This window comes from Mesorhizobium sp. M0062 (assembly GCF_040323125.1).
Lineage (GTDB): Bacteria > Pseudomonadota > Alphaproteobacteria > Rhizobiales > Rhizobiaceae > Mesorhizobium.
This window is the reverse complement of record NZ_JAMYUO010000001.1, coordinates 112,682-343,367: the sequence shown is the minus strand read 5'-3', so window position 1 is coordinate 343,367 and position 230,686 is coordinate 112,682. Positions and strand designations below refer to the sequence as shown.

The window sequence follows — 230,686 nt, the reverse complement described above, 5'->3', positions numbered from 1 at the left end:
CCTTCGGCATCCTGTCTCCGGCCTATGAGCCCGGCCCCTATTCGGAGCTGCACGAGGGCGGCGTGATCCAGTTCGTCGAATGGTACGCGGCCTTCATCGGCCCGCGCCTTGCCGAAGGTGGCAGGCCGGCGCTGCGCAGCGTCGCGTGAGCTGGAGCAGGCGAAGAAGGACCGGAGGATGAATGCGATGACGGATCTTGGGCTCTATCGCCATCTCGACCAGATGGCGCCCTGGAACGATAGGCTGCAGGTGCTGGAAGTGATCGGCGTCAGCGACGAGGCGCCCGACGTCAAGACCTTCACCTTCCGCTCCGACAACCAGACCTGGTTCCGCTACAAGCCGGGCCAGTTCCTGACGCTGGAACTGCCGACACCGGACGGGCCGCTGATGCGCACCTATACGCTGTCGTCGTCGCCATCGCGGCCGTTTTCGATCGCGGTGACGGTCAAGGCGCAGGCCGGCAGCATCGGCACGCGCTGGATGTTCGACCATCTGGTGCCCGGTTCGCATGTCAAGGCCTACGGACCGGCCGGCGACTTCTCGTTGCACAGCCACCCGGCGGCCAAATACCTGTTCATTTCCGCCGGCTCCGGCGTGACGCCGATGATGTCGATGCTGCGCTGGCTGAACGACTGCGCGCCATGGACCGATGTCGGTTTCGTCAACTGCGCGCGGCGTGCCGAAGAGATCATCTTCCGCAAGGAACTCGAACTGCTCGGCGGCCATATGCCCGGCCTGTCGCTCGGCTTCATGATCGAGGAACGTTCCAGCCGCGAGGGCTGGTACGGTCATATGGGGCGCATCGATGCGATCCGGCTGCCCTTGCTGGCTCCGGACTTCCGCGAGCGCGAAATCTTCTGCTGCGGCCCCGATCCGTTCATGCGCGCCGTGCGCGGCATGCTGGAGGCCGCCGGCTTCGATATGACGAAATACCATCAGGAGAGCTTTGCCGCGCCCGTGGTGGAGGAAATCCCGGCGCCGTTTGCTTCACCCGCTGAAGACGGTGCTGTTGCACCTGTCGAGGCTGTGACGCCGATCCGCTTCTCGCTTTCGGAGGTCGACGCCGGCTGCGTTGCCGGCCAGACCGTGCTGCAGACGGCGCGCAGCTCGGGCGTGCGGATACCCGCCGCCTGCGAGTTCGGCCTGTGCGGCACCTGCAAGGTGAAGAAGGTCTCCGGCGCTGTCGAAATGAGCCACAATGGCGGCATCCTCGACCACGAGATCGATGACGGTTTTATCCTTGCCTGCTGCTCGAAACCGTTGTCGGCGCTCGAAATCGAGGCTTGAGCCGGTCGACTTCGCCGCAACGGTCGCCGACGCAAGCGTTGTGTTCGCGGGTCTTTGTCTTGCCAAGCATAGGCCGAGTGATTTAGACGCACTTAGGAAGGGCTGGGCAGACCGTGAAACCGGCGCATCCCTTCATGGGCGCATGGAACGGGGGACAGAGCGATGCAACAGCGGGTCTACGCGGTCGCAAGCAAGGACATCGTTTTCGAATCATTCGATGGCGAAGCCGTCGTTCTCGATCTTTCGAACGGCAAGTATTTCGGCTTTTCCGATTCCGGCAGCCGGGTCTGGCAAGCTTTGTCGTCCGGCGTCGCCACTGAAGCGCTGGTCGGAGCTGCCGCGGGCGCCGCAAAAATAAGCCTGGCCGACCTCGAAAGCTTCGTTGCCCGACTGCTCGATTTAGGGTTGCTTGCGCCAGCCGAAACACCGGCACAACCGCTTTCGGGCGAGCTGTCGTCTGCGCTTGCTGCCAGCAATGAGCCGCTCAAGGTCGATGTCCATGACGACCTTGCCGATCTCATCATTGTCGACCCGATCCATGAGGTCGAGGAACCTCTCGGCTGGCCGGCGGTGAAACAGGCATAATCGTTTCCCTAAAGCGCGTCGCGTTTGAACGGACTCAGGCGACGCGGTTTAGATCTTTGATTTTATGCATGTCGTCGTCTCAAAACCGGGGCCACCCCGAGCGACATGCATCAGGCGACCCGGCGCAATTCTGGACGCTGAACAACCAACACATGCCTTTGATCACGCTGCAAACCCTGCCGGATTATGCCCGCCATGTGCTGGCGGCCGCGGAAAGCGCCGCCGCCTTCTATCCCGTTACCGCCAGCGTGCGGTTGCCGGGACTGGACCTGAGTGTCCACCTCGACCATGGCACGCTGGCGGAAGCCATGAGCCATGCCTTCATACCGGCCCCGGAAAATCCGTCTGCATCTGACGGCTGCCGCATTTTCGTCGCCCACCCGGGCATCGATGGCGTCCCCGCCCCGGCCACCTGGGGCCGAGGCGATTACAACCATCATGCCTTTGCCAACCGGCTGGAAGAGGCCGGATTGCGCGGCAGCTACTATCATGACCTCGACTTCTGGCAGTTCCATGATCCGCAACGCCATGTCGGGGCGCAGCTGATGATGTCGGCCGACGCCTTTCCGCCATGGGAACAAGGGGCGCCGCTGCGCGCCTTCCTGCATTGGGAACATGCGGCGCGCGGCATGCGGCTCACCCATGCCGGCACGCTGGGCATCGATGGCAAGGGCGTCCTGCTGGCGGGCTCCGGCGGTGCCGGCAAATCGGGAACGGTCGTCGCCGGCTTGCTCAATGGGCTCGATAGTGTCGGCGACGACTATGTGCTGATCGACCGGACCGAGGGGGTGACGGCCTATCCGCTGTTTGCCACGCTCAAGCAGGATCCGGAGGGCTTCAAGCGGCTGAAGCTGGAGGGTCGGCTAAAGTCGTACCAACCGCTGAACTGGCAAGGCAAGCATGCCTTTCGCATCGACGAGATCGCGCCTCGACCACCTCCTGCAAGTCTGGACATTATTGCTTTGATAGTGCCCCATATCAGGGGAGGTGCGAGAAGCTCGGTCATGCCCATATCGCGCAAGGATGCCATGATCGCCTTGGCCCCGTCAGGAATCGTGCAGATGCCGGGCGAGCGGGAAGCGGGCTTTCGCTTTTTCAGCGAGCTTACCCGCGATCTGCCATGCTACCGGCTGTCGCTGGGGACCGAGCCGCGCGAGATCGCCGGCACGATTGCGGATTTCGTCCTTCGGGGCGCTGCATGAAGTTGAGCATCATTGTGCCGGTGTACAATCGGGAGATCTATGTCGTTTCGACGTTGCGGTCCCTGCTCAGGCAACGCGACGATGCCGATCTCGATATCATCGTTGTCGACGACGGCTCGACGGACAGCTCCGTTGAAGCAGTCCGCGCCATCATGCGGGAAGCGTCGTGCATCCGCCTGTTCCAGCAGGCAAACCAGGGCGTGGCCAACGCGCGCAACACAGGGCTGAGGCAGTTGCTGCCGCAAACCGAACTGGTGTCGTTCCTGGATTCGGACGACGTCTCGCCGGCTGGACGATTCAAGGCTGGCCTACCCCTGTTCGCGGCCGACCCTGCGCTCGAGCTGACCTACTCGCTGATGACGCGCGTCGATCTCATGGACGACGAAGCCCTGCAGCCGGCGCCGGGCGGCGCAGGTCCTACCGTGCGCGGCGTCAGCCTTAGCGCCGGGATATTCCGCAGGGCACTCATCGACCGTACCGGTGCTTTCGACGAGGAGTTCCGGCAGGGCGAAGACGCCGACTATCTGCTGCGCATTTTCGAAACCAGCCCGAAGCACATTTTTCCCGACACCGTCGCGGTATACTACCGGCGCCACCCCGGCAATTTGACCAAGCAAAGGGATGTGGCGGTGCGCGAATATCTGCGTGTGATTCAGAAATCCTTGCGGCGGCGCAAGGCCGATCCGTCGCGGCGCCCGGTCGAGGGGCTTTTCGAGATCAAGCGCCCGGCAGAGTGGTGAAAGAATGAACAGATCACAGCCTGGAATGCGTGCTTGAAGCTGAGCGTGATCATGCCGGTCTACAACCGCGAACGCCATGTCGGCTCGGCGCTGCGCTCGCTGCTGAGGCAGCGCGATGCCGCCGATCTCGACATCATCGTTATCGATGACGGTTCGACCGACAGTTCGGTGGCGGTCGTGCGCTCGCTGATCGCGGAGGCGCCGTGCATTCGCCTTTTCCAGCAGCAGAATGCCGGGGTGACGCGGGCGCGCAACGCGGGCTTGCGGCAATTGCTGCCGCAGACCGGGCTGGTATCGTTTCTCGATTCGGACGACATTTCCCCGCCGGGCCGCTTCAAGGCGGATCTGGCCTGTTTCGACGCAGACCCCACCCTCGAGCTCACCTATTCGCGCATGACGTTGGTCGACGACATAGATGACGATACGCTGGAGCCGACAGCCGACAGCCACTCGGTGACGGTTCGCGGCATTCACCTGTCTCCCGCTATCTTCGTCCGGCGGTTGGTCGAACGCATCGGCAGCTTCGACGAGGATTTCCACCAGGCCGAGGACACCGACTATCTGCTGCGCACTTTCGAAAGCGGGCCGAAATTCACGATGCCCGACACTGTTGCGCTCTATTACCGGCGCCATCCCGGCAACATGACCAGGCAGGCCGATGTTCCTTTTCGCGAATTCATGCGCGCCGTCTACAAGTCGATGAAACGGCGCGAGGCCGACCGCTCCTTGCACCCTGTCGACGGCATCTTCGATTTCAAGGAACTTGCGAATTGGCGTTTCCTGTGATGGCCAGCTACGGCGTCGTCATTCCGGCCTTCAACGCGACCGCCACCATCGCCGAGACGCTGCGATCGGTCGCGGCCCAGACGGTCCAGCCCGACGCCATAATCGTCGTCGATGACGGCTCGACCGACGATACGGTCGCGGTGGTCAATGCGCTGGGCATGCCGGTGCAGGTGTTGCGCCAGGACAATGCCGGACCAGGCAGCGCCACCACCAGGGGCATCGCCGCGCTGGCGACGCCCTTCGTCGCCACGCTCGATGCGGACGATCTGTGGTTGCCGACCAAGATCGAAAGGCAGCTGGAGCATTTCGAGCGGTTTCCCGCGACGGCAGGAGTCTTTGCCCACTGGCGGACGTTTCGCGATGACAAGCCCGATGTGCAACAGGACGTGGCCGTGGCGGGCTGGTCGCGCACGACGATGATGATCCGCCGGGAGGTAGCCGAGGCCGTCGGTCCGATCATCGACCCGCAAGGCGGTCGCGGCGACATGGTCGACTGGATCGCCCGTGCCCGCGAGGCGGGCTTTGCGCTTGCCATGCTCGACGATGTCCTGACCTTGCGCCGCATCCGGCCCGGCAGCATGTCCTATGGACGCGACCCCGTGCGCGATCGCGGTTATGTCGAAGTCGTAAGGCTGGCCATGCAAAGGCGAGCAGCGAAAAAGGCGAGCGCCGACTGATGGCCAATGCCATGCGCCGTATCGGCCGTCGGTTTCCGGACTATGGTTGGTCATGGCCAACTGGCGGACTCGACCAGCTGCTGAAGGCCGCATTGCTGCCCGATGAAGAAGCGGCAGGGCGTTACGCGGCGCGCTGGCTCGACGAGAACGACATCGACCATGTTGCCTTCCGTGAGCATCGGCTGCTGGCCGCGATCTCCGACAAGTTCGGCCGCAAGCTCGCTGGGCATCCGGCCTATCCACGTCTTGTCGGCCTGCAAAAGATGCTGTGGACCAAATCGCGGCTGGCTGCGCGCGAGGCCGAGCCGGCGCTACAGGCCATGATCGACGCCGGCTGCGCGGTGATGCTAATCAAAGGCGCCAGCCGCATCGCCGTCAACGCGTCGGCGCAGCGGGGCCGGGTGGCGCACGACATCGACATATTGGTGCGTCCGCAGGACATGATCGCCGCCTTCGACGTGTTGACCGAGGGTGGCTGGCAAATCGCCACCGGCGTCAGCCCGCAATATCTGCGCACAAGGCTGGCGTCCCTGCGGTCGATGAATTTCTTCAAGGGCAGTTTCGGCGACATCGACCTGCACCAGTTGGCCTATGACGGATCGCAGCAGAGCACCGAAGACGATCTGGCGGTCTGGCAGCGGGCCCTGTCGGCCGAATTCAATGGCGTCCGCGTGCTTGTGCCCTCGCCTGCCGACCGCATGACGCTTGCCATCGCGCATGGCGGCCTCGATGCCCACACCCACAGCGACTGGCTGGTCGACTGTGCGGTCGCCATCGAGAGTGGCGCAGTCGACTGGGGCGTGTTCGCCGACATCATCGCCAAGCGGGGCCTCGCCGTCGCCGCGGCGGTGGCGCTCTCCTATCTCTGCCTGGAGATCGGCATTGCGGTGCCGGAGGCCGAACTTGCAAAGACGATTGAGTTGGCCGACCGCGCCGGCCTGTCGCGCTGGTCCTCGGTGCTGCAGGCCAAGCCGCGCACCGATTTCGGCGGCCTCGTTTGGCTGTCGCGCGGCTTTGCCAAGCAGTTGCGCCTCAAACGCAAAAAGGGCCGCCTGCAGCAGCCGACGCCCGCCGTCTGGCGCGGCAGGCCCACATTGCGCAAGGCAAGAGCGACGTCGGCGCCGTTTGCACTTTCCCAGACCCTGCCGCGTCCGGACAGGACTGGAGCGATGGTGCTGGACGTCACCGTCAGGATCGTCGTTCCACCAATCCGGCGCCGCATTGAGATGGAAATCAATGCCGGCGGCGGCCATGTCGCCCGCCTGCGTTCCATAGTGATCAGCCGCGCCGGCGGCGGACGTGTGCTGCGCTTTCGCGGCAAGCTAACGGTGGACGACACCGGCCGGCCTCTGGTGATCGAGGCACGGCCATCGCGCCAGTTCCGCAACTGGGACAATGAGGCCGAAGTCGCCGCCTATGGCGCGCTGCCGTTCCAATTGCTGTCGGCAAGGTTTTCACCCACCTGAGAGCGGGTGGCTGTTTCCATGAAACGGTGAACCACTGTGGCCCTCTCAGACGCCATAGCGCTCGGTGCGGATGATTTCCGCTGATATGCCGGCGTCGATCAGCGCCTGGGCAGCCGCCGAGACGAAGGCGTTCGACCCGCAGACGAAGGCGAGCGCCGGCGGCCGCGGCAGCCGCGTGAGCGCCTGCATGACCATTGCCGTGTCGATGCGCCTCGAATAGTCGGACGGGCGCCGTGCCGCCTCGCGCGTCAGCGTCAGCACCAGCTCGAACCCGTCGCCGCGGTCGCCGAGGCCGATCAGCTCGTCGCGGAAGATCACCTCGTCCCAGACCCGCACCGAAAACATCAGCGCCACCGGCACCGCCGATTTGCGCAAGGCTCGATGCCGCACCATCGCCATCAGCGGCACCACGCCGGAGCCGCCGCCGACCAGAAGCAGCGGCCCGCCATCCCCATCGGACCAGACGAAATGGCCGCCGAGCGGCCCGCGCAGTTCGATCTCGTCGCCGACCGCGGCGACGTCGTGGAAGAAGGGCGAGACTTCACCGTCGTCGAGCTTCTCGATCGCCAGCTCGATCGTGGCGCCGCTCTCCGGCGCCGAGGCGATGGAATAGGAGCGGCGCGCCTGGTAGCCGTCAGGCGCAGTCAGCCTGACATCGACATGCTGTCCGGCGCGATAGGCGAATGGCCGTGACAGCGCGAAAAAGAAACTGGTGACGCGTGGCGTGCGCTTTTCGATCCGGGTGATTTTCGCCGTCTGCCAGGGAGATTGCGGCGCTTCGCTCATGGATCGCCGCTATAGCGCTGCTCGCGCCACGGGTCGCCATAGATGTGATAGCCGCGCAATTCCCAGAAGCCCGGCTCGTCGCGCTCGGTGAACTGCAGCCCGTTCAGCCATTTGGCCGATTTCCAGAAATAGAGATGCGGCACCAGGAGCCGCGCCGGGCCGCCATGGTCGGCCGTGATCGGCTTGCCCTCATAAAGCAGCGCCACCATCGCCTTCCCCGCGGTGAGATCCTTGGCCGGCACGTTGGTGGTGTAGCCGTCATAGCCATGCGCCAGCAGGAAGCCGGTCGGCGCTTCGATGCCGGCGTCGGCAAGAATGTCGTCGACCAGCACGCCTTGCCAGGCGGTATCGAACTTGGTCCAGGCGGTAACGCAATGGATGTCGCGCGTCATCTTGGTCAAGGGCAGCGCGTTGAACTCGGCCCAGTTCCATTTCTTGATCGGGCGTGGCCCGTGCTTGAGCGTGAACGACCAGTCCTCGGTGCGCACGCGCGGCGTCGGCCCCGCCGACAGCACCGGAAAGCCCTGTTCGAGATACTGACCGGGCGGAATGCGCGCATCGGTCTCCGTCGGAGGCTTTCGACCGGAGGAAAAACCGCGAGTGACCATCGGACCGTCCGTTTTAACAGGCCATTGCCGGCCTGCCGTAATGTTCTCGAAGATGTCGCAGCGGGCAACAGGAATTTTGGCGACGCCGTGCGGCAGGCCTGTCGGTGGTCCGGCGAGCCTGCCGCATCATGCCTCAGCCGGCGGCGAAGGGTACGGCGATGAAGATTGTTGTGTCGCCCCGGTCGACCAAAAGCAGCACCGACTTCCGGCCCGATCTGCCGGCCTCGGCGATCGCCTGGTTGGCTTGCCGCGCATTCCGCACCGGCGACTGGTCGACGGCGACGATGACGTCGCCCGGCTGCAGGTCCGCATTGGCGGCTGCCTTGTCCGGATTGACGCGCTCGACCACGGCGCCACGCTGGTTCCAATCACAATGTCGTCAGCGGCCTTCGTTGCGCCTGAGATAGGCTGTGGCGATCTCGCGCATCCGGTTGCCGTCGAAGCTCGGCCCATGGCCGCCATGGCCGAGGCGAACAGGCAGGTCAAGGAGCCGCTGCATGGTACGGCGATAATCAGGCCGGGAGGAATCCGGCAGGTCGTCGATCAGCGTGGAATCGTAGATGGCGTCGCCGGCAAAGAACAGGCCGTCCGCCTCGTCGAACAAAGCGATCGAATCCGGCGAATGTCCGGGCAGATGCAGGACGCGGAACTGCCGGTCGCCGAGGTCGACGATGTCGCCCTCGTCCAGCGTGCGCGTCAGCGGCGCCGGCGGGATCTTGTAGTCGGCCGCCGTCCAGCCCGGCGCCGGCAATTTCGAAACGGCGCCGTCGAGATTGCAAAACATGTAGGCGTAGGTCACTGCCTCATTCATGGTCTCGAAATGCTCGGCACTGTGCCGCGGCCCGGCGCGCAGCGGAAACTCGTGCAGCGAGCCGACATGGTCGAGATGGATGTGGGTGGCGACAACAATGAGCGGCTTGCCCTCGGGCGTGTCGATCTCAGGCGCCAGCGGGCAGATGCCCATGCCGGTGTCGACCAGCAGGTCGGCGTCGCGTCCCCTGAAATGCCAGATGTTGGCGCGCACGAAATCATGCACGAACGGCTCGGTCAGCATCGTCGTGCGGTCGTCGATGATCGTCTTGCCGAACCAGTCGCCGACAACGCGCTCGCCACCAAAACGGGTGCCGCCAAAACGGCCGCCCATCAGACGAAGGGCTTTCCCACCTTGTATTTTTCCGGCACCAGCCGCTTCAGGTAAGCCATGCCCGCTTCCGACAGCTGGTTGACATCGGGCTTCATGAAATCGTCGGGCATATGGCGCGTCTTGCCGGCGACGTTCTTCAGCGGCACCTTCTTCAGCACGGTTTTCGTGCCGTCATATTGCAGCGCCACCGAGCCACCGCCTTCGCCGGCAACGGCAACCGCGAAGGCGCCGGCGCCGAAAGCCTCCCGCGCGTCGACGGCGCTGATCGCGCCGACATAGCCGCGCGGCATGTAGCCAAGCGCATCGACGCGGGCGCGCTTGCCCGGCAGGCCTTCGGCGAGCGCACGTTCCAGAGCTGACGGCAGGTCGCTGCCCGACAGTTTGACGTTGCCATGCGCGTCGCGCTCGAGCTTGTCCGGCGGCACCAGGCTTTCGACCAGCGCCTTGCCGTCGGCGGTGCTGACTCCTTCGGAGACGGCGACGATGCAACGCTTGTGGCGGTCGAGCGTGGCGCGCACGTCGTCGATGAAACCGGCGGCGGAGAACGGCCGTTCCGGCACGTAGACCAGATGCGGGCCGCTGTCGGGATCGAGCTGCCAGGCTGCAGCCGCCGCGGTGAGGAAGCCGGCATGCCGACCCATTACGATGCCGACATAGATGCCGGGCAATGCGCGGAAATCGAGATCGACGGACAGGAAGGCGCCGGCGACGAATTCGGCCGCCGAGATGAAGCCCGGCGTGTGGTCGTTTTCCTCGAGGTCGTTGTCGATGGTTTTTGGCGCATGGACGAAAGCAATGCTGCCGCCGGCGGCGTCGGTCAGAATCTGCTGCGTGCCCGACGTGTCGTTGCCACCGATGTAGATGAAAGCGTCGGCGCCGGCCTTCTTCAACCCGTTGAGGATGACTTCGCAATAGGCAGCGTCGGGCTTGTCGCGTGTCGAGCCGAGCGCGGCACTCGGCGTGCCGGCGATCAGCCGCAGCCGGTCCTCTGGGATGGCGGAGAGGTCGACATAGTTGCCGTCACGAATGCCGCGCACGCCGTGGAGCGAGCCCAGCACCTTGGCGCCGGGATGGCGCTTGCGGACTTCCAGCGTGGCCCCGACAACCGTCTGGTTGATGACGGCGGTCGGGCCGCCGCCCTGTGCGATGACAAACGTTCCAGCCATGCTCGATCTCTCCCGGCGCTGTGGTTTTCAAGGCACCTTGGCCTAGCTTGCCGCATCGCGCAACGGGAGTTTCCAGCGGCGCCAAACCGCCGCACAGGATCAGACGACCACGACCGGGTTCTTCTTGGAAACGCGGCTGTAGAGGTCGATGATATCCTGGTTGATCAGGCGCACGCAGCCCGACGACATCGCCTGGCCAATGCTCGCCCATTCCGGCGAACCGTGTATGCGGTAGCCGGTGTCCTTGCCGTCCTGGTAGATGTAGAGGGCGCGTGCGCCGAGCGGGTTGGTGAGGCCACCGGGCTGGCCGTTTTGCCATTTCACCAGTTCCGGCTTGCGCTGGATCATCTCCGGCGGCGGCGTCCAGGTCGGCCATTCCTTGCCGTACTGGATGTTGGCGCGGCCGGACCAGCGGAAGCCGTCCTTGCCGATGCCGACGCCGTAGCGAATGGCGTCGCCGCCCTCCTGCACCAGATAGAGCTTTCGCTCCTGCAGATGGACGACAATGGTGCCGGGCGCCTCGCCGGTCTCGTTGACGACGATCTGGCGGCGGAACTCCGGCTTGACCTTCTGATAGGGCACAGCCGGCACTTCGAAGCCGCCATCGTTGAGTGAGGCGTACATGACATCGGGGCCGGTGATGTTCTTGTCGACGCTGATCGCCGGACGGATCGGCCGCACCGAGCCGGTGACCGTGTCATCCAGCTGGAATTGCGGCAGCTCGAGCGTCGAAGTGCTGCAGCCGGCCATGCCGAGCAGCGTCATGGCGCCGGCCCCTGACAGGACGAAGCGGCGGGAATAGAGATGTTCGGTCTCGTTTGCGTCGCCATTTGCTGGCGGCGTCACATTCTGCGGCAACTCACGCATACCCAAACCCTACGCTGTCGGCGGGAAACACGGTCCGGCCGGATAGCAGGCAGTTTCGCCAAACATGGTTGAAAAAGGGTGAAGGCCCAACGACCGGTCTTAAGCCTGTGCCACCAATAGCGGCAGCGGTCGGGCGAAATGGTCCGCCGTGCATTTTTGGGAGAGGGCTCTTTACATTCCACCGCACACGAGGATTTATCCTTTTCTTTGCGCTCAAGGAGACAAAGATGTCGTTCGAAAACTGGGCCGCCTTCGCCGCCGCCTCCGCCGTGCTGCTCATCATTCCGGGCCCGACCATTCTTCTGGTCGTGTCCTATGCGCTGGGCCAGGGCTGGCGCACCGCCTTGCCGATGGCTGTCGGCGTGGCGCTGGGCGACTTCACCGCCATGACCCTGTCGATGCTGGGCATCGGCGCGCTGCTGGCCGCGTCGGCGACCGTGTTCACCATTCTGAAGCTGATCGGCGCCTGCTATCTGATCTATCTCGGGGTAAAACTGTTTCGCGCCGGCGGCGCGCTCAAAGCCGAACCACGCACAGATGCCGTCTCGGCCGCCAAGATGATGGCGCACGCCTGGCTGGTCACCGCACTCAACCCGAAGAGCATCACCTTCTTCGTCGCTTTCCTGCCGCAGTTCCTCAACCGGGAAGCCGATTTCTGGACACAGATGCTGATCTTCGAAGCGACCTTCCTGGCGCTCGCCTTCGCCAATGCCTTCGGCTACGCGCTGATTGCGGCGCGCGCCCGCAACGTCGTACGCAACCGCAAGGCGATCCGCATCTTCAACCGCACCGGCGGCACGCTGCTGGTCGGCGCCGGGATCGCCACGGTGGCGATGCGCTCGGGCAATTAGGAACTGCGGAGCATCAGGGCCGATATGGCAGTAAGAGATCCATTCGGCCTAATGTTTTCGGGCGCGACCGAGGCCGGGTTTTCACCCTACAGCCAGGCCGTTCATGAATTGCAATGCTTCGTCGGCGACCCGGTCGGCTCCGTTGACCGCGCCATATCGGCGGATCCCGGTTTCGTCATGGCGCGTGTCTTCAAGGGGTATCTGTTCGGCCTCGCCACCGAACGCGAGGCAACGGCGGTCGCCCAGGCATGCCATGCCGCGGCACTGCCGCTTGCCGCGACGCCGCGCGAACAGGCGCATGTGGCGGCCCTTGGCCATCTTGCCGAGGGACGCTGGCATGACGCCGCACGTGTTCTCGAGGATATCGCCATCGACAACCCGCTCGATGCGGTGGCGCTGCAGGTCGGCCACCAGATCGACTTCTTCACCGGCAATGCCCGCATGCTGCGCGACCGTATCGGCCGCGCGCTGCCGTCCTGGCAGAGCAGCATGCCAGGTTATCACGCCATTCTCGGTATGCAGGCCTTCGGGCTGGAGGAGATGGGCGATTATGTCAGGGCCGAAAGCTTTGGCCGGCAGGCGATCGAGATCGAGCCGCGCGACGGCTGGGCGCAGCACGCGGTCGCCCATGTCATGGAGATGCAGAGCCGGCAACGGGACGGCATTGCCTGGATGCGCGCCAACCCCGAGGCGTGGACCAAAGAAAGCTTCCTGCAGGTGCATAATTGGTGGCATCTGGCGCTGTTCCACTACGATCTCGGCGAGACCGACGAGGTGCTCAAGCTCTATGACGGGCCGATCTATGGCGAGCGTTCGACGCTGGCGCTGAACATGGTCGACGCCTCTGCGATCCTATGGCGGCTTTATCTCGGCGGTGTCGATGTCGGCGACCGCTGGGCAGCGCTCGCTGCCAACTGGGCGCCGAAGGCTGGAGCCGGCAATTACGCCTTCAACGATGCGCATGCGATGATGGCATTCGTCGGCGCCGGTCTCGAAGCGCCGGTCAACATCTTGCTCGAAGCCCAGCACGAGGCGATGCGCGGCAGCGACGACAACGCCGCCTTCACCCGGGATGTCGGCCAGCCACTGACGGAAGGCATCAAGGCATTCGGCGAGGGCAATTACAGCGAAGCGGTGCGCCTGATCCGACCGATCCGCGCCATTGCCCATCGCTTTGGCGGCAGCCACGCCCAGCGCGATGTGATTGATCTCACGCTGATCGAGGCGGCGTTGCGCGCCGGCGACACGGCGCTTGCCTGGGCGTTGACGGCCCAGCGCGCACTGGTCCGGCCGGACAGTCCGCTGTCGGCGCTGTTTTCGCAACGCGCCGCCAATTTGTCAGAGAATTGACCCGCGGCGGATCTTGTTTTAAAAACTGGCGAGCCAGATTTTTTCGAGACCCGAAAAAATTAATGGCAATGGGAGGAATGCATGTATCTCGGCCTCGATCTCGGCACGTCGGGCGTCAAGGCGCTGTTGATCGATGCCGGGCAGAAGATCATCGGCTCCGGCCATGCTTCGCTTGACGTATCGCGGCCGCATCCCGGCTGGTCCGAACAAAACCCCGCCGACTGGATCCGCGCCTGCGAGACCGCCATTGCCAAGCTGAAAGCCTCGCACCCGAAAGAGCTTGCCGCGGTCAAGGGCATCGGCCTTTCCGGCCATATGCATGGCGCCACCTTGCTCGATGCCGGCGACCAGGTGCTGCGCCCCTGCATCCTGTGGAACGACACGCGCAGCCACGCGGAGGCCGCCGCGCTCGATGCCGACCCGCACTTTCGCCAACTCACCGGCAACATCGTCTTCCCCGGTTTCACGGCGCCGAAACTCGCCTGGGTGAAGAACAACGAGCCCGCGGTTTTCGCCAAGGTTGCAAAAGTGCTTTTGCCGAAGGATTACCTTCGGTTCTGGCTGACCGGCGAGCATATCTCAGAAATGTCGGACTCCGCCGGCACCTCCTGGCTAGATGTCGGCAAACGGCGCTGGTCCCCCGAATTGCTTGCGGCGACATCGCTCGACGAAAGGCAGATGCCGTCGCTGGTCGAAGGCACGGAGAAGGCCGGAGCCTTGCGCGCCGAACTGGCCGCCAACTGGGGCATAGCATCAGGCGTCCCGGTGGCCGGTGGCGCGGGCGACAATGCGGCTTCAGCCTGCGGCATGGGCACGGTCGGCGCCGGCCACGCTTTTGTGTCGCTGGGCACATCTGGCGTGCTGTTTGCTGCCAACGCTTCCTACCTGCCCAATCCGGCAAGCGCGGTGCACACCTTCTGCCATGCCCTGCCCAACACCTGGCACCAGATGGGGGTCATCCTGTCTGCGACCGATTCGCTGAACTGGCTGTCGGAGATTTCAGGCAAGAAGGCCGGCGAATTGACCGCCGAACTTGGCGATGTGCTGAAAGCGCCGAGCGGGGTGTCGTTCCTGCCCTATCTCTCGGGCGAGCGCACGCCGCACAATGATTCCGCCATTCGTGGGTCCTTCACCGGACTGGCGCATGAGTCGAGCCGCGCGGTGCTGACGCAGGCCGTGCTTGAAGGCGTCGCCTTCGCCTTCCGCGACAGTCTCGAAGCCTTGAAGACCGCCGGCACGGATTTGACGCGGGTGACGGCAATCGGCGGCGGCTCGCGCTCGCGCTACTGGCTGAAGGCGATCGCTACGGCGCTGCAGGTGCCCGTGGACATTCCGGCCGACGGCGATTTCGGTGCTGCCTTTGGCGCCGCCCGGCTCGGGCTGATTGCGGCGACAGGGGCTGATCCGCTGGCGGTGTGCACGGCGCCGAGGACGGATGCGACGATCGAACCGGATGTCCCGCTTGGCGGGGCGTATGCCGATGCCTATCAGCGCTACCGGGCGCTGTATCCGGCGATCAAGGGCGCCATGGCGTGAGTGAGCGCGGGGCACCCGGCAATCACATGAGGGAGCGCGAGGCACCCCCCTCTGCCCTGCCGGGCATCTCCCCCTCAAGGGGGGAGATTGGCAGCTTGCGCGCCGACTCTTTTCTTTCGGCGTTATTGGTTGGCGAAGGTCCGCGTGACTATCAATCTCCCCCCTTGCGGGGGAGATGCCCGGCAGGGCAGAGGGGGGTGTCTCGCGCCACCCTTAATCGATCACTGCGCCGGCACCTTGTCCAGAAACCCGGTGACGCTCTTCAGGCGCCCATTTTCGATAACACCGATATCGGTGCCTTCGATAACCGACGGCACGCCTTCCGGCCCAAGATTCCACGAGAAGCGGATGCGGTCGCCAAACCCGTCCGGCGTACCCTTCAGCGAGAACCGGAAGCCGGCGAAGCGCTGCTGTACGCCGTCGATCAGCCCAGCAACGCCGGCGTGGCCGTCGCCCTGCATGAGCGGATCGCGGTAGCTGACGTCTTCGGTGAAGGTGGCCTTGAGCAGTTCGGCGCGGCGATCCGCATCGGCCTCGTTCCAGGCGGTGATGTAGTTCTGGGCGATCGTGTTGAGGTCGGTCATGGTCTGTCTCCTTCGTTGAGTGGCTTTGACACGAGCCTTTTCACCCCGAGCGAGAGCGAAACCAATTACGCCTGAGGTAATCAGGCGCGATTATTCGGAGAGGACAAAAAAGATGAGCAGCGGATTTTTCGGCGACATCAAAGCGATCAAGTATGAGGGGCCGGATTCGACCAATCCGCTGGCCTACCGCTTCTACAATCCCGACGAGGTGGTGGCCGGCAAACGGCTGGAAGACCATCTGCGCTTCGCCGTCGCCTACTGGCATTCTTTCGCCTGGCCGGGCGGCGATCCCTTTGGCGGCCAGACCTTCGACCGGCCCTGGTTTCCCAAGGCTGGCGGCGTCGACACGATGGAACTGGCCAAGCTGAAAGCCGACGTCGCCTTCGAGATGTTCTCGCTGCTCGGCGCGCCCTATTTCTGCTTCCACGACGCCGACGTGCGGCCGGAAGGCAAGGATTTCTCCGAAAGTGCCGCGCGGCTCGACGAGATCGCCGACTATTTTGCCGCCAAGATGAAGAAGACCGGCGTCAAACTGCTCTGGGGCACGGCCAACCTGTTCTCCAACCGCCGCTTCATGTCGGGCGCCGCCACCAATCCCGATCCGGATGTCTTCGCCTATGCGGCGGCGACGGTGAAAAGCTGCATCGACGTCACGAAGCGGCTGAAGGGCGAGAATTATGTACTGTGGGGCGGGCGCGAGGGCTATGAAACGCTGCTCAACACTGATCTTGCCCGCGAGCAGGAGCAGGCCGGGCGCTTCCTCAGTCTCGTCGTCGACTACAAGCACAAGATCGGCTTCAAAGGCACGATCCTGATCGAGCCGAAGCCGCAGGAGCCGACCAAGCATCAGTACGACTACGACGTTGCCACGGTCTACGGCTTCCTCAAGCGCTTCGGGCTGGAGAAGGAAGTGAAGCTGAACATCGAGCAGGGCCACGCGATTCTTGCCGGCCATTCCTTCGAGCACGAGCTGGCGCTGGCCAAGGCGCTCGGCGTCTTCGGCTCGATCGACATGAACCGCAACGACTACCAGTCGGGCTGGGACACCGACCAGTTCCCCAACAATGTGCCGGAGATGGCGCTGGCCTATTACCAGGTGTTGCAGGCCGGCGGCTTCAAGACCGGCGGCACCAATTTCGACGCCAAGCTGCGCCGCCAGTCGCTCGACCCGCAGGACCTGCTGATCGGCCATATCGGCGGCATGGATTCCTGCGCACGAGGTCTCAAGGCAGCCGCCAAGATGGTCGAGGACAAGGCGCTGTCGGGTCCGCTGGCCGAGCGCTATGCCGGTTGGAACACGGCCGAGGGCAAGGCGATGCTGTCGGGCAAGCGCTCGCTGGAAGACATCGCCGAGCGCGTGGTGAAGAAGAAGATCGAGCCGCAGCCACGCTCCGGCCGCCAGGAGTTGCTGGAAAACATCGTCAACCGCTACGTCTGAGGGCGGAAAGCCGATTCGTTGTGCTCAAGGGTGGCTGGATAACATTCCGGCCGCCCGGAATGGGGTTTGCGCAAGACCCTATCCGACGACAAGGGTTTGCCCTTTGGCGCCCCTCAATGACCTCGCTCTTGCCTTCAAACTGCCGTCACGTATCTCGTATAAGGATGCGGTTGTGGCGGGTGAAAAGGAAGGAGGCGAACCGATATGCAGCATGAACGCGAAATCGACGCCCTGCTCTCATCCGGCGAGACCGGATCGATCATCGACCGGCTGATGGCGCTGCCGCGGCCGACCGACAGCGTGAAAAACGAATGGGATCGTGCTGTCAGCAGCCGATTTGAAGTCCGTCTGGCGAGGCAGATGCGCTCGCAGATGGACGCCGGCAGCGATCGACAGAACGCAGCCTGATCTCCCTTTGTCCGTGCATGTCGTAATCCCAAAACCGCGACACACTTTTGGGCGACATGCATCAACCTCGGCGCAGCCTGACCGGGGCTTCGCCGAACGCTCTTGAAAACGCTCTGGAAAATGCCGCGGCGGACGAGAACCCCGTCCGCCCGGCAATATCCGCCATGGCGATCCGCGTGTCGACCACCAGCCGCCGCGCCGCGCCCAGCCGCAGCCTGAGATAATATGCGCCCGGCGTCTCGCCGATCGACTTGCGAAAAATGCTCTCCAATGTCCGCGCCGTCACCCCGGCGCGTTTTGCCACCGCGTCGATGGTCAGCGGCTGGTCGACATGCGATTCCATCAGCCGGATAGCCTGCGCCAGACGCGGGTCGTAGCCGTCGAGCCGGCCGAGCGAGACCAGCGGCTGCGCGTCGGTCGCGGCGCGCGCCTGGTCGTAGATGAAGACGCTGGCGACATCGAGCGCGACGGCCATGCCGAGCCGGGTGCGGATCAGATGCAGCATCAGGTCGAAGGTCGGCGACGCCCCGCCCGAGGTGAACACCGGTCCGTCGATGACGTAGCGGTCCGGACGCACGTCGACGCCGGGAAAGGCGGAGGAAAAATCCTCCATGTCTTCCCAATGGGTGGTGGCGCTGCGGCCTTCGAGGAGGCCGGCGCGCGCCACCAGCCATGTGCCGGCCTCGACGCCGCCGCAGGCGCGAGCCGCGCGGGCCGCTCGCCGTAATCCGGAAAGCAGAGCCGATGTCGCGTAATTCTGGGTGCCGAAGCCGGCGACGACGACAAGCACATCGGTCGGCTCGGCCGCATCGAAGCGGCCCCTGACCGCCACCGGCAGGCCGCATGTGGTGACCGGCGCCTCGCCGGTGACCGAGACCAGTTTGAAATCGAACAGCGTCTCGCCTGAGATGCGGTTGGCGGCGCGCAGCGGGTCGACGGTCGACGCCACGCACATGATGGACGAGCCTGAAAACACCAGCAGCGTCACCTTGAGCGGCGATCGCTCAGCGCGAAAGATGGTCGGTTTTTCGCTTTTGATCACGAGAGCTTCGTAAATTGCAAAACAGTTTCCGGCAAGTCGGTCATTGTTAGGGTCTGTTTCTATGGGGAGGAGATGTCCATGCCGCTCGCGATGAACCGTGAGGTTTTCATTACCTGTGCCGTGACCGGGTCCGGCGGCTCGCAGGACCGCTCCCCGCATGTGCCACGCTCGCCCAAGCAGATCGCCGATTCGGCGATCGATGCGGCCAAGGCCGGTGCCGCCATCGTCCACTGCCATGTCCGCGACCCCGAGACCGGCAAGCCGCGCCGCGATGTCCATCTCTACCGCGAAGTGACGGACCGCATCCGCGCGGCAGAAGTCGACGTGATCCTGAACCTGACCGCCGGGATGGGCGGCGACATGGTGTTCGGCTCACCGGAAGCGCCGCTGCCGCTCAATGAAAAAGGCACCGACATGGGCGGCGCCACCAACCGCATGGAACATGTGCGCCAGTGCCTGCCGGAAATCTGCACGCTGGATTGCGGCACCATGAACTTCGCCGAGGCCGATTATGTCATGACCAACACGCCCGGCATGCTGCGCGCAATGGGCGGCATGATGACGGCGCTCGGCGTCAAGCCGGAGATCGAAGCCTTCGATACCGGCCACCTCTGGTTCGCCAAGCAGCTGGTCGAAGAAAAGGTCTTGAATCCCGACGCGCTGGTGCAGCTCTGCATGGGTGTGCCGTGGGGGGCGCCGGACGACCTCAACACCTTCATGGCCATGGTTAACAACGTGCCGTCGACCTGGAACTGGTCGGCCTTCGCCATCGGCCGCAACCAGATGGCCTATGCAGCCGCTGCAGTGCTCGCCGGCGGCAATGTCCGCGTCGGTCTCGAAGACAATCTCTGGCTCGACAAGGGCGTGCTTGCCACCAATGCGCAGCTGGTCGAGCGCGCGGCCAGCATCGTCACCAATCTCGGCGCCAGGATTTTGGGGCCGGAGGAAGTGCGCAGGAAGCTCAACCTGACCAAGCGGGCGCCGATCGCAGCGGCGGCTTAAGCGGAGGTTGACGATGGCTACCGTCAAATTCACCGCGATGAAGGATGGCGACAGGCAAGACTATGAGTTCCTGACCGCCCATGAGATCGACTATGCCGCCAGGACCGGCGAGCGGCTGCTCGACGCACTGGTGCAACTCGACGAAGGCCTGTCGGGCTACAAGATCACCAGGCTCGGCCATTCGCTGCAAGCGGCGACGCGGGCCTGGCGTGACGGCGCCGACACCGACTGGATCGCCTGCGCGCTGCTGCACGACATCGGCGACATCTACGCTCCCTACAATCACGACGAATACGCCGCTTCGATCCTGAAACCTTTCGTGCGCGAGCAATGCACCTGGGTGGTGGAAAAGCATGGCGACTTCCAGCGGCTCTATTACGCGCATCATCTCGGCGGCAACCGCCATGCTCGCGACCGCTTCGCCAGCCATGCCTATTTCGACGATTGCGACCAGTTTTGCGAACGCTGGGACCAGTCGAGCTTCGACCCGGACTTCGACACGCTGCCGATCGAATTCTTCCGGCCCTTCGTGCTCGAAGTCTTCGCCCGCAAGGCCTACGACCCCTCCGTGATCCGCTCCGGCGAGCGCGTGCCTCTCATCGACCCCGAAACCGCCAAGACAAGAACCGGAGCCTGACCATGAGCATCATCAACAAGGCAGCCGCCATTGGCGGCGGTGTCATTGGCGCCGGCTGGGTGGCGCGGCTGCTGCTCAACGGCATCGACGTGTCGATCTTCGATCCGGACCCGGAAGCGTCGCGCAAGGTCTCGGAAGTGATGAAGGGCGCGCGCCGCGCCTACAGGCAGATGGTTCCCGGCGGCCTGCCCAGGGAAGGCAGACTGACCTTTGCCAAGACCATCGCCGAGGCGGTGGCCGACGCCGATTTCATCCAGGAGAGCGTGCCGGAGCGGCTCGACCTCAAACACCGCGTACTGGCCGAGATCGATCTCTACGCGCCGGCCAACGCCATTGTCGGCTCGTCCACCTCGGGCATCAAGCCGACCGACATGCAGGTGGCGATGAAGAAGCATCCGGAGCGTCTGGTTGTCGGACATCCCTTCAACCCGGTCTATCTGCTGCCGCTGGTCGAGATCGTCGGTGGCGAACAGACCTTTCCAGAGGCGATCGAGGTCGCAAAGGAGATCTATGCATCGATCGGCATGAAGCCGGTGGTGATCCGCAAGGAGATCGAGGCCTTTGTCGGCGACCGCCTGCTCGAAGCGGCCTGGCGTGAGGCGCTGTGGCTGATCAAGGACGGCATCTGCACCGTCGAGGAACTCGACGACATCATGCGCTATGGCTTCGGCCTGCGCTGGGCGCAGATGGGCATGTTCCAGGTCTATCGCGTCGCCGGCGGCGAAGCCGGGATGCGCCACTTCATGGCGCAGTTCGGGCCGTGCCTGAAATGGCCGTGGACCAAGCTGATGGACGTGCCGGAGTTCAACGACGAGCTGGTCGATCTGATCGCCACCCAGTCGGACGACCAGGCGCACGGCCTGTCGATCCGTGAGCTGGAAAAGATCCGCGACGACAATCTGGTCGCGATCATGGATGCTCTGTCGAAACAGAACAAAGGCAAAGGCTGGGGCGCCGGCGCCTTGCACAAGGACTATACCAAGCAACTGGCCAAGCTGGCGGCGAAGAAGCCGGCCGCATCCAGGGCCGCCGAAAAGGCCAAGGCATCGAAGCCGGTGAAGAAGGCGGAAAAGCCGAAGAAAAAGAAGAAGGGCTGAGGACCATGGATTTCGGTCTTTCGGAGGAACAGAAGCTCATCGTCGAGACGACGCGCGCGTTCGTCGAGAATGAGCTTTACCCGCATGAACGCGAGGTCGAGCGCACCGGCGTGCTGCGCCGCGAGTTGATCGAGGAGATCAAGGTCAAGGCGATCGAAGCCGGGCTCTATGCGGCCAACATGCCGGCCGATGTCGGTGGCGCCGGCCTCGATACGGTGACTTGGCTGCTCTACGAGAAGGAACTCGGCCGCGCCAACTATGCGCTGCACTGGACCTGCGTCGCGCGCCCCTCCAACATCCTGCTCGCCGGCACGCCCGAGCAGCGCGAAAAGTACCTGTTCCCGTGCATCCGCGGCGAGAAGTGGGACTGCCTGGCGATGACCGAGCCCGGCGCCGGCTCCGACCTGCGAGGCATGAAGGCGACCGCGGTGCAGGACGGCCACGACTGGGTCCTTAACGGCACCAAGCATTTCATCTCCCATGCCGATCTTGCCGATTTCGCGATTTGTTTCATGGCTTCGGGCGAGGAAGAAACGCCGCGCGGCAAGCGCAAGAAGATCACCGCCTTCTTCGTCGACAAGGGCACCAAGGGGTTCACCGTGCGCGACGGCTACCGCAACGTCTCGCATCGCGGCTACACCAACGCCATCCTCGAATTCGACGATTGCCGCCTGCCGGCAAGCCAGGTGCTGGGTGAGGTCCACAAGGGCTTCGACGTCGCCAATTCCTGGCTCGGCGCCACGCGCCTGCAGGTCGGCGCCACCTGTCTCGGCCGCGCCGAGCGGGCACTCGGCCACGCCATCGAATACTCGGCGCAACGCCAGCAGTTCGGCCAGCAGATCGGCAAGTTCCAGGGCGTGTCGTTCAAGCTCGCCGACATGGCGACGGAATTGAAGGCGGCGGACCTGATGGTGTTCGAAGCCGGCTGGAAGTACGATCAGGGCACCGTCACCGACCAGGACATGGCCATGGCGAAGCTGAAGGCTACCGAAATGCTCGCCTTTGTTGCCGACGAAGCAATCCAGATCCATGGCGGCATGGGGCTGATGGATGACCTGCCGCTGGAGCGCATCTGGCGCGACGCCCGCGTCGAGCGCATCTGGGAAGGCACGTCGGAAATCCAGCGCCACATCATTTCGCGGGCGCTGCTGCGCCCGTTCGGGGCATAAACCATGCATAAGCTTGAACGTCTCCTGCGTCCAAAATCCATCGCCGTGTTCGGCGGGGCGCAGGCCGCTGCCGTCGTCGCGCAATCGATCAAGATGGGCTTTGCCGGCGAAATCTGGCCGGTGCATCCGAACAAGGACGAGGTCGCCGGCCGCAAGGCCTATCGCTCGGTCGCCGACCTTCCCGACGCGCCGGACGCTGCCTTTGTCGGCGTCAACCGGCATCTCACCATCGAGGTAATCAAGGCGCTGGCTGAGCGCGGCGCCGGCGGCGCCGTCTGTTTTGCCGCGGGCTTTCTTGAGACCGAGGCCTATGACGATGACGGCGAGCGGCTGCAGGCCGAACTGGTGGCTGCCGCGGGCCAGATGCCGATCATCGGGCCGAACTGCTACGGCCTGATCAACTATGCCGATGGCGCGCTGCTATGGCCCGACCAGCATGGCGGCATCAGGCTGCCCGAAGGCGCCAAGGGCGTCGCCATCATCACCCAGTCCTCCAACATCGCCATCAACATGACGATGCAGAAGCGCGGCCTGCCGATCGCCTTCCTGATGACCGCCGGCAACCAGGCGCAGACCGGCCTCTCCGAAATGGCGCTCGGCCTGATCGAGGATGAGCGCGTCACCTCGCTCGGCCTGCACATCGAAGCCTTCGATTCGGTAGCCGGCTTCGAGAAGCTGGCGGCGCGGGCGCGCGAACTGAAGAAGCCGATCATCGCCATGAAGGTCGGCCGGTCCGAACAGGCCAGGCAGGCGACCGTCTCGCACACAGCTTCGCTCGCCGGTTCGGATGCCGCTTCGGGCGCTTTCCTGCGGCGGCTCGGCATTGCGCGCGTCGATTCCATCCCCGCCTTTATCGAGGCGCTGAAGCTTCTGCACGTCACAGGACCACTGCCCGGCTATAGACTGTCATCGATGAGTTGCTCGGGCGGCGAAGCCTCTGTCATGGCCGACAGCGCCGAAGGCCGCTGGGTCAATTTCCCGGAGCTCACCAGCAAACACCGCGCCCATGTCAAATCGACGCTCGGGCCGCTGGTCGCGGTCGCCAACCCGTTGGACTATCACACCTTCATCTGGAACAATGAACCGGCGATGACCGCCACCTTCACCGCCATGGTGTCGGGCGGTTTCGACCTCAACATGCTGGTGCTCGATTTCCCGCGCCCCGACCGCTGCTCGGTCACCGACTGGTGGGCGACGCTGCGCGCCTTCGAATCGGCGCTGAAGACCAACAAGGCGCATGGCGCGATTGTCTCGTCGCTGCCGGAGAACCTGCCGGAGGAATACACCGCCGAGCTGATGGCGCGCGGCATGGTGCCGTTGTTCGGTATTTCCGAGGCCATGGATGCCGCAGGCGCGGCGGCCTTCATCGGCTGGGCCTGGGCCGAGCCGCAGGCGCAGCCGATCGACACATCGGCTGCCGGTGCTGCCGGCGGCGATCATGTCACCCCTGACGAGGCCGAAGCCAAGGCGCGGCTGATCAAGGCCGGCTTGCCGGTGCCGAAGGCAGAACGTGCCGCTAACGCTGTCGAGGCCGTCATCTCATCCATGGCGCTCGGCTTCCCGGTGGCGCTGAAGGCGCTCGGCGTCACCCATAAGTCGGAGGTCGGCGCGGTGCGGCTCAATCTGAAAGACGCCGAATCGGTCAGCACGGCCGCGCATGATCTGCTGCCGCTCGGCACCGGCCTCTATGTCGAACGCATGGTGCGCGACGGCGTTGCCGAGTTGATCGTCGGCTTCACCCGCGATCCGATGTTCGGCGCGGTCATGACACTGGGCACCGGCGGCGTGTTGGTCGAACTGTTGCGCGACAGCGTTACGCTCATGCTGCCGGCGACGCGCGACGACATCGAGGCCGCCCTGCGTGGCCTTAAACTGTTTCCGCTGCTGGACGGCTATCGTGGCCGGCCCAAGGCCGATGTCGGGGCTGCCATCGACGCCATCGCGGGCATTGCCGGCTTCGTGCAGACGAATGCCGGAGAGATCGAGGAACTCGACATCAACCCGCTGATCGTCTGCGCCGAGGGCAAGGGCGCCTGGATCGCCGACGCGCTGCTGGTGCTGGGAGAGAAGAAGAATGTCTGACGTCATTTCCACCCGCCGCGAGGGCACCATCCTCGAGGTCACGCTCGACCGGCCCAAGGCCAACGCCATCGACCTCAAGACCTCGCGGCTGATGGGCGAGACCTTCAAGGCGTTCCGCGACGATCCCGGATTGCGCGTCGCCATCGTCAAGACCGCCGGCGACAAGTTCTTCTGCGCCGGCTGGGATTTGAAGGCAGCCGCCGGTGGCGACGCGGTCGACGGCGACTATGGCGTCGGCGGTTTTGCCGGCCTGCAGGAGCTGCGCGACATGAACAAGCCGGTCATCGCCTGCGTCAACGGCATGGCGGTCGGCGGCGGCTTCGAGTTGGCGCTGTCCTGCGACCTCATTTTCGCCTCCGACCACTCCTCCTTCGCACTGCCCGAAATCCGCGCCGGCACGCTAGCGGACGCCGCGACGATCAAGCTGCCGAAGCGCATTCCCTATCATGTCGCCATGGACTTGCTGCTCACCGGCCGCTGGATGGATGTAGCGGAAGCGCATCGCTGGGGCCTGGTCAACGAAGTGTTGCCCAAGGAAAAGCTTGAAGACCGCGTCTGGGAGGTCGCAAGGCTACTGGCCAGCGGCCCGCCGCTGGTGTTTGCCGCGATCAAGGAGACGGCGCGGGTGGCCGAGGCGCTGACCTTCCAGGATGCCATGAACCGCGTCACGCGCCGGCAACTGGCGACGGTCGATGCGCTTTATGGCTCCGAGGACGGTATGGAAGGGTTCCGGGCGTTTGCGGAGAAGCGCGACCCGGTGTGGAAGGGGAAGTAGCCTCTTTACCCTCCCCTCGATGGGGAGGGTCGGACCGAAGGTCCGGGGTGGGGTGATGCGCCACCACCCCCACCCGCCGCTTCGCGGCGACCTCCCCCATCAAGGGGGAGGTAAAGGAGCTGCATGACCGACTACAAAACCCTCATCGATGCCGAGACCTGGGCCTTCATCGAGCGGACCAATTCCTATTACCCGCCCGATACGATCGACTACACCATCGCCCAGCAGCGTGCGATTTATGACCGGATGTGCCGCGAGTTCTTTGCCGGCTATCCCAATGGTGTGACGGCGGAAACGACTTTCATTGCCAACCGATCACACGACATCCCGATCCGCATCTATCGCAGCGCTACCCCGAACACGGCGGCGATGGTGCTCTACATCCATGGCGGGGGTTTCATCCTCGGCGGCCTAGACAGCCATGACGATGTCTGCGCCGAGCTCTGCGCCCGCACCGGTTACGAGGTGGGTTCCATCGATTACCGGCTGGCGCCGGAGCATTTGCACCCGGCCGCTTTCGACGATGCTTTACGTGCCTTCGAATGGGCAGCCAAAACCTACGACCGCCCTATTCTGCTGTGCGGCGACAGCGCCGGCGGCAATCTCTGCGCGGCTGTTGCTCACGCAACGCGTGGCCATGCCAAAAAGCCGATCGGCCAGGTGCTGATCTATCCGGGCCTCGGCGGCGACCGTTCGAAGGGCTCGTATGTCGCGCACGCCGAAGCACCGATGTTGACCATGCGCGATCTCGAATTCTACAAGCACATCCGCACCGGCGGCGCTGACGGTACTGGTGACATCACCTTGTCGCCGCTCGCCGACACCGATTTCACCAAACTGCCGCCAACCGTGCTGATCACCGCGCAATGCGACCCGCTGTCGTCCGACGGCGAGGCCTACCGCGACCGCATCCTTACCGCAGGCGGACACGCCAGCTGGTCCGAGGAGCCGGGGCTGGTGCATGGCTATCTCCGGGCCAGGCACACGGTCGGCCGGGCCCGCGCCAGCTTCAACCGTATCGTCGAAGCGGTGTCGGTGCTGGGCAAGGGCGACTGGATCTGGTGATCCGGCTCAACCGCGGACAAAGGCGATCAGTTCCTCAGCCATGCGATCGTTGAATTCCCGACGAAAGCGGTTTTTCTTCAGCCATTCAGGGTTTGAGCCGACGGTCTTGTTGGCATCCACGACAACGCCTTTGCCATCGACAATGAAATAGTCGATGGCGCCGAAGTCCAGGTTGAGCCGCTGCCGCACCGCCAGCACTTCCGGTGGCACGGCGCCGCCCACCTCATTGCTCAGGATTTTTGAGCCGGCGCACAACACATCGTCGTAGACCTGCCGCATGTTGACCTCGGCACCGAGCAGGAACATGTAGCGGTGCTTGACGATGGGCAGGTCGAGCGTATCGAAAGCGAACTTTTCCACCATCAGGCGATTGTTGCGCCATACATCCCGCGGAACCTCGCCGATCGTCTGGTAGACCTTATAGGGCGGGCACAGGCGGTCCTTGTAGCCGGGTTCGAAGAGCTTGCGGATGGCATGCGCGCTCCTGGTCAGGCCGTTGCGATGCTGCCACCAGCGCTGCTCTGGTCGGCCCCTGGAGTTGAGGACCGTCTTGACGACAACCGGCCCCTTGTGGCTGTCGCCGGCCTCCAGCTTCAGTGTCGAATAAAGGTGCCGGTGGATGGACAGCGCGCGGCCATTGATGGTGCGGTCGTAGAGGTGGCCGAGACCGCGGTACGTTGGCGGCACGATTGTCAGGTCGACATGCAGAAAGGCCACCGGCGCCCGATCTCGGCCGGCCGGCCGGTCGAGCAGGCGCGCTTTCAATCCAGCCTGTTCCAGGTAAGGCAGCAACTGCGCGATGCAATAGCTCCGCACCAGTCGGAAATTGCGCAGGCTCTCTACATAGACATCGAGATCTGCGGCAGACACCGAACGCTATTCCTTGATATCGACGCCCGAGAAATCGTGGTGATCAAAGGGGTCCATGACATAGCCCGTCACCTGTTCGCGCATCGGGATCGAGACCACGGAGTGGGCGATAGCGACCCACGGCATCTGCTCCCTGAAGATCGTTTGCGCCTGCGAATAGAGTTTTGCGCGGGCAGCGGGATCGACGATCCCGGCTGCCTGCTTGAGCAGATCGTCGAAGGCCGGAAAACACCAGTTGGCACGATTGGTGGTGCCGACGCCGGCACAGCCAAGCGGCACCGACAGGAAGTTATCGGGGTCGCCATTGTCGCCGGTGAAGCCGAACAGCATGGCGCCGTCGCGGTCGCGTGACTTCGAGCGGGCAAGGTATTCAGTCCACTCATACGTCACGACTTCCACGGTGACACCGATCTTTGCCAGGTCGGACTGGATCATTTCGGCCATACGCTGCGCATTCGGGTTATACGGACGCTGCACCGGCATCGCCCAGATCTTCATGTGCAGGTCTTTTACGCCGGCATCGGCGAGCCCCTGCCTGGCGGCAGCGGGGTCGAAGACATGATCGGGGCTCGTCTTGTCATAGGCCCAGGAGGTTGGCGGCAGCGGATTGCGTGCGACTTCGCCGGTGCCGCGGAATACGACGTCGACCAGCGCCTGCGTGTCGATGGCAATGGCGATCGCCTTCCTCACCCTTGGATCGTCGAAGGGCTTCTGCAAGGTGTTGAAGGCGAGGTATCCCGTATTGAGGCCCTCCTGCCGCATGACCTTGATTCCGGGCGTCGCCTTGATCGCCTCCAGGTCGGCCGGATTTGGATAGGGCATGAGATCGCATTCGCCGGCGCGCAGCTTTTCCATGCGAATGCTGGCATCGGTGGCAATGGCGAAGACGAGATCGTCGATCTTCGGCTTGCCGCGCCAGTAGTCCGGATTGGCCTTGTAGCGGATGACTGCATCCTGCTGGTAGTCGACAAGCTGGAACGGACCCGTCCCGACCGGCTTCAGCGCCAGGTCGAGAAGCCGCTTCTCTGCGAGGAGCTTGTCGGCATATTCCTTGGAAACGACCGAAGCGAAATCCATCGCCAGGTCGGCAAGCATCGGCGAATGCGGCGCCTTCAGCGTCATCACCACAGTATGGTCGTCAAGCTTGCGCCAACCGGCGACAAGATCCGGCATGCCGATGCCGTCGAAGTAAATGTACTGGCGTTTGGCGTAATTGTTGAACGGGTTCTGCGCGTTGGCCTGCCGGTCGAAGGTGAACAGCACGTCATCGGCATTGAAGTCGCGACTAGGCGTAAAGCCCTCGACGATGTGGAATTTCACGCCCTGCCGCAGGTGGAATGTGTAGGTGAGGCCATCGTCGGAAATCTCCCAGCTTTCGGCAAGGCCGGGGCGCACCTTGGTGGTGCCGGGCTCGAACTCGACCATGCGGTTGTAGAGAGCGGTGGCCGAGGCGTCGCGGGATCCGGAGGCGAGTGCGGGATCGAACGTATCGGGGCTAACCTCGGTGCAGTAGACCAAGGTCTTGGCTACGGATTGATGGACCGGCAACGCACATGGAAAAAGCGCCGCCAGCAAAAGAACGAAGTGCCTGCGTGTCATGATCCCCCCAGGGTTGGGAAGACGCTAGCAGAAGCCGGCACTGACGGTAAGTAAGCCGGCCGGTCTTTCGCGCGCCAAGACTGTTTTCCACCTTGAGTTGACACAAGGAATTGGCCGCGCCTATGTGAAATGGCGGACAGACCCGGCCGCCGTTTTGCATGAACCTTTCCGCTTCAGCCTGCGACTGACGACCAGGCGCCGCATGGTGCGGGCCGGAAAGGATGCCCCCATGACCAGGACCCCAGAGGCTCCACGGTCTCCGGGACCAACGCAAGCTCAGCGCGACCACCGCCTTCGGGATGGAGTCGATGCGCTGGGCTTTCGGCTGATTCCGTTGACCCTGCGCAGGAGCAGGCGTATCGTGAAGATGAGGAAAGCAGACAATTCGATCAGGGACGAACGTGCCGGAACGCCGCGCCTTGCCCTGTTTCGCGCGGCCGGACCGGATGTTCCTCCCGAAAACTTCGGGGGGAGTTTTATGTCCTGCGATCGCGGCGCGTCCATGTCGTCTCCAAGCGGCGGTTTGCGCCGTTCGCTCCATCTGGCCGGCTGTTTGCTTGCCCTGGCGCTGAGCGCCACGCTCTGGTTGGACACAGCCGCCCAAGCGCAGGAAACCCAGATCATCTATCCCGGCTCGATGGCGGTCACCGGATTTTCCGGCACCGTCATTCCCAATTTCGACTCTGCCGATTCCGAAAGGGGGGGGCTGCCGCCCGGCGTCGACCCGGTCGACGAAACCTTCATCGACACGACGCGCGCCACCTTGCGCGTCTTCGACGTTTCGGCGCTCGGCGGACCGGCTTCCGGCCAGCTCGTCTACACGCCGCCGCCTTTCGAGGTAACGGCCGAACAGATCGGCCAGGTGTTCGCCATTACCTATGATGACGGTGTGCGCGCCGGCGTTCCCACGGGCGTCCCCAACCTCTATGCCGGCGCGACCTCGCTGCACGGCATCCGTATCGTCACCCCGGACGAAGATGCCGACGGTCGGCCCGAGCGACAGCGCCGCGGAACCGCAGGCGCCGTCTTCATGGACGGCCAGTTCGGCACCGAAAGCGGTGGCGGTCCGGGCACGATCTGGAAGATCGACGGCATCACCGGCGCGGTCTCCAAATTCGCCGACATTGACACCAACAGCGGTTCCGGCATCGGCGACATCAGCTTCGACAGCAATCACCGCGAGTTCTTCGCGAGCGACCTCGACACGGGCTTCATCCACCGCCTCGACGCCAACGGCACGCTGATCGACACATTCGATCACGGCGTTGCCGGGCGGCCGGCGCATGGGCTGGCTCCCGTCGCCGATGACGGTGCGGTGATGGACATACAGGGTGCTGCCTTCGACTCGGAAGACCCCGACACATGGGGCTACACGCAGGACGAACGCCGCGTCTGGTCCGTCGCCTATCATGGCGGCCGGCTCTATTATTCGGTCGGCGAAAAGGCCGAGATCTGGTCGGTTGGCATTGCCCGCGATGGCAGCTTTGCCGGTGATCCGCGCTGGGAGCTGACGGTCAAGGCCGACAAGGACTACGCCGTCACCGACATCGCCTTCGACAACCAGGGCTTCATGTATCTGGCGCAGCGCGGCCCGGTCGAGAATCGCTACGATTACAGCCAGTTCGCCGATTCCGGCAAGGGCGAGGTCATCCGCTACTGGCGCGAAAACCCGGACGATCCGGCGACGGAATCGGTCTGGGTGGAAGAGCCGCAGGAATATGCAGTCGGCTTCCCGCAAGGCAACCGGCAGTCGGTCGGTGGGCTCGACCTGCAATATGGCTATGACGCCGACGGCAATCTCGACACCGGCGTGTGCACCGACACGCTGGTCAACACCGGCGACAAGCTGCGCGACAACCCGACACTTGCCGACCAGCTCGCCGCCGGCGGGCCGCTTGCCGTGCACGGCGTGCAGATCACGCCGACGCCGTTGGTCAAGCCGGCCAACGTGCCGCCTTTCGGCTCGTGGTTCGTCGACTTCGACGGCTATTTCGAAGACCCAGAAGTGGAAGGCCATGTCGGCGACGTCGAGGTCTGGCACCCCTGCGACGGCCGTGCCGGCTATTATGAAGAGATCCCAGGCGGTTATCTGCCGCCGTTCTATCCGCCGGGCTTCCCACCGCCCGGCGATCTGCCTCCGTGCATCGATGTCGAGGATGTTCAGTTCTACTGCACGCCTCGCGGCCTCCAGGCCGACCTCTATCTCCATGACCATGCCGGCTTTGGCGGCGATTCGATCAAGGTCCAGTCCATGACACCAGGCGTCGGGGTGACATCACCCCAGTCGCATGCTCCCGGTAAGCCTTACACGGTCGACATCACCGGCCATTCTCCGGGCGACAGAGTCGATGTTGGACTTTGCTTCTACAGGCAGTCCGACAAGGACAAGGGTGGCTACTACCCTTGCTGCAAGATGACTTTGCCGCTCAGAACCCCAGCCGTCAGCTGCGAACGTTGAGGAGGGGAAGATGAAAAATCTCGCACTTTCCCCGACCGCGAACAGCAGTCAATCCAACGTCATGGAGACCATCATGAAACCCCTGTCATATGCCAGGCGCGGCGCGCGCTGGCTGATGGCGGCCGGTATCGCGGTCGCCATGTTCACCCCTGTGGCAAGCCACGCCGAAGATGCAGTCCCGATCACTCCGGAACTGCGGCTCGACCTGGACAATTCAAAAATCGTCAATCCGAGGCCGGAACGGATCGTGCCGTTCTTCACCAAAACAGGCACACAGAGGAGCTGCGACTACGTCGTCTACTCTCTGAGCTTTGGCCTGCGCGGCGACCCGCAAGGCTTTGCCGACCCAAGCTTTTCGGCCAGGCTGAAGAAACTCCAACTCGACTTCAAGGATCAGCTTCCGCACGGTCTTGCGATCGTCAACGTCAACGTGTCCGGCGACGGCACGGATGCGTCCGGCGGACCGCTGCCGGGTGCGACAATCAGCACCTCGGCTAATCCGAACGATACGGCAACGGTTTCCGATTTCCGGATTTCCGCCACCGATCTCGACGGCGCTGGGGCTGGCAATGAACGCGTCATCAATTTCAAGATCACCGCCAAGATCGACCATGCGGCGTTTCCGTCGCCGACCATCGTCGACAACCAGGGCATGATCAAGGTGACGCCGGGCGTCGGCACGGGGGCCATCATCCCGTCGCAGGATCCGGGCAAGCCCGACGACGGCGACTACAAGACCGGGGCCAAGACCTCGATCAAGATCGACCTCACCAACTGTGACAAGCGGCCTCCGCCTCCCGACCGGGAATGTTTCAAGGTGGAGCGCGGCACGGTCGATTGCGTGCAAGGCGGCGGCGCGTTCATCTACCACATGCCTGTCGGCCCGGAGATGGGCGGCAAATGGGTGCAGGTATCGACGACGACCCCAGGCATCACCATCATCCCCGACACGCAATTGGTGCCGGCGGGCGGCGGTGTGCTGAACTGGAAGATCGTCGGTGCGTCGCCCGGCGACGTCATCCACCTCATCGTCACCGGCATCGAGACCTATGCCGGCCCGAAGGAGGGCTGGGGACTATGCTGCACGCAGACCATCGACATCGTCATCCCGCGTGACTTGAGATGTCCGCCCAAGGACAAGGAACCGGACCTCAAGGTCGCGAAACGCGCCGACGTGACGCGTTGCACGATGGGCGGCGGCTGCGACTTCACCATCAAGGTCACCAATGTCGGCGACGGGCCGTATCACGGCAAGATCGTGCTCGACGAGGTGACGCTGCCGGCCGGCTCGACTCTGGATTCAGGGCCCAATCCGCCCTGGGTATGCATGCCCGGCGTGACCCCGATGACGTGCACCTATCCGGTGACCACGCTCAATCCGGGGGCCTCCATCAACCTCAAGCTCGGCTTCAAGCCGGCGGGTGGTTGGCAAGGCAGCGCGCTGCGCAACTGCGCCACCTATAACTACGGTGCCAGCGGCAAGCCGCTGTTCGGCAGCCAGCAGAACGATCGCGGCTGTGCCTCGATCCCGATCTGCCGGCGTGGCGACCGCGACCGCGATTGCCGGCCCCCGGTCGACAAGAAGGTCGACCTGATCCTGAAGAAGCGTGCTCGCATCCCGGTCTGCACGCCCGACGGCATCTGCTACTTCGTGATCGACATCATCAACAATGGCAGCGTCCCCTATAATGGGCCGCTGACGGTTATCGACAATTACCCGGGCGGCGCGCCGGCCTCTTCGACCTTCGGCCCGTCTCCGCCCTGGACATGCGGACCGAACGGTCCCGGCCAGTTCCGCTGCGACAATGCAGGCATCGTGCTGATGCCGGGCGCCTCGACGCCGATCGTCGTCAAGGCGGTCATGCCGGCCGGCTACCAGTCGGATTCGGTCGAGAACTGCGCGGCGCTGAAGCCCGTCCCCGGTGAGGTCGACCTCACCAACAACAAGGCCTGCGCCAAGGAACGCTTCCGTCGTCCCAATGGCGGCAAGCCGACCCTGCGCATAACCAAGGTGTGCAACGGCTCGCTCGCCGGTGCAGCGGTGGTTTCCTGCCGCATCACCGTCATCAGCCTTGGCACCGCTGCCCCCACCGGTCCGGTGCGGGTCAACGATGCTGCCACGCTGATATCGGGTGGCGCGCCGGTCCAGATCCAGACCGTCACACCCGACGGCGCGGAATGGGCCTGCGGAGCGGTTCCGGCCAACGCGCTGTCGTGCCAGATACTCGGCGCCGCGATGACTCCCGGAACATCGAGGCACTTCGATGTGACGGTCTCGGCCAATGGCGCGTTCGAGAACTGCGCACGCGGCTCATACGGCCCGGCCCCTGGAGACGATATCGTCTACCCGATCGGCCAGGCCTGCGCCAAGGGCGGCGGCACGTCCACCGTCAGCGTCAAGAAGACCGGCGATGCCGAGTGCCAGCCCGGGCAACCCTGCTCGTTCGAGATCACCATCACCAATGATGGCCAGACCGCCTTCTCCGGTCCGGTCCGCATCGGCGATGCGATCGGGGTGGACGGCCTGGGGCGGCTGCAAGGCGTCGCGATCACCTCGATCGAACCGCCCTTTGGCTGCTCGCCCGAACCGACGACCTTGCCGTTGACCTGCATTGCCAACCTGACGCTCGGCGCCGGGGAAAGCCATGTGCACAAGGTCACCGTGGTCCTTCCCGACGCTCCCCTGGTCAATCTGCGGGGCAACGTCAGCGGCCAGAACTGCGTCGGCGTCTTGTCTCCCGACACCAGGGTGCAAGGCGGCGGCGACGTACTGCCCGGCGACCTGACCAACGTCCAGGGCGATCGCGGCAAGGCCTATGCCTGCCATCCGTTCACCATCAAGCGCGAGGTGAAGAAGGAATGCTCGCCAGGCTTCGTCATGAACGATGCCGGCCGGTGCGTGTGTCCGGAAGGCACGACGTTCCGCAACGGCCAGTGCTCGCCCGACGGCGGCGTCATCATCCAGCCGAAGGATCCGAGGCCCTGCGTGCTGCTCAAGGGCCAGATCCGCACCGAGGATGGACGCTGTGTCTGCCCGCGCGGAACCGAGCTTGAGAACGGCGCTTGCGTCAAGACCGACAAGCCTGGCTGCGCCATCCCCGGTTCGGTCCCGACGTCGGACGGCAATGGCTGCTACTGCCCGGAAGGTACGCATCTCGACCGACAGGCAAATGCCTGCGTGCGCGACAAGCAGAAGCCCGAGCAGTGCAGCATACGCGGCCAGGTTCATGACGCCGATGGCGATTGTGTCTGCCCGCGTGGGACAGAGGAGCGCAATGGAGCCTGCCGGCCGATCCGGCCAAAGCCTGAACAATGCTCGATCCGTGGTCAGATCCAAAACGCCAATGGCGATTGCGTCTGCCCGGACGGCACAGAAGTCAGGGGCAAGGTCTGCCGGCCGATCCGGCCGAAGCCCGAGCAGTGCTCGATCCGCGGCCAGGTCCACGACGCCAACGGCAATTGTGTCTGCCCGCGGGGTACCGAGGTGCAAGGCAATGCCTGCCGGCAGAAGAAGCCTGTGCTGGAACAGTGCGACATACGCGGCCAGGTGCACAACAAGCGCGGCGAGTGTGTTTGCCCGCGCGGCACCCAGGTGATCGACGGCGCATGCCGCAAGCCGAGGCCGCAGGTGGGAGACTGCGCCCCGGGCTCGCAGATGGTCGGCGGCCAGTGCGTGCCGATCATCAGGCGGCGCTGCCCCGAAGGCACCGTTGGTCGGTTCCCGAACTGCAGAGCCATCCGGCAGCAGCCGTCGCTCGACCCGACCCTGTTGCTCAATCCAGGTGTCCTTCAGCAGTTCATACCGAAGCGCACGCCGCAGACGCAGGTACAGCCGCAAAGGGATCCGGCGGCCAACTTCAAGCCATAGGATCTGGATACGAGTCAAAATTCAGAGCCCCGTCGGAGCGATCCGGCGGGGTTTTCCTTGGGCGCGCTGCGGCGATCGGGCGGCCAGGTATTCGCCGAACCCGCTGCCGGGCGCAGCAAATACCGACTTTCCCTTTTCGGGATCATGGTCTAGAGCAGTTCATCGTTTCGTGGAAACGCCGAACCGCTCTATCTCTTTGTTTTCACGCAATTCCGGACGGAAAGCCGTTCCCACTTTTCCTGGAATTGCTCTAGCAGTCGTCAAGGCCGCGCCCGCAAACAGGGCGCCCAAAGGGGCCGCATCATGAGCAGGAAGACCCTGATCGCGCCATCGGTGCTGGCGTCGGATTTCTCGAAGCTCGGCGACGAGGTCGAGGCGGTGGCGGCGGCCGGCGCCGACTGGATTCATCTCGACGTGATGGACGGGCATTTCGTGCCCAACATCACCTTCGGCCCGCCGGTGATCAAGGCCATCCGCAACCGCACCAAGGCCTTTTTCGACTGCCATTTGATGATTGCGCCGGCCGATCCTTATCTGGCCGCCTTTGCCGATGCCGGCTGCGACGGCATGACCGTGCATGCCGAGGCCGGACCGCATCTCGACCGCTCGCTTCAGACCATCAAGGATCTCGGCAAGAAGGCTGGCGTATCGCTCAATCCGGCGACGCCGGAAAGTGCGATCGAATATGTGCTCGACCGGCTTGACCTGATCCTGATCATGACCGTCAATCCGGGCTTTGGCGGCCAGGCCTTCATCCCGGCCATGGTCGACAAGGTCAAGCGGGTGAAAGCGCTGATCGGCAACCGGCCGATTCGCATTGAGATCGACGGCGGCGTGTCGCCGGAAACCGCCCCCCTGGTCACATCAGCCGGCGCCGATGTGCTGGTGGCAGGCGCCGCCATCTTCAAGGGCGGCAGCGTCGAAGCCTACCGGGCCAATATAGAAGCCATCCGAACCGCGGCCGACCGGGCTGCCGGCTGACATCAGTTCCAGGGCAAGTTCCCGGCTGGTCGGTTCTCCTCGGCCTGATCTCCCTGCCTGATCCTTCGATCTCCCAAAAAGCCGTCAACGGGTGGCAGCCGCAAGGGCATCGCGGCAAGCGACAGGATCGCGGCATCCGGCACTAGTTTTGGCCCATAAATCTAGTGGATAACTGCCGAAGGGATCTGCATGCGGGGAGAGGTCAATCCGGCGGCATGACGCGCGTTAAGAAAAAATTATCCGTATTCGGGATCTCGAAGCTGTTTCTCGAGGGCACCTGCCATGCTGGCAGACAAACTTTCTTCAGAAGAACAAGTTTTTCACGATTTTAGTTACTTCCGGCGGATAAGATGCGGTCAACCTTCCTCTTTAAGTCGAATATCGTGATCTTTCGCTTGAGGGGCGGATGCCTTAGGAGTTACAGTAAATTTACAGGGGAAATCGTTTGCTTCGCGAACGGGCTAGCGGAGCATGGGAGAGCTACAGGAGTCATATTGACCTACGGATCTGCCGATGTGAGCGAAGGCGCGGGACCCAAGAGCACACTCGCTAGTACGGTCTATCAACAGCTTCGCGACGATCTCCTGCGCGGCGTGTTTGAAAGTGAAAGCAAGCTTCGTGTCGAATGGGTGGTTTCCCGTTACGGCGCCGGCGCCTCACCGGTTCGCGAGGCCCTCAACCGACTTGCTTCGGAAGGCCTGCTCGGCCGCCACGACCAGCGCGGTTTCTTCATCATGCCGGTCAGTGCCCCGGAACTCGAGGAATTGACGCGCACCCGCTGCTGGCTGGAAGAGCGGGCGCTGCGTGAATCCATTGCCAACCGCACCGGCGAATGGGAAGAGCAGCTCGTGCTGGCCTTGCATCGCCTGGCGCGTGCCCCGCGCCGCTTGCCGGAGGATCCGTCCTCGAACAATCCGGAATGGGAAAAGCTGCACCGCGCCTTCCATCGGGCACTGATCGCAGGCTGCCGCTCGCATTGGCTGACCGGCTTTTGCGACCAGCTTTCGGATCAGGCCTCCCGTTACCGGCTGATCTCCCAGGACGGCAGCGAGCGCGACGAAATCAGTGAACATCGGCTGATTGCGGAGCGCACGGTGGATGGCGATGCCGACGGCGCCGTTGAAGCCCTCCTCAACCACTACCGTCTGACGGCAGCCATGTGCATGGAGCGCTTCAACGACAGCGGCGATCCACGCGTGAGCGCCACCAAGGCGCTGCGCAGCCGCAGATAGAAGCGCTTCCGGTCCGCTATCCAAAATCCGCCCGCTATCCAAAATCGCCCGTTATCCAAGTCCGCTTGCCTTCATCTGATCGGCGGCAAACCCGATTTCACGTTTTTGCCGGACGGAGGCGAAATCGTTTCCTTTGTTCCAAGGCCATCCGGCTCTAAATCAAAGGGTAGAGCATTATGTCCTCCGAAAACCGCTTCACACTTTTCGGCATCATGCTCTAGGGAAGGCGCATGACCAATCACCTGTTCGACGCGTTCCGCAGCCGGATTTCAGCCTCCGAGCGCATCCTGATGGCGACCGATGACGGACGCGCAATCGCCTATGGTGACATGCTGGCGCAATCGGCACAGCTGGCACATGCGCTGAGGCATTTCGGCGTCGAGCCGGGCGACCGCGTTGCCGTGCAGGTCGAAAAAAGCCCCGAATGCATTTTCCTTTACCTCGCCTGCCTGCGCGCCGGCGCGGTCTTCCTGCCGCTCAACACCGCCTACACGCTGGCCGAACTCGGCTATTTCTTCGGGGATGCCGAGCCGCGGCTGGTCGTCTGCGACCCGGCCCGCGCCGGCGCTATCGCGCCCCTGGCGCAGGCGTCGGGTGCTGCCACCGTCACGCTTGGCAGCAATGGTGAGGGCTCGCTGACCGCACTGGCGGCACAACAGCCCACGGATTTCGACGCCGTGGCGCGCGGGCCGGACGATCTGGCCGCAATCCTTTACACATCCGGCACCACCGGACGCTCCAAGGGCGCCATGCTCAGCCATGAAAACCTGGCCTCCAATGCGCGCGTGCTGGTCGAGCAATGGCGTTTCACCGGGGATGACGTGCTGATCCACGCGTTGCCGATCTTCCATACGCACGGCTTGTTCGTCGCCACCAACGTCACCCTGATGGCCGGCGCCTCGATGCTGTTCGAGCGGAAATTCGACGCCGGCCGCATCGTCTCGCTCTTGCCCCGCGCGACAGTGCTGATGGGGGTGCCGACCTTCTATACCAGGCTCCTGCAGCAGGACGGGCTGGATGCCCAGGCGGCGAAGAACATCCGCCTGTTCGTTTCCGGCTCGGCGCCGCTGCTCGCCGAAACGCACAAGGCCTGGCGCGAGCGCACCGGCCACGCCATTCTCGAGCGCTACGGCATGACCGAGACCAACATGAACACGTCGAACCCCTATGAGGGCGAGCGTCGGGCCGGCACGGTCGGCTTCCCGCTGCCCGGCGTTTCGCTGCGCATCGCCGACCCTGACAGCGGCGATGCGCTTGGCCAGGGTGAAGTCGGCATGATCGAGGTCAAAGGTCCGAATGTCTTTTCCGGCTATTGGCGCATGCCGGAAAAAACCAAGGCGGAGTTTCGCAAGGACGGCTTCTTCATCACCGGCGACCTCGGCATCATCGACGCGGACGGCTACGTCCACATCGTCGGCCGCGGCAAGGATCTCATTATCTCCGGCGGCTACAACATCTATCCCAAGGAGATCGAGAGCGAGATCGACGCGGTTGCCGGCGTCTTGGAAAGTGCCGTCATCGGAATTGCCCATCCCGATTTCGGCGAAGGCGTCACCGCTGTCGTGGTGCGGGCGCCGGCATCGCAGATCACCGGGGCCGAGATCGTTGGCGCCATTGCCGACCAGCTGGCCAAATACAAGCATCCGAAGCAGGTGATCTTCGTCGACGAGCTGCCGCGCAACACGATGGGCAAGGTGCAGAAGAACCTGCTGCGCGAGACCTACAAGGGTCTCTACGGCTAATCCATAGCCGGCTAATGTCTTTGCCCAAGCGCTTCGCCTGGACATCTCTGTTCGCGGTTCGGCAGTGGCGCCTTTTACCTGCGCGGCTTTTTCACCCGAGTGCTGGAACCCCAAAAAGCGCGGTTCAGCAGGCTGCGTTTGCGCTTGCGCGGGATGAGGTCGACGTCGCTGACGAGCTTGGCGCCGCCCTCCCGCCGCTCCAGGGTGATCTTGCGGCTGTGGAAGGCTTCGAGCTCCGCACGATGCGCCACGCTGATGATGGTGACGTCAGGCAGTTCGCGGATCACCGTCAACATCATCGTGTCCTGGCTCTTCTCGTCGAGCGCCGAAGTCGCTTCATCCAGCACCACGATATCGGGGCGATGCAGCAGCAGGCGCGCGAAGGCGAGGCGTTGCTTTTCGCCGCCCGACAGCGTCTGGTCCCATGGCGCCTCTTCCTTGATCCTGCCGGTGAGATAGCCAAGCCCCACCTTGTCGAGGGCAGCCTTGATTTGCTTGATGGTCCACTTGTCCGCCGCCGCGGGATAGGCGACCGCGCGGCGAAGCGTTCCGGAAGGGATGTAGGGGCGTTGCGGCAGCATGAACAGGCGCCTGTCGGTGTGGAAATTGACGCTGCCGCCGCCCCATGGCCACAGGCCCGCGACGGCCCGCACCAGCGTCGACTTGCCTGAACCGGATTCGCCTGAAACCAGCACCCGCTCGCCCGGCTCGATCACGACCTCGGTTTCCTTGACCACGGAGGTGCCGTCGTCGAGTGTCACGGAAAGATTGTCGAGGCTGAGGATGGCGCCGTCTTCCGCTTCGCCCCGGTTGATGCGTCCGAGCGCATCGCTCTGCTCGGCGCGCTCGAGCCCGTCGAGCGACATCATCAGCGAGGCAATGCGCCGCGCGGAGGCGTTCCAGTCGGCGAGGCGCGGATAGTTGTCGACCAGCCAGCCGAACGCGCCTTGCACGATGCCAAAGGCAGACGCCGCCTGCATCACCTCGCCAAGCGTCATCGAGCCTTCGAGGAATTTTGGCGCGCACAAAAGGATCGGCACGACCGGCGCAAACAGGCTCGATCCCTGCGACACCGCCGCCGTGCGCATGTGCTGTCCGGTCAGCAGAGCCCATTGCCTCAGCACATGGCCGAAATTTCTGTCGATGCCGCTGCGCTCCTCGTCCTCGCCTCCCAGCAAGGCGATGCTCTCGCCGTTTTCGCGCACGCGCGTCAGCGTGTAACGCAGTTCGGCCTCCGCCTGGTTCTTCCGCTCGGAGAGCTGGACGAAATCGCGGCCGATGACCACCATCGAGGTCGAGGTGATGGCGGCATAGATGATCGCGGTGATGACCAGAAAGCCGGGAATGGTGATGCTCTCGCCGCCGATCGGCAGGGTGAGCGCGCCGCCGATGGTCCACAGCACGACGATAAAGGTCGAGGCCGACAGGAACGCGTTGAGGACGCCGGCGGTGAAATCGACCGGCGACTCGGTGGCGATGCGCAGGTCCTCGGTCATGCGGGCCTCGGGGTTCTGGTGGTCGCCGCCCACGAGGTTCAGCTGGTAGTAGCGGCCGTTTGCCAGCCAGCGCGCGACCACCCCGGTGGTCAGCCAGGAACGCCAGCGGCGCTGGATCGTCATGCGCAGGTAGACCTGCGCGACGACAAGGCTGCCGCTGCAGATCACCAGCGGCACGAATACGGCGCTGAGGAGATAGACCGTGCGGGCGTTGCGCTGCTCGAGGGCATCGAACATCGAGCGGTTCCAGACATTGATGCCATACTGGAAACCGATGTTGATGCAGATCAGCAGCAGCACTCCGATCGTCAAAGGCCAGGCGAGCTTGTCGCCATGCCTCCCCCAATAGCCGCGCCCGCTGATCCAGAAACGCCGCAGCAGATATTTCTTGCGCGCCTGCTCGGCCTGCTCAGGCGTCAGCTTGGGATCGGGTTCGACGGCATCCGGCGGCGGCGCAGCCTCGCCAACGGGCTCGGAGGCGGCTTCCACTGTCGATGCTTTTTTCTCGCGCGGCGTGTCCTCGCGCGGTCCATCTCCGCGCGTTTGCCGTGACGGCTTTTCCCGGCGCGACTTCGTGGCATCGCGCGCTCCGACACCGTCGGTCGGTTCCGATTTGGGTTTTGCCTCGGACATATGCCCCGACAACGACCTCCATATCAAAAGGTTTCATGGTATGCGCCTGCCCGACGTTTCAGGAAACGTCCGTCATTGCGGATATAAAAGCCCAACGACATGCTCTGCCATGGCGAGGCTGGCGGTAAGGCCAGGGCTCTCGATGCCGAACAGATTGACGATCTGACCGCCCCCGTGGTCAGCCGGTCCCTGGATGACGAAGTCGGCGGCCGGCTGGCCCGGACCGGACAGTTTCGGCCTGACGCCGGCATAGGCCGGTTGCAGGGCGCCGTCCGCCAGGCCGGACCAGTAGCGCCTGATTTCGTCGTAGAAGGCAGCGCCTCGTGCGGGATCGACGGTATAGTCGACGCGATCGATCCATTCGACATCCGGGCCAAAGCGCGCGCTCCCCGACATGTCGAGGGTCAGATGCACGCCGAGGCCGCCATGGACCGGCACCGGATAGATCAGCCGCGAAAAGGGCGAGCGGCCGGAAAGCGCGAAATAATTGCCGCGCGCCAGCCACAGCGGCGGAACACGGTCTTGCGGGAGGCCTTCGATGCGGCCGGCGAGCGCCTGCGCGTCGAGGCCGGCGGCGTTGATGAAGGCGCCGGTCTTCAAGGTGAAACCCTCGCCATCGGCGTCGCGCGTGTCGATCCGGATGCCGTCGGCTTCGATGCTCGCGCCTGAGACAACGGTGAGCAAGGCGAAAGATGCGCCGGCCGCTTCCGCGTCTCCACGCAATGACAGCATCAGCGCCTGGCTGTCGACGATGCCGGTTGACGGCGACAGCAGCGCGCCGGCGCAGCTCAGCGCCGGTTCCAGGCTTTCGGCCTCTGCGCGCGTCAAAAGCTTGAGGTCACCGACTCCGCATTGCGCCGCGTTGATCTGGATCGCCTGCAGTTTGTCCAACTGGTCGGGTTCGACGGCAACGATCAGTTTGCCGGTGCGATGATGGGCGACGTCGTGCTCGCGGCAATAGGCATAGAGACGCTCGCGGCCGTTGACGCAGAGACGGGCCTTCAGGCTGCCCGGCGTATAATGAAGCCCGGCATGGATGACTTCCGAATTGCGCGAACTGGTGCCCGTGCCGATGGCTGCGGCCTTCTCGACCACCAGCACCTCGCGGCCCGACAGCGCCAGCGCGCGGGCAATGGCGAGGCCGACAACACCGGCTCCGGCGACAACGCAGTCGACATCATGCATGGGTGGACTTTAGCGCGGACTGTCCGCGCCTGCAAAAACCTTGTCGCCGCCGATCCAGACGCCGTTGACGTCGAGGGCGTCCGACAGAGCGACGATATCGGCAGCCGTGCCATTGGCGAAGCGGCCGAGCCGGTGGGCCTGGCCGACCGCCTGCGCCGGATAGAGCGAGGCCATGCGCAACGCTTCCGACAGGTCCAGCCCGACGATCCTGTGCATGTAGCGGACGGCCGAGATCATATCGAGATCGGCGCCGGCCAGCGTGCCGTCGGCCAGCCGCAGACTGCCATCCTTGCGATAGATGATGCGGCCGTTAAGGGTGAACGACGTCATGTCGGTGCCGATCGTCGCCATGGCGTCGGTGACCAGCACGATCCTGCCCGGCCCCTGCTTGGCGCGCAGCGCGATTGCCATGGTGGCGGGATCGACATGGATGCCGTCGGCAATGATCCCGGCCGACAGACTGCCTATGTCGATGGCCGCACCCGCCAGCCCCGGCTCACGGTTGCCGATCTGGCTCATGGCGTTGAACAGATGTGTGACCACGCTGGCGCCCGCGTCGGCAAAGGCTCTGGCCGTGGCATAGCCGGTATCGGAATGGCCGAGGCTGACGACGATGCCGGCCTTGGCCAAAGCCGCAACACGGGCGGGCTCGACGGATTCGGGCGCGATCGTCGTCAGCAGCACCGGCAGGTTTTTGCGTGCCGCGACCAGCGCCGCTTCATCCGCATCCGTCATCGGCCGGATCAGAGCCGGGTCATGCGCGCCCTTGCGGGCGACCGAGAGATGCGGTCCCTCGAGATGCAGGCCGAGAAACCCCGGCAGTTTTTGCCGTGCCGCCTCGGTGCCGGCGGCAATGGCCGCGCCGGTGATGTCAGGCGTATCTGTGATTAGCGTCGGCAGCAGTGCGGTCGTGCCGAACGGCGCATGCGCCCGGCAGATTGTTGCCAGCGAGGCGACATCGGGATGGTCGTTGAGCATGACGCCGCCGCCGCCATTGACCTGCAGGTCGACAAAACCCGGCACCAGCATGCCGCCCCCGGCGTCGATGCGGGCAACGCCCGACGGAATGGCGCCGACGGGATGAATGCCTTCGACCACATCGCCGTGCACGACAAGGGCGGCGTTATCATGCCAGTCGTCGCCATCGAAAATTCGGGCGCCAGTCAGGGCAAAACGGTCGCTCATACGGTTTCCGTCACCTTGCGCAGATTGCGCGGTACGTCCGGATCGAGGCCGCGATGGCGGGCGAAGGCTTCGACGAAGCCGTAGAAGGAGACGATCAGCGTCAGCGGGTCGGTCAAGGGATGACCGGTGGCGACATGCGGCAGCCGCGCCGCGCTCTTGGCTTTGTCCGAGGTTACAAAAACTGCTGCACCCTTGCCGGCAAGGTTGTCGGCAGCCTCTGCCACGGACGGCTCGGAGGCATCGCGGGCGGCGAGCGCCAGCACCGGGAAGCCTGGCCCGACCAGCGCCAGCGGGCCGTGCATGACTTCGGCTGCACTGTAGGCCTCGGCATGCATGCCGCAGGTCTCCTTGAATTTCAGCGCCGCCTCGTCGGCCATCGCTGCCGACGGGCCACGGCCGAGGATGAACAGCGATTGCGGCGTCTCCAATGCGCCGGCCAGCGCCATCCAGTCGCAGGCGATCGCCTTGCTGAAATGCTCGGGCAGGCGGGCAAGGGCGGCCAGCAGTCTGTCGTCGCCGGTGCAATGCGCCATCAGCGCCAGGCCGGCGACCGCCGAATTGACGAATGTCTTGGTCGCCGCGACGCTGCGCTCGGGGCCGGCCAGAATGTCGATGGCAAAATCCGAAGCCCGCGCCAGCGGCGAATCGGCGGTGTTGGTGATGGCGACGGTGAGCGCACCGCCGGCCCGTGCCGTCTCGGCCATGGTGACGATGTCAGGGCTCTTGCCGGATTGCGAGATGGCGAGGCAAGCGGAACCGGCGAGCTTGAGCTTGGCGCCGTAGATCGAGGCGATCGACGGACCGACCGATGCCACGGCCAGGCCGGCGGTCAGTTCGACGGCATATTTCATGAAGGTGGCGGCATGGTCGGACGAACCGCGCGCGACGGTAACGACGAAGCTCGGATCGCGCTCGCGAATGCCGCGTCCGGCCTCGGTCAGCACCGCCGCCGAGCCATCGAGCAGACGCGCGACGGCTTGCGGAATTTCGTCGATCTCGCGCCGCATATGGGTGGTCTTGGGGATCATGGTCGGCCCTCTTCGCTCGGCCCTGTCAGGCGCAGTTCGGCGACGAAATCATAGGCGTCGCCGCGGTAGATGGAGCGGGTGAACTCGATCACCTTGCCGCTCGCGAGATAGGAAATGCGTTCGATGTGCAGGCCGGCAATGCCGGATGGCACTTCGAGCAGACGCGCATCGGCGTCGCCGAGATTGGCGGCGGAAATGCGCTGCACCGCCCGCACCGGCCGGTTGCCGGTCAGTTGCAGCGCCGCATAGAGTGACGAGCCTATCCCGGCCGGATCCGGCAGCACGCTGGCCGACAACGAGGCGCGCTCGATGGCCAGCGGCGTGTCGTTTGCGATGCGCAGGCGCGCCACGCGCGCCACCAGCTCGTTCGAGGACAGGCCGAGCACCATCATCTCGTCGGGCGAGGGCGGGTAGAGGTCGCGGTCGAGCCAGGCTGAACGCACCGCCATGCCGCGCCTTGCCATGTCCTCGGTGAATGAAGTGAGCCTGGACAGCGACTGCTCGACGCGCTCCATGCGCGGCGCCACGAAGGTGCCGGAGCCGTGGCGCTGCACGAGGATGCCGCCCTTGACTAGGTCCTGCACCGCCTTGCGGACGGTGACGCGCGAAATGTCGGCCTTGGTGGCGATGTCGCGCTCGGAAGGCAGCGCATCGCCCGGCCCGATCAGGCCGCGATTGACGGCGTCCTCGATGCTTTTCCTGAGCTGCAGGTAGAGCGGGGCGCCGCTCTGCGACGACTGCCTCAGCGTGGCGAAGATCTGGTCGGCGGCATCGCTCATCGCGTCGCCTCCGCTTTGACGAAGATGCGGGCCGCCATCTGCACGGCGCCGCCCAGCGCATCGTCGAGCGGCGCTTTCAGCAGCGCCTGGTAGCGCTGGGAAAGGCGCGGCCCATAGAGCGGCGCCAGCCCGCCGAGCAGGCAGAGCGGGGCGTCATCAGAGAGGTCGAGCGCGTGGAGCGACGCCTCGACATCAGCAACCGACTTGTCCACGATCCAGTTGGCGACGCTGTCGCCCTTCTCGGCATGCTCGAAAACCTTGGGCGCGAAGCCGCCGAAATCGCCGGGCTTGGCATTGGTGGTGAACTCGACCACGTCTTCGGGATTGTTGCGGAAAATGGCCATCATGCTGTCGGTCAGGGCTGAGCGCGGCCGGACGCCGTCATGGGCGAGCAGCGTCTGCTCCAGCAGGTCGCGGCCGATCCGGGCGCCGCTGCCTTGATCACCGACCTGAAAGCCCCAGCCGCCGATGGCGCGCGACGTGCCGCCCTTGCGCGCCATATAGGCGGTGCCGGTGCCGAGGATGGCCATGGCGCCGTCACCAGAGCCGACTGCCCCTTCGAGCGCGATCTCGGCGTCCGTCTCGACGCGGCTGATGCTGAACGGCAGGATTGCTTCAAGCTGCTGGCGGTAGGTGCCGACATTGGCTCCGGCAAGGCCGAGAATGGCTGGTGTCTGCGGGATCAGGTCCGGATCTTGCCCGGCGGCGATGAAGGCCTGACGAGCAGCCTCGACGATGTGGGTGCGAGCGCCGGTGAGATCGGTGCGGATGTTGGCGGCGCCGCTTTTGGCGCGGCCAATGACAACGCCATTACCTGTCGCAAGGGCTGCCCTGCAGCTGGTGCCGCCGCCGTCGATACCGAGCACGAACTTCACGCGATGTCTCCTCCGGGCGGATAATACCAATAAAATACCAATAGCCAAGGGATTAATTTCCGTTTCAAAAAGATTAAGGCGTATCAGGTTGAAAAACCCGGGAATTTTGCCGGCTCAACGCTTTCCAGTTCGCAATTTCGTTAATGCGTGTGGACAAGTGGTATTTTTTTGGTATTGTTCTTCCATCGGAGGGACAGGGATGGCCGAACCGCGCACCGAAGCGCTTCACAGCAATGCCGAGGGACTGGACATCCAGGCCCCGGACGCCATCCTTTCTTCTTTGGTCAATGCGCAGATCGAGGCCGCCAAGGCTGTGCGCGACGCCATTCCCGCCATCGCCGCCGCAGCCGAAATCATCGCCGGGCGGCTGAACGGCGGCGGCAAGCTCGCCTATGCTGCGGCCGGCAGCTCCGGCCTGATGGCGCTGGCCGACGCGCTGGAGTTGCCCGGCACCTTCGGCATCAAGCGCGAACGCATCGCCATCCTCATCGCCGGTGGCGACGACGCTTTCAAGACCCTGGCCGGCGGACCGGAAGACGACACCGACGAAGCCTCGACGGCAATTGCCGGCGCCGGCATCGGCAAGGGCGACTGCCTGATCACGATTTCGGCCAGCGGCTCGACGCCCTATGCGGTGCAGGCGCTGAAGGATGCGCGCAGCCGGGGCGCGGCAACCATCGCCATTGCCAACAACAAGGACACGCCCCTGCTCAGGCTGGCCGACGTCGCCATCCTGCTCGAGACGCCACCGGAGGTGATTGCCGGCTCGACGCGCATGGGCGCCGGCACTGCCCAGAAGATCGCGCTCAACATGCTGTCGACGCTTGCCGCCATTCATCTCGGCCATGTCCATGACGGCTACATGGTCAATCTCACCGCCGACAACATCAAGCTGCGCGACCGCGCGGCTCGCATCGTCGCCGCTATCAGCGGCCGCGACCGGCAAGACGCCGTGCGGCTGCTCGAAGCGAGCGGCGGCGTCGTCAAGACAGCCATTCTGCTCGCCGCCGGCGCTGCCAACGCCGTTGCGGCCGAGAAGATACTGGAAGGGACCGGCCAGAAGCTGCGGCCAGCCCTTTCCGCGATCGAGGGGAACAAGGGCGCGAAGGCCCCTGTTCTCAAAACCGAACCTGAAAAAGGTCAACAGGGAGACTAGCATGACAACGAAATTACTGACGGCACTGCTTCTCGGCACCAGCATTCTCGGCACCGCCGGGTTGGCTCACGCCGATGACGTAACGCTCAATATCGAAAGCTGGCGCGGCGACGACCTTGCCATCTGGAAGGACAAGCTGATCCCGGCTTTTGAGGCCAAGAACCCGGGCATCAAAGTGGTGTTCGCACCGTCGGCGCCGACCGAGTATGACGCCGCACTCGGCGCCAAGCTCGCCGCCGGCTCGGCTGGCGACCTGATCACCTGCCGCCCGTTCGACAAGTCGCTCGAACTGTTCAAGAAGGGCAACCTTGCCGACCTGTCGGCGCTGCCCGGCATGGAAAACTTTTCGCCCGTTGCCAAGGCCGCCTGGCAGACCGACGACGGCAAGGCGAGCTTCTGCGTGCCGATGGCCTCGGTCATTCACGGCTTCATCTACAACAAGGACGCCTTCGACAAGCTCGGCCTCAAGGTGCCGACGACGCGTGACGAGTTCTTCGCCGCGCTCGACAAGATCAAGGCCGACGGCACCTACATCCCGATGGCCATGGGCACCAAGGACCTCTGGGAAGCCGCGACCATGGGCTATCAGAACATCGGTCCGAACTACTGGAAGGGCGAAGAGGGCCGCGCAGCGTTGATCAAGGGCGACCAGAAGCTGACCGACAAGGACTGGGTTGCTCCCTATGAGGAACTGGCCAAGTGGAAGCCTTATCTCGGCGACGGCTTCGAGGCCCAGACCTATCCGGACAGCCAGAACCTGTTCACGCTTGGCCGCGCCGCCATCTACCCGGCGGGATCGTGGGAGATCGGCCTGTTCAACACCCAGGCGCAGTTCAAGATGGGCGCCTTCCCGCCGCCGGTCGAGAAGGCCGGCGACACCTGCTACATCTCCGACCATACCGATATCGGCATGGGCCTGAATGCGGCGTCGAAGAATGCCGACGCGGCCAAGACCTTCCTGTCCTGGGTCGCCTCGCCGGACTTCGCCACCATCTACGCCAACGCACTGCCGGGCTTCTTCAGCCTAAATTCCACCCCGGTGAAGATGGAAGACCCGCTGGCGCAGGAATTCGTCTCCTGGCGCGACAAGTGCAAGTCGACGATCCGCTCGACCTACCAGATCCTGTCGCGCGGCACGCCGAACCTCGAGAACGAAACCTGGGTTGAATCGGCCAACGTCATCAACGGCACCGACACGCCGGAAGCTGCCGCCAAGAAGCTGCAGGACGGCCTCGATAGCTGGTACAAGCCGGGCAAGTAAGCTCAGAGACAGACAGGGCCCCAAGTGGACGGCCCTGCGTTTTTCGAAAGCATCATCGACTGCGAACGACGGCGCCGCCCCTCATCCGCCTGCCGGCACCTTCTCCCCGTATAGTGACGGGGAGAAGGATCAGCCGAAACGCAGGCGCCCCCTCTCCCCGTCCTTCACGGGGAGAGGGTAAGGGTGAGGGTGAGGGGGCAGCGCTGCCGTCGAAGGCATTGCTAAACCTCGGCGGGGACCGCACTCATGGCCGCACAAACACGACCGAAACGACCGTTCCGCTGGCATATCGGCGTCTTCCTGGCGCCGGCGCTGCTGGTCTATACGGCGATCATGATCCTGCCGCTCGCCGGCACGCTGCAGCTGTCGCTGTTCCGCAATGTCGATCAGCATCAGGTGTTCGTCGGTTTCACTAATTTCCGTACGTTGTTCGGCGACCCCAACTGGTCGGTCGGCTTCTGGAACGCGCTGCGGAACAATACCTGGTTCTTCATCATCCACATGGTGGTGCAGAACCCGATCGGTGTCATGCTAGCGGCATTGCTGTCCAGCCCGAGGCTGAGATTCGCCGCCTTCTACCGCACCGCGATCTTCGTGCCGACCATCCTGTCCTTCGTCATCGTCGGCTTCGCCTGGAAACTGATCCTGTCGCCGTTATGGGGCGTGGCGCCGCATCTGATGGACCTGGTCGGCTTGAAAAGCCTGTTCACGCCGTGGCTGGGCAAGGAGCGATATGCGCTGACCGCGCTCAGCCTGATCTCGGTGTGGCAGTTCGTCGGCATCCCGATGATGCTGATCTATGCAGCCCTTTTGTCGATCCCCGAAGAGGTGATCGAGGCGGCCGAATGTGACGGCATCACCGGCATCTCGCAGTTCTGGAAGATCAAGCTGCCGCTGATCCTGCCGTCGATCGGCATCATCTCGATCCTGACCTTCGTCGGCAATTTCAACGCCTTCGACCTGATCTACACCGCGCAAGGGGCGCTGGCCGGCCCGAACTATTCGACCGATATTCTGGGCACTTTCCTCTACCGCGCCTTCTTCGGCTTCCAGCTGCAGACCGGCGATCCCAATATGGGTGCGGCGATCGCCACGATGATGTTCCTGATCATCCTCGGCGGCGTCTGCGTCTACCTGTTCCTCGTCCAGACGCGCCTGCGTCGCTACCAGTTCTGAGGGGCGAGATGTCGAGCTTGAACACCCCCCTCTGGCCTGCCGGCCATCTCCCCCGCAAGGGGGGAGATTGGCAGCTCTGGCCTTGCCGCTCGTCTTGCAACGTTGGCGATTGGCGAAAGCAGTCGCGGCATCTGATCTCCCCCCTTGCGGGGGAGATGTCCGGCAGGACAGAGGGGGGTGCCTTGGTGCCGACCTCAACAGTCATCGCTCGTCAGGAGACCTTCCAATGAGCACCGCCACCCGTTCGCTGCCCCGCACCATCGGCGCCCACGCGATCCTGTTGACCTACACGGCGATCGCGCTGTTTCCGGTGATCCTGGTCATCATGAACTCGTTCAAATCGCGCGCCGGCATCTTCAGCGAGCCGCTGACGCCGCCGACGCCAAAAACCTTCGACCTGATCGGCTACACCACGGTGATCGGCCAGGGCGACTTCATCCATTATTTCCAGAACAGCCTGGTCGTCACCGTCGCCTCGCTGTTCTTCGTGCTTCTGTTCGGCGCGATGGCGGCGTTCGCGCTCTCGGAATACCGCTTCCGCGGCAACACGCTGATGGGGCTTTACCTCGCGCTCGGCATCATGATCCCGATCCGGCTCGGCACCGTCGCCATCCTGCAATTGATGGTGGCGAGCGGGCTGGTCAACACGCTGACGGCGCTGATCCTGGTCTACACCGCGCAGGGGCTGCCGCTGGCCGTCTTCATCCTGTCGGAATTCATGAAGCAGGTGTCCGACGATCTGAAGAATGCCGGCCGCATCGACGGCCTGTCGGAATACACGATCTTCTTCCGGCTGGTGCTGCCGCTGGTGCGGCCGTCGATGGCGACGGTCGCCGTCTTCACCATGATCCCGATCTGGAACGATCTGTGGTTCCCGCTGATCCTGGCGCCGTCGGAAGAGACCAAGACGGTGACGCTCGGCGCGCAGTTGTTCCTCGGCCAGTTCGTCACCAACTGGAACGCCATCCTGGCCGCACTCTCGCTGGCGATCATGCCGGTGCTGACCCTCTACGTCATCTTCTCGCGGCAGCTGATCCGCGGCATCACATCCGGAGCCGTCAAGTGAGCGGAGCCCTACAAATCTCTGCTGGAGCCTTCACCCCACCCGGCGCTGCGCGCCGACCTCCCCATCAAGGGGAGGTAAAAGGTCGTGGCTTCATTCACGACCGCCAAAGGGCGACTTTCGGAGAAGCTTCTTTGGCAGTGAGGGTGTTCGCGCCAACGTCCTACCTCCCCTCGATGGGGAGGTCGGCGCGAAGCGCCGGGTGGGGTGACACCCTCTCAGAAGGAACAACTGGAACATCTGGAGTAGTTAGGTGACCTCTAAATCGCCCCTTCGCGTCGTCGTCGCAGGCCTCGGTAACATGGGGCGTAGCCATGCGCTGGCCTACCACACTAATCCGGGCTTCGAGATCGCGGCCCTGATCAACCGCTCCGACGTGCCGTTACCGGACGGGCTGTCGGGCTATGGCATCAGGCGCTCCTTCGACGACGCGTTGCGCGATGAAAAGCCGGATGTCGCCTGCATCGCCACCTATTCCGACAGCCATGCCGACTATGCGGTGAAGGCATTCGAGGCCGGCTGCCACGTCTTCGTCGAGAAGCCGCTCGCAACGACGGTGGCGGACGCCAAGCGCGTCGTCGCCGCGGCCAAGGCCAATGGCCGAAAATTGGTGATCGGCTACATCCTGCGCCACCACCCGTCCTGGGTCAGGCTGATCGCCGAGGCGCGCAAGCTCGGCGGCCCTTACGTGTTTCGCATGAACCTCAACCAGCAATCGTCAGGCCCGACCTGGCAGACGCATAAGCAACTGATGCAGACGACGTCGCCGATCGTCGATTGCGGCGTGCACTATCTCGACGTGATGCTGCAGATCACCGACGCCAGGCCGGTCGAGGTGCGCGGCATGGGGCTGCGGCTGACCGAGGAGATCGCGCCGACAATGTACAATTACGGCCATCTCCAGGTGCTGTTCGACGACGGCTCGGTCGGCTGGTACGAGGCGGCTTGGGGCCCGATGATCTCGGAGACAGCGTTCTTCGTGAAGGACGTGATTTCGCCCAATGGCTGCGTGTCGATCGTCATGAAGGAAGGTGTGAAGTCGGACGACATCGACACCCACACCAAGACCTCGACCATCCGCCTGCACAGTGCGGCGACCGGCGCGGACGGCAAGTTCGCCAGGCCGGACGAGATGCTGTCGATGGACGGCGAACCCGGCCACCAGGATCTCTGCGACCTCGAACAGGCCTTCGTGCTGAAGGCGATCCGGGAAGACATCGACCTGACCCGCCACATGGACGACGCGGTGAAATCGCTCGCCGTCTGCCTTGCCGCCGATGAGAGCGTGCGCAGCGGCGCCCCAGTTAAGCTCTAGTAGGGCAAACTCAAGAACAAGGACGAAGCCGTGGGCTCGCTGGTAATCGAGAATGTGAAGAAGGCCTTCGGGCCGGTCGAGGTGCTGAAAGGCATCAACCTCGAAGTGACCGACGGCGAATTCGTCGTCTTCGTCGGCCCATCTGGCTGCGGCAAGTCAACCTTGCTCAGGGTCATCGCCGGGCTGGAGGATTCGACCTCCGGCAGGGTGGTGATCGACGGCGCCGATGTCTCGGCCACGCCCCCGGCAAAACGCGGCATTGCCATGGTGTTCCAGACGTACGCGCTCTACCCGCATCTGACGGTGAAGAACAATATGGGCCTCGGCCTCAAGCAGGCCGGCACGCCCGCCCCGGAGATCGAACGCCGCATCGGCGTCGCCTCGTCGATGCTGTCGCTGGAACCGTATCTCGAGCGGCGGCCGGCGGAACTGTCGGGCGGCCAGCGCCAGCGCGTCGCCATCGGCCGCGCCGTGGTGCGTGAGCCGAAACTGTTTCTCTTCGACGAGCCGCTTTCGAACCTCGACGCTGCGCTTCGCGTCAACACGCGACTGGAGATCGCGCAGCTGCATCGCCGGCTGAAGGCAACGATGATCTACGTCACCCATGATCAGGTCGAGGCGATGACGCTGGCCGACAAGATCGTCGTGCTCAACGCCGGCCAGATCGAGCAGATCGGCGGCCCGATGGAGCTTTACAATTCGCCGGCAAACGAGTTCGTCGCCGGCTTTATCGGCTCGCCGAAGATGAATTTCATCGACGGCGCCAGATTGGGCGAGACGGCCAAGACGATCGGCGTGCGGCCGGAGCATCTGACCGTGGATCCAAGGTCCGGTGCCTGGAAGGGAACGGTAGTGCACGCCGAACATCTCGGCGCCGACACCAACCTCTATCTCGACTGCGAAAAGGCCGGGCTGATCACGGTGCGCATTTTCGGTGTCTACGACGCCGAGCCCGGTGCGACGCTGTATGCAACGCCCGAGCCGGGTAAGACATACCGGTTTGGGGCGGACGGCAAGACGATCAAGTAATCCTTCGCCGACAGCAATCACGGCGATCACACCGCGCCGAGCAGCACCGCGCCATGGATCGCCGCCTGCCAGCCCAGGGCCGCCCAGCGTATGTCCAGAGGCTCTACAACAAGCGAATGCGGCAGGCTGTCCGCGATGCGCTGCTTGAGCGTCTGGCGGGGATAGGACTTCATGTCGACGATACCGCCGCCGATCAGGATCGTCTGCGGGGAAAACAGGGCGGCTGCGGTTGCGACGGCCACCGCCTGCTGCCAGACGATTTCGTCGAGCCATTCGCGCAGCGATGGCGGCTGCCCGGCCGCCGAAAACAGATCGGCCACCGGGATATCGTAGTCTGTCGCGAGTTCGACGAGCGTTGCCCCTGAGGCATAGGTCTCGACCCGGTTTGGCGGACCGCTTTCGTCGGGCCGGTAGATCGGCATGTGGCCGATCTCGAGCGCCCAGCCGCCACCCCTGAAAATGCCGTCCTTGCCGAGATAGGCCGCACCGATGCCGGTGCCGAGATAGACCGCCAGCACCTCCTTTTGCCGCTTCACTGCGCCGGCGACGCTTTCACCCAGCAATTGCAGCACGACGTCGCGTTCGAGCCGCACGGGAACGCGGAGCCGCGATGCCAGTTCCGTACCCAGCCGGATGCCGTTCAGCTCGGGAATGTTGGCCGTGTGCAGCACCGTGTCGAAGTCGCGGTCGATGAACCCAGGCACCGTCGCAACGACCCGTGCAGGTTTGAGCCCGACATCGCGGCAGGCTGCGGTGACCGCATCGGCCAACCCCGCCACAGGCGCGCCCTGGCGCAGTTGCGCGGTCGGGTAGGTGCGGGCAAAATCCACCGGGATGCCGTGGTCGGCAAAGCCAACCTTGACCGACGTGCCGCCGATCTCGACCACGGCGATCGTGTCGTCCATCGTTTGATGCGTCATGCGAGCGGTTCCAGGAATTCCGAAAGACAGGCGCGGAATTCCAGCCGGTAGGCGGCGCGATCCTGCGATTTGGCTGTGATGGTGCAAAGCCGGGCCGACGGAATGAGTCCGGCCAGCGTCTGTGCGTCGGCCAGGCGATGGACGAGGTCATGGTCATGGCCGATGACAAGAGTCGGCACCGCGATAGCGCGGATGTCCGCCTCGCTCACGCCGGGACCATCGCCGGCGATCGCCGAAAGCAGCCTACCGAACAGAACCGGGTCCGGGCGATTGAAGAAGCCTTGCAGGCTGGCGAGATTGTCCGGCGCCAGCCTGGCCAGTTCGCCGGCAATAGCGCTGTCATCGAACAGACGCCTGGCGTCTTCAGGCGAATGGCGCATCAAGAGATTGCCGACGACGGCATAGGGCTTCATATTTTCCGGAGCCGCCTGGGCTACCCAGGCGGGCCGCGCGAGCACCAGCGCGCGCACGCGGGCCGGCTTATGCACCGCCAGGCGCAGTGCCAGCGCCGCGCCCATCGAAATGCCGCCGACGACGGCCGGACCGATGCCGAGATCGTCGGCCAACGCTTCAATGTCCTCGGCAAACGTCGCGATCGAAAGCCGCTCGACCGGCCCGTAGCCGGATCCACCTTGGCCACGGCATTCGAGCGTCACCCGCCGGGTCACCGGCAGATCGGGAAACACGTCGGCGACCTGCGCGTCGTCGCCGCCTAGGCCGTGCTGAAAGATGAAGGGAGGCCCGGCGCCGACGTCCCGGTAGGCAAGGTCGACGCCATCTCGGCTGAAGGTCTTTTTCACGTGTCGTCGCTCGCTTCCAGCACGGTGCGCAGAAAAGCGCCGACGCCGGGCGCCTCGGCCTCTGTCAGGCCATGTGTGATCAAGGGGCCGTCGAACCCGGCAGCCTTCAGGCGGCCGATGAAATGCGGGAAGTCGACCACGCCCTTTCCGGCTGCGGCAAAACTGCCATCGGCATGGCGGTCCTTGGCATGGGCCATGCCGATCTCGGCGGCCAGCAGATCGATGGCTTCGTCGATGAGGCGATGACGCTCCGCGCTGTCGGCCACTTCGAACAGATTGGCCGGATCGAGCACGATGCGCAGCCGCGTGCTGTTCATTTCGTCCAGCAGGCGGCGTGCGGCCCGGGCGCTGGAGAGGACATTAGCCAGTTCCGGTTCGATGCCAAGCTCGATGTCGAAGCGCTCGGCAATCGCGATCGCCGCTTCCATCTCCGTCCGCAGATCGCTCCATGCCGCCTCGCTTGCATTGTCGGGATGCCAGCGCCACTGATCCTGCGCATCCCTTGTGCCGGTGCACAGCGTAATCAGACGGGTGCCCATATCGGCGCATGACGCGGCCAGTACCTCAAGCCGGGCGAGTCCCTGGCTGCGAACCGTGCGATCCGGGTGGATCATGTTGTAGGTTCCCGAAACCGCCGCGATCGAAACGCCGGCCTCGCCGCTCGCCTCAGCGACGGACCGGGCCGCGCCGAGCTCAATGCTGTCCGGCATCGACGGCAGTCCAAGGCACGCCATGTTGAACTGCGCCGCCGTGTAGCCGCCGTCCGCGACCGCGCGCAGCACCGGCAAGGCGCCGGTGGTGGCGAAGGTCTTGGCGAAAATCCCAAGCTGCATCACACGACCCCGTCGACATCGGCCAGACGGACGGCGCGGCCGCCGGCAGCGACCGAGCGGGCGATGGCCGCCATGCCCCTGACCGAGGCGATGCCGTCCTCGATGCCGGCGCCGATCATCGGCGCGCCATTTAGCACGACATCGGCAAAGCCTTCGAGCTGCCGGCGATAGAAGTGGCCATCCGCGCCAAGCGTCCGGTGCCAACTGCCATCGGCCTCGCGGAAAATGTCGACCTCGCTGCTCTTGTAGTACCAGGGGTTATAGGTCTTCGCGAGAACGCTGCCGTTCTCGCCGTAGATCTGGAACCCTTCGTGCCAGTCCATGCGCACGGCGACCGTCAGGTCGAGATGGCCGATCGTGCCGTCGGCGAAGATGGTGGTGATGAACCAGCAATAGGCGCCATAGCGCTCGGTGAGCCGGGCCTCCACCGCCTCGATCGACCTGTGCAGATGGCGCGCCGTATCAAGGAGATGGCTGCCATGCGCCAGCATGTAGTATTGGCGCAGATCCGCCTTGGGATTGACGGCAGGCTTGCGCGCCTTGGCGCTGGTGATGATCAGCGGTTGCACTGCATCGGTCATCGGGTAGCGGTGGGTGCTGTCGCAGTACCAGCCTTTGAACGCCAGCCGCTCGCCCATTTCGTCGTCGACGAAAGCCTTTGCCGCCTGGATGCCGGGATCGAAGCGCTTCATATGGCCGACCTGAAGCACCTTGCCGCTCTTGTCGAGCGTGGCCCGCAAGCCTTCGACCTCCTCGACCGAAACGCCCAGCGGCTTTTCGCAAAGCACATGCTTGCCGGCATCGAGCGCCAGTTCCGCGGCCTTGACGTGAAAAATGTCCGATGTCGCGATGATGACGGCATCGAGGTCGGGATCGGCCAGCATCTGGCCATAGTCGGGATAGGATTTTTCGGGCGCATAAGTGGCGGCCATCCTGTCGCGCAGATCGTCGGCGACATCGCAGATGGCATAGAGATCGGCATTGCGCGCCTTGGTGCAGGATTCGAAATGCGCTGCCTGCGCAATCGGGCCGCAGCCGAGCACGCCGACACGCAGCCGCTTTTCGTCTTTGCGAGGCATGGAATCTCTCCTGATTAGCGCGCGGCGAGGCCGCGAAGTTGAAATTGCGGATCGCCCGACAAAGCTGCCTGATGCAGCAGACAGGCAGCGCCCAATGCCGGACCGTCGGCGCCGACGCGCGACAGTTCCACTGTGGGAACGGGATAACCTTCGGCCAGGAAGTCCGAGAGGAAAGCTTCCACCTGTCTGGCGACAAAGGGATAGACAGCATTGACGGAGCCGGAGAGGATGATGCGCTCCGGCTGCAAGGTGCAGGCAAGTGTCGCCAGGCCGCGGCCGAACCAGAGCGCCCAGTCGCGCGCGGTGGCAACGGCTTCCGGATCGCCGCCGGCCAGCGCTGCGACAAACTCATCCACGCCGGCGCGCAGTCCGCTTATGTGCAAATAGCGAGCCAGTAAAGCATCCTTGCCGACATAGGATTCCAGTCGGCCCGGGCGCTTCGCGTCGAAGACAAAACCTTCGTCGCCGATGCGCAGATGCCCGATTTCCCCGGCGCCGCCGAGCCGGCCGCGATGCAGCCTGCCGGCATTGATGATGCCGCCGCCAACGCCGTTCTCGATCAGGATGACCAGAGCATCCTCATGGTCCTTGCCCGGCTGCGCCCGGTATGTCTCGGCCACCGCCACGGCATTGGCATCGTTTTCCAAGAGGATTGGAAAGTCCGCGCCAAAGGCAGTGCGCAAAAGCTCCGCCAGATTGACCCCGTGCCAGCCAAGGATGGTGGCATGGTATGAAATCCCGTCGGCGGCGGGGAAGCCGGGCACGGCGACATTGAGCCCGTAGGGGCGCGTGCCCGCAGGCAATTGTGAGCGGATCTCGGCGACGAGTTCCCCGATGATGTCGACCGCGGCTTCAGGCGTGCTGCCCGGGCCGGCAAATGCCCTAGAGGCGCTCGCACGCCGCGCGCCGGCAAGGTCGACAGCCACGGCTGCGATCCAGTTGACGCCGATATAAGCGCCAAGGAAGAAGCCGCCATTGCCTTCGATCTCGACAAGGATACCGGGACGGCCGACCCGACCCTCGCTATCCTGCTCGTCATCCGCTCCATCCGACCGCTCGCGCGCCAGACCGGCTTCGGTCAGCCCCAGCACCAGGGCGCCGGTGGTCGACCGGGTCAGGCCGAGATCGCGTGCGAGCGCCGCTCGGCTCGACGCGCCGGCACGAAACAGCGCCGCAAGTGCCCGCGTTTCGTTCGGCCGAAGATCGGTCGACACCAGCACGTCGTTCTCCACAATTTGTTTGATTGACATACTAATAGAATTTCTAGGCGGTTTGAAAGACTCAAGGTTGGGTGCATTGCAACAAATATTCAGCATTCCCAGGCCCATTGACCCAAGTTTCAAACGATGATTTGTATCAGAAACTTACAAATTGGCATGGGAAGATGCAATGCCGGTTCTAGCGCGTCTCGAACACATCGTGAAGGATTTCGGTGCCGTCCGCGCGCTGGACAATGTCTCGCTCGACATCAATGAGGGCGAGGTTCTCGGCCTGATGGGCGACAATGGCGCCGGCAAATCGACGCTGGTCAAAACCATCGCCGGAAATTTCCAGCCGACATCAGGCACCTATGTCCTGGAAGGCAAGCCGGTGCTGTTATCGGGGCCTGCGGATGCACGCAGGCATGGCATCGAGGTCGTTTATCAAGACCTGGCGATTTGCGACAATCTGACGGCTTCGGCCAATGTCTTCCTCGGCCGCGAGATCATGAAGCAGGTTGGGCCGCTGAAAGTGCTCGACCACAAGAGCATGAACATGCGCTCGGCCGAGATCTTCCGCGAGTTGAAGTCGGAGACGCGGCCCGCCGATCTGGTCGTGCGCATGTCGGGCGGCCAGCGGCAGGCGGTGGCCATCGCCCGAACCCGGCTGGCCAAATCCAAGATCGTGCTGATGGACGAGCCGACGGCGGCGATCAGCGTCAGGCAGGTCGCCGAAGTGCTGGCCCTGATCCGCCGCATGAAGGACCAGGGCCTCTCGGTCATCCTGATCAGCCATCGCATGCCTGACGTGTTCGAGGTCTGCGACCGGGTCGTGGTGATGCGCCGCGGCCGCAAGGTCGCCGACAAGCCGATCGCGCAATCCAGCCCCGAGGAAGTGACCGGCCTGATCACCGGCGCCATCCAGACCGCCTGAAACAGCCCCGCCACGGAGCCATGCCATGAGCGCCCCCGACGACCATCCCGGAATGGAGATCGACCTTCTGAAAGGGTCGAGCCGCACGCTGTTGAACCGCGTGCTTCTGGCGCAGGAAACCTGGATCGCGCTTGCCATCCTGGTGCTTGGCCTCGTCGTGTCGATGATCGCGCCGAAATTCGCCACCCCTGGCAATCTGCTCAACATCTTCCAGAATGCCTGCTTCATCGGCATCATGGCCATCGGCATGACGCCGGTGATCATCAGCGGCGGCATCGATATCTCGGTCGGTTCGATCCTGGGCATGTGCGGCGTCACGCTGGGCATCGTGCTCAACGCCGACATGCCACTGGTCGTCGGCATCGCGGCGACGCTGGCGATGGGCGTGCTGTGCGGCACCGTCAACGGAACGATCATCGCCTACGTCAAGCTGCCGCCGTTCATCGTCACCCTGGCGACGCTGTCGATCGGCCGCAGCCTGGCACTGGTGCTGACCAATAACCAGGTGTTCTACGAATTCGGCCGGGCAAGCGAGGCGATCGTCGCGCTCGGCGGCGGCTACACATTCGGCCTGCCCAATGTGGTCTATGCGCTGATCATCGGCGTGATCGTCCTGCATTTCCTGCTGACCATGTCGCGCTGGGGCCGCTATCTCTTCGCCATTGGCGGCAACGAGCCGGCCGCGCGGCTGTCGGGCATTCCCGTCGATCTGATCAAGATCTCGGCCTACGCGTTCAGCGGCTTCATGGTTGCGGTGACGGCAATCTTCCTCGTCGGCTGGCTCGGCGCAGTGACCAACTCGATCGGCACCGGCTACGAGTTGCAGGTCATCGCTTCGACCGTGATCGGCGGCGCTTCGCTGACCGGCGGCTTCGGTTCGGCACTTGGCGCCGGCATCGGCGCCATTCTCGTCGAAACCATTCGCAACGCGCTGCTTCTGGCAGGCGTCAACCCGTTCTGGCAGGGCACGTTTGTGGGGTGCTTCATCCTTGCAGCCGTCCTCCTGGAAAGAATCCGCTCTGTGCGACGCTAAGAGCATGATCCTGAACCGAAGGTCAGCGACCGCAAAAGTAGAAACCGGTTTTCGGAAAAGATCATGCTCCAACAGAAACCGAGCGGACACGTCACGGCGAACCAAATGGAGGAAACAATGTCGCTGTCGAAAACGCTAGGAACTACGCTTTCCCTCGCCTGCCTTGTAATCGGCATGACGGCCGTCCAGGCCAATGCCGAAGAGCGCGAATTCGCGCTCGTCTTCAAGGTTCTCAACAACGCCTTCAGCCCGCCGATCCAAGCCGGTTGCGAAGCCGCCGCCAAGAAGCTCGGCGACGTCAAATGCACCTATATCGGGCCGACCGAATATGACGAGGCCAAGGAAGTGCAGCTCGCGCAGGACATGGTCACGCGTGGCGTCGCCGGCCTTGGCATTTCGGCCGGCAATCCGAAAGCCATGGCCCGCATCATGAAGATGGCCAAGGAAAAGGGCATTCCGGTCGTCACCTATGACACCGACGTGCTGCCGGAAGATGCCGGCCTGCGCTCGACCTACATCGGCACCGACAATTACGAGTTCGGCGTGGCGCTGGCGCAGAAGGTGCTCGCCCACAAGAAGGACGGCACCGTGTGCATCCAGTCCGGCGCACCGGCTTCCGAGAACCTCAAGGCGCGCGTGCAAGGCATTCGCGATACGCTGGCCGGCGTCACCAAGGACAAGGGCATCGAGACGCTGACCGGCCAGAACGGCTGGACCGAGCCGGCGGGCTGCCCGGTCTACAACAATGACGACATCACGCTTGCCGCCCAGCAGGTGCGCGACGTCATGACCAACAATCCCGATCTCAGCGCCTTCGTTGCAGTCGGCGGTTGGGCGCAATACGCGCCGGAAGCCTACAAGCAGGCGATGACACCGCTGAAGGCGCGCCTCGACAGCAAGGATCTGGTGGTCGTGTTCGGCGACAATTTCGGTCCGCAACTGCCGCTGCTCGCCGCCGGCCTCAGCCACTACAATATCGGCCAGCGCCCCTATGACATGGGCTTCGAGACCATCATGGCGCTGGACAAACTGAGCAAGGGCGGCACGGTCGAACCGTTCATCAAGACCGGCACCGAGATCTGCACGCCGCAAGACGCTCTGACGACCTGCGGCAAGGTCGCCAATTGATAAGGCCTCCCAAGCCTGTCCTCCGGCCGCATCGGCCGGGGGACATCTCCTCGAAGGCAGGCTTGTCAGTTGCCCGCTTCGCAATCAGAGACTGCTTGCGTCTCTCCAGCAGGCGATCAGATGACCGTCGCCGGCCTGCCTGACGGGTGGTTGCGCCTTTCGGCAATCGGGCAGCGCGACAGGACAGCGGGCGGCAAAGGAGCATCCGGAGGTCTCGGCATCGTGTGCCGCGACGTGGAGCTGAGCCGGAGCCTTCGGCGCCGTCTCATCCGAGGACGCGGCCAGAAGCAGCTTCGTGTAGGGGTGGTTGGGGCCACGGAAAATCTGCTCGGATGAGCCGGTCTCGACCAGCCGGCCGCGATAGAGCACGCCGATCCTGTCGGCCATATAGCGCACCACCCTGAGGTCGTGGCTGATGAACAGATAGGTGGTGTCCTTGTCGCGCTGCAGGTCGTTGAGCAAATTGAGCACGGTCGCCTGCACGGAAACGTCGAGCGCAGAGGTTGGCTCGTCCAGCACCACGAGCTTCGGCACGCCGGCAAAGGCGCGCGCAATCGCCGCACGTTGGCGCTGGCCACCAGACAGCGATCTCGGCTTCTGGTCGACGGTCGTAGCGGCAAGACGAACCGAGGCCAGGAGATCGGCGACACGCTGCTTCACCTCGCTGCGGCCAAAGCCGGCGAGCCGCCGCAGCGGACGGCCGAGGATCCTGCCGATCCGCTGGCGCGGATTGAGCGTGCGGTCGGGTGACTGGAACACCATCTGCACGTCGCGCCGTTCGCTCAGGCTTCTTTTCTCGACGCGCGGCGCGACAGTGCTGCCGAACAGCTCGACCGACCCAGCGTCCGGCGTCTGGAGGCCAGTCACGATCCTTGCCAATGTCGACTTGCCGGAGCCGGATTCGCCGATCAGCCCGAACGTCTCGCCCTGGGCTATCTCCAGGTCGATATCGTGCAGGACGGCCTGGGAGCCGAAGGCGTGGCTGATGCCTTTGCAGGCGACGGCGATCGGACGTGCGGCTTCCGGCTGATCGCTGTGGACAGGCTTCGACGGGCCGGTTGTGTGCATCTCGGCCAGCCTGCCGTCGCGCTTGGTGAAGTTGAGCGCCGGGATCGAGGCGATCAGCGCCTTGGTGTAGGCGTGAACAGGGTTCTCGAAGACATCGTTGGCGATGCCGCTTTCGACCACCGTCCCCGACTGCATCACGGCCACCCGATCGCAGGCCCGGCGGACCATGTTGATGTCATGGCTGATCAGCAGAACGCTGGTTTTGTGATCGCGGCGCAAGTCCTGCAGGATGGCGACGATCTCGGACTGGACGCTGGCGTCAAGCGCCGTCGTCGGCTCGTCCAGCACCAGCAGCGACGGGTCGAGCGCAATGGCAATCGCGATGTTGGCGCGCTGCTGCATGCCGCCCGACAATTCGTGCGGATAGAGATCGAGCACCCGTTCCGGATTGCTCACCCTGACACGGCTCAGCAGCTCGGCGGCGCGGGTGCGTGCTTCGTCCTGCCGAACCGGGCGATGCCGCATGATCGTTTCGGCGATCTGCCGGCCGATCGTCATGGCCGGATTGAGTGCCGCACCTGGATGCTGGTAGACAGCCGCGATGCGATCGCCCCTTAGCCGGCGAAGCTGCTCGCCGGAGAGACTGCGGATCTCGCGACCCTGGAATTCGAGCGCCGACGCGGCGATCCGGGCGTTGCGCGGCAGATAGCGCAGAATAGCGAGAGCCACCGAGCTCTTGCCCGATCCGGACTCGCCGACAAGGCCGAGCGCTTCGCCTTCGCCGATGGCGAGCGACACGCCGTTGACGGCCGGATGCGATCCCCGGCGTCCATCATAGGCGACGGTGAGCTGCTCGACGTTCAGAACCGATGACGACATGTCTTGCTGAAACCACTTTCTTTCGGCGCGGTCTTCGAGGGCAATCGCTTCCGCTTTCGCGCAGCACAATCTCTATAAAATTACTCGAATTAAGCTGGAGCGCAATCTACCTTTCATCGCTCAGGAGAGATTGTCGCAGCCGGTCGAGGCGTCGCGACGGTCCCTTGGAGCAGTTCTGCAAGGAGGCCGACATGGCACGCGACCACATGATCCTCAGCGCGTTTTTCTTCAACCCGCAGGGCGATCATCGTATGTCATGGCGCCATTCGCGTGCGCCGGGACGCGAAGTGCTGGACTTCGATTTCTACAGGGATCTTGTGCAGGCGGCTGAGCGCGCCCGGATCGATACGATCTTCGTCGCCGACCATGTTGCGATCTGGGATTCCGTACAGAGCGGCGTAGCCCATTACGCCAATGCCCGCCTGGAACCGCTGACGCTGTTGTCGGCGCTTGCCGGCGTGACCAGGCATATCGGCCTCATCACCACCGCCTCGAGCTCCTACAGCGAGCCCTACAATGTCGCCCGCATGTTTGCCTCGCTCGACCATATCAGCAAGGGCAGGGCGTCTTGGAATGTGGTGACGTCGGCCATGGACGAGGAGGCCCGCAATTTCGGCCGCGACGGCAATATCGAGCACGCCTTTCGCTATGAGCGCGCCACCGAATTCCTCGATATCGTCAAGGCACTGTGGGACAGCTGGGAAGACGAAGCCCTGCTTATCGACAAGGCATCGGGCTATTTCGCCGATCCCGACAAGGTCCATGCGATCAACCACAAGGGCCCGCACTTCAAGGTGCGCGGACCGCTCAATGTCTCGCGCCCGCCGCAGGGCCATCCGCTGATCGTCCAGGCCGGCTCGTCCGAAGACGGCAAGAATTTCGCTACCGCGCATGCCGATGCGCACTTTGCCATCTACAGCACCAAGGAAGACGGCATCAAATATAGGCAGGACATCAACGAGCGCCTCGCCCGTTACGGCCGCAAGCCCGAGAGCTTCAAGATCCTGCCGGGCATCCTGCCGATCGTCGCAGCTTCCGAAGCGGAGGGACGCGAGCGGCAGGAGTATCTGCAGAGCTTGCTTCCCGATCGGGTCGGCATCGACCTTCTCTCGAGCTGGAGCGGCGTCGATCTCTCCGTATATCCGCCGGACGGCCCGCTGCCGCCGCTGCCGGACGAGAGCACCTTCAATGGCGGCCGCACCTCGCTCAATCGCGTCAAGGAATGGTCGAAGCAGAACCTCACTCTGCGCGAGATCGCTCGCAAGCTCGCCAACAGCGGTTCGGTGCCGACCGTCGTCGGCACACCGAACCAGATCGCCGATCAGCTGCAGGACTGGTTCGAGGCAGGTGCCGCCGACGGCTTCAACCTGATGTTCCCGCTGCTCCCGGAGGATTGGGTGAATTTTGCCGAGCAGGTCGTGCCGGAACTGCAGCGCCGCGGCGTATTCCCCACCGAATATGCGCCGGGGACGCTGCGTGATCGTTTCGGCCTGGCTCGGCCGGCCAACCGCTTCGCCGAACAGCGCGACAATGTGCGCGCCGTATCCTGACTTGGGGCAACTGATATGACCGCAGCGCCAAAACTTCAGCCCCGCGAAGCCACGGCTCCGCAGCTCATCAATGTTCTGCACAGCCCCAAGCGCATTCGGGTCAAATTCGCCGGCCGCACCATCGCCGACAGCCGCAACGTCCTGGTGCTGCGCTCCAACCATTTTCTGCCGATCTATTTCTTCCCGGCCTCCTCGGTGGACCGCTCGCTCTTGAAGCCGTCCGAGCATCGCCAGCCGCATCCAGTCGGCGGCGAAACCACCTATTGGGACCTGGAGACGGGATCGAAAGCTTCTCCCAATGCGGCCTGGTCGTTTGTCGCGCCGCAGGATGAAAGCCTGTCGCCACTGGCCGGCCGCATCGCCTTCACCTGGAAAGCGGTCGACCAATGGTTCGAGGAGGAGGAAGAAGTCTTCGTCCACGCCCGCGACCCATACGCCCGCATCGACGCTCTGCAGAGTTCAAGCCATGTCCAGATCTGGTTCGACGGCGAAGTGATCGCCGACAGCCATCGCCCGGTGCTGCTGTTCGAAACGCATCTGCCGACGCGTTTCTATTTGCATCCGGACGATGTCAGGCTCGACCGTCTGGTCGACTCGGACAGCACGACGCGCTGTCCCTACAAAGGCATCGCCTCCTACTGGTCGGGCCGGCGCGCCGACGGCTCGGTGAGCCCCGATGTCGCCTGGAGCTACCGCGATCCCATTGCCGAAATGCCCAAGATCAGGGGCCTCATCGCCTTTTACCCGCAAGCCGTCGACCGCATCCATCTCGACGGCGAACCAGTCGCTTAAGCCATTCAACAGTCATTTCAGACAGGGGTTCCAGAATGACCAAACGCAACGACATCAATACGCTTCGCAATCTGTCCGGCGACATCTGGAACGTCGCCGTCGATGAGCACCAGGCCGGCTTCCTCAAGCGCCGCGATCTGCTGAAATACGCAGCCTTGATCGGCCTCACCGGCTTTGCCGCCTCGCAGGGACTTGCTGGTTTCGGCACGGCGCGCGCTGCCGGCGCCGGCGGCACGGTCCGCGTTGGGCTCGGACAGCCGACCAAGGCGATCGATCCCGTCTCCATCACCGATCCGGCCAGCATCGGCGTCATCAGCCAGGTCGGCGAATATCTCATCCTCGACGATCCCAAGGACGGTCTGCAGCCCAAGCTCGCTCTGTCGTGGGAGGCCGACGAGACCGCCAGCCGATGGACCTTCAAATTGCGGCCGGGCGTGAAATTCCACGACGGCCGCACCGTCACCGCCAAGGATGTGGTGGCGAGCTTCGAGCGGCTGGTCGATCCGGCCAGCGGTTCGTCCGCTTTGTCTGCCTATAAGGGCATCCTGTCCAAGGGCGGCGCCAAGGTCGTCGACGACCAGACAGTCGCCTTCGATCTCGACGGGCCCAACAGCAACTTCCCCTTCTATGTCTCGTCCGACGTCTACAATGCCGTCATCCTGCCGGCCGATTATGCCGGCGATTTCGAGAAGAATTTCAACGGCACCGGCCCGTTCAAGCTCGAATCCTTCCGCCCCAAGCAGGGCGCCAGCTTCGTGCGCAACCCTGACTATTGGGGCGACAAGGCGCTGCCCGACCGCGTCGAAATCAAGTTCTTCGACGACGAGCAGGCGCAGGTGCTGGCGCTGCAGGCCGGCCAGCTCGACGTCATCCCGAGCACGACCCGGCTGGAATTGGCGATCGAGGGCAATCCCAACTTCAAGCTGCTCAGCGTGCAGGCAAGCTCGCATGACGAGGTGCATCTGCGGACCGACCAGGCGCCGTTCACCGACAAGCGCATCCGCCGCGCACTGGCGCTCACCATCGATCGCGAGGCGGTGGTCAAGGGCTTGCTCAAGGGCCGCGCCATTGTCGGCAACGACACGCCGTTTGCGCCGATCTTCCCCTCGGCGGATCCGTCGGTGCCGCAGCGCAAGCAGGACATCGCCGAGGCCAAGCGCCTGCTTGGCGAGGCCGGCGTGCCGAACGGCTTCCCGGTGACGCTGACCACCGAACGCGCCTATGACATTCCCGACTATGCGGTGCTGATCCAGAACTTCGCCAAGAAGGCCGGCATCGACATCAAGCTCAACGTGCTGCCGCAGGACGCCTATTATGGCTCGGCGAAATTCGGCTCGTCGCCATGGCTCGATTCCAATCTCGGCATCACCGATTTCGGCCATCGCGGCACGCCCGACATCTTCCTCAACGCGACGCTGAAGAGTTCGGGCGCCTGGAATGCGGCGCATTTCAACAACCCGGCCTATGACGGGTTGCTGCTCGAATACGGCAAGGCCCGCGACCTTCAGGCGCAACGCCTTGCAGCGGGCAAGATCCAGACCTTGCTGCTGGACGAGACGCCGCTGATCATCAGCTACTTCTCGCAATACAGCCGCATCGTCTCGTCGAAGGTCGAGGGCGTCCGCTTCACGGCGATCTCGCATCTGCTCCTCGACCGCGTGACGTTCGCCCAGGCATGATTGCGAGACGTCCAGCCACTCCGGGCACTAAAATCCGATGCTGACCGGCCGCACTGTGTCGGTGCGGGCAGCCTCGCTTCTGCTCACGCTGTGGCTGGTCAGCATGCTGGTGTTCTTCGCCGGGCAGGTTCTGCCCGGCGATGTCGGTCGCCTCATGCTCGGGCCGTTCGCCGATGCCGAGGCCGTCGCGGCGCTGAACAGGCAGCTCGGCGCCGACCAGCCGGTGCTCGTGCAATACTGGCACTGGTTCAGCAGCGTGCTGTCAGGCGACTTCGGCACCTCCCTGTCGCTGCGTCTGCCGGTGGCGCCCTTCGTTCTGGAAAGCTTCAAGCGCTCGGCGGCCCTTGCCGGAATTATCCTCGTCTTTCTGCTGCCGCTGGGCATCGGCGCCGGCATCGTCGCCGGTCTCAACCAGGGCCGCTTTATCGACCGCCTGATCGTACTCGCCGGCGTGTCCTTCGGCATCGTCCCGGACTTCGTCTCCGGCCTGCTGTTGCTCATCGTCTTCGGCCTGTGGCTGAACTGGTTCCCGATCACTGGCGCTGCTCCCGATGGCGCCGGGCTGTGGGTCAGTGGCTATTATCTGATCCTGCCGGCGCTGCCGCTGGTGCTGAACCTTGCCGGCTACATCACCCGCATGACGCGGGCCGGCGTGATCGAGGCGCTGGCCGCCGACTATACGCGCACCGCCGTCCTGAAAGGCCTCGAGCGTCGCGAAATCCTCATCCGGCACGTGCTGCGCAATGCGCTGACGCCGACCATCGCCGTGCTCGCGACCCAGACCGGTTACATGCTGGGTGGTCTGGTGGTCATCGAAGCCCTGTTCGGCATACAGGGCCTCGGCAACCTTGTCCTCAACGCCGCCAAGGCGCGAGATTTCCCGATGCTCGAAGCCGGCGTGCTGGTCATGGCGACCATCTTCGTGCTGTCGGCCGCGGCAGGCGATCTCGTGAATGCCTTGCTCGATCCGCGGCAGCGCCGCCGTGTCTCGCCATGATGGAACTGATGGAATTGCCGGAGCGCCGTACGCTGCGCTGGCGGGCAGCAAGTCGCATCCGCGAGACTGTTTCGCAGCTGCCGCCCTCGGTCATCATCGGCTCGCTGATCCTGCTGTTCTGGGTCGGCTGTGCCGTGTTCGGCAGCCTGTTTGTGCCCTACGATCCCTATGCCGAGGATTTCCTCGTCATGCTGGCGCCGCCCGACGCGGCGCACTGGTTCGGCACCGACCAACTTGGCCGCGACGTGCTGTCGCGCATCGCCGTCGGCTCGCGTGACATCCTGCTGGTCGCGCCGGCAGCAACACTGCTCGGCGTTGCCGCCGGCAGCGTGCTTGGCCTCGTGCTCGGCTATTTCGACGGGCTGATCGACGCCATCGGCGCCAGGCTGCTCGACACACTGATGGCCTTTCCCTTCATCGTCCTCGTCACCATGGCGCTGGTCGCGCTTGGGCCATCGAACCTCACCGTCATCCTTGTGATCGGCATCGCCTATGCCCCGCTGGTGGCACGGACGGTGCGTGCCGCCGTGCGCGAGCAGCGCGAACGCGACTATGTCAGCGCCGCTCGTCTCGGCGGCGAGAGCGCTCTTTCCATCATGTTCCTCGAGATCCTGCCTAATGTCAGGGAAACCATCCTCATCGAGCTGGTCACAAGGCTTGGCTACGCCTTCTTTTCGATCGCCACGCTGAGCTTCCTCGGCCTCGGCATCCAGCCTCCCTCAGCCGATTGGGGACTGGCGGTCGCCGACGGCTACGGCTTCCTGACCGGCGGCAAATGGTGGGTGGTGATCTTCAACTCGGCGGCCATCGTCTCGCTGGTCATGGCCACTAATCTGATCGCGCAAGGCATGGGCGCCTTCGAAAACAGCGACCGGTGAAGATCGGCGCTCACCAAAGCTGACGCGCAATTCAGGACCGTGCGCTAAAATCGCTCCTTGTGATTCGGCCCGGATAGGGCATCAGAACAAGGAACGGCATGAGCAAGGCTCTCTCCACATTCGCACTGGTCGCGGTGTTCACCGCATTGCTCATGGCGCTCAGCCTGGCGGTTGCCCGGCACGGCTATCCCTATGGCGCGATCGGGGTCCGGCGGCTGGACGGCATCGCCGATGCTGGCTCGTTCCTGCCGCTCGCCGCCGTCTATTTCTTCAGCGCCATGCTGATGATGATCCTGCCGATCCGCGCCGCCGGCATCGTGCTCACCCATGCGGCGGACGCGCTGTTCTGGGCGGTAATCGCCTTGTTCGCGACCATTGTCGGCTGCCTCGTCGCCCGCTGGGCCTTCGGCCAGAGCAGTGTGTTATGGGCGCTGCTCAACTGGCGCTTTCTGTTTGCCGCGGCAATCGTCGGCTGTCATTTCACCATGAACGAGCTGCGCCGTAACATCCTGCTCAGAAGCCTGTTCTTCGTCATCTTCGCCGCGGCAACGCTGGCTTGCCTGTTCTGGACTTTTCCGAGCTGACAGCGGCCTGCTTCATATCGTCCGTTTTGAGGTCGCGGCTTTCACAGCAGCGCGCCATCGGCTATCCAGTCCGCAGCTAGACTTCAGGCCTCACAGTGTCGTCATTTGTCTGATAAATGATTCAGGCATACGGCACCGCCAGCGAACCATTACAAGGAAGACTGCGACATGACCCTGTTTCGTAAAAATCTGATCGACGGCGAGTGGGTGGGCGAAGCCGGCTCGCGCAACATCAATCCCTCGAACACGGGGGATGTCGTTGGCGAATATGCCTCGGCCGGTGCCGAACAGGCCAAGCAGGCCATCGCGGCGGCCAAGGCTGCTTTCCCGGCCTGGTCGCGTTCGGCGCCGCTGGTTCGCCATGCCGTGCTGAAAAAGGCGTCGGACGAGATCATGGCGCGCAAGGAAGAGATCGGCCGCGCCCTGTCGCGCGAAGAGGGCAAGACGCTGGCCGAGGGCATTGGCGAGACCATCCGCGCCGCCCAGATCTTCGACTTCTTCGCCGGCGAGACGCTGCGCCTGTCGGGTGAATTGGTGCCCAGCGTGCGCCCGGGCGTCGGCGTCGAGATCACCCGCGAAGCCGTCGGCGTGGTAGGCATCATCACCCCGTGGAATTTCCCGATCGCCATCCCCACCTGGAAGATCGCGCCGGCGTTGGCCCACGGCAACACCATCGTCTTCAAGCCGGCCGAATTGGTGCCGGAGAGCGCCTGGACCATTGTCGACATCCTGCACCGCGCCGGCCTGCCGAAAGGCGTGCTCAATTTGGTCATGGGCAAGGGCTCGGTGGTCGGCCAGGCCATGCTTGACAGCCCCGACCTCAACGCCATCACCTTCACCGGCTCGGTCGGCACCGGCAAACGCGTCGCCGCCGCAAGCGTCGAGCATATGCGCAAGTTCCAGCTCGAAATGGGCGGCAAGAACCCGATGGTCGTGCTTGATGACGCCGACCTCGCCACGGCGGTCGAATGCGCCATCAACGGCGCCTATTTCTCGACCGGCCAGCGTTGCACGGCCTCTTCTCGCCTGGTGGTGACCGAGGGCATTCACGACCGCTTCGTCGCCGCGCTCAAGGAGCGCCTGGAAAAGCTCGTCATCGGCGATGCGCTCGACACCAAGACCCAGATAGGACCGGTCGTCGATGCGAGCCAGCTCAAGCAGGACGAGGACTACATCGCCATCGGCAGCAAGGAAGGCGCCAACCTCGCTTTCGGCGGCGAGCGGCTCGATCGCGAAACGCCCGGCTTCTATCTCAGGCCGGCACTGTTCACCGAGAGCACCAACGCCATGCGCATTTCGCGCGAAGAAATCTTCGGGCCGGTCGCCAATGTCATCCGTGTCAAGGATTATGACGAGGCGCTGGCGGTTGCCAATGACACCCCCTTCGGCCTGACGTCCGGCATCTGCACCTCGAGCCTCAAGCATGCCACGCATTTCCGGCGCAACTCCGAAGCCGGCATGGTGATGGTCAATCTGCCGACGGCGGGCGTCGATTTCCACGTCCCGTTCGGTGGTCGCAAGGGCTCGAGCTACGGCCCGCGCGAGCAGGGCCGCTATGCCGCGGAGTTCTACACCACGGTAAAGACGGCCTATACATTTGCCGGCTGATCGCGGGGGAACCGATGACGGCGGCGAAAGAGGACCTGACCTGGCTCAACCCGCCGCCGCATCATGTTGTCGGCGACGACACGGTGCATGTGCGCACCGGCAAGGAAACCGACTTCTGGCGCGAAACCTTTTACGGTTTCTGGCGTGACAATGGCCATTTCCTGTATCGGCTGGTCGAGGGTGACTTCAGCGCCGAAGTCACCGTCAAGGGCGACTACAAGGTGCTCTACGACCAGGCCGGGCTGATGCTGCGGCTGAGCGAAACGCACTGGATCAAGGCCGGCATCGAATACACCGACGGGCTGGCGTATTTCTCTGTCGTCGTCACCAACGACACCTCCGATTGGTCCCTTGTAGCCATCGCGGCCGGCCCCGACGGCGTCCGCATCCGCCTGACCCGCCACGCCGAGGCGATCCGCGTCCAGTATCTGGACTCCACCGATAGTCACTGGAAGCCGGTGCGGCTGGCCTATTTCCCGGTCTCGAAATCCGTCGATGTCGGCATGATGTGCTGCTCGCCGCAGCGCGAGGGTTTCGAAGTCACCTTTTCGGGCTTTACGGTCCGCCCGCCGATTTCCAGGCAGTTGCACGACTGAGGGCGATACCTAGCCGTCCGCGCGGTGCTGGAAGAACTGTAAAAACAGTTCTCTTTCGGTGGTGATGTCGAGCTTCTCATAGATGCGGCGGCGGTGGTTCTTCACCGTGCCAACGGTGATGCCGAGCCGCTCGGCGATGTTGGCGGTCGGGTGACCCGCGAGGATCAGCTGCACCAGTTCGCGCTCGCGCAAGGAAAGCTCCGGCCACAGGCTCGCAGGAATAGTCGGCTCTTGCCGGGGCGAGGCGCCGGGGCCGGTCGGCGCCGATGTGCGGGAGAATTCCGTCCCCCGCGCCTCAATGTCGAGTGCATGCAGCGCCTCGAACACCGGCAGCCGCTCGTCCAGCAGGGCGATCTCGCTCTCCTTGAAGGTGGAGGTCGAGCGGTCGAGGAAGATGCCGAGGCACCAGTCGCCGCCATCGGCCAGCATGATGCCGACCTCGTCGCAGATTTCCGACTGCGCCAGGAAGCCCGCTATGTACTGGCCGCGCTTGGCCTCGTCGTCGGCAAGCCGCTTCAGCGGCAGGATGCCCAGCCGGCGTTCACGCCGCCACGAGGCATAGAACGGGTCGAAGACGTAGTAATTGTCGAGATAGCGCCGGACCATCTCGTCGGAGAAGCGCCGGTGCTTGATGAATTCCGGCGTCTGCGTCGCCGAATATCGGGTCACGGTGACGAGATCGTGCTCGATATCGGCGCCGATCAGGTCAATCAGGCAGTCGACATGCCTGTCCGTACCGGTGGCGGCAATCGCCCTGGCGAGCGGCCCCCAGATATTGCCCATGCGCATGCCCTTTTCTCGGCGATCCCGGTCCGGCGGACATTGTGTCTTTTGGCATATGGCGCAAGGCCGCCCAAGGAATCTAGCTTGAGCCATCCTACAGCAATCCTGAGGCGACCGTGACCCAACCCAACCTCACCAGCCCCATCGTCGGCAATCCAATCGTCATCGGCATCGACGCCGGCGGCACCATGACCGACACGATCCTTGTCGACCAGGACGGCCACTTCAAGATCGGCAAGTCGGCAACCACGCCGAAGAACGAGGCCGAAGGCTTCCTCGCATCGGCCGAAGACGCGGCCGACGCCTGGGGCATCTCGCTGGAGCAGCTGTTCTCCGGCGTCAACGTCGTGCTCTATTCCGGCACCGGCATGCTCAATACACTGTTGTCGCGCACCGGGCGCCGGCTTGGCCTGATCACCACCAAGGGTCTGGAAGACATGATCCTGATGGGTCGCGGCCTGCAGGCCTGGGCCGACTATTCCTATGCCGACCGGCTGCATGCGGTGACCCACCATCATCCCGATCCGCTGGTGCCGCGCCGTCGCACCCATGGCGTCACCGAGCGCATCGACCAGTTCGGCGACATCGTGCTGCCGCTCTACGACCATGAGGTCTCGGCTGCGGCCAAAAAGCTGATCGCCGACAAGGTCGAAGCGATCTGCATCATGACCATCTTCTCGCACGTCAATCCGGTGCACGAAAAGCGCATCGCCGAGATCTGCCGCGAGGAGGTGCTGAAAGCCGGCGCCGACATCCTCATCTACACCAGCCACGAGGTCCGCCCGGTCATCCGCGAACAGTCGCGGCTGAACTCGGTGCTGATCGAAGCCTACGCGACGTCGCGCGGCCGCAAGCAGCTCAAGAGCATCGAGGACGTTTCGAAAAAATACGGCTTCAAATACGGCGTGCAGACGCTGCTGTCCTTTGGCGGCCTGACCTCGATCAACCATCCGCGCCTGCACGAAACCATGATTTCCGGCCCGATCGGCGGTATTCTCGGCGCGGCCTATGTCGGCAAGCTCATCGGCAACGACTCCCTGATCTGCTCGGACATGGGCGGCACCTCCTTCGACATGGGCGTCATTTCGCGCGGCCAGACGCGGATCGAGAACGAGCCGCTGATGGACCGTTTCAAGCTCAACGTGCCGACGCTGCATCTCGACACGATCGGCGCCGGCGCCGGCATGATCCTCAAGGTCGACCCGCTGACCAAGAAAGTCTCGCTCGGGCCGGAAAGCGCCGGTTCCGACCCCGGCCCCATCTGCTTCGCCAAGGGCGGCACTGAACCCACCATCGCCGATTGCGACGCCATACTAGGCCGCCTCAACCCGTATTATTTCCTCGGCGGCAAGGTCGTCTTGCAGGTCGAGAAGGCGCGCAAAGCGTTTGAGGAAAAATGCTCCAGCATCCTTGGCGTCGGTGTCGAGGAGGCTGCCGAAGGCATGATCGACATGCTGGAAGCCGATGCCAACAACGCGCTGCGCCGGGTCATCTCCGGCCAGGGCATCCATCCCTCGGAATTCACGCTGCTGTCCTATGGCGGCTCGGGTCCGCTGCATCTGGCCGGCTGCTCCAGGGGCATCGGCTTCAAGGACATCATCACCTTCCAGTTTGCCGCCGCCTTCTCGGCCTTCGGCTGCACCACCGCCGATTTCATGCGTCGGCATTCGGTCTCGACGCAGCACGACATCGGCGCCCGCGCAAGCGATGACGAGCTGCTCGCTTTCGGCAAGAAGGTCACCGACGTCTGGAATGATCTCACCAAGGCGGCGGTCGACGAGATGATCAGCGACGGCCATATCAGAGACAAGATCAAGACCGTGCCGTTCCTGATGATGCGCTACACCGGCCAGCTCGAGGATGTCGAGGTCATGGCACCGCTTGCCGAGGTCAATTCGGCTGACGACATGCGTAGGGTCATCGACGAGTTCGAGGCGGTCTACGCCAAGGTCAACCATCGCATTTCGCGCTATGGCGAAGCCGGCTTCACCATCACCGAGCTCGGATTGATCGCCACCGCCGACAAGGTCAAGCCGGTGCTCTTGAAGCGCCCGCTCGGCAAGTCGGCCCCGGCAGCAGCGCACAAGGGCGTGCGCGAGGCCTATATCGGGGGACGCTGGCACAAGGCCAATCTCTACGAGATGGACCTACTGCAGCCCGGCCATGAGGTGATCGGTCCGGCCATCATTGAACATCCCGCCACCACGCTCGTTGTTCATCCGCAGGACCGTGTCCACGTGGATGAGTGGACGCTGCTGCATTACACTCATTCTTGAAAGGGCACCGCCATGTTGGACAGACCTGCCTCGGCCCTGCGCCTTCGCGAACGGCTGCTCGATTCAGAACGGCTGATGGAAGAGACCGGCTGCTATGACGGCATCACCGAGCTCACGCTACGCAACCAGGACCCGCTGAAATTCGAGACGCTGCACACCAAGCTGCGCGCCTATTGCGTCTCGGCCCGCGAAATGGCCCGCCGCATCTCGGCCTCGCCCGGCGTGCGCGAAGTCGGCGAAATGGTGGTGGCGATCTATACGCCCGAGGGCGATGCGATCGCGCTGTCCAACGGCATCATGGTCCACGTCCACACGATGAGCCGCTTCATCAAATGGATGATCAAGAACAATTACGAGGAAAACCCGAAGATCCGCGAAGGCGACATCTTTGCCAACAACGATGCCTTCATCGGCACCGTGCAGGTGCCCGACGTCATGGACGTGGTGCCGATCTTCCATCAAGGCACGCTGGTCGGCTGGGCCGGTGCGGTCTGCCACGAGCTCGAAGCCGGCGGCATCACGCCCGGCGGCGACGTCTGCTTGGCGCAGGAGCGCTTCACCGAAGGCCTGTTCGTCTGCGCCGAGAAGATCGGCGAGAATGACGAGATCCGCCGCGACTACGTCATCCGCTGCGAGCGCAATCTACGCATGCCGATCTACTGGGTGCTCGACGAGAAGGCCAAGGTCGCCTCCTGCATCGACATGCGCGAAAGCGTCAAGCAGCTGATCTCCGAGATCGGCCTCGACTACTGGATGAAGGTGTCGAAGGAGTTCATCGAGGAGGGCCGTCGCGCCCAGCTCGCCCGCACCCGCCAGCTCACCGTGCCCGGCATTTATCGTGGCCACACCTTCTACGGCCATGTCACGGCGGGCAAGCCCGGCTTCCAGCTGCTTGGCGATCCCGACTGGCTCTACAACATCCCGATCGAGATGGAGATCACCACCGACGGCAAGATCACCATGGACTTCGAGGGCACGCAACCCTGGGGCTACCATTCGATGAACTGCACGCCGGCCGGCATGGATGGCGGCATGTTCGTCACCTTGACCCAGCACATGAATTTCGAGGGCCTGGTCAATGACGGCGCCTGGATGGCGACCGAGCTGAAGCTGCCGCACGGCACCTGGACCAACCCCGACAATGAGATGGTGGCGACCGCCACATCCTGGGCGCTGCTGCTGCCGGCCTATGGCGTGTTCCAGCGCCTTTTGTCGCGCGGCTTCGTCGCGCGCGGCTTCGTCGAGGAGGCCTTCGTTGGCCAGGTCAACAGCCCGATGATCGAGATGGGCGGCGAAAGCCAGTACGGTACGCCGTTCGGCATGGCGCATTTCGAATGCGCCGCCGCCGGCTCCGGCGCGCTGGCCATCGCCGATGGCCTCGACACCGCCTATGTCGGCTGGAATCCGGAATCCGACATGGGCAACATCGAGGTCTGGGAACAATCGATGCCGATGGTCTATATCGGCCGCTCGATCGTCCCCAATTCAGGGGGCGCCGGCAAATATCGCGGCGGCTGTTCCTTCGTCTCGACCTGGCTGATCAACAAGACCTCGCACCTGCGACTGCACACCTCGGAACACTCCTCGCGGGTATTCGACAATGGCGGCATGTGTGGCGGCTATCCCGCGCCGACCTGCCAGAAGCATCGCGCGGTACGCAATTCCAACATCCATGAACTGGCGGCAAAAGGCGAACCGCTCGCGCATGCCCCAGGTATCGATCCGCATGTCTCCGACTACGAGAAGAACATCGGCGGCGACCATGCCGTGGTCGAAGGCCCCTACATCACCTCGCCGCACAAGTCGGGGGACATCTTCAGCCATTCCTACAATGGTGGCGGCGGTTACGGCGACGTGCTGGAGCGCGATCCGGTCAAGACCGCCTGGGATGTCGAGAACGGTTTTCTCACCCGCCAGGCGGCGATCCAGATTTTCGGCATCGTGCTGAAGGACGACGCCGAGGGTTATCCGGTTGCCGATATCGACGCCACCGTCGAACGTCGTGCCGCCATGCGCAGAGAGCGTCTGGCCAAGGCGATCCCGGTTTCGGACTGGATCGCTGCCGAACGCGGCCGTGTCGAGAAGGCCGACTTCGCGCCCGAGGTGAAGAAAATGTATGCCAGCGCGATCAAGCTGTCGTCGCGCTTCACCAGGGATTTCAGCGATTTCTGGACCGTCGACGCCAGATCGATCTTCATGCCGGGAGCAAAGCCATGACCTCGTACAGCAAGGAAGTCCTCGGCGATCTCTCAGCCGGCAAGCTCCCCTGGCCTCAGACAAAGCGCATCATGAGCGCCTACAAGGACGACGACCGCTTCTTCAAGATGCTCGCCGTCTATCAGGACCGTGTCACCTGGAAGGACCCGATCCTGCTGCCGGTCTCGGATCACCTGTTCATCTGCCAGAGCGGCGACGAGCGCATCACCCGTTGCGAATGCGGCCAGTCCTTCGGCGACTACCGCAAGAACTGGAAGCTCAAGGCTGCGATCAACGTGCGAAACACCGAGGAAGCGCTGCGCGAGATCTATCCCAACAGCGATATCCCCGATCCGCAATGGATGGAAATCCGCGAATTCATCTGTCCGGAATGCGGCACCATGCACGAGGTCGAGGCGGCGGCACCCGGCTATCCGATCGTGCATGATTTCGAACCCGATCTCGAAGGCTTCTATCGCGAGTGGCTGGGCAAACCGCTCTAGCGAAACTCGATGTTACGGCCGCGTTGCCGGCAAGGTAGCGCTCCTAGCCGGCGACGGACTATGAATAAACGCATCGTACGTCGCATCGGAGACTGCCCACCATGACAGACCTTTCCGGCCGCAGCGCCATCGTCACCGGCGGGTTTTCCGGCATGGGTTTCGCCATTGCTACGGCCCTGGCGCAAGCCGGCGCCAATGTCGCCGTCGGCTCCTACATCGCGCCCGCCGGCGCCGACAGATCCGACGCCGCCTACTATCCCGGCGCCGATGAACTCGAGCGCGTGCGGTTGGCCCTGTCGGCACACGGCACCAGGGTTTGTGCCGCCCATCTCGATGTCCGCGACAGCGAGGTGACCAACCGGTTTGCAGCCGACGCGCAGGCCGCCATCGGCCCGGCCGACATACTGGTCAATGCTGCGGGCACCACCGCCGAACAGCCGGTCTGCGGCCATTCCGACGCGCTGTGGGACAAGATCGTCGACACCAATCTCAGCGGAGCGTTCCGCGTCACCCGAGCTGTGCTGCCCGGCATGATCGAGCGCGGCTGGGGCCGTATCGTCAACATCGGCTCGACGGCGGCTTCCGTCGGCTGGAAGGACAACCCGGCCTACTGCGCCTCGAAGGCCGGGCTGCTCGGCCTTACCCGCTGCGTGGCGCTGGAAGGCGCCGCGCACGGTGTCACCTGCGTCATGATCAGCCCGACCTGGGTCGAGACCGAACTGATGCGCCGCAACGTGGCGCAGGTCGTCGAGCGTGAGGGCAAGGGCAGAACCGCCGAGGAAGCGATGGCCGAGATCGCCAAGGGCAATCCCCAGCAGCGCATGCTGCAGCCGCAGGAAATCGCGGCTCTAGCCGTGTTCCTGTGCTCGGATCTGGCCAAGGGCATCACCATGGAAAACATCCAGATCACCGGCGGGGCGCTGTGGTAGCGGCCACAGCTTGTATTTTCGAACGAGCGAGCCGCATTAACGCCATTTGTCGGTTGCATGGTCGTTTTGGCCCTGCCTGCGGCAACTTTACCCCTCGCGGCAAATTTACCATTGAGTGACAGGCATAGAGGTTATATTGTGCACTGCACAATGGATGCCCGCTGATAGGGGTCCGGCAAGGGCAGGTTCCGGCGATCGCGCATGCAAGGGCGGACCTGACGCAGAAAAGCCGACCATGGGCGCTTCAGCCCAGCCGAAAGGCGGCAGCATGAGAAATCCGGTACGGATATGAAGATCCCGAAATCCATTCTGATCGATCCGGACAACAACAAGGTCTATGCCGCCTTCGCCGTTGCGGTGTCGGTCTTTGCCTTCGCCTACTCCACCAATTTCGGCCAGATCCTGATCCTCGCCTACTATCTGGTATGGCTGCCGCTGCTGTTCGTCGATTACCGGCGTTTCGCCCGCGATCTCTCCAGCGCCTGGCTGCCGCTGCTGTTTGCGGCCTATGTCTGCCTGTCGCTGTTCTGGTCGCAAGCGGCCGGCACCAGCGCGCGGGCGGGGCTGCAATATTTCTCCCACATGCTGTGCGCCTACATCGCGGCGCGCACCATCAGCACGCGCACGCTGGTGCTGGGCTCGCTGATCGGCATCTTCATCGTGCTGCTGTATTCGCTGAAGGTTGGCGCCTATGCGCTCGACACTATCGACGGCACCACCAATTTCGTCGGCGCCTTCGGCTCCAAGAACCAGATCGGCTTCTTCGCCTCGCTCGGCATCTTCTTCTGCTTCGCTTTTCTGGCCTTCTACCGGCGCAACTGGATGAGCTTCGTCTGGACCGCGCCGATCATCCTGCTGTCGGTCTATATGCTTGCGATCGCCCACTCGGCGACGTCGGTCGCTTCGCTTCCGGCGGTGATCGGTGTCGTTGCCTTGCTTGCCATGAGCAAGGTTCTGTCACGCCGCTACCGCCGCGTGCTGTTCGTCGTCGGCGCTACCGCGCTGGTCGGCGGTGTGATGGCTGCGCTGAACCTTGGCCTGCTCGATGTCGTGCTCGGCATCTTCGGCAAGGATTCGACGCTGACCGGCCGCACCTATCTCTGGGAACAGGGCTGGGCCGCCGCGCAGCAGCGTCCGGTGCTCGGTTATGGCTATGCCGCCTACTGGATCCAGGGTTTTGCCGATCCGGAACGGCTCTGGGCCGAGTTCTACATCTCCACCCGCACCGGCTTCCATTTCCACAACACCTATATCGAGACGCTGGTCGAGCTCGGCTTCATCGGCGTGACGATGCTGGCGCTGATCATCCTGCGCTCCTTCTGGGGCCATGTTTCGAAGGTGGTGTTCGGTGACTGGAGCGCCGATTCGGTGGTGCTCGCCGGCGCGGTCGGCATGATGCTGATCCGCTCCTTCTTCGAGGTCGAGATCCTCGGCCCCTATTTCATGGCCTCGTTCATCGTCTATTACGGCCTGTTCAAGCTGCGCCCGGTGCCGCTCGCCAGGGCAAGGCGGGCCTATGTTCCGGTGCCGGACGAGAACACCGCCAACGGCCGCATGCCGGCGCGCGTCTGACTTGCTTATCTCAGGCGACGGCGCGCTTGCGCAGCATCAGCCGCTGCAGGAAGCGGCGCAACGGCTCGTCATAGAGGCGCGTGGCGATGTCGGCGATGACGATGACGGAAACCGCCATGACGATTCCGAACCAGGGATGATGCGCGAACGGGTCGATCGCTGCGGCCTTGCCCGCCCCGGCGATGATCATCAGCAGCGGCGTGTGGATGATGTAGATTGGGTAGGAAATCCGCCCCAGCCAGCCATAGAGGCCTGACAGGCGCGGCGCCGTCGGCGCAATAGTGCCGACCACCACCAGCGCCGGGAAAACAAAGACGACGCAGGCGAGATCGTAGGCGACGCGCGCGCCGCCGGCCGGCGCGATGGCAAAGACGACGAGCGTCAGTGCGATCGCGGCCTCTATCCACCAGCCGCGCCGCAGAAAGCCGAGCCCGCTTTGATAGCGTGTCATGGACCGGCAAAGCAGCACGCCCAGGAAGAACGAGAAACAGACGCGCGGCAGGCCGCTGATGATGGTCGATCCGGTCATGCCGAAGTCGAGGGTGCCGGCAATGATAGAGACGACCACCAGCAACACCAGGCTGACGGCGATGAGCGTGCTCAGCACGCGTTTCGTCAGCAGGAAGAAGAAGGCGACATAGGCCATGTTGACGATCAGCTCGAAGAACAGCGACCACGACGCGGGGTTGAGCGGAAAGATCGTGCGATAGGCGTCGCTGACCAGCGGGATGAAGAACATGCCGGTCGTCAGCATGGTGCCGATCTCGGAGATCGGCATGTATTCCGCCGGAATCAGCCGGTTCTTGACGATGAGATAGAAGAAACCGAGCAGCGTGCCGGCGAGGTAGAGCGGGTAGAGGCGGATCAGGCGGATCGCCACGAACGTGCCGAAGCCCATGCCGTTTTCGATCTTGCGGTCATAGGCATGCGCGATGACGAAGCCGCTGAGCAGGAAGAACAGGTCGACCGCCAGATAGCTCGACGGCAGCACCTTGCCGGGGGCCAGGAACGGCGAGAAGTGGTAGAGCATGACGCTGATCGCCGCGACGCCGCGGATGGCATCGAGATTGAGGTAGACGTGGCGCGGTGCGGCGGGCTGCATGGAATGCCTTCAAGCGGTCGAAAAACGGAAGTTCCCGCCCGCACCCTGGCGCGAACGAGCCGAACTGGTTCTCCCGCCCCTCCGTCGTTCCGGTCTAGCTGAGCGAGACAGGAACTTACTGGCTGGCCGTCGGCGCCAGCTTCACCTTGATGACGTCGCCCGGCAGCACCGGCGTATCTTCCTTGGCGTCGATCTCGCTGGTCTTGCCGTCGGTCACGCGCACCAGCGAATAGATGAGCGCCGGCTCTTCATTGTTGTTTGTGATGGCGGCGGTCGTGGCCGGGTCCGATGCCTGGGCCATCAGGCCCTGTTGCATGTTGACCCTGAGTGCAGCTTCGTTGAGGTCTGCTTCGACCTGCTGCCGGTCGGCGGCAAGTCTCGAGTTCAACGTGTTCTGGGCATCGATGGCATCCTGCGTCGCCTTGCTGACCGACTGCTTGGCGGTGAGGATCGCCGTCTCATAGTCCAGGATCTTGCCCTGCAGATCGGTGACCGACTGTTGCGAGGAAAGCAGGCGTGCGTTGGCGACCAGGCCCTTTTGCGCCAGCGGACCGATACTGTCCGCCTGCTGCTGCGCCAGGTCGACCTGCTTTTGCTGGTTGACGATCTTTTTCTGCAGCGCCTCGATTTCGGACTGCAGGACCCCTTTCAGATCGTCAAGCGCCTGCAGCTTCAGCTTCAACGCTTTCTGGTCGGAGATCAGGATCTGCATTTCGTCGGCGACGATTGTCGCCAGGCGCGGGTCGCCCTCGACTTCCTTAGGCGCCTCGAAACTCTCCTTGCCGGCGAGATCGGCATCGATGCGGGCACGCTTGACGATCAACCGCACGCGCTGGTCGTCATAAATGTCGAAATTGCCCTTGGCGGTGATCAGGTCCTTGCCGAGCTGGGTGCCCAAATCGGCGTTGCGCCGGATGCCGCCGGCGATGCTGATCGCCTTGAGCACGGTCAGCTCCGGCACATAGGGAAACTGGCCAGGCGTCTGGATCTCGCCCGAGATGTAGAACGGCCGGAACTGCACCATTTCCACCGAGGCTTCCGGCTTGTCCGACAAGGCAAGCTTGCGCTGCAGGGCGACGCTGATCGCGGCCGCAACCTCCGACGTGGTCTTGCCGGCGGCCGGCAGTTCGCCGACGAACGGCACCGACAAATTGCCGGCGGGACCGACCGAATATTCGCCGTTTACCGCCGACCAGTCACGGAACGTGCCTTCCACCGTCTGCCACTCGGCGACGCGGATGTTGAGCTTGTCCTGCGAGCCGAGCCGGTACTCGTCGGCCATGGCTGGAACCGCGAGCGACAGAGCGAGGCACGTGGCGACGAGCCGTGCCGGCCGCATCGGGCCGGCAAGGCGAAAATACGCTGATATGTCTGTTTTCAACTGAACGTTTCCGATCCGTTTTGGCCCCATCCGCCCGATAGGCCTGCTGCCGAGTGCCTCCTTCGGAACCTGGCAGAACACTATGGCTGCAATGCGAGACCGGCCCATCGCCGAATAGCTTTGGACCGGATTGGCTTCGGGCCGTGCCGGCCCGATTGCTGACCAGTTGCGGTCGGTCAGTAGGAACCGCGCGACATCCACACCGCAGGCACGGTCTTGAGGATGATGCGAACGTCTTCGAACAGCGACCAGTTCTCGACATAGTGACGGTCGAACGCGACGCGACTGTCATAGGAGACATCGTTGCGTCCGCTCACCTGCCAGAGCCCGGTCAGGCCCGGCCGCGACTTCAAATAATAGACCGCGGCGCTGCCGTAGATCTCAAGCTCGTCGCGCACCACCGGGCGAGGCCCGACAAGGCTCATGTCGCCCTGCAGGATGTTGATGATCTGCGGCAGCTCGTCGAGGCTGAGCTTGCGCAGAACGGCGCCGACGCGGGTGACGCGCGGATCGTTCTTCAGCTTGCGGGTCGCGATCCATTCGGCGTTGGCTTCCGGATTGGCCGCGAGATAGGCGGCCAGCACACGTTCGCCGTCTTCGACCATGGTGCGGAACTTGAGGCAGGGGAAAATCCGCCCACCGCGTCCGATGCGCTTGTGGCCGTAGAAGATCGAGCCGCCGTCGGAAAGCTTGACCAGAAGGGCCACCATCAGGAACAGCGGGCTAAGCGCCACCAGGCCGACAAGTGAACCGAAAACATCGAAACTGCGCTTCAGCAGCCCGCCGATGGGTGGCGGAAAATCTACGCCGACATGCGAAAATGCCGCATTGGCCGACTTGGCAACGTCCCTCATGCAAAAGCTCCATACGTTGAACGGATGGTTTATGCCACGATACCAAAAAAATGCTGCAGCGCAACACACAATTTCCCATATGGCTGAAATAGTCACGTCAGGAATTGACTAAATAATAAACGCTCCTTGCCCAAATTTTGCCCTTTATGGCGGGTTTGTGACGAATAATTAGCAACCGTAGGAAATGTAATGCCTTTTTTCGGCGGGTTTTGGGCAAATCGTCCTTTGCCGCAGAGGGAACGGCTTTAACTGATTTTCGAATCACTGGCTTTGCTAAATTAATCAAGTAAAATACTAATCAACATTGTAGATTCTACTGTAGTATAAAGCGCATGACGAGTTAGGTCACCACCCCTGCGTGTGCATCGCAGCATGGCGGAGTCCAAGCCGCCGCCAACCCGAAAATTATTGCTGGTTGCCCTTGCCGTCAGTTTCGCGCCTTAATAGAGTCGCAAATTATTCCTGATAGAGTCTGGATGGGTTGGGAAGGCCGGAAGCAACCGGCCGAAAAAGAGCAGCTAAATAAGCTCGCATGGCGAATGGGGAGATACTCGGGTGGGTAAGTCATCGCTTTTGCATGCTCGGGCCGGTTGACGGGCCGCCGAACATGTCATTACCAAAATTCGTCATTGGAATGGTTTTCGCCCTCGCGATCGTGGTCGCGTGGTCCTATGTCGACGGCGCGACGGTCACCACAACGGTGCTTCGCGTCATCGGCTGCGCTGTCCTCATCCAAGTCGGTTATTTCCTGCTGGTGTATGTTATGATCGCCAGCAGCGCGCCGACATCGGCCGACAGGGCTCGCGACGCCGAAAGAAGCCTCGGCGCCGACAAGGCGGTTGAAGGCGAGAAGCTCTCGGCGAGGCGCAGCGTGCATTGAGCAGTCTGAAGCCGCAAGGTCGGCCTCGGATCATCTTGCAGCCGGACTCAGCCTGCTTCGGCCGGCTCGGGTTCCGATTGCTCGCCTGAAAGCATTTTCGACAGGCGGCTGCCGGCCTTCGCTTTCAACCTCTGATATTGCCCCACTTCGACGATTCGTCCGTTTTCGACTGCAACCACCCAGTCGGCGAAGGCGATCATCGATGGCCTGTGCGCAATGGTCAGGATCGTCATCGATCCGCGCAAGCCGTCGATCGATTTGGCGATCAGGGACTGGTTCTGCCAGTCGAGCGCGCTGGTCGCCTCGTCGAGAATGAGCAGCGAAGGTTTGCGCAGCAGCGCGCGCGCCAGCGCGATGCGCTGGCGTTCGCCGCCCGAGAGCCGGACGCCGCGGTCGCCGACCACCGTGTCGAGCCGCAACTCCAGCCGCTCGACGAAGTCGGCGCCATGCGCAGCGCGCAGTGCAGTCCACAGCTCCGCGTCACTGGCTTGCGGCGCGGCAAGGCGCAGATTGGCGGCGATCGTATCGTGCAGCAGGAACACGTCTTGCGGCACATACGCCACCTGGTCGCGCCAGCGCCGGCGGTTGGCGGCGCCGATCTCGACGCCATCGGCCAGGATCTTGCCCTCGCTCGGTTCGAGCAGGCCAAGCAGCATGTCGGCAAGCGTGCTCTTGCCCGAGCCTGACGGACCGATCAGCGCCGTTACCTTGCCGGCGGGAAGGCCAAAGGTGACATCGCTCACCACCGGCTTGCCGCCGGCCTCATAGGCAAAGGAGACATTGCGGATGTTGAGCCCGACATCGAGCGACAGCTTGGCATCCGATTCGAGGTTTGCCGGCTCGCGTTCGGCATCGAAACGCGCCTGCATGTCGCGCATCGAGGCATAGGCCGGCAGGTTGATCAGCACCTGCTGCGCCTGCATCTGCATGTCCATGAAACGCGGCGCAATGCGCATGAACACCAGAAGCAGCACAACGATCTCGGCCAGTGAGAGGTTGAAGCGGATCAGGGCGACATAGATGAACAAGCTCAGACCAATGACGCTGGCGACCTGGAACAGAGCGGTGCCGATGGTGCTGTTGCGGACGTAGTTGATGTTGTCGGCCTTCATCTTCTCCAGCGTCGCGCGAAGCTGTGCGTAATAGGTCGCCTCGACATTCAGGCTCTTGGCCACCTTGATGCCGCCGAGGAACTCCGAGACCGTTCGGTACTGCTCCTGGCGATTGCTGGTCAAAACCCGGCCGAAGGCGCTGGCTCGTGCCCGAAACGGCTGCAGCGCCAGGAAGGTGACGATGCCGACGACAATGGCAAATGCCGTCATCACTGTCGAAATGAACAGCGAGACAACGAGATAACCCGCCAGAAGCACGGCGATCTGCACCAGCATCAGCAGCGAGAACGCCGCCGACTGCACGCGGTCGATATCGCCGGTCAGCGCATGGTCGAGATCGGAGCTGCGCATGCGCGCGAATATCCCCCACCGCGCCTTGCCGATGCTCTCGAACAGGTTCATGCGCAGGCGATTGATGAAGTCGAGCAGCAGCCGCGCCATGTAGACGGATTTATAGCGGTTGAACGCCGCCTGCAGCGCGACAAGCCCGACCAGCAGGCAAAGCACCGTGGTCAATTGCAGCGTTCCGTCCGGAGCCAGCCAGCGCACCCAGTCGCGGTCAGGCAACCTGACCGCGAAATTCTGCTCGGGTCGCCCGACCAGATGCAGCAGCGGCACCAGAAGCAGGATCGAGATGCCTTCGGTCAGGCTTCCCAGGATCAGGAACAGCAATGCCGTGAAGGTCCTGCGCCCGCCGATCCGGGCCATGGCGGCGCCGAAGCCGGCGACATCGCGGTAAAACGAAAAGCGCAGGATCTGCGATGCGGACATGTCAGTCACCGCGGCCCTTTGTCGGCCGCCAGATCGTTTTCGATCAGGGCGACGGCTTCGCCGATACGGTCGAGCCCGGTGGGCACTTCGAGGCGACAGACGCCGATCTGGCTGGCCAGGGCGGCGCATTGGCGAAGATGTGTCGTGGCAAAATCGCCGACCAGGGCTGGACGGCCGAAACGCGTCACATAGGAAAATTTGATGATCGCCGGCAGGGCGCCGATGCCTGGCAGCGGCGTGATCGCTGCCTTGTCGCTGCGCTCGAGGATATAGATCCGGGTCGCCGGCACCGCGTCTGCCGCAAATCCGGCGTGCAGGCGGTGCTGCATCTTGTCGATCGCCGCATGCACCTGCGGGCGTATCTCTGCCTGGCGGATGGGAAACGCGGCGGCGGCATCGGCGGCGAGTTTCAGCTGCGGAAAACCCGGAACGATCATCGGCCGGTCCGTGAGATCGAGCGCCACGACATCGTCGGTCAGCAATCGATGCCCGGCACGGATCATCGCGCTCGCCGTCGTCGATTTGCCGGCGCCCTTGTCGCCCATGAAGACAGCGCTCTTGCCGCCGACCGCAATGGCGCTGGCGTGCAGGATGAGCAGGCCGCGCTGGTGCAGGAGCAGTGCCATGACCGGACCGAGCAGCGGAAACGCCAGCAGCGCATCGTCGACATCGGGCGCCGGCTCCACCTCGATCCGGCAGGCATCGGTGATCAGGAAGGCGCCGACCGTCTGCCATGCCAAATATTGCTGCCGCGGCTCGAAACGGAAAGCGGTTCCGGTCTCGGGCGAGGGTTTTGGCAGGTCGATCGGGCCGACCGTGATCAGCACATCGACGCAAGCTGGTTCGCTCGGCTCTAGCTCAGGCAGTTCGACCTGCGAAGCGATCGTCAGCCCATAGGCTTTGTAGAAGTGCTGTGCGCGAGCAGCAATTGCATGGCGGTCATCAGCGGCAAGAGGCATGTTGGCCGGCATCATCATTGGCTCCCGCGCTGTTGCACCTGCCGCAGCCACAATGATAGCGAAATCGAACGCCATACATACTGGACATCGGGCAAGGTCGCGGCCTCGGGTTGGCTGGAAATGCGGCCATAGGCGGCGGTCACCTCAGGCAGGTTGACGTAAGGGGCAATCCGCGCCGCATCTTTCACCAGCACCTTGTCCAGGAGATCGCGGTGATTGCCGAGCATGCCTTTGACCAGGTTCGAGGTGAAATCGATCTTGTCGCGCCGCCACTGCACTGCCGGCGGCAAAATTCCTTCCATGGCGCGGCGCAACACCGAGCGGCCAAAGCCCTGGTTCAGCTTTTCCGCGCCGGGCAGTGTCAGGCAGAACTCGACCAGAGGCTTGTCCCAGAAGGGGTAGCGCGGCTCGACGCCGAAATTCGCCGCCGCCTTGTCGAGTACCTCGAAGGCGTGCGGCACCATGCCGTTCGACAGCAGCCAGCGATGGGTCAAGGTCTCGCTTGCGCTGACCGCGGGCGGCATATAGCCGGCCCTGCGGAACCGTTCGACGAGGTCGGTGCGCATCGCCAGGTCCGGATTGATCAGGCCGCGCCAGCTCGTCGCCGGCCGCCCAGTGGGATGGCGCCGCAATTTGCCAAGCACGCGGTTCGCGAACCGCTTGATTCTCGCGACGCGCCAGGCAGGCCCGTAGAGGGTCAGGAACTTGTAGTAAAGGCCGAGCATGCCGTCGCCATAAGTGTTGGAAGCGCTGCGCAGCTCACGCCACAGCTCCATCCATTTGCCGGCATCGGCGAGTTCGTGCAGATGGCCGTGGCCTTGCGAAACCACCTCGTCGCCACCATGGCCGTCCAGCAGCACCTTCATGCCCTTGGCGCCGGCCGTCCTGTAGATGTCGCGGGTCAGCGACAGGCCGGGGGCCAGGAACGTTTCTTCCTGCTCCTCCAGAATGCGTTCGAATTCCGCGAAGGGCGCGTAGTCGCCGACGGAAATCAAAGTGCCGTCGACCTTCTGCTGGCCCAGCACCGCCTCGATGAACGGACGCTCATCCATCGGCGAGCCCTTTTCGAACACCAGCGAGAAGGTCGGCAGCCTCGGTCTTTGCTGGGCGGCATTCTGCAGGCCCGCCACGCAGGCGATCGAGGAGGAATCGAGGCCTCCGCTCAGCATCGCCCCGACCGCAGGCGTGCCGCGCATGCGGTTGCGGACCGATTGCGAGAACAGATGGCGGAATTCCTCGGCCGTGTCCGCCCGCATCGGTCTTGGCGACGGTTCGATCTGCCAGTAGCGGCGCAACACCACCTGGTTCCCGGTCACCGTCAGGCTATGGCGCGCCGGCAGGCGGAAGATATCGGCATAGGCAGTCGATTGCGGATCGTCGGGCAGCCCGGCGAGGAAGCCGGAAATCTGGTGTTCGCTGATGCGCATGTCGACGCCGCCGACATCGAGGATCGGCCCGATCTCGGAAGCAAAGACGAAACGCCGGTCGCTCGAATGGTAGTAGAAGGGTTTGACGCCGAAATGATCGCGCACGCAAAACAGCTTCTGGCGCTCGGCGTCCCAGATGGCAAAGGCGAAGTCGCCCTGCAGATATTCGGGACAGGCTTCGCCCCAGCGCAGATAGGCGCGCATCACAAGCACGGCGTCGGCAACCGAATTGTCCCGGATGCCGAGCCTGGCCAAGAGTTCGTCGCGGTTGTCCAGCCGGCAATCCGCGGTGATTGCGAGCTTGCCGCCGGCCATGGTCAGCGGGCCGGGGCCGGCTTCATCGGTGGTGTTGAGCCAGGCGTGGCCAAGAACGACGCCCTCGTCGATCCACCACGAACTGCCGTCAGGCGCGCGATGCTGCATGCGGGCAAGCATGCGCTGGATGTCGGCCGCGGCGGCCTGCCTGCCTTCCTGCCTCAGCAGAATTCCGGCGACGCCGCTCATCGCTCACTGGCCGTGGTCGACGAGATGGTTAAACCCGCCAAGCGAGCCGCCGAGCACGATATGGTCGCCGCTGACCAGCCAGGCATGCGCCTTCAACTCGGTGCCGGTATCGCGCTCGATGCCGATGCGGATTTTTGAGGCGTTGCCCTGGCGGGCAAGCAAATATTGGCCGGAAAGCGCTTGGGTCAGACAGCTTGCGCCAGGCACCAGGCGGGCAGCCGCAGCCACGCCCCAGGCGACACGCCTGAGATCGCCGATGTCGGCTGGTTCGCGCGCGTCGAGCCGGGTCACCATGCGGCGCACTTTGTTGTAGGAAAGCAGCGTCAGCCCCAGCCGCACCGCCACGACCACCGCAAGGCAGTGGGCGAGAAAGAGCATCTCCGGCCCGCTAAGTGAGAAAGCTCTAGACAAGTTCCTCATCATGGAGCCTCGCAAGCCCGGCGTCCGCCAAGCCCTTCAACAATCCATCGACATCGGCCTTGCAGCGTTCCGGATCGACATTGTAGCGATCCAGCACGGCGCTGCGGATTTCGGAAATCGGCCGCGGCTCCTGGATCAGCTCCCAGATATAGGCGCCGACGCTGTTCAGGCTGTAATAGATGTTGGACCTCATATCGAGCAGCGCCAGGCCGTTGCCGAATTCGCAGGCCACGGCATCCTTGCTCGCGCTCATCCGATCATGGTCCGTGGGGTTCCAGTCCATTCCTAAACCTCGCTCACAACCAACGCTTCGGCAATTCCGGACAAAGACGCGAGAGCCGGGGTTTGACCCCCGACTCTCCTTAGTGCGCTCTGTTTGCAGAGTCCGGACTTTGTCACCCCAACGAGAGAATACTCAGGAGAAGGTGAGTTCGCCGACCGGCGTATGTGCCGGAAACGAGGCGTCGAGTGCCGTAGTACCGCTACCGCCTTGCGTGATGGTCTCGATCGAGCCGTGGACCGTCAGGCTAGGGGTTTCGTACTCATGCTTTTCAACATTCTGTTCCAATTTACTCTCCACTTGTGGACTGGAAGCGGCCTGTCGATTGCCGGCAGCGAGCTATTGCTGCACCGCAATAGCTGCATGGCAGCATTTATGAGTCAAGCCTGATTTACCAGCCGTTAATCAATTCTCGGTTGCGACTCCCTTCAATGGTGATCAAAGCGCTTTGCATTTTCACATCCCAGGAGAATTCAGCAGAGTGTCCGAGGCCATCAACTAAGTATCTGATTTAATTACGTTAAATTTTCCTTCGAATGCTCCTCACTTGGGCGCTGGCGCATTCCCACAAAATTGTTGCTGACGTACCCGTCACAAGCCCCGATCAGGCGGCGCCTTGCATCTAGGACTGTGTTGCGAAACGTTCAGGTTGCAGGAAATTGGCGCCAAAGGAAAAACTGGACGCGGCGCATGAATTTGGCGATGCTTTGCTTCGCACTTGCAATATAACGCGCCTGGCGAATTTTTTGCGGAGATGCTGCAGCAGATGGCCTTGCAGGAAGGGACCTTCGAAAGGTTGCGCGCCGCTGGCTGCGCCGACGAAGTGGCCTATGTGCAGGCGTGCCTGCGGCTGTTCTTCGCCTCCGGGGCGAGCCCCAGCGCCGCGCCTGCACCGGCCATCTCCGTTGCCGATGTTTGCGACATCGCCAGGCTGAACAAGGTCGCCACCTTCATGCTGAAGGCGCTGTCGCGCCCACCGGCGGGCGAGACGCCGCCGGGATTGCTCGAGTGGCTCGACACTTATCGCCGGCGCACGATTGCGATGAACTCGTCCGGCATCATGGATTCGATGGCCATCGACAAGGCGCTGCGCGGCAGCGGCATCGATTTCGTGTTCCTGAAGGGGCCCCTCCAGCAGCAACTGCTCTATGGCGACCATTTCATGAAGCCGTCCGGAGATGTTGACATATTGGTGTCGCCGGCCGGCTTCTTTAGGGCTCGCGATGCGCTGCGCTCGATCGGCTACGAGGTCGCCGGCAAGTCCCGCTCCGTCTGGTGGGTGCGCTTTCTGGGCGAGCAGCACATGGTTCGCAGCCAAGGTCGGAAATTGTCCACCGTCGATCTCCATTACCGGCTCCAGCAGCCGGGATCGCCCAGCCCGCGCGATACGGAAGGGTTCCTGCGCCGCAAGCGCGCGCTTGCGATCGCCGGCTCCAGCGTGCCGTTCATCTCGGCCTCCGACACTTTGCTTCTGTCCTGCATCAGTGTCGCAAAGGCGCTGTTCAACCGCGAGCCATGCGCGGGCTATGTCTGCGATGTCCGGGCCGCTGCCAGTCGGCTGAGCGAGGCCGAGCAGCAGACTGTGCTAGACTACGCGGCCGAGCAGGGGCTGGCTGACACCCTGCTGCTGGGCCTGCGCGCCGCCGATGTGCTGCTTGGTGGCGCCGGCACGCTGCTGTCGGATCGGGCCACCAGGATCCTGTCACGCATCGGCAATGAAGACCTGTTCCACATGGTCATCGCGCCGTGGCTGTCGTCGCTCAGATGGCCGCAACGGCGCACCGTTTTGTGGGAATTGTGCGGCCGCGAACCTGTCCGCTACCTGACCGAGGCCGGCTGGGCCGCGTCAGCCGACCTCAGCCGGCGGATTTTCGAGCGGGAAAGCCGGTGACGATGAGGGTCGTCATGCAGCAGGCAGATAACGTTCCGTCCCGATCCGCTGGGGATGGATCGGGGTCCGGCGCCGCGCGCCGGGAGGGCGAGGGGCCTCGCGACACTTTATGCAATCGAAAGGCCACCCTATGTCCATGACAGAATCCCGGGTCTGCGTGATCATCGCGGCGCGCAACGCGGCCCGGACCATTCCCGCAGCCATCGCCTCGGCGCTGCGCGAGCCGGAGGTGGCGGAAGTCGTCGTCGTCGACGACGCCTCCACCGATGACACCGCAAAGGTGGCCAGCGCTGCCGATGATGGCAGCGGCCGGCTTTCGGTCATCCGGCTCGACGCCAATCGCGGCCCGTCCTTCGCCCGCAACGCCGCCATTGCCGGGTCGAAATCGCCTTTCATCAGCATTCTCGACGCCGACGATTTCTTCCTTCAGGGACGGTTTCGCCAGCTGTTTGCCAGCGCCGACTGGGATTTCGCCGCCGACAACATCATGCTGATCCGTGACGATACGGCGACCGATGTCTCGAAGATCGTCGCCCCGTCCTTTTCGGCGGACCCGGAATTCCTCGACTTCGAGCGGTTCATCGAGGGCAACATCTCCAGACGGCGTGTCCAGCGCGGCGAACTCGGCTTTCTCAAGCCGGTGATATCAAGAGCTTTCCTCGACAGGCATGGGCTGCGTTACGACGAGAACCTGCGTCTCGGCGAAGACTATGAACTGTACGCCCGCGCCTTTGCCCTTGGCGCACGCTTCAAGGTCATCCGTTCCTGCGGCTATGGCGCGATCGTGCGCGCCGATTCGCTGAGCGGGCGCCACAAGACACAGGATCTGAAGCGCCTCGCCGATGCGGATCTGGCACTGCTCAAGATCGACAGCCTGCCGGAAGGCTCCAAGGCCCTGCTGCGCAAGCACGAGCGGCATGTGCGTGACAAATACCGGCTGCGCAATTTCCTCGATGTGAAGGCCGAGCGCGGCATGGCGTCTGCCGCCGCCTATGCGCTGGCCAGCCAGTCGAACCTCATTCCTATCGTTGTCGGCGTGGCCGCCGACAAGCTCGATGCCTTGTTTCGCCACGCCGGTCTGTCCCCGCGGCAGCAGCCGGTGCCGCCCTTGCGCTTCCTCATGGCCGCTACCAGCACGGCGGCGCAAAAGTAGGCTCCGCCAAGTCCGGGACGGCGGCCGCAAGGCTGAAAAAATTGCCTTTCTGAAACTCGGAGGTTGCCTACACGCCCCGACGATGGCACTGTATGTTGCGGTGCAGCAATTTTGGAAGGCCAACCGGATGGCTTCAATTTTCGGCTTCAGGTCCAGGGACCCAGCGCGCGACAAGCAGACCGATCTGGCGCGTTTCGACCGTCTGGCAAAGCTGTTGGATCAGATCACGGCCGAGATTGCGGCCGAGAAGACCGGGTTGGAGGCCCGCTACCGGTCGAAGTCCACCAACGCGGCCTTCCTGGTCGAGTCGATGGAGAACGGCTCGGCGTCGGCACGCAAGCTGTCGGAAGTCGGCGAGCTGACGAAGTCCATCCTGAACTGCGAACAGCGCATCGCCGAGCTGGTGCGCCAGACGAGCCGGATGAAGGAACTGCGTCATTCACTCGACGCGATCGTCGGCGAGGATGGCCAGGGTTCTGATTCGCACGGGGAATATGTCAAACCCGCAGGTCGCTTCGGCTGAACACGGTCACACGAGACACAGAAGAGAAAGTTCGGGGACGGAGGATCGGGATCGGCCCGTTAGCAATGTGGGCCAATCGGTGACTTTGGGTTGGGGCGGAACAGCACAAAGGTGAATTGATATGAACGCAGATCCGAAGACGACGCCCATGGCGGCAATCGATGCCATGATTTCCGCGCGGCCAAATCGGCCAATGCGTCTTGTAAACCCAACGCGTCTTCTATCCGTTGGTGCGCTTCTGTTGGCGGCAGCCGCAGCTCTGCTCGGCGCCGCCCACCCCTCCCGCGCCCAGGACGCCTCCCCGGAGATGCAAAGCGCACCGTCCTTCGTCGACGATTTCAAGAGTTTCGATCGTTCGCGCTGGTATGTCTCCGACGGTTGGTCGAACGGCAATCACCAGAACTGCACCTGGTCGAAAAGCCTGGTAAAATTTTCCGACAACATGCTGACGCTCGGCTTCGAAAAGCGCAAACTGAAGGACCGCGAGTTCGCCTGCGCCGAGATCCAGACCAAGCAGCGCTTCGGCTATGGGACCTATGAAGCACGGATGAAGACCGACACCGGATCCGGTCTCAACGCCGCTTTCTTCACCTATATCGGCCCTGCCGACAAACAGCCCTGGTATGAGATCGACTTCGAGGTGCTGACCAAGGATACATCCAAGGTGCAGGTCAACAGCTACATCGCCGGCAAACCCAAAAACGAGAAGCTGGCCGAGGTCGAAGGCGGCGCCGACAAGGGCTTCAACGACTATGCCTTCATCTGGGAAAAGGACCGGCTGCGCTGGTACGTCAACGGCAAGCTGGTCCAGGAAGTGACCAATCCCGAGCAATTGCCGACCCACTCGCAGAAGATATTCTTCAGCCTCTGGGGCAGCGACACGCTGAAAAACTGGATGGGCGCCTTTTCGGACCCCGGCCGCCAGGTGACGATGCAGGTGCAGCGCGTGGCCTTCACCGCGCTCGGCCAGCCGTGCCAGTTTCCGGAATCGCTGGCATGCAGTGTAAGCAGCATAAAGTAATCTGAACCGGCCCGGCCATATAAGGCCAAAGGGCGTGAACAGGAATTAACCCGAATGAATTTGACGGTCTTTGGAATTGGCTATGTCGGTCTCGTGCAGGCTGCGGTGCTGGCTGAGGTCGGGCACCAGGTGGTGTGCGTCGATGTCGATGAAAAGAAGGTCGAGCGGCTCAACCAGGGCCTGGTGCCGATTTTCGAACCGGGACTGGAGGCCCTGGTCAAGGAGAACCACGCAGCCGGCCGGATCAAGTTCACCACCGATGCCGCCGCCGGCGTCAAGCATGGCGAGATCCAGATGATTGCGGTCGGCACGCCACCCGGCGAGGACGGTTCGGCCGACCTCAAATATGTGCTGGCGGTGGCCGAGACCATCGGCCGCGAGATGGACAGTCCCAAGATCGTCGTCGGCAAGTCGACCGTGCCGGTCGGCACCTGCGAAAAGGTGAAGGCCAAAATCGCCGAGACGCTGAAGGCGCGCGGGCGCCAGGACCTGGCTTTCGACGTCGCTTCCAATCCTGAGTTCCTCAAGGAAGGTTCCGCCGTCGCCGACTGCATGAAGCCCGACCGCATCATCGTCGGCACCAACAGCGAGGACACCGAGGCGGTGATGCGCGAGCTCTACGCGCCGTTCAACCGCAACCACGAGAAGATGATCGTGATGGACGTGCGCAGCGCCGAATTCACGAAATACGCCGCCAACTGCATGCTGGCGACCAAGATCTCCTTCATGAACGAGATGGCCAATCTGGCCGAGCAACTCGGCGCCGACATCGAGGAGGTGCGCAAGGGCATCGGCTCGGATCCGCGCATCGGCTATCACTTCATCTATCCCGGCCTCGGCTATGGCGGTTCGTGCTTTCCCAAGGATGTCCGCGCGCTGATCAAGACAGCCGAAGGCGTCAAGTTCGACGCCAAGCTGCTGCGCGCCGTGGAGGAGCGCAACAATGCGCAGAAGTCGGTGCTGTTCGACAAGGTGCACCGTTATTTCAAGGGCAGTCTCAAGGGCAAGACCTTCGCGCTCTGGGGCCTCGCCTTCAAGCCCAACACCGACGACATGCGCGAGGCGCCGGCGCGCGTCCTGATGGAGGCGCTGTGGCAGGCCGGCGCCAATGTGCAGGCCTACGATCCCGAGGCGATGCAGGAATGCCAGGCCATCTACGGCCTGCGCGACGATCTGCTTTTGTGCGGCACCAAGGAGGCGGCGTTGCGCGGCGCCGACGCTTTGCTGATCGCCACCGAGTGGAAGAGTTTCCGCGCCCCGTCCTTCGACGCGGTGAAGGATGCCCTGACCACGCCGGTCATCTTCGATGGCCGCAACCTCTATGATCCCAAGGTCATCGCCCGTCACGGCATCGAGTATTTCTCGATCGGCAGGATGGCGGCGTGAAGGCAGGGCGGCACAACGCGGAGCCAGGTTCATGAAAGTTCTGTTTGCAGGCGGCACCGGCTACACGCCGCAATTCAGCGGAGGCGTCCAGTCGAGCACCCACCACTTGGTCGAGCAATTGCGCGAAAACGGTCACGAGGCATCCGTTCTGGCAGCGCTGTTCGGCGACGGCATGTTCGGCTTCCGGGCGCGCGCCAAGATGAAGCTCCTTCGTCAGCGCGCGGTCATCGACAATTTCCCGGGCTATCCGGTTGTACGGGCGTGGTTCCCCTGGGAAGCGGCCGACTTCGCCGTCAAAAAGTTGAGGCCGGATGTCGCGGTCGTGCAGTGCCACAATTCGGTGCCGATCGGCAGAGAGTTGCAGAGGCTTGGCGTGCCGCTGACCGTCTATCTGAGGAATGTCGAATTCGACGAATTGGCCGGCGATCTGCGTGAGCTCCATTCGGCGGTCTATATCGCCAACTCCGAGTTCACCGCGCGCGCCTATAAGGCAAAATTCGATATCGATTCGACGGTTATTCCGCCGACCATCAATCCCGCGTTCTACAGCACACCGACGACCGGTGAATTTGTCACGCTAATCAATCCATATGAGGAAAAAGGCTTCGATCTTGCGGTGCGCATTGCCGCCGCCTGTCCCGAGATCCCGTTCCTGTTCGTCGAAAGCTGGAAGCTCGACGACGATCATCGAGCCCGGATCGAAGCAACAATCTCTCCCCTCCAGAACGTCAAGCTGGAAAGCCGCACCAGCGACATGAAGACGGTCTACGGCCGCACGAAAATCCTGCTTGCGCCCAGCAAATGGGAAGAAGCCTGGGGCCGGGTGGCCTCGGAAGCGCATTGTAGTGGCATTCCCGTGGTCGGCTCGCGGCGCGGCGGTCTGCCGGAAGCGATCGGCGCCGGCGGCGTGGTACTGGACTACGACGCCCCGCTCGCCGACTGGGTCGCAACGATCAGGCGGCTGTGGAGCGATGAGGCCGAGTACAAGCGGCTGTCAGCGACAGCACGTCAGTTTTCGGAGCGGCGGCAAATGAACCCCGACAGCCAGTTCGCAACGTTCATGGGCGTTCTCGACCGCGCAAGACGTGTCGGTTTGGAGCGCGCAGCCTAAACGCGTCGTGTTGCAGTTCAGCTGAGACGCTGCACGACCGTGGTCGCGCAAAGTTCCCGTTAGCCAGTCCAGGCGTCGTGCGCCCGTCCGGATCACTTTTAATTGCTGCAGTGCAATATTTTGTGGCACTGCAGCAATCAACGTGTATTCTGCCTTTCTACATTAGGGCTTGTGCGATATGGACCGCTTGGTCCGAGCAAGCCCCAACCTTATGGGCGGGTCATGCGCGTGGGCTTTGTCGTCGGCGAATTCCCTCTGCTTTCGGAAACCTTCGTCGTGGACCAGATGGCTGGGCTGCTGGCGCGGGGCTTTCAGGTCGAAGTGGTCTGCGAAAAGATGCAAGGTGACCACCGAATTGACCGGCAAAGCGAGCCGATGGCGACGCTGCTCGCCAGAACCCGACATTGGTGGCCATGGGCCGCTGTAATCAGCAAATTTGTACAGCGTCTGCCGCCGCGTCTGCGATACAAGGCCTCGACCGTTCTCGACATCGCCTTTGCACGCCGCCTGAACCGCTGCGACGTGATTGTCGCCCACTTCGGACAGAACGGCGAGAGAGCAGCCGCACTGAAGAAATGGAAGGTGCTCAAACCACCGATCATAACCATCTTTCACGGCGCGGACGTGGCGATCCCGGCGCGGCAGGCAGTGCTCGCGACACAATATGCCGGGCTGACCAAGCATGGGACCCTGAACCTGCCCGTCAACGATTACTTCCGCACGATGCTGCTGGAAGCCGGCCTGTCCCAGGCGAGCACGACGGTCCACCATATGGGAATTGACACCCGCGAAATCGGCTATCGCTGGGAATCGTGGGAAGGCACCCAACTGGTCGTGACGACGGTTTGCCGCCTGGTCGAAAAGAAAGGCGTCGAGTTCGCCTTGCGAGCCCTGGCCTCCCTCAAGGCCTCCCAGCCGCAGCTAGACTGGCGTTACGACATTGTTGGCGACGGTCCTCTGCGGATGAATCTGGAGAAGCTGGCCGTAGAGCTGGGCTTGGCTGGTCGCGTAACATTCCTCGGCAGCCTCCCTCACGCAGAGGTGAAAAGACGGCTTCGCATGGCGCATCTCTTTTTGCTGCCAAGTATCACTGCCAGCGACGGGGATATGGAAGGCATTCCGGTCGCGCTCATGGAGGCCATGGCCGCCGGATTGATTGCGGTCAGCACGTATCATTCGGGAATCCCGGAGCTCATCAAGGATGGGGAGACGGGGTTGCTTGCGCCCGAGCGAGATATTTCAGCGCTTGCCAGCAAGCTTGCCTGGGCCGGGGAGCACCCGACCGAATGCGAGCGTATCGCGCTTGCCGCACGCCGCAAAGTCGAGGACGACTTCAACGCAGATGTTCTGAATGAACGTTTTGCGCAGATCGTTACCCAACTGGCCACATCGAGCCCTGCGCATGAACCTGCCGGTCATGTCGGGGTTTCCGAGGGCCTGGCGGATCCTTCATCTGCCGGCTGACACTGCTGCTCTGCGTTTGATCGGCAGACACGCCAAGCCGAGGGAAATCTTGCTACAGTGCACCAAAAATGTTGCAGTGCAGCAAGACCTATACTAACGTCCCTGCGGGTGGGCCAACAGCGGTAGAGTTCCATGCTGCATGTCTTGTGCCTCCGGCACCCTGTTTTCGGCCCGGCTTTTGTCAAGGGCACACCGGCTCTCCGCACGAGCGCATCCTGCCGATGAAGATTTGCTTCGTAGTCGACAAGTTCCCCTCATTGTCCGAAACCTTTGTTCTCGACCAGATAGCCGGATGCCTTGAGCGCGGCATGGAAGTCGGCGTCGTCTGCAACGAGACGTCCTTCGGCAGGGACAGCAACATCGATGATCCGCGCTGGCAGGCGCTGCCAGGAAAGGTCATATGCTGGTGGGGTGGCCTGGGTCGCTATCGCCCGCTGCTCAGGAAGTGGTCCGGCAGGTTCTGGGACAAGCTCTCGACCGCCATCGACATTGCTCATGCCCGAAAACTGCAGGGCGCCGACGTCATCGTTGCCCATTTCGGCAACAACGGCATGCGCGTGGCCCGCGCCATCAAGCGCGGGAGGATTTCCGCTCCCCTGGTGACGATATTTCACGGCCGTGATGTCGGCGAACCGCTGCATGACAATACGCTCGCGCGCTACAAGATTGTGTTCGAAAAGGGCGTTCTTCAACTGCCGGTGAATGCGTTTTTCCGCGATGCCTTGATTGAGGTCGGTGCATCGCCGGAGCAGGTTGTGGTTCACCATATGGGGGTGCGGCCGAGTGACATCGACTATCGGTGGCGTTCATGGGAGCAGGCTACGCTCTCTTTCATCTCGGTCTGCCGCCTGACTGAAAAGAAGGGCATCGAATATGCGCTTCGCGCGCTTGCTGGCCTGCCGCGGCGAGACTGGATCTACTCGGTGATCGGCGGCGGAGAACTTCTCGAGCAGCTGAAGGGGATCGCCGCAGAGCTCGGCATTGCCGACAGGGTGAATTTTCTTGGGCCCCGGCCGCACAGCGAAGTCAAACAGCGTCTGCGCGATGCGCATGTATTCCTGCTGCCCAGCGTCGGCGCCCGCGGTGGCGATCTGGAAGGCATTCCGGTTTCGCTGATGGAAGCGATGGCCGCCGGCCTGACGGTGGTCAGCACATATCATTCCGGGATCCCTGAACTGATCGACGATCACAAGACGGGTTTTCTCGTGGCTGAGCGGGACGTTGCGGCGCTGACCGGCAAGCTTGCCTGGATCGCCGAGAATCCGAAGCCGTGTGAAGGGATCGCTCTCGCAGCCCGCAAGAAGATCGAGGCGGAGTTCAACTCCGATCTGCTGAACCAACATTTCGTGGAAATCGCCATGCGGCTTGGCGAAACGAGGTCGCTTGCATGAACGCCAATCCGCCCCCCCAGTTCGGTCGTGTCGCCCTGCGCGGCGGGCTGGTAACCATCGGCGCCCAGGGCTTCAAGATGGCGATCCAGTTTCTCTCCGTCATCGTGCTGGCCCGTCTGCTCGTCCCCGAGGATTTCGGTCTGGTGGCTTCCGTCGGGCCGATCGTCGCCTTCGTCGGGCTGCTTCAGAATCTGGGCCTGCAGCAGGCTGTGGTTCAGCGCAAGGACATCAGCAACCAGCAGCTCAACCAGGTGTTCTGGATCAGCGCGCTCGTCGGGCTGGGTAGTGCCGTGGTAGTGGCCGGCCTGGCGCCTGCCATCGCCGCGTTCTATGGCGATCAACGTATGTCCGGCATCACCCTTGGCTCCGCCCTGCCGCTGCTTCTCGGCAGTCTCGCCGCAGTGCCGCTGGCGTTGATGAACCGGCACCTGCAGTTCGGCCAGCTCGCACTGAACGACGTGATAAGCGCCGCCGCCGGACTTCTGGCCGCCGCGATCGCGGCCTATGCGGGGTTGGGCTACTGGTCGCTGGTCATCGGCCCGGCGGTTTCGGCAGCTATCGCCCTGACTGCCGCCTGGCTGGTGGCGCGTTGGACGCCTTTGCGGCCGGACCTGAAGGTCGATGCCGATATATTGTCGTTCGGCGCGAACCTGACCGGCTTCAACCTCGCCAACTTCTTCTCGCGCAATCTCGACAACATTCTCATCGGAAAATATTCCGGTGCGATCGAACTCGGCTATTACGACCGCGCCTACAAGCTCCTGTTGTTCCCGCTGCAGAACATCAACCAGCCGCTGACACGGGTCATGGTGCCGCTGCTCAGCCGCATCCACGATGACAAGGCCCGCTTTCGCGATATCTATGTGCGCACCAACTGGATGCTGGCGGCCGTTACCATGCCGGGCATCGCGGCGCTGACGCTGACCTCCAATCAGATCGTCGGACTTCTCTTCGGCGCGGGCTGGGCACCGGTCGCACCGATCTTTGCCTGGCTGGGCATCGCCAGCCTGGTCCAGTCCGTTTCAAGCACGACGGGATGGATATTCATCTGTCAGGGCAAGACGAAGACCATGTTCCATTGGGGCATCTATTCGTCGCTGACGACCGTCGCTGCCTTCGTCGTCGGCCTGCACTGGGGCGCCGTCGGCGTTGCCGCGGCCTATGCCATCAGCGGTTACGTGCTGCGCGTTCCCGTGCTGGCGCTACTGGTCCATCGCGTCGGTCCGGTGACCGCCGCCGACTTCCTGCTCATGCAGGGGCTTTTCATCGCCTCGTCCCTGCTTGCCTGGTTCCTGTACCTGTGGTTGCCGGCGTCTCTAACGGGCCAGTCAGACCTGCTCGCGGTCTTTTTGGCGCTTGCCCTCAACTACGGCATCGGTCTCGTTTTCATGCTTGCCGTCCCGCAGTCGCGACGCGCTTTGTTCACCACCCTGTCCAACGCCGCGCGCAATATCCGCTGAGCGGCCGGCGATCAGCGGCGCCAGCAGGTTTGTGGCCGACATTGCCGAAGCATGTTCTTCGAGCACGGCCTGAAGGCTTGTCTTGCGATAGCGGTCGAGATTTCCCGCAAACCGGCCGAGCTTTTCGCGCGCCTCTTCGGGCGTCACGGTGTCGATGTCGAGCAGCACATCGTCGACACCGATTCGCTTGGCCACTTCCTTGGTTTTGAACTCGTAGGCGATCGGCAGCACCGGCGTGCCGACGCAAAGCGACATGATCATCATATGCATGCGCGTCGCGACGACGAAGTCGAAGCCCTTCACCAGCCCCATCAACTGGTCCGGCGTGTGGAACGAAGCGTCCACTGTCACGTGGCTGGCGAACTCAGGATCGAGCTCGGCAACGATGGCCTGTGCGGTCTTGGAATCGTCATGGGCATATTCCGGCACGCCCTGACACGTGGAGACGAAGGTCACCTCCTTGCCAAGGTCCCTGACAAGAATTGTGGCGATCTCGCGGATCGAATCCAGATAGCGGCGCATGCCGCCCTCACCGTCGCTGACGTAGTTCCAGTGGCGGACCGAAATAGCGACGCGGCCCGTCGACGCCGGCGGCTGGCTGGAAGCGAGACGCTTGCCGATCCTGTCGGTATCGGCCAAGGCGAATACGGCATCGGCCACCACGTGGCACTTGCCGAGATCCTTCACCAAGTCCCGGATATGGGTCCGCGACCGTTCGTCGCGCAACAGGATGAGCGGACTGCGGTCAAAGATCGGGCCGAGCTCCTGGCGGTTGTAACTTTTGTCGAACGGACCGAGGGATTGCGTGAAGAAGACCGGATCTTTGCCAAATACGGCATCGAGCCTGAACTGATTGAGTCGTCGTTCGAGATTGTAGTTCTCGACGAGATAGGTTCCCCCTGTGGTGACCACCATGTCCGCGTCGGCGTAGATATCGAGACCGCGCCGGTCGCGATGGCTGAAAAAATTGCCTAGCGCGCTGCTGCCAAACCAGCGCAGGGCCTGGAGAACGAGCCGATTGTAGATCGGCTTGAACCGGTCCCTCAGCCCGCTGCCATTCTTGTATCGGAACAGGGATTCCGACAGCAGCTTATGAAATTCGAGGTCGGGATAATCCGTCTTCGGATAGAGTCGTTCCGCAACCTCGGGCTGGCTGTCGAAGACGGCAAACCGCACGTCGCCTTGCACGATCGTCTTGAGAATGTGGCGGATCGCCAGCAGAATCGCCGCATCCCCGGTATTCAGGCAGACTGTGTTTTCAACGACGATCTTCATGGGATACCTCATTTCGTCAGCAGATTCCGCGGCGTGGCCTGCGGTGCCTAGGACGGGCATGGTGACCGAAAATACCCACGCCAGGACGATCCCGATGCGGCTCGCGTCACAATCCATCGCTGCATCGGGCTGGGTGACCAGCCAGAGCGGCGCTCAAGCCCGACGGAGGGTAACGCATCAATTTTGCAGTGCAACAAAAAACGTGCACTTATGCTACGGCGCACCAAAAATGTTGCGATGCAGCAAAAGCTGGGTTAGCATTCCCCTGGGTGGGCCAACAGCGGTCGAGTTTTCATGCTGCATGTCTTGTACCTTGTGCACGATGTTTCCGACCCGGCGGTGCGCCGGCGGATCATAATGCTCAAGGCAGGCGGCGCGCGGGTCACGTTGGCCGGCTTCCGTCGGACCACAAATGCTGTTCCCGACGTCGAGGGGCTGCAGCCGGTCGACCTCGGCGCGACGCGTGACGGCCGATTCGGCCAGCGTCTGGCGGCGGTCGCCAAGGCGGCGCTGTCGATAGGCTCGAAGCTTGCGGCGATGCCGAAGCCCGACCTCATCATCGCGCGCAATCTGGAAATGCTGGCGCTGGCCAGGCGCGCCAAGGCCGCCTTTCGCGGCGGCGTGCCGATCGTCTACGAATGCCTCGACATCCATCGCCTGGTGCTGCGCAATGACATGCTGGGCAAAGCACTGCGCACAGCGGAGCGTTATCTCGCCCGCGACGTGAAGCTTCTGGTGACGAGCTCACCGGCCTTCATCGCCAATTATTTCAAGCCGTTCGGGCAGGTCGCCGCACCGGTGGAACTGGTCGAAAACAAATACTTCGAAACCGCGCCGATCGCCTTGGATGACAGGTCAAAGGCCGAAAACCCTGCAGCACCCCCGTGGCGCATCGGCTGGTTCGGCGCGCTGCGCTGCCGCCGCTCGCTGGAGCTGCTGGCCGACTTCACGCGCCGTCAGGGCGGGCGCTTCGAGGTCGTCCTCCGGGGCCGTCCGGCACTCTCGGAATTCCCGGATTTCCATGCTTTTGTCGAGGCCGAACCCTATCTCTCCTTTCGTGGCCCCTACCGCAACCCGGAAGACATGGCCGCGATCTACGGCGAAGTGCATTTTTCCTGGGCGATCGATTTCTTCGAGGAAGGGCAGAATTCGGAATGGTTGCTGCCCAACCGCCTCTATGAGGGCTGCCGCTTCGGCGCCGTACCGATCTCGATGGGCACTACCGAGACGGGGCGCTTTCTCAACCAGCAGGACATTGGCATCCTGCTTTCTGCTGCCACGCCCGAAATCCTGGAAACCGCGCTCGGCCGCATGGACCAGGAGCACTTCGGCAAGGCCAAGGCGCGTGTGCTGGCCCGCAACCCACGAACCTGGAGCTACGACCGCAGCGACTGCCGCGCCTTTGTCGACAGGCTGCGCGGCCTTGCGGTTGCCCCTGGTTCGTTCGCCACCGAGGCACTGGCCTGAAGGATGACCAATGACAAAAGTGCAGTTCATGGAAAGGCGCCGATGACGCAAACCGAAGCGCTGCCGCCAAGCCTGATCGTCATTCCGTGCCTGAATGAGGCAGCCCATATCGGCGCGTTGCTCGAGCAGCTCAGGCCGGCAGCGCTAAGGCTCGGCGCCCGCATCGTCGTTGCCGATGGCGGCAGCACCGATGGTACTTTGGCCATTGTCGAAGCGGTTGCGGCCAAGGACCCTCAGGTCGTCCTCCTGCACAACCCAAAACGTATCCAGAGCGCGGCGATCAATCTCGCCGTCGCCAGCCTCGGTGACGGCGCCGAATACCTGATCCGCATCGATGCCCATGGCGGCTATCCCGCCGATTATTGCGACCGGCTGGTCGAGGAGGCGCTCGCCACTTCAGCCGATTCGGTCGTCGTCTCGATGCTGACCAGCGGCAGCGGCGCGGTGCAGAAAGCGGTCGCGGCGGCGCAGAATTCCAAGCTCGGCACCGGCGGCTCCAAGCATCGGCACTTCTCGGCCGGCGAATGGGTGGACCATGGCCATCACGCGCTGATCCGGATCTCGGCCTTCACCGCGGTCGGCGGCTATGACGAGACCTTCAGCCACAATGAGGATGCCGAACTCGACTACCGCCTGCGCCGGGCAGGCTACCGCATCTGGATGAGCGGCAAGACGCAGATGGTCTACTATCCGCGTTCGTCGCTGAAGGGCCTGTATTTCCAATATCTCGGCTATGGCCGCGGCCGCGCCAAGAATGTGCTCAAGCACCGCATGATCCCGAAAGTTCGGCAGATGATCCCGCTGCTGGTGGCGCCGGTCGTCCTTCTCGCGGTATTTTCCTTTATCCACTGGCTGGCGGCGGTGCCGCTGCTGGTCTGGGCTTCGGTCTGTCTGGGCTACGGCGCTGTGACCGCCATCAGCCAGCGCAATCCCAACAATGTGCTGGCGGGCATTTCGGCGATGGTCATGCATTTCGGCTGGTCGCTCGGGTTTTGGCTGCAACTGCTCGGCTCGCGATCGCAGCGCGGGGTGGCATGATGGTCGCCGACAGCCGCCGAATCGACATCTGCGTCTGCACGTTCCGGCGGCCGGAACTGGCCGACACGCTGCGGTCGCTCGCTGCCATGGATATGCCTGCCGGTTTCGGCATCGGCGTCATCGTCGCCGACAATGACGACGAGCCGACCGCCGAGCCGCTGGTGACCGCGCTGGCGAGCGAATTGAAGCTCGTGGCCCGCTACCGGCACGCCCCGGCGCGCAACATCTCGGTTGCCCGCAACGCCTGTCTTGATGCCAGCACGGCCGATTTTGTCGCCTTCATCGACGACGATGAAACCGCTTCCCGGCAATGGCTGGCCGAACTGATTGCTATCGCGGAGACAAGCGGCGCCGAGGCCGTGCTCGGTCCGGTGCGGGCGCTCTACCGCCCGGATGCGCCGGACTGGATGCGCAAGGGCGATTTCCATTCGACCTTGCCGGTCTGGGTGCAGGGCGAAATCCGCACCGGCTACACCTGCAACGTCCTTTTGAGGATGAGCGCCGACAGCTTGCGCGACCGTCGTTTCAGCCTGGCGCGCGGCCAGAGCGGCGGCGAGGACACCGAATTCTTCGACCGCATGGTCAAGGCAGGCGGTCGCATCGCCTTTGCGCCGGAGGCGTGGGTCGAGGAAGTCGTGCCGCGTTCGCGAGCCGCTTTCGACTGGCTGCGCCGCCGCCGCTTCCGCTTCGGCCAGACGCACGGCCACCTCATCGGCCATGACGCAGGCGTGATAGAGCGTGCGAAGGCTGTCTGCCTTGCCTCGGCCAAGGCCGCCTATTGCTTCGGCATGGCGGCGTTGACCGCGATCAGCCCGGTCCGCCGCAACCGCAGCGTGCTGCGCGGCATCATGCATGTCGGCGTCGTAAGCGGCCTGGTCGGTATCAGCGAAATTCGCCAATACGGCCTCACCTCCGCGCAGCAAGGGGGCAAGCGTGCAGCCTGACGTCTCCTTTGTCATCGCCGCCTACAATGCCGCGGCCACGCTCGGCCGGGCGATCGCAAGCGCCATGGCCCAGCGCGGTGTCAGCGTCGAAATCATCGTCGTCGACGACCAGTCGCGCGACAACACGCTCGACGTTGCAAGAGCCTATCCAAAAGATGTCGTCAAAGTGGTTGCGCTGCCGGCAAATCGTGGCCCTGGCGGCGCCAGGAATGCCGGGCTCGAACTGGCTTCAGGCCGCTGGGTCGCGGTGCTCGATTCCGACGATGCCGTCCTGCCCGGGCGGCTCGCCGCCATGATCGCGCGGGCCGAAAGCGCGGGCGCTGTAATCGCCGTCGACAACCTCCAGGTGGTGCGCGAGGACCGCATTGCCGAAGCGACGATGTTTCCCGCCAAATATCTAGAGGGCCTGCGTGAAATCACGCTCGCCGACTACATCGCTGGCAACATCGTTTTCGAATCCACGTTCAACCTTGGCTATCTCAAGCCGATCTTCCAGCGCCGTTTCCTGATCGAAAACGGGCTTCGCTATGATGAAAGTCTGAGCATAGGCGAGGATTACATCCTGCTCGCCAACGCGCTGGCCAAGAGCGGAAAATGCGTCGTCGAGCCGACGACCGGCTATATCTACCACATCCGCACGGGCTCGATCTCGCGCGTGCTCGAGCTTCACCATATCGAGGCGATGCGCAAGGCCGACGCGGTCTTCGCCGAGACCAATTCCATGGACGCTGCTGCTGCGGCCGCCTTCGCCAAACGCGCCCGCAGCCTGCGCAAGGCGGCATCGTTCCTGTCGCTGGTCCAGCACATCAAGGCGCGTTCGCCGTTGAAAGCGATACGCACCGCGCTAAGTGATCCGGCGGCTGTCAGGCACATGTCGATGCCGATCGCCGTCCGCCTCAAAAGGGTGGCGGCGCAGTTTGCCGTCGGCGCGGAGAGGTAAGGAGGGCGAGTACATCAAGACGTTTGTTCGTGGCCTGCAACAGGCTGAAATCGATCTGCTCAGAAGGAATTTGCGATGAAGAAAATCAGGAAGGCAGTCATCCCTGTGGCGGGGCTTGGAACACGGTTCCTGCCGGCAACCAAGTCGATTCCGAAGGAGATGCTGCCCGTGGTCGACCGGCCGGTCGTCCAATATGCGGTGGACGAGGCCTTCGAAGCCGGCATCGAGCACATCGTGTTCGTCACCGGCCGCAACAAGGCTGTCATCGAGGACTACTTCGACCTGCACCCCGAACTGATTGGAACGCTCGAACAAACCGGCAAGAAGACCCAGCTCGAGGCGCTCGAAAGCATGCTGCCCGTGGCCGGCGCCACCAGCTTCATCCGCCAGCAGTCGCCACATGGTCTCGGCCATGCGGTGTGGTGCGCACGCGAAGTCATCGGCGACGAGCCCTTCGCCCTGCTGCTCCCCGATATGGTGTCGTTCGGTCGCCGAGGTTGCCTGGCTGAAACAGTCGATCTCTATCACCAGACCGGCGGCAATGTGATCGCCGTCGAGCGCTGTGATCCCAGCGAGACCAGCAAATACGGCATCGTCGGGCGCGGCGCCGAGACAGGCAGCGGCTTCGAGGTGACGGCCATGGTCGAAAAGCCGGCGCCGGCCAATGCGCCGTCGAACTATTACATCAACGGCCGCTACATCCTGCAGCCCGAGATCTTCTCGCTGCTGGGCAACCAGCAGCGCGGCGCCGGCAACGAAATCCAGCTTACCGATGCCATGGTGCGGCTGGCGAAAAGCCAGTCTTTCTTTGCCCAGCCTTTCAATGGCCGCATGTTCGACTGCGGCTCCAAGGAAGGCTTCATAGAGGCGACCATCGCCTTCGCGCTGGCGCGCGACGACATGAAGGGACCTGTGCTGGAAATGCTGCAGGCGTTCGTGCGGTCGCATGAGCGTCAGGAAGTGGCCGCATAATGCCCATCTTTCGAGGGCATATGCGTTTGGACGATGGCGCGGCTCATGCCTGCACGCCTGGCCGCTCAGGCCCAGCGCCGGATGGCATGAAGCTTGCGTTGTATATCTTGCCCCCGATCTCCGCAGCTTCGGACGAGGTGGGACCTGACCCGTCTCGCTCCGGCGCCTGTAACCTAGAATTGGATCGAAGATGAATTATGCCAGCTTTCCTCTCGACAAGAGGATGCCATTGCCCAACCCCGATCAGGAAAAGGGTGAAGACTTCATCGACGTCGAGCGCCTGCTTGGCATGGCGGCGCGTCAGGTCAAGGTGGTGGCGGTCTGCGCCATCATCGGCCTGTTCCTGGGGTTGCTCTATCTGCAGACCACGCCCAAGCAATACATGTCGGTCGCCAGCGTGCTGATCGACGAAGGCCTGAACAAGGTCATCGACGACATCTCGGCTGCATCCGTCACCATGCAGACCGACGCCGCCCTGCTCAGCCAGATCGAAATCATCACCTCGGCGCGGCTGGCCTCGGTGGTGGTCGACAAGCTGAAACTCGACCAGAACGCAGAGTTCATGAACCCGCCGCAATCGGCGCTGGTCAAGGGCATCGGCTTCGTGCGCGGCGTGATCGGCTATTTCCGCTCAAGTTCCGCCGAGCAGATTCCCGGCATGGAAAACGTCGATGAGGCGACACGCCAGGCCATGATGCAGACGGCGCGCCACGACTATGCCGTGCTGAAGCTGCAGAGCGAGGTGCTGGCGCAGCGCAACGGCCGCTCCTATGTGCTCGCCATCGGTTACCAGTCGACCAATCCGGCGCTCGCCACCGCCATCACAAAGGCCTATGCCGACGCCTATCTCGCCGACCAGCTCAATGCCAGCTTCGACGCCACCGAGCGCGCTGCGGTCTGGCTGCAGGGCCGGCTGACCGAGCTTCGTCAGAACTCACAGGCGGCCGCTATGGCGGTCGAGAAATTCAGGGCCGAGCATGGTCTGGCCGCCAACAGCGACGGCCAGCTGATCAGCGACAAGCAGATTGCCGATCTCACCGCGCAACTGATCGTCGCGCAGGCCGATACGGCGCGCGCCAGCGCCCGCTATCAGCAATACAAGACCATCGTCGAAAGCGGCTCGGACAATGCCTTCAACGATTCCGCCATCTCAAGCGATCAGCCGGCAAGCTCCGTCATTGCAACGCTCAAGACCCGCTATCTCGCAGTGGCCAAGCGGCTGCAGGACGTGACGGCCAATTTCGGCGCCGACCATCCGCAGGCGGTGGCGCTGGCCAAGGAAAAGGCCGACCTGTCGACCCAGATTTTCGGCGAGTTGAAGCAACTGACCGAAAGCTATCGCAATGAATATGAAGTCGCGCTTTCACGCGAGACCTCACTGAGGCAGAAGATCGCCGACGCGGCCGGCAAGAGCTCTATCGACAACCAGAGCCAGGTCAAACTGCGCGAACTCGACCAGCAGGCGCAGGCGCTGACCACGCTCTACCAGACCTTCCTTAGCCGCTACGAGGAGGCCTCGCAGCAGCAATCCTTCCCGGTCGGCAAGGTCCGCATCATCTCGGATGCCTCAACGCCGCTTTCCGCCTCAAGCCCGCGCACCTCCAGGGTGCTGGCGCTGTCGCTGGTGCTTGGCGTGCTGCTTGGCGCCGGCTTCGGTGGCCTGAATGAGTTCAACGAGCGCTTCTTCAGGACCGGCGAGGACATTCGCGATCGCGTCGGCCTCAAATTCCTCGGCTATTTGCCGATGATCGGCGGCAGGCTCGGCAAGGACGCCGACGGCGGTGCGGCGGATGCCAAAGGCGCCAACACATTGTCGGCGGCCGAGAAACGGGCGCGCATGCGGGTCAGCGTCGATGCGCCGGCATCGATGTTCTCCGAAACGCTGCGCAACGCCAAGATCGCCTTCGACGTCGTCATGGAAGGGCAAGGCAGCCGGGTCATAGGCGTGGTCTCGGTCCTGCCCGGCGAGGGCAAGTCTACGGTCGCCGCCAATCTCGCCGGATTGCTGGCCGCCAACGGCTCGAAGACGCTTTTGATCGACGCCGATCTGCGCAATCCTGGCCTCAGCCGCAACCTCGGCATGGAGGCCGAGCAGGGGCTGATGGAGGCCGTGGTCAACGGCCAGACCTGGCAGTCGGTCGGCAAGGTCGACCGCCAGACCAAGCTGGCGATCATCCCGGCCGTGCTGCGTGGGCAGTTCTCGCATACCAGCGAGCTGCTGTCGTCGGCCGGCATGCGGCGCTTCATCGACAACGCCAAGGAGACGTTCGAGTACATCATCGTCGACCTGCCGCCGCTCGGCCCCGTGGTCGACGCCAAGGCGTTTGCGCCGCTGGTCGACGGCTTCGTGCTGGTTGCCGAATGGGGCCGCACGCCGCGCGCCATGGTGCGCTCGCTGCTGGAGCAGGAACCCTACGTCGCAAGCAAGGTCGTCGGCGCCGTGCTCAACAAGGTCGATCTGAAGAAGCTGCCGAAATACGGCTCGCTCGGCGGCTCGGAAAAGTTCTTCGACCGCTATTCGACCTACTATCTGGAGAAATCGGACGTGCGGGCCAAGACCGCCGCCTGAACGGAGCGCGATCCTGAAAAGGAGCGTGACCCGGAAAAGCGGATCCGGTTTTCGGAAAAGATCACGCTCAAACGAAGAAGCACGGCAGGTCAGGAAAAGATCAGCTTGCCGAATTTACCCGCGATCCTGAGCGCTGTCAGCCGGCCGCTTTGAAAGGCGCCGGTGTCGATGCCGAGCCTTCGCCCGTCAAGCCTGGGGATATCGACCGGCGTGTGCCCATGCACCACAAAGCGGTCGAGCAGATGGGCGGCGTTGAAGAACTCGTCGCGGATGTTGAGCAGGTCCTGCTCATCCTGTGCGACCAGGTCGATACCCGGCCTGATGCCGGCATGGACGAAAACGAATTTATCCGAACAGAGCAGCACCGGCAGGCTGCGCAGAAAGTCGATATGGCTGGCCGGAATGACTTCCTTCACGCGCCGGTCGACCTCGTCGCTCGAGGCATAGAGGCTGGCAAGCCGCGCCGGATCGACCCCATAGGAAAACAGCGTCTCGCGGCCGCCGACCGCCAGCCAGCGGTCCCGCGACAGATATCCGTCGAGATAGTTCAGCATCGCCACTTCGTGGTTTCCCGCCAGGCAGACGCGCAGGAACCCTGTTGGCGGTAGCGCCAAGACATGGTCTAGCACGCGAGCCGATTGCGGCCCGCGATCGATATAGTCGCCGAGCATGACGATAATCTTGCGGCCGCGAAATTGCAGCGCGTCGAGCTGGATCTTCTGCTCCAGCGACAGCAATTCCTTGTAGCAGCCATGCACGTCGCCGATCGCGTAGACGACGGTGTCGTCCATATCCATTTCCAGGCGCTCGCGCGGCGCCGGCCGGGGAGGTCTGGACCGCTGAAACAACGCCACTGGGGCCGTCAGACCCCGATGCCGCGGGCTTTGAGCGCCGCGGTGATCTCGTCAAGAATGGCGGGATCGTCGATGGTCGCCGGCATCGTCCATTCTTCCTTGTCGGCGATCTTCTGCATGGTGCCGCGCAGGATCTTGCCGGAGCGCGTCTTGGGCAGGCGCTTGATCGTCACCACCGTCTTGAAGGCGGCGACCGGGCCGATCCGTTCGCGCACCAGCCCCACCACTTCGCCTTCGATAGCAGCAGTATCGCGCGACACACCGGCATTGAGCACGACGAAGCCGAGCGGAACTTGGCCCTTCATCACATCGGCGACGCCGATGACGGCGCATTCGGCAACATCGGGATGCGCTGAAAGCACCTCCTCCATGGCCCCGGTCGACAGCCGGTGTCCGGCGACATTGATGATGTCGTCTGTGCGCGCCATGACATAGAGGTAGCCGTCCTCGTCGATCATGCCGGCATCGGCCGTCTTGTAGAAGCCGGGAAATTCCTCGAGATAGGCTTGCCGGAAACGCTCGTCGGCATTCCACAGCGTCGGCAGGCAGCCGGCCGGCAGCGGCAGTTTCACCACCACATTGCCAAGTGTGCCGCGCGGCACTTCATGGCCGGCATCGTCGAGCACGCGAATGTCGTAGCCCGGCATCGGCACGCCGGGCGAGCCGTATTTCACCGGCAGCAGGCCGAGGCCCGCCGGGTTGATGGTCATCGGCGAGCCGGTCTCGGTCTGCCACCAATGATCGACCACCGGCACGTTGAGTTTCTGCTCCGCCCATTTGATGGTTTCCGGGTCTGCGCGTTCGCCGGCCAGGAACAGAGTGCGGAATTTCGACAGATCGTATTTCGGCACGAATTCGCCCTTGGGGTCCTGCCCCTTGATGGCGCGGAAGGCCGTCGGCGCGGTGAACAGCGCGACCACGCCGTGTTCTGCGATCACCCGCCAATAGGTGCCGGCGTCGGGTGTGCCGATCGGCTTGCCCTCGAACAGCACGCTTGTCGCACCATGCAGCAGCGGTCCGTAAACGATGTAGGAATGGCCGACCACCCAGCCGACATCGGAGGCCGCCCAGAATACTTCGCCCGGTCTGACGCCGAACTCGTTTTCCATCGTCCATTTGAGCGCGACCATGTGGCCGCCATTGTCGCGCACGATGCCCTTAGGCTGGCCGGTCGTGCCGGAGGTGTAGATGATGTAGAGCGGGTCGGTGGCGAGCACCGGAACGCAATCGACGTTGGCGCCCGCGGCGCGCTCGCGGGCAACGGCGTCGGCAAAATCGATATCGTAATGCTCCCTCAGATCGCAGCGCAGCTGGTCGCGCTGCAGGATCAGGCAGGCGTCCGGCTTGTGGCGGGACATTTCGATCGCCTTGTCGAGCAGCGGCTTGTAGGCCACGACACGTCCAGGCTCCAGGCCGCAGGACGCGGAGATGACCAGCTTTGGCTTGGCGTCGTCGATGCGGGTGGCGAGCTCGTGCGAGGCAAAGCCGCCGAACACCACCGAATGCACCGCGCCGATGCGGGCACAGGCAAGCATCGCGACCGCCGCTTCGGCCACCATCGGCATGTAGATGATGACGCGGTCGCCTTTGTGAATGCCGCGGTTCTTGAGCACCGAAGTCAGCGCTACCACTTCGCGCTTCAATTCGGCATAGGTGAATTTCTTGACCGTGCCGGTGATCGCGCTGTCGTAGATAAGTGCGATCTGGTCGGCGCGGCCGCTTGCGACATGGCGATCGAGAGCGTTGAAGCAGGTGTTGCAGCTGGCGCCGTTGAACCAGCGCCCGTAAACGCCGGCCTTGGCATCGAAGACGCTGGTCCACGGCGAATACCAGTCGATCGCCTCGGCCGCATCGGCCCAGAATTGTTCCGGGTCGCGTTTCCAGCCGTCATAGACCTCGTGGTAGCGTGACGCCATTCATCCCTCCTCGGGAAAACTCTCTATCTTGCAATAGCCTATGCGGGTTTTCCCGGCCACGTCTTTCCCCAAATGCCATGTCTTTCCCGAAATTTGGGGCTTGGCCGATCTCGCCTTGGCCATAAATTGCAGGCACCATGGCCGGGTTTGAAATCGGGGCAGGGCGCGCAATGACGGTACGATACGGGGTTGGATCTGCCGTTGGAGCAGCGCTGCTGTTGACGATCGTTTCCGCCGCCCAGGCCGGCGATGCCGCCGCGCGGCGCATCATCGGCTTTTCCCCCGACGGCAAATATTTCGCCTTCGAGCAATATGGCGAGCTCGACGCTGCCGTTTCCGGCTGGTCGCAGATCGACATCATCGACACAAGCACAGACGAGTTCGTCGGCGGCAAGCCGATCCTTGTCCTCGATGAATCGGAAGAGGCGACCACAACGGTGGAGCAGGCACGGGCGCAGGCCGCAAAGCAGGCCGCGCCAATCCTGGCCAAATACGGCATCGCCGAGCGCGGCACGCGCACGGCCTCCGACAGGTTCACCTTCCCGGACGACACGGTCGAGTACAACGACATCCCCCGCCTCGAGCAGGCCGCGCAGAAATGGCTGTCGCCGTTCTATGGCGAAACACAGATTTCGACCATCCAGCTCGATGAGATTTTGGCCGACAGCAAGACGGACTGCTCGGCAAGCTTCGATGACGCCAAGCCAAGCGACCAGGCTCTTCCGAGCGACAAGACACTTCAGGGCGAAAAGAAACTTCAAGGCGCCAAGACGGGCAAGGCGCGTGGCTTCCGCCTGTCGCTGCAGGGGCAGGACGGCAAGCCGTTCAAGGTGCTGCACGAGGACAAGGCCGTGCCGGGCTCGCGCAACTGCCCGACTTCCTACAGCCTGTCGGAATCCTACGAATACACCCCGCCCGGCAGGCCGGCGGTAGTGGCGGTGCTGGTGCAGCGCTTCAGCCAGGGCTTCGAAGGACGCGACCGCCGCTTCATCGCCGTAACCGGCCATGCACGCTAAGCCGCGGCCCGTCTTGTGGCAGGCAGAAAAAGCTCATGCGCCCGGAGAAAGCAGGGCGTTCGTGTCGGATATCAGGTCTTAAAGCGGCAAGGCCGCCAGCATCAGCCCGACGCCACCCGCGATCAATATGGCGGCTGCCAATGCTTTTCGATGACGTTCGAACGCGGTCGGAGCCCGCTCCCAGTTGTAACGCATACCCAATGCTCTCCCAAAACCCCGCGACTCCATAGCTTACTTTAGGTAAGAAAAGCAAGACCTTGACCCTGCGAGATAGCTGGCTTGACCGTTTGCGGCGGTGATTCCCAGCTGCAATCACCGACTATTTCTGGGTGCTTCCCTGTTCTCAGGCTCTGAATCATGTGGAAGTTACCACAATCTGAAATTGGATGTCTCCATTAGGCTTCGGTTGCCTGTGTCGTGAGGATGGTGGCGTTGCCGGATTGCCACAGAACGGTCAGGCCGGCCTGTTCTCCCTCTCGTCCGCGCAATGGACAGACCCGCATCGCCGCGCTATCTGCTCTCCAGGAAAATGGTGGAGGGGCTCCATGGCCCAAATCGGTTCTGAAATGGTTCTGCGGCTGGCGGACGACGCCTCGGTCCAGCATGTCGGCGATGGCGCCGTCGTGCTCTTGGCGCGCAGCGGCCAGCTTTACACCTGCAACGGCACCACCGAAGCCTTTCTCGACAAGGTGGACGGCGCCCGCAGCCTTGACCAGATCGTCGTCCTGTTGTCTGACGAGTTCGAGGTCGACAAGGGCACGCTCGACCAGGACATGGCGGCGCTGGCCGCCGAACTGGTGAGCGAAGGCATTCTCGCCGACCCGGCTCCCTGATGGTGGACGGCGTTCTCCTGCGCGCTTTGTTTCGTGTCCATTTATGGGCAAGCGCGCGGCTGATGCCGACCCTGATCGGCCGCCGCAGCTTCGAATCGGTGCTGAAATGGGCGCCGCTCAGCGCACACACCCCTTATCGCGGCCTGTCGTCAGCCTACATCGTCGCTGCCGTCAACCGGACCGTCCGGCACCCCTGGCTGATGCGCGACCGCAGATGCCTGCGCGAGGGCCTGCTCGCCCACCGCTTCCTGCGCTTTGCCGGCTTCGATCCGGATCTGCGCTTCGGCGTCGATCCGAAGTCGATGCAGGCGCCGCGTATGTCTGCCCATTGCTGGGTCTGTCTCGATGGCCGCCCGGTGGTCTCGGACAGCCTCCCCGGCATGGTGCAGATCTATCGCCATCACGCCGATGCCGGAAAGGCGCACGCTGCTTGACCGGTCCGGCGACCACCTTCTGCTATGATCTCCAGGGCCAGGTCATCAGCATATCGGCCTCGCGGGCCGATCTCTGGCCGAGCTTCGACCTCTTGCTCGGCACGTTGCGCGTGAGCGGGCCGGTCGAGCCCGATTTCCGCGTCGACATCATCGAGACGCGGGAGTTACCGGAATCGCCTGCCGGAAAACTCGCTTTCGACGGCGAGGTGCCGGAGGACGGCCATTGCCGGCTGATCGACGGTGGCGGCACCGTTCATCTGGTCTTTCCCGGCCTGCAGACCGTCTCGATCAATGCCGATGGAGGCTGGGCCGAGATACGAGTCCATCCCGATGCCAAGGTCAAATGGACGGTGCTGATGATGGTGCTGGATGCAGCACTTGATGCCGGCGACCAGCACATGCTGCACACCGCCGGCCTGACATTGCCCGGCCGCGAGGCGCTCGTGCTGATCCATGCGCCGAGCGGCACCGGCAAGTCGACGACGTCGCTGGCGCTGGCGTCGCAAGGTTTCGGCCTGTGCTCGGATGACGCCATGATCCTCAAGGTTTTGGCCGGTGGCGGCATCACGGCCTGGGGCTTGCCGCGCAAGGTGAAGGTCCACCGCCACACCGCGGCAATGCTGCCCTTCGTGGCGCCTTGCCTTGGCGACAAATGGGACGCCAATGGCGAGCAGGCCGTCTCGCTGGAACGTCTCGCCGAGATCATCCGCATCGAGGAAACTGTCGGCAGACCGGTTGCGGCACTGTTTCATCTCGCCCGCTCGGCGGACGCGCAAACCCGGCTCGTGCCCATGACCAGGACAGACGCCATGGTGGCGCTTGCCACCGACAATGTCAGGACCGGCATGACCGGCCTTTTGCCGGCGCAGAAGCGCCGCATGGCAACCATCGCAACGCTGGTCAAAGCCGTCCCGACATTTACCCTGGAAGTCGGCGCGAACCCGGCCGAGGCGGCCCCGCTGATCCGCTCGGCGCTGGCGGCGCGGGACTAAAGCACACTTCAGGCAGAATGCGGCTTTGGCCTGGCGAGGCGCTGGATCCAGCGGAAGGCGTCGCGGCGCAGGCGCGAATGCATCTTGTCCCTGGAATTGACGCCGAGCAGCGTATCGCCGGTGATCAGCCATTTGGCCAAAAATATCGAGAGGTCGGGCTTGATGCGGTCGGCCAGTTCGATCGCGCGCGGTGCATCAAACAGCCGCCCCGTCACATTGAGAACCGTCGCCAGTTCGAGCTCGATGCCGCTGATGCGCGCCGCCTCGAAAAGCCGGTCTTCATCCGCGGGCGACCGCAGCGCGCGCACGCCCTGCAGCACATCGACGCAAAGCTGCAGCCGGTGGAACTTGTGCCCGCCGGCGGCGTGGACAATGGCGATGGTCAGCAGCGCGGCCGGCGTGTCGGCCTCGCTGCCGTCGATGATCTGCAATTCGCGAAAGCCCAGCGACAGCCGCCGCCGCATGCCGGAATCATGCACCAGGTTGCCGTGCAGTTCGATCAGCAGGCTGGTATTCTCCTTCTCCAGCCACTTGAACTCCTGCAGATCCTGCGACTGCGCCTCGCCGCTCCAGAGCTCGAAGCCGCATCCGGCAATCACCGTGTTGGCTTCAATGATGCTGGCCGGCTCGACCAGAATGTCGATGTCGGTGAACGGCCGGTCAGCGGCGTGGCGGTAAAGTTTGCGTGCGAAGACCGGACCCTTGACGATGCGGGCCGGAACATTTTTCGCCGCCAATGCCTTCATGATGCGGTCGCCATGATATTGCAGCAGCATCGATTGGCCGGTCGCCAGCGTCGAGCGATCACGCAGTTCCGACAGCTTTTGCCGCAAGGCTGCGTCCGCAGGCAGTTGGGCGTCGCCGATCTCGCTGAGCTTGCGCAGCATGATCGGCAGCACGCCGTGGAACTCGGCATTGGCGAGCAGTGCCAGCAAGCTTTCGGCAGCAACGTCACGGCCAATGGCAACCGTCGCCTCCGGGTCGGCGAAGGTCAGCAGCAGTTTTTCATCGGCAGGCGCAAGAGATGGCAGCATCAAACCCGGATTGCGTTCGCCCACATCAGCAATTCCCGTCCGGAATTGCGTCAAACAACCAACTCAGAGGAGCGTATGTTGCAGAAAAGCATGCATGAAGCCAGCGTGTGGTGGCAGAACCAGCTCATGAATTGACTTTCCACGGTTTCGGTCCATTCTTTTGCACTTGACTGAAAAGGGTGTTTGGAATGGCCAAGAAAAAGTATGAAGCGCCCGTGCTGCGCAAGGCAGGAAAGTTGTCCAGCGTGGTGGCCGGGCCGTCGCTGCCGATACCGCGATAAGACTTCTACGGCTTCGGTTTGGATGAAGCCGGAGCGGTCGGCCGCAAGGCAAGCCGCGCTGCAGGCGGGCAATCTGTCGGCGTGACTGCGGGTAACGGTCCGTCCGGTCCCGCAGGCTAAGGCAAGTTCATAAGCCGCCTGTTCGGGATATGGGCAAGGCCCCTCCGTTACAGTCCCCAGCGCAGCGCGGCTGTGTGCACCGGCGCGTCCCACATTGACGTTACCTCGTCATCCAGCATGGTCAGCGTGATCGAGCAGCCGGCCATGTCGAGCGATGTCACGTAGGACCCGACCAGCGAGCGGGTCACCGTCACGCCCTGTTTTTCGAAGATGTTTCGGGCGCTGTTGTACATCAGATAGAGCTCCATCAGCGGCGTGCCGCCAAAGCCGTTGATGAACAACAGTGCCGGGCCTTTCGCCCTGTCGCCGAGATCGCCCAGGATCGCGGCGCAAATCTCTTCGGCGATCGCATCGGCGCTTTTCAACGTGTCGCGACGCCGGCCGGGCTCGCCATGAATGCCGACGCCGAATTCCATCTCGCCATAACCAATCTCGAAGGTCGGCCTGCCGGCCGCCGGCACCGTGCAACTGGTCAGCGCCACGCCCATCGAACGCGTCGCGCTGTTGATGCGACCGCCGAGCGCCTTGAGATCCGCCAGCGCCATGCCTTGCTCGGCGGCGGCGCCGACGATCTTCTCCACCACCAGCGTGCCGGCGACGCCGCGCCGGCCGGTCGTAAAGGACGAATTCTCGACGGCGACGTCATCATTGATCACCACCTGCAGGACGCCGTCGGCCATTTCGCCGGCCATGTCGAAATTCATCACGTCGCCTTCATAGTTCTTGACGATGAACAGGCAGCCGGCGCCGGTATCGACGGCGGCGGCCGCCGCCAGTATCTGGTCCGGCGTTGGCGAGGTGAAGACCTGGCCGGGGCAGGCGGCGTCCAGCATGCCGTGACCGACAAAGCCGGCATGCAACGGCTCGTGGCCGGAACCGCCGCCCGAGATCAGCGCCACCTTCCCCGGCTTCATCACCTTGCGGCGAATGAATTTGTGCTCCTCGCCCAGCACCAGGATGTCGGCATGAGCTGCAACGAAGCCGTTGAGGCTTTCGGTCAGCACCGTGTCGACGGAATTCATAAACTTCTTCATGTGTCCTCCCGACACAACACGATCAGCCACCACTCCTGCCGGTGATGCTGGTGATCTTCTGGATGAATTCGTTGATCGCCTTGTCGAGCGCTGCATTCTGCTTGTCGTCGCCGAAATCGGGCACGATCAGCGAGACATGCCGGGTCTTGCGCATGCCTGCCGCAACCGACATCTTGCCGGGATGCGCCAGATGATAGGCAGCCAGAAACTGATCGCGCTCGGCCGGACTGAAATGGCAGACCGAAAAAATAGCCGGCAGATGTTTTGACGGGATCGGGGTCGAATAGGCCGCGCTGGAAATCTGGGTGACGAAGCTGCGGTGCTTGCCAAGCGCGTCGGCAAGGCGTTGTCGCATACCCGACGGTCGCTGGTCGATGACCTGCGACAGGATCGTCTTGTAGGCGCGGATCGCCTCTTCGGAGCCGGCTTCTGGTGTCTTGTCGGCCATCTCAGTCATCCTAGACCGATGCATCCGAGATGGCCGCCTTGGCCATGGCGAGTTGGGCGGGAGCCACCGAGAGATCCCGCAGGCCGGCCTCGAGCAGTGCCGGGATCGATGCCGGATCGCCGCCGGCATCGCCGCACAGGCTGACTGGGATTTTCGCGCGCAGGCCAAAAGCGGCAACCGAGCCGATCAGCCGCAACACGGCGGGATGGCGGACAGAATTAAGATGCGCCACGGCTGCGTTATCGCGGGCAGCCGCCATTACATATTGGGTCAGATCGTTCGAACCGATCGAGAAGAAGGCGACATCGGCGAACGCCTCCGGCGCGATCGCCACCGAAGGCACCTCGACCATGATGCCGAGCGGCGGCATTTTTTGCGCGATGCCGCGCGCGGCAAGCCCGGCCTGCTCCTCCACGAACAGAGCGGCGGCGCGTTGGTATTCCTCCGCGACGGCGATCATCGGAAACATCACCTTCAGATTGCCGTGCACCGCCGCGCGCAGCAGCGCCCGGATCTGTACGCGAAACACCTCCGGCCTTGCCAGCGACAGCCTGATGCCACGCAGCCCGAGGAACGGGTTGCTCTCCTCGACGGTGAAGCCCGGCACCGGCTTGTCGCCGCCGGCGTCGACGGTACGGATGGTCACCGGCTTGTCGCCTGCCCATTCCAGCACCTTGCGATAGGCCTGGTATTGCGTCTCCTCGTCCGGCGGCGCCTTGCCGAACAGGAATTCGGTGCGCATCAGCCCGACCCCGTCGCAGGTCGAAATGTCGATGCCGTCGACCTCGGACGGATCGGCGATGTTGACCTGCACGCGCACTGTCGTCCCGGCCCGGGTTACCGCCGGTTTCGCGAGATAGACTCCGGCCTTGTCTCGATGTGCCACAAACGAGGACGAGGACCGGTGGAACGCTTCGATCTCGGTCGTGGTCGGCGAAAGCACGATACCGCCATGCTCCGCATCGAGCAGAGCCAGACCGACGGGATTAGCCGGCGAAGCGCCAAGCCCCACCACCATCGGCACGCCGCGCGAGCGCGCCAGCATGGCGACGTGGCTGGCGGCGCTGCCGGCCCTCAGCGCGATGCCGCCGCCGGTGCTCCAGTCGGTCTCGAGAAAGCGCGTCGGCGCGATGTCCTCGCCATAGAGAATGGCGCCCGCTGGTGGAGCGCTCTCCTGCTCCTCGGTAAGGGCGCGCAGCACGCGGTCGCGGATATCGCTGATATCGGCGGCGCGAGCCCGGAAATAGTCCTGGTCTGACGTTTCGTAGCCGGAGATCTCGGCGTCCAGCGCCTGTCGCCAGGCCATGTCAGCCGGCATGCCGGACGCGATCGCGGCAAAAGCCGGGCCGGTCAGGGCATCGTCCTCAAGCATGGCGAGCTGGAATTCGAGAATGCCGGCGGCCTCCTCATCGGCGGTTTCAATCAGGGTCGCGAGCCGGTCAGCCGAACTGGCGATAGCTGCTTCCAATGCAGCCTTTTCCTCGCCGGCTGTCGCCTTCCGTGAGTAGTGCGCGGTGCCGTTGTCGAGATTGAACAGCGGCCCCTCGGCGTAGCCGGCGGAGGCCGAAATGCCTTGCAGCCTAAGCGGTTCGGGCATGGCCCGCGCCTTCGTCGAAATCGCGCCGCACCAGCTCGACCAGCGCTCTCACGGCATCATCGGCGCCGTCGCCTGTGGCCCGGATGTGCAGCATGGTGCCTTTCGGCGCCCTGGCCGCCATCACCTTGACGATGCTCTTGGCGTCGAACCATGGGCCGTTGGCAGAAAGCGCAATCTCCACCTCGGCCGCAAAGCTCTTGGCAAGCTTGGTGAACTTCACCGAAGGGCGCGCATGCAGACCCACCTCGTGGGTGATCAGGACGGTCGCTTCGGCAAAGGCGGACATCAGGTCAAAATTCCCGTTCACTCACGACGGCGACAATTCATGCGCCGTCGCCACCACTTCCTTCAGCGAGGCGCCGCCGGAGGACTCGGTCGCCGCCATCACCGCGCCTTCGACGATCGGCGCGTTGCAGACGATGATCTTCTGCGCCCGCGGCTCGCCGATCATTTCCACCGCCATTTCCGAATTGGTCTCGGCGCCGCCGAGATCGACCAGTATGGCGACGCCCGCCTCCGACCACGCCTTGTCGATGGCGCCTATGATCGCTTCGACGCTGGTGCCGAGCCCGCCATGGCCGTTTCCGCCGCACCATGCAAGCGGCACTTCGTCGCCCACCATCTGCCGCACCATGTCGGCCGTGCCTTCGGCAACCAGCGGGGAATGCGAGACGATGACGATGCCGACATTGCTCATGCTTGGCCCTCGACGGTTTCGGCGACGGTCCGCACCAGCAGCGCCACAGAGCGTCCGCCGGCATCCATATGACCGATTGAGCGGTCGCCGAGGAATGAGGCGCGACCGCGTGTTGCCTTCATCGGCACGGTCGCCTCGGCAGCCATGTCGGCGATATCTGCAATTTCCATGGCCGTCTTTCCTTCGACCAACGCGTCCTGCACAGGTTGCAGCACATCGAGCATGGTCTTTTGACCGACCTGGGATTTGCCTCTGGCGGCCACAGCTTCGATTGCCTTGCCGAAAGCAGCCGCCAGATTGGCACGATCCGGCTCTCCCGAAATCTCCTTGCCCAGCGCCAGGAACAATGTACCGAAGAGCGGCCCGGATGCACCGCCAACCGTCATCACCAGCTTGGTGCCGATCGCCTTCAGCGCCTCGGGCAGCGGCTTGGCCGAAAACGCCTCGGCATCGGCACGCAAGGCCTCAAACCCGCGCTTCATGTTCAGCCCATGGTCACCGTCGCCGATCGCCTGGTCGAGCGCGGTCAACTCTTCCGAGTGAGCGGCGATCGTGTCCGCGGCGGCGGTGATCAGCCTGGCAAGGTCGAACGCTGCCATGTCCAGATTCCCGGTTTCGATCCTGCCGGCGGTATCGCAAGAGTTTTCATTCGACAATCTAAGCATGCCGTCAGGCCGTTGCATGCAGCGCGGCGGCCGCGAACACTTCGGCCACGGCATGGGCGCCAGGGTCGACTACGCCCTGCAATTTGGTGCCGACATAGGCGGAGCGCCCGGCCTTCGCCTTCTCCATGGCCGCGGTCGCCTCGGCGCCGTGCCGTGCCGCTGTAGCCGCGGCATCCAGCCCCTTGGCATCGAGCGCCTTCAGCCCCGGCTCCAAGGCATCGACCATGGTGCGGTCGCCGACCCTGGCGCCGCCATAGAAGGTCATCCGGTCAAGCCCGGCAAGCAGCGCCTTGGACAGGGTTGCTCCGCCGTTCGAAGCCTGAGCCGCCGCCGTGAAGAAGATCGACAGCAAGACGCCTGAGGAGCCGCCCATTGCGACGCCCAGACTATCGCCTATAGCCGCAAGCGTGGCGGCAGGGTCGGCCAGCGGCAGCGCATCGAGCCGTTCCAGCACGCTGCGCGCGCCGGTCGCAACCGTCGAACCGGTATCGCCATCGCCCGCCTTGGCGTCGAGCCCGTTCAGTGTCTCTTCGAGCGCGATCAGCCGTTCGCAGACCGTGATGATCAAACGCCTGGTGCCGGAATCCTGGCTGGCCCTTTGGGCTGCGCTGTTTCCAGCCGCTTTCGCCATAGGCACGATAGCCGGCGCGACGACGGTTTTGGCCGGCATCCAGGCATGTGGGCCGACAGGCGCCAGCAAGGCTGCCTCGCGCGCCGCATCGAGCTTGATCAGCGACAGCGAAAAACCGTTCATGTTGAGCGCCGTCATCAGCGGTCCGGGGCCGATCGCAAGCTTCACGGTCTTGGCCAGCGGCGAGGCCAGCACGGCATTGGCGACCAGCGACATCTCAAGCGGCGGCACCGAGCCGAGATTGTTGATGAGCAACGCGTGGCTGGCGTTCGGGTCGAGCCGCGCGGCCAGCCGCTCCGCCATGATCGCCACCAGCTTGTCGGCGCTTTGCACCGCGATGCGCTCGACGCCCGGCTCGCCATGGATGCCGAGGCCGAGTTCGCCGTCATTTTCGCCGAACCGCTCTTCATGTGGCTGGCCGGGGATCGAGCAGGACGACAGCGACATGCCGAGCGAGACGATGTCCTTCGCCGCCGCGCGAGCGGCTGTAGCAACGGCTGCCAAGTCCTGACCGGTCTCCGCCAAATGGCCGGCGATCTTGTGCACGAACAAGGTGCCGGCGACGCCGCGCGGCTGGTTGATACCCGGCAGGGCGATGTCGTCGGCAACGATCGCCATCTCGACGCGAAACCCCTCGGCGCGCGCCTTCTCGGCCGCCAGGCCGAAATTGAGCCGGTCGCCGGTGTAGTTCTTGACGATCAGCAGGCAGCCGGCGGGGCCGGTCACCGCGCGGATGGCCGCCAGCACCGCCTCGACGCTGGGCGAGGCAAAGATCTCGCCCGAAACCGCCGCCGTCAGCATGCCCTTGCCGACAAAGCCGGCATGAGACGGTTCGTGTCCGGCGCCGCCACCGGAGACGACGGCAACTTTCGCCTTGTCCCAGTCGGCGCGCAGCACGACCTTGATCTCGGGGTAACCGTCGAGGCGCGCGAGATCGCCGGAACCGATAGTCCGCAACAGCCCGTCCAGCGCCTCGGTGACGATCGTTTCCCTGCGGTTGAAAAAGTGCTTCATCGAATTCGTCCTGTATTCGTCAATCAGAAGCCGGTGCCGTGCCCTTGGCGAGACACCGAAAACCTCACATCAGTCTTTGTCCGTCGGCGCCGAAATAAAGTGGCGAGCGGTAGCGGATCACCACTTTGTCGCCCTCGGCCAGATCCGTATCGGGGTCGGTGAGCGTCACCAGTTTCTTCGGGCCGACCGTAACATGCAGATGGTTCTGGTCCCCGAGATGTTCGACCCAGTCGACGACGCCGTCGGCATGGCCGTTTGCGGTCTTCTCGATCGACAGATGCTCGGTGCGCGCGCCGATGGTCTTGGTTCCGGTCGGCGCCCCACCATCAGGCAGCAGTCCCGCTGGCAGCAGATTGATCGCCGGCTGGCCGAGCCGTGCGGCGACATGAAGGTTTGCCGGCTCGGAATAGATGGTGCGCGGCGTGCCGATCTGCACCAGCACGCCATTGTTGAGGATGCCGATGCGGTCCGCCATGGTCATCGCCTCGATCTGGTCGTGCGTGACATAGAGCATGGTGGCGCCGAGCTCGGCTTGGATGCGCTTGAGTTCGAGCCTGAGATCGGCGCGCAATTTGGCGTCGAGCGACGACAGCGGCTCGTCCATCAAATAGATCGACGGCTTGCGCACCAGCGCGCGCCCAATGGCGACGCGCTGCATTTCGCCACCCGAAAGCTTGGTCGAGCGGTTGTTCAGCTTGTGGTGGATGCGCACCATCTTCGCCACCTCTTCGACGCGGCGGCGAATCTGGTCCTCCGGTACTTTCCGCGCTGGCGAACGCAGCGGGAAGGCGAGGTTGTCGTAGACCGACAGATGCGGGTAGAGCGAATATTGCTGGAACACGAAGGCGGTGTCGCGCTCGGCCGGCGACAGCGTCGTCGCATCGTGGCCGCCAATATGGATCGTGCCGCCATCCGGCCGCTCCAGTCCGGCGATCAATCTCAGCGTCGTCGTCTTGCCGGCGCCGGTCGGGCCGAGCAGCACGACGAATTCGCCATCGGCGATGTTAAGGTCGAGGCCATCGACGGCGACATGGTCGCCGAAGCTTTTGGTCACGCCCTTGATGTGCACGTCAGCCATGCTGCGCTCTCCCTTGAGAGGCGGTATCGTGGATCGCGGTGCGCACCGCCCGACCCGAGCCCTTGTCGAACAGCGACAGCCGCGCGCTGTTCAACGTCAGCCCGACATGATCGCCGGCAGCGAGCCGGATTTCGGCCGGCACCCGCGCCTTGATGATGCCGTCCGCCGTCTCCACCGCCACGATCTGCGTCGTGCCGAGATATTCGGTGCCGTAGATGGTGCCGCGCAGTTTCGACGCATCGTCGAAACGGATGTGCTCGGGACGGATGCCGAGCGCCATGTCGGCGGGCGCAATTTCCTCGCGCACTTCCGGCACCGCCACCTTGGCGCCCTGGACGACGATTTCCTTCGCCCCCTTCGCCAGCCCGCCACCGAAGCCCAGGAAATTCATCGGCGGCGAGCCGATGAAGTCGGCGACGAACATGGTTGCCGGGCGGTCGTAGATTTCGCGCGGGCTGCCGAACTGTTCGATGACGCCATGGTTCATGACGGCGATCTTGTCGGCCATCGACATCGCTTCCATCTGGTCGTGCGTGACATAGACGGTGGTGGCGTGGATGCGGTTGTGCAGCTCGCGCAGCTCATGCACCATCAGATCGCGGAATTCGGTGTCGAGCGTGCCGAGCGGCTCGTCCATCAGAAAACACTTTGGCCGCCGCACGATGGCACGGCCGAGCGCGACCCGCTGGCGGTCGCCGCCGGCAAGCCCTGAGACCGATTTGTTGAGCAGGTGGTCGATGCGCAAAAGCTTGGCCGTCTCGTCGACCCGTTGGCGGATTTCGGCCGACGGCATTCCTTGCGCGAGAAGCGGGAAGCCGATGTTCTTGCGCACATTCATATGCGGATAGAGCGCGAAAAGCTGGAAGACGAAGGCGATGTCGCGTTCGCGCGCCCGGCGCATGGTGACATCCTCGCCGCCGAGCAGGATCTGGCCGCCCGTCGGCAGTTCCAGCCCGGCGATCATGCGCAGCGTCGTCGTCTTGCCGCAGCCCGACGGGCCAAGCATGACGAAGAACTCGCCATCCTCGACGACGAAGCTGGAATCCTGCACGGCGACGAAATCGCCGAAGGCCTTTCTCAAATGTTGGACGCGGATTTCGGCCATGATTATTCCGGGAATTTCGAGACGATGATGAACATCACTGTGCCGGCGAGCATGGTGATGAAGGAGTAGGTGTAGAGCGCCAGCGCGAAGGCCTGGAACAGCATCAGGAATCCAATGGCGATCAGCGTCGTGGCGATGTTTTCCATCAGGCCGCGGCGAGCCCAGCGAGGCCAGGATGACTTTTTGGAGATGGCTGGGCGCGTCATGCGTAGCTGCCTTCCTTCTGCCCGGCAACGGGGCGAGACGGTTGCCAGGTGGTTCCCCCACTCCGTCGCTGCTTCGCAGCGCCACCTCTCCCCCCTCCGGAGGGAGAGGAAGGCAGCCTGCCTGAATGAAGTTCGCGTCCTTCCTCTACCCCGTCGATCGGGGGAGAGGTGTCGAGCGAAGCTCGACGGAGTGGGGGTCGACTTGACACACCACTCATTTGCGAACCGCGCCGAAAGTGATGCCGCGCAGCAACTGCTTGCGTAGCAGGATGGTGAAGACCAGGATCGGCACCAGGAAGATCGTCGTGCCCGCCGCCACCGCCGGCCAGTCCTGGCCGCCTTCACCGATAATGGTCGGGATGAAGGGCGGTGCGGTCTGCGCCGTGCCGGAGGTCAGCAGGGCCGCGAATGCATATTCGTTCCAGGCAAAGATCAGGCAGAAGATGGCGGTCGCGGCGATGCCGGTGGTCGCCTGCGGCAGCACGGTGCGCCAGAAGGCCTGCAGCCTGGTATAGCCGTCGATCATCGCCGCTTCCTCATACTCGCGCGGGATCTCGTCGATGAAGCCTTTCAGCAGCCACACCGCGAGTGACACGTTGACCGCGGTGTAGAGCAGGATCATGCCCAGCGCGGTGTCGGACAGGCCGAGCTCGCGGTACATCAGGTAGATGGGAATCGCGACCGCGATCGGCGGCATGAAGCGCGTCGACAGGATGAAGAACAGAAGGTCGTCGGCCAGCGGCACCTTGAAGCGCGAGAAACCATAGGCAGACAGCGTGCCGAGGAAGACCGCGCAGAAGGTCGAGCCGAAGGCGATTATCAGCGAATTGACGAAGCGCGGCAGGAAATTGGACGGGCCGGCAATCACCATGTTGCGCTTGCGCGAGGTCTCGTCGCAGAAACCGGTCGCGGGTCCGAGCGAGTTGATGTAGTCGGGCGTTTGCCTGGTGCGCGTCGTGAACAGGTTGCAATAGCCCTCGATGCTCGGCTGGAACAGAATCTTGGGCGGATAGGCGATCGAATCCGGCGGCGTCTTGAAGCTGGTGGCGAAGATCCACAGCAGCGGCACGATCGAGATCAGCGCGTAGAGCACGATGATCGTGCCGGCGATCCGCTTCGAATTGGCCGAGGGGGCGACGACGGAGTGGGCGGTGGTCAGGCTCATCTCTGCTTCACCTTGTTCAGCGCCTTGACGTAGATGTTGGCCAGCCCAAACACCGCGACGAACAGGATGATGGCGAAGGCCGAGGAATATCCGGTGCGCCAGCTCTCGAAGGCCTGCCGCTTCAGCGTGATCGAGGCGACCTCGGTGGTCGAGCCCGGCCCGCCACCGGTCAGCAGGTTGACCATGTCGAACATCTTGAAGTTCTCGATGCCGCGAAACAGCACCGCCAGCATGATGAAGGGCAGCGCCATGGGCAGCGTGATCGACCAGAACTGCCGCCAGTTGGACGCGCGGTCGACCTCGGCGGCTTCATAGATGTATTCGGGGATGGAGCGCAGGCCGGCGAGACAGATCAGCATGACATAGGGCGTCCACATCCAGGTGTCGACGATGATGATCGACCACGGCGCCAGCGACACGTTGGACAGCATCTGGATGTCGGTCGGTGGTATCCGGGTGACGAACGAGATGGCGTAGGCGAACAGGCCGATCTGCGGCTCGTAGAGGAAACGCCAGAAATTGCCGACCACCGCCGGCGACAGCATCATCGGCACCAGGATGATGGTCGTCCAGAAGGCGTGGCCGCGAAACTTCCTGTCGATCAGCCATGCCAGCGTGAAACCGATCAGCGTCTGCAGCAGGATCGTCCAGAACACGAAATGCGCCGTCGTCTGCATGGCGATCCAGATGTCCTGGTCGCCGAGGATGCGCTGGTAGTTGGCGAAGCCGAGGTTTTTCACCACCTCGTTCGGGCGGTTCGCGCGGAAGTTGGTGAAGGACAGGTAGATCGCCCAGAACAGCGGGAAGATGTTGATGGCCAAGAGCAACAGGATCGTCGGCGAGATGAACAGCCAGGCGAGGCCCTTGTCGCTGATCCCCCGGACCTGGCGGGCCAACGGCTCCGGGGTCGCCCGGGCAACGTTCTCCGCAGTCCGATTGAGCATGGTGAGTCCTGCTTCGGTCACGTCAAGTCTCGACACTGGAATTTATCTGAACTGCGTCCCGTGCCAAGGGCGGCACGGGACCAAGAGCATGAAGCCGAAAAGTGTGAAGCGGTTTTCGGACGACATCATGCTCTCTCTCTTTTTTGGCCCGAGGCGGATGATTTCTGGTCGATTCGGCCCGAAAATCATCCGCCTCTGGGGTCAGGCTCGGGAGGAGCCGTTGGTCCGGTTACATCTTGCCGTCGTCCTGGAACACTTGCGTCCAGTCCTTGACCAGGCCGTCAAGTGCGTCCTTGGCCGAGCCCTGGCCGGCAACGACATAGTCGTGGAAGCGCTTCTGCGACGCCTGCAGCAGCGGTGCGTAGCTCGGCTCGGCCCAGAAGTCCTTCACGATCGCCATCGAGTCGAGGAAGGTCTGCGCATAAGGCTGGCTGGACGGGAAGGCCGGGTCCTTGACCACCGCGTTCAGGCAGGAATAGCCGCCGAGCGACCACCATTTGGCCTGCACATCCTTGTTGGCGAACCACTTGATGTATTTCAGCGCCGATTCCTGCTTGTCTGAATAGGACACCACCGAAATGCCCTGGCCGCCAAGCTGCGCAAACTGGGCGCCGCCGGGACCCTTCGGATTGACGAAGTAGCCGATCTTGTCGCCGCCGACATTCTCGTCCTTCTGCAGGCCGGGCCAGGTGAAGGCGAAGTTCATGTGCATGGCCACCTGACCGGATTTGAAGGCGTCGACGCCTTCGCCCATATAGCTGTTCGAGGCACCCGGAGGCGTGCAGCAATCGTAGAGCGACTTGTAGAACTCCAGGCCTTTGACCGCGTCTGGCGAATTGACGAAGCCTTCCATCTCGTAGGGCTTCTTGGGGTTTTCATACTGGAAGCCGTAGCTGTAGAGCACGTCCATGGCGCCCATGGTGATGCCTTCCGAGCCACGCTCGGTGTAGATCGAAGCGCCATAGACGGTCTTGCCGTCGATCTCGCGCTTCTGGAAGAACTCGGCGACCTGCTTCAGTTGGTCGAAGGTGGTCGGCGGGCCGAGATCCCAGCCATATTTTTCCTTGAATTCCTTCTGCAGCTCCGGCTTGGAGAACCAATCCTTACGGTAGGTCCAGCCGACGACGTCGCCCATGGCCGGCAGCGCCCAGTAGTTCGGCGTGTTCTTCGGCCATTCGGAATAGCCGACGACTGTTGCCGGCACGAAGTCGTCCATGCTGATCTTCTCCTTGTCGAAGAAGTCGTTCAGCTTGACATAGTGGCCGTTCTCGGCCGAGCCGCCGATCCACTGGCTGTCGCCGATGATCAGGTCGCACAGTTTGCCGTGCGAGTTGAGCTCGTTGAGGAAGCGGTCGGCATAGTTGGTCCACGGCACGAATTCGAATTTCATGCCGATGCCGGTTTCCTTGGTAAAATCCTTGGACAGTTCGACCAGCGCGTTTGCCGGATCCCAGGCGGCCCAGCAAAGCGTCAGGTCTTCAGCGTGCGCGGCGTTCGAGACGGCTGTCGACGCGGTAATCGCCGAGGCCAGCCCCAACGCCAGTTTCAAGCTCGATTTCATGCCTTCCTCCCATTTGCGAAACGCGCCCGGATGGCCGTTTCAAGAACCCCTCAACCCTCGCTCCTCCGAGGGGCTAAACACGGCGCGCTATGCGTCGCCAGGGCGGCGCGGTGCGCCGCAGATGTTTAGTAATTTGTTTAGTGATGCAATTTTTACTAAACAAGGCAAGCGAATTCGTCGCTGCGCCGCAACATGGCCAAACGGCGATTGAAATCGTTGGGAAATGATTTGCCGGACGGCTCGCCCGGAAGTTGCTTAGCCGGGGTCGCCTATAATTTTCGTCTGCGGCGTCACCGGCCGGACAGGGGGCGCGGGCGGCAGCAGCGCGCGGATGTCGGCGAAGGGAAATGTCGGCTCGAATCGGAAGGCCTCGGCCAGGGAGCCGGGAACGCTGTTGCATTGCCCGGCGCGAAACTCATTCTGAACGCGCGCTCTGTCGACATATTGCTCCGGCCACTGCGATTGGTGCGCTCGGATCGCCTGCGTCTTGATATCGCCGTAGGCGGACATGTCGACGTAATGCGTCGGCGCAAAGCCGGTGCCGCCCATCGTGTCGGCATGCAGCACGGGGACGCCGAACGAGGCCGCGATGCGCACGCCGTCCGACAAAGCACGATGGTCGGCGTGATAGTCGTTGGGGGCATGCGTGATAACCAGATCCGCCGCGGTCTCGCGTATCAGCGCTTTCAGCGAAGCGATCAGTGCCGCATCAGCCACCAGTTCGCCGTCGGGAAAGTCGAGAAAGCGAAGGGTTGCGCCGAGCAGCGCCGCAGCGGCCGCCGCCTCGTCGCGGCGGACACGAGCCAAAACGCTCGGGTCGCCCATGCCGCCCCTGGCGCCATCCGTGGCCACGGCAAAAGTCAGTTCTGCGCCTTGCGTGGCATAGGCAGCCAGCGTACCGAACATGAATATCTCGATGTCGTCGGGATGCGCGCCGAGCGCCAATACCTTCACTGCACTCTCCCCGGAAATGGAAAAACGTGACGAACGGAATCCTGCTCGCCCTCATCGCCTATGCAAGCTATTCGTGCAGCGATGCCGTTATCAAGAGCCTTGGCGGACAGTTCACCGTCTTCGAGATCGGCTTCTTCATCACGCTGTTTGCCGGCTGCTTCCTGTTTTTCAGCCGCCCAGTCGATGAGCGCTGGCGCGACTTCTGGCGCACCGGGCGGCCATGGGCGGTGCAGGCCCGCGCCTGGGCCGGCATCGCCTCGGGCGTGCTCAGCGTCTACGCCTTCACCACCATTCCGCTGGCCGAGACCTATGCACTGATCTTCCTGGCGCCGCTTTGCGTTACCATTCTCTCGACCGTCATCCTGAAAGAAAAGGTCGGTCCATGGCGCTGGCTGGCGGTGGTTGCCGGCTTTGCAGGTGTCATGCTGGTGGTGCGGCCAGGTTTTCGCGAGTTGCATCTCGGACACCTTGCCGCCTTCACGGTGGCCTTCCTTGCCGCGGCCAGCGTCATCCTGATGCGGTCGCTCGCCCAGCAGGAAAAGCGCACCACCATGCTCGGCGTGCTCATCGGTTACGGGCTGCTGTTCAACGGGGCCGGCACCATCGCCACATCGTTCACCCTCCCCAACGCCATGCAGCTGCTGTGGCTGGTGCTGGGCGGCGCCTTTACCGCCGGCGGCCAATTGCTGCAGTTGCTGGCCGCCAAATACGCACCGGCCAACCGCATCGCGCCGACGCATTATTCGCAGATCGTCTGGGCGGTGATCCTCGGTGCGTTGTTCTTCCAGGAGTATCCGGACTGGATATCGCTGGTCGGCTTGGCCGTCGTTGGCGCGTCCGGCCTGCTCACCATGGTGCGCGAGGAGGTGCGGCTGGGCACGGTGCGCTGGAACCCGTTTGCGCGCACGAGGCTTTGATCCGGTTGCATGGCCATAGTGACCGCTGATATGCGGACGCAATGACGACGAGATCCTTGCCGGAGCTTCCGGTATCCGCCGTGCTGCCGGCCCTGAGCGAGGCGCTCGGCTCCGGCAACAGCGCCGTCCTGGTGGCGCCGCCTGGCGCCGGCAAGACGACGCTGGTCCCGCTGGCGCTGCTCGATGCGCCCTGGCTGGTCGCCGGCAAAATCGTCCTGCTCGAACCGCGCCGGCTGGCCGCCCGCGCCGCCGCCCGCCGCATGGCCGAATTGCTTGATGAAGAGCCCGGCGCCACCGTCGGCTATGCCATGCGCATGGAAAACCGCACATCGGCCCGGACAAAAATCCTGGTCGTCACCGAAGGCGTCCTGGCGCGCATGATCCTCGACGATCCCGAGCTGCCCGGCGTCTCGGCGGTGATTTTCGACGAATTCCACGAGCGCTCGCTCGACGGCGATTTTGGCCTCGCTTTGGCGCTCGATGTGCAGGGCGCGCTGCGGCCCGATTTGCGCTTGCTGGTGATGTCGGCAACGCTCGATGGCGCGCGCGTCGCGAAACTCCTGTCCGGCGCCCCGGTGATCGAAAGCCAAGGCCGTGCGTTCCCAGTAGATGTCAGATACGACGAGCGGCCAGCCGGCGTTCCCATCGAAGACGCCATGGCCAAGGCGATCCGCTCCGCTCTTGCCGGCGAGAGCGGCAGCGTGCTCGCCTTCCTGCCGGGACAGCGCGAGATCGAGCGCACCGCCGAGCGGCTGCAGGGCCGGCTCGGCGCCGACACCGACATCGTGCCGCTCTACGGCCAGCTCGACAACAGGGCGCAGGATGCCGCCATCAAACCGGCGCTGCCGGGCCGCCGCAAGGTGGTGCTGGCGACGTCGATCGCCGAGACCTCGATCACCATCGACGGCGTGCGCGTCGTCATCGATTCCGGCCTGTCGAGGCTGCCGCGCTACGAGCCGGCAAGCGGTCTGACCCGGCTGGAGACGGTGCGCGTTTCCAGGGCGTCCGCCGATCAGCGCGCCGGCCGCGCCGGGCGTACACAGCCAGGCGTCGCCATCCGCCTCTGGCGGGCCGAGCAGACGGCGGCCCTTCCCGCCTTCACCCCACCCGAGATTCTCGAAGCCGACCTGTCCGCCCTGCTGCTCGATTGCGCCGCCTTCGGCGTCGCCGATCCCGCAAGCCTGTCCTTCCTCGATCCGCCGCCCATTCCCGCGCTCAACGAGGCGCAGGCCCTGCTCCTGGCGCTGCACGCCATCGACGCGGCCGGCCGGCTGACGGAGGCGGGCGGCGCGATGCGCAAGCTGGCGCTGCCCGTGCGCCTCGCACACATGGTCGCTGAAGCCGCTGGCGGCGGCCACGCGCTCGAAGCTGCGATGCTAGCCGTCCTGCTCACCGAGCGTGGTCTCGGCGGCGACGGCGCCGACCTCGAATGGCGCCTGATGCGCTTCCGCACCGAAAAGTCGCCGCGCGCCGTTGCGGCAAGGCAGCTTGCCGGGCGATTGGGGAAGCAGGCGGGCGGCTCCAAGAGCAGCGAAGCCGCTTCTGCCGGTCTTCTCCTCATCCACGCCTGGCCGGACCGTGTCGCCAGAGCGCGGGGCGAGCGCGGGCGTTTCGTGCTCGCCAACGGCTCCGGCGCCATGCTCGACGCCGCCGATCCGCTGGCCGGTGAGACCTGGCTGGTCGTCGCCGATCTGCATGGTAAGGCGCAAAATGCCCGCATCACGGCGGCGGCAGCCGTTGACGAGGCCGACATCCGCGCCGCACTCTCCGACAGGATCGAGACGCGCCGCGAGACAAGCTTCGACCGCGAGCGGCGCGCGGTGCGCGTGCGCGAGACCGCCAGGCTCGGCGCCATCACTTTGTCGGAGCGCATGCTGCCCGCACCAACTGGAACAGACGCCGACCGCGCCATCCTGGATGCCTTGCGCGAGCACGGCCTGTCGCTGCTGGAATGGGGCAAGGACGGCGAGACGCTGCGCCAGCGCCTAGGCTGGCTGCATCGCGGCCTCGGCGCGCCCTGGCCCGATGTTTCGGAAGCCGCCCTGCTCGAACGCCTCGACGACTGGCTGCTGCCGTTCCTGTCGGGCAAGGCGTCCTTCGCCGCCATCGACCCCGGCACGCTGTCGTCGGGCCTGATGGCGCTGGTGCCGCATGATTTGCAGCGCAAGATCGGCACACTGGCGCCGACCCATTTCGACGCGCCGTCCGGCAGCCATGTGCCGATCCGCTATGACGGCGAATGGCCGGTGCTGGCGATCCGCGTGCAGGAACTGTTCGGCCTTGACCGCCATCCGGCAATCGCCAACGGCACCGTGCCGCTGACGCTCGAGCTGTTGTCGCCGGCGCACCGGCTGATCCAGACGACGCGCGACCTGCCCGGCTTCTGGCGCGGCTCCTGGGCCGATGTGCGCACCGACATGCGCGGCCGCTATCCCCGCCATGTCTGGCCCGAAAATCCGCTGCTCGCTGCAGCCACCGCCCGCGCCAAACCGCGAGGGACCTAGCGCTCGTCCTTTCCCGGCTATAATCCTTGGCCATGATCAACATCGTGCACGCGCCAGACTTCCAGCAAAGCCAGCGGCTGCGCCTCAACACGCTGATCCGGCTGCGCTGGCTGGCCATCGTGGGCCAGAGCCTGGCGGTGCTGGTCGTCGCCTATGGGCTCAAATTCCCGCTGCCGGTCAGCCTCTGCTTCGCGCTGGTCGCCTGCTCGGCCTGGCTCAACCTGGTGCTGACCTTCCGCTATCCGGCAGCGCACCGGCTGACCCCGTTCTCAGCCTTTTTCATCCTGACCTTCGACAGCCTGCAGCTTGCCGGCCTGCTCTATTTGACTGGCGGCCTCACCAACCCGTTCTCGGTGCTGATGACCGTGCCCGTCGTCATCTCGGCGGCGTCGCTGCCGCTGCGGCTGACTGCGGTGCTCGGCGCGCTGGTCATGGCGGCGGCCACGTTGCTGGTCTTCTTCCACCAGCCGCTGCCATGGTATGAGGGCGCGCCGCTGCCCATGCCGTTCATCTATGTCGCCGGCATATGGATGGCGGTGTTTTCCTCGATCGCCTTCACCGCCATCTATGCCTTCCGCGTCGCCGAGGAAGCCCGCCTGCTCGCCAATGCGCTTGCCGCCACCGAACTGGTGTTGCAGCGCGAGCAGCATCTGTCGGCGCTCGATGGCCTCGCCGCCGCCGCCGCGCACGAACTCGGCACGCCGCTCGCCACCATCGCCCTTGTCTCCAAGGAAATGGAGAAGGCGCTGGGTAACGATCCGAAATATGGTGAGGATGTGAAGCTGTTGCGGTCGCAGAGCGAGCGCTGCCGCGAGATCCTTAAGCGGCTGACCAGCCTGTCCTCCGAGGGCGAGGCGCATCTGTCCCGTCTGCCGCTGACCTCGCTGGTCGAGGAGGTGACGGCGCCGCACCGCGATTTCGGCATCTCGATCAAGCTTCGGCCGGGCGAGCGCGTCGGCCCCGAACCGGTGGGACGACGCAACCCCGGGGTCATCTACGGCCTCGGCAATCTGGTCGAGAACGCCGTCGACTTCGCCCGCAACAGTGTGACGGTGCGATGGAGCTGGGACGAACTCGACGTCACCTTCTCGATCATCGATGACGGGCCGGGCTTTCCCCCCGAAATCATCGATCGCATCGGCGAGCCCTATATGTCGACACGCCAGGGCAACGAGGCCGGCGGTGGCCTTGGACTCGGGCTCTTCATTGCCAAGACCTTGCTCGAACGCTCCGGCGCCACGCTCGATTTCCGCAATTCGAGCGGGCTGGGCGAGGGCGCCATCGTGCAGATATCGTGGCCCCGCACCGTCTTCCTCAACCCGGAATCGGTGGGGATCTCGATGTTCGACACCGCGTAAAAGCCTGGCGGAGGCGGCAAAATTGGACAATGGCGTTCAGGAACTATATCTGCGTAAAATTAAGGCAGCAGGATTTTTTAAGATAATGACTGGCGAAGAAGCAATTGGCGCAATGGTTGAAGGCGAGGACACCTCGCTGCTCATCGTCGACGACGACAAGCCGTTCCTGACGCGGCTGGCCCGCGCCATGGAAACCAGGGGTTTCGTGGTCGAGACGGCCGAGAGCGTCGAGGAGGCGGTGGCCAAGGCGCGCGCCCATCCGCCGGCCTATGCGGTGGTCGACATGCGGCTCGGCGACGGCAACGGCCTCGACGTCGTCGCCGCCATCCGCGAGAAGCGCGACGATGCCCGCACCGTCATCCTCACCGGCTACGGCAACATCGCCACCGCGGTGACCGCGGTGAAGCTCGGCGCCATCGACTATCTGTCGAAGCCGGCTGACGCCGACGACGTGTTTGCAGCGCTCACCCGCACCGCCGGCGAACGCGCCGCCCCCCCGGAAAACCCGATGTCGGCTGACCGGGTGCGCTGGGAACACATCCAGCGCGTCTACGAAATGTGCGACCGCAACGTGTCGGAAACCGCGCGCCGGCTCAACATGCATCGCCGCACGCTGCAGCGGATACTCGCCAAGCGCGCACCACGCTGAGGTTCACGCGCCGGCGGCGCCGGCCGCCAATTGCCGACCTCAGCGCTGCCCCTCACCTGCCTGCCGGCGTCCTCTCCCCGTATAGAGACGGGGGAGAGGGGCGCTCTCATCGCCGGCTTCGCCAATCGCCGGCGTTGCAGGAGACGACGGCGAGGCTGAAGCTGCTGTCCAGCCGATAGATGGGTAACACTTTGAACCGGATACATAGGTGACACTTCTCTCCCCCTATGCGTCCGCCGCAGCGCCAAGCGGATTGGTTGGGGCGGCGCCAACGCTGGAAACAGTTGCGCTTGCCGTGCCATCGACCTTTGCCCATCATCGGCAATAACGCCGCCGGAAAACCCGGCAACGGAGCACAGATGCGCGACAAGCAGCCGAAATCCATCCTTCGCGAATTCCTCGACGGCGAGGCGGCGGGGGGCATCATCCTGATGATTGCGGCAGCCCTTGCGCTGATCGTCGCCAATTCACCATTGGCCGAAACCTATTTCGCCGCTCTCCACGCCTATCTCGGCCCGCTCAGCGTGTCGCACTGGATCAACGATGGGCTGATGGCGGTGTTCTTCCTGCTGGTCGGCCTCGAGATCAAGCGCGAGATGCTCGACGGCCAGCTCTCGACCTGGCCGCGCCGCGTGCTGCCAGGCGTCGCCGCCGCCGGCGGCATGCTGGTTCCCGCACTGGTCTATGTTGCCATCAACCGCAACAACGCCGCCGCGCTCTCCGGCTGGGCGATCCCGACCGCCACCGACATCGCCTTTGCGCTCGGCGTGCTGTCGCTGCTCGGCAGCCGCGTGCCGGCCTCGCTGAAAATCTTCCTTACCGCGCTCGCCATCATCGACGATCTCGGCGCCGTCATCATCATCGCCATCTTCTACACAAGCGCCCTGTCGTTGGCCTATCTCGGTGCGGCCTTCGCCGTCATCGCGGTGCTCATCGTGCTCAACCGCATGCGGGTGACGGCGCTGACGCCCTATCTCGTTCTGGGCGCCGTGCTGTGGGTGCTGGTGCTGAAATCGGGCGTGCATGCCACGCTTGCCGGCGTCGCGCTGGCGCTCACCATTCCGCTGAAAATCTCTGACGGCAGCGGCCACGATCTCGACCATTCGCCGTTGCACCGGCTTGAACACGGCCTGCACAAGATCGTGCCCTTCTTCGTCATCCCGATCTTCGGCTTTGCCAATGCCGGCGTGTCGCTGGCCGGCCTCAGCGCCTCTGCCCTGGTCGAGCCGCTGACGCTCGGCGTTGCCGCTGGCCTGGTGCTGGGCAAGCTGGTCGGCGTCTTCGGCTCGTCCGCGCTTGCCATCCGGCTCGGCTTCGCCGACCTGCCGGTCAATGCCGGCTGGCTGCACATGATCGGCATTTCGCTGCTCTGCGGCATCGGCTTCACCATGAGCCTGTTCATCGGCCTGCTCGCCTTCGCCAACGACATGGCGCTGCAGGACGCCGTCAAGGTCGGCATCCTGGCGGGGTCCTTCGTTGCAGCGCTGCTGGGTGCCGCCGTGCTCCTGATGGCGCCGGCGGCAGGGGTGGAGGAGGTGGTGGAGTAGGTGTTCTTGGGTTCCTCGCCCCCGCAAAGCGGGGCGAGGAACTTGAGCTTCGTCTACTCGCTCTCTCCCGCCAGCGCCGGCACCGCCACACCCACCAGTTCCGCCGCCAGCAGCCGCGCCGCACCCGCCCGTGCGATGCGCAGCATCAGCGCCTTGCGCGTTGCCGCCGCCATCCGGTGCTCGGGCGCATCGCGCAGAATCTCGGCGCCGTAGCCGTCGGACAGGATGAAGCCGCATTCCTCCGGAAAAATATCCGAGGGCACGCCCGGATGCGTGGCGAAGAAGAAGCGGTCGGAGTGCAGCCGGTAATCAGGCCATTTGCGGTCGACGCGAAAATCCTCGATCGAGGATTTGATCTCGATGATCCAGATGTCGCCCTGCCTGGTCAGCGCCACAAGGTCGGCGCGCCGCCCGGTGGCCAGCGACAGTTCGGGCAGCACATGCATGCCCATTTGCATAAGCAGCCGCTGCACGCCACGCCGCACCAGCATGGCGCGTTCCGACTGGCGGCCATCGATCAGGGGATTGAGGAGAATCGGGGAGATGATCGGCATGGCAGCCACCATGCCAGATTTTGTTCACGGTTTGAACCCATGCTTGGGCAAAATCCGATTGACAAATTCGGCCAGATAGGAATATAATCAGCATATTATACTTCGCGTACCCAAGCTCGGAGAGGTGTGCTATGAAGCACGCTGACCGGGAGGGATTCGTGCCCGGCAAGCTGTGGAGCTTGTGGGATATGCTGCAATTGAAGGTCGGCAGGCTCATAGAACTGCTGGAGCGACTAAATGTGGAGAAGGGCTGGTTCGAACGCACTGAGCACGAGATGATCTCGGCGGGAGCGGGGGTGGGTCCCGGAACCGCAACCGTACTCTATGAGAAATCTTTCGTAAAAACCCTGCTAGAGGCCGTCGCGGAGATTGAACAAATCGCCCGCGAGAACTCTTTGGTTTCTACTTATCAAGCTTCAGAACGGACCAGGCAGTTTCTGAGCCAAGTTCCGGTGGACGACCCGAAGGTCGAAGGCGTTCGCATGACGGCAGAAAATTGCGGCACTGTGTTTGCGCACCTTTCCGAAATCGTCAGCCGCATACGGGATGATTGCAGAGCGCGTATCTACCTCCAAATGTCGCCTGATCATCGAGCGCTTTACGAGCCAGTTGGGCCGCTATTTGGAGAGGATGTCGAACAGAAATTCCCGATAGCTCTGGATGACATTGCGGAAGCCGGGAAATGCTTGGCAGTGGGACAAGGGACCGCGACCGTGTTTCACCTAATGCGGGTTGTAGAAGCGGGTCTGCGCGCCTTGGCTGCCGATCTAAGCATTGATTACGCCCCCAGTTGGGAATCCTACAAAAAGAAGCTCGAAAAGCTGCTTGATAGCGCTAACCATGCGAACCTCACTCACGGCCAGAAAGCTAAGAGGCCCTTCTACCAAGACGCGCTTGGAGATGTGGTCGCCATCAAAACCGCTTGGCGGAATCCGACCATGCATATCGTAAAAAGCTATGACGTTGGGCAGGCTGCGGTCATTTGGGCAGCGACCGAAAGCTTCATGCGCCACATAGCGGCTAATCTCGACGCACCCGAGATTGCTGTGATCTCGACGGGGCAAGCACAGCCTTGACGGCTTGGTCGAATGCCGCCCCGCTCTCGTCTGCCTCAAGCTCCCGAGCGGCTTCCTTAAACCGCTCGGATTGCTCTTTCTGACTAAGCTTTGTCGCCTTTTTTCCGGGGGGCTTTCGGGCGGTATTTGGACGGTCGCCAGACGCCATAGGGTGCCTCACCTTGCACTAGTCGTTTGATAGGTCAGGCGCTTGCCGACGACACCATCAAGGATGCGACCGGCGCGCGCTACGTCATTCACGCCAAGGGCTACGCGCGAATTATGGCGGAAGTCAAATTCGGCGAGGTAGCGGTGCAAGTGCTTCTCGGCACAATGCTGGTAGGTGCCGCGCATGCCACGCTTGAAAACGCTGAAATAGCTTTCGATGGTATTCGAGTGGATGACGGCATCGCCAACGTAGCGAACGTATTCGCCGCCAGTGTGCTTGGTAGTCTCATGGCTGGCGAAGTGATCGTCCATGCCGTGATAGAGCTTGCTTTCGTCGGTGTAGAGGGTGCTTTCGTGGTGGACGTTCTCAGTCACCAGCGCCGCGACATTGACCTTGGTCGCCTGCACAACGTGGAAGGTGCGAACGTTGCCGCCGCGCTCGACTAGGCCAAGGATAGCGCGCTTGTTCGACGGGCCAGTCTTGCCGCTCTTGGTGAATGGGCGACCGCTGGTGGTCATAGTGCGCTTCTCTTTGGTCGGGCCGTAATAGGTCTCGTCCGCCTCCACAATCTGCCCCTCGCCACCGAGCGGACCAAGCTTGCCGTCGCGCATGGCTTCACGGATGCGATGCGAGATGAACCAAGCGGTTTTCAGGGTCACGCCAAGGGTGCGGTGAAGCTGATTGCTCGAAATGCCTTTCTTGGACGAGGCGATAAGGAAGATCGCCTGTAGCCAATGGTTGAGCTTGACGTGGCTGGCTTCAAAGATGGTGCCTATCTTGACGGTGAAGGGCTTGCGGCACTGGTAGCACTTATAGGTGCCAATGCGAGTGCTCTTGCCTTCCATCTTGGAGATGCGCTCAAAGCCTCCGCAATGCGGGCAAACAGGACCGTTCGGCCAAATCCTGGCTTCTACGAACTTGTAGGCTGCGGCTTCGTCGTGAAAGTGGCGGTCGGAAAGCACGGACATCGGTCTAACTCCTTATGGAATCAACCTATTCCGATTGCGTGGGTACGTCAAGTATAATATGCGGAATATAATCCTGCTACGATTGATGATCCGAGAGGCATGTCACGTCATGGGCCAGGCGCTACGGGAAGTACTGCGGACAATACTGCGTTGGATCGAATCTCTAATCGGTGTCATCTCCGCGTTTGTGAGAAGCGGGATGGCCGAAAAGGTCCTGAAGTCTCGGATGAGCGAGGTCCGGCCGCTTATGTCACTGCCCGAAGCGGCCTTGCCTTCGCCCGGCCTAAGCCCGCCATATCATCAAAAATCGAGGCAGTCAGGGCCTGTTATCGCCGCGGCAAGCGTGGGCCAGTTCTGCAGAGGGCCCATGTCCCGCAACAGCCGTTGCACGCCACGCCGCACCAGCATAGCGCGTTCCGACTGGCGGCTATCAGGGCGGATGCATACGAAACCTTGTAAATGACCAAGCCGTATACGAAACGACGACTCGTAAGCGTTAGGCGGAATTTGGTTCCGAAATGGGTAACTTCCCTACGGCTGGGTAGCTCCTAGAGCCATTTGATGGCTCACAGGATCAGCACGACAATAACTGCCATCACTAATTCCAGACCAGGCCTGACCTGCGCACGAAGTTGCGGTGAAAACCGGCATGCCAGCAGGACGCCAAGCCCGCCACCGAGCGGCGTTAGAACCTTGTCGATAAACTCAACGGCATTCATGTCTTGACCCCCAAACCCAAGCGCGAGACTAGCAGAGCCAAGGTCGTGAGCAAATGGGTTTGTCAACCATACAATCGCCTTTCGCAGGGCGACTATATACTTTACAACGCGCCCTGCGGATTGATCCCCGCTATGCTTGAGATAGCTACCGGGAGGCAAAGCATATGAAGCGTAGAACCGCACTCACCGCGCTGCTCGTATCGTTGGGCACGATAGGCCTAATCTTGCTGGGGATTGGCCTTCTTGCTAGCGCGGGAATCGTAGCTGAGAAGGGTACTTGGCCGCATATTGTCGGTGGCTTCACTGCGGTATTGATGATGCCGATAGCTTTTGTGGCGTTTCTGTCCTGTATGTTTTCAGTTCTGACCACCCTTCTTTTTGCGGCTCTGCCGCGAGAGAAGCTGATCCCCTATCTCAGAGCGTGGCCATTCAAGTTTTTGCTCTGGAAGGAAGTCAGAGAAGAGTTTGAACCTACCTCAAGCTAGGTCTGCTTCTTACTCGTTCGGTCTGAAGGTGGCGGTCGCTTTCGGATTTTGACCCCAGCATCCGCGCGCCTCATCAGACGATTATTCGGTTGCCAAACCTGGGTGACGGCTTGGTCCGAGCGTCTTCCGCGATCGCACCATATTCGTCTGGGTGCAGTCTGGTATTGATCCACAGCGGCCCTATGTCGTGCCGATCGACTTCCGTTCTTAGCTATAAATCGGCCGGACTAAAGTCTTACGTCGTGAGCGCGAAGGTCTGATGTAACCGCTTTGGTTCCGTTCTTGTCCATTGGACGTTCCGTAATTTTAGCCAAATGAGATATAGACCTTTGGAGGTTTTTCTTGCGCGTCCGGCGCCCAGTCTATCCCGGCGCCCGTGCTTCAAACCGTGGCCCGCCTGTCTGCGGCCTGCGCAGCCCCCGCAATGTCATCCAAAATCGGGCAATCCGGCCGGTCGTCACCATGGCAGGCCTGGATCAGCGTCTGCAAGGTCGTGCGCATCGACTGCAGCTCGCGCACTTTTTCCTCGATGGCGCTGACATGGGCGGCGGCGATCTCGCGCACATCGTGGCTGGCGCGGCTGCGGTCCCGGTAGAGCGCCATCAGCTGGCGGCAATCGTCGATTGAAAAGCCGAGGTTGCGGGCACGGCGCAGGAAGGCCAGCCGATGGATGTCGTCGCTGGAATAATCGCGATAGCCATTGCCGGCGCGCGCCGGCGCGATCAGGCCGATCTCTTCATAGTAGCGGATGGTCTTGGCCGGCAGGCCGGACCGCGCCGCGGCATCGCCTACATTCATTGTGATTCCTCGATGTGGTTCCCTGTTTCTAGGCTATCCGACAGGGCCGCCCATTGTTTTTCCTTCACAATCCCGTGAGTCCTGTTGCCGAAATGCCATAGTTGACGGCTTACCGGCACGTAAGCTCCTGCATATAGGCATCGCGCGCTTGGCAAGCAAAGCAAATGCCAGCATGAATGATTTCAGGAAAAGCGGCCGTAACGTGTCGCGACATCTTGGCGGGGCATCGGACCATTTCATGCGCATGAAGTCATTTGCAATCGTCGCCGCACTTGCGTTGTCGGCCGCGATCTCGGGTTGCAGCACGATCGGCTCGCAACTGTTCACCAACAACTACGGTTCGGTGAACGATGCAGGCTACCAACTGCCGCGCATCCCGATCGAGAGGGTGCCGCTGAAGTACCACCGGCAAGAGGTGAACTACGACACCTCGGAAAAGCCGGGCACCATCGTCGTCGATACCCAGAACAAGTTTCTCTACTTCGTCGAAGGCGACGGCCGGGCGATCCGCTACGGCATCGGCGTCGGCCGCGAAGGCTTTGAATGGCACGGCACCGCCCATATCGCGCTGAAGCGCGAATGGCCGACCTGGACGCCGCCGCGGCAGATGATCCAGCGCCAGCCGGAGCTAGCGAAGTTCGCGAGCGGCATGGAGCCGGGCTTGAAGAACCCGCTCGGCGCGCGCGCCATGTATCTGTTCAACAAGGGCGGCGACATGGGCTACCGCCTGCACGGCAGTCCGGAATGGAATTCGATCGGCAAAGCGATGTCGTCAGGCTGCATCCGGCTGATGAACCAGGACATCATCGACCTCTACGACCGCACTTCGGTCGGTGCCAAGGTCATCGTGATGTAGGACCTTGATCCGGAACCGAGGTCCACGAAAGCGAAAAGTGGAACCGGTTTTCGGGAAGATCAAGGTCAAGATAGGCGTTACCCTTCGTACGCGGACCGTCTAGGCAACAACGGACGTCCAAAACAGAAAACCGGGCAATCTGGCCCGGTTTTTTGTTGCTCGCTCGAATGCGTGAAGGGGTCTTAGGAGACCTGCTCGACCTGCTGTACTTCCGGCACGAAGTGGCGGAGCAGGTTCTGGATGCCGTGCTTCAGCGTCGCCGTCGAGGACGGGCAGCCGGCGCAGGCGCCCTTCATGTGCAGGAACACGGTGCCGTTCTCGAAGCCGCGGAAGGTGATGTCGCCGCCATCCTGGGCAACCGCCGGGCGCACCCTGGTGTCGAGCAATTCCTTGATGGTGATGACCAGTTGCTCATCGGCCTTGTCGTAGAATTCGCCGGTCTGGCTGGTCTCGGCAGCGGGGCCGGCGTTGACCATGACGGGCGCGCCCGACATGAAATGCTCCATGATGGCGCCGAGGATGGCCGGCTTCAGGTGCTGCCAGTCCGGGCCGTCCTTGGTCACGGTGATGAAGTCATAGCCGAAGAAGACGCCGGTCACGCCGGGGATCTCGAACAGGCGGCCGGCCAGCGGCGAGGCGCTGGCTGCACTGTCGGCGTCGCGGAAATCGGCGGTGCCTTCGACAAGCACTTCCTTGCCGGGCAGGAACTTCAGCGTTGCCGGGTTCGGCGTCGATTCGGTCTGGATGAACATGGCCGTCTCCGTGCCCCAGTCGGGCAGCTAGTTTGGAATAGTTCTAAATAGGCTCAATCTGCTGGACATTCAAGCGAAACGCATCGCTCAAAATGGCTGGCTGGCGGAATGTTTTTACTGGCTGGGGATGAATCCCGCGCGGGCTATAAATCCAGGATCGTGATGTTATCCGAACCGCTTCACACTTTCCGGCATCACTCTCTATGCGAGGCTGTCGATCTCCTCGTCGGAAAGGTTCTGCGGCACCACTGTGACGGGAATAGGGAAGGCGGCGCCCTTGCCGGCAACAGCCCCGACCAGCGGCCCGGGTCCTTCCTTGCCGGCACCTGCCGCCAGCACCAGGATGGCGATGTCCTGGTCTTCCTCGATCAGCTTGTGGATCTCCTCGGTCGGCTTGCCTTCGCGCACCACCATCTCGGGCTCGATGCCGAGCTTCTGGCGCACCTTGTTGGCGTAGCCGTCGAGTGCCGCGCGCGCCGTGGCGTTGGCTTCCTCGCGCATGATCTTCTCGACGCCCAGCCAGTGCTGAAAGTCGTCCGGTGTGATGATGTAGAGCAGCACCAGCGTGCCGCTGGTGCTCTGCGCCCGCTTGGAGGCGTACGCGACGGCGCGCTCGCACTCCGGCGTGTCGTCGATGATCGTCAGGAATTTCCTGCGATGGCCGGCTTCGCGACTGAGGCGTTTGGAGACCATGTCTATCTACTCGATGTTTTCGGCCGCAATCTGCCACCGCGACAGACCGGCGGCAAGCCGCCGGCCTTGGGCCAGAATGGTGCGGTGCACTGACGGTAGGATCAGCCCTGCAACAGGCCTATAATGTCGCGTACCGTCTTCATCGTGGTCTCAGCCAGCGCGCCGGCGCGTTCGCCGCCGTCTCTCAGCACCGCGTCGACATGGGCGCGGTCGCCTTCGATGCGGCGCATCTCGCCGGCGATCGGCGCCAGTTTTTCCACGGCAAGGTCGGCAAGCGCCGGCTTGAACACGGAAAACTGCTGGCCGCCGAACTCCTTCAGCACGTCCGCCTTCGACATCTCGGCCAGCCCGGCATAGATGCCGACCAGGTTTTCCGCTTCCGGGCGGCTTTCCAGGCCGTCGACTTCGCTTGGCAACGCTTCCGGGTCGGTCTTGGCCTTGCGGATCTTCTTCGAGATGGTGTCGGCATCGTCGGTCAAATTGATACGCGACAGGTCGGACGGGTCCGACTTCGACATTTTCTTCGAACCGTCGCGCAGGCTCATGATGCGCGCCGCCGGCCCGCCGATCACCGGTTCGGTTATCGGGAAGAACCCGTTTACCGTCTCCTCGCCGACCTGCATCTCGACGCCGACGCCAAGGCTGGCGATGCGGCTCGAAAAGTCATTGTTGAACTTTTGCGCGATGTCGCGGGTCAGCTCCAGATGTTGCTTTTGATCCTCGCCCACCGGCACATGGGTGGCGCGGTAGAGCAGGATGTCGGCCGCCATCAGTGAGGGATAGGCTAGCAGGCCCAGCGAGGCATTTTCGCGGTCCTTGCCGGCCTTGTCCTTGAACTGCGTCATCTTGTTCATCCAGCCGATGCGCGCCACGCAGTTGAAGATCCAGGCAAGCTCGGCATGCTGCATCACCCGCGACTGGTTGAAGACGATGTGCTTCTTCGGGTCGATGCCGGAGGCAAGGAAGGCCGCGGTGATCGAGCGGGTCTGGTCGGCGAGGTCGTCATGGACGAGCTGTGCCGTCAGCGAATGCAGGTCGACGACGCAATAGATGCAGTCTGACGTGTCCTGCAGGGCGACGAATTTCTTGATGGCGCCGAGATAGTTGCCGAGATGCAGATTGCCGGTCGGCTGTACCCCGGAAAAGACGAGCTGTTTGAAGGCGGTCATGATGTCCTCATGGCTTGTGGAGGGCCGTATAAGCGTGATTCCGAAAAGTTGCAGACTTTTCGGAGCCAATCACGCGGCTGGAAACCACGCGCGGCGAAAGTCTTGCGACGGCGCGCTTATGGACGAAGGGGCGGAGAGGATCAAGACCGGTGTTGCTGTTAGCTCGCCCGGACTATTCGTCCAGATCGGCGTTTGGCGCTGGCGCCGCTGCCTTGCCCGAGCCGCGTTTCACATTGCGCCGGATCATTCCGAAATCGGCGCCGCCGGTGGCGAAAGCCGTGACGAAGTAGAGCAGCGCCCCGCCGGCCACCAATGAGAGAAGCGTCACGGCCTTGATCACCAGTGGCGAGCCGGGGCCGAGCCTGACGGCCAGCCAATGCTCGGCGAAATAGAGCGCCACCGCCATCACCGCCGCCGACAGCACAAGACGCGGAATGCGCTTCAACAGCGGCACGTCGCGGCCCCAATGGCCACGTCGGATCAGCACCGCAAGCAGCATCACCGCGTTGACCCAGCCGGCGACGGCCGAGGCCACCGCAATGCCGGGCGCGCCCATTTTGGGGAACAGCGTCAGCGCGGTGATCACGTTCACGCCGACCGAGATGGCGGCGAACATCATCGGCGTGCGCGTGTCCTCGCGGGCGAAATAGCCGGGAGTGAAGGCCTTGATCAGCACGAAGGCCGGCAGGCCGAGGCCGAAAATCGCCAGGATCGCGGCCACGGTCGGCGTCGAGCCGTTGGCGGCGAAGGCGCCGCGCTCATAGACCAGCCGCACGATCGGCTCCGCCATTACCCAAAGGGCCGCCGCCGCCGGCAAGGTCATGAACAGGGTGAACTCGACCGAGCGGTTCTGCAGATTGGCCGCCTCGACCAGATTGCCCGATTTCAGCGCCCGCGACAGCTCCGGCAACAGCACGATGGCCACCGCGACGCCGACGACGCCGAGCGGCAGCTGGTAGATGCGGTCGGCGTAAGCAAGCGACGACACGGCGCTGTCCTGCGCCGACGCGATCGCCGTGCCGATCAGCTGGTTGATCTGGGTGATGCCGCCGGTGATCGCCGCCGGCAGCGCCAGGATCAGCAGGCGCTTGACGTTGGGCGTCATCTTCGGCCGGCGAAAACCGATGGCGATGCCGGCATTGCGCACAGCCACCCAGACAATGGCGAGCTGTACCAGCCCCGCCGCCAGCACGCCCCAGGACAGGCTGAAACCAACCTCACGGGCATCCATGCCGTGGTACCAGGCGTAGCCGAGCACGCTAATCAGGATGATGTTGAGGAATGCGGGCGCCACGGCAGCCGCGAAATAGCGGCGCAGCGAATTCAGCATGCCGGCCATCATGGCTGCGAGCGACATGCAGATGAGATACGGGAACATGATCGTCGCCAGCAGGACGGTCGTCTCGAATTTGCCCGGCGTGTCGGCAAAGCCCGGCGCCACGAGATAGCGCACGATCAGCGGCATCGCCAATTCCATGACGATGGTCAGCGCCAGAAGTGCGGTGAACAGGACGCCGAACACTTCCTCCGAAAAGCGCTTGGCGCCGTCGGTGCCGTGAGTCTCGATCTCCTTGGCAAACAGCGGCACGAAAGCGGCGTTGAAGGCGCCTTCGGCAAACAGCCGGCGAAACGTGTTGGGAAACTGAAAGGCGGCGTTGAAGGCGTCCGCCACCGGCCCGGTGCCGAGTGCGGCCGCCATCAGCATTTCGCGGCCAAAGCCAAGGGCGCGGCTCATCAGCGTGCCGGACGCAACCGTGGCGAATTTCTTGACGAGGCTCATGCGCGGGGAGATTGCCTGGATGATTGGGACAAAGGGGGTGATTGGGACAAAGTGATGGTCACTCGGCCGCCGCCTTGGCCTTGCCGCCGCGCTCTGGGACAACGCCTTCAAGCGCCGCGATCAGCCTGGCGTGGATGGTGGCGGTGCGTGCCGGGTTGTCGATCTTCTGCCCCGTAAGGTCGGTGACATAGAAAGTGTCGATCACCTTCTCGCCGAAGGTGGTGATGTGAGCCGAGGCGATGTCGAGCGAGAGATCGGACAACGCACTGGTGATTTCCGACAACAGCCCAGGCCGGTCCAGTCCCTCGACCTCGATCACCGAAAACCGGTTCGACAGCGTGTTGCGGATTTCGGCGCGCGGCGGAATCTTGAACACCTTGGCGCCGCGCCGCGGCCGGGTGCGCTTCTCGATCATCTCCGGCAACCAGCTCTTGCCCGACAGCACGTCCTCGATCAGCCGGCCGACGCGCTCGGCGCGACGGCGCTCATCCTCGTCGCGGTCGAATTCCCGTGAGATCAGGATGATGTCCAGCGCGCGGCCGTCGGACGTGGTGAATATCTGCGCGTCGACGATGTTGCCGCCGGCTCCCGCGCAGGCGCCGGCAATAACCGAAAGCAGGCGCGGATGATCCTGCGCCAACACGGTGATCTCGGTCACCGCCTCGAATTGGTGGGTCCTGACCACGGTGGCGAGCTTCTTGCCTGCCGCGTCGGCTTCGCGGATGAATTCGGCATGGCGCAGCTGATCGGGGAGGTCGACCGTCAGCAGATAGTTCTCATAATGCAGGCCGACATAGCGCTTGCGGGCCTTGTCCGGCCAATCGGCCAGCGCCTCGGCCAGCCGCTCGCGCGCCGCCGCCGTCCGCTTGGCGCGCGACACTTCCGAGAAGCCGCCGGTCAAAAGCAGTTCGGTCTCGTAGTATAGCGTGCGCAGGAGCTGGCCCTTCCAGCCGTTCCACACGCCCGGCCCGACACCCCTGATGTCGCAGACGGTCAGGATCAACAGCATTTTCAGCCGCTCGACCGATTGCACGATCGAGGCGAAATCCTCGATCGTCTTGCGGTCGTTGAGGTCGCGCGTCTGCGCCGTCATCGACATCACCAGATGGTTCTCGACCAGCCAAGCGACGGTCTCGGTGTCGGCGGCCGACAGCCCCATATGCGGGCAGATGCGGCGTGCGATCCGGGCGCCGGCCTCTGAGTGATCCTCCGGCCGGCCCTTGGCGATGTCGTGCAGCAGCACCGCGACATAGAGCGCCTCGCGGCTCTTCTCTAGCCCCGGCATCAGCGTGTGCGAGAGCGGATGCACCTTTTCGCCGTCGCCGCGCTCGATCTCGGCCAAGACGCCGATGCAGCGGATCAGGTGCTCGTCCACCGTATAGTGGTGGTACATCGAGAACTGCATCATGGCGACTATTCTGCCGAAATCGGGGATCAGCCTGCCGAGCAGGCCGGCCTCGTTCATGCGCCGCAAATTAAGCTCGGCATTGCGGTCCGAGGTCAGGATGTCGAGGAACAGCCGGTTGGCCTCCTCGTCGCGCCGCAGCGACTTGTTGACCAGACCGAGCGAGCGGGTGAGCAGCTTCAGCGCATCGGGATGGAACTCCAGCCCGTGCTTGTCGGCGAACCAGAACAGCCTGAGCAGATTGACCGGGTCGCGCTCGAACACGCTGTCGTCGGCGACGTTGATGCGGTGATTGTCGACAATGAAGTCCGACGTGCCTGCCAGCTTGCGCTTGCGGCGCTGGAAGGTGAGGAAGATGCGGTTGAAGCCGGGCACATGCTTGGCCTGCTCTTCCTCGAGCGCGGCGCAGAAGATGCGGGTGAGGTCGCCGACATCCTTGGCGACGAGGAAGTAATGCTTCATGAAGCGCTCGACCGCCGACAGACCGGGATGGGTGGTGTAGCCCAGCCGTTCGGCGATCTCGCGCTGGATATCGAAATGCAGCCGTTCCTCTGGCTTGCCGGTGAGGAAATGCATGTGGCAGCGCACCGCCCACAGGAAGTCTTCGGCCTTCTGGAATTCGCGGTACTCGGCCTCGGTGAAGACACCTTTCTCGACCAATTCCTCGCCGGTGCGCACGCGATAAAAATACTTGGCGATCCAGAACAGCGTCTGCAAATCGCGCAGGCCGCCCTTGCCGTCCTTGACGTTGGGCTCGACCAGATAGCGGCTTTCGCCGGCCTTGGCATGGCGATCGTCGCGTTCGGCGAGCTTGGCCTGCACATATTCCGGTCCGGTGGTGCGCACCACTTCATGGTCGAAGCGGGTGAGCAATTCGTCGAAGAGCTTCTGTTCGCCCCACAGGAACCGCGCTTCCAGGATCGTGGTGCGGATGGTGATATCGCTGCGCGACAGCCTGAGACACTCGTCGATGTTGCGGGTGGCGTGGCCAACCTTCAACCCGAGGTCCCACAGCATATAGAGCATATATTCGACGATCTGTTCGCCCCACGGCGTCTGCTTGTAGGGCAGCAGGAACAACAGGTCGATGTCGGAGCCCGGCGCCAGCGTGCCGCGGCCATAGCCGCCGACGGCAACGACCGCCATGCGCTCTGCGGTCGAGGGGCTTTTCACCCGGTAGACGTGGGTCGCGGCGAACTCGTAGAGGGCGCGGATGATCTCGTCCATCAGATGCGACAGCCGGGCGGCGCAGGCCGTGCCGCTGCCATCGTCCATCAGCATGCGCTCGGCAACCTTGCGGCCCTCGGTCAGCCGATCCTTCAGCAGCCGGAGCGCACCGACGCGCGCGCCGGGCTCGGCGCCGCTGGCCGCCGAGATCAGCGCCGTCATGTCGCGGCGCAAAGCCTCGCTGTCGATCAGCGCGTCGAGCTTGAGGGAGATTTTTGCCATGGATTGCCGGGGGCCTCGCCTTTGCGCGGCGTCTATAGCGCGTTTTCACGGCGCTGTGTATGGGGCGGACGGACGCGTCGGCCGCGATACCAGAAAGGGATGATCATCTCGCGCCGGAGCCGGAAGAGATCGGCGATCTGCCGCGTCAACCGCCTGGTCTCGTTCCTTACCTTGGCGGTGATTGGCCTGGGGCGCCGTTTACCTATCCCGCTTGCCACCCATTCCTCTGTTCGCTCCTGCTTGAGCAGGCTTGGCAATCTCACCGGACTGTCGCCGAGGAATTGTGCCTGCAGGCACAATGCTGGGACGAGTTGGTAAATGACCTTGTCGGACGAGGTAGCAAAACGCGGATTGAAGATGAGGTGATCGACGGGAATGCTGATCTCATTCGTTGCCGCAAGAAGGTCCCGCGCGGCCTGTCTGGACAGGATGTATCCCGCCGTACCGATATGGAGCCCGTGCAGTCTGCTCGCAGAAAAACCGTGGCCGCAGGCAACTTGCTTGCGTGAAATTACGGTCCGGTTGAAGAACGTTTCCAACTTGACGATGTCCGCATCGGCGGGAATCCAGCCCGCATCGGCAAGCAAAGCGCCGGCTTTGTCCGGGAAAACGACATCGTCCTCGAAAATCGCCGCGTAAGCATCCTCACCTGTCGCGATCATCGACCAACACTGTTGGTGGCTGAGCAGGCATGCAATCTCGGCGTCGGCCAGACGCAAATGCTTCTTGCCCTGCGGCATTTCGGCCAGATCCGGCCGATCTCGCGCATCGATGGCGGCGACCCGCTCGAAGGCGATGCCGATGCGCGCGAACTCCGCCGTTACATGGGCGAGGCGATCGCGGGACCGATCGAGATTGATAATCAGGCATTTCATTTGGGTGGGATCGATGCAGTGGGACGCGCGTCCATAGCATGGGAACAAAGTCGCGTAAGCGATTTTCCCTTTGATGTGCGCGATGACGGCCATGATCGAAAAGTCGAAATCGCCCCTTGACCTTCCAGTTACTGGAAGCACTACCTCCTCACCCAGACAGATATAAGGCATTTTTCGATGGCGCATTCCGAGCATCACCACCACGCGGCCGATGGCAGCTGTTGTGCGGCAAAGGCTGCTGAGCCGGCCGCCGAAGCCGTGGTGCGCGATCCGGTGTGCGGCATGAGCGTCGATCCGGCCGCGGGCAAGCCGACGGCCGAGCATGGCGGCCGTCTCTTTCACTTCTGCAGCGAGGGTTGCCGTACGAAATTCGTCGCCGGGCCCGAAAAATACCTGACCGCCACCGACCCCGTCTGTGGCATGAGTGTCGACCGCGCTACCGCCAGGCATTTCTTCCGCCACGAAGGCCAGGGTTTCTATTTCTGCTCGGCCGGCTGCCAGGCGAAGTTCGAGGCCGAGCCACAAAAATATCTCGGCGATAGGCCGGCGCCGTCGCCAGTGCCGAAAGGCACGCAATACACCTGCCCGATGCACCCCGAAGTGATAAGAGACAAGCCCGGCTCCTGCCCGATCTGTGGCATGGCGCTTGAGCCGATGGGCGTTCCCACTGGCGATGAGGGCCCGAACCCCGAACTGGTGGACTTCACCAGACGGTTCTGGGTCAGCGCGGTGCTGTCCGTGCCGCTGCTGATCGTTGCCATGGCGCCGATGCTCGGCCTGACGTTCCAGGCGTTTGTCGACGGGCGAACGATGGTCTGGCTGGAATTGGCGCTGGCCAGCCCGGTGGCGCTGTGGGCAGCCTTCCCGTTCTTCCATCGGGGCTGGGAATCGGTGGTCAACCGCAGCCCCAACATGTGGACGCTGATTTCGCTGGGTGTGGGTGCGGCCTACCTCTACAGCGTCGTCGCCGCACTGTTTCCGGACATCTTTCCGCATCAGTTCCGTGGCCATGGCGGCACCGTCCCGGTCTATTTCGAGGCAGCTTCCGTCATCGTCGCGCTGGTATTCCTCGGTCAGGTGCTCGAATTGCGGGCGCGCGAAAAGACCGGCTCGGCCATCCGTGCGCTGCTCGGCCTGGCGCCGAAGACGGCACGGCTGATCGGGGAGGACGGCTCCGACACCGACGTGCCGCTCGATGCGGTCAAGACCGGCGACCACCTGCGCCTCCGTCCGGGCGACGCCGTGCCGGTCGACGGCATCGTAACGGAAGGCCGTTCCTCCATCGACGAATCGATGATCTCGGGCGAGCCGCTGCCGGTCGAAAAAACGAAAGGCGATGCCTTGACCGGCGGCACGCTCAACAAGAACGGTTCGCTGATCATGCGCGCCGAAAAGGTCGGCTCCGAAACGACGCTTTCGCGCATCGTCGAGCTGGTCGCAAAGGCGCAGCGTTCGCGCGCGCCGATTCAAGGTCTGGCCGATCGCGTCTCCTTCTACTTCGTGCCGGCCGTCGTGCTGGTCGCGCTCGCGGCCTTTGCCGCCTGGGCGATCTTCGGTCCCGAACCCAGCTTGATCTTTGCCATCGTCTCGGCGGTCTCGGTGCTGATCATCGCCTGCCCCTGCGCGCTCGGACTGGCGACGCCGATGTCGATCATGACCGCCACCGGGCGCGGGGCGCACGCGGGCGTGCTGATCAAGGACGCGGCCGCGCTCGAGCGCTTCGCTTCGGTCGACACGTTGATCGTCGACAAGACCGGCACCTTGACCGAAGGCAAGCCTCGCTTGACCGATGTCGTCGCTGCCGACGGCCTGTCCGAGAATGAGTTGCTGGCGCTCGCCGCCGGCCTGGAAAAAGGCTCGGAGCATCCGCTGGCCGAGGCCATTGTCGGCGGCGCCGGCGAACGCGGCCTGACGCTCGTTGAGGCCGGCGGCTTCGACGCCGTCACCGGCAAGGGCGTATCCGGCACGGTGTCTGGCAGGAAGGTTTCGCTCGGCAACGCCGCCATGATGGCCGATGTCGGCATCGACACCGCTTCCCTGTCGGCCAGGGCCGAGGCGCTGCAGGCAGAAGGCAAGACGGCGATGTTCGTTGCGGTGGACAAAAAACTGGCCGGCATTGTCGCGGTCGCCGATCCGGTCAAGGCAACGACAGCCGAGGCGATCAGGGCGCTGCACGACAGAGGCTTGCGGATCATCATGGCGACCGGCGACAATGAACGCACGGCGCGCGCCATCGCCAAAAGCCTTGGCATTGACGAGGTGCGCGCCGGCCTTCTGCCGGAACAAAAGGCCGCCCTTGTCGAGGAGTTGCGTGCGAAAGGTGCCGGCGTCGCCATGGCCGGGGACGGCGTCAACGATGCGCCGGCCTTGGCCAGCGCCGATGTCGGCATCGCCATGGGCACCGGCGCCGATGTCGCTGTCGAGAGCGCCGGCATTACGCTGGTCAAGGGCGATCTCAACGGCATCGTCAGGGCGCGAACACTCGCCCAGGGGACTATCCGCAACATCCGCCAGAATCTGTTTTTCGCCTTCCTCTACAATGTGCTTGGCGTGCCGGTTGCTGCCGGCGTGCTCTATCCGCTCACCGGCACGCTTTTGTCGCCGATGCTGGCGGCGGCGGCCATGAGCCTGTCTTCGGTTTCGGTCATCGCCAACGCATTGCGGCTGCGGACGTTGAAACTCTGAGCAAAGCCCCCAGATTCGAATTTCAATCAACAGGAGATCATGGATGACCTTGGCTAAGAAAATCGTGCTTTTGATGATGGCGGCGGGAATGCTGCTTGCCGTTTTCCTCGAAAGCGTCCCGGCGCAATCCGAAGAGATGAAACACGACATGGGCGCGATGGGCGCGCAAGGTCCTTCGACCGACGGCTACAAGGCGGCGATGGACAAGATGCACACCGACATGATGATCGAATATTCCGGCAATGCCGATGTCGATTTCGTGCGCGGCATGATCCCGCATCATCGGGGCGCGATCGACATGGCCAAGGTGGAACTCGCCAATGGCAAGGATCCCGAAATCCGCAAGCTGGCCGAAGATGTCATCGCCGCGCAGGAAGCCGAGATCGCCAAGATGCAGGCCTGGCTCGCCGCCCATCCGGCGAAGTAAGGCAGCAACGGCCATGCCGGAGAGATTCATTCTGGATTTCTCTCCGTGCTTGTGATGCCATTCGCATCGATTACACGGCGCCAGGAGCCCACATGCCATCGACGATAAGAGCCACCACACTGCCTTCGGGCGAGGCCGTCCAGGTGCTGGGACAGGGCACATGGAAGATGGGCGAGGATTCCCGCCGCCGCGCCGGCGAGGTCAATGCCCTGAAGCTCGGGCTGGACCTTGGCATGACGTTGATCGACACCGCTGAAATGTATGCCAGCGGCGGCGCCGAGGAGGTGGTGGCGGAAGCCATTGCCGGGCGCCGCGACGAGCTCTTTCTTGTCTCCAAGGTATTGCCGTCCAATGCCTCGCGCGCCGGCGTGGCGCGGGCCTGCGAAAACAGCTTGAAGCGCCTGCGCACCGACCGCATCGATCTCTATCTCCTGCACTGGCCGGGCAGTGTGCCTCTATCTGAAACCGTCGAGGCGTTCGAGGCGCTGAAGGAGGCCGGCAAGATACGCCACTGGGGTGTCAGCAATTTCGACACCGACGAGATGGAGGAGTTGACCGGCCTGTCGTCTGGCGATCATGTCCAGACCAACCAGGTGCTCTACAATCTGTCGCGGCGCGGCCCCGAATTCGATCTCGCACCGTGGAGCCGGCAGCGCGGCATCCCGCTGATGGCCTATTCGCCGGTCGAGCAGGGCGCGCTGGCGCGCAATTCCAGGCTGGAAACCATCGCCGCCCGCCACAACGCCACGGCAGCACAGATCGCGCTTGCCTGGGTGATGGCGCAGCCCGGTGTCATCGCCATCCCGAAGGCGAGTAGCCAGGAGCATGTCCGCCAGAATTTTGCCGCGCTCGACATCGAGCTGACGGCCGAAGACCTCGCCGAACTCGACCGCGCCTTTCCACCGCCGACGCGCAAGCGCGGGCTGGAGATGATCTAGATTGGAACGGGTTTCGACCGGGTATCATCATACGGCGTATAGAGTCGGAGCCATGACGGTCATGTCGCTGCGCGACGGTTACGTCGACATGCCAATCAGGCGGCTGCGCCAGCCCGGAGACCTGACATTCGGTGACAACCTGCCCTCGCATGTACCGCTCGTCGACGGTGCGCTCAGGCTGTCGGTCAACGCCTTCGCCATCGATGACGGCGACGACATCACGCTGATCGACACAGGGGCTTCGAACGCCTGGCACCCGACAATGGGGCACCTGCCCGAGGCGCTGCGCGAGGCGAAGATCGCCACCGAGCGGATTCGGACTGTTGCTTTCACCCACACCCATCTCGACCATATACACGGGCTCATCCTTGCCGATGGTGGCGACGGCTTCCCGCAGCTCTCTCGGCTGCTTGTCCCGCGCGCTGAGCTCGGCATGTTTCGCGACGTGGCGAGGCTGGAACGCTTCCACGATCGCGCCCAGCCTCTCGATGCTGGACAGCGCGTCAGCGCTGACATCGATACGATCGGCTCCGCTGGTCATGAAGCCGGCCACACTTGCTTTCGCGTTGTGAGCGCAGGCGAAACACTGTTGATCTGGGGCGACATCGTACATGTGCCGTCGCTTCAATTCGATCGACCCGAGATCACGTGGGAATTCGACGCAGACCAGCAGCAGGCGAGGGAAAGCCGGTTGCAAATGCTGGCGCTTGCGGCCAACACCGACTGCTACGTCGCCGGCGCGCATCTTGATTCGCCCGGCGTCGGCCGGGTTTTTCGAAGCGAGGCGGCTTTCCGCTTCGAGCCCTTATAGCACTCTAGCCGAGCGCCGCCCGCGCTCGTTGCAGGGCGCGGGAAAACACTGCGGTGTCGTCGAAGGCGCGCGCCAGCGTGAGCGCGCCCAGGATGGCGCCGACCGTCTCTGCGGCGATTTCATCCGCCTTGGCCGGGTCGTGTCCGGCGCGCGTCAGCGCTTCGGCAAGATGCGCCACCCAGCGGCCGAAATAGCTTCTGATGGCCTTGGCGAAGAGATCGCGGGATTCGTCCAGCGCGAAGGCGCCGATCAGGCACACCCGGCGCCCCGACCGGAAATAGCTCTCCGTCGCTTCGAACATCCGATCGATGCCCGTACGAGGGTCGGCCCTGTCCTGCAACGGCACGAAGACATTCTCCTCGAACCAGCCATCTATATGGGCAATGACAGCCGCCGCCATCTCTTCCTTGCCGCCGGGGAAGAAGTGGTAAAGGCTGCCTTTGCCTAGGCCGGTCGCCGCACCGATCCGCGCCAGGCTCGCCCCTTCATAGCCGTGTTCGCGGAAAACCTCGCCGATGATGGAGAGCAAATCGGCGCGATCGGGCGCGATCCTGCGCATGCGCTAGTTTTTCCGCTTGAGCATGATCTTTGCCGAAAACCGCGACACAGCTCTAGGGATCATATTCTAAAGTCCGAGTTCGGACAGGCCGGGATGGTCGTCCGGCCGGCGGCCGAGCGGCCAGTGATATTTGCGCTCACCCTCGGCGATCGGCAGGTCGTTGATGCTGGCGACGCGCCTACGCATCAGCCCGGCCGCGTCGAATTCCCAATTCTCATTGCCGTAGGAGCGGAACCAGTGGCAAGTGTCGTCGCGCCATTCATAGGCAAAGCGCACCGCGATGCGGTTGTCGTTCCAGGTCCAGACCTCCTTGATCAGGCGGTAGTCGAGCTCGCGAGCCCATTTGCGCGTGAGGAAGGAGACGATCTCATTTCTGCCCGAGACGAACTCGGCGCGGTTGCGCCAGGTGCTGTCCTGCGTATAGGCGAGCGAAACCCGTTCGGGATCGCGGCTGTTCCAGGCGTCTTCGGCAAGCCGAGCCTTCTGCGCGGCGGTCTCGGCGGTGAAGGGCGGCAGCGGCGGACGGCTCATGTCATTCTCCCATCGGCAAAGGCGATGGCGAGCATTGTACCAATCGGTACAATTGGTCAAGGCCGAAATCGGGCTAGGTTTTCCCCGCCAGCCCCTTCAGCCGGTAGAGCGCTTCCAGCGCCTCGCGCGGCGTCATCTCGTCTGGATTGATCTCACCCAGCGCGGCGCCCAATGCGTCGCTCTTCGCAGGCTTTGCCGCTTCCCGCTTCATTGCCACCGAAAACAGCGGCAGATCGTCGACCAGCCGGTTGGCCTTGCCGGAGACATCGCCTTCCTCGAGCTGATGCAGCACCTCTTTGGCGCGGCCGACCACCGCTTCCGGCAGACCGGCAAGGCGAGCGACCTGAACGCCATAGGAGCGATCGGCGGCACCCTTGCCGACCTCGTGCAGGAAGACGACGTCGCCTTCCCATTCCTTGACCCGCATGGTGACGTTGGAAAGGCGCGGCAGTTTGCCGGACAGCGCCGTCATCTCGTGGAAATGGGTGGCAAAGATCGCCCGGCAGCGGTTCTTCTCGTGCAGGTACTCGACCGCCGCCCAGGCGATCGACAGGCCATCGAAAGTGGCGGTGCCGCGGCCGATTTCGTCGAGGATCACCAGCGCCCGCTCACCGGCCTGGTTGAGGATCGCCGCCGTCTCGACCATCTCGACCATAAAGGTGGAGCGGCCACGCGCCAGATCGTCCGAGGCGCCGACCCGCGAGAACAACCGGTCGACGACGCCGATATGGGCCGATGTCGCCGGCACGAAGGAACCGGTTTGGGCGAGGATGGCGATCAGTGCGTTTTGCCGCAGGAAGGTCGACTTACCGCCCATATTCGGACCGGTGAGCAGCCAGATCGCGCCGGCCTTGGCCCCGTCTTGCGGCGACAGATCGCAATCATTGGCGACGAACGGCCCTTCGCCCGAGCGCCGCAGCGCCTGTTCCACCACCGGATGGCGTCCGCCCGAGATATCGAAGGCGAGGCTGGAATCGACCAGCGGCCGGCACCAGGCTTCACTCTCCGACAACAGCGCGAGCGCCGCCGACACGTCGAGTACGGCAAGCGCATCGGCGCCGGCGCGGATCTTCTGCGCCTCGGCGACCGCCTCTGTCGTCAGCGTGTCGAAAGCGGCAAGCTCGATGCTCAGCGCCCGGTCGGCGGCATTGGCGATTTTGGTCTCGAGTTCGGCAAGTTCGGTCGTGGTGAAACGCATGGCGTTGGCCATGGTCTGGCGGTGGATGAAGCGCGCCTTGGCGCCGTCGCTTCCGGTCATGATCGAATGGTGGTTGGCGGTCACCTCGATGTAGTAACCCAGCACATTGTTGTGCCGGATTTTCAGCGAGCGGATGCCGGTCTCCTCGATCAGCGAGCGCTCCAGTCCGGCGATCACCTTGCGCGATTCGTCGCGCAGCGCCCGCATTTCGTCGAGTTCGGCATGGTAGCCGCCACGCACGAAGCCGCCGTCGCGCCTCAGCAGCGGCAGTTCCTCGCCAAGAGCCTGGGTCAGATGCTTGGCCAGCGCGCGCGGCAGCGCCTTTATCGCGGCAAGTGCCGCGGTCAGCTCAGCGGGCAGGACGGTCGTTCCGAACAGTTCGGCAATGGTGGCCGCCGCTTCGAAGCCGGCACGCAGCGCGCCGAGATCGCGCGGACCGCCGCGGTTGAGCGCCAACCGCGACAGCGCCCGCGGCATGTCGGCGACGCTCTTCAGGCTTGACCGCACAGCCTGGCAGAGCCGCGTCTCGGTGCGGAAGAACGATACCGAATCAAGCCGGGCAGCAATCGCCGCCGGATCGGTTAGCGGCGCCATCAGCCGGTCGGCGAGCAGCCTGGCGCCGCCGCCGGTGACCGTGCGGTCTATAGCCTTGAACAGCGAGCCGTCGCGGCTGCCCGACAGCGTGCGCAACAGTTCCAGATTGCCGCGTGTCGCAGGATCGATGAACAGCGTCGAGCCCTGCTCCTCGCGTTCGGGACGCGACAAAGGCGGCCGCTCGGCCTTCTGCGTCTTTTCGACATAGGCGATGGCGCCCGAGATCGCCGACAATTCGGCGCGCGAGAAGGCACCGAAACTGTCCGGCGTCGCCACTTCGAAGAAGCGCGCGATCCGCCCCGCTGCCGAAGCCGAATCGAAAAGCGACGGCGGCTGCGGGCTGGCGACGCGGCCGATGAAGTCGAACACCGGCTTCAGCTCGGGATCGTAAAACACCGGCTCGGCGACGATCAGCTCGCGCGGGTCGACGCGGAAGACATCGGCCAGCAGGCGGTCGGCCGTGGTTTCGGCGACGCGGAAGACGCCGGTCGAGATCTCGATCCAGGCCAGGGCGAAGGCGTCACCGCTGTTGCCGCCCTTCACCCGCCCTAGCGCCATCAGGAAGCTCGATTCCGACGGCGCCAGCAATTTATCCTCGGTGATGGTGCCTGGCGTCACCAGGCGCACCACGTCACGGCGTACGACCGATTTGCCGCCGCGCTTCCTGGCTTCCGCCGGGTCCTCGATCTGCTCGCAGACGGCGACGCGAAAACCTTGGCCGATCAGCTTTTGCAGATAGTCGTCGGCCGCATGCACCGGCACGCCGCACATCGGAATGTCGTTACCCTGGTGCTTGCCGCGCTTGGTCAGGACGATGCCCAGCGCCTTGCTCGCCTTTTCGGCGTCGTCGAAGAACAGCTCGTAGAAATCGCCCATGCGGTAGAACAGCAGAGAATCCGGATTCGCCGCCTTGATCTCGATAAACTGCTCCATCATCGGCGTGACGCTGCCGACGGGCGCAGACGGTGTCACCTCTGGGGCGTCGGTTTCTGCTGAAGTGTGCATGTTCATGCCCGCACGCTAGCAGATGTAGGTGCGGGGTTTAATGCAGGCGGCTCGAAAAGCAGGGGACGACCGGCCTCGACGGCGGCTTGTGCTCCCTCTATGCCGGGTGAAGCCGTTGGTTGCATCGGGCGACAACCAGACCCTATGATCGCCATGGCGGGGATAAGCGGCATGGATCAGGACAAACAGGAGGCGTTCGAAGAGCTGGTCGGTCCGGCTGGATCGGCGCTTGAGCGCCTGCTGCTGTTGGCGGCGCGGCGCGTCCACCGCACCAAAAGCAAGCTTAGGGGGACAGTGCGCAAGCGCGTCCCCTTCCTCCTGCCGACACGGGGACCGCTGTCCGATCTCGATAGCGGCATCGAGATGTCGCTGCATGTGCTCAGCCGCGACCCGCTGGTGCTCTATGTCCCGATTGGCGGAGCCCGTCCGCTCTATCCGCTGGCGGCCCTTGGCCGGCGCCTGGCGGGACGGCGCGTCACCTTCCTGACGATGCAGACCTGGACCATGGAGCGGCCGGCTGTCATCGCCCGGATAGGCCGCGATCTCGCCTGGTATGCCGGCAGGTTTCCGCTGCACGAAATCATCTTCCTGTGCAACACCGAGGAAGAGCGCCGTCTCGTCGCGGCTGCGGGCGGCAATGCCATCTTCTCCAACCACAATCTGATGGTGTCGGAGGATATATTCCGGCCGCTGCCGGACGTGCCGGTCGAATTCGACGCGGTCTACAATGGCCGCATCTCGCCGATCAAACGCCATCACCTGGCCTTCGACATAGAGCGGCTGGCCCACATCACCTATTCGATCGGCGAATTGCCGCCGGTTGCCGCCCGCGCCTTTGTTCGGCGACTGCAGGCGCGTTCGCCGCTCCACCAGATCGCCAATCCGCTCGTCGACGGCTGGCCGGGCAAGCTGACGGCGCAACAGGTCAACCACGTCTACAACCAGGCCGCCGTCGGGCTGTGCCTGTCGGCCGTGGAAGGAGCGATGTACTCCTCGATGGAATATCTGATGGCCGGCCTGCCGATCGTCAGTACGCCGAGCCTTGGCGGTCGCGACGTCTATTTCGATCCGGATTATTGCATCGTCGCCGATCCGGAACCGGCTGCCATTCGCCGCGCGGTCGAGACGCTGCGAGATCGTGCCATACCGCGTCAGCACATCCGCCGCCGCACGCTGGAGAAGGTTCACGCCCAGCGCATCGAACTCATGGCGTTCCTGACTGCATTGCTGCGGCGCAAGGGAAGTCGTGCGCCACCCATCGAGACGTGGCCTTTCCCCGGCACAGACGGCATGATGCGACGGGGAACGGTGCGCGAAATCGCTGCTTTCGTCAGCGAGCCAGAGCCGACGTGACGTCATCCGACCCTCGGGAGATTTCGCTGCGGGCGTGAAGATCGCTTGGCGATTTACAGCGGTGGCGTGTAGCCTTGATCCAGAAGTTTCAAAAACACGCACCCGTCTCAAGGGGGCGACACCGGCGAGGAAATCAAAAGCATCATGGCCAAGAAAACCGAAAACAGCGGCCCCTCCGTCAGTGCCGAGGAGGCGCTGGAATTCCACGCCATGGGCCGCCCCGGCAAGCTGGAGATCGTCGCCACCAAGCCGATGGCGACGCAGCGCGATCTGAGCCTCGCCTATTCGCCGGGTGTGGCGGTTCCTGTGCTGGCCATAGCCGAAGACCCCAGCCGCGCTTTCGACTACACGACGCGCGGCAACATGGTCGCCGTCATCTCCAACGGCACCGCCATTCTCGGCCTCGGCAATCTCGGCGCGTTGGCCTCCAAGCCGGTGATGGAAGGCAAGGCGGTGCTGTTCAAGCGCTTCGCCGATGTCGATTCCATCGACCTCGAGGTCGACACCGAGGATGCCGACGAATTCATCAACTGCGTGCGCTTTCTCGGCCCGTCCTTCGGCGGCATCAACCTGGAAGACATCAAGGCGCCGGAATGCTTCATCATCGAGCAGCGGCTGCGCGAACTGATGGACATCCCGGTCTTCCATGACGACCAGCACGGCACCGCCATCATCTCGGCCGCCGGGCTGATCAACGCGCTGGAGATCACCGGCCGCGACATGAAGACCACGAAAATGGTCTGCAACGGCGCCGGCGCCGCCGGCATTGCCTGCATCGAACTGATGAAGGCGATGGGCTTTGCCCCCGAGAACATCATCCTGTGCGACACCAAGGGCGTCGTCTACCAGGGCCGCACCGAAGGCATGAACCAGTGGAAGTCGGCGCATGCGGTCAAGACCGACACGCGCAGCCTGGCCGAGGCGCTGGACGGCGCCGACGTCTTCCTCGGCCTGTCGGCCAAGGGCGCATTGACCACCAAGATGGTGCAGTCGATGGCCAAGAACCCGATCATCTTCGCCATGGCCAATCCCGACCCGGAGATCACGCCGGAGGAAGTGGCCGAAATCCGCACCGATGCCATCATGGCCACCGGGCGTTCCGACTACCCCAACCAGGTCAACAATGTGCTGGGCTTCCCCTACATCTTCCGCGGTGCGCTGGATGTCAGGGCCACCACCATCAATGACGACATGAAGATCGCCGCAGCGAGAGCGCTGGCCGACCTGGCGCGCAAGGACGTGCCCGATGATGTCGCCGCCGCCTATCAGGGCAACCGGCCGAAATTCGGCCCGAACTACATCATTCCGGTGCCGTTCGATCCGCGCCTGATCTCGGCCATCCCGCTCGCGGTGGCCAAGGCGGCGATGGAGTCGGGCGTCGCCCGCAAGCCTATCCTCGACCTCGACCGCTACGCGCAGGAGCTGTCGGCCCGCCGCGACCCGATCGCCTCGACCTTGCAGCGCATCTACGATCGCGTCCGCCGCCAGCCCAAGCGCATCGTCTTTGCCGAGGGCGAGGAAGAACAGGTGATGCGCGCCGCCGTCTCCTATGTGAACCAGAAGCTCGGCACCGCGATCCTGCTCGGCCGCGACGATGTCATCAAGGAAAACGCCAGGCACGCCGGCATCGACCTCAACAAGCAAGGCATCGAGATCATCAATGCCAGGCTGTCGCGCCGCAACGGCATCTATACCGATTATCTCTACGAGCGCATGCAGCGCAAGGGCTTCCTGTTCCGCGACTGCCAGCGGCTGATCAACAACGACCGCAACCATTTCGCCGCCTGCATGGTGGCGCTGGGCGATGCCGACGGCATCGTCACCGGCGTCACCCGCAACTATTCCACGGCGCTCGACGATATCCGCCGCGTCATCGACGCCAAGCCCGGACACCGCGTCATCGGCGTCTCCATCGTGCTCGCGCGGGGCAAAACAGTCCTCGTCGCCGATACCGCCGTGCACGACATGCCCAATGCCGAGCAGATCGCCGACATCGCCGAAGAGGCGGCGGGATTTGCCCGCCGCATGGGCTACGAGCCGAGGCTCGCCATGCTGGCCTATTCGACTTTCGGCCACCCGCAGGGCGAGCGCTCGGAACGCGTCCAGGAAGCGGTACGCATCCTCGACAAGCGCCGCGTCGATTTCGAATATGATGGCGAGATGGCCGCCGACGTGGCGCTCAATGCCCGCGCCATGGCCCAGTATCCATTCATTCGCCTGACCGGCCCGGCCAATGTGCTGATCATGCCGGCGTTCCACTCGGCCTCGATCTCGACCAAGATGCTGCAGGAACTCGGCGGCTCCACCGTCATCGGCCCGCTGCTGGTCGGCCTCAACAAGCCGGTCCAGATAGTCTCGCTCAACGCCAAGGATTCCGACATCGTCAACATGGCTGCGATCGCGGCGTATACGGCGGGTGCTTGAGGGGCGGTCCGCGCCGCGGACTGTCTTTTTCCTGCTTGGGCGGAGTCGCTGGCGTTGCAGCGGCTCGTGTCGCCGAACGCTTGCACCGATGGCCTATTCGCGCCACCCCATAAGAGATTGATAACATTCACCTGATATAGAACCCCTCTCGCCGACCTGCCGTAACGGCATTTATGGCGCGCTCAGACCGCTAACGGGGGTGCGGCCATGAAGCATGACGGGGTTTCTGCATCCGCGGTTGGCCAGGGGGTCTACCACGACGAGCGGCTAGACGCGCTGCTCAGCATCACCGGCCGCATGGACGGTTATCTCTACCGTTGCCGCAACGATGCGTCCTACACCATGCTCTACATCAGCGACGGCATCTTCACCGTCAGCGGCTACCGGCCGAGCGATTTCATCCACAACGCGGTGCGCGACTATGTCTCAGCCATCCACCCGGACGATCTCGCCGCCGTCTATGCCGCCGTCGACACCGCGATCGAGGCGCGGTGTAACTGGAATGTCGACTACCGCATCGTACCGCAGGTCGGCGAGCCGCTCTGGGTCCGCGAGATCGGTGGCGGCGTCTGGGATGAAGCCGGCGAACTGGAATTCCTCGAAGGCTTCGTCGTCGACATCAGCGACCGCAAGGTCGTCGAGGATCTCAACGCCGAACTGCTTTTGGAGCTGAAGGCTGCCAATGAGGAGCTGTCAGCGCAAAAGCGCGAGATCGAGCTGGCCAAGCAGCAGAGCGACCATTCGGCCAACCACGACGCGTTGACCGACCTGCCCAACCGGCGCGCCTTCCACAACGAACTCAAATTGGTGATCGACCGTTGCGCCGGCACCGGCGATGCAGCCGGTCTTCTGTTCATCGACCTCGACCGGTTCAAGCAGGTCAACGACACGCTCGGCCACGAGGCTGGCGATGCGCTGCTGCAGCGCGTGTCGGACAAGCTGCGCACGATCCTGCGCAGCGCCGATTTCGTCGCGCGGCTCGGGGGTGATGAGTTTGCCTTCCTGTTTTCGGGGAACGCGGAGCAGGCCAGGGAGAAGGCCGTGCGCGTGGCGGAGCGCGTGCTGGAGCGGCTGCGCATCAAGGTTCCCGCTCCGGGTGGCGACATCCATGTCGGCTGCACTGTCGGCGTTGCGATCTATCCGACGGAGGCTGCCGATCCGGATGCGCTGGTCGCGCTCGCCGACCGGCTCATGTACATCGGCAAGAAAAACGGTCGCGACCGGCTGGTCACCACCGACGCTTTGGGGTTCGAAGCCGGCGAGCTTCGCCAGTCCGCCTGAACGAAGCGCTCATCGCGACGACACAGCGACGCCCGGTGCTCGAATGAAAAAGGCCCACAGCGTGCGCTGCGGGCCTTTTCCTATGATGGGTCGGTAGATCAGAACGAGCGCTGGAAGCGGAGGATGCCGCCAAGGCTGCTCTTCTTGTTGGCCTTGGTCCAGTTGTTGAAGTCAGCGTCGCCGAATTTTCCGGCATTGAGGTAATCGACTTCAGCCGTGACGGTAAAGCCAGGCACGACGGTATAGGCAACGTTAGCGGCGACGCCGAGGTTCTTCCAGTCGTCATAAGAGACCTGAGCGTTGAACGACGTCTTGTCGTTGAACTTGTAGGTGCCGCCACCCCAGATTGCCCAGTTGCCGCCCCACTGCTTGTAGAAGCCGCGACCGTGAGCATCGATAGTGTTGCCCGCGTAGTCGGTGAGGTTGTCATCGGTGCCGTAGCCGCCCATGACGAAGAGCGTGAACTCCTTGCTGACATTGACGTCCAAGCGGACCTTGCCTGCCACTTCCTCGTAGTTGCTGTCATAGGCGACGACGCCCGTGACCGAACCCCAGTCGCTCTTGTACTTCAGGCCGCCGACGACATGCGGAACGTAGCTGTCGATGGTGCCAACCGCGCCCGCGCCTTCTTCGAGAGAGACCACGGCGGAGAAGCCATTGCCTGCGTCGAAGTAGTACTGAACGACGTTGCTCTCCTGTCCGCCATACGGAACCAGCGTGTCCTGGATGACGGCGCCGGCATAGTTGGTGAACGTATCGAAAGCCGTGTCGTCCTTACCGACGCGCAGGCCACCGAGCTGAATGTAGGCGTAACGCAGCGACAGCGCCTTGTTGCGGCCCTGCCAGTCGTTAGCATTGGAAGAGGCTTGATTAAGATAGTCGCCATTGCTGTTGCCGAAATTGAAGCGGGTCTCGGTGTAGGTCTTCAAGGTGCCGAGTTCGGTTTCCTGGCCGGTCCAGGTCTTCAGCGTGAAGCGGGCGTTCTTGGAGAAACTCGAATTCGTACCGTCCTCATGGTCAGGGACATGGTTGGCACCATCGAATGAGCCGGCATCGCCGGCGCCGATGTCGTAACGGACGTAGCCGCCGATGCGCAGGCAGGTCTCGGTGCCGGGGATGTAGAAATAGCCCGAGCCGTAGACGTCGCAGATCTTGACGTATTCGGCCGGTTCCGGCTCGGCGACGACGACCGCGTCGGCGGCGCGTGCGCCCGAAACCGCGATCAGTGCCGCGGCGGAGCCGAGCAGAAGGCTCTTGATGTTCATTTTCTTGAATCTCCAGTCAAAGGTTCAAATCAGGTCGGACATGGCTCTGCGGCCTGCCGCTTCACCCCATACTGAAAGCCGCGCATCGCGCCGTGCTCCCGCCTCCGACATGGCCCATGCCGAGGCGGCGATCAACAGAGATTGTGTCGGGAAAGCGCCTTTCCGACTCTTCAAAAAGTATTGTTGCGCAATTATCACGTCATGTTTCTGACATGATGGCACATGTGGCACAATCGGTACATAAAGGACGGAGATATATAGAATTATGGAGTAGAATTTGATCTGCGAAGCCGGTTATAGTTCGCTTTGACGCTTATTTACCCGACTTACTATTTCCCGAGGCTAATCGGTGGGGGATCGATCGAAATCCCCACGGAAAATCAGACCGGCGAAAAATCGCGTGCGGCCAGCACGACCTGCTGCACCATGTCCTGTTTGAGCATGTCGATCGGGATGCGGCCGCCGAGTCCCGGCGCGGCGCGGTTCAGCCAGAACCAGGCAAGCCTTGGATTGGCGATCGCCGACAGCACCTCGCTGATTCCCGTAGCTGGCCTGCCGTCGACGAACTGGGCCAGCGGGAAGACATGCTTGCGGCCGCCCTTGCGCAGCGCAATGACCTCGCCCCGTCTTTGCCAGCGATGCAACGTCGAGCGTGGAATGCGGAATTTCTCTTCCAGATAGGTCGACCCGGCGACTTCGCCGGCCCAGTCCTCGATCAGCATCGATTGAAGCATGCGCTCGCCCGGCGGGTGGGATGCCACCTTGCCGGGTTCGGCTGCCGTCGTCGGCTCGTCAACCGCGACGATTGCCGCGTCGCGGCGCGTCGCCTTGCCGGCAATAGACTGGACGAAGTCGGTGGCGAGCGCAGTCCACTCGCCTCGGAAGGCATCGACCGCAAGCAGCTGCGCCTGCGAAAGGAAAGTCAGCGCGGCGGCAACGCTGCCGGCAATGGCGCCGGCCGAAGCCAATGCCTGCGGGTCCATGGCTATGCCGTGCTGGACCAGTGCCTGCTGCACCGCCTCGGCCACGAGGCCTGCCAAGGCCTCCTGCGAAATCCCGTCCGTCTGGTTCTGAAATCTGGTCATGCATCTGTCTTGCTGGCCACACGCTCCTCCCAGGCTGTGGCCGGTTGGTTGAACGGCTATAGCGGAGAGCTGAAAGCGCGGCGACAACAGACGCAGCGACCCGACAGGTTGCTGTCTTGCATTTTGACACCCCAACGGTCTGTGGGCGCTTCGAAATGTCAGTCGCGAGACGCCTCACTGTGCGTGTAGGTCTGCTCTGTGACAAGCGCACGACAGGTGGGCTTCTTCCTTCTCCCCTTGTGGGAGAAGGTGGATCGGCGCGGAGCGCCGAGACGGATGAGGGGTGTTCCAGCTTGGCGCCAGCTTACCCCTCACCCGGATTGCCAGCCGATTTGTGAAGGACAAATCGGGGCAATCCGACCTCTCCCACAAGGGGAGAGGTAAGAGGCGCTATAGCAGTCCGGCCAGTTGGGCCGCGCTGCGCAGGTTCTGCCGCGGCCGCGGCCCGAGCTGCTGGATCACCAGCCCGGCTGCCAGCGAGCCGAGATCACCGCAATCCTGCAGGCTGCGTCCGGTCGTGTAGCCGTAGAGGAAGCCGGCGGCGTAGAGGTCGCCGGCGCCGGTGGTGTCGACCAGTTCGCGGATCGTCGTCGCCTGGATGGTGACGGTCTCCTCGCCACGCACGATCACCGAGCCTTTTTCGGAGCGGGTGACAGCGGCAATCTTGCAGTCCTTGCGGATAGCCGCCAGCGCCTCGTCGAAGGATTTTGTCTGGTAGAGCGACTTGATCTCGTGGCTGTTGGCAAAGACGATGTCGACAGTGCCCGAGCGCATCAGCTCGAGGAACTCGTCCCGGTAGCGGTCGACGCAGAACGAATCCGACAAAGTCATCGACACTTCGCGCCCGGCCTCGTGTGCGAGCTTCGCCGTCTGCCGGATCGCCTCCTTGGCGCGCGGCGGATCCCACAGATAGCCCTCGAAATAGGTAACCTTGGCGCCGGATGCCTTGTCGGCCTCGACGTCTTCCGGGCCGAGTTCGACGCAGGCGCCGAGATAGGTGTTCATCGAACGCTCGCCATCGGGGGTGACGAATATCATCGAGCGCGCCGTCGGCGGCTGTCCCTCAAGCGGCCTGGTGTCGAAGGCAACGCCCTGGGCATGGATGTCATGGGCGTAGATTTCGCCGAGCGGATCGTTCGACACCTTGCCGAAGAAGGCGGCGCGGCCGCCGAAGCTGGCGACGCCCGCCGCCGTGTTGCCGGCGCTGCCGCCCGAGGCCTCGATCGCCGGCCCCATGCGGCTGTAGAGCAGCTCGGCGCGCTTGGTGTCGATGAGGTTCATCGCACCCTTGATGATGCCGTTGGTCTCGAGAAAAGCGTCGTCGCACTGGGCGATGATGTCGACAATGGCATTGCCGATGCAAAGCACGTCAAAATCCGGCATCAATGTCTCCGCCTCGGAACCTGCCGGCTTTCTGCCGCGCCCGGGCGGGTCTACAGCATCACCCCGAAAAATGGCAACCGATTTCCATCCTTTGCCGGCCCAAGCCGGCGCGCGCGCCTGGGACGAGGCTCCATCACAGTTCGACCGTGGCCGAAGCATCTGACCGCCGGGTCGCCTACAAGCTTGGCCTCAAATCAAGCGCTGGAAGCACCCGCATGCAAGCAAAGACCGACATGACCACCGAACTGGCGCTGCTTGGCGTGCTGGCCGCCCTGTGGGGCGCGTCCTATACCTTCATCAAGATCGGTGTCGAGACGATCCCGCCGATATCCTTCATCGCTGCCCGCACCTTGATTGCCGGCGCCATCCTGCTCGCGCTGATCCGCTGGCGCGGCCTCGCCATGCCCAAGGACAGCGCGACCTTGTGGCGGTTCATGGTCCAGGCCTGCCTCAACAGCGTCGTGCCGTTCACGCTGATCGCCGCCGCCGAGCGCTCCATCGACGCCGGTCTGGCCACCATTCTCAACGCGACCTCGCCGATCTTCACCTTCCTGCTGACCGCGCTTATCACCCGCCATGAATCCGTGACCGCACGCAAGCTGTTCGGTGTCGGTGCCGGCATTGCCGGCATTTGCCTGATCGTCGGCACCCAGGCGCTTGGCGGGCTCGGCCATCAATTGTGGGCGCAGCTTGCCGTCATTGCCGCCACGGTCTGCTATGCCGGCGCCGCCATTTTCGGCCGCGGCTTTAGGGGACTCGACCCGATGCTGCCGGCCGCCGGCTCGATGCTGTGCGGCGCGGTCATCCTCGTCCCCTTGAGCCTGGCCTTCGACCGCCCGTGGACCCTGTCGCCTTCAATGGCGTCGATACTGGCCTTGTTGGCATTGTCGGTGTTCTCCACGGCGCTGGCCTTCTGCATCTTTTTCCGCCTCATCCACACGCTTGGTTCGGTCGGCACGACGTCGCAGGCCTATCTGCGCGTGCCGATCGGCGTCGGCATCGGCGTCGTGTTCCTCGGCGAGAGCCTTGGGCCGACAGCTTTCTGGGGCATGGGCTGCGTCGTCGCCGGCGTTGCGGCAATGACCATCCCAGCCCGCTCCCGGGCGCTGGCGCGCTAGATCGTGATGAGATTTGGTTGAAATCTCATCATGATCTAACCCTTTGTTGGAGCATGATCTTTTCCAAAAACCGGTACCCACTTTTTGGGATCATGCTCTAGTTCCCGTCCGGAATTGCGCCCGCTCCAGCAGGCTTGCGGCTGACAGGGTCTCAGCCTATGTCGGAGATATCCGTTCGTTCCTGGGGGTGAAACGCCGTGATCTTCAACGCTGCCCGCGCCGCCTTCAGCCGGCTGTTTTCTCCCGAATTCCGCGCGGTTTTCCTGAAGACGCTGGGCTTGACCGTCCTGGCGCTGGTCGCGTTGTGGTTCGTCTTGACCGGGCTTGTCGATTGGCTGGCCCTGCCATGGGTTCACTCCTTGCTGCCCGGCCTGCCGTCCTGGGCCGGATGGCTGAGCGGCATCATCGCTGCCATCGCGCTTGCCTTCGGGATGGCGCTGCTGATCGCGCCGGTGACGGCAATCGTGGCGGGCCTGTTTCTCGAAGACATCGCCGAAGTGGTCGAGCGCACCGACTATCCGGCCGATCCCGTCGGACGCGCCATGCCGGCGCTGCGCTCGCTCGTGTTGTCGGTGAAATTCTTCGGCGTTGTCATCCTGGGCAACATCGTCGCCCTGCTGCTTCTGTTGGTTCCGGGCGTCAACATCGCCGCCTTCTTCATCGTCAACGGCTATCTGCTGGGACGTGAATTCTTCGAATTCGCCGCCATGCGCTTCCGCCCGGAAGACGAGGCGAGGGCGTTGCGCCGGAAACATGCCGGCACCGTGTTTCTGGCCGGGCTGCTCATTGCTGCCTTCCTCGCCGTGCCCCTGCTCAACCTGCTGACGCCGCTCTTTGCCGCCGCCATGATGGTGCATCTGCACAAGGCGGTCGGCGCGCGGGAGAGCGCCGGGCGATAGGCCTATCAACGCAGAAGAAAACCGCGTCCCAATTCGTCATCCGGCTCGACGGTGAATTCCGCCCGGCCCGAATAGTAGGCGCGGCCGCCGACGCGGGCGATGATCGCATCATGCGGGCCGGCCATGGTCGTGCGCGCCACCGCTCCGGAAAAGCGCGAGCCGGCGATGCTTTCGAAGGACCGCTCCTGACCAGGGTTGATCTCACCCTTGGCATGCATTGCCGCCAGCCGCGCGGTGACGCCGGAGCCGGTCGGCGAGCGGTCGACCTCGGCATCGGCAAAGACGCAGATGTTTTTTGTTGCCTTGCCGGAGAACGCATCGTGTCCATCGGTGAGGATGGTGCCGTAGAGGAAAGCGAGATCGGCATGGTCGGGATGCGATAGAGGGAACGCCGCCTTCAGCCGCTCGGTCAGCGCGGTTGCCGCGTCGACGAAATCGCGCACCCGGCTGCGGCCGAACTCCAGGCCGAATTGATGGCAGTCGGCCAGCGCGTAGAAGGCGCCGCCATAGGCGATGTCGAACGCAATCTTGCCGTATCCCCCCAATTCGATTTGTTGGTCATGGGCAAACAGAAAGGCCGGCACGCTTTCGAACGACACCGATCCCGCTTTGCCGTCCTTGACCTCCACCGAAGCGACGACCAAGCCGCACGGCGCCTCGATGTTGACCATGGTGATTGGCTCCTGTTTCGCCACCAGGCCTTCGTCGACGGCGTAGCGGCCAAGCGCAATGATGGCGTGGCCGCACATCGTCGAATAGCCCTCGTTGTGCATGAACAGCACGGCCAGCTCGGCGCCGGGCAGGTCGGGCTCCACCAGCAGCGCGCCATACATGTCGTAGTGACCACGCGGCTCGAAGACCAGCAGCTTGCGCAAATGGTCGAGGTGGTCGCGCACATAGGCGCGCTTTTCCAGGATCGTGCCTTTGGGAATGTCTGGATAGCCGCCGGTGACGATCCTGAGCGGCTCGCCGCCGGTGTGCATGTCGACGACGGTGAGCGTCATGCGCCGGGACCCCCTAGCCTGAGGATTTGGAAAACAGCGCCTGCAATTTGCCGAACGGGATGGCGGCCCGGGTGAAGCCGAACGTGCCGTCCTGCTGGATCTCGCGCGCCGCGGTTTCCAGCATGCCGAAGGCGAAATTGGTCAGCCACGGACCGAGCGAGATGCGCTTGACCCCGGCCATGGCAAGGTCGGCGATGGTGAAGGCCGGGAGTGCCATGACATTGACCGGCCTGCTCACCGCCGAGCAGATGTTCCGGATGGTCTCGACATCTTTGAGGCCGGGCGCATAGAGCACATCGGCGCCGGCCTTTTCGAAGGCCTGCAGCCGCTTGATCGTGTCGTCGAGATCCGGTTTGCCCCAAAGGAAATTCTCGGCCCGTGCGGTGAAGACGAAATCATGCTTGAGCGCCCGTGCGGCCTCAGCAGCAGCTGCAACGCGCTCGACGGCGTGTGAAAACTCATAGATGGGCTTGTCGGGATCGCCGGTATGGTCCTCGATCGAGCAGCCGGCGAGACCTGCCGCTTCGGCCGCAAAAACCGTCTCGGCGGCACTCGTCGCGCTGTCGCCCTTGCCTTTCTCGAGATCGGCCGACACCGGCAGGCTGGTCGCCGCCGTCAGCTCGCGGCAATGGTGGATCATCGCCTCGAAGGTCACTGCGCCATCGGGCAGGCCGCGCGAGAAGGCAAAACCGGCGCTGGTCGTCGCCAGCGCCTTGAAGCCGAAGGAGGCCAGGAGCTTGGTCGTGCCGACATCCCAGGGGTTGGGCATGACGAAGGTCGAGGCGTGCAGGTCGCGAAAGATCTTGCCCTTGTCCATGAGTGCTCCCTTCAGATGCGGAAATGCCGGCAGATTCTATCGTGCAGCAATGCACCGGGCAAACAAATGCGGTTGGCTCAGAAGCGTTTGGCGTTCTCTCCTGCCAATTTGTCCAGCGCATCGGAATCCTTGACGTAGTGCAACGTCTTCTTGTCCCAATGATAGGTAACGGAAATTGTGTGGGCTTCAGGCTTGGGCGGCTGGTCGTCGCAGCTCTCGCCGTTGAGCACCGTGGCGTCGGTCACCGTCACTTTGACCGCGGCATAAGGCTGTCCGTCAGCGATCGTCTGGAAAGCAACATCCTGCTTGCGGCTGTAGGCGCACAGGTTCTCATCGAAGGTGAAGATCATGTCGATCAGTTGGAATTTGTCGTCGCGCACCATGATCAGCGGCGTGATCGCGTAGTTTTGGCTTGAATTGAAATGCGCGCTCATGGTGATCACGATGTCGTCGTTCGGCCCAACGGAAAGCTTGCCCGGTTCACGGAAATAGGTGCCGCGGTCGAGCGCGACATTGACGACGTCGAGCAGCTTCGGCCTGTCTGTGATGTCGTAGAGCGCCAGCACGGCATAGCCTTCGGCGCTGTCGGGAGAGTCGCCGAGGTCGTAGAGCATCGCCAGCCGGTCCTTACCCCCGGCCTTGATGGCGAGCACGCCGGCGTTGGAGAGGCCCGATGTCTCAGGCGGCGAACCGCCGCCATCCGGTCCCTCGATGTGGCGCATCTCGATCGGCAATCCACCCCGGTAGAAACCGTTGCTGTCACCTGCGAGGCCGGGAATGACCATCCTTGCGAGGTCCAGATAGGTCACATCCATGTGACCGGGGATGGCGCTGCCGAATTCCGGGAAGCTGACGGCTTGCGCGCTGGCTGCGGTCCAAAGCCACGGCAGCAGCACAAGCGCTAGAGCAATTTCAGGAAAAGTGTGTGCGGTTTTCCGGCCGGAAATTGCGACAAAACAAAAAGATAGAGCGGTTCGCCGTTTCCATGAAACGGTGAAACGCTTTAGGATGGAGCGAAGCAGGTTCGTTGGCATGGGTGCCTCAGGCTGGCCGCGCGGAACCTAACACAGCTTCAGTGGATCGGCACCAGCCCGGCAAGTTCGCGCATGTCGTCGAACAGGACGCCGCCGGCGCTGGCCAGGCCATCGCGGTCGGAATAGGGATCGCCATGATAGGAATAGACACGCATGCCGGCGGCAATGCCGGCCTGCGTGCCGGCAACGCTGTCCTCGATGACGATGCAGTCGGCCGACGCAAAACCCATGGTCTTTGCCGCATGCAGGAACAGGTCCGGGAACGGCTTGCCGCGGCTGACCATGGTCGAAGAGAACATGGCATGCTCGAACAGCGGCAGCAGCCCGGTCTGGCCGAGCGTGATGTGCATCTTCGAGATACGCGCAGAAGTGGCGACGCAATAGGGAATGCCGGCCGCGCGAACCGCCTCGATGAAGTCGCGCACATAGGGGATCGCCTCGACGCCATGCGCAAACAGATCGGGCAGGCCGGCATTCCAGCGATCGACGAAATCGGCGCCGAGCCGCACCGTGGTCGTCTCTTCGATTTCCTTCTGCACCGAAGCCATGCTGCGGCCGGAAAAATATTTGCGGCAATATTCGAATGTGGTGGGATAACCGGCGGCAACAAACCACTCGGCAAGCCGCCGGTTGGCAAGGTTCTCGGTGTCGACCAGGATGCCGTCGCAGTCGAAGATGACCAGTTTCGGTATGCTCATTCAGGCGGTGCCGGTCGATCCGAACCCGCCCGCGCCGCGCGTCGTGGCGCCGGCCAGCGAGCGCTCCTCAACCGTCACCTGCGTCACCGCGGCAAAGACGATCTGGGCAATGCGCATGCCGCGCGTCACCGCGAAATCCTCGTCGCCGAGGTTGACCAGCAGCACCTTAACCTCGCCGCGATAGTCGCTGTCGACCGTGCCTGGTGAATTGAGGACGGTCAGCCCATGCTTGAAGGCAAGGCCGGAGCGCGGCCGCACCTGGCCTTCCATTCCTTCGGGAATTTCCAGGATCAGACCGGTCGGCACCAAGGCGCGCTTGCCAGGCAGGATCAGCAGCGGCCGGTCTTCCGGCACCGCGGCGCGCAGATCCATGCCGGCGGCGCCGGTGCTTTCGTAAGCGGGAAGGGGAAGTCCATCGCCATGCGGCAACCTGACGAAGCCGACAGTGGGACCAATGACGGAGGAATTTTGGAAGGCTGCGCGCATAAAATCGATCCTATCGGCGCGAACGGCGATTCGGTCAACTCGTCCGCAGGCCTATAAACGGCTTTCTTTCAGGCGTCAGTGTGACCTAGCGCAATTCCACCGGAACGACGGTCGTCTCCTTGATCTCCTCCATGACGAAGGAGGCCGAAACGTCCGACAGCGCCACCTTGGCGATCAGCCGCTGATAGAGCCGGTCATAGGCCTTCATGTCAGCAACGCGGGCGCGCAGCACGTAGTCGAGATCGCCGGACATGCGATAGACCCCGGTGATCTCGGGAAAACCAGTCACCGCCGCACGGAACTTCTGCAGCCAGTCCGGGTCATGATTGGAGGTGCGGATCAGGATGAACACCGAGAGCCCGAGCCCGAGCTTGTCGGCATCGACCAGCGCCACCCGTCCGGTGATGACGCCGTCCTCTTCAAGCCGCTTGACGCGGCGCCAGCAGGCGTTGCGCGACAGCGACACTTTTTCGGAGAGCTGATCGACCGACAGTGTGCCGTCGCGTTGCAGCTCGGCCAGCAATCTTCGGTCGATTTCATCGAATTCAAGCGCCATGTTGGGATGAATGTCCCGAACCACGGCGTTAGACAAGGACAAATTGAGACCGATGAACCTTTACCCCGTGGCAGGATACCCACATCGGGGCTTATCCCGGCAGGAGGGATCACCATGACGACGCTGTTTTCGAAGCTGTTCACCTCTCACCCGGCCAAGGTGGGCGAGACCTATTTCAGCCATATGGCCTTTGCCGCCTGGTTCTGCTCGCGCCTCCTGATGGCCGCTGGTGCGGCACTCGTTCACGCTTTCTTGCCGTTTCTCTTCGAAACTACGGCAAGCCGAATCGTTCGCGAACTCTACGAGCGGACGCACAACAGAGGCTCGCACGCGGTCAAGGAGCCCCAGGCTCTCTTGGATCGCGCCTAGGATTGGTTAGAAGCCATGTGCCGATGGGCGGCCTATCTGGGTGAAGCGGTCTTCCTCGAAGACGTCGTCACCGCGCCTTGCCACTCGCTGATTGCCCAGAGCCATTGCGCCCAGGAAGCCAAGTCGCCGACCAATGGAGACGGTTTCGGCCTTGCCTGGTATGGCGACCGGCCCGAGCCCGGCCTCTACCGCGACATCCTGCCGGCCTGGTCGGATCCCAATCTGAAAAGCCTGTGCCGGCAGATCAAATCCGGCCTGTTCCTCGCCCATGTCAGGGCGTCGACCGGCGGCGCCACCAGCCGCATGAACTGCCATCCCTTCATCTCCGGCAACTGGTCGTTCATGCACAACGGCCAGATCGGCGGCTTCGAAAAGATCCGCCGCGCGCTGGAGAACTCGCTCTCTGACGCCGTCTTCGACCAGCGCGAGGGCACCACCGATTCCGAATTGTTTTTCCTGCTGATGATCGACGAGGGTCTTGCTGGCGACCCGCAAGGGGCAGTATCGCGCGCCACCGCTCGGGTTCTGGAGGCGTCACGCCACGCCGGTCTCGAACCGGCCTTGAAACTCACTGCGGCCCTTTCGGATGGGCGCGCGCTCTATGCCGTGCGCTACGCAAGCGATGCCCACGCACCGACCCTGTACACGTCGCTCCGCAACGGCGGTCGTTGCATCGTGTCCGAACCCTTCGACCGCGAAGGCGGCGACTGGCAGGCGATCCCGCCGGCGAGTTTTGTCACGATCACTGGCGATGGGATGAGCATTCGGCCGTTCGTGCCGGCTGTGGCAAGGCTGGCACTGGTCGTCTAGGCCCTAGTCTAAGCCGCATTCCTTCGCGCCCCCCTCTGTCCTGCCGGACATCTCCCCCACGAGGGGGGAGATTGGAGGTCACGGCGGCCTTCGCCAATTTTCAACGCAGGAAAAGGGGCGCCGAAGCCAAAGCTGCCAATCTTCCCCCAAAGTGGGGGAGATGTCCGGCAGGACAGAGGGGGGCGCCGTAGAGCGCCAACCTCTACCGACCGGCAAGCGCAATTTTGATCAAGCGCCGATGATCTCCGAATGCTGAACTTGGTTTTAAACCGCGATACGTTTGGCAGCAGCCGGAGCAATCATGGACCTCGCCTTTTCCTCGACCATCGATCTCGCCGCCGCAATCGCGGCGCGAAAGATCTCCGCCGTCGAAGCTCTGGACGCCCATCTGACCCAAATCGACCGACACAGCGAGGCGGTCAACGCGGTCGTCAATCTCGATCGGGAAGGCGCCCGCGAGCGCGCGAAACAAGCCGACGCGGTGCAGGCGCGCGGCGATGCGCTCGGACCGCTGCATGGCGTGCCTTTCACGTTGAAGGACATGCACCAAACCGCTGATATGAAGACCACGGTTGGTTTCGCACCATTCGCCGACTATGTGGCAAAGGCAGACAGCCCGGTCGTCGCCCGATTGAAAGCCGCAGGCGGCATCCTGATTGGAAAGACCAATGTCGCGACGATGCTGGGCGACTGGCAATCGGACAATCCGCTGTTCGGTCGCACCAGCAATCCGTGGAACCGATCGCGCACGTCAGGCGGGTCCAGCGGTGGCGCAGCGGCAGCGGTGGCGACCGGCATGACGCCGTTCGATGTCGGCACCGACATGCAGGATTCGATCCGCCTGCCGTCGGCTTTTTGCGGCGTCTACGGGTTGAAACCGACCGAGCACCGCGTGTCCCTGGCCGGCGCCTTCCCCGATCCGAACGGCGCGGCGCGTAGCGTGCGGCTGATGTCCTGCCTCGGCCCGCTGGCGCGCAGCGTGGAGGATCTTGCGCTGATCTACAAAATCATCGCCGGCCCGGACGGAGCAGACACCGACCTCGCGCCGGTGCCCGTAGAGGCCATGCCCAGGCTCGACCTCAAGACATTGCGCATCGCCGTGGCGCCGTCCTTCCCCGGCTTTCCGGTGGCTGGTAAAATCGCTGCCGCGGTCGAAAGCCTGGCCAAGCGGTTGCAATCAGCAGGGGTGATTGTGGAAGAAGCGAACTTGCCTGAGATCGATCTGCATGACGATCTGGAGCAGGGCGGCGATCTGATCGGCATGATGCTGGAGGCAGCGCAGCCCGAACCGCCGGAGCAGCCAAAGCCGATCACCAATTGGTTCGAGGCGCTCGCTCGCCGCGACCGCTCGATCCTGGCCTGGGACAGGTTCTTCGAAACCTGCGATGCCTTGCTGTGCCCGGTCGCCATGACCACGGCCTTCGCGCATTGTGAGCCCGGCACGCCGATCGAAGTCGACGGCAAGGAGCAAAGCTATTGGATGCTACCGGCCTATGGCGCGGTCTTCAATTATTCCGGCCATCCGGCACTCTCGCTGCCCTGCGGGCAAGACCGCGACGGCCTGCCTATCGGCCTGCAACTGGTCGGCAAGCGCTGGTCGGAATCGCGGCTGCTCGGCATCGCCAAGGCGATCGAAGCGCTGACCGGCGGCTTCAAGCGTCCGCCGGGCTACTGAGCAAACCGACCCAACCAATAAGGCGTCAGCAGCGGATCACGCTCGCCGTCGAGAATTTCGCGCGTGGCGAACAGCCCGACCGCCGGCGCCAGCGTGATGCCGGAATGCATGACGGCGACATAGAGGCCGTCGGCGCCCTCGGCGCGGCCGATGATCGGAAAGCCGTCGATCGGCGTCGGCCGGTAGCCAACCGTGTGGAAATCGAATTCCAGTTCGTCGGCGCCGCGCAAGGCCGCCTTCATTGCTGCAAACAGCTCGCGCGCCGTGGCGTCGGGATTCTCACCGGGATCGCTCCCCGCGAAATCCGAGCCGGCGATGATGCGGCCCTCCGCCGTCTGGCGCATATGCAGCTTTTCGGCATGCACCAGCCCGTTGAGGAGCTTCTTGTAGGGCTGCGAGTGGACGATCAGACCGGGCGGCGTCTCGATCGGCAGCTTGATGCCGGCGGTAGCGGCAATATCGGGTGCCCCGACACCGGCTGCGATCACCACCTCGTCGGCTGCCATCAGCCCATGCGATGTATCGACACCGCTAATCCTGCCATCGGTCTGGACAATCGCGGTTACAGAACTGGAAAGAATGCGCGCGCCGCGCCGTTCTGCATCGGCCAGCAGCGCCTTGGCCGCCGCAACCGGTTCGGCCACGCCTTCCTCCGCGACATAAACCGCGAATTCAGGCGGCTCGACGAGATTGGGCTCGATTTGCGCTGCCCGCCCGGCGTCGACGCGTTCGATGCCGTAACCCCAGGAAGCATGCTCAGCCGCGTAGGCTTCGAGCCTGTCGGCCGGCAGATCCCAGCACAGCCCGCCGCACCAGGCGAGCGGCAGGCCGGGCAGCTCGTTTGCCAGCCGCTTCCATTCGGCCATCGCACGGATGCGCAGCCGAAAATAGATTTCGGGATTGCCCCAGCTGGCATTGATCCAGGCAAAGGAATTGGGTGTGGCGATACCGCCCGCACCGCTCTCCGAAACCACCGACACCCGTGCGCCCGCCTTGGTCAGGTGCCAGGCGATGGAAGCGCCGATAATGCCGGCGCCGATGACGATGACTTCCTTAGCGCTGATCATACCGGACCTCTCAGAATGGGCTCCTCTGATGCCACCGCAGCGGGTTAAGCTCAAGGACGGTCGAGGCCTGCCGGCCCGAAACTGTCGACAGGCCAGCAATGCGCTGCTAGAAGCCCGCGCCACAGACAGGATTCCAGAAATTGGCTGAAGACATCGAACAGGCGGTATCGCGCCGCCGCACTTTCGCGATCATCGCCCACCCCGACGCCGGCAAGACGACGCTCACCGAAAAGCTGCTGCTGTTCGGCGGCGCCATCCAGCTTGCCGGCGAGGTCAAGGCCAAGAAGGACCGCATCCAGACCCGGTCCGACTGGATGAAGATCGAGCGCGAGCGCGGCATTTCGGTCGTCACTTCGGTGATGACCTTCGAATACGAGGACAATGTCTTCAACCTGCTCGACACGCCAGGTCACGAGGATTTCGCCGACGACACCTATCGTACGCTCTCGGCGGTCGACTCGGCCGTCATGGTCATCGACGCCGCCAAGGGCATCGAGCCGCGCACGCTGAAACTGTTCGAAGTCTGCCGGCTGCGCGACATCCCGATCATCACCTTCATCAACAAGATGGACCGCGAAAGCCGCGACCCGTTCGAAATTCTCGACGAGATCGAGCAGAAGTTGGCGCTGGACACCGCCCCCATCACCTGGCCGATCGGCCGCGGCAAGACTTTTGCCGGCACCTACCACCTGGCGCTCAACGCTGTGCGCAGGGGCGATGCCGAGAAAGACCGCACGCCGGTCAACGGCCCCGACTCCAACCGCGTCGCCGGCCTGCTGCCGGAAAACGAGCGCGAGGCCTTCATCGAGGAGCTGGAGCTCGCGCGCGAAGCTTGCCGCCCGCTCGACATCGACGCCTTCCGAGAAGGCCATCTGACACCGGTCTATTTCGGCTCCGCGCTGCGCAATTACGGCGTGCGCGACCTGATCGAGGCGCTCGGCGCCTTCGGGCCGCCGCCGCGCGCGCAGGAGGCAGACACCCGCAAGGTCGAGGCGACGGAGGAGAAGATGACGTCCTTCGTGTTCAAGATCCAGGCCAATATGGACCCCAACCATCGCGACCGCATTGCCTTCGTGCGCGTCTGTTCGGGCAAGCTCGAGCGCGGCATGAAGGCCAAGCTGGTGCGCACCGGCAAGCCGATGAGCCTGTCGGCGCCGCAGTTCTTCTTTGCCCGCACCCGCGTCACCGCCGACGAAGCGTTTGCCGGCGATGTCGTCGGCATTCCCAACCACGGCACGCTGCGTATCGGCGATACGCTGACCGAAGGCGAGGAGATACTGTTCCGCGGCGTACCTAACTTCGCGCCGGAAATCCTGCGCCGTGTGCGCCTCGGCGACGCGATGAAGGCGAAAAAACTCAAGGAAGCGCTGCACCAGATGGCCGAGGAAGGCGTCGTGCAGCTGTTTTCGCCGGAAGACGGCTCGCCGGCCATCGTCGGTGTCGTCGGCGCGTTGCAGCTCGACGTCTTGAAGGAGCGGCTGAATTTCGAATACACGCTGCCGGTCGAATTCGAAATGTCGCGCTTCTCGGTCTGCCGCTGGATCTCGGCCGACGACAAGGGCGAGACGCTTCGCTTCATCGAAGCGCATCGCGGCGACATCGCCCGCGACCTCGACAACGACCCTGTGTTTCTGGCCCAGCACGCCTTCTCGCTGAACTACGAAGCCGAACGCTGGAAGGCGATCCGCTTCGCAACCGTCAAGGACTACCAGGTCCGCGACAAGGCGGCGTAAGGCGCCATCTTGCCTTCTCCCCGTTCACTGGGAGAAGGTGCCCGAAGCGCGGATGAGGGGCAGCGAGGCGTTGAGGGCTTCACTCAGCCTTTGGCAGCTTCCTCGATCTTGGCGATATCGATCTTGCTCATCTGCATCATCGCCGACATCACCCGCCCGGCCTTGGCCCGGTCCGGATCCAGAAGCAGGCGCGGCAGTTGCTCCGGCACGACTTGCCAGGAGACGCCGAACTTGTCCTTCAGCCAGCTGCATTGCGACGGTTCGCCGCCGCCTTCGATGAGCTTGTCCCAGAAATAATCGACCTCTTCCTGGGTCTTGCAGTCGATCGACTGTGACATCGCCTCGTTGAACTTGAATTGCGGTCCGCCGTTGAGTGCCTGGAACTGCACGCCGTCGAGTTCGAACGTGGTCACCAGCGCCTTGCCGGCATCGGCTTGGCCTTCGGGCCAACGCAGCACGCTCAGCACCTTCGAATTCTTGAAGATGGAGACGGTAGAAATTCATCGCCTCTTCGGCCTGGCCATCGAACCACAGGCAGGTGGTGATCTTTTGCATGTCATGCTCCTCGGGTGTTTGGTTGCGGTTACAGGTGAAGCTGCTGACTTATAGAAATGGTGCCATTCCCTTGCCGTCGTCCAAGGACGGATGCCGGGCTAGCGATCCGACACTGGCCGGCAATCTTTTTCGAAACCCTGATTTTCAGCGAGACTCTGGCGCATTGCAAAAAAGTGGCCAGACCATACTTGCCGGTCTATAAACCCTGCGATCCAAGTTCCGCGCCGCCACGCTCCGCACCGGGCGCAGCCAGCCAGCCAAGGAAAATTCATGCCTGCCTATCGCTCCCGCACCACCACCCACGGCCGCAACATGGCCGGCGCCCGCGGCCTGTGGCGCGCCACCGGCATGAAGGATTCGGATTTCGGCAAGCCGATCATCGCGGTGGTCAATTCCTTCACCCAGTTCGTGCCGGGTCATGTCCATCTGAAAGACCTTGGCCAGCTGGTGGCGCGCGAGATCGAGAAGGCCGGCGGCGTCGCCAAGGAATTCAACACCATCGCCGTCGATGACGGCATCGCCATGGGCCATGACGGCATGCTCTATTCGCTGCCGTCGCGCGAGCTGATCGCGGACTCGGTCGAATATATGGTCAACGCGCATTGCGCCGATGCCATGGTCTGCATCTCCAATTGCGACAAGATCACGCCCGGCATGCTGATGGCCTCCTTGCGCCTCAATATCCCAAGCGTCTTCGTCTCCGGGGGGCCGATGGAAGCCGGCAAGGTGGTGCTCGCCGGCAAGACACAAGCGCTCGACCTGGTCGACGCCATGGTTGCCGCCGCCGACGACAAGATCTCCGACGAGGACGTCAAGGTCATCGAACGCTCGGCCTGCCCGACCTGCGGCTCGTGCTCCGGCATGTTCACCGCCAATTCGATGAATTGCCTGACCGAGGCGCTCGGCCTGTCGCTACCCGGCAACGGCTCGACCCTGGCAACCCACGCCGACCGCAAGCGGCTGTTCGTCGAGGCCGGCCATCTCATCGTCGATCTCGCCCAGCGCTACTACGAGCAGGATGATGAGTCGGCACTGCCGCGCAGCATCGCCTCCAAAGGCGCCTTCGAGAACGCCATGACGCTCGATATCGCCATGGGCGGCTCGACCAACACCGTGCTGCATATCCTGGCCGCCGCCCATGAGGGCGAGGTCGATTTCACCATGGAAGACATCGACCGGCTGTCACGCCGCGTTCCGGTGCTGTGCAAGGTCGCACCGGCCAAGTCCGACGTGCATATGGAAGATGTCCATCGTGCCGGCGGCATCATGGCGATCCTCGGCCAGCTCGACAATGCCGGGCTGCTCAACCGCAACCTGCCGACGGTGCATACGGCAAGCCTCGGCGAAGCGCTCGACCATTGGGACATTTCCCGCACCTCAAGCCAGAGCGTCCGCGACTTCTTTCTCGCCGCTCCGGGTGGCGTGCCGACACAGGTCGCCTTCAGCCAGGACCGCCGCTGGGACGAGCTCGACCTCGACCGCGAGAAGGGCGTCATCCGCTCAGCCGAGACGCCGTTCTCGAGAGACGGCGGCCTTGCCGTGCTGAAAGGCAATCTGGCGCTCGACGGCTGCATCGTGAAGACGGCCGGCGTCGACGAGTCGATCCTGAAGTTCACCGGCCCGGCCCGCGTGTTCGAAAGCCAGGACGCTTCCGTCAAAGCGATCCTGTCCAACGAGATCAAGGCCGGCGATGTCGTCGTCATCCGCTATGAAGGGCCGCGTGGCGGCCCCGGCATGCAGGAAATGCTCTACCCCACGAGCTATCTGAAGTCGAAAGGCCTCGGCAAAGCCTGCGCGCTGGTCACCGACGGCCGCTTCTCCGGCGGCACATCAGGCCTGTCGATCGGCCATGCCTCGCCCGAAGCAGCGGAAGGCGGCACGATCGGACTGGTGCAGGAAGGCGATACGATCGAGATCGACATCCCCAACCGCACGATCCGGCTTGCTGTCAGCGACGCTGAACTCGACGCGCGCCGCGCGGCCATGGAGGCAAAGGGCGCCATGGCCTGGAAGCCCGAGGAAAAGCGCAAGCGCAAGGTGACGACCGCGCTGCGCGCTTACGCCGCCTTCGCCACCAGCGCCGACAAGGGCGCGGTGCGGCACGTGCCGGAGTGAGGGGTGCGGCGCCGACCCCCACCCCGCTGCTGCGCAGCGACCCTCCCCACAAGGGGGAGGGTAAAGCTCACGGCATCAGCTGATATTCGTAAAGCTTCTGATACAGCCCGCCCTGGTTGAGCAGCGTGCGATGCGCGCCGCTTTCCACCACCTTGCCGGCCTCCAGCACCACGATCGTGTCGGCCTGGTGCACGGTCGACAGGCGGTGGGCAATGACGATGGTGGTGCGCCCGACCGTCAGCTGCTGCAGCGCGTCGCGGAAAAGCGCCTCGGATTCGGCGTCGAGCGCGCTGGTCGCCTCGTCGAGCAGCAGGATTTCGGCATTGCGCAGCATGGCGCGCGCGATCGAGATGCGCTGGCGCTGGCCGCCTGACAGCAGCGCGCCATTCTCGCCGACATCCGTGTCGTACCCTTTCGCCTGGGCGCTGATGAAGTCATGTGCATTGGCGGCCCTTGCGGCGGCCATTACTTCCTCGTCCGTGGCGCCCTCGCGCCCGAGCCTGATGTTGTGCATGATCGTGCCGGCAAACAGGAACGTGTCCTGGCTGACATAGGCGATCTTTTCCCTGACCGAGGTGAGCGTGGCACAAGAAATGTCCTGCCCGTCGAACATCACCCTGCCGACCTGCGGGTCGTACATGCGCATGATCAGGTTGAGGATGGTCGACTTGCCGCTGCCCGAGGGTCCGACCAGCGCCGTCATCTTGCCTGCGGCAAGCGTCAGGTCCAGTCCCTCGAACACCGGCGCGCTTTCGGGGTAGGCGAAGCTGACATTGTCGAAATGGATCTCGCCCGGCCCCGCCCGCAGCGGCTTTGCATCCGGCTTTTCGGCCAGCGTCAGCGGCCGGTCGGCGAGCTGGAACATCATGCGCACGCCGACAATGCCGGTTTCAAGCGAGATGCGTACGCGGGCCAGGCGCTTGGCCGGCTCATAGGCCAACAGCAGCGCCGCGATGAAGGCCATGATGTTGCCCGGCATCTGACCGCCGCCGCCCAGAACCAGGAAGCCGCTGACAAAAACGGCGCCAGCGATGGCCAGCCCCGCAAGCGTTTCCATCACCGGGCTGGTGGCGGCCTCCAGCGTGGCGATGTTGTTGGCGCGGCTCTCCACGTCCGACACGGCCTTGTACATGCGCTTGCGCATGGCGCCTTCGAGACCGAAGGATTTGACGACGCGCACGCCGATCGCCGTTTCCTGCATCACCTGCACGATCTGGCCGAGCGAACGGAATTCTTGCGAGGCAATTTTTCGGACGCGCTTCAGGATACGATTGACGCCGTAAATGGCGATCGGCCCGATCACCAGACAGATCAGGGACAGCGCCGGCTGCTGCCAGACCATCACACCCACCAGCGCAGCCAGCGTCACCAGGTCGCGAACATAGGACGTGACGATTTGGTCGAGCACGCTGCGCGCGGCCTGGGCATTGTTCGTCATGCGCGAAATCAGTTCGGACGAAGAGGTCGAATGATAGAATTCGATGCCTTGCGCGAGAATGCTGTCATAGATCTTGCGCTGCCGGTCGGCGATGATGGCATTGCCGACCCTGCTCATGAAGTAGGCCTGGATGAAGTTTGCGAAGCCCTTGAGAATGAAAATCGCTCCGGTCGCCGCCGCGATCAGATTGACCTGCCCAATCCTCTTGTAAACCACGAATTCATTGGTGATTTCGCGCAGCATATAGGCGCTGGCTGCTGTCGTTGCCGCCACAACCAGCATCGACAGAATGGCCGCAGCGTAGCCAAATCTATGCGCGTGAAAGGATTCCCGCAAAAGCCTTGCGATAAGGCGCTGGTTTTCCGTCGAACGGAAGAAGCGAAACAAATGGCCGATCCCATGCCTGACTGACGAATTTCGGATTCGCCACCAGGGCGAAAGGCGGCTTATAGAGCGAGTTGTGGCCGGATGGAACCTTTCGCTGTCGCGGAGACAATCGGCTGCGGCACGGTGTCTTTTGCGCCACGATTGCGGCGTTCGAGCTTCAGGGAGATGACGACAGATGGATTTCGATCTTGTTGTGCGTGGCGGAACGCTGCCCGACGGCACCGTCGCCGACCTCGGCATCATCGGCGAGACGATCGTCGCCATCGAGCCCGAACTGCATGTCAGCGCCGGCACGGCGATCGACGCCCGTGGCAACCTGATCTCGCCGCCCTTCGTCGATCCGCATTTCCATATGGACGCCACGCTGTCCTACGGCATTCCACGCATCAACGCTTCGGGCACGCTGCTGGAAGGCATTTCGCTGTGGGGCGAACTGAAGCCGCTCCTGACGCATGACGCGGTGCGCGAGCGGGCGCTCGCCTATTGCGACTGGGCGGTCTCGATGGGCCTGCTCGCCATCCGTACCCATGTCGATGTCTGCGATGACAGGTTGCTGGCGGTCGAGGCGCTGCTCGACGTCAAGAAGATTGTCGCGCCCTATATCGACCTGCAACTGGTCGCCTTCCCGCAGGACGGGTTTTATCGCTCGCCGACGGCGCGCCACAACACCATCCGCGCGCTCGATATGGGCGTCGATATCGTCGGCGGCATCCCGCATTTCGAACGCACCATGGCCGACGGCACGCGCTCGGTGACCGAATTGTGCGAAATCGCGGCTAAGCGCGGGCTGATGGTCGACCTGCATTGCGACGAGACCGACGATCCGCTGTCGCGCCACATCGAGCAGCTTGCCTATGAGACGCAGCGCCTTGGCCTGCAGGGCAAGGTGGCCGGCTCGCACCTGACTTCCATGCACTCGATGGACAATTATTACGTCTCCAAGCTGCTGCCGCTGATTGCCGAGGCCGGTGTCTCGGCGATCCCCAATCCGTTGATCAACATCATGCTGCAGGGCCGCCATGACACGTTTCCCAAACGCCGCGGGATGACCCGGGTGAAGGAGATGCTGGCGCTCGGCATCCGCGTCGGTTGGGGCCAGGATTGCGTTCTCGACCCCTGGTATTCGCTGGGCACCGCCGACATGCTCGACGTCGCCTTCATGGGGCTTCACGTCGCTCAGATGTCGAGCCCTGCCGACATGGCGCGCTGCTTCGACATGGTCACCAACGTCAACGCCGCCATCATGGGCCTCGATCATCTCGGCCTTGCCGTGGGCAAGCGCGCCAGCTTCGTCATTCTCGATGCCGGCAACCCGATCGAGGCCTTGAGGTTACGTGCCGAACGGCTGTGCGTCGTCGCCAGGGGCAAGGTGGTGGCCGAGCGCACGAAGCAGGAGACACGGCTGTCGATCGCCGGCCGTCCCGGACAGGTGAACCGGCGGCACAAAACTGCGTAGAAACAGCCGATTTCCGCCGCTGGTCTTACCGATTTGCCTCGTCAAAGCGGCCGCTTGCAGCTAGGGAGCCGCATGGCCCAGTCGCTCGTCCGCACCTTTACCATCAGGAACGTGCTTTTGGCCGGCATCCTTTTGATGCTGGCCGGCGACTTCATGTTCGCGCTGAACGACGCGATGGGCAAATGGCTGGTCGCCAGCTTCTCGGTGGGGCAGGTGGTGCTGATCCGATCGATCGGGGCCTTCATCGTGCTCGGCCCGATGATCGCCAACCAGGGCGCCGGCAGACTGTTCCAGATGGAGCGGCCGGTCCTCCAGATTCTGCGCGTGCTGGCGACCACGGTGGACACAGCCTTGTTTTACGCGGCCGTCGTCTATCTGCCGCTGGCCGATGTGATGAGCTTCTACATGGCCGGGCCGATCTATGTGGCGGCGCTGTCGCATTTCCTGCTCGGCGAAAAGGTCGGCTGGCGCCGCTGGGCCGCCATCCTGGTCGGCTTCTGCGGCGTGCTGATCATCTTGAAACCCTCTTCGGCGGCGTTTTCGCAGTCCTCGCTGTTCGCGCTGGTCGGCAGCATCGCCTTCGCCTTTGCCATCATCCTCAGCCGCCGCCTGCGCGGCACCAGCGACACAACGCTGGTCACCTGGCAGACTATCGGCACGCTGCTGGTCGGCGGCGTGATGACCATAGGCGCCTGGCAGACGCCCTCGGCACTCGATTTCGGCGCCATGCTCCTGCTCGGCATCGTCTCCTGCAGCGCGCATCTGATGATTACCAGGGCGCTGAAACTGGCCCCTGCCTCGACGCTGGCGCCGCTGCACTACAGCCTGCTTCTATGGGCGGTGATCTTCGGCCTGGCATTCTTCGGCGACGTGCCCGGACCGCGCATCCTGATCGGCTCGGCCATCGTCGTGCTCGCCGGCCTGTTCATCTTCCACCGCCAGAAGGTGGTCGAAACAGTCGTGCCGCCGGAGAACGTGCCGAAAGGCGTGAATTGACCTAACCTTGGCGCACCGCCGCCAGATGCCGTGAAAACTCAGGCGTTTCCATCAGCGCCTTGCAACTGGCGAAGCGGCCGTCGGCATAGGCGCGGAAGTCCTCGACCGGGTTGTTGTTGGCAAGCTGGATCAGCCCCCACAACGTCCACAACAGGTCGCACATCGCCTTGTAGATAACGACGCGGCCGCGCTCGGCCGGTTTTGCCTCGCCGCCGAAATAGGCGCGCATCATCTCTTCCTCTTGCGTGGTGTCGAACCGGCCTTCGACCGAGAGGTCGCCGAGGTCCCAGAGCGGGTCATTCATCCCCGAATATTCCCAGTCGATGATCCACATCCGCTCGCCCGTATCGAGAAAATTCTCGCACAGTGGATCGCAATGGCAGGCGGCAATCGGCAGTCTATGGGCAGCAAGGGCGGCACGCACGGTGTCGGATTCGCGCACCACGTCGTGGTAGCCCGGCGGCAAGGCGACGTCCTTGGTCGACAAGACCTTGAGATAGTCGTCGATCATTGCAAACAGCTCGAAGCGGAACGGAAACACCGCACCGGACGCGTGCAGCCTGCGGAAGGCTTCGCCGGCGCGGGCCGGGCTGCCGGCGCGCAGCTTGAATTTTTCCGGCGACATCGTCACGGCGCCGGCAACGAAGCGGCTCGCCAGCACGCCTGTCGCAGGGTCGACATGCAGCACTTCGGGGCTGACGCCGGCTTTGGCCGCCTCACGCGCCGCCACCGCTTCATTGGCGCGGTTGATATATTCCTCCGTGCCTTTGCCGGGGATACGCAGGCAGATATCGCCGGCCCGAAAGACGAGATTGGTCATCCCGCCGAGCCGCTCCAGCGGTCCGTCATAGCCCGCCAATGCCGGAATCGCCGCAAGTGTTGCGCGTGCCTCGTCGGTCCCCATGCCTGTTGCCCCTGGCGTGTTATTTCTTGCGACAACGGTTCCACAGTTTTCGCCGTTTGGCTATCATCCCGATCGAGGGTGAGCAGCGAGCTGGCGGAGAAACAGCCATGGCGGGCAACAAGGATCATGGCGGGCTTGGCGCCGCCTATGCGGCGCAACGGCCCGAGGACGTCGCCGCGATCTATGACAGTTGGTCGGAAACCTACGATGCCGACATGTCGGCCGCCGGCTACCGCCATCCGACGATCTGCCTGGCCCTGCTGGCCCGCCATCTGCCGCGCGGCGCCGCACCGCTTCTCGACGCAGGCGCCGGCACCGGGCTGATCGGCGAGTGGCTGGCCATCACCGGCTATCCCCAGGTCGAAGCGCTCGATATTTCGCAAGGCATGCTGTCTAAAGCGGCGGCAAAGGGCGTCTATTCGGCGCTGCATTGCCTGGCGCTCGGCGGGCCACTGCCCTTTGCCGACAATGCCTATGCCGGCATCGTCTCAGCCGGCGTTTTCACCTCCGGCCATGTCGGCGCCGAGGGACTGGACGAACTGATCCGCGTCTGCCGTCCCGGTGGCGTCATCGTGCTGACCATCAAGAACACGCTGTGGAACGCCGGCTTTGCCGATCGCATCGCTGCGCTCGAGGCTGAGGGCAGGGTCGGTCGTGCCGAGGAGACTGCGCCTTATGTTTCGATGCCGGGCGAGGCTGACACCGTGCCCAGCCGCGGCCTTGTACTCCGTGTGAGCTAATCCAGGTTTCGTCTACGCCTTGATCCTGCTCATCGAAGAATCGTACATCGGTTCGAGATGAATGTTGGCCGGCGTCCGTTCCATCGCGACCACCAGCTCATAGTCCCCTGAGCTGAGAAAATCGTCGCTGACGCCATCGGCGTTGCGGACATAGCCATAGCCGATGTTCTTAGCCAGCGTGTAGCCATAACCGCCGCTGGTGAGATAGCCGACCGGTTCGCCATTGCGCAAAATCGTCTCGCGCCCGACCAGCACGATATCGGGATCGTCGACCGTGAAGCCGGCAAAGCGTTTCTTCAGGTCGGCGCCGCTGATCTTTTCGAGCGCCCGCCGGCCGACGAAATCGGTGTTCTTCCTCAGCTTCACCGCCCAGCCGAGGCCGGCCTCCTGAGGCGTGTCGTTAGGGGTGATGTCGGAGCCCCAGGCGCGGTAGCCTTTCTCCAGCCGAAGTGATTCCAGCGCCCGATAGCCTATCGGCCGGATGCCGTGCGGCTTGCCGGCGGCCATCAATGCGTCGAAAATCTCGCCGGTGGCGGCGATCGGCACATGCAATTCCCAGCCGAGCTCGCCGACATAGGTGACGCGCAGCGCCCGAACCGTATGACCGGCAGTCGTGATCTCGCGGATATGGCCGAACGGGAAGGCGGCGTTCGAGACATCGGCATCGGTCACGGCAGCCAGAACGTCGCGGGCCCGCGGTCCCATCAGTGACAGCGTGCCGAAATCCTCAGTGACATCTTTCAGCGTCACGTCGAGACCCTTGCCGACATGGTCGCCGATCCAGGAGAGATCATGCGTGCGGAAGCCGGTGCCGGTCACGATGTAGAATTTGTCTTCGGCGAGCCTGGCCACCGTCAAATCGGCCTCGATGCCGCCGCGCGTGTTGAGAAGCTGCGTGTAGGTCAGCCGTCCCACCGGCTTGGCGACATCGTTGGCGCAGATCCAGTCCAGCGCCTTAGCCGCATCCGAACCCGTCATTTCGTATTTGGCGAAGGACGACTGGTCGAAGATGCCGACTTTCTCGCGAACATGGCGATGCTCCTCGCCGACCGGGCCAAACCAGTTCTGCCGGCCCATGGAATAAATGTCTTCGGATGTGGCGCCCTGCGGCGCGAACCAGTTCGGCCGTTCCCAGCCGAGCTTGGAGCCGAACACCGCGCGATGTTCTTTCAGCCGGTCATAGAGCGGCGAGACGATGCGCGGCCGGCCCGAGACGTACTCCTCATGCGGAAAGCCGATCGTGTAATGCTTGCCATAGGCTTCCAGCGTGCGATCGCTGACCCATTGCCGGTCGCGGTGCAAATTGGAAAAGCGCCTGATGTCGACCACCCAAAGGTCGAGCGGCGCTTCACCATCGACAACCCATTGCGCCAGCACCCAGCCGGCGCCGCCGCCGGAAGCGATGCCGAAGGCGTTGAAGCCGGCGCCGACGAACATGTTGGCGCATTCGGGCGCGACACCGAGGATGAAATTGCCGTCCGGCGTAAAACTCTCCGGCCCGTTGATCATCTGCTTGACGCCGACCGTCTCCAGCGCCGGCACGCGCGCGATCGCCTGGCTCATATGCTGTTCGAAATGATCGTAGTCGTCGTCGAACAGGCGGAACTCCCAGTCATCGGGGACATCGCCGCCGGGCAGGCCGGTCGCCCAGGCCTGCGGGTTCGGCTCATAGCCGCCCATCACCAGCCCGCCGACCTCTTCCTTGAAATAGGTACGGCGGTCGGGATCGCGGATTGTCGGCGCGTCGGTCGCCAGCCCGTCGATCTTCTCGGTGATGATGTACTGGTGCTTGACCGGTTGCAGCGGCACGGAAATGCCGGCCATCGCGCCGACCTGGCGTGCCCATTGCCCGGCGCAGTTCACCACCTTGTCGCAAGCAATGTCGCCCTTGTTGGTCTTCACCGCGGTGATGTGCCCGTCCGTCATGTCAAAGCCGGTAACGCGGACGTCCTCGAACAGCTTGGCGCCATGCATGCGCGCGCCCTTGGCCAGCGACTGCGTGATGTCGGAGGGGCTGGCCTGCCCATCGGTCGGCAGCCAGGAGGCGCCGACGAGGTCGCCGGTCTCCAGCAGCGGCCACATCTTTTTGACCTCCCCCGGCGACAGCAACTGCATGTCCATGCCGAAGCTCCTGGCCGTCGTCGCCAGCCGTTTATATTCGGTCCAGCGGTCGGCATTGGTCGCAAGCCTGAGGCACCCGGTCATCTTCCAGCCGGTAGCGAGCCCGGTTTCGGCTTCCAGTCCCTTGTAGAGCTCGACCGAATATTTGAGCACGCGGGTGATCGAGGCCGACGAGCGCAACTGGCCGACCAGCCCGGCCGCATGCCAGGTCGAACCCGAGGTCAGCTTGCCCTGTTCCAGCAGCACGACATCGGCCTTGTGGTCGCGCGCCAGGTGATAGGCCGTCGAACAGCCGATAATGCCGCCGCCGATGACGACGATGCCGGCATGTGTAGGCAATGTCATGACTGTGTCCCGTACTTCGTGCGGTAATTGTCCAGCGCCCCGTCGAGCCGCGTCAGGTTCTCCGCGGTGTAGGCGACGTAGTCGATGCCGGGCGCGTCGAGGTAAAGTTCGGAAACCATGCTCCACATCGCCTCGCGCAGCAGCGAGGCGCATTGCATGGCCGCGTGCGAGCGGCGGATCGCCTCATCCGGCTCGCGCATGAAATACGCCGTGAGGAAAGTGAAGGACTCCGCGTCGCTCATCTCGGCGTTGGAGGCAACGCCGGCAAGATCGAACATCGCGGTGTTGAAACCGGCATATTCGAAATCGATGAGCCACAACCTGTCGCCATCGTCGAGAATATTTGCCGGCAAAAGATCATTGTGGCCGAAGACGATCGGCAGCAGTTTCTGGGCCCGCTCCAACTCGTCGGCCAGAGCCAGCAGCCTGGGCAGCTCGTCGCGCTTGCGGCTGCCGCCTTCGCTCAGCGTTCGCGCATAGTCGCGGATGACATGGAAGACCCAGAACATGAAGCCGGCGCCGGAGATGTGATTGGGCATCTCGCGATGGAACCCGCGCATAAGGGCTGCGACGCGGCCGATATTGGCGCGCACGTCCTCGGCAACATAGGTTTTCGCGCCGAGAAATTCCGTGACCATGATGCCGGGTTCGGAATGGCGGACCGCCGGCGCGAAGCCTGCGGCGTGCGCCGCGCGGGCCGTCATCACCTCGCGGTCGCGAAAGACGTGGTGAAATGGATAGTCCTGGCCGAAGCGCACGACATGCCGCCCGGCCGCGTCCTTGACCAGATAGTTGGCGTTGCTGAGGCCGCCCGGCAGCGGCGCAATGTCGATGCTGCCATTCCAGCAGGGCAAGGCCCGGATGCGGTCTTCAGCAGTCACGGGACCATCCCTGACTTTTGCGGAGCTTTCTTGGGCGCCATGCGCCGCGCAACGAGCGTTGGGAAACGCAAAAAATCTCGTCGGTGCGGGACGCAGGAACTCCTATCCCGCGCCGCACCGACGAGCCCCTCTGGCCAGGTTTTGATACCCGGTCTCCGCCCCCGCGGATTTGAGAAACTTTTGTGCCAGTTCAAACCCAGACGGTCTGGCCAGACGGTCCGGTCCGTGAATTGCGGCTCTGCCATCACCCTCCCGTGGCAGTTCCGAAGCTGTCACGCCATCAATGTCACGCCAGTGCTACCTAACTGTCAATGAAATGTTGTGACTTTTTTTGGGTGTTTTGCCCGAAACCACGAGCAATTCCTTTAAAAACGGCGGCATTGCCCTAAAACCGGGCAGGCCGCAAATCAGGAAGCCACATGATCCATTCGAAACGGCATGGCGAAATCCTCCGCCTCCTCAAGGAAGAGGGCACCGTCACCATTGCCAGCCTCGCCGACCGGCTGGGGGTTTCGCTTGAAACGGTGCGCCGGGATGTCAAGCCACTGACCGGCAATGGCTCGGTGCTCAAGATGCATGGCGCCATCGGCCTGCCGTCGATGGCCGGCGAAGCGCCCTTCGAGCGGCGCATGCGCGACAATGCCGAGGCCAAGCGGCTGATCGCCCGCATGGTCGCTGCCACCATTCGCGACGGTGAATCGGTCATGCTGGACACCGGCACCACGACCTCGTTCCTGGCCCGCGAACTGCTCGGCCACCGGCGGCTGACGGTCGTCACCAACTCGTCCGATATCGCCCGCACGCTGGCCACCGTCAACGGCAACAAGGTCTATATGGCCGGGGGCGAATTGCGCAGCGATTCCGGGGCCGCCTTCGGCGCCTCGGCGATCGATTTCGTCAGCCGCTTCTCGGTCAGCCATGCGGTGATTTCGATCGGCGCCGTCGATGCCGCCGCAGGCCTTGCCGACTACGATCTGGAAGAGGCGGAGTTCGCCCGCATGGTGCTGTCGCGCGGCCAGCGCTCGCTGGTCATCACCGACCACACCAAGTTCGGTCGCCAGGGTCTGGTCCAGGTCTGCGGCTTCGACGGTTTTTCCGAACTCGCCACCGACCAGCCGCCGCCGCGCGACATTGCCTCGGCACTTGCCGAGGCTGGAGCGCGCCTCAGCATCGCTGCGGCCTAGCCAAACACCGGCGACTGGCGCGCCGCGATCCCGGCCCATGCCGCCACCCGATACCACGAAGGCGATGTTGTGCATCATGCGCGCCGCGTCGCCGGCCGCATAAGATGTCGTTCTGGTGAAAAATTGCTTTTTTCAATCATCCCGCTCTTCGCAATGTCCATGCAACTTGGCAGCCGCAAACAGCGCCTCGTCGAAATGCGGGCCGGGCGAATCGCCCGCATCAGCAATGAGGCCACCGTGCTGCAAACGATGCCTTGTCTTTCCTGGACGCTTGCGCGCTCCGACCTGGAAGCGGACCCGGCTTGGCCGGACATTCCGCAACTTTCCGCCGGCGACGGTGTATGACGGTGTATAAGGTGTCCAGGATCAAGAACCTCAAAACCTATGACTGGCGCTTCGCATGACTGATCCACTGTCGGCGATCCTGGGCTTCGGCCTGCTTGGTGTCGGCTGTCTCGCCTTCACTGAAAAGATCCTGCCGCTGCCGCCCTCGCATGTGCTGCTGCTGTTCCTCGGCATGACGGCAGCCTCCGATCTCCTGGCGCTGGCGATCCTGCTTCTGGTGACGACGCTGTCCGCCATCACAGGCTGCCTTGTCTGGTATAGTGTGGGCCGTAGGATTGGATTGGATCGTGCCGACAGGCTGGTCGAGCGTTTCGGCAAATATGTCTGCTTGCGCTATGCGACCTACAGCAAGCTTGGTCAGGCCTACCGCCGCCATCATGTCCGGGTCTCCTTGCTGGCGCAGTTCATCCCGACGGTTCGCAACTATCTGCCGATCGCGGCCGGCGCGCTCCGTCTTCCACTCTTGCCCTTCGCGGCGGCGACGCTGCTCGGCGCCACGCTATGGAACACCGGCTTCCTCGTCACCGGCTACCTTATGCGCGGCAGCGGCCGGGATTCCTATGCCATCGGCTTTCGCATCATCGTCATCGTTTTGGCGCTGGAGACGGCGTTCATGCTCGCGCTTCGCTACGGTCCTGCCTGCCGGCGGCGCCTCGGGTTCGGCTGACCAGGAGGCGCCTCAAGCCGTATGGGTATAAGCTCCGCCTTCGGCTTTCCTTCCCCGGCGCGCCGGTGTTTAGTCCGGCCATGGCTTTCACCATCCGCCAGCTGCAGTTCTTCATTGCCGTCGCCGAGCAAGGCACGGTGTCGGGCGCCGCACAAAACCTCTCCATCTCGCAATCCTCGGTCACCGAGGCGATCAAGGAGCTGGAGAGCGATCTCGGCGTCGAATTGTTCGAGCGCCATCCGCGTGGCCTCAACATTACCCACAAAGGCCACCAGTTCCTGCGCCATGCGACCAAGATCCTGGCCGACGTCTCCGACGCGCGCCGCGCTTTTTCCGACGACCAGGTGGTGGCCGGCGGGCGGCTGCAGCTCGGCGTCACCTCGCTGGTCGCGGGCTATGTGCTGTCCGATCTGCTGGCGCGCTACCGCCGCGCCTATCCCGGCGTCGATGTCTCGGCCATCGAGGACAATGGCGACTATCTCGAACATCTGCTGATCGGCGGCAAGCTCGACATTGCCGTCATGGTCACCTCCAATTTGCGCGACCGCACCGCTCTGCAGTCGGAAATCCTCGAGGTCTCGGCCTACCGGCTGTGGGTCCCGCTCGGCCACAAGCTGGCCAGCGCCGACATTATCGGCATAGGCGACATTGCCGGCGAGCCGCTGATCATGCTGACCGTCGACGAGATCGAGGAGAACACCGGCAAGCTTCTGGCGGCGATCGGCGCCAGGCCGCATGTCGCCTTTCGCACCCGCTCGGTCGAAGCCGTTCGCAGCCTCGTCGCCACAGGTGCGGGCGTGGCGTTGCTGCCCGACCTAGTCTACCGGCCGTGGTCGCTGGAAGGCGACCGCATCGAATCGCGCGACATTTCGGGTTCCCTGCCGGTCGTCCAGGTCGGCATGGTCTGGCGCCGCGGCTCCGGTCTGCCGCAGGCGTCGCGCGACTTCATCGGCCTTGCCCAGTCGCAGCGTATGGTACGCCAGCAGCGTTGATAGGGTGCGTGGTTATCTATCGGAAAAACCGATATCGCGTTTCTGATAAATGAATTTGCGAAACCGGAATTTTCCGAGCACTTTTCATGTCAGGGACGAAAGCCGCCATCAGAGCGGCAACGTGCCATCGGATGAACTGACGCTTTTCAGCCTGCGGCTGACCGCGGCGGCGACTCACTTCGCAGTCAGGCGCCAAAATGGGAGATTGACGATGAATTCATTCCTGAAGACGTGCACCGCCTTGACGGTCGCGCTGACCTTTTCCGGTCAGGCCGTCGCCCAGGTCAAGGAACTTGGCAAGGGCGAAGGGGAGGTCAGCATCGTTGCCTGGCCGGGGTACATCGAGCGCGGCGAAACCGACAAGGGCTATGACTGGGTGACCTCCTTCGAGAAGGAGAGCGGCTGCAAGGTCAACGTCAAGACCGCGAACACCTCCGACGAGATGGTCTCGCTGATGAATGAGGGTGGGTTCGATCTAGTCACCGCTTCGGGTGACGCATCGCTGCGCCTCGTTGCCGGCAAGCGCGTGCAGCCGATCAACACCGATCTCATCCCGAGCTGGAAGGCGGTAGACGACCGTCTGAAGGATGCGCCCTGGTTCACCGTCGACAAGGTGCATTACGGCGTTCCCTATCAGTGGGGCCCGAACATCCTGATGTACAACACCGATGTCTTCAAGGAAGCGCCCAAGAGCTGGAACGTCGTCTTCGAGGAAATGAACCTGCCGGACGGCAAGTCCAACAAGGGCCGCGTCCAGGCCTATGACGGCCCGATCCACATCGCCGACGCCGCCAACTATTTGATGTTCCACAAGCCGGAACTCGGCATCAAGGACCCGTACGAATTGAACGAAGACCAGTACAAGGCAGCGCTCGAGCTGCTGCGTGTTCAGCGGACGCTGGTCGGCCGCTACTGGCATGACGCCGCCATCCAGGTCGACGATTTCCAGAACGAAGGCGTCGTCGCTTCCGGTTCGTGGCCTTACCAGGTCAACACGCTGGTTGCCGCCAAGAAGCCGGTCGCCTCGACCGTGCCGGAAGAAGGCGTCACCGGCTGGGCCGACACCACCATGATGGAGGCCGACGCCGCGCATCCCAACTGCGCCTATATGTGGCTTGAGCATTCGCTGTCGCCCAAGGTCCAGGGCGACGTCTCGGCCTGGTTCGGCTCGCTCCCCGTGGTGCCCGCTGCCTGCAAGGGCAACGAGCTGCTCGGCGAGGAAGGCTGCAAGACCAACGGCTACGAGAACTTCGACAAGATCAAGTTCTGGAAGACCCCGGTCTCCAAGTGCGCAACCCAGAACGACCAGTGCGTGCCTTACTACCGCTGGGTGTCCGACTATATCGGCGTCATCGGCGGGCGGTGAGCTCCCTTAACCCTCCCCCTTGTGGGGAGGGTCGACGCGCAGCGTCGGGGTGGGGGCAGCGCTGACGTCCGGTGCTAGTCACCCCACCCGCGGCTTCGCCGCGACCTCCCCCATCGAGGGGGAGGTGAAGTGCCGTGCCCGCTGGCCTGATTGGTGGCGCAAGAGCTATTTCGACGAAACACAAACCGGCAACAGACGGACAGCCCATGACATCGGCCGTTTCCTTCCAGAAAGTCTCTCGCCATTTCGGCAGCGTGCGCGCCGTCGATGCGGTCGATCTCGATATCGTGCCGGGCGAGTTCTTCGCCATGCTCGGTCCGTCGGGGTCCGGCAAGACGACCTGCCTGCGCCTCATCGCCGGCTTCGAGCAGCCGACCTCGGGCTCGATCTCGATCTTCGGCGACCGCGCCGAGGGCGTGCCGCCCTATCGCCGCAACGTCAACACGGTGTTCCAGGACTACGCGCTGTTCCCGCATTTGAACGTGCTGGACAATGTCGCCTACGGGCTGATGGTCAAGGGCATCGCCAAGCCGCAGCGGCAGAAGGCGGCGGAAGAGGCATTGTCACTGGTGCGGCTTCCCGGCTATGGCGCCCGCCGTCCCGGCCAGCTCTCCGGCGGCCAGCGCCAGCGCGTCGCGCTGGCCCGTGCGCTGGTCAACCAGCCCAAGGTGCTTTTGCTCGACGAGCCGCTCGGCGCGCTCGACCTCAAGCTGCGCGAGAACATGCAGGAAGAGCTGAAGTCGCTGCAGAAGGCGCTCGGCATCACCTTCGTCTTCGTCACCCACGACCAGGGCGAAGCGCTGTCGATGGCCGACCGCGTCGCCGTCTTCAATGACGGCAAGATCATGCAGATCGGCACGCCGGAAGACATCTATCAGCGGCCGAAGACCCGCTTCGTCGCCGATTTCGTCGGCTCCTCCAACGTACTGCCGCCGGACTTCGTCCAGAGCTATTCCGGCCAGCACCGCTGGGGCAGCCTGCGTCCCGAATCCATCCGCATCGGCCGCGCCGCCAAAGGCGAGGGCGTCGCCGCGCGCCTGGTCGGAACCAACTATCTCGGCGCTACGACCAAGCTGGCGCTCGACGCCGACGGGTTGAGGCTGCACGCCATCGTACCGGCCGGGACAAAGCTGCCGGCGGAAGGCGAAGCGGTGGTGCTGACGTTCAACCGCGAGCATTTGCATTTGATGGACGAGCCGGCATGATTGAGGTTTGCGCCAAGCACCCCCCTCTGTCCTGCCGGACATCTCCCCCTCAAGCGGGGAGATTGGCTGTTCCTCCCGGTTTCGCCAATCTTCAACGTTGGGGATTTGGCGAGGCAGCGAAACTGCTGATCTCCCCCCTTGAGGGGGAGATGTCCGGCAGGACAGAGGGGGGTGTGAAGGAACGCGGCTTCTCAGGGTTCCTTCAGCACGCGGTCGCCCCATGACCATCGCCGCGCTCAACTCAACCTCCGCCCCCGCCATCCTGCCCGGCAGCGGTGGCATGCGCGGCGCACTGTCGGACCTTTTCTGGCGCAAGCCGCAACTGCTGCTGTTCCTCATGCTGCTGCCGCCGGTTCTATGGCTCGGCGTTGTCTATATCGGCTCGTTGTTCGCACTTCTGGCGCAGAGCTTTTTTTCGATCGACGAGTTCTCCGGCCTCATCAACCACGAATTCACGCTGAAGACCTATGGCGACCTGTTCCAGCCCGCCAATCTCGACATCATCCTGCGCACGGTGACGATGGCGGTGCTGGTCACGCTGGCCTCGGCCGTCATCGCCTTCCCGATCGCCTATTATGCGGCGCGCTATGCCCGCGGCCGCTGGAAGGCGCTGTTCTATCTCGGAATCATGCTGCCGCTATGGTCGAGTTACCTCGTCAAGATCTACGCCTGGAAGCTGATCCTCGCCAAGGAAGGCATTTTGACCTGGCTGCTCGCCAAATTGCATCTGCTCTGGGTGCTCGATGGCTGGCTGTCGCTGCCGGTCGTCGGCGGCAACTCTTTGTCGGTCTCCGCCACCGGCACCTTCATCGCTTTCGTCTATGTCTGGCTGCCGTTCATGATCCTGCCGGTGCAGGCGGCATTGGAGCGCGTGCCCGGCAATCTGGTCGAGGCCTCCTCCGATCTCGGCGCATCGCCGGGCCAGACCTTCCGCAACGTGCTGTTCCCGCTGGCGCTGCCCGGCATCGTCGCCGGCTCGATCTTCACCTTCTCGCTGACGCTGGGCGACTACATCATCCCACAGATCATCGGCACATCGCGGCTGTTCATCGGGCAGGCCGTCTATTCGCAGCAAGGCACAGCCGGCAACATCCCGCTCGCCGCAGCCTTCACCGTCGTGCCCATCGTCATCATGGGTTTCTATCTCTGGGGCGCCAAGCGCATGGGGGCCTTCGATGCGCTCTGACGGTTCGCAATCCGCTCCGCTCGGCCTCAAGATCGCTGCCGCCTGCGGCCTGCTGTTCCTGCATCTGCCGATCTTGTTGATCTTCGTCTACGCCTTCACCACGGAAGAGAAGAGCTTCGTCTGGCCGCCGCCGGGGCTGACCACACAATGGTTCGCCGTCACCTGGAACCGGCCGGATGTCTGGCAGGCGCTGTCGCTTTCGGTCCGTGTCGCCGCCATCTCGACCGCGATTGCCTTGATACTGGGCACGCTGTGCGCCGCCGCCGTGTCACGTACGAAATTCTTCGGCCGCGAGACGATCTCGCTGCTCGTCATCCTGCCGATCGCGCTGCCCGGCATCATCACCGGCATCGCGTTGCGCTCGGCCTTCTCGCTAGCCGACATCCCGTTCTCGTTCTGGACGATCGTGCTCGGCCACGCCACCTTCTGCGTTGTCGTCGTCTACAACAATGCGGTCGCCCGTTTCCGCTGCACTTCCGGCTCAATGATCGAGGCCTCGATGGATCTCGGCGCCGACGGCTTCCAGACCTTCCGGCACGTCGTGCTGCCCAACATCGCCACCGCTCTGCTTGCCGGGGGGATGCTCGCCTTCGCGCTCTCCTTCGACGAGGTCATCGTCACCACCTTCACCGCCGGCCAGCAGCAGACCGTGCCGATCTGGATGCTGGAAGAGCTGATCCGCCCACGCCAGCGTCCGGTCACCAATGTCGTCGCCATGGTCGTGGTGCTGGTGACGCTGCTGCCCATCCTTGCCGCCTATTACCTGACCCGCGACGGCGACCAGATCGCCGGTTCGGGCAAATGAAGAACAGCGAATAGGGAGTAGCGAATAGCGAATAGGGGAGATTGCACGACCAGCCCTATTCGCTACTCGCTATTCGCTACTCGCTCCTGACCGAGGAGAACCTGCATGGACACCCAGATGCTGATCGGCTCGAAGTTCGAGAACGGCACCGAGACCGAGGAGCCGATTCTGAATCCAAAGACCGGGGCGACCATTCTCAACCTGCCTGAAGCAAACCAGGCGCAGATCGAGGCGGCTGTTACTGCCGCCGGGCGAGCGTTCGTCTTGTGGTCACGCACAACGCCGGCGCAGCGCTCCGGCTATCTTCTCAAGATCGCCGACCGCATCGAGGCCAACGCGCGGGAGTTCGCGGCGCTCGAGGCGCTGAATTGCGGCAAGCCGATCAACGCCGTGCTCAATGACGAGATCCCGGCGATCGTCGACTGCTATCGTTTCTTTGCCGGCGCTGTGCGTTCGATGCCGGGCGTGGTCGCCGGCGAATACATTCCCGGCCACACCTCGATGGTGCGGCGCGATCCGATCGGCATTGTCGCTTCCATCGCGCCGTGGAACTATCCACTGATGATGATGGCCTGGAAGCTGGCGCCGGCCATTGCCGGCGGCAACACCGTCGTCTTCAAGCCGTCGGAGCAGACGCCGCTGACGGCGCTGAAGCTGGCCAGGATCCTGGCCGAGGTTCTGCCCGAGGGCGTCGTCAATGTCGTGCTCGGCCGCGGCGACAGCGTTGGCAACACGCTGATTAATCACGCCAAGGTCAACATGATTTCGATCACCGGCGACGTCGCCACGGGCAAGAAGGTGCTGCAGGCCGCCGCCAAGTCGGTCAAGCGCACGCATCTGGAACTCGGTGGCAAGGCGCCGGTCATCGTTTTCGACGACGCCGACCTCGGCGCCGTGGTCAACGGCCTGCGCGCTTTCGGCTACTACAATGCCGGGCAGGATTGTACAGCCGCCTGCCGCATCTATGCCGGCAAGAAGATCTACGACAAGCTCGTCGCCGATCTCTCATCTGCCGTCTCGACCATCAAATACAACCAGCCCGATGACACCGAAAACGAGATCGGGCCGCTGATCTCGCGCCGCCAGCGCGATCGCGTGTCGAGCTTCGTCGAGCGCGCTTCGGAACTGAAGCACATCGAGATCACCACCGGCGGCAAGCCGGGCGTAGGCACCGGCTTCTACTACCAGCCGACGGTGGTTGCCGGCGCGCTGCAGGAAGACGAGATCGTGCGCCGCGAAGTGTTCGGCCCGGTCGTTTCCATCACCCGCTTCTCCGAAGTCGATGAAGCTGTGAACTGGGCCAATGACAGCGACTACGGCCTGGCATCCTCGGTGTGGACCAAGAACGTCTCGCGCGCCATGGCGACGGCCGCCCGTCTGCAATATGGCTGCACCTGGATCAACACCCATTTCATGCTGACCAACGAGATGCCGCATGGCGGGCTGAAGCAGTCCGGCTACGGCAAGGACATGTCTCTCTATGCGCTGGAGGATTATACCGCCGTTCGTCATGTGATGGTGGCGCATGGGTAGAGGCCGCCACTATCTCTAAAATATTCGCCACCGCGTTTTCTGTATACTAAGCGTGAGTTACCTTTGCGGTACGGCGGGAGTTCACGATTTACTGAATATTCAACCTGAACGAGCAGCCTCTTGCCGGGAAACCGCGCGGCGAGGGGTTTGCGCATGAACACGACCAAGATCAAGCTGGTACTCATTGGCGGCTTCTGTCTGCTGATCGCTGTGTTCGGCGGCAAGGACATGATCAAGAAGAGCGGCTGGCCCGAGGCGCCTGCTGAAATCCTCGCGGTCAATGTCGAATGCGACATGGAATCGACCGCCCACAAGATTGTCTACAAGACCGTCAGCACCGCCACGATCCCGTGCGAACTGGTGGATGCGTTCAAGACGGTTCATGCTGACAAAGAGTGGAAGGTGACCCAGAAATTCACCGGCACCTTGCGCGTCGGCACCGGCGCCGACGCCGTCGAGGCCACGATGGAGCTGAACAAGAACGGTGCCCGCGAACCGCAGGTCGGCGACAAGCTCACCGTCGTCCAGAACCCCGCCAACCCCACCCAGATCGAACGCACCGGCATGACCGGCACGCGTTTGACGATCGTCATTGGGGCTGGACTGCTCGGCGCGTTGCTTCTCTATCTTGCTTTCAAACCCCGCCGGCGGATGTCGACCTCCGCCGTGGCAGGCAACCCTGCCGGAGATGCCGGCGCGGACCAGCGCGCGCGCCAGGCCGACGCCTTGATAGCGGCGGCCCTCGCCAAGCAGGCCACATTGCCCAATCAGCCGGCACGTGTCGCGGCTGCCGGATCGGCCAGGGAAGGGCGGTTTTCCGGGCAGCGGACGAGTTTCGGCCGCCGCAACTGATGGCCGAAAACTGCTGCACCTGCCACGGCTACTCCACGATGCGGTAGATGTTCCAAAGGTTGGTGCCTGAAACGACGTAGGGCTCCATCTCCTTGCCCCATTTGGCGTGCGCGTCGATCTTGCCGATCCTGGCGAAGAATCCCTCCAGCTGGGCAAGGCTTTCGACCTGATGATGCGATTCGACCGTCGCTTCCCGAGCTCCGACCGAACCGGTCATGATCTGGAACTCGAGATCGGCAATGCCGACCTGAGAGCCGATCTCGCGTTCCCATTTCTTCAACAGGTCGAGCACGGTCTGCTTGTGCCCGAACTTGGCGTCGATCTGCCATCTGGCGCTGAACATTTTTGTCTCCTCCAGTTTTGCGGCCCAAACCACGGTTGATCTTTCCGCGGTGGAACTACTCGTCCCAGGCCTGCACGACGGTCTGTCGTGCAATCCGCCCATTCTTCAGCTCCAGCATCGCCGCGCAGAACACTTTCGTTCCGTCCGGATAGGCGCAGGCCTGGGTGAAGGCGAGATTGTCGCCATCGGCGATGGTGGTGTCGACCTTGTGGGTCATCGCCCGGCTGCAGATGTCGTCCCAGAAGGTGCTGATCGCCGCCCGGCCGCGGATCTCGCGCGGCTTGCTCGGCGGATTGTTGCGGTCGATCACCCGCACCAGTGCGTCGTCGGCATAGAAGCTAGCGAGCATCCTGCCGTCCCGTCCTTCGATCGCTTTCTTGATCGCCGCGCCGTCCACGCTCTGCGTCTTGGTCAGCATCTTCTCCTCCATGGCCCGTTGATCGGGCGGTTGAATGATCACAAGCAATGCCCGGCGCACCGCTCGGCATTTTCTTTCACTGCGACTTGGCTTTGACGGCTGCGAACACGCCGTCGGTCTGTTGTTTGAAGGTCGCGAAATCGACCTGGCTGCCGTTGAGCATCGTCGACCAGTGGCGCACGATGGCCGCCATCGCGATCGCCTCCTTGATCTCCTCATCGGTCGCGCCATTGAGCTTGGCGGCCTCGGTGTGGAAATAGATGCAGTACTGGCAGGGGATCTGCGAGGCGACGGCCAGCCCCAGCATTTCCTTGGTCTTGCCGTCGAGCGCGGTCTTGGGGTTGAGCTGCACACCCTTGATCTCGGCCCAGGCGCCGGCAACCGCGACATCGGGCAGCGTCTTGAACATGTCCGGCACTGAGCCGAGCGTCGCCTCGATGTCCTTGTAGGCGGCGGCCGCCGACGCATCCTCGGCTCTGGCGGGAGCGATCGTGAACAGCGCGCCAACGCCTGCCGCTATCACCAGCGATTTGATCGACCTGTTTGACTTCAGCATTGCATCCTCCATCCGCAGTGCCTTTCCCGGCGACATCCGCCTGGCCTGCATGGAGAGAATTGGTACGCCTCGACCCCACCTGGCCGCTTCGCCCGAAAGCGCCATGGTCCCTATGGCCCGTCCGGGCCAGCCTGCCTGGCGGAAAATGCCGCTGCCGCCGCCCGTGACGGCAAATCGAGCTTCAGCAATATGTTGGCGACATGACGCTTGACCGTATGCTCGCTGAGCCTCAGCTCGGCGGCGATCGCGGCATTGCTCTTGCCGTCGGCGATCAGGATCACCACCTCGCTTTCGCGCGCCGTCAGTTGAGCCGGCTCGGCGGGTTTCGCCTTGGGGCGGCAGGCCGGCTCCAGGTGCTGTTCCGACGTTGCCTGGACCAGCGCCAGCGGCTCGTCCAGCTCATCCACCGTGACACGCCCGGCATCGATGAAATGCAGGCCGGACCCCGCCGCCAGATCGGCGGCCAGCCGCGACGCCAGAATATCGCCGCGCCCGGCATGGGCGGCGATCTGCATCGTCACCCGTGCCATCAGCCCCACCGGCGGCCCGCGCATTTCGACCTCACCGACATGGGCGCCCTGGGCGCTTGCAATGCCCATATGTTGCGCCGCATCGCGCAGTGCCGCCGCGCAGCGTATGGCCCGCGCCGGCCCGTCGAAGCGCGAGATCATCAATTCGCCATGGATGCCGGCGACGCGTCCGCCATGACGGCCGACCAGCTGCCGCCAGCTCTCCTGGAAGCGCTCGCTGCGCTCGCTCCACATGCGGTCGCCAACCCGCGCCGTGTCGTAGATGCGTGTCGCCAGAAGAGCGGCAAGCACGCGCTCCGCTTCGGCCACGGCACGCTCGCCGGTCAGGAATTCCTCGATCAGGTCGGCCACCCGGTCGACATCGCCGGTCCAGATCGGGTGGTCGCGCCCGGGGACCTCGACCAGTCGCGCATTCGAGATGTTTTTCGCCAGAAAGCGGCTGGCTCCGGGGTCCACCCGCGCGTCGTTGCGGCGATGGATGAGCAGAGTCGGTGCGCCGATCGCCGAAAGCACGCCGCGCACGTCGATCCCGGCATTCATTCGGGCAAGAGCGGCCGCTGCCGTCGGACTGGCCGACAGCCGCTCGAAGCGGGCCCACCACTGGGTGAAATGCGCATCATCTACCCGGCCGGGAGCGAAGTTGGGCAGTGTGGCGCCCGTGCCCCATTCCGTGCCGGCCGTCGCGATGAAGGCCTCGAGGCGCTCCGGCGACATCACCCATTTGTGGAAATGCGCGTAGCCGCCATAGAGCACCAGCGCTCGTGTCCGTTCCGGATAGGTGGCCGCGAACAGCATCGCCATCGGCGCGCCTTCCGAGGCGCCGAGCAAGGCCGCACGGCCACTGCCGGTGGCATCCATCACCGCGCGCACATCATCCATCCGGGTTTCGAGGCTCGGCAGATGGCGTGGGTCGACGCGGTCGGACAGGCCGGTGCCGCGCTTGTCGAACAGGATCAGCCGCGAGAAGGCTGAAAGCCGCTTTAACAGCCTGGCATAGCCCTCGTCTTCCCAATGCAGGTCGAGATTGGAAATGAAGCCGGGCACGAAAACCAGATCGAACGATCCCTGGCCGACCACCTGATAGGCGATCCGCACGTCGCCGCTGAGGGCATACCGCGTCTCGATCGGCCTCACGACTGCATCCCGCCCGGCCAGACGATTTCTGATCGCCGACCATAGCAGACGCCTGCCGGATGCGGCAGTCAAACTTTAGAAGACAGGAATATAGCCTGGCGACCCGAACCGCGTTCGCCCCGGTTATTCTGGCGATCGGCTATTTCTGGGGAGCGGCGCTCTCTGCACCCTTGGGTTGGACGTAGCCGATGCTCACATCGGCCTGCTCCTCGGTCTTCGGCCGCTTGATCCTGGCCGAGGCCACGACGACAAGCTCGTCGAAACCTTCGCCGCCGCTGTCCAGAATCTCGAAGAACTGACGCCGCATCCTGGGCTCCCAGAACTTGTTGATGTGCTCGGCGACGCCGGCAATGCCTTCCTCGCGCGGCCTGGTATGAAAGAAGGCTGCGATCTGGTTGGCCATGCGCACCAGCTTTTCCGCGGTGCTTGTGATGTGTTCTTCGTCATGCGACATGCTGGGCAACTCCCAAGACCACCCGTTCCGGGTGGGTGAAAACATCGAAATCGTCGCCGCGCACCAGCGCCACCAGTGTCATACCGGCTTCTTCAGCGGTGCGGATGGCAAGGGCGGTCGGCGCCGAGACGGCTATGATGAAGGCCGAGCCGATCGCCGCCGTCTTCTGCACCATCTCGACCGAGACGCGTGATGTCACCACCACCGCGCCCGATGCACCGTCGATGCCGGCCTTGGCCAGCGCGCCGGCCAGTTTGTCCAGCGCATTGTGACGGCCGACATCCTCGCGCGCCATGACGATGCCCTTGCCGGGAATGTAGAAGCCCGCGGCATGCACCGCGCCGGTTTCCGAATGCAGCGGCTGCACCTTCGACAGAAGCTTCACCGAACGGGTGATGTCATTGGCATCAAGCGTAAGTTTTGATGCACCAACCTTGTCGACCGAGCGCATCGCTTCCTCGATGGATTCGATGCCGCACAGCCCGCAGCCGACCGGGCCGGCGAGCCGCCTGCGTCGCGCCTCGAAGCGTGTATTGGCCTGGTCCTTCAGCCGGATCTGGATGTCGATCCCGGCGCCATGGTCCTCGACCTCGATCGCCTCGATCTCGTCAGGCAACGCGATGATGCCTTCGGTCAGCGAGAAGCCAAGGGCAAAATCCTCGAAGTCGGCCGGGCTCGCCATCATCACCGCATGGGTGGTGCCGGCAAAGGAGAACGCCACCGGCGTCTCCTCCGGCACCATACGGTTGGCCGCCGCAGTGCCACTTGCACGGTGGGCGAGGCGAGAGGTCTGGCTGATTGGCTGGCGGGAGCGCATCAGGGTCCCTTCATCCAATCCGGTGTCAGTTCCGGAACATCGCGCGCGATGGATTCATAGGCCTTATGATGCCCGTAGCCCATTATGTACGCGACAATGCGGCGAAGGTTGTTGAAATCCTCCTCGGAAGCATGTCCCTGGATATCGAACAAAAACTGGTTCAGGTCGGCGCCTTGCTTCTCACATAGGCGCAGAAGCTTTTCGTAGGCTTCCTTTTGAGTCACTCTTGTTTCCTCCGGCGGCGAGTCTACCCAGACTACTCCGCCGCCTGTAGCGGAGCGATGCGGCGGCTCTGCTCGGCCTGCTCGTTATAGTCGCGCTGCCAGTCTGAAGGCCCGTTCGACGCGCCGACCTGCACCGCCGTCACCTTGTACTCCGGACAATTGGTCGCCCAATCGGAGAAGTCGGTGGTGATGACGTTGGCTTGCGTGTCCGGATGGTGGAAGGTGGTGTAGACCACACCCGGCGACACCCGGTCGGTAATCAGCGCACGCAGCGTCGTCTCACCCGAACGGCTGGTCAGCCGCACCCAGTCGCCATCGCGCAGGCCGCGGTTCTCGGCATCGTGCGGATGGATCTCCAGCCGGTCTTCCGAGTGCCACATGACGTTTTCGGTGCGCCTTGTCTGTGCACCGACATTGTATTGGCTGAGGATGCGGCCGGTGGTCAGCAGCAACGGGAAACGCGGCCCGGTCCGCTCGTCGGTCGCCACATATTCGGTGCGGATGAACTTGCCCTTGCCGCGCACGAAGCTGTCGACATGCATGATCGGGGTGCCGAGCGGCGCCTTCTCGTTGCACGGCCATTGCACGGATCCGACGCGGTCGAGCAGATCGAAGGAAACGCCGGCGAAGCTCGGCGTCGTTTTGGCGACCTCGTCCATGATCTCGGAGGGATGCTGATAGTTCCAGTCCAGCCCGATCGCGCGGGCAAGCTCCTGTGTCGCTTCCCAGTCGGCGTAGCGCGCCTTCGGCTCCAGCACCTTGCGCACCATGTTGATGCGGCGCTCGGCATTGGTGAAAGTGCCGTCCTTCTCCAGGAAGGTCGAGCCCGGCAGGAAGACATGCGCGTAGTTGGCGGTCTCGTTGAGGAACAGGTCGTGCACGACCACGCATTCCATCGCCGCCAGGCCGGCCGCGACATGCTTGGTGTCAGGGTCCGACTGCAGAATGTCCTCGCCTTGGATGTAGATGCCCTTGAACGAGCCGTCGACGGCGGCATCCAGCATGTTGGGGATGCGCAGGCCGGGTTCGTCGTCGAGCTTCACCCCCCACAGGCTCTCATAGATGTCGCGGACGGCCTCGCCGGAGATGTGGCGGTAGCCCGGCAGTTCATGCGGGAACGAGCCCATGTCGCAGGAACCCTGCACGTTGTTCTGGCCGCGCAGCGGGTTCACGCCGACGCCGGGACGGCCGATATTGCCTGTCGCCATGGCGAGGTTGGCGATAGCCATAACCGTGGTCGAACCCTGGCTGTGTTCGGTCACGCCGAGGCCGTAATAAATCGCGCCATTGCCGCCCTTGGCATAGAGCCGTGCAGCACCTCGGATCAGTTCGGGATCGACGCCGGACAGCTTGCCCACGATTTCGGGGCTGTTTTCCGGCAAGGCGACGAAAGAAGCCCAATCCTGGAACTCCGCCCAGTCGCAGCGATCGCGGATGAAGGCTTCGTCGAAAAGCCATTCGGTAACGATGACATGCGCCAGCGCCGTCAGCACCGCCACGTTGGTGCCGGGCTTCAGCGGCAGGTGATAGTCGGCCTCGATATGCGCCGACTTGACCATTTCGGTGCGGCGCGGATCGAGCACGATCAGCTTGGCGCCCTGGCGCAGCCGCTTTTTCAGCCGCGAGGCGAACACCGGGTGCGCGGAAGCCGGATTGGCGCCGATGATGACGGCGACATCGGTGAAGTCGACGGAATCGAAATCCTGCGTGCCGGCCGAGGTGCCATAGGTCTGGCCGAGGCCGTAGCCGGTCGGCGAGTGGCAGACGCGGGCGCAGGTGTCGACATTGTTGTTGCGGAAGCCTTGGCGCACAAGCTTCTGCACCAGATAGGTCTCTTCATTCGTGCAGCGCGAGGACGTGATGCCGCCGATCGAGGTGCGGCCGTATTGATACTGGATACGGCGGAATTCCTTGGCCGTATGGGCGATGGCCTCTTCCCAACTCACCTCGCGCCAGGGATCGCTGACCTTTTCCCGGATCATAGGCGACAGGATGCGGTCCTTGTGGGTCGCATAGCCATAGGCGAAACGGCCCTTCACGCAGGAGTGGCCGTGGTTCGCCTTGCCGTCCTTGTAGGGCATCATGCGAATGACTTCGTCGTCCTTCACTTCGGCCTTGAACGAGCAGCCGACGCCGCAATAGGCGCAGGTGGTGACGGCGGAGCGCTCGGGCATGCCTTTCTCAAGCACGGTCTTTTCACGCAGCGCATCGGTCGGACAGGCCTGCACGCAGGCGCCGCAGGATACGCATTCGGAGGCGATGAAATCCTCGTGCATGCCGGCGACCATGCGCGATTCGAAACCGCGGCCCTCGATCGTCAGCGCGAAGGTGCCCTGCACCTCCTCGCAGGCCCGCACGCAGCGCGAGCAGACGATACATTGCGCCGGATCATAGGTGAAATATGGGTTGGACTCGTCGCGGGCGATGTAGTCGACCGCCAGCGAGCCATGGCCGGGCGCGACGCCGTTTTCCTGCTTGACGTGGTTGCGGCCCTCGATGCCGAAGCGGTTCTCGGTCAGGCCGACCGATTTCGCCACAACGTCGAACTCGCTGGCGCCGGTGCCGGCCTTCTCGTTCCAGCCGGTCGGGTGGTCGGAGACGTAAAGCTCCATGACACCGCGGCGGATGGCGTCGAGCCGCTCGGATTGCGTGCGCACCACCATGCCTTCGCCGACGGGGGTCGTGCAGGATGCCGGCGTGCCGCCGCGCCCGTCGATCTCGACCAGGCAGACGCGGCAGGAGCCGAACGAGTCCAGCATGTCCGTGGCGCAGAGTTTTGGGATCTCGACCCCGCCTTCCATCGCCGCGCGCATGATCGACGTACCCTCCGGCACGCTGATGCTGCGGCCGTCGACGATCAGCGTAACCTGCTTTTGCGCCTTCGATTCCGGGGTTCCGTAATCGAGTTCTTCGATGAGTGTCGGGAAGTCGGCCTTGATATTCATCTGCCAGCTCCTATTCAGCAGCCACGCGCGCCGGCGCGGGCTTGAAATCTTCGGGGAAATGGGTGATCGAGCTCATCACCGGATAGGGCGTGAAGCCGCCCAGCGCGCAGAGCGATCCGAACTTCATCGTGTTGCAGAGATCGGTGACCAGTGCCAGGTTCTTCTCCGGCTCGATGCCGGCGGCAAGCCGGTCGATGGTCTCCACCCCGCGTATCGAGCCGATGCGGCAGGGCGTGCACTTGCCGCAGCTTTCGATGGCGCAGAACTCCATGGCAAAGCGCGCCTGCTTCAGCATGTCGGCCGTGTCGTCGAACACGGTGATGCCGGCATGGCCGATCAGCCCGTCGCGCTTCGCGAACTCTTCGTAGTCGAACGGCGTGTCGAACAGGCCGCGCGGGAAATAGGCGCCGAGCGGGCCGCCGACCTGCACCGCCTTCACCGGGCGACCTGTGGCCGTACCGCCGCCGATATCGTCGACGATCTCGCCCAGCGTCATGCCGAACGCCGCCTCGAACAGGCCGCCGAACTTGACGTTGCCGGCGATCTGTATCGGGATCGTGCCGCGCGAGCGGCCCATGCCGAAATCCTTGTAGAAGGCAGCACCCTTGTCCATGATGATGGGCACGGAGGCTAGGCTGATGACGTTGTTGATCACCGTCGGCTTGCCGAACAGACCCTGGATTGCCGGCAGCGGTGGCTTGGCTCGCACCACGCCGCGCTTGCCTTCAAGGCTGTTCAGCAGCGACGTTTCCTCGCCGCAGACATAGGCGCCGGCGCCGACGCGGATTTCCATGTCGAAGGCGTTGGGCGAACCCAGCACGCTGACGCCGAGCACGCCTGCCTTGCGGGCGACCTCGACAGCCTTGTTCATGACAGCCACCGCATGCGGATATTCCGAGCGGATATAGACGAACCCCTTGGTCGCTCCGGTGGCGATGCCGGCAATCGTCATGCCTTCGATGAGCACGAAGGGGTCGCCCTCCATAATCATGCGGTCGGCAAAGGTGGCGCTGTCGCCCTCGTCGGCATTGCAGACGATGTATTTGCGGTCAGATGTCGTATCGAGCACCGTCTTCCACTTGATGCCGGTCGGGAAGCCGGCGCCGCCTCGGCCGCGCAAGCCCGATTCCGTGACTTGTTTGACGATGTCGAGCGGCGCCATGGCCACCGCGTTCTGCAGGCCCTTGAGCCCGCCCAGTGACTTGTAGGCATCGAGCGATAGCGGGTCGTTGATGCCGCAACGCGCAAAGGTCAGGCGCGTCTGCTTGGCCAGGAACGGGATTTTGTCGGGCGCGCCCAGCCAGCGCTTGTGATGCCCGCCGGTGAGAAAGCCGCTGTCGAACAGGCTCTTGACGTCCGATGGCTTGACCGGCCCGTAAGCGACGCGGCCCTTTTCGGTCGCGACCTCGACCATCGGTTCGAGGAAATAGGCGCCGCGCGAGCCGTTGCGGACGATCTTGGCCTCGACGCCCCGTTCAGCCAGTTCCGCACGAACAGCCTTGGCGACCTTTTCGGCGCCGAGCGCCAGCGCGCCGGAGTCACCTGGAATGTAGATGCGCGGGATCATGAGCGTACCTCCCCGACGATCTCTTCGATCTTCTCGTCATCGAGCCGCCCGATCACCTCACCATCCAGCATCGCCGACGGTGAACAGGCGCACAGCCCGAGGCAATAGACAGGCTCAAGTGTAACCGATCCGTCGCGGGTGGTCTCATGGAAATCGATGCCCAACAACTGCTTGACCTTTGCGGCGATCGCATCCGAACCCATCGACTGGCAGGCTTCCGCCTGGCAGAGCTTGAGCACATGCCGGCCGGCCGGCCGGGCACGGAAATCATGATAGAAGGTCACAACGCCATGCACTTCGGCCCTCGACAGGTTCAGCCCATCGGCGATGACGGGCACGGCGTCCTGCGGCACGTGGCCAAATTCGTCCTGGATCTCGTGCAGGATCGGCAGCAGCGGGCCTTCGAGGCCCTTCAACTCCTGGATGATCGCCGCCGTGCGCGACTGTATCTCGGTACTTGCTGGCTGCATCGTCACGCAGCGCCCTCCCTATCGTAGCGATCGATGCATATATCGTCCAAAAGCATGACGCGGTTTTGGAACAACGACATGCCTACGCCGCTTAATCGCTAAGTGCTTAAGAAATCAGAGAAAACCCCTGAAATCAATAAAGCGGTTTCGTTGCACGATAGAAAATTTCTATCGCGCCGATTGATCAGTTATGACTAGCTCAGCGATTGGCGCGGAAATCGTCTGCCAGCGCCATCGCCTCGTCCAGCAGCGCCTGCACCAGCGGCGTGTGCGGTTCGCGCGGCGCGGCGACCAGCCCGACCGTGTGGCTGGCATCCGGTTCGACGATCGGAATGGCCCGGATCGGCTCGGAAAAACCGAATGTTTCCGCCAGGTTGAGCGGCATGATCGACGACCATTTGCCTGTCCGTATGTGGGAGAACAGCACGATCATCGAGTTGGATTCCAGTGTCGGCCGCACCTGCACGCCGGCCTCGGCCAGATGCTGGTCGATGATGCGGCGGTTCTGCATGTCCGGCGTCAACAAGCAGAGCGGCAGCTGGCTGATTTCGGCCCATGTCACTTTGTCGCGATCCGAATAGGGATTTCCGACCGCCGTGATCAGCTGGTAGCGCTCGTCATAGAGCGGCACGCTGGTCACCCGTCCGAGAGGCTCGTTGTCGAGATAGGTGATGCCGGCATCGACGTCGAAATTGCCGAGCAGCGACAACACCTCGATCGAGGTGCGCGACAGGATAGAGAAGGTGACGCCCGGATGCTTCTCGCGAAATGGCGTCGTCAGCCGCGCCACCATGGCGAGGGCGGTTGGGATGGCGGCAATACGGATACGCCCGGACAGGCCATGTCGCGCCGCCCGCATCTCTTCGCGCATGGTCCTGGAATCGCCGACGATGCGACGCGCCCACACCAGCACCTGCTTGCCTTCCGGCGTCAGCCCCTGAAAGCGCGAACCGCGATTGACCAGCATGACGCCGAGCTGGCCCTCCAGCTGCTTGATCCCGGCCGACAAGGTCGGCTGCGTGACGCCGCACGCTTCCGCCGCCCGGCCGAAATGCTCCTCCTTGGCCAGCGCGATGAAGAATTCGAGCTTGTCGATCATCCCATCCGTCCGTTCGTTGCGCGCAAGGTCGGGGAAATTGCCTTTCGCCGCAAGCTCTACCCGCAATTGGCCATGCATCCACATCTTTGGGCCGGCTGGCTGTTTCCCCCGGCCGAACACGGCGCTATGTGGTTGGATGGAATACGAGGAGATCGGACATGCTGGGCTGGTTCCGCAAGCTTTTGCCGCGCGAAGATCGCTTCTTCGACCTCTTTGAACGGCATTCCCGCACCGTGGTCGGCGGCGCCGAGGCGCTGGAGCAGCTTCTGCAGGGCAAGGACATCGATCGCTGGTGCCAGAAGATCATCGATCTCGAGGACGAGGCCGATCATATCACGGCCGAAGTCCTGCTGGCGGTGCGGCGTTCCTTCATCACGCCTTTCGATCGCGGCGACATCAAGGACCTGATCCAGTCAATGGATGACGCCATCGACATGATGCACAAGACCGTCAAGACGGTGAAGCTGTTCGAAAAGAAGGAATTCGACCCGCTGATGCAGGAGATGGGCGGCGTCATCGTTGCCGCCTCCAGGCTGGTTGCCGAAGCGATCCCGCTGCTCAGCAAGGTCGGCACGCACACGGTACGCCTCAACGCCATCGCCGAAGAGGTCATGCGCGTCGAAAGCCGCGCCGACGATCTGCATGAGCAGGGATTGAAGGACCTGTTCAAGCGGCATGGCCGCAGCGATCCGATGGCCTACCTGATCGGCTCGGAGATCTACGGCCAGCTGGAGAAGGTGGTCGACCGCTTTGAGGACGTCGCCAACGAGATCAGCGGCATCGTCATCGAGAACGTTTAGGCAATGGAAGCCACCATCGCCTTTCCCGTGCTGATCGGCCTTGTCGCCGTCGCGCTGTTTTTCGATTTTCTCAACGGCCTGCACGATGCGGCGAACTCCATCGCCACCATCGTCTCCACCCGCGTGCTGAGACCACAATATGCGGTCCTGTGGGCGGCTTTCTTCAATTTCATCGCCTTCATGTTCTTCGGCCTTCACGTGGCTGAAACCGTGGGAAAAGGTATCGTCGACGTCAGCATCGTCACGCCGGCGGTGATCTTCTCGGCGCTCGTCGGCGCCATCGTCTGGAACATCGTCACCTGGATTGCCGGCATCCCGTCCAGCAGTTCGCATGCCCTGATCGGCGGGCTCGTCGGCGCCGGCGTTGCAAAGGCTGGGCCCGGCGCCATCGTCTGGACCGGGCTTGGCAAGACGGTCGCCGCAATCGTCGTGTCGCCGGCGACAGGGTTTGTTCTGGCGCTGGTCCTGATCCTGGCCGTTTCCTGGCTGTTCGTGCGCCAGACACCGTTCGCCGTCGACAGCACTTTCCGCGTCATGCAGTTCTTTTCGGCCTCGCTTTATTCGCTAGGGCACGGCGGCAACGACGCCCAGAAAACCATGGGCATCATCGCCGTGCTGCTCTATTCGCAAGGTATGCTCGGCGGGACGTTCTACGTGCCGCTGTGGGTCGTCCTCACCTGTCAGACAGCACTGGCGCTCGGCACTTTGTTCGGCGGCTGGCGCATCGTCCACACGATGGGCTCGAAGATCACCCGGTTGAACCCGATGCAGGGCTTCTGCGCCGAGACCGGCGGCGCCATCACCCTGTTTGCCGCCACCTGGCTTGGCGTTCCCGTGTCGACCACCCATACGATCACCGGGGCCATCATCGGTGTCGGCGCTGCCCGTCGCGTCTCGGCCGTGCGCTGGGGCATTGCCGGCAACATCGTCATCGCCTGGATCGTCACCTTGCCGGCCACGGCTGCAATTTCGGCGCTCACCTACCTTGCGGTTGGCCTGGCAAGGTGAGGCGGACACTGTGGTGCTTGGAGTCGCTGCCAATCTGCACTATCTGAGCCGCAGCCAAACGCCTTAGGGAACAATGCATGTCCGTCACCAAGGAAATCGTCACCGAGCGTCTGAAGACGGTCAACGGGCCGGACTTCACCGGCAACATCGTCGACCTCGGCATGGTTTCGGAGATTTTCATCGCCGATTCGAAAGTGTTTTTCTCGATCACCGTTCCCGCCGCCCGTGCACAGGAGATGGAGCCGCTGCGCGCCGCAGCCGAGCGTGTCGTCAAGGCGATCCCTGGTGTCGCCGGCGCCGTCGTCGCGCTGACGGCGGAGAAGAAGGGCGGCGGCATGGAGGCTCCGGTTGCGTCGCGTCCCGCGCCCAGGCCGGCACCCCCGGCTGCGCCAGCCGCGCCGCGCCCAGCTCCACACTCTCCAGCCCCGCACGCCCCGGCCTCGCAAAGCTCGGGCAAGCGCGGCGTGCCCGGCATCGAGGCGATCATCGCGGTGGCGTCCGGCAAGGGCGGCGTCGGCAAGTCGACCACCGCCGTCAACATCGCGCTTGGCCTCGCCGCCAACGGTTTGCGTGTCGGCGTGCTCGATGCCGATATTTATGGCCCGTCCATGCCCAGGCTGCTCAACATCCATGGCCGGCCGCAGACCGTCGACGGCAAGATCCTGAAACCGATGGAGAATTACGGCCTTAAGGTGATGTCGATGGGCTTCCTCGTCGACGAGGAGACGCCGATGATCTGGCGCGGACCGATGGTGATGTCGGCGCTGACGCAGATGCTGCGCGAGGTCGAATGGGGCCGCCTCGACGTGCTCGTCGTCGACATGCCGCCCGGCACCGGCGACGCCCAGCTGACCATGGCCCAGCAGGTGCCGCTGGCCGGCGCGGTCATCGTCTCGACGCCGCAGGACCTGGCGCTGATCGACGCCCGCAAAGGATTGAATATGTTCAAGAAGGTCGACGTGCCGCTGCTCGGCATCGTCGAGAACATGAGCTATTTCATCGCCCCCGATACCGGCAAGCGCTACGACATCTTTGGCCATGGCGGGGCGCGGCGCGAGGCCGAGCGCCTCGGCGTGACCTTCCTCGGCGAAGTGCCGTTGGAAATGGGCATTCGCGAAAGTTCTGATGAAGGTGCTCCGGTGGTGGCGTCGAAGCCAGACAGCGCCGAGGCGAAGATCTATCGCGGCATTGCTTCGAAGGTCTGGGACCGGGTCAATGAAGAACGCGGCGCGGCCGAAGCGGCGGTGCCGAACATCGTGTTCGAGTAGCTCGGATATCCCTCCCCTCAAGGGGGAGGGGAACCCACCTTCTCGCCAAAGCTTGAAAAGAACTGCCCGGCCAGCTTCTTCGAAGTCGATTCGATGAGCCGGCTGCCGAGTTGGGCGATCTTGCCGCCGACTTCGGCCTTGGCCGCGTATTTGAGGACCGTCGCATCCGGCCCGTCCGCCATCAGCCTCACGTCGGCGCCACCCTTGGCGAAGCCGGCGATACCGCCCTTGCCCTCGCCCTGAATGGTGTAGGAGTGCGGCGGCTTCAGGTTCTTCAGCGTCACCTCGCCGTTGAATGTCGCCTTGATCGGTCCGATCTTCAGGACCACCGTCGCCGCCATTTCGGTCGGCGATTTCATCTCCAGGTTCTGGCAACCGGGAATGGTCGCCTGCAAAACCTTCGGATCGTTCAGCGCTTCCCACACTTTCTGCAGGGGGGCGGCAATGCGTTCCTCGCCTTCGATCACCAAAGCCATCGACACCTCCCGGACAGACTTCGAAGGCCTAACGCACGGTCTGGTCTGTGTCTATCGCACCAAAGTCCCGTTGCGACGGTGCGCCCTCTTGCCTGCTTCCGCGCGTTGCCATATCGATTTGTCTTACAAATACGGAGACCATGATGGCAGGCGCCCCCACCGGAAAGAAGAAATTTCGCTCGCAGGAGTGGTTCGACAATCCCGACAATCCAGGCATGACCGCGCTCTACCTCGAGCGCTACCTGAACTACGGCCTGACGCGGGCCGAGCTGATGTCTGGCAAGCCGCTGATCGGCATCGCCCAGACCGGCTCGGATCTGTCGCCATGCAACCGCCATCATATCGAACTCGCCAAGCGCGTGCGCGAAGGCATCGTCTCGATGGGCGGCATCCCCTTCGAATTCCCGTGCCATCCGATCCAGGAGACCGGCAAGCGCCCGACCGCGGCACTCGACCGCAACCTTGCCTATCTCGGCCTGGTCGAAGTGCTTTACGGCTATCCGCTCGACGGCGTCGTGCTGACCATCGGCTGCGACAAAACCACGCCGGCGCTGCTGATGGCGGCGGCCACCGTCAATATTCCGGCCATAGCACTTTCGGTCGGACCGATGCTCAATGGCTGGCACAAGGGCAAGCGCACGGGATCGGGCACCATCGTCTGGGAATCGCGCCAGCGCCTCTCGGCCGGCGAGATCGACTATGACGAGTTCATGGACATCGTCGCCTCATCGGCGCCGTCGACCGGCTATTGCAACACCATGGGCACCGCCACCACGATGAACTCGCTGGCCGAGGCGCTCGGCATGCAATTGCCGGGCTCGGCTGCCATTCCGGCACCCTACCGCGAGCGCGGCCAGATCTCCTATGAGACGGGCAAGCGCATCGTCGAGATGGTGCATGAGGATCTGAAGCCATCCGACATCATGACGCGCAAGGCGTTCGAGAACGCCATTGTCGTCAATTCGGCGATTGGCGGCTCGACCAACGCGCCGATCCACCTCAACGCGATTGCCCGCCATCTCGGCGTGCCGCTCACCAATGACGACTGGCAGACGGTCGGCCTCCATGTGCCGCTCATCGTCAATCTGCAGCCATCGGGCGAATATCTCGGCGAGGACTATCATCATGCCGGCGGCGTGCCGGCTGTGGTGACCGAACTGATGAAGGCCAAGCTGCTGCCTTATCCCGAAGCGATGACCGTCAACGGGAAATCGATCGGCGACAATTGCAAGGATGTCGCCAACGAGAACACCGACGTCATCCGCACCGTCGCCGAGCCGCTGAAGGCCAATGCCGGCTTCATCAATCTCAGCGGCAATCTGTTCGATTCCGCAATCATGAAGATGAGCGGCATCTCGCCGGAATTCCGCGAACGCTATCTCTCCAACCCGAACGACCCGGAAGCCTTCGAGGGCAACGCCATGGTCTTCGATGGTCCCGAGGACTACCACGCCCGCATCGACGATCCGGCGCAAGGCATCGACGAGCACACCATCCTGTTCATGCGCGGCGCTGGCCCAATCGGCTATCCCGGCGGCGCCGAGGTCGTCAACATGCAGCCGCCGGCCTATCTCATCAAGAAGGGCATTCACGCGCTGGCCTGCATCGGCGATGGCCGCCAGTCGGGCACATCCGGCTCGCCGTCTATCCTCAACGCTTCGCCGGAGGCCGCCATTGGCGGCGGCCTGGCGCTGCTCAAGACCGGCGACCGTGTGCGCATCGATTTACGGAAAGGCACTGCCAACATCCTCGTCACCGACGAGGAAATCACGCGCCGCCGTGCCGAACTGCAGGTCGATGGCGGCTATCATTATCCCAAGCATCAGACGCCATGGCAGGAGATCCAGCGCTCCATGGTCGACCAGTTCTCGGAGGGCATGGTGCTGAAGCCGGCGGTGAAATACCAGGACGTCGCGCACACCAGCGGCGTGCCGAGGGACAACCACTGAGCACCCGCTTGATATGAAAATGCCGGCCTGATCGGGCCGGCATGAAAGCCTTGGCGTAAGCTTGTTTGGATGGCGGCCTCAGGGTGGAGGCGGGCCGGACGAAGCGGCGATGGCTGTGATGCCGGAAAGTCGTCCTGCCTTGCGGATGACTGGTGTGTGATACTGTTTCTTCATAGGACCCGTTGCCCGTTTTAGATCACTGCTCGCACGCCAACTGATCCCACCTGTCAGTATGACATTGCAGTCCTCGTCAGTTTCGGGTTTTTTGACACGAAATCAAGAGGGGTCCAGAGCGTCGTCCATGATGATGGTTTTCCGCCACGGGCGTATCCTTGCCGCCTAGCCCAATCGACATTGCCCCGGTCGACATTGCTATTGTCGGCGCGGGCATGGCCGGTCTCTTCCTGGCGTGGCGCTTGTCCCAAAGTGAAAAGCCCGCAAGGATCGCTGTTTTCGAATCCGCCGGTCGCGTCGGCGGTCGGGCCTCCACGGTCTCATTTCCCGGAGAGCCGAACTTCGGCATCGATCTCGGCGCGATGATGCTGATGCCGCAACATCGGCTGCTCAAAAAACTCATGGCGACGCTGGATGTAAAGCTGTCGGGTATGGACGTCGTCACCGGCGCCAACCGGCTCCATCTGCGCGGTAGGAGCCTGCCCTACGCCGCTATATCGCGCTTTGCGCCGCGCCGCCTGTTTGCCTATGACGTGACGCGTCGGCTGCAGGAAAAAGGCCCGTCCCGCCTGCTGCGAAAGGCGGCAGCACTGATCCTGCCGGGTTCGGAGGCCTTCGGCAGCGCCGAATGGAACGGCGCCGCAGGCTTCGTTTATCGCGGCCGCAAGCTGGCGGATTGGGCGACTTGGGATGTGCTGGCGACGGTCTTGACCCCGGAGGAAATGGTTTTTGCCGAGGACGCGGTGGGCTATTCGTTGCTCCTGCGCGGACCCAACGCCGCCGAGACGTTCAGGCTTGCGCTCGGCGAGCTGAGCGGCGGCCGCTCCTATTGTTCCCCCGATGGTGGGTTCCAGCCGGTTGCGGAGCGAATGGCCGGGCGGATCGCTGTCAGCGGCGGCGCCGTCCATCTCGATCACACCGTGACCGCCATCGCCCGCTCGGCGCAAGGGATGGTCTTGTCTGTCGAGGGGCAGGGCGGGACGGTCGAGGCGCGCAAGGTCGTGCTGGCGTTACCGGTCCGCCCCCTGCGGACCCTGCTGGAAAAGTCCGGCATCGAGCAGCCCAGCGATCTGCCGGCACCGGAACCCTGGCCGATGCTCACGCTGGCCGCCTGCTATGCCAGCCCATGGTGGGCTCGAAACGGCATCGCGGCCGGCCACAGCGTGACCGATCTGCCGGCTCGCCAGATATGGCAGTTCACAAAAGCGGACGCGCGCGACGCGACGATTCGGCGGAGCGTCGCCATGGCCTATTGCGATGGCAGGCACATGGTATTCTGGCGCTCACTGCTGCCTGAGCTCGCTCGGCGCCACGGTTTTGCGGTTTTGGCCGAGGGACATTCCGCGCTGGAGGCCTTTCACGGCCAGATGGTCGAAGTCCATGGCAAACACGGCGCCATCTCGAAACCCATCGGCGGGTTTGCGCAGGATTGGGGTGCGCCGGCCTATGGCGGCGCGTCGCATGTATGGGACCGTGGCATAGATATCTCCGGTATAAAACTGGCGAGCCATACGCTCGCTCCTGGCATTCATGTCTGTGGCGAAGCGTGGTCCAACAATCACGGCTGGATCGAGGGCGCGCTGGAAAGTGCGGAAGACCTGTTGCAGCGGGAATTCGGGCTCGACGCCTGGCTTGCCTGAGACTCCGCAAAGGCGATGAAAAACGATCCTACATTCCCATATGAGTGGTCGGCTATCGGACGGAAAGTATCAACGTGACTAAACGGCGCTCTTCAATCGGTTTCCTCGGCATGTTCGGCCGCTCCGGCGATTTGCGGGAACTCGACACCGCGCTGCGCGGCGCCGATCTGCATCCGGCGCTTGTTCCCGAGGGGGTAAAGCTCACCATCGTCAATTTGATGAAGGATCATTGGCCGGACGAGCCGCCGCCCGACGCCTATCGGTCCGTGGCGCAGCTGTTTGGCTATTGCATCGCAGGCCCACAAACCTTTGAGCAGGCCAATGAGCCGGAGCGGCGGCTGGAGGCTGAGCGCCGCATCGAGGCTGCGCTTGAAACCGGCGACAGCCTGGATGCCCAGATCGTGTTGATGGCGCTGCATGGCAAGCTGATCAGCGCCGAAGTCGTCGAGCGCTTTGGGCTAAGTGTGGACTGACCTTCGTAAGGTGAAGCTTACCCGCCCATGCCGCTGCGTGGCAGCTTGATCATCTCGCCGAAGCGGGCGCGCAATTTGTCGTCGAGCAGCTTCGGCACATGGCGCGGGAAGCGCTCGGCAAGCACGCGCTTCTTTTCGATGATCGCCCGCTGCAAGATGTCGGGCCGGCCCTTCTCGTTCCATTCCTTGGGCGAAAAGCGGTCGCCCACGGCCGGATAAAAATACTCGGTCTGCATCAGCCGCAGCGTCTGCTCATTGCCGAGATAGTGGCCTGGGCCATTCATGCAGACTTCGGTGATGGTGTCGATCGACAGTGCTTCATCGGTCACTTCGATGCCGCGCACGCAGCGTAGACAGTGGCCCAACATGTCATTGTCTATGATCAGGCTCTCCAGGCAAAAGCCGAGCAGCGAGGCGTGCATGCCTGCCGATTCATAGACCAGATTGAGGCCGGCAAGACCGGCCATCACGTCGGTGATCCCCTTTTCATAGCCGGACTGGATGTCGGGCAGTTTCGAATCCGTCATGCCGGCGGCCGAACCGCCCGGCAGATCGTAGAACTGCGCCATCTGCGCACAGGCCGAAGTCAGCACTGCCTGCTCGGCCGAGCCGCCCGACATCGCACCGGTCCTGAGGTCGGAGACGAACGGCCATGTGCCGAAGATCGCCGGATGCCCCGGCTTGATGGCGTTGACATAGATGAGGCCGACCAGCACTTCGGCCACCGCTTGCACCACAGCGCCGGCAATCGCCGCCGGAGCGGTGGCGCCGGCCTGGCCGGCCGATAAAAGCAGGATCGGAATGCCGCCTTCGACGCAGGCTTCGAGCACGCCGCAGGCGTCCTCGGCAAACTTCATCGGCGGTACGACGAAGCAGTTGGAGTTCGACACGAACGGCCGGGCGCGGAAATTCTCCTCGCCGCCGGCGATCGCATAAAGCATTTCCAGCGCCGGCTGCACGTTCTCGCGCACCGTGAAGGAGGTGCCGACATGCTTCGACGTCCCCATCACGCAGGCGTAGAGCGTGTTGAAGTCCATTTCGAGCGGATCGGGAATGTCGCGCGGCACCATGGGCCGCTGGAAGAAATGGATGTTGTCGAGCCCTTCGACGAGGCGGGCGGCGTCGTAAATGTCCTGCACCAGCGACTCGCGGTATTCGCGCTTTTCGACATCGACCAGATGCACGGCCGCACCCGCCGTGCCGTAATGCACGCGCTTGCCCTGGATCAGCATGTCATGCCTGGGGTCCTGGCCGTGCAGCGTAAAATTCCTCGCCGCTTTCTTGATCGTGTCCATCACAAGCCCACGTGGGAAACGGACGCGGCCGTCGTCGCCGTAAACGGCGCCGACCCCGGTCAGAGCCTCGATGCAGGAGGGAATGGCATTGGCGAAGCCGACGGTCTCCAGTAGCGTCAGCACCGCTTCATGGATGCGCTCCTGTTCGTTCTGGTTGAGCGGCCCGTAGCTGCCGCCTTCGAGGCCGGCGCGCACCGGCCGGATATCGTCGGCAAGCGGTGCGGCCCGCATGGCGCGGCGCGCTTCGCGCCCGCCGGATCGGCGCGAACGCTGGTCGGCTGATGCATCCTTAGGAGCCGCATCCTGCTTCTCAACAGCCACTGACATGGGGGGCACTCCACCTTTAGTTTGCGAAACACGACGCGATGATTGGTCCACCGTCGGCTTGCTTCGTCCCTCTGTCAGCCGACTATGCCGTTGCCATTGGCCCAGCCTATGGGCCAGTCAACGCAGCCGAGTATGCCAGAGAGCTAATGCAGAATGTTGGTGATCATGCCAAGGGCCGGGGCTGTTCAAAGCTCCGGCACAGGCAAATCAGGCTGCAGCGGGCCTGCGTCCGGCCGCGGTCGCGAGCTCGCGAATACCCGGCTCGATGTGCTGCAGTGCGATCGAGGAAATGCCCAAGCGCATGAAACGCGACGGCTTTTCGGTGCGATCGAAGAAGCGGTCGCCCGGCTCGATGATGACGCTGCGCGAGGCCGCGGCCTCGGCCAGTCCACGTGAATCGGTGCCGCGCGGGCCTTCCAGCCAGAGCGATGTGCCGCCGGCCGAATCGGTCGAGCGCCATTCCGGCAGGAATGCGGAAATCGCATGGACCAGACGCTTGCGCCGCTCGTCGAAGGCCGACGACAGCCGCCGCACCAGCGCCTCGTGATGGCCGAGCGACAGGAACAGCGCGACCGCGCGCTGGTTGTTGGCCGGCGGGTGCCTGAGCATGAAGCGGCGCAGCGCCCTGAGCTCGGAGATTAGTCCAGCCGAAGCGACGATGTAGCCAAGCCGCAGGCCCGGAGCCAGCGTCTTCGACATCGAGCCGACATAGACGACGCGACCCGAGCGATCGAGGCTCTTCAGCGCCTGCTGCGGCGCCTCGTCGAGAAGCTGGCTGTCATAGCCGTCCTCGATGATGATCTGGTTGTGGCGGTTGGCGCGCGCCAGAAGGTCCTGCCGCCGCTCCGCCGACAGCGGCACCATGGTCGGGCAGTGGTGGCTGGGGGTGACGAAGACAAAGCCGGAATCGTTGGGAATGGACGAGGTGACGATGCCGGACTGATCGACCGGAACCGGCTGGATTTCGGCGCCTGCCAAGCGGAAGATCGAGCGCGCGTCGGGGTATCCCGGGTCTTCCATCGCGACCTTGGAGCCCTTTGTCATCAGCAGTGTCGCCAGCATATAGAGCGCGTTCTGGGCGCCCAGCGTGACGATGATCTCGTCCGGATTGGCGAAGATGCCGCGCCGCGGCAACAGCCGCGCCTGGATCTGCTCGATCAAGAGCGGATCGTCACGATCGACCATGTCGGAGGCCCAGTTGCGGATTTCGAGCACGGCCAGCGCCATGCGGTTGCACTCACGCCATTCGGCTGTCGGGAACAGCGCCGGGTCGAACTGGCCGTAGACGAAGGGGTAGGAGGACTTGATCCAGTTGTCGTGCTTGGCCGGTGGCGGCATATCGCTGGCGGCGATCTGCCGGCGTGCCTTCCAGTCGATCTCGTTCTGCTGGTCGGGCGCCTTCTGGTGCGGCTTGGCGGGGGTGGCCAGCACATCCGGATTGACGAAATGGCCGCGCCGTTCGCGCGCCACCAGGAAACCTTGGTCGACCAATTGCTGGAACGCCAGCACCACAGTGCCGCGCGCGACGCCGAGTTTTTCAGCCAGGATGCGGCAGGACGGAAGCGGCATCGAAGCGGCGATCTGCCGGTCGAGAATGGCGGCGACGATCGCCTGACGGATCTGCGCCTGCAGGGTCTGGCCCGATTCCGCCGAAATCCGGAACAGGCCGGACCATATGGCCGTGTCGTTACGCTGTGGCATGGAAGGTGTTCCTCGATGGCCAGTCTTTTTTGCTTGGCTGGACCAGCGGAAGGTAACCGTGGCACAAGGGGTTGCGCCAATCAATTTTTCTGATCGCTGGGATTTATGCCAGTGATCTATGCGCGACGCGCAGCGTCGTCGCATCCCCGGGTGACGCTTGCGTCATCCCGCAGCGCGGACGCCCGCGCGATGCGAAGCGTCGTCGCGCCTCATTATCCCCAGCGCGACGCGCAGCGTCGTCGCTACTCCCATCAAATCATCCAGCGCGGCGCGCAGCGTCATAGCTCCATCACATCGCACTATGCTGCACTGCGTCATCCCCACGCATTGAAACATGCGGAATTCGGCTCAATAAGATCAGCGCGACGACACGCGCCGGAAACATCCGGTCTGATAAGATGTCGTGAAAAACGATCAGGAGCCGAAAGTGGATCATTCCTCCTTCGACAAACAGCTTGTCGCCTTGCGTGCTGCGCGCGCGGCGGCATCGGGTACGATGCGCGAGGCTTTTGCCGCCGACCCCAAGCGCTTCGAGACGTTCTCGGCCAGCGACGGCGACCTTTTGCTCGACTGGTCGAAATGCGCGGTCGACCAGGGCACGATGGAACTGCTCGAGAAGCTCGCCGCCGCCGCCGATCTCGAAGGTCGCCGCGCCGCAATGTTTTCCGGCAAGAAAATCAACATCACCGAAGACCGCGCCGTGCTGCACACGGCGCTGCGCAACCTCTCGGGCAAGGGCGTCACCGTCGATGGCCAGGACGTCAAGGCGGATGTGCTGTCCGTGCTCGACGCCATGGGCGCTTTCGCCGACGCCATTCGCTCCGGCAAGGCCGCCGGCGCCACCGGCAAGAAAATCACCGACATTGTCAACATCGGCATTGGCGGCTCCGATCTCGGCCCGGCCATGGCGACGCTGGCGCTGGCGCCCTATCACGACGGCCCGCGCGCGCACTACGTCTCCAACATCGACGGCGCCCATATCCACGACACGCTGAAGGGCCTGTCGGCCGAAACCACCCTGTTCATCATCGCCTCGAAGACCTTCACCACGGTCGAGACGATGACCAATGCCGAGACGGCGCGCGAATGGGTGCAGAAGGCGCTCGGCAAGGAAGCTGTCGGCAAGCATTTCGCCGCCGTCTCGACCGCGCTCGACCTGGTTTCCAAGTTCGGCATCGAAGCGGATCGCGTGTTCGGCTTCTGGGACTGGGTCGGCGGCCGCTATTCGCTGTGGGGCGCCATCGGCCTGCCGGTGATGATCGCCATCGGCCCGCGCAACTTCCGCGCCTTCCTCGATGGCGCGCATGAGATGGACGAGCACTTCCGCACCGCACCCCTGCAGAAGAACCTGCCGGCGCTGCTGGGGCTGGTCGGCTGGTGGCATCGCGTGATCTGCGGTTATCCGGCGCGTGCGGTCATCCCTTATGACCAGCGCCTTTCCAGGCTGCCGGCCTATCTGCAGCAGCTCGACATGGAATCGAACGGCAAGGGCGTCACCCTCGACGGCACGCCGGTGACGACGCCGACCGGACCGCTGGTCTGGGGCGAGCCCGGCACCAATGGCCAGCACGCCTTCTTCCAGCTGCTGCACCAGGGCACCGATTCCATCCCGGTCGAGTTCCTTGCCGCTGCCGTCGGCCATGAGCCGGATCTGAAGCACCAGCACGATCTACTGCTTGCCAATTGCCTGGCCCAATCGGAAGCGTTGATGAAGGGCCGCACGCTGGACGAGGCTCGCGCGCAGATGCTGGCCAAGGGCATGAAGCCGGCCGATGTCGACAGAATAGCCCCGCACCGCGTCTTCTCCGGCAACCGCCCCTCGGTGACGATCCTCTACCGCAAGCTCGACCCGCGCACCTTCGGCCGGCTGATCGCGCTTTACGAGCACCGCGTCTTCGTCGAAGGCACTCTGTTCAACATCAATTCCTTCGACCAATGGGGCGTCGAGCTCGGCAAGGAGCTGGCGACCGGCCTGTTGCCAGTCGTGGAAGGCAAGGAGAGCGCCGCCAAGCGCGACGCATCGACGGCCGGGCTGGTGGCGCGCATCCAGCAACTGCGGGGGGCGCAATGAAAAATCCGGCCGACATCAAGGGCATATTGTTCGACAAGGACGGCACGCTTGTCGATTTCAACGCGACCTGGCTCGGCATCGCCGATTTCATGGCCATGGATGCTGCCGAGGGCGATCGCTGGAAAGCCGACAGGCTGCTTTCAGCGGCGGGCTTCGATTTTGTCGCCAAGCGTTTCAAGCCGGATTCCATCTTCGCCTCGGGCACCAACATGGATGTCGTCGAACTATGGTTCCCGCGCCTGTCCGACGAGGACCAGATGCTGGCCGTCGCCCGCTTCAACGAGATCACCTCGGTGCAAGGCTCATCGATGGCGGTGGCCTTGCCCGGCATCGTCGCGGCGCTGACGGCTCTGCACAAGCGATCCTACCGGCTCGGCGTCGCCACCAATGATTCGACTGCCGGTGCCGAAAAGACCATGGTCACGCTCGGCGTCGCGCAGCTGTTCACCGCCGCCTATGGCTATGACGCGGTCGCCAATCCGAAACCGGCGCCGGACACGATCGTCGCCTTTTGCGACCTGACCGGGTTGAAGGCGTCCGAGATCGCCATGGTCGGCGACAACCGCCACGACCTGGAGATGGCGCGTGCCGGCGGCTGCGGCCTGGCGGTCGGCGTGCTCTCCGGCACCGGCACGCGGGAATCGCTGGCGTCGATCGCCGATGTCGTTCTGGATTCGGTTGCCGACTTGCCGGACTTTCTGTCGGCGCGGGTCAAGGAGACGGTCTGACGGGGGCCTGGGGCAAACTCAATTCGGCTCGGGATTTCCCCGCCAATGGCCGAGTTGGGGGAAGCAGCCATGAAACTATGGAGCTTCTGGTTTGTTTTCGGACATAGTGGGCTACTCATCAGCAGAGCAAACGTACCCGCATCTGCCGCACCTGATCTTGGCGCTTGCGTTATCGATGTCTTCGCCAGGCTGAAGCTCGAAGCCGCGATTTTCGCACTTTGGGCAAACTATGAAGCCGATACGTTGAACAACTTTAATCCACGCCATTCGACTTCTCCTATCAACGGCTAATCCAATCTATTTTCTGCCCCTTGAGGTTTGTCCACAATGAGTAGAATCCGGCCATTCAGAGCGACTGGGCTTTGCCGCGTCGCGCTAGCAATCTTCCGGCTCGAACCAAAACACACCGCTCGGCTTGGTCACATCACCCTTTGCGTCGCCGAAATCCGGCACCTGATATTCGGCGAGCAATCGTAGCCGCGACAGCGGCAGATCGGCGCGGCGGGGATCGCCGACCAGCACCTCGATGCCGGCTGCCAGGCAGCGGTCGAGGAACGGGATCACCCGCAGAGCAACCTCGCGGCCGTAGAACACGTCGCCGGCAAGCACGAGATCGACCGCTGGCGGCGGGCCCGTGGTGATATCCTGGTCGACAATGGTGATCTCGACGCCGTTGGCCAACGCGTTGAGGCCGATCGCGGCGACGCCGTTGCGATCGCTCTCGGCGGCGATCACCGCGCTGGCGCCGGCCTTGGCGGCGGCGATGCCGACGAGGCCCGAGCCGGCGCCGAGGTCGAGCACGCGGTGACCGGCCACGATTTGCGGATGGTCGAGTATATAGCGCGCCAGCACGGCGCCGCCGGCCCAGGCATAGGCCCAGTAGGGCGGCTGCGGCTCAGCTTCGTGCTCCTCGGTCTGGCTGCCGTCTTCCGGTCCATGAGCTCGCCACTCGACAAGCCGCCTCAGGCCGCTGCCGGAATGAGCCGTATAGAGCTGGATTTCACGAAGGGCGGGAACGGGCGCAAGCCGCAGGTTCGCCTTGATGAACACTACTGCATCGGGACGCCGACTATCGTCCGCCATCCCGCCGTCGCCAGGCTCGCCGTTCAAATTATTCCCGCAGCGCCCGGCGCAAAATCTTGCCCACCGGCGTCTTCGGCAGCTCGGTCCTGAACTCGATGTATTTCGGCCGCTTGTAGCCGGTCAGGTTCTCGCGACAATACGCAGTGATTGCCTCAACGGTCAGCGCCGGATCCTTCTTGACGATGAACAGCTTCGGCACTTCGCCCGAATGCTCGTCCGGCACGCCGACCGCCGCCACTTCGAGCACGCCCGGATGCTGGGCGACGACTTCCTCGAGTTCGTTGGGGTAGACGTTGAAGCCGGAGACCAGGATCATGTCCTTCTTGCGGTCGACGATCTTGGTGTAGCCGCGCTCGTCCATGAAGCCCATGTCGCCGGATTTGAAAAACCCGTCCTTGGTCATCACCTTGGCGGTCTCGTCCGGCCGGTTCCAGTAACCGGCCATGACCTGCGGCCCGCGAATGCAGATCTCGCCGACCTCGCCGAGCGGCAGGTTGTTGCCGTCATCGTCGCGGATGACGATCTCGGTCGACGGCAGCGGCAGGCCGATCGTGCCGGTGAAATTGCTGTCGCTGAACTTGTTGGCGGTCGCCACCGGCGAGGTCTCCGACAGCCCGTAGCCCTCGGTGATCGAATTGCCGGTCAGCGCCTTCCAGCGCTCGGCAACCCCCTTCTGCACCGCCATGCCACCACCCAGCGTCATGATCAGCGGCTTGAAGTCGAGCTTGCGGAAATCCTCGTTGTTGAGCAGCGCGTTGAACAGCGTGTTGAGGCCGGGGAAAATGTGCATCGGGTATTTCTGCAGCTCCTTGACGAAGCCGGGAATGTCGCGCGGGTTGGGAACGAGCACGTTCTGGGCGCCCTGCTGCATGCCCATCAGCGCGTTCACCGTCAGCGCGAAGATATGGTAGAGCGGCAGTGCGCAAATGAAATTGAGATGCGCCGGTTTCGGCTTGATCGCATAGGCGTCCTGCAGCCACAGCGTGTTCTGCGCGACATTGGACAGCACATTGGAGTGCAGCAGCACAGCACCTTTGGAAATCCCCGTGGTGCCGCCTGTATATTGCAGGAAGGCGACGTCGCTGGCTTCCATCTTGGCCGGCTTGAAGGCGATGCCGGCGCCGGCCTTCACCGCCGCATTGAACTTGACATGGCCGGGCAGCGACCAGGCCGGCACCATCTTTTTCACCCGGCGCACGACCAGGTTGACGATCGTGCCCTTGAGGCCGCCGAGCATGTCGCCCATCGCCGCGACCACCACATGCTTGACCGCCGTCCTGGCAATCACCGCGTCCAGGGTGCTGGCGAAATTCTCCAGAATGACGATCGCCTGCGCGCCGGAATCCTTGAGCTGATGTTCGAGCTCGCGCGGCGTGTAGAGCGGATTGATGTTCACCACGACATAGCCGGCGCGAAGCACGGCCATCATCGCCACCGGATATTGCAGCACATTCGGCATCATCAGCGCCACGCGTGCGCCTTTCTGCAGGCCCTTCGATTGCAGATAAGCGCCGAAGGCGGCCGATTGCCGCTCGAGTTCGGCATAGGAGATCGACTTGCCCATGCAGACGTATGCCGGCTGGCCGGAAAACTGCTTGCAGGCGCCGACGAGGAAGTCGCCGATCGAACTGTAGGGCAGGGCGCC

General features: G+C 63.5%; 202 protein-coding genes and 3 pseudogenes (2 of these 205 cut by a window edge). 111 read left to right on the top strand and 94 right to left on the bottom strand.

Annotated features, from left to right (window positions below; all coding sequences use genetic code 11):
• From NKJ64_RS01575 to NKJ64_RS01540, 8 genes are all read left to right on the top strand, one after another.
• Positions 1-149, top strand: partial view of an aromatic ring-hydroxylating oxygenase subunit alpha gene (locus NKJ64_RS01575; RefSeq protein ID WP_352461856.1) — the 3' end only. It extends 1,099 nt beyond the left edge of the window; 149 of the gene's 1,248 nt are visible here — the last part of the coding sequence; its start codon lies beyond the left edge, outside the window; it ends in the stop codon at positions 147-149.
• A 37-nt stretch (positions 150-186) separates the two neighbouring features.
• Complete coding sequence (locus NKJ64_RS01570; protein ID WP_352461854.1) at positions 187-1,287, top strand: FAD-binding oxidoreductase; 1,101 nt, start codon at positions 187-189, stop codon at positions 1,285-1,287.
• 162 nt (positions 1,288-1,449) lie between these two features.
• Positions 1,450-1,872 (top strand): PqqD family protein, encoded by a 423-nt coding sequence (locus NKJ64_RS01565; protein ID WP_023711306.1) that lies wholly within the window; start codon positions 1,450-1,452, stop codon positions 1,870-1,872.
• A 152-nt stretch (positions 1,873-2,024) separates the two neighbouring features.
• On the top strand, positions 2,025-3,074 hold the full coding sequence (locus tag NKJ64_RS01560) for a serine kinase (RefSeq protein ID WP_352461853.1): 1,050 nt from the start codon (positions 2,025-2,027) through the stop codon (positions 3,072-3,074).
• A complete protein-coding gene (locus NKJ64_RS01555; RefSeq protein ID WP_023725908.1) occupies positions 3,071-3,814 on the top strand; it encodes a glycosyltransferase family 2 protein in 744 nt (247 codons plus the stop codon). Before NKJ64_RS01560 ends, NKJ64_RS01555 begins: the two co-directional genes overlap by 4 nt.
• 33 nt (positions 3,815-3,847) lie before the next feature.
• Positions 3,848-4,600 carry a glycosyltransferase family 2 protein gene (locus NKJ64_RS01550; protein ID WP_023684291.1) on the top strand — a complete coding sequence of 251 codons (753 nt, stop codon included), beginning with the start codon at positions 3,848-3,850 and terminating at the stop codon, positions 4,598-4,600.
• Positions 4,585-5,277, top strand: a complete 693-nt coding sequence (locus tag NKJ64_RS01545) for a glycosyltransferase family 2 protein (protein ID WP_352461852.1) — start codon at positions 4,585-4,587, stop codon at positions 5,275-5,277. The genes NKJ64_RS01550 and NKJ64_RS01545 overlap by 16 nt, the downstream gene beginning before the upstream one ends.
• Positions 5,277-6,743: a nucleotidyltransferase family protein gene (locus tag NKJ64_RS01540; RefSeq protein ID WP_352461851.1), complete on the top strand. Its 1,467-nt coding sequence runs from the start codon at positions 5,277-5,279 to the stop codon at positions 6,741-6,743. Before NKJ64_RS01545 ends, NKJ64_RS01540 begins: the two co-directional genes overlap by 1 nt.
• A gap of 45 nt (positions 6,744-6,788) precedes the next feature.
• Here the strand turns inward: NKJ64_RS01540 and NKJ64_RS01535 are convergent, their stop codons facing one another.
• The 6 genes and pseudogenes from NKJ64_RS01535 to NKJ64_RS01510 all read right to left on the bottom strand — a co-directional run bounded on the left by NKJ64_RS01535 (position 6,789) and on the right by NKJ64_RS01510 (position 11,314).
• Positions 6,789-7,529: an FAD-binding oxidoreductase gene (locus NKJ64_RS01535; RefSeq protein WP_027049234.1), complete on the bottom strand. Its 741-nt coding sequence runs from the start codon at positions 7,527-7,529 to the stop codon at positions 6,789-6,791.
• Positions 7,526-8,137 carry a sulfite oxidase-like oxidoreductase gene (locus tag NKJ64_RS01530; protein WP_023684287.1) on the bottom strand — a complete coding sequence of 204 codons (612 nt, stop codon included), beginning with the start codon at positions 8,135-8,137 and terminating at the stop codon, positions 7,526-7,528. Before NKJ64_RS01530 ends, NKJ64_RS01535 begins: the two co-directional genes overlap by 4 nt.
• A 133-nt stretch (positions 8,138-8,270) precedes the next feature.
• Positions 8,271-8,492 (bottom strand): annotated as a pseudogene (locus tag NKJ64_RS01525) (PDZ domain-containing protein); the annotation flags it as partial.
• 24 nt (positions 8,493-8,516) lie between these two features.
• Positions 8,517-9,281 (bottom strand): MBL fold metallo-hydrolase, encoded by a 765-nt coding sequence (locus NKJ64_RS01520; protein WP_352461850.1) that lies wholly within the window; start codon positions 9,279-9,281, stop codon positions 8,517-8,519.
• Entirely contained in the window at positions 9,281-10,447 is a 1,167-nt protein-coding gene (locus NKJ64_RS01515) for a diphosphate--fructose-6-phosphate 1-phosphotransferase (protein WP_352461849.1), read from the bottom strand. Before NKJ64_RS01515 ends, NKJ64_RS01520 begins: the two co-directional genes overlap by 1 nt.
• A gap of 99 nt (positions 10,448-10,546) precedes the next feature.
• On the bottom strand, positions 10,547-11,314 hold the full coding sequence (locus tag NKJ64_RS01510; protein ID WP_023738051.1) for a L,D-transpeptidase: 768 nt from the start codon (positions 11,312-11,314) through the stop codon (positions 10,547-10,549).
• Positions 11,315-11,541: 227 nt separating this feature from the next.
• Here NKJ64_RS01510 and NKJ64_RS01505 point away from each other — a divergent pair, with 227 nt between their 5' ends.
• The 3 genes from NKJ64_RS01505 to xylB all read left to right on the top strand — a co-directional run bounded on the left by NKJ64_RS01505 (position 11,542) and on the right by xylB (position 15,051).
• Positions 11,542-12,165, top strand: a complete 624-nt coding sequence (locus tag NKJ64_RS01505; protein WP_352461847.1) for a LysE family translocator — start codon at positions 11,542-11,544, stop codon at positions 12,163-12,165.
• Between the two features lie 24 nt (positions 12,166-12,189).
• Complete coding sequence (locus NKJ64_RS01500) at positions 12,190-13,515, top strand: tetratricopeptide repeat protein (protein WP_352461846.1); 1,326 nt, start codon at positions 12,190-12,192, stop codon at positions 13,513-13,515.
• Positions 13,516-13,596: 81 nt separating this feature from the next.
• Positions 13,597-15,051: a xylulokinase gene (xylB, locus tag NKJ64_RS01495; protein ID WP_352461845.1), complete on the top strand. Its 1,455-nt coding sequence runs from the start codon at positions 13,597-13,599 to the stop codon at positions 15,049-15,051.
• 221 nt (positions 15,052-15,272) lie between these two features.
• On the opposite strand, the gene NKJ64_RS01490 is transcribed toward xylB, so the two are convergent.
• The gene (locus NKJ64_RS01490; protein ID WP_023689938.1) at positions 15,273-15,635 is read right to left on the bottom strand and encodes a nuclear transport factor 2 family protein; all 363 of its coding nucleotides are present in this window, start codon (positions 15,633-15,635) and stop codon (positions 15,273-15,275) included.
• A gap of 112 nt (positions 15,636-15,747) precedes the next feature.
• Between NKJ64_RS01490 and xylA the strand changes: the two genes are divergently transcribed.
• Together xylA and NKJ64_RS01480 are read left to right on the top strand one after the other, a co-directional pair.
• Entirely contained in the window at positions 15,748-17,073 is a 1,326-nt protein-coding gene (gene xylA / locus NKJ64_RS01485) for a xylose isomerase (RefSeq protein ID WP_352461844.1), read from the top strand.
• A gap of 204 nt (positions 17,074-17,277) precedes the next feature.
• On the top strand, positions 17,278-17,481 hold the full coding sequence (locus NKJ64_RS01480; RefSeq protein ID WP_023668865.1) for a hypothetical protein: 204 nt from the start codon (positions 17,278-17,280) through the stop codon (positions 17,479-17,481).
• 61 nt (positions 17,482-17,542) lie between these two features.
• On the opposite strand, the gene NKJ64_RS01475 is transcribed toward NKJ64_RS01480, so the two are convergent.
• Positions 17,543-18,523: a GlxA family transcriptional regulator gene (locus NKJ64_RS01475; protein ID WP_023668864.1), complete on the bottom strand. Its 981-nt coding sequence runs from the start codon at positions 18,521-18,523 to the stop codon at positions 17,543-17,545.
• A 78-nt stretch (positions 18,524-18,601) separates the two neighbouring features.
• Between NKJ64_RS01475 and bcoG the strand changes: the two genes are divergently transcribed.
• From bcoG to NKJ64_RS01440, 7 genes are all read left to right on the top strand, one after another.
• Positions 18,602-19,525: a 3-dehydrocarnitine:acetyl-CoA trimethylamine transferase BcoG gene (gene bcoG, locus NKJ64_RS01470; protein WP_023668863.1), complete on the top strand. Its 924-nt coding sequence runs from the start codon at positions 18,602-18,604 to the stop codon at positions 19,523-19,525.
• A 13-nt stretch (positions 19,526-19,538) separates the two neighbouring features.
• The gene (locus NKJ64_RS01465) at positions 19,539-20,162 is read left to right on the top strand and encodes an HD domain-containing protein (RefSeq protein ID WP_023696919.1); all 624 of its coding nucleotides are present in this window, start codon (positions 19,539-19,541) and stop codon (positions 20,160-20,162) included.
• A gap of 2 nt (positions 20,163-20,164) precedes the next feature.
• Positions 20,165-21,259: a carnitine 3-dehydrogenase gene (locus tag NKJ64_RS01460; RefSeq protein ID WP_352461843.1), complete on the top strand. Its 1,095-nt coding sequence runs from the start codon at positions 20,165-20,167 to the stop codon at positions 21,257-21,259.
• Positions 21,260-21,264: 5 nt separating this feature from the next.
• On the top strand, positions 21,265-22,428 hold the full coding sequence (locus tag NKJ64_RS01455) for an acyl-CoA dehydrogenase family protein (protein WP_023694246.1): 1,164 nt from the start codon (positions 21,265-21,267) through the stop codon (positions 22,426-22,428).
• A gap of 3 nt (positions 22,429-22,431) precedes the next feature.
• Positions 22,432-24,510 carry an acetate--CoA ligase family protein gene (locus NKJ64_RS01450; protein WP_023711295.1) on the top strand — a complete coding sequence of 693 codons (2,079 nt, stop codon included), beginning with the start codon at positions 22,432-22,434 and terminating at the stop codon, positions 24,508-24,510.
• Positions 24,503-25,285 (top strand): carnitinyl-CoA dehydratase, encoded by a 783-nt coding sequence (locus NKJ64_RS01445; protein WP_027049245.1) that lies wholly within the window; start codon positions 24,503-24,505, stop codon positions 25,283-25,285. Before NKJ64_RS01450 ends, NKJ64_RS01445 begins: the two co-directional genes overlap by 8 nt.
• Before the next feature lie 123 nt (positions 25,286-25,408).
• Complete coding sequence (locus NKJ64_RS01440) at positions 25,409-26,350, top strand: alpha/beta hydrolase (RefSeq protein ID WP_023696924.1); 942 nt, start codon at positions 25,409-25,411, stop codon at positions 26,348-26,350.
• 6 nt (positions 26,351-26,356) lie between these two features.
• Here NKJ64_RS01440 and NKJ64_RS01435 read toward each other — a convergent pair whose 3' ends face one another.
• Both NKJ64_RS01435 and NKJ64_RS01430 read right to left on the bottom strand, forming a co-directional pair.
• Complete coding sequence (locus tag NKJ64_RS01435) at positions 26,357-27,220, bottom strand: hypothetical protein (RefSeq protein WP_352461842.1); 864 nt, start codon at positions 27,218-27,220, stop codon at positions 26,357-26,359.
• A gap of 6 nt (positions 27,221-27,226) precedes the next feature.
• Entirely contained in the window at positions 27,227-28,819 is a 1,593-nt protein-coding gene (locus NKJ64_RS01430; protein WP_352461841.1) for an ABC transporter substrate-binding protein, read from the bottom strand.
• Between the two features lie 202 nt (positions 28,820-29,021).
• Here NKJ64_RS01430 and NKJ64_RS01425 point away from each other — a divergent pair, with 202 nt between their 5' ends.
• The 5 genes from NKJ64_RS01425 (at position 29,022) to NKJ64_RS01405 (ending at position 39,100) form a co-directional block, all read left to right on the top strand.
• Positions 29,022-31,277, top strand: a complete 2,256-nt coding sequence (locus NKJ64_RS01425; RefSeq protein WP_352461840.1) for an NHL repeat-containing protein — start codon at positions 29,022-29,024, stop codon at positions 31,275-31,277.
• A 10-nt stretch (positions 31,278-31,287) separates the two neighbouring features.
• Positions 31,288-35,145 (top strand): DUF7929 domain-containing protein, encoded by a 3,858-nt coding sequence (locus NKJ64_RS01420; protein ID WP_352461838.1) that lies wholly within the window; start codon positions 31,288-31,290, stop codon positions 35,143-35,145.
• A 303-nt stretch (positions 35,146-35,448) separates the two neighbouring features.
• On the top strand, positions 35,449-36,126 hold the full coding sequence (gene rpe / locus NKJ64_RS01415; RefSeq protein WP_023746599.1) for a ribulose-phosphate 3-epimerase: 678 nt from the start codon (positions 35,449-35,451) through the stop codon (positions 36,124-36,126).
• Between the two features lie 494 nt (positions 36,127-36,620).
• On the top strand, positions 36,621-37,358 hold the full coding sequence (locus NKJ64_RS01410; protein WP_023694237.1) for a GntR family transcriptional regulator: 738 nt from the start codon (positions 36,621-36,623) through the stop codon (positions 37,356-37,358).
• 230 nt (positions 37,359-37,588) lie between these two features.
• Complete coding sequence (locus NKJ64_RS01405) at positions 37,589-39,100, top strand: malonate--CoA ligase (RefSeq protein ID WP_031202829.1); 1,512 nt, start codon at positions 37,589-37,591, stop codon at positions 39,098-39,100.
• Positions 39,101-39,174: 74 nt separating this feature from the next.
• On the opposite strand, the gene NKJ64_RS01400 is transcribed toward NKJ64_RS01405, so the two are convergent.
• From NKJ64_RS01400 to NKJ64_RS01375, 6 genes are all read right to left on the bottom strand, one after another.
• Positions 39,175-41,229, bottom strand: coding sequence for an ABC transporter ATP-binding protein/permease (locus NKJ64_RS01400; protein ID WP_352461836.1), 2,055 nt, complete (start codon positions 41,227-41,229; stop codon positions 39,175-39,177).
• A gap of 72 nt (positions 41,230-41,301) precedes the next feature.
• Positions 41,302-42,414 carry an NAD(P)/FAD-dependent oxidoreductase gene (locus tag NKJ64_RS01395; protein WP_023828607.1) on the bottom strand — a complete coding sequence of 371 codons (1,113 nt, stop codon included), beginning with the start codon at positions 42,412-42,414 and terminating at the stop codon, positions 41,302-41,304.
• A gap of 9 nt (positions 42,415-42,423) precedes the next feature.
• Complete coding sequence (gene nagA, locus NKJ64_RS01390; RefSeq protein WP_023732577.1) at positions 42,424-43,599, bottom strand: N-acetylglucosamine-6-phosphate deacetylase; 1,176 nt, start codon at positions 43,597-43,599, stop codon at positions 42,424-42,426.
• On the bottom strand, positions 43,596-44,627 hold the full coding sequence (locus tag NKJ64_RS01385) for an SIS domain-containing protein (protein WP_023694234.1): 1,032 nt from the start codon (positions 44,625-44,627) through the stop codon (positions 43,596-43,598). Before NKJ64_RS01385 ends, nagA begins: the two co-directional genes overlap by 4 nt.
• Entirely contained in the window at positions 44,624-45,406 is a 783-nt protein-coding gene (locus tag NKJ64_RS01380; protein ID WP_023668847.1) for a GntR family transcriptional regulator, read from the bottom strand. Before NKJ64_RS01380 ends, NKJ64_RS01385 begins: the two co-directional genes overlap by 4 nt.
• Positions 45,403-46,281 (bottom strand): glucosamine kinase nucleotide-binding domain-containing protein, encoded by an 879-nt coding sequence (locus NKJ64_RS01375; RefSeq protein ID WP_352461834.1) that lies wholly within the window; start codon positions 46,279-46,281, stop codon positions 45,403-45,405. The genes NKJ64_RS01380 and NKJ64_RS01375 overlap by 4 nt, the downstream gene beginning before the upstream one ends.
• Before the next feature lie 199 nt (positions 46,282-46,480).
• Here NKJ64_RS01375 and NKJ64_RS01370 point away from each other — a divergent pair, with 199 nt between their 5' ends.
• From NKJ64_RS01370 to NKJ64_RS01345, 6 genes are all read left to right on the top strand, one after another.
• Positions 46,481-47,437, top strand: a complete 957-nt coding sequence (locus NKJ64_RS01370; protein WP_023828606.1) for an N-acetylmuramic acid 6-phosphate etherase — start codon at positions 46,481-46,483, stop codon at positions 47,435-47,437.
• A gap of 1 nt (position 47,438) precedes the next feature.
• Complete coding sequence (locus tag NKJ64_RS01365) at positions 47,439-48,698, top strand: ABC transporter substrate-binding protein (protein WP_023668844.1); 1,260 nt, start codon at positions 47,439-47,441, stop codon at positions 48,696-48,698.
• Positions 48,699-48,944: 246 nt separating this feature from the next.
• Positions 48,945-49,874: a carbohydrate ABC transporter permease gene (locus NKJ64_RS01360; protein ID WP_023828605.1), complete on the top strand. Its 930-nt coding sequence runs from the start codon at positions 48,945-48,947 to the stop codon at positions 49,872-49,874.
• 226 nt (positions 49,875-50,100) lie between these two features.
• Positions 50,101-50,940: a carbohydrate ABC transporter permease gene (locus tag NKJ64_RS01355; RefSeq protein WP_023668842.1), complete on the top strand. Its 840-nt coding sequence runs from the start codon at positions 50,101-50,103 to the stop codon at positions 50,938-50,940.
• A 250-nt stretch (positions 50,941-51,190) separates the two neighbouring features.
• A complete protein-coding gene (locus NKJ64_RS01350) occupies positions 51,191-52,252 on the top strand; it encodes a Gfo/Idh/MocA family protein (RefSeq protein WP_023755586.1) in 1,062 nt (353 codons plus the stop codon).
• Between the two features lie 30 nt (positions 52,253-52,282).
• Positions 52,283-53,281 (top strand): ABC transporter ATP-binding protein, encoded by a 999-nt coding sequence (locus tag NKJ64_RS01345; protein WP_023668840.1) that lies wholly within the window; start codon positions 52,283-52,285, stop codon positions 53,279-53,281.
• A gap of 26 nt (positions 53,282-53,307) precedes the next feature.
• Here the strand turns inward: NKJ64_RS01345 and NKJ64_RS01340 are convergent, their stop codons facing one another.
• The 5 genes from NKJ64_RS01340 to NKJ64_RS01320 are packed head-to-tail and all read right to left on the bottom strand — an operon-like array spanning position 53,308 to position 58,163.
• Positions 53,308-54,201 carry an ROK family protein gene (locus NKJ64_RS01340; RefSeq protein ID WP_352461833.1) on the bottom strand — a complete coding sequence of 298 codons (894 nt, stop codon included), beginning with the start codon at positions 54,199-54,201 and terminating at the stop codon, positions 53,308-53,310.
• Positions 54,198-55,001, bottom strand: a complete 804-nt coding sequence (locus NKJ64_RS01335; RefSeq protein WP_027049253.1) for an alpha/beta fold hydrolase — start codon at positions 54,999-55,001, stop codon at positions 54,198-54,200. Before NKJ64_RS01335 ends, NKJ64_RS01340 begins: the two co-directional genes overlap by 4 nt.
• On the bottom strand, positions 54,998-55,834 hold the full coding sequence (locus NKJ64_RS01330) for a sugar phosphate isomerase/epimerase family protein (RefSeq protein ID WP_352461832.1): 837 nt from the start codon (positions 55,832-55,834) through the stop codon (positions 54,998-55,000). The genes NKJ64_RS01335 and NKJ64_RS01330 overlap by 4 nt, the downstream gene beginning before the upstream one ends.
• On the bottom strand, positions 55,834-56,913 hold the full coding sequence (locus NKJ64_RS01325) for a Gfo/Idh/MocA family protein (protein ID WP_352461831.1): 1,080 nt from the start codon (positions 56,911-56,913) through the stop codon (positions 55,834-55,836). The genes NKJ64_RS01330 and NKJ64_RS01325 overlap by 1 nt, the downstream gene beginning before the upstream one ends.
• 14 nt (positions 56,914-56,927) lie before the next feature.
• A complete protein-coding gene (locus NKJ64_RS01320; protein ID WP_352461830.1) occupies positions 56,928-58,163 on the bottom strand; it encodes an ROK family transcriptional regulator in 1,236 nt (411 codons plus the stop codon).
• A gap of 139 nt (positions 58,164-58,302) precedes the next feature.
• Here NKJ64_RS01320 and NKJ64_RS01315 point away from each other — a divergent pair, with 139 nt between their 5' ends.
• The 3 genes from NKJ64_RS01315 to NKJ64_RS01305 all read left to right on the top strand — a co-directional run bounded on the left by NKJ64_RS01315 (position 58,303) and on the right by NKJ64_RS01305 (position 61,207).
• Positions 58,303-59,046, top strand: coding sequence for an ATP-binding cassette domain-containing protein (locus NKJ64_RS01315; protein ID WP_023822108.1), 744 nt, complete (start codon positions 58,303-58,305; stop codon positions 59,044-59,046).
• Between the two features lie 52 nt (positions 59,047-59,098).
• Positions 59,099-60,079 (top strand): ABC transporter permease, encoded by a 981-nt coding sequence (locus NKJ64_RS01310; protein ID WP_031198520.1) that lies wholly within the window; start codon positions 59,099-59,101, stop codon positions 60,077-60,079.
• A gap of 117 nt (positions 60,080-60,196) precedes the next feature.
• Positions 60,197-61,207 carry a sugar-binding protein gene (locus tag NKJ64_RS01305; protein ID WP_023822109.1) on the top strand — a complete coding sequence of 337 codons (1,011 nt, stop codon included), beginning with the start codon at positions 60,197-60,199 and terminating at the stop codon, positions 61,205-61,207.
• An 84-nt stretch (positions 61,208-61,291) separates the two neighbouring features.
• Here the strand turns inward: NKJ64_RS01305 and NKJ64_RS01300 are convergent, their stop codons facing one another.
• Positions 61,292-63,094: a dipeptide ABC transporter ATP-binding protein gene (locus NKJ64_RS01300; RefSeq protein ID WP_352461829.1), complete on the bottom strand. Its 1,803-nt coding sequence runs from the start codon at positions 63,092-63,094 to the stop codon at positions 61,292-61,294.
• A 191-nt stretch (positions 63,095-63,285) separates the two neighbouring features.
• Between NKJ64_RS01300 and NKJ64_RS01295 the strand changes: the two genes are divergently transcribed.
• The 8 genes from NKJ64_RS01295 (at position 63,286) to NKJ64_RS01260 (ending at position 71,778) form a co-directional block, all read left to right on the top strand.
• A complete protein-coding gene (locus NKJ64_RS01295; RefSeq protein WP_352461828.1) occupies positions 63,286-64,644 on the top strand; it encodes an LLM class flavin-dependent oxidoreductase in 1,359 nt (452 codons plus the stop codon).
• Positions 64,645-64,659: 15 nt separating this feature from the next.
• Positions 64,660-65,436 carry a DUF427 domain-containing protein gene (locus tag NKJ64_RS01290; protein ID WP_023725876.1) on the top strand — a complete coding sequence of 259 codons (777 nt, stop codon included), beginning with the start codon at positions 64,660-64,662 and terminating at the stop codon, positions 65,434-65,436.
• Positions 65,437-65,471: 35 nt separating this feature from the next.
• A complete protein-coding gene (locus tag NKJ64_RS01285) occupies positions 65,472-67,115 on the top strand; it encodes an ABC transporter substrate-binding protein (RefSeq protein WP_023668830.1) in 1,644 nt (547 codons plus the stop codon).
• A gap of 37 nt (positions 67,116-67,152) precedes the next feature.
• Entirely contained in the window at positions 67,153-68,112 is a 960-nt protein-coding gene (locus tag NKJ64_RS01280) for an ABC transporter permease (protein ID WP_031202827.1), read from the top strand.
• Positions 68,109-68,990 (top strand): ABC transporter permease, encoded by an 882-nt coding sequence (locus tag NKJ64_RS01275; protein ID WP_023668828.1) that lies wholly within the window; start codon positions 68,109-68,111, stop codon positions 68,988-68,990. Before NKJ64_RS01280 ends, NKJ64_RS01275 begins: the two co-directional genes overlap by 4 nt.
• Before the next feature lie 98 nt (positions 68,991-69,088).
• Positions 69,089-69,574 (top strand): hypothetical protein, encoded by a 486-nt coding sequence (locus NKJ64_RS01270; RefSeq protein WP_023668827.1) that lies wholly within the window; start codon positions 69,089-69,091, stop codon positions 69,572-69,574.
• A 168-nt stretch (positions 69,575-69,742) separates the two neighbouring features.
• The gene (locus tag NKJ64_RS01265; protein ID WP_023828600.1) at positions 69,743-71,182 is read left to right on the top strand and encodes an aldehyde dehydrogenase family protein; all 1,440 of its coding nucleotides are present in this window, start codon (positions 69,743-69,745) and stop codon (positions 71,180-71,182) included.
• Between the two features lie 14 nt (positions 71,183-71,196).
• On the top strand, positions 71,197-71,778 hold the full coding sequence (locus tag NKJ64_RS01260; protein WP_352461827.1) for a DUF1349 domain-containing protein: 582 nt from the start codon (positions 71,197-71,199) through the stop codon (positions 71,776-71,778).
• Between the two features lie 9 nt (positions 71,779-71,787).
• On the opposite strand, the gene NKJ64_RS01255 is transcribed toward NKJ64_RS01260, so the two are convergent.
• Complete coding sequence (locus tag NKJ64_RS01255) at positions 71,788-72,567, bottom strand: helix-turn-helix transcriptional regulator (RefSeq protein WP_023806175.1); 780 nt, start codon at positions 72,565-72,567, stop codon at positions 71,788-71,790.
• A gap of 110 nt (positions 72,568-72,677) precedes the next feature.
• Here NKJ64_RS01255 and NKJ64_RS01250 point away from each other — a divergent pair, with 110 nt between their 5' ends.
• The 5 genes from NKJ64_RS01250 to NKJ64_RS01230 all read left to right on the top strand — a co-directional run bounded on the left by NKJ64_RS01250 (position 72,678) and on the right by NKJ64_RS01230 (position 80,037).
• Positions 72,678-74,837: a hydantoinase/oxoprolinase family protein gene (locus NKJ64_RS01250; protein WP_023828599.1), complete on the top strand. Its 2,160-nt coding sequence runs from the start codon at positions 72,678-72,680 to the stop codon at positions 74,835-74,837.
• A gap of 12 nt (positions 74,838-74,849) precedes the next feature.
• Positions 74,850-77,054 (top strand): hydantoinase B/oxoprolinase family protein, encoded by a 2,205-nt coding sequence (locus tag NKJ64_RS01245; RefSeq protein ID WP_023828598.1) that lies wholly within the window; start codon positions 74,850-74,852, stop codon positions 77,052-77,054.
• Positions 77,051-77,536 (top strand): acetone carboxylase subunit gamma, encoded by a 486-nt coding sequence (locus NKJ64_RS01240; protein WP_023828597.1) that lies wholly within the window; start codon positions 77,051-77,053, stop codon positions 77,534-77,536. Before NKJ64_RS01245 ends, NKJ64_RS01240 begins: the two co-directional genes overlap by 4 nt.
• A gap of 101 nt (positions 77,537-77,637) precedes the next feature.
• Positions 77,638-78,465 carry an SDR family NAD(P)-dependent oxidoreductase gene (locus NKJ64_RS01235; protein WP_023684241.1) on the top strand — a complete coding sequence of 276 codons (828 nt, stop codon included), beginning with the start codon at positions 77,638-77,640 and terminating at the stop codon, positions 78,463-78,465.
• Positions 78,466-78,753: 288 nt separating this feature from the next.
• Positions 78,754-80,037: an O-antigen ligase family protein gene (locus NKJ64_RS01230; RefSeq protein ID WP_023828596.1), complete on the top strand. Its 1,284-nt coding sequence runs from the start codon at positions 78,754-78,756 to the stop codon at positions 80,035-80,037.
• A gap of 10 nt (positions 80,038-80,047) precedes the next feature.
• Here NKJ64_RS01230 and NKJ64_RS01225 read toward each other — a convergent pair whose 3' ends face one another.
• The 3 genes from NKJ64_RS01225 to NKJ64_RS01215 form a co-directional block, all read right to left on the bottom strand.
• On the bottom strand, positions 80,048-81,139 hold the full coding sequence (locus tag NKJ64_RS01225) for an acyltransferase family protein (RefSeq protein WP_023828595.1): 1,092 nt from the start codon (positions 81,137-81,139) through the stop codon (positions 80,048-80,050).
• A gap of 115 nt (positions 81,140-81,254) precedes the next feature.
• Positions 81,255-82,478: a polysaccharide biosynthesis/export family protein gene (locus NKJ64_RS01220; protein ID WP_032885928.1), complete on the bottom strand. Its 1,224-nt coding sequence runs from the start codon at positions 82,476-82,478 to the stop codon at positions 81,255-81,257.
• A gap of 218 nt (positions 82,479-82,696) precedes the next feature.
• Positions 82,697-83,374 carry a sugar transferase gene (locus NKJ64_RS01215; RefSeq protein WP_023746616.1) on the bottom strand — a complete coding sequence of 226 codons (678 nt, stop codon included), beginning with the start codon at positions 83,372-83,374 and terminating at the stop codon, positions 82,697-82,699.
• A 634-nt stretch (positions 83,375-84,008) separates the two neighbouring features.
• On the opposite strand from NKJ64_RS01215, the gene NKJ64_RS01210 reads away from it, so the two are divergent.
• A complete protein-coding gene (locus NKJ64_RS01210; protein WP_348524265.1) occupies positions 84,009-84,254 on the top strand; it encodes an exopolysaccharide production repressor protein in 246 nt (81 codons plus the stop codon).
• Between the two features lie 47 nt (positions 84,255-84,301).
• On the opposite strand, the gene NKJ64_RS01205 is transcribed toward NKJ64_RS01210, so the two are convergent.
• The 6 genes from NKJ64_RS01205 to NKJ64_RS01180 all read right to left on the bottom strand — a co-directional run bounded on the left by NKJ64_RS01205 (position 84,302) and on the right by NKJ64_RS01180 (position 90,015).
• A complete protein-coding gene (locus NKJ64_RS01205; RefSeq protein WP_023715552.1) occupies positions 84,302-86,137 on the bottom strand; it encodes an ABC transporter ATP-binding protein in 1,836 nt (611 codons plus the stop codon).
• Between the two features lie 5 nt (positions 86,138-86,142).
• A complete protein-coding gene (locus NKJ64_RS01200; RefSeq protein WP_023715553.1) occupies positions 86,143-87,111 on the bottom strand; it encodes a phosphoenolpyruvate carboxykinase (ATP) in 969 nt (322 codons plus the stop codon).
• Positions 87,111-89,027 carry a lasso peptide isopeptide bond-forming cyclase gene (locus NKJ64_RS01195; RefSeq protein WP_023816355.1) on the bottom strand — a complete coding sequence of 639 codons (1,917 nt, stop codon included), beginning with the start codon at positions 89,025-89,027 and terminating at the stop codon, positions 87,111-87,113. Before NKJ64_RS01195 ends, NKJ64_RS01200 begins: the two co-directional genes overlap by 1 nt.
• A gap of 3 nt (positions 89,028-89,030) precedes the next feature.
• On the bottom strand, positions 89,031-89,405 hold the full coding sequence (locus NKJ64_RS01190) for a lasso peptide biosynthesis B2 protein (protein ID WP_023702339.1): 375 nt from the start codon (positions 89,403-89,405) through the stop codon (positions 89,031-89,033).
• 25 nt (positions 89,406-89,430) lie between these two features.
• Entirely contained in the window at positions 89,431-89,700 is a 270-nt protein-coding gene (locus NKJ64_RS01185) for a PqqD family protein (protein ID WP_245259933.1), read from the bottom strand.
• 162 nt (positions 89,701-89,862) lie between these two features.
• Positions 89,863-90,015 (bottom strand): lasso RiPP family leader peptide-containing protein, encoded by a 153-nt coding sequence (locus tag NKJ64_RS01180; protein ID WP_023684233.1) that lies wholly within the window; start codon positions 90,013-90,015, stop codon positions 89,863-89,865.
• 478 nt (positions 90,016-90,493) lie between these two features.
• Here NKJ64_RS01180 and NKJ64_RS01175 point away from each other — a divergent pair, with 478 nt between their 5' ends.
• The 9 genes from NKJ64_RS01175 to NKJ64_RS01135 all read left to right on the top strand — a co-directional run bounded on the left by NKJ64_RS01175 (position 90,494) and on the right by NKJ64_RS01135 (position 101,127).
• Positions 90,494-91,618 carry a nucleotidyltransferase family protein gene (locus tag NKJ64_RS01175; protein ID WP_023732547.1) on the top strand — a complete coding sequence of 375 codons (1,125 nt, stop codon included), beginning with the start codon at positions 90,494-90,496 and terminating at the stop codon, positions 91,616-91,618.
• A 130-nt stretch (positions 91,619-91,748) separates the two neighbouring features.
• Entirely contained in the window at positions 91,749-92,771 is a 1,023-nt protein-coding gene (locus NKJ64_RS01170) for a glycosyltransferase family 2 protein (RefSeq protein WP_023702337.1), read from the top strand.
• Positions 92,772-92,898: 127 nt separating this feature from the next.
• Positions 92,899-93,294: a cytochrome P450 family protein gene (locus NKJ64_RS01165; RefSeq protein WP_023828594.1), complete on the top strand. Its 396-nt coding sequence runs from the start codon at positions 92,899-92,901 to the stop codon at positions 93,292-93,294.
• Between the two features lie 121 nt (positions 93,295-93,415).
• Positions 93,416-94,315: an endo-1,3-1,4-beta-glycanase ExoK gene (exoK, locus tag NKJ64_RS01160; protein WP_023828593.1), complete on the top strand. Its 900-nt coding sequence runs from the start codon at positions 93,416-93,418 to the stop codon at positions 94,313-94,315.
• A gap of 54 nt (positions 94,316-94,369) precedes the next feature.
• Positions 94,370-95,701: a UDP-glucose dehydrogenase family protein gene (locus tag NKJ64_RS01155; RefSeq protein WP_023755600.1), complete on the top strand. Its 1,332-nt coding sequence runs from the start codon at positions 94,370-94,372 to the stop codon at positions 95,699-95,701.
• A 31-nt stretch (positions 95,702-95,732) separates the two neighbouring features.
• On the top strand, positions 95,733-96,812 hold the full coding sequence (locus NKJ64_RS01150; protein ID WP_023668804.1) for a glycosyltransferase: 1,080 nt from the start codon (positions 95,733-95,735) through the stop codon (positions 96,810-96,812).
• A gap of 222 nt (positions 96,813-97,034) precedes the next feature.
• On the top strand, positions 97,035-98,276 hold the full coding sequence (locus NKJ64_RS01145; RefSeq protein WP_352461824.1) for a glycosyltransferase: 1,242 nt from the start codon (positions 97,035-97,037) through the stop codon (positions 98,274-98,276).
• A 221-nt stretch (positions 98,277-98,497) separates the two neighbouring features.
• Positions 98,498-99,667 carry a glycosyltransferase gene (locus tag NKJ64_RS01140; protein ID WP_352461823.1) on the top strand — a complete coding sequence of 390 codons (1,170 nt, stop codon included), beginning with the start codon at positions 98,498-98,500 and terminating at the stop codon, positions 99,665-99,667.
• A complete protein-coding gene (locus tag NKJ64_RS01135; protein ID WP_352461822.1) occupies positions 99,664-101,127 on the top strand; it encodes a lipopolysaccharide biosynthesis protein in 1,464 nt (487 codons plus the stop codon). The genes NKJ64_RS01140 and NKJ64_RS01135 overlap by 4 nt, the downstream gene beginning before the upstream one ends.
• Positions 101,128-101,352: 225 nt before the next feature.
• Here the strand turns inward: NKJ64_RS01135 and NKJ64_RS01130 are convergent.
• Positions 101,353-102,402 (bottom strand): annotated as a pseudogene (locus NKJ64_RS01130) (polysaccharide pyruvyl transferase family protein); the annotation flags it as partial.
• A 294-nt stretch (positions 102,403-102,696) separates the two neighbouring features.
• Between NKJ64_RS01130 and NKJ64_RS01125 the strand changes: the two are divergent.
• From NKJ64_RS01125 to NKJ64_RS01100, 6 genes are all read left to right on the top strand, one after another.
• The gene (locus NKJ64_RS01125; RefSeq protein ID WP_023689991.1) at positions 102,697-103,869 is read left to right on the top strand and encodes a glycosyltransferase; all 1,173 of its coding nucleotides are present in this window, start codon (positions 102,697-102,699) and stop codon (positions 103,867-103,869) included.
• A gap of 42 nt (positions 103,870-103,911) precedes the next feature.
• A complete protein-coding gene (locus NKJ64_RS01120) occupies positions 103,912-104,907 on the top strand; it encodes a glycosyltransferase family 2 protein (RefSeq protein ID WP_023711254.1) in 996 nt (331 codons plus the stop codon).
• Positions 104,904-105,851: a glycosyltransferase family 2 protein gene (locus NKJ64_RS01115; RefSeq protein ID WP_352461820.1), complete on the top strand. Its 948-nt coding sequence runs from the start codon at positions 104,904-104,906 to the stop codon at positions 105,849-105,851. Before NKJ64_RS01120 ends, NKJ64_RS01115 begins: the two co-directional genes overlap by 4 nt.
• Complete coding sequence (locus NKJ64_RS01110; protein ID WP_352461819.1) at positions 105,841-106,791, top strand: glycosyltransferase family 2 protein; 951 nt, start codon at positions 105,841-105,843, stop codon at positions 106,789-106,791. Before NKJ64_RS01115 ends, NKJ64_RS01110 begins: the two co-directional genes overlap by 11 nt.
• A 75-nt stretch (positions 106,792-106,866) precedes the next feature.
• Entirely contained in the window at positions 106,867-107,763 is an 897-nt protein-coding gene (galU, locus tag NKJ64_RS01105; RefSeq protein WP_352461818.1) for a UTP--glucose-1-phosphate uridylyltransferase GalU, read from the top strand.
• Between the two features lie 190 nt (positions 107,764-107,953).
• Complete coding sequence (locus NKJ64_RS01100) at positions 107,954-110,332, top strand: polysaccharide biosynthesis tyrosine autokinase (RefSeq protein WP_023689994.1); 2,379 nt, start codon at positions 107,954-107,956, stop codon at positions 110,330-110,332.
• 89 nt (positions 110,333-110,421) lie between these two features.
• On the opposite strand, the gene NKJ64_RS01095 is transcribed toward NKJ64_RS01100, so the two are convergent.
• Together NKJ64_RS01095 and NKJ64_RS01090 are read right to left on the bottom strand one after the other, a co-directional pair.
• A complete protein-coding gene (locus NKJ64_RS01095) occupies positions 110,422-111,123 on the bottom strand; it encodes a metallophosphoesterase family protein (protein ID WP_352461817.1) in 702 nt (233 codons plus the stop codon).
• 71 nt (positions 111,124-111,194) lie between these two features.
• A complete protein-coding gene (locus NKJ64_RS01090) occupies positions 111,195-113,102 on the bottom strand; it encodes a propionyl-CoA synthetase (protein ID WP_352461816.1) in 1,908 nt (635 codons plus the stop codon).
• Between the two features lie 218 nt (positions 113,103-113,320).
• Between NKJ64_RS01090 and NKJ64_RS01085 the strand changes: the two genes are divergently transcribed.
• The 4 genes from NKJ64_RS01085 to NKJ64_RS01070 all read left to right on the top strand — a co-directional run bounded on the left by NKJ64_RS01085 (position 113,321) and on the right by NKJ64_RS01070 (position 116,377).
• Positions 113,321-114,118 carry a DUF2259 domain-containing protein gene (locus NKJ64_RS01085; protein ID WP_245264018.1) on the top strand — a complete coding sequence of 266 codons (798 nt, stop codon included), beginning with the start codon at positions 113,321-113,323 and terminating at the stop codon, positions 114,116-114,118.
• Between the two features lie 545 nt (positions 114,119-114,663).
• Positions 114,664-114,951, top strand: coding sequence for a PqqD family protein (locus NKJ64_RS01080; RefSeq protein WP_023684213.1), 288 nt, complete (start codon positions 114,664-114,666; stop codon positions 114,949-114,951).
• Positions 114,951-115,385 carry a lasso peptide biosynthesis B2 protein gene (locus tag NKJ64_RS01075; RefSeq protein WP_023707798.1) on the top strand — a complete coding sequence of 145 codons (435 nt, stop codon included), beginning with the start codon at positions 114,951-114,953 and terminating at the stop codon, positions 115,383-115,385. Before NKJ64_RS01080 ends, NKJ64_RS01075 begins: the two co-directional genes overlap by 1 nt.
• A complete protein-coding gene (locus tag NKJ64_RS01070; protein ID WP_352461815.1) occupies positions 115,382-116,377 on the top strand; it encodes a serine kinase in 996 nt (331 codons plus the stop codon). Before NKJ64_RS01075 ends, NKJ64_RS01070 begins: the two co-directional genes overlap by 4 nt.
• Positions 116,378-116,385: 8 nt before the next feature.
• Here NKJ64_RS01070 and NKJ64_RS01065 read toward each other — a convergent pair whose 3' ends face one another.
• The 15 genes from NKJ64_RS01065 to NKJ64_RS00995 form a co-directional block, all read right to left on the bottom strand.
• The gene (locus NKJ64_RS01065) at positions 116,386-117,411 is read right to left on the bottom strand and encodes a nucleotidyltransferase family protein (RefSeq protein ID WP_023668787.1); all 1,026 of its coding nucleotides are present in this window, start codon (positions 117,409-117,411) and stop codon (positions 116,386-116,388) included.
• 448 nt (positions 117,412-117,859) lie between these two features.
• Positions 117,860-118,846, bottom strand: a complete 987-nt coding sequence (gene dhaK, locus NKJ64_RS01060) for a dihydroxyacetone kinase subunit DhaK (protein ID WP_352461814.1) — start codon at positions 118,844-118,846, stop codon at positions 117,860-117,862.
• Positions 118,847-118,868: 22 nt separating this feature from the next.
• A complete protein-coding gene (locus tag NKJ64_RS01055) occupies positions 118,869-119,294 on the bottom strand; it encodes a hypothetical protein (RefSeq protein ID WP_023668784.1) in 426 nt (141 codons plus the stop codon).
• Between the two features lie 10 nt (positions 119,295-119,304).
• Positions 119,305-120,891: a phosphoenolpyruvate--protein phosphotransferase gene (gene ptsP / locus NKJ64_RS01050; RefSeq protein WP_023702322.1), complete on the bottom strand. Its 1,587-nt coding sequence runs from the start codon at positions 120,889-120,891 to the stop codon at positions 119,305-119,307.
• Entirely contained in the window at positions 120,875-121,177 is a 303-nt protein-coding gene (locus NKJ64_RS01045) for an HPr family phosphocarrier protein (protein WP_023729629.1), read from the bottom strand. Before NKJ64_RS01045 ends, ptsP begins: the two co-directional genes overlap by 17 nt.
• A gap of 21 nt (positions 121,178-121,198) precedes the next feature.
• Entirely contained in the window at positions 121,199-121,588 is a 390-nt protein-coding gene (gene dhaM / locus NKJ64_RS01040; protein ID WP_023668781.1) for a dihydroxyacetone kinase phosphoryl donor subunit DhaM, read from the bottom strand.
• A complete protein-coding gene (dhaL, locus tag NKJ64_RS01035; RefSeq protein ID WP_023668780.1) occupies positions 121,585-122,187 on the bottom strand; it encodes a dihydroxyacetone kinase subunit DhaL in 603 nt (200 codons plus the stop codon). Before dhaL ends, dhaM begins: the two co-directional genes overlap by 4 nt.
• A 70-nt stretch (positions 122,188-122,257) precedes the next feature.
• Entirely contained in the window at positions 122,258-123,898 is a 1,641-nt protein-coding gene (locus tag NKJ64_RS01030; RefSeq protein ID WP_023668779.1) for a dihydroxyacetone kinase subunit DhaK, read from the bottom strand.
• 64 nt (positions 123,899-123,962) lie between these two features.
• Positions 123,963-124,976 carry an ABC transporter ATP-binding protein gene (locus NKJ64_RS01025; protein WP_023738110.1) on the bottom strand — a complete coding sequence of 338 codons (1,014 nt, stop codon included), beginning with the start codon at positions 124,974-124,976 and terminating at the stop codon, positions 123,963-123,965.
• Positions 124,969-126,081: an ABC transporter ATP-binding protein gene (locus tag NKJ64_RS01020; protein WP_352459265.1), complete on the bottom strand. Its 1,113-nt coding sequence runs from the start codon at positions 126,079-126,081 to the stop codon at positions 124,969-124,971. The genes NKJ64_RS01025 and NKJ64_RS01020 overlap by 8 nt, the downstream gene beginning before the upstream one ends.
• 2 nt (positions 126,082-126,083) lie before the next feature.
• A complete protein-coding gene (locus NKJ64_RS01015; protein WP_352461812.1) occupies positions 126,084-126,287 on the bottom strand; it encodes a hypothetical protein in 204 nt (67 codons plus the stop codon).
• Between the two features lie 214 nt (positions 126,288-126,501).
• Positions 126,502-127,452: a carbohydrate ABC transporter permease gene (locus NKJ64_RS01010; RefSeq protein WP_023694180.1), complete on the bottom strand. Its 951-nt coding sequence runs from the start codon at positions 127,450-127,452 to the stop codon at positions 126,502-126,504.
• Positions 127,449-128,396 carry a carbohydrate ABC transporter permease gene (locus tag NKJ64_RS01005; RefSeq protein WP_352461898.1) on the bottom strand — a complete coding sequence of 316 codons (948 nt, stop codon included), beginning with the start codon at positions 128,394-128,396 and terminating at the stop codon, positions 127,449-127,451. Before NKJ64_RS01005 ends, NKJ64_RS01010 begins: the two co-directional genes overlap by 4 nt.
• A gap of 229 nt (positions 128,397-128,625) precedes the next feature.
• Entirely contained in the window at positions 128,626-129,957 is a 1,332-nt protein-coding gene (locus NKJ64_RS01000) for an ABC transporter substrate-binding protein (RefSeq protein WP_023684201.1), read from the bottom strand.
• 255 nt (positions 129,958-130,212) lie between these two features.
• Positions 130,213-130,911, bottom strand: coding sequence for a PIG-L deacetylase family protein (locus tag NKJ64_RS00995; protein WP_352461811.1), 699 nt, complete (start codon positions 130,909-130,911; stop codon positions 130,213-130,215).
• A 26-nt stretch (positions 130,912-130,937) separates the two neighbouring features.
• On the opposite strand from NKJ64_RS00995, the gene NKJ64_RS00990 reads away from it, so the two are divergent.
• The 5 genes from NKJ64_RS00990 to nhaA all read left to right on the top strand — a co-directional run bounded on the left by NKJ64_RS00990 (position 130,938) and on the right by nhaA (position 137,886).
• Complete coding sequence (locus tag NKJ64_RS00990) at positions 130,938-131,828, top strand: DMT family transporter (protein WP_023694178.1); 891 nt, start codon at positions 130,938-130,940, stop codon at positions 131,826-131,828.
• 41 nt (positions 131,829-131,869) lie between these two features.
• The gene (hrpB, locus tag NKJ64_RS00985) at positions 131,870-134,332 is read left to right on the top strand and encodes an ATP-dependent helicase HrpB (protein ID WP_352461810.1); all 2,463 of its coding nucleotides are present in this window, start codon (positions 131,870-131,872) and stop codon (positions 134,330-134,332) included.
• A gap of 32 nt (positions 134,333-134,364) precedes the next feature.
• Entirely contained in the window at positions 134,365-135,690 is a 1,326-nt protein-coding gene (locus tag NKJ64_RS00980; RefSeq protein WP_023738116.1) for an ActS/PrrB/RegB family redox-sensitive histidine kinase, read from the top strand.
• A gap of 85 nt (positions 135,691-135,775) precedes the next feature.
• Positions 135,776-136,339, top strand: a complete 564-nt coding sequence (locus tag NKJ64_RS00975) for an ActR/PrrA/RegA family redox response regulator transcription factor (RefSeq protein WP_023672848.1) — start codon at positions 135,776-135,778, stop codon at positions 136,337-136,339.
• Between the two features lie 359 nt (positions 136,340-136,698).
• The gene (gene nhaA / locus NKJ64_RS00970; protein ID WP_352461809.1) at positions 136,699-137,886 is read left to right on the top strand and encodes a Na+/H+ antiporter NhaA; all 1,188 of its coding nucleotides are present in this window, start codon (positions 136,699-136,701) and stop codon (positions 137,884-137,886) included.
• A 53-nt stretch (positions 137,887-137,939) separates the two neighbouring features.
• Here nhaA and NKJ64_RS00965 read toward each other — a convergent pair whose 3' ends face one another.
• Positions 137,940-138,440 (bottom strand): MmcB family DNA repair protein, encoded by a 501-nt coding sequence (locus NKJ64_RS00965; protein ID WP_352461808.1) that lies wholly within the window; start codon positions 138,438-138,440, stop codon positions 137,940-137,942.
• A gap of 131 nt (positions 138,441-138,571) precedes the next feature.
• Between NKJ64_RS00965 and NKJ64_RS00960 the strand changes: the two genes are divergently transcribed.
• The gene (locus NKJ64_RS00960; RefSeq protein WP_352461807.1) at positions 138,572-139,516 is read left to right on the top strand and encodes a hypothetical protein; all 945 of its coding nucleotides are present in this window, start codon (positions 138,572-138,574) and stop codon (positions 139,514-139,516) included.
• 156 nt (positions 139,517-139,672) lie between these two features.
• Here NKJ64_RS00960 and NKJ64_RS00955 read toward each other — a convergent pair whose 3' ends face one another.
• Together NKJ64_RS00955 and NKJ64_RS00950 are read right to left on the bottom strand one after the other, a co-directional pair.
• Positions 139,673-140,632 carry an IS1595 family transposase gene (locus NKJ64_RS00955; protein WP_352461806.1) on the bottom strand — a complete coding sequence of 320 codons (960 nt, stop codon included), beginning with the start codon at positions 140,630-140,632 and terminating at the stop codon, positions 139,673-139,675.
• Positions 140,633-141,198: 566 nt separating this feature from the next.
• Entirely contained in the window at positions 141,199-141,351 is a 153-nt protein-coding gene (locus tag NKJ64_RS00950; RefSeq protein WP_023672851.1) for a hypothetical protein, read from the bottom strand.
• A 164-nt stretch (positions 141,352-141,515) separates the two neighbouring features.
• Between NKJ64_RS00950 and NKJ64_RS00945 the strand changes: the two genes are divergently transcribed.
• Positions 141,516-141,836: a hypothetical protein gene (locus tag NKJ64_RS00945; protein ID WP_023807719.1), complete on the top strand. Its 321-nt coding sequence runs from the start codon at positions 141,516-141,518 to the stop codon at positions 141,834-141,836.
• Positions 141,837-142,217: 381 nt separating this feature from the next.
• Here the strand turns inward: NKJ64_RS00945 and cueR are convergent, their stop codons facing one another.
• Positions 142,218-142,634 carry a Cu(I)-responsive transcriptional regulator gene (cueR, locus tag NKJ64_RS00940; RefSeq protein WP_023672853.1) on the bottom strand — a complete coding sequence of 139 codons (417 nt, stop codon included), beginning with the start codon at positions 142,632-142,634 and terminating at the stop codon, positions 142,218-142,220.
• A gap of 238 nt (positions 142,635-142,872) precedes the next feature.
• On the opposite strand from cueR, the gene NKJ64_RS00935 reads away from it, so the two are divergent.
• Positions 142,873-143,490: a L,D-transpeptidase gene (locus tag NKJ64_RS00935; RefSeq protein ID WP_023692663.1), complete on the top strand. Its 618-nt coding sequence runs from the start codon at positions 142,873-142,875 to the stop codon at positions 143,488-143,490.
• Positions 143,491-143,672: 182 nt separating this feature from the next.
• On the opposite strand, the gene NKJ64_RS00930 is transcribed toward NKJ64_RS00935, so the two are convergent.
• From NKJ64_RS00930 to NKJ64_RS00905, 6 genes are all read right to left on the bottom strand, one after another.
• Positions 143,673-144,242, bottom strand: coding sequence for a NifU family protein (locus tag NKJ64_RS00930; protein WP_023685140.1), 570 nt, complete (start codon positions 144,240-144,242; stop codon positions 143,673-143,675).
• A 201-nt stretch (positions 144,243-144,443) separates the two neighbouring features.
• Positions 144,444-144,935 carry a universal stress protein gene (locus tag NKJ64_RS00925; RefSeq protein WP_023672856.1) on the bottom strand — a complete coding sequence of 164 codons (492 nt, stop codon included), beginning with the start codon at positions 144,933-144,935 and terminating at the stop codon, positions 144,444-144,446.
• A 101-nt stretch (positions 144,936-145,036) separates the two neighbouring features.
• Positions 145,037-146,104, bottom strand: coding sequence for a tryptophan--tRNA ligase (gene trpS, locus NKJ64_RS00920; RefSeq protein WP_023725837.1), 1,068 nt, complete (start codon positions 146,102-146,104; stop codon positions 145,037-145,039).
• 172 nt (positions 146,105-146,276) lie between these two features.
• Positions 146,277-147,884 carry a murein biosynthesis integral membrane protein MurJ gene (gene murJ, locus NKJ64_RS00915; RefSeq protein WP_023685138.1) on the bottom strand — a complete coding sequence of 536 codons (1,608 nt, stop codon included), beginning with the start codon at positions 147,882-147,884 and terminating at the stop codon, positions 146,277-146,279.
• Positions 147,885-147,942: 58 nt separating this feature from the next.
• The gene (locus NKJ64_RS00910; protein WP_023826510.1) at positions 147,943-150,738 is read right to left on the bottom strand and encodes a [protein-PII] uridylyltransferase; all 2,796 of its coding nucleotides are present in this window, start codon (positions 150,736-150,738) and stop codon (positions 147,943-147,945) included.
• 32 nt (positions 150,739-150,770) lie between these two features.
• Complete coding sequence (locus NKJ64_RS00905; protein WP_023826511.1) at positions 150,771-151,613, bottom strand: glycosyltransferase family 25 protein; 843 nt, start codon at positions 151,611-151,613, stop codon at positions 150,771-150,773.
• Between the two features lie 177 nt (positions 151,614-151,790).
• On the opposite strand from NKJ64_RS00905, the gene NKJ64_RS00900 reads away from it, so the two are divergent.
• From NKJ64_RS00900 to NKJ64_RS00885, 4 genes are all read left to right on the top strand, one after another.
• Entirely contained in the window at positions 151,791-154,298 is a 2,508-nt protein-coding gene (locus NKJ64_RS00900) for a heavy metal translocating P-type ATPase (RefSeq protein WP_023826512.1), read from the top strand.
• Between the two features lie 43 nt (positions 154,299-154,341).
• A complete protein-coding gene (gene copM / locus NKJ64_RS00895; protein ID WP_023685134.1) occupies positions 154,342-154,725 on the top strand; it encodes a CopM family metallochaperone in 384 nt (127 codons plus the stop codon).
• 92 nt (positions 154,726-154,817) lie between these two features.
• Complete coding sequence (locus NKJ64_RS00890) at positions 154,818-155,663, top strand: aldo/keto reductase (protein ID WP_352461804.1); 846 nt, start codon at positions 154,818-154,820, stop codon at positions 155,661-155,663.
• Between the two features lie 61 nt (positions 155,664-155,724).
• Positions 155,725-156,474 (top strand): MBL fold metallo-hydrolase, encoded by a 750-nt coding sequence (locus NKJ64_RS00885; protein WP_352461803.1) that lies wholly within the window; start codon positions 155,725-155,727, stop codon positions 156,472-156,474.
• Positions 156,475-156,478: 4 nt separating this feature from the next.
• On the opposite strand, the gene NKJ64_RS00880 is transcribed toward NKJ64_RS00885, so the two are convergent.
• From NKJ64_RS00880 to mutS, 3 genes are all read right to left on the bottom strand, one after another.
• A complete protein-coding gene (locus tag NKJ64_RS00880) occupies positions 156,479-157,033 on the bottom strand; it encodes a TetR/AcrR family transcriptional regulator (RefSeq protein ID WP_352461801.1) in 555 nt (184 codons plus the stop codon).
• 66 nt (positions 157,034-157,099) lie between these two features.
• Positions 157,100-157,564, bottom strand: a complete 465-nt coding sequence (locus NKJ64_RS00875) for a nuclear transport factor 2 family protein (RefSeq protein WP_352461799.1) — start codon at positions 157,562-157,564, stop codon at positions 157,100-157,102.
• A 73-nt stretch (positions 157,565-157,637) separates the two neighbouring features.
• Entirely contained in the window at positions 157,638-160,367 is a 2,730-nt protein-coding gene (mutS, locus tag NKJ64_RS00870; protein WP_352461798.1) for a DNA mismatch repair protein MutS, read from the bottom strand.
• Positions 160,368-160,532: 165 nt separating this feature from the next.
• Between mutS and NKJ64_RS00865 the strand changes: the two genes are divergently transcribed.
• The 3 genes from NKJ64_RS00865 (at position 160,533) to NKJ64_RS00855 (ending at position 165,419) form a co-directional block, all read left to right on the top strand.
• Positions 160,533-161,714 carry a glycosyltransferase family protein gene (locus tag NKJ64_RS00865; RefSeq protein WP_352461796.1) on the top strand — a complete coding sequence of 394 codons (1,182 nt, stop codon included), beginning with the start codon at positions 160,533-160,535 and terminating at the stop codon, positions 161,712-161,714.
• 144 nt (positions 161,715-161,858) lie between these two features.
• Entirely contained in the window at positions 161,859-164,138 is a 2,280-nt protein-coding gene (locus NKJ64_RS00860) for an NADP-dependent malic enzyme (RefSeq protein WP_352461794.1), read from the top strand.
• A 207-nt stretch (positions 164,139-164,345) separates the two neighbouring features.
• Complete coding sequence (locus NKJ64_RS00855; RefSeq protein WP_352461793.1) at positions 164,346-165,419, top strand: diguanylate cyclase domain-containing protein; 1,074 nt, start codon at positions 164,346-164,348, stop codon at positions 165,417-165,419.
• A gap of 98 nt (positions 165,420-165,517) precedes the next feature.
• Here NKJ64_RS00855 and NKJ64_RS00850 read toward each other — a convergent pair whose 3' ends face one another.
• From NKJ64_RS00850 to NKJ64_RS00840, 3 genes are all read right to left on the bottom strand, one after another.
• The gene (locus NKJ64_RS00850; protein WP_352461792.1) at positions 165,518-166,684 is read right to left on the bottom strand and encodes a porin; all 1,167 of its coding nucleotides are present in this window, start codon (positions 166,682-166,684) and stop codon (positions 165,518-165,520) included.
• A 380-nt stretch (positions 166,685-167,064) separates the two neighbouring features.
• Positions 167,065-167,769 carry an antitoxin Xre/MbcA/ParS-like domain-containing protein gene (locus NKJ64_RS00845; RefSeq protein ID WP_352461791.1) on the bottom strand — a complete coding sequence of 235 codons (705 nt, stop codon included), beginning with the start codon at positions 167,767-167,769 and terminating at the stop codon, positions 167,065-167,067.
• A gap of 390 nt (positions 167,770-168,159) precedes the next feature.
• Positions 168,160-169,152, bottom strand: a complete 993-nt coding sequence (locus NKJ64_RS00840; protein WP_352461790.1) for an adenosine kinase — start codon at positions 169,150-169,152, stop codon at positions 168,160-168,162.
• A gap of 215 nt (positions 169,153-169,367) precedes the next feature.
• On the opposite strand from NKJ64_RS00840, the gene NKJ64_RS00835 reads away from it, so the two are divergent.
• Positions 169,368-170,270 (top strand): DMT family transporter, encoded by a 903-nt coding sequence (locus tag NKJ64_RS00835; protein ID WP_023690035.1) that lies wholly within the window; start codon positions 169,368-169,370, stop codon positions 170,268-170,270.
• A 197-nt stretch (positions 170,271-170,467) separates the two neighbouring features.
• The gene (locus tag NKJ64_RS00830) at positions 170,468-171,169 is read left to right on the top strand and encodes a sulfate transporter family protein (protein ID WP_023690036.1); all 702 of its coding nucleotides are present in this window, start codon (positions 170,468-170,470) and stop codon (positions 171,167-171,169) included.
• A gap of 5 nt (positions 171,170-171,174) precedes the next feature.
• On the opposite strand, the gene NKJ64_RS00825 is transcribed toward NKJ64_RS00830, so the two are convergent.
• From NKJ64_RS00825 to NKJ64_RS00800, 6 genes are all read right to left on the bottom strand, one after another.
• Complete coding sequence (locus NKJ64_RS00825; protein ID WP_352461788.1) at positions 171,175-172,173, bottom strand: proline racemase family protein; 999 nt, start codon at positions 172,171-172,173, stop codon at positions 171,175-171,177.
• A 13-nt stretch (positions 172,174-172,186) separates the two neighbouring features.
• Entirely contained in the window at positions 172,187-172,990 is an 804-nt protein-coding gene (locus NKJ64_RS00820; protein WP_023732504.1) for an isocitrate lyase/PEP mutase family protein, read from the bottom strand.
• A 77-nt stretch (positions 172,991-173,067) separates the two neighbouring features.
• Positions 173,068-173,886, bottom strand: coding sequence for a hypothetical protein (locus tag NKJ64_RS00815; protein ID WP_352461786.1), 819 nt, complete (start codon positions 173,884-173,886; stop codon positions 173,068-173,070).
• 176 nt (positions 173,887-174,062) lie between these two features.
• A complete protein-coding gene (locus NKJ64_RS00810; RefSeq protein ID WP_352461785.1) occupies positions 174,063-174,722 on the bottom strand; it encodes an HAD family hydrolase in 660 nt (219 codons plus the stop codon).
• Entirely contained in the window at positions 174,723-175,208 is a 486-nt protein-coding gene (gene dut / locus NKJ64_RS00805) for a dUTP diphosphatase (RefSeq protein ID WP_023698959.1), read from the bottom strand.
• An 85-nt stretch (positions 175,209-175,293) separates the two neighbouring features.
• Positions 175,294-175,764, bottom strand: coding sequence for an Lrp/AsnC family transcriptional regulator (locus tag NKJ64_RS00800; RefSeq protein ID WP_023690042.1), 471 nt, complete (start codon positions 175,762-175,764; stop codon positions 175,294-175,296).
• A 114-nt stretch (positions 175,765-175,878) separates the two neighbouring features.
• Between NKJ64_RS00800 and NKJ64_RS00795 the strand changes: the two genes are divergently transcribed.
• The 3 genes from NKJ64_RS00795 to NKJ64_RS00785 all read left to right on the top strand — a co-directional run bounded on the left by NKJ64_RS00795 (position 175,879) and on the right by NKJ64_RS00785 (position 178,618).
• Entirely contained in the window at positions 175,879-176,133 is a 255-nt protein-coding gene (locus tag NKJ64_RS00795; RefSeq protein ID WP_023685117.1) for a DUF6356 family protein, read from the top strand.
• 15 nt (positions 176,134-176,148) lie between these two features.
• Complete coding sequence (locus NKJ64_RS00790; protein ID WP_023685116.1) at positions 176,149-176,943, top strand: class II glutamine amidotransferase; 795 nt, start codon at positions 176,149-176,151, stop codon at positions 176,941-176,943.
• Positions 176,944-177,244: 301 nt separating this feature from the next.
• Positions 177,245-178,618, top strand: coding sequence for an amidase (locus tag NKJ64_RS00785; RefSeq protein ID WP_352461783.1), 1,374 nt, complete (start codon positions 177,245-177,247; stop codon positions 178,616-178,618).
• On the opposite strand, the gene NKJ64_RS00780 is transcribed toward NKJ64_RS00785, so the two are convergent.
• Positions 178,612-179,685, bottom strand: coding sequence for an NAD(P)/FAD-dependent oxidoreductase (locus tag NKJ64_RS00780; RefSeq protein ID WP_352461782.1), 1,074 nt, complete (start codon positions 179,683-179,685; stop codon positions 178,612-178,614). The two genes, NKJ64_RS00785 and NKJ64_RS00780, sit on opposite strands and share 7 nt — an antisense overlap.
• Positions 179,686-179,825: 140 nt before the next feature.
• On the opposite strand from NKJ64_RS00780, the gene NKJ64_RS00775 reads away from it, so the two are divergent.
• Complete coding sequence (locus tag NKJ64_RS00775; RefSeq protein WP_023712617.1) at positions 179,826-181,418, top strand: peptide chain release factor 3; 1,593 nt, start codon at positions 179,826-179,828, stop codon at positions 181,416-181,418.
• 83 nt (positions 181,419-181,501) lie between these two features.
• Here the strand turns inward: NKJ64_RS00775 and NKJ64_RS00770 are convergent.
• Positions 181,502-181,973: pseudogene (locus NKJ64_RS00770) on the bottom strand (VOC family protein).
• Positions 181,974-182,243: 270 nt separating this feature from the next.
• Between NKJ64_RS00770 and ilvD the strand changes: the two are divergent.
• Positions 182,244-184,088, top strand: coding sequence for a dihydroxy-acid dehydratase (ilvD, locus tag NKJ64_RS00765; RefSeq protein WP_023702645.1), 1,845 nt, complete (start codon positions 182,244-182,246; stop codon positions 184,086-184,088).
• A gap of 67 nt (positions 184,089-184,155) precedes the next feature.
• Here ilvD and NKJ64_RS00760 read toward each other — a convergent pair whose 3' ends face one another.
• Positions 184,156-185,913: an ABC transporter ATP-binding protein gene (locus NKJ64_RS00760; RefSeq protein WP_023698913.1), complete on the bottom strand. Its 1,758-nt coding sequence runs from the start codon at positions 185,911-185,913 to the stop codon at positions 184,156-184,158.
• A 175-nt stretch (positions 185,914-186,088) separates the two neighbouring features.
• Between NKJ64_RS00760 and NKJ64_RS00755 the strand changes: the two genes are divergently transcribed.
• On the top strand, positions 186,089-187,369 hold the full coding sequence (locus tag NKJ64_RS00755; RefSeq protein WP_352461781.1) for an amidohydrolase family protein: 1,281 nt from the start codon (positions 186,089-186,091) through the stop codon (positions 187,367-187,369).
• Between the two features lie 72 nt (positions 187,370-187,441).
• Positions 187,442-188,365, top strand: coding sequence for a DMT family transporter (locus NKJ64_RS00750; RefSeq protein ID WP_023755678.1), 924 nt, complete (start codon positions 187,442-187,444; stop codon positions 188,363-188,365).
• Position 188,366: 1 nt separating this feature from the next.
• On the opposite strand, the gene NKJ64_RS00745 is transcribed toward NKJ64_RS00750, so the two are convergent.
• Positions 188,367-189,269: a phosphotransferase gene (locus NKJ64_RS00745; protein WP_352461779.1), complete on the bottom strand. Its 903-nt coding sequence runs from the start codon at positions 189,267-189,269 to the stop codon at positions 188,367-188,369.
• Between the two features lie 107 nt (positions 189,270-189,376).
• Between NKJ64_RS00745 and NKJ64_RS00740 the strand changes: the two genes are divergently transcribed.
• On the top strand, positions 189,377-190,009 hold the full coding sequence (locus tag NKJ64_RS00740; protein WP_023826523.1) for a class I SAM-dependent DNA methyltransferase: 633 nt from the start codon (positions 189,377-189,379) through the stop codon (positions 190,007-190,009).
• A gap of 12 nt (positions 190,010-190,021) precedes the next feature.
• Here the strand turns inward: NKJ64_RS00740 and NKJ64_RS00735 are convergent, their stop codons facing one another.
• Entirely contained in the window at positions 190,022-192,475 is a 2,454-nt protein-coding gene (locus NKJ64_RS00735; protein WP_352461777.1) for a GcvT family protein, read from the bottom strand.
• Entirely contained in the window at positions 192,472-193,356 is an 885-nt protein-coding gene (locus NKJ64_RS00730; RefSeq protein WP_023826525.1) for a phosphotransferase family protein, read from the bottom strand. The genes NKJ64_RS00735 and NKJ64_RS00730 overlap by 4 nt, the downstream gene beginning before the upstream one ends.
• Before the next feature lie 419 nt (positions 193,357-193,775).
• Here NKJ64_RS00730 and NKJ64_RS00725 point away from each other — a divergent pair, with 419 nt between their 5' ends.
• The 10 genes from NKJ64_RS00725 to NKJ64_RS00680 all read left to right on the top strand — a co-directional run bounded on the left by NKJ64_RS00725 (position 193,776) and on the right by NKJ64_RS00680 (position 203,491).
• Positions 193,776-194,540, top strand: a complete 765-nt coding sequence (locus NKJ64_RS00725; RefSeq protein ID WP_023685103.1) for a DeoR/GlpR family DNA-binding transcription regulator — start codon at positions 193,776-193,778, stop codon at positions 194,538-194,540.
• Between the two features lie 69 nt (positions 194,541-194,609).
• Positions 194,610-194,885: a hypothetical protein gene (locus NKJ64_RS00720; RefSeq protein ID WP_352461775.1), complete on the top strand. Its 276-nt coding sequence runs from the start codon at positions 194,610-194,612 to the stop codon at positions 194,883-194,885.
• A 55-nt stretch (positions 194,886-194,940) separates the two neighbouring features.
• The gene (locus tag NKJ64_RS00715) at positions 194,941-195,552 is read left to right on the top strand and encodes a DedA family protein (protein ID WP_023692634.1); all 612 of its coding nucleotides are present in this window, start codon (positions 194,941-194,943) and stop codon (positions 195,550-195,552) included.
• Positions 195,553-195,632: 80 nt separating this feature from the next.
• Positions 195,633-196,544: a LysR family transcriptional regulator gene (locus tag NKJ64_RS00710; RefSeq protein ID WP_023673412.1), complete on the top strand. Its 912-nt coding sequence runs from the start codon at positions 195,633-195,635 to the stop codon at positions 196,542-196,544.
• Positions 196,545-196,755: 211 nt separating this feature from the next.
• Entirely contained in the window at positions 196,756-197,910 is a 1,155-nt protein-coding gene (locus NKJ64_RS00705) for an ABC transporter substrate-binding protein (protein WP_023692632.1), read from the top strand.
• 206 nt (positions 197,911-198,116) lie between these two features.
• Complete coding sequence (locus NKJ64_RS00700) at positions 198,117-199,115, top strand: ABC transporter ATP-binding protein (RefSeq protein WP_352461772.1); 999 nt, start codon at positions 198,117-198,119, stop codon at positions 199,113-199,115.
• A 220-nt stretch (positions 199,116-199,335) separates the two neighbouring features.
• A complete protein-coding gene (locus tag NKJ64_RS00695; RefSeq protein WP_023685099.1) occupies positions 199,336-200,301 on the top strand; it encodes an ABC transporter permease in 966 nt (321 codons plus the stop codon).
• Positions 200,291-201,106, top strand: a complete 816-nt coding sequence (locus NKJ64_RS00690) for an ABC transporter permease (protein ID WP_352461770.1) — start codon at positions 200,291-200,293, stop codon at positions 201,104-201,106. The genes NKJ64_RS00695 and NKJ64_RS00690 overlap by 11 nt, the downstream gene beginning before the upstream one ends.
• A gap of 105 nt (positions 201,107-201,211) precedes the next feature.
• Complete coding sequence (locus NKJ64_RS00685; RefSeq protein WP_352461768.1) at positions 201,212-202,639, top strand: gamma-aminobutyraldehyde dehydrogenase; 1,428 nt, start codon at positions 201,212-201,214, stop codon at positions 202,637-202,639.
• A gap of 153 nt (positions 202,640-202,792) precedes the next feature.
• Positions 202,793-203,491, top strand: coding sequence for a DUF3592 domain-containing protein (locus NKJ64_RS00680; protein WP_023673418.1), 699 nt, complete (start codon positions 202,793-202,795; stop codon positions 203,489-203,491).
• 28 nt (positions 203,492-203,519) lie between these two features.
• On the opposite strand, the gene NKJ64_RS00675 is transcribed toward NKJ64_RS00680, so the two are convergent.
• The 11 genes from NKJ64_RS00675 to NKJ64_RS00625 all read right to left on the bottom strand — a co-directional run bounded on the left by NKJ64_RS00675 (position 203,520) and on the right by NKJ64_RS00625 (position 214,048).
• The gene (locus NKJ64_RS00675) at positions 203,520-203,834 is read right to left on the bottom strand and encodes a hypothetical protein (RefSeq protein ID WP_352461766.1); all 315 of its coding nucleotides are present in this window, start codon (positions 203,832-203,834) and stop codon (positions 203,520-203,522) included.
• A gap of 55 nt (positions 203,835-203,889) precedes the next feature.
• Complete coding sequence (locus NKJ64_RS00670) at positions 203,890-204,252, bottom strand: nuclear transport factor 2 family protein (protein ID WP_023688799.1); 363 nt, start codon at positions 204,250-204,252, stop codon at positions 203,890-203,892.
• Between the two features lie 76 nt (positions 204,253-204,328).
• Positions 204,329-204,808 carry a carboxymuconolactone decarboxylase family protein gene (locus tag NKJ64_RS00665; RefSeq protein WP_352461764.1) on the bottom strand — a complete coding sequence of 160 codons (480 nt, stop codon included), beginning with the start codon at positions 204,806-204,808 and terminating at the stop codon, positions 204,329-204,331.
• Between the two features lie 110 nt (positions 204,809-204,918).
• A complete protein-coding gene (locus tag NKJ64_RS00660) occupies positions 204,919-206,472 on the bottom strand; it encodes an alpha/beta fold hydrolase (protein WP_352461762.1) in 1,554 nt (517 codons plus the stop codon).
• Between the two features lie 139 nt (positions 206,473-206,611).
• A complete protein-coding gene (locus tag NKJ64_RS00655; RefSeq protein WP_352461760.1) occupies positions 206,612-206,926 on the bottom strand; it encodes a formate dehydrogenase subunit delta in 315 nt (104 codons plus the stop codon).
• Positions 206,916-207,743: a formate dehydrogenase accessory sulfurtransferase FdhD gene (gene fdhD, locus NKJ64_RS00650; protein ID WP_031202807.1), complete on the bottom strand. Its 828-nt coding sequence runs from the start codon at positions 207,741-207,743 to the stop codon at positions 206,916-206,918. The genes NKJ64_RS00655 and fdhD overlap by 11 nt, the downstream gene beginning before the upstream one ends.
• Positions 207,743-207,967, bottom strand: coding sequence for a hypothetical protein (locus NKJ64_RS00645; RefSeq protein ID WP_023828553.1), 225 nt, complete (start codon positions 207,965-207,967; stop codon positions 207,743-207,745). Before NKJ64_RS00645 ends, fdhD begins: the two co-directional genes overlap by 1 nt.
• 32 nt (positions 207,968-207,999) lie before the next feature.
• Positions 208,000-210,912 (bottom strand): formate dehydrogenase subunit alpha, encoded by a 2,913-nt coding sequence (gene fdhF / locus NKJ64_RS00640; protein ID WP_352461758.1) that lies wholly within the window; start codon positions 210,910-210,912, stop codon positions 208,000-208,002.
• Between the two features lie 10 nt (positions 210,913-210,922).
• Complete coding sequence (locus tag NKJ64_RS00635) at positions 210,923-212,479, bottom strand: formate dehydrogenase beta subunit (RefSeq protein ID WP_023673426.1); 1,557 nt, start codon at positions 212,477-212,479, stop codon at positions 210,923-210,925.
• Entirely contained in the window at positions 212,476-212,955 is a 480-nt protein-coding gene (locus NKJ64_RS00630) for a formate dehydrogenase subunit gamma (protein ID WP_023736169.1), read from the bottom strand. The genes NKJ64_RS00635 and NKJ64_RS00630 overlap by 4 nt, the downstream gene beginning before the upstream one ends.
• 193 nt (positions 212,956-213,148) lie before the next feature.
• Positions 213,149-214,048: a LysR family transcriptional regulator gene (locus NKJ64_RS00625; RefSeq protein ID WP_023688790.1), complete on the bottom strand. Its 900-nt coding sequence runs from the start codon at positions 214,046-214,048 to the stop codon at positions 213,149-213,151.
• 158 nt (positions 214,049-214,206) lie between these two features.
• On the opposite strand from NKJ64_RS00625, the gene NKJ64_RS00620 reads away from it, so the two are divergent.
• The 3 genes from NKJ64_RS00620 to NKJ64_RS00610 all read left to right on the top strand — a co-directional run bounded on the left by NKJ64_RS00620 (position 214,207) and on the right by NKJ64_RS00610 (position 217,124).
• The gene (locus tag NKJ64_RS00620; protein WP_023673429.1) at positions 214,207-214,848 is read left to right on the top strand and encodes a DUF47 domain-containing protein; all 642 of its coding nucleotides are present in this window, start codon (positions 214,207-214,209) and stop codon (positions 214,846-214,848) included.
• Positions 214,849-214,851: 3 nt separating this feature from the next.
• On the top strand, positions 214,852-215,856 hold the full coding sequence (locus NKJ64_RS00615) for an inorganic phosphate transporter (RefSeq protein WP_023688789.1): 1,005 nt from the start codon (positions 214,852-214,854) through the stop codon (positions 215,854-215,856).
• Positions 215,857-215,933: 77 nt separating this feature from the next.
• Entirely contained in the window at positions 215,934-217,124 is a 1,191-nt protein-coding gene (locus NKJ64_RS00610; RefSeq protein ID WP_023688788.1) for an Mrp/NBP35 family ATP-binding protein, read from the top strand.
• A gap of 17 nt (positions 217,125-217,141) precedes the next feature.
• Here the strand turns inward: NKJ64_RS00610 and NKJ64_RS00605 are convergent, their stop codons facing one another.
• Positions 217,142-217,600 carry an SRPBCC family protein gene (locus NKJ64_RS00605; RefSeq protein WP_352461755.1) on the bottom strand — a complete coding sequence of 153 codons (459 nt, stop codon included), beginning with the start codon at positions 217,598-217,600 and terminating at the stop codon, positions 217,142-217,144.
• Positions 217,601-217,743: 143 nt separating this feature from the next.
• Between NKJ64_RS00605 and NKJ64_RS00600 the strand changes: the two genes are divergently transcribed.
• From NKJ64_RS00600 to NKJ64_RS00590, 3 genes are all read left to right on the top strand, one after another.
• On the top strand, positions 217,744-219,549 hold the full coding sequence (locus tag NKJ64_RS00600; RefSeq protein WP_352461753.1) for an IlvD/Edd family dehydratase: 1,806 nt from the start codon (positions 217,744-217,746) through the stop codon (positions 219,547-219,549).
• 332 nt (positions 219,550-219,881) lie between these two features.
• Positions 219,882-221,363: a flavin monoamine oxidase family protein gene (locus tag NKJ64_RS00595; RefSeq protein ID WP_352461751.1), complete on the top strand. Its 1,482-nt coding sequence runs from the start codon at positions 219,882-219,884 to the stop codon at positions 221,361-221,363.
• A gap of 74 nt (positions 221,364-221,437) precedes the next feature.
• Positions 221,438-221,836: a hypothetical protein gene (locus NKJ64_RS00590; RefSeq protein WP_352461750.1), complete on the top strand. Its 399-nt coding sequence runs from the start codon at positions 221,438-221,440 to the stop codon at positions 221,834-221,836.
• Between the two features lie 17 nt (positions 221,837-221,853).
• Here NKJ64_RS00590 and NKJ64_RS00585 read toward each other — a convergent pair whose 3' ends face one another.
• Both NKJ64_RS00585 and pdxR read right to left on the bottom strand, forming a co-directional pair.
• On the bottom strand, positions 221,854-223,458 hold the full coding sequence (locus NKJ64_RS00585) for a trimethylamine methyltransferase family protein (protein ID WP_023818850.1): 1,605 nt from the start codon (positions 223,456-223,458) through the stop codon (positions 221,854-221,856).
• Between the two features lie 207 nt (positions 223,459-223,665).
• Positions 223,666-225,159 (bottom strand): MocR-like pyridoxine biosynthesis transcription factor PdxR, encoded by a 1,494-nt coding sequence (pdxR, locus tag NKJ64_RS00580; protein WP_023669484.1) that lies wholly within the window; start codon positions 225,157-225,159, stop codon positions 223,666-223,668.
• Positions 225,160-225,586: 427 nt separating this feature from the next.
• Between pdxR and pgi the strand changes: the two genes are divergently transcribed.
• The 3 genes from pgi to NKJ64_RS00565 all read left to right on the top strand — a co-directional run bounded on the left by pgi (position 225,587) and on the right by NKJ64_RS00565 (position 228,249).
• Positions 225,587-227,230: a glucose-6-phosphate isomerase gene (pgi, locus tag NKJ64_RS00575; protein WP_023688784.1), complete on the top strand. Its 1,644-nt coding sequence runs from the start codon at positions 225,587-225,589 to the stop codon at positions 227,228-227,230.
• On the top strand, positions 227,227-227,958 hold the full coding sequence (locus NKJ64_RS00570) for an HAD family hydrolase (RefSeq protein ID WP_023688783.1): 732 nt from the start codon (positions 227,227-227,229) through the stop codon (positions 227,956-227,958). Before pgi ends, NKJ64_RS00570 begins: the two co-directional genes overlap by 4 nt.
• A gap of 69 nt (positions 227,959-228,027) precedes the next feature.
• Positions 228,028-228,249 (top strand): hypothetical protein, encoded by a 222-nt coding sequence (locus NKJ64_RS00565; RefSeq protein ID WP_155922478.1) that lies wholly within the window; start codon positions 228,028-228,030, stop codon positions 228,247-228,249.
• A gap of 84 nt (positions 228,250-228,333) precedes the next feature.
• Here NKJ64_RS00565 and NKJ64_RS00560 read toward each other — a convergent pair whose 3' ends face one another.
• Together NKJ64_RS00560 and NKJ64_RS00555 are read right to left on the bottom strand one after the other, a co-directional pair.
• Positions 228,334-229,041: a class I SAM-dependent methyltransferase gene (locus NKJ64_RS00560; RefSeq protein WP_031198174.1), complete on the bottom strand. Its 708-nt coding sequence runs from the start codon at positions 229,039-229,041 to the stop codon at positions 228,334-228,336.
• Between the two features lie 28 nt (positions 229,042-229,069).
• Positions 229,070-230,686, bottom strand: partial view of a long-chain fatty acid--CoA ligase gene (locus NKJ64_RS00555; RefSeq protein WP_023682052.1) — the 3' portion only. 375 nt of this gene lie beyond the right edge of the window; 1,617 of the gene's 1,992 nt are visible here — the last part of the coding sequence; its start codon lies off the right edge, out of view; the stop codon is at positions 229,070-229,072.

Bases quoted from the DNA above. Each gene is read 5' to 3' on its own strand.
- NKJ64_RS01570 (WP_352461854.1), top strand. From the start codon at position 187: ATGACGGATCTTGGGCTCTATCGCCATCTCGACCAGATGGCGCCCTGG.
- NKJ64_RS01565 (WP_023711306.1), top strand. From the start codon at position 1,450: ATGCAACAGCGGGTCTACGCGGTCGCAAGCAAGGACATCGTTTTCGAA.
- NKJ64_RS01560 (WP_352461853.1), top strand. From the start codon at position 2,025: ATGCCTTTGATCACGCTGCAAACCCTGCCGGATTATGCCCGCCATGTG.
- NKJ64_RS01555 (WP_023725908.1), top strand. From the start codon at position 3,071: ATGAAGTTGAGCATCATTGTGCCGGTGTACAATCGGGAGATCTATGTC.
- NKJ64_RS01540 (WP_352461851.1), top strand. From the start codon at position 5,277: ATGGCCAATGCCATGCGCCGTATCGGCCGTCGGTTTCCGGACTATGGT.
- NKJ64_RS01535 (WP_027049234.1), bottom strand. From the start codon at position 7,529: ATGAGCGAAGCGCCGCAATCTCCCTGGCAGACGGCGAAAATCACCCGG.
- NKJ64_RS01530 (WP_023684287.1), bottom strand. From the start codon at position 8,137: ATGGTCACTCGCGGTTTTTCCTCCGGTCGAAAGCCTCCGACGGAGACC.
- NKJ64_RS01520 (WP_352461850.1), bottom strand. From the start codon at position 9,281: ATGGGCGGCCGTTTTGGCGGCACCCGTTTTGGTGGCGAGCGCGTTGTC.
- NKJ64_RS01515 (WP_352461849.1), bottom strand. From the start codon at position 10,447: ATGGCTGGAACGTTTGTCATCGCACAGGGCGGCGGCCCGACCGCCGTC.
- NKJ64_RS01510 (WP_023738051.1), bottom strand. From the start codon at position 11,314: ATGCGTGAGTTGCCGCAGAATGTGACGCCGCCAGCAAATGGCGACGCA.
- NKJ64_RS01505 (WP_352461847.1), top strand. From the start codon at position 11,542: ATGTCGTTCGAAAACTGGGCCGCCTTCGCCGCCGCCTCCGCCGTGCTG.
- NKJ64_RS01500 (WP_352461846.1), top strand. From the start codon at position 12,190: ATGGCAGTAAGAGATCCATTCGGCCTAATGTTTTCGGGCGCGACCGAG.
- xylB (WP_352461845.1), top strand. From the start codon at position 13,597: ATGTATCTCGGCCTCGATCTCGGCACGTCGGGCGTCAAGGCGCTGTTG.
- NKJ64_RS01490 (WP_023689938.1), bottom strand. From the start codon at position 15,635: ATGACCGACCTCAACACGATCGCCCAGAACTACATCACCGCCTGGAAC.
- xylA (WP_352461844.1), top strand. From the start codon at position 15,748: ATGAGCAGCGGATTTTTCGGCGACATCAAAGCGATCAAGTATGAGGGG.
- NKJ64_RS01480 (WP_023668865.1), top strand. From the start codon at position 17,278: ATGCAGCATGAACGCGAAATCGACGCCCTGCTCTCATCCGGCGAGACC.
- bcoG (WP_023668863.1), top strand. From the start codon at position 18,602: ATGCCGCTCGCGATGAACCGTGAGGTTTTCATTACCTGTGCCGTGACC.
- NKJ64_RS01465 (WP_023696919.1), top strand. From the start codon at position 19,539: ATGGCTACCGTCAAATTCACCGCGATGAAGGATGGCGACAGGCAAGAC.
- NKJ64_RS01460 (WP_352461843.1), top strand. From the start codon at position 20,165: ATGAGCATCATCAACAAGGCAGCCGCCATTGGCGGCGGTGTCATTGGC.
- NKJ64_RS01455 (WP_023694246.1), top strand. From the start codon at position 21,265: ATGGATTTCGGTCTTTCGGAGGAACAGAAGCTCATCGTCGAGACGACG.
- NKJ64_RS01450 (WP_023711295.1), top strand. From the start codon at position 22,432: ATGCATAAGCTTGAACGTCTCCTGCGTCCAAAATCCATCGCCGTGTTC.
- NKJ64_RS01445 (WP_027049245.1), top strand. From the start codon at position 24,503: ATGTCTGACGTCATTTCCACCCGCCGCGAGGGCACCATCCTCGAGGTC.
- NKJ64_RS01440 (WP_023696924.1), top strand. From the start codon at position 25,409: ATGACCGACTACAAAACCCTCATCGATGCCGAGACCTGGGCCTTCATC.
- NKJ64_RS01430 (WP_352461841.1), bottom strand. From the start codon at position 28,819: ATGACACGCAGGCACTTCGTTCTTTTGCTGGCGGCGCTTTTTCCATGT.
- NKJ64_RS01425 (WP_352461840.1), top strand. From the start codon at position 29,022: ATGGTGCGGGCCGGAAAGGATGCCCCCATGACCAGGACCCCAGAGGCT.
- NKJ64_RS01420 (WP_352461838.1), top strand. From the start codon at position 31,288: ATGAAAAATCTCGCACTTTCCCCGACCGCGAACAGCAGTCAATCCAAC.
- rpe (WP_023746599.1), top strand. From the start codon at position 35,449: ATGAGCAGGAAGACCCTGATCGCGCCATCGGTGCTGGCGTCGGATTTC.
- NKJ64_RS01405 (WP_031202829.1), top strand. From the start codon at position 37,589: ATGACCAATCACCTGTTCGACGCGTTCCGCAGCCGGATTTCAGCCTCC.
- NKJ64_RS01400 (WP_352461836.1), bottom strand. From the start codon at position 41,229: ATGTCCGAGGCAAAACCCAAATCGGAACCGACCGACGGTGTCGGAGCG.
- NKJ64_RS01395 (WP_023828607.1), bottom strand. From the start codon at position 42,414: ATGCATGATGTCGACTGCGTTGTCGCCGGAGCCGGTGTTGTCGGCCTC.
- nagA (WP_023732577.1), bottom strand. From the start codon at position 43,599: ATGAGCGACCGTTTTGCCCTGACTGGCGCCCGAATTTTCGATGGCGAC.
- NKJ64_RS01385 (WP_023694234.1), bottom strand. From the start codon at position 44,627: ATGATCCCCAAGACCACCCATATGCGGCGCGAGATCGACGAAATTCCG.
- NKJ64_RS01380 (WP_023668847.1), bottom strand. From the start codon at position 45,406: ATGAGCGATGCCGCCGACCAGATCTTCGCCACGCTGAGGCAGTCGTCG.
- NKJ64_RS01370 (WP_023828606.1), top strand. From the start codon at position 46,481: ATGGCCGAACCGCGCACCGAAGCGCTTCACAGCAATGCCGAGGGACTG.
- NKJ64_RS01365 (WP_023668844.1), top strand. From the start codon at position 47,439: ATGACAACGAAATTACTGACGGCACTGCTTCTCGGCACCAGCATTCTC.
- NKJ64_RS01360 (WP_023828605.1), top strand. From the start codon at position 48,945: ATGGCCGCACAAACACGACCGAAACGACCGTTCCGCTGGCATATCGGC.
- NKJ64_RS01355 (WP_023668842.1), top strand. From the start codon at position 50,101: ATGAGCACCGCCACCCGTTCGCTGCCCCGCACCATCGGCGCCCACGCG.
- NKJ64_RS01340 (WP_352461833.1), bottom strand. From the start codon at position 54,201: ATGACGCATCAAACGATGGACGACACGATCGCCGTGGTCGAGATCGGC.
- NKJ64_RS01330 (WP_352461832.1), bottom strand. From the start codon at position 55,834: ATGCAGCTTGGGATTTTCGCCAAGACCTTCGCCACCACCGGCGCCTTG.
- NKJ64_RS01325 (WP_352461831.1), bottom strand. From the start codon at position 56,913: ATGCCTCGCAAAGACGAAAAGCGGCTGCGTGTCGGCGTGCTCGGCTGC.
- NKJ64_RS01320 (WP_352461830.1), bottom strand. From the start codon at position 58,163: ATGTCAATCAAACAAATTGTGGAGAACGACGTGCTGGTGTCGACCGAT.
- NKJ64_RS01315 (WP_023822108.1), top strand. From the start codon at position 58,303: ATGCCGGTTCTAGCGCGTCTCGAACACATCGTGAAGGATTTCGGTGCC.
- NKJ64_RS01310 (WP_031198520.1), top strand. From the start codon at position 59,099: ATGGAGATCGACCTTCTGAAAGGGTCGAGCCGCACGCTGTTGAACCGC.
- NKJ64_RS01305 (WP_023822109.1), top strand. From the start codon at position 60,197: ATGTCGCTGTCGAAAACGCTAGGAACTACGCTTTCCCTCGCCTGCCTT.
- NKJ64_RS01300 (WP_352461829.1), bottom strand. From the start codon at position 63,094: ATGTCGTCATCGGTTCTGAACGTCGAGCAGCTCACCGTCGCCTATGAT.
- NKJ64_RS01295 (WP_352461828.1), top strand. From the start codon at position 63,286: ATGGCACGCGACCACATGATCCTCAGCGCGTTTTTCTTCAACCCGCAG.
- NKJ64_RS01290 (WP_023725876.1), top strand. From the start codon at position 64,660: ATGACCGCAGCGCCAAAACTTCAGCCCCGCGAAGCCACGGCTCCGCAG.
- NKJ64_RS01285 (WP_023668830.1), top strand. From the start codon at position 65,472: ATGACCAAACGCAACGACATCAATACGCTTCGCAATCTGTCCGGCGAC.
- NKJ64_RS01280 (WP_031202827.1), top strand. From the start codon at position 67,153: ATGCTGACCGGCCGCACTGTGTCGGTGCGGGCAGCCTCGCTTCTGCTC.
- NKJ64_RS01275 (WP_023668828.1), top strand. From the start codon at position 68,109: ATGATGGAACTGATGGAATTGCCGGAGCGCCGTACGCTGCGCTGGCGG.
- NKJ64_RS01270 (WP_023668827.1), top strand. From the start codon at position 69,089: ATGAGCAAGGCTCTCTCCACATTCGCACTGGTCGCGGTGTTCACCGCA.
- NKJ64_RS01265 (WP_023828600.1), top strand. From the start codon at position 69,743: ATGACCCTGTTTCGTAAAAATCTGATCGACGGCGAGTGGGTGGGCGAA.
- NKJ64_RS01260 (WP_352461827.1), top strand. From the start codon at position 71,197: ATGACGGCGGCGAAAGAGGACCTGACCTGGCTCAACCCGCCGCCGCAT.
- NKJ64_RS01255 (WP_023806175.1), bottom strand. From the start codon at position 72,567: ATGCGCATGGGCAATATCTGGGGGCCGCTCGCCAGGGCGATTGCCGCC.
- NKJ64_RS01245 (WP_023828598.1), top strand. From the start codon at position 74,850: ATGTTGGACAGACCTGCCTCGGCCCTGCGCCTTCGCGAACGGCTGCTC.
- NKJ64_RS01240 (WP_023828597.1), top strand. From the start codon at position 77,051: ATGACCTCGTACAGCAAGGAAGTCCTCGGCGATCTCTCAGCCGGCAAG.
- NKJ64_RS01235 (WP_023684241.1), top strand. From the start codon at position 77,638: ATGACAGACCTTTCCGGCCGCAGCGCCATCGTCACCGGCGGGTTTTCC.
- NKJ64_RS01230 (WP_023828596.1), top strand. From the start codon at position 78,754: ATGAAGATCCCGAAATCCATTCTGATCGATCCGGACAACAACAAGGTC.
- NKJ64_RS01225 (WP_023828595.1), bottom strand. From the start codon at position 81,139: ATGCAGCCCGCCGCACCGCGCCACGTCTACCTCAATCTCGATGCCATC.
- NKJ64_RS01220 (WP_032885928.1), bottom strand. From the start codon at position 82,478: ATGCGGCCGGCACGGCTCGTCGCCACGTGCCTCGCTCTGTCGCTCGCG.
- NKJ64_RS01215 (WP_023746616.1), bottom strand. From the start codon at position 83,374: ATGAGGGACGTTGCCAAGTCGGCCAATGCGGCATTTTCGCATGTCGGC.
- NKJ64_RS01210 (WP_348524265.1), top strand. From the start codon at position 84,009: ATGGTTTTCGCCCTCGCGATCGTGGTCGCGTGGTCCTATGTCGACGGC.
- NKJ64_RS01205 (WP_023715552.1), bottom strand. From the start codon at position 86,137: ATGTCCGCATCGCAGATCCTGCGCTTTTCGTTTTACCGCGATGTCGCC.
- NKJ64_RS01200 (WP_023715553.1), bottom strand. From the start codon at position 87,111: ATGATGCCGGCCAACATGCCTCTTGCCGCTGATGACCGCCATGCAATT.
- NKJ64_RS01195 (WP_023816355.1), bottom strand. From the start codon at position 89,027: ATGAGCGGCGTCGCCGGAATTCTGCTGAGGCAGGAAGGCAGGCAGGCC.
- NKJ64_RS01190 (WP_023702339.1), bottom strand. From the start codon at position 89,405: ATGCTCTTTCTCGCCCACTGCCTTGCGGTGGTCGTGGCGGTGCGGCTG.
- NKJ64_RS01185 (WP_245259933.1), bottom strand. From the start codon at position 89,700: ATGAGCGCGAGCAAGGATGCCGTGGCCTGCGAATTCGGCAACGGCCTG.
- NKJ64_RS01175 (WP_023732547.1), top strand. From the start codon at position 90,494: ATGGCCTTGCAGGAAGGGACCTTCGAAAGGTTGCGCGCCGCTGGCTGC.
- NKJ64_RS01170 (WP_023702337.1), top strand. From the start codon at position 91,749: ATGTCCATGACAGAATCCCGGGTCTGCGTGATCATCGCGGCGCGCAAC.
- NKJ64_RS01165 (WP_023828594.1), top strand. From the start codon at position 92,899: ATGGCTTCAATTTTCGGCTTCAGGTCCAGGGACCCAGCGCGCGACAAG.
- exoK (WP_023828593.1), top strand. From the start codon at position 93,416: ATGAACGCAGATCCGAAGACGACGCCCATGGCGGCAATCGATGCCATG.
- NKJ64_RS01155 (WP_023755600.1), top strand. From the start codon at position 94,370: ATGAATTTGACGGTCTTTGGAATTGGCTATGTCGGTCTCGTGCAGGCT.
- NKJ64_RS01150 (WP_023668804.1), top strand. From the start codon at position 95,733: ATGAAAGTTCTGTTTGCAGGCGGCACCGGCTACACGCCGCAATTCAGC.
- NKJ64_RS01145 (WP_352461824.1), top strand. From the start codon at position 97,035: ATGCGCGTGGGCTTTGTCGTCGGCGAATTCCCTCTGCTTTCGGAAACC.
- NKJ64_RS01140 (WP_352461823.1), top strand. From the start codon at position 98,498: ATGAAGATTTGCTTCGTAGTCGACAAGTTCCCCTCATTGTCCGAAACC.
- NKJ64_RS01135 (WP_352461822.1), top strand. From the start codon at position 99,664: ATGAACGCCAATCCGCCCCCCCAGTTCGGTCGTGTCGCCCTGCGCGGC.
- NKJ64_RS01125 (WP_023689991.1), top strand. From the start codon at position 102,697: ATGCTGCATGTCTTGTACCTTGTGCACGATGTTTCCGACCCGGCGGTG.
- NKJ64_RS01120 (WP_023711254.1), top strand. From the start codon at position 103,912: ATGACGCAAACCGAAGCGCTGCCGCCAAGCCTGATCGTCATTCCGTGC.
- NKJ64_RS01115 (WP_352461820.1), top strand. From the start codon at position 104,904: ATGATGGTCGCCGACAGCCGCCGAATCGACATCTGCGTCTGCACGTTC.
- galU (WP_352461818.1), top strand. From the start codon at position 106,867: ATGAAGAAAATCAGGAAGGCAGTCATCCCTGTGGCGGGGCTTGGAACA.
- NKJ64_RS01100 (WP_023689994.1), top strand. From the start codon at position 107,954: ATGAATTATGCCAGCTTTCCTCTCGACAAGAGGATGCCATTGCCCAAC.
- NKJ64_RS01095 (WP_352461817.1), bottom strand. From the start codon at position 111,123: ATGGACGACACCGTCGTCTACGCGATCGGCGACGTGCATGGCTGCTAC.
- NKJ64_RS01090 (WP_352461816.1), bottom strand. From the start codon at position 113,102: ATGGCGTCACGCTACCACGAGGTCTATGACGGCTGGAAACGCGACCCG.
- NKJ64_RS01080 (WP_023684213.1), top strand. From the start codon at position 114,664: ATGGCCCAAATCGGTTCTGAAATGGTTCTGCGGCTGGCGGACGACGCC.
- NKJ64_RS01075 (WP_023707798.1), top strand. From the start codon at position 114,951: ATGGTGGACGGCGTTCTCCTGCGCGCTTTGTTTCGTGTCCATTTATGG.
- NKJ64_RS01065 (WP_023668787.1), bottom strand. From the start codon at position 117,411: ATGCTGCCATCTCTTGCGCCTGCCGATGAAAAACTGCTGCTGACCTTC.
- dhaK (WP_352461814.1), bottom strand. From the start codon at position 118,846: ATGAAGAAGTTTATGAATTCCGTCGACACGGTGCTGACCGAAAGCCTC.
- NKJ64_RS01055 (WP_023668784.1), bottom strand. From the start codon at position 119,294: ATGGCCGACAAGACACCAGAAGCCGGCTCCGAAGAGGCGATCCGCGCC.
- ptsP (WP_023702322.1), bottom strand. From the start codon at position 120,891: ATGCCCGAACCGCTTAGGCTGCAAGGCATTTCGGCCTCCGCCGGCTAC.
- NKJ64_RS01045 (WP_023729629.1), bottom strand. From the start codon at position 121,177: ATGTCCGCCTTTGCCGAAGCGACCGTCCTGATCACCCACGAGGTGGGT.
- dhaM (WP_023668781.1), bottom strand. From the start codon at position 121,588: ATGAGCAATGTCGGCATCGTCATCGTCTCGCATTCCCCGCTGGTTGCC.
- dhaL (WP_023668780.1), bottom strand. From the start codon at position 122,187: ATGGCAGCGTTCGACCTTGCCAGGCTGATCACCGCCGCCGCGGACACG.
- NKJ64_RS01030 (WP_023668779.1), bottom strand. From the start codon at position 123,898: ATGAAGCACTTTTTCAACCGCAGGGAAACGATCGTCACCGAGGCGCTG.
- NKJ64_RS01025 (WP_023738110.1), bottom strand. From the start codon at position 124,976: ATGGCTGACGTGCACATCAAGGGCGTGACCAAAAGCTTCGGCGACCAT.
- NKJ64_RS01020 (WP_352459265.1), bottom strand. From the start codon at position 126,081: ATGGCCGAAATCCGCGTCCAACATTTGAGAAAGGCCTTCGGCGATTTC.
- NKJ64_RS01015 (WP_352461812.1), bottom strand. From the start codon at position 126,287: ATGACGCGCCCAGCCATCTCCAAAAAGTCATCCTGGCCTCGCTGGGCT.
- NKJ64_RS01010 (WP_023694180.1), bottom strand. From the start codon at position 127,452: ATGAGCCTGACCACCGCCCACTCCGTCGTCGCCCCCTCGGCCAATTCG.
- NKJ64_RS01005 (WP_352461898.1), bottom strand. From the start codon at position 128,396: ATGCTCAATCGGACTGCGGAGAACGTTGCCCGGGCGACCCCGGAGCCG.
- NKJ64_RS01000 (WP_023684201.1), bottom strand. From the start codon at position 129,957: ATGAAATCGAGCTTGAAACTGGCGTTGGGGCTGGCCTCGGCGATTACC.
- hrpB (WP_352461810.1), top strand. From the start codon at position 131,870: ATGACGACGAGATCCTTGCCGGAGCTTCCGGTATCCGCCGTGCTGCCG.
- NKJ64_RS00980 (WP_023738116.1), top strand. From the start codon at position 134,365: ATGATCAACATCGTGCACGCGCCAGACTTCCAGCAAAGCCAGCGGCTG.
- NKJ64_RS00975 (WP_023672848.1), top strand. From the start codon at position 135,776: ATGACTGGCGAAGAAGCAATTGGCGCAATGGTTGAAGGCGAGGACACC.
- nhaA (WP_352461809.1), top strand. From the start codon at position 136,699: ATGCGCGACAAGCAGCCGAAATCCATCCTTCGCGAATTCCTCGACGGC.
- NKJ64_RS00965 (WP_352461808.1), bottom strand. From the start codon at position 138,440: ATGCCGATCATCTCCCCGATTCTCCTCAATCCCCTGATCGATGGCCGC.
- NKJ64_RS00960 (WP_352461807.1), top strand. From the start codon at position 138,572: ATGAAGCACGCTGACCGGGAGGGATTCGTGCCCGGCAAGCTGTGGAGC.
- NKJ64_RS00955 (WP_352461806.1), bottom strand. From the start codon at position 140,632: ATGTCCGTGCTTTCCGACCGCCACTTTCACGACGAAGCCGCAGCCTAC.
- NKJ64_RS00950 (WP_023672851.1), bottom strand. From the start codon at position 141,351: ATGAATGCCGTTGAGTTTATCGACAAGGTTCTAACGCCGCTCGGTGGC.
- NKJ64_RS00945 (WP_023807719.1), top strand. From the start codon at position 141,516: ATGAAGCGTAGAACCGCACTCACCGCGCTGCTCGTATCGTTGGGCACG.
- cueR (WP_023672853.1), bottom strand. From the start codon at position 142,634: ATGAATGTAGGCGATGCCGCGGCGCGGTCCGGCCTGCCGGCCAAGACC.
- NKJ64_RS00935 (WP_023692663.1), top strand. From the start codon at position 142,873: ATGCGCATGAAGTCATTTGCAATCGTCGCCGCACTTGCGTTGTCGGCC.
- NKJ64_RS00930 (WP_023685140.1), bottom strand. From the start codon at position 144,242: ATGTTCATCCAGACCGAATCGACGCCGAACCCGGCAACGCTGAAGTTC.
- NKJ64_RS00925 (WP_023672856.1), bottom strand. From the start codon at position 144,935: ATGGTCTCCAAACGCCTCAGTCGCGAAGCCGGCCATCGCAGGAAATTC.
- trpS (WP_023725837.1), bottom strand. From the start codon at position 146,104: ATGACCGCCTTCAAACAGCTCGTCTTTTCCGGGGTACAGCCGACCGGC.
- murJ (WP_023685138.1), bottom strand. From the start codon at position 147,884: ATGAGCCTCGTCAAGAAATTCGCCACGGTTGCGTCCGGCACGCTGATG.
- NKJ64_RS00910 (WP_023826510.1), bottom strand. From the start codon at position 150,738: ATGGCAAAAATCTCCCTCAAGCTCGACGCGCTGATCGACAGCGAGGCT.
- NKJ64_RS00905 (WP_023826511.1), bottom strand. From the start codon at position 151,613: ATGAAATGCCTGATTATCAATCTCGATCGGTCCCGCGATCGCCTCGCC.
- NKJ64_RS00900 (WP_023826512.1), top strand. From the start codon at position 151,791: ATGGCGCATTCCGAGCATCACCACCACGCGGCCGATGGCAGCTGTTGT.
- copM (WP_023685134.1), top strand. From the start codon at position 154,342: ATGACCTTGGCTAAGAAAATCGTGCTTTTGATGATGGCGGCGGGAATG.
- NKJ64_RS00890 (WP_352461804.1), top strand. From the start codon at position 154,818: ATGCCATCGACGATAAGAGCCACCACACTGCCTTCGGGCGAGGCCGTC.
- NKJ64_RS00885 (WP_352461803.1), top strand. From the start codon at position 155,725: ATGTCGCTGCGCGACGGTTACGTCGACATGCCAATCAGGCGGCTGCGC.
- NKJ64_RS00880 (WP_352461801.1), bottom strand. From the start codon at position 157,033: ATGCGCAGGATCGCGCCCGATCGCGCCGATTTGCTCTCCATCATCGGC.
- NKJ64_RS00875 (WP_352461799.1), bottom strand. From the start codon at position 157,564: ATGAGCCGTCCGCCGCTGCCGCCCTTCACCGCCGAGACCGCCGCGCAG.
- mutS (WP_352461798.1), bottom strand. From the start codon at position 160,367: ATGAACATGCACACTTCAGCAGAAACCGACGCCCCAGAGGTGACACCG.
- NKJ64_RS00865 (WP_352461796.1), top strand. From the start codon at position 160,533: ATGGATCAGGACAAACAGGAGGCGTTCGAAGAGCTGGTCGGTCCGGCT.
- NKJ64_RS00860 (WP_352461794.1), top strand. From the start codon at position 161,859: ATGGCCAAGAAAACCGAAAACAGCGGCCCCTCCGTCAGTGCCGAGGAG.
- NKJ64_RS00855 (WP_352461793.1), top strand. From the start codon at position 164,346: ATGAAGCATGACGGGGTTTCTGCATCCGCGGTTGGCCAGGGGGTCTAC.
- NKJ64_RS00850 (WP_352461792.1), bottom strand. From the start codon at position 166,684: ATGAACATCAAGAGCCTTCTGCTCGGCTCCGCCGCGGCACTGATCGCG.
- NKJ64_RS00845 (WP_352461791.1), bottom strand. From the start codon at position 167,769: ATGACCAGATTTCAGAACCAGACGGACGGGATTTCGCAGGAGGCCTTG.
- NKJ64_RS00840 (WP_352461790.1), bottom strand. From the start codon at position 169,152: ATGCCGGATTTTGACGTGCTTTGCATCGGCAATGCCATTGTCGACATC.
- NKJ64_RS00835 (WP_023690035.1), top strand. From the start codon at position 169,368: ATGCAAGCAAAGACCGACATGACCACCGAACTGGCGCTGCTTGGCGTG.
- NKJ64_RS00825 (WP_352461788.1), bottom strand. From the start codon at position 172,173: ATGACGCTCACCGTCGTCGACATGCACACCGGCGGCGAGCCGCTCAGG.
- NKJ64_RS00820 (WP_023732504.1), bottom strand. From the start codon at position 172,990: ATGGACAAGGGCAAGATCTTTCGCGACCTGCACGCCTCGACCTTCGTC.
- NKJ64_RS00810 (WP_352461785.1), bottom strand. From the start codon at position 174,722: ATGAGCATACCGAAACTGGTCATCTTCGACTGCGACGGCATCCTGGTC.
- dut (WP_023698959.1), bottom strand. From the start codon at position 175,208: ATGCGCGCAGCCTTCCAAAATTCCTCCGTCATTGGTCCCACTGTCGGC.
- NKJ64_RS00800 (WP_023690042.1), bottom strand. From the start codon at position 175,764: ATGGCGCTTGAATTCGATGAAATCGACCGAAGATTGCTGGCCGAGCTG.
- NKJ64_RS00795 (WP_023685117.1), top strand. From the start codon at position 175,879: ATGACGACGCTGTTTTCGAAGCTGTTCACCTCTCACCCGGCCAAGGTG.
- NKJ64_RS00790 (WP_023685116.1), top strand. From the start codon at position 176,149: ATGTGCCGATGGGCGGCCTATCTGGGTGAAGCGGTCTTCCTCGAAGAC.
- NKJ64_RS00785 (WP_352461783.1), top strand. From the start codon at position 177,245: ATGGACCTCGCCTTTTCCTCGACCATCGATCTCGCCGCCGCAATCGCG.
- NKJ64_RS00780 (WP_352461782.1), bottom strand. From the start codon at position 179,685: ATGATCAGCGCTAAGGAAGTCATCGTCATCGGCGCCGGCATTATCGGC.
- ilvD (WP_023702645.1), top strand. From the start codon at position 182,244: ATGCCTGCCTATCGCTCCCGCACCACCACCCACGGCCGCAACATGGCC.
- NKJ64_RS00755 (WP_352461781.1), top strand. From the start codon at position 186,089: ATGGATTTCGATCTTGTTGTGCGTGGCGGAACGCTGCCCGACGGCACC.
- NKJ64_RS00750 (WP_023755678.1), top strand. From the start codon at position 187,442: ATGGCCCAGTCGCTCGTCCGCACCTTTACCATCAGGAACGTGCTTTTG.
- NKJ64_RS00745 (WP_352461779.1), bottom strand. From the start codon at position 189,269: ATGGGGACCGACGAGGCACGCGCAACACTTGCGGCGATTCCGGCATTG.
- NKJ64_RS00740 (WP_023826523.1), top strand. From the start codon at position 189,377: ATGGCGGGCAACAAGGATCATGGCGGGCTTGGCGCCGCCTATGCGGCG.
- NKJ64_RS00735 (WP_352461777.1), bottom strand. From the start codon at position 192,475: ATGACATTGCCTACACATGCCGGCATCGTCGTCATCGGCGGCGGCATT.
- NKJ64_RS00725 (WP_023685103.1), top strand. From the start codon at position 193,776: ATGATCCATTCGAAACGGCATGGCGAAATCCTCCGCCTCCTCAAGGAA.
- NKJ64_RS00715 (WP_023692634.1), top strand. From the start codon at position 194,941: ATGACTGATCCACTGTCGGCGATCCTGGGCTTCGGCCTGCTTGGTGTC.
- NKJ64_RS00710 (WP_023673412.1), top strand. From the start codon at position 195,633: ATGGCTTTCACCATCCGCCAGCTGCAGTTCTTCATTGCCGTCGCCGAG.
- NKJ64_RS00705 (WP_023692632.1), top strand. From the start codon at position 196,756: ATGAATTCATTCCTGAAGACGTGCACCGCCTTGACGGTCGCGCTGACC.
- NKJ64_RS00700 (WP_352461772.1), top strand. From the start codon at position 198,117: ATGACATCGGCCGTTTCCTTCCAGAAAGTCTCTCGCCATTTCGGCAGC.
- NKJ64_RS00695 (WP_023685099.1), top strand. From the start codon at position 199,336: ATGACCATCGCCGCGCTCAACTCAACCTCCGCCCCCGCCATCCTGCCC.
- NKJ64_RS00690 (WP_352461770.1), top strand. From the start codon at position 200,291: ATGCGCTCTGACGGTTCGCAATCCGCTCCGCTCGGCCTCAAGATCGCT.
- NKJ64_RS00685 (WP_352461768.1), top strand. From the start codon at position 201,212: ATGGACACCCAGATGCTGATCGGCTCGAAGTTCGAGAACGGCACCGAG.
- NKJ64_RS00680 (WP_023673418.1), top strand. From the start codon at position 202,793: ATGAACACGACCAAGATCAAGCTGGTACTCATTGGCGGCTTCTGTCTG.
- NKJ64_RS00675 (WP_352461766.1), bottom strand. From the start codon at position 203,834: ATGTTCAGCGCCAGATGGCAGATCGACGCCAAGTTCGGGCACAAGCAG.
- NKJ64_RS00670 (WP_023688799.1), bottom strand. From the start codon at position 204,252: ATGCTGACCAAGACGCAGAGCGTGGACGGCGCGGCGATCAAGAAAGCG.
- NKJ64_RS00665 (WP_352461764.1), bottom strand. From the start codon at position 204,808: ATGCTGAAGTCAAACAGGTCGATCAAATCGCTGGTGATAGCGGCAGGC.
- NKJ64_RS00655 (WP_352461760.1), bottom strand. From the start codon at position 206,926: ATGTCGCATGACGAAGAACACATCACAAGCACCGCGGAAAAGCTGGTG.
- fdhD (WP_031202807.1), bottom strand. From the start codon at position 207,743: ATGCGCTCCCGCCAGCCAATCAGCCAGACCTCTCGCCTCGCCCACCGT.
- fdhF (WP_352461758.1), bottom strand. From the start codon at position 210,912: ATGAATATCAAGGCCGACTTCCCGACACTCATCGAAGAACTCGATTAC.
- NKJ64_RS00635 (WP_023673426.1), bottom strand. From the start codon at position 212,479: ATGATCCCGCGCATCTACATTCCAGGTGACTCCGGCGCGCTGGCGCTC.
- NKJ64_RS00625 (WP_023688790.1), bottom strand. From the start codon at position 214,048: ATGATCGACAAGCTCGAATTCTTCATCGCGCTGGCCAAGGAGGAGCAT.
- NKJ64_RS00620 (WP_023673429.1), top strand. From the start codon at position 214,207: ATGCTGGGCTGGTTCCGCAAGCTTTTGCCGCGCGAAGATCGCTTCTTC.
- NKJ64_RS00615 (WP_023688789.1), top strand. From the start codon at position 214,852: ATGGAAGCCACCATCGCCTTTCCCGTGCTGATCGGCCTTGTCGCCGTC.
- NKJ64_RS00610 (WP_023688788.1), top strand. From the start codon at position 215,934: ATGTCCGTCACCAAGGAAATCGTCACCGAGCGTCTGAAGACGGTCAAC.
- NKJ64_RS00605 (WP_352461755.1), bottom strand. From the start codon at position 217,600: ATGGCTTTGGTGATCGAAGGCGAGGAACGCATTGCCGCCCCCCTGCAG.
- NKJ64_RS00600 (WP_352461753.1), top strand. From the start codon at position 217,744: ATGGCAGGCGCCCCCACCGGAAAGAAGAAATTTCGCTCGCAGGAGTGG.
- NKJ64_RS00585 (WP_023818850.1), bottom strand. From the start codon at position 223,458: ATGTCAGTGGCTGTTGAGAAGCAGGATGCGGCTCCTAAGGATGCATCA.
- pdxR (WP_023669484.1), bottom strand. From the start codon at position 225,159: ATGCCACAGCGTAACGACACGGCCATATGGTCCGGCCTGTTCCGGATT.
- NKJ64_RS00570 (WP_023688783.1), top strand. From the start codon at position 227,227: ATGAAAAATCCGGCCGACATCAAGGGCATATTGTTCGACAAGGACGGC.
- NKJ64_RS00565 (WP_155922478.1), top strand. From the start codon at position 228,028: ATGAAACTATGGAGCTTCTGGTTTGTTTTCGGACATAGTGGGCTACTC.
- NKJ64_RS00560 (WP_031198174.1), bottom strand. From the start codon at position 229,041: ATGGCGGACGATAGTCGGCGTCCCGATGCAGTAGTGTTCATCAAGGCG.